The following is a 183,820-nucleotide window of genomic DNA, read 5'->3' as shown; positions in this document are numbered from 1 at the left end:
GTTTAAACGTTAATGTAAATCAGTTGTTTTGTAATGAATTATAGTGACATTATTTAGTAAGTTCTTAATTAATTCAAAAGCTTATGCATCATATGACAGTAGCTGTTAATTTATGTATATTGCACCACAATATCTAATGTGTGAGTCTAAGCATGAAGCAAAAATCGAAAGGGTTTACCCTAATAGAACTTGTTGTTGTTATTATTGTGCTCGGTATTTTAGCCGTAGTGGCAGCGCCAAAATTTATCAATCTAAGCCAAGATGCCCATGATGCGTCGATTAAAAGTACTTTTGGCAGCTTTACCTCTGGTGTGAAGCTTTATCACAGTTGTTGGTTGGCGTCTGGTAAAAGCGGTTATCAAGTCGATGTAAGCTGTTATGGTGATGGGACATTAGATTCTTCGGTGACGGGGTTCCCACTCGGTATAGATACCACTTCAAGCAATAGTGGTAAAACTCTACAAGGCGAATTTTGCAAAGAAATATGGCAAGGTCTGCTTGAAAATGACGAATATACTTTGGCGGAGCATTCCAATGCTGCATTCGAAGGCCATAATGATATCATTTATTGGTTTCATGGCGGTTCTTTGTCTAATACTGATACGTACTGTTATTTTAACTATATCGCTGATGATCGCACAAAAGGTGCGAAAAACTGGCAGTTAAAATACTATCCTGGTACCGGTAATACAGAAGTTGAAAAAGCTGCTATTAGTTACACACTGTAGCTAACCTGAGCTTTTATCTATATTAATTAAGCTCCTCTATCGTAGGAGCTTTTTTATTGGCTTGAATTTATTGTGTTGATAAAGGCTAATTCTTTATTACGTCATATACAAAACATAATTGTTTGCCATACTTAACATTAGAATGTTAATAGGGTGGTTAAATGCGATTTTGTGGTTTCATATGCTGTATAAGTATGTTTTTCATGAGCTTGAATGGATATGCTAATGAACGAATTACCCGTGCTGAAAAGATGTTATACCAACAGGTGTCTTTGCTTGCATTAGTCGATACTGACGGCAAGTTTGTTCAGTATAAAGAAGCACTCTCTATTAACAAACTCTCCTCTAAAGAGTTAAATCAGCTCGAAAGTGATATCGAACTATTTTGGAGTGAACATCATATACCCATTAGAAACAAAGGATTAACTGGAATTAGTGATCCTTTCGTTAGGGCTATGGGTTTAGAACCACAATTAAATGGTTATCTGCAGGTTCAAAATCGTATCCGCCATTTGCAATGGTTAGCTGAACAAGATTGGTGGCAGCCGATAATCATTGACGGTTTGATCCGCCCTGGAACAAATCATCCGGTTATTCCCGTTATTGTTAAGCGATTATGGTTGCTTGGTGATGCTAAAAGTGCCGTTACAGAGTCTACAGTGCTAAATGAAGATATTGTTGATGCATTAAAACGTTTTCAACAAAGGCATGGCTTGAAAGCTGATGGGATTATTGGCCCTGAAACGGTAAAGTGGTTAAATGTGCCCCCAGAGCAGCGCGCATCTATTCTGGCTAAAAATTATATCCAACGAGCCGAGTTTATGGCTCAACGTGACGAACGTTTTCTGGTAATCAATATACCTGCATTCGAAATGGAATTGTTTAATAAGGGAAAGGTTGAGCTTTTTTCAAGGGTAATAGTCGGAAAACCTTACAGACCAACGCCGTTACTTAGTAGTTCAATCTCTAATGTCGTGATCAATCCGAGCTGGCGAGTACCAAAAACAATCCTCCATAAAGACTTGCTGCCACAAGTAAGAAAAGACGGTAATTATATCGCTACGCGTAATTTTGATGTATTTGATCGTAATAATAATTTGGTGGTGAGAACACCGCAGCAGTGGAGTGATCTGGCAAGAGGACCTTTTCCTTTTAGATTTGTGCAACGTCCAGGTAGAACGAATACATTAGGCCGTTATAAATTTTATTTTCCAAATGACTTTAGTGTTTACCTTCATGACACGGCTGATCCAAACTTGTTTGAGCGCAGTAATCGGGCACTTTCATCAGGGTGTATACGGGTTGAAAATGTTGAAGGCTTAGCTAATTGGATGGCGGCAAATTTAGTTAAAGATAAACAGACATGGGTCGATAGACATGCCGACCGAAACCGGACCCAATGGTTTGCGTTAAATGCCACTCTCAACGTGCATTTGGTTTATTGGACTGCTTGGATAGATGCGTCCAATCAGACACAATTTAGAAATGACATCTACCAAATACGGGCTGCTACTAGCTTTGCAGATACCGCCAGTGCTCAAATCAACGACTTATAATACACTTAACGATATTTTATACGGATAACTTGCAATCCTAAAACTAACAGGGTAATTTGCCTGCCAGTTGTAGGAAAAGTAGTCAGTGGTGAAAGTGTGACCGTAGTATGTTCTGCTCGTAGACAGTTATTATTAGGCCTTGGTGGTGTTGCAATGTTTTCTATGCTTCCAACAAAGGCACAGGCAAGTCGTTCAACCAAGGGGGTGCGCAGTTTAGGGTTTTACAACCGCCATACCGGTGAGAGAGAGCAGGGAAGCTATTGGATCGATGGTGATTATCAAGCGGATATTTTGACCGGTTTTAATCAAGTACTACGAGATCATCGCCAGAATGAATCAGTTCCTATGGATAAACGTTTATTTGATTTTGCGTATCAATTGAAAACATCACTGAGTTTTGATGATGAATTTCATATCATATCGGGCTACCGTTCTCCAAAAACGAATGAAATGTTGGCAAAAAGAAGTCATGGTGTTGCAAAGAAAAGTTACCATATGAAAGGAATGGCCTTAGATATCGCTATCCCTGGTGTGAAACTCGCAGATGTAAGAAGTGCTGCCATTGCACTTAAATTAGGCGGTGTCGGTTATTATCCTAATTCTGGTTTTGTACATATCGATACGGGGCCTATCCGAAGCTGGTAAGTTTGGCGTTAATGAGTCATAAGTGAACCCAATTAATATTTTGTGTAGTTCTTAATTTTATGTTAATATCCGCCCGCTTTTAGCCAGTAATGGTTGGTCGAAAATCGTTACTGTAATCTTTTACATCTTATTTATATTAAGTGAGTTTTATTATGTCTTATACTATTCCTGCACAAATCCGCACTGAAATAGGGAAAGGTTCGAGCCGCCGCCTACGTCATGCTAACAAAGTTCCTGCTGTTATCTATGGTCCAGGTAAAGAAGCTATCTCTATTGTTTTTGATCATAAAGATATCATCAACATCCAAGGGAACGACGATTTTTACAATACTGACCTAACTATCGCTTTAGATGGTAAAGATGTATTAGTACGAGTTCAAGACATGCAACGTCATGCGTACAAGATTTTAGTTGAACATATTGACTTTAAATTTGCTTAAGTTTTAAGTAAATTGAAAAAGCGCCTAAATAGGCGCTTTTTTTGTGTTTGAAAAATGTGTTTTAAATATTCGCGGAGTTATCAAGCTTGCATTCAGGGCTGGCGGCTATCACTTTGTTCTCTCCATTTTCAGCTTGCTCAATCCGCACATCAAATCCCCATAAACGATGGATATGTTTGACAACCTCATGTCGGCTATCAGCTAACGGGATCCTCGCGTTTGGAACATAACGCAGTGTTAGAGACCTATCACCCGATACTTCCACATTATGGACTTGAATATTAGGCTCTAAATTAGACAAGTTATACTGTTGCGATAATTTTTCTCTTATCTCTTTGTACCCTCGTTCATCATGAATAGCTGAAACTGCAAGGTGATTCTTATTGTCGTCATCTAGGATCGAAAACAACTTAAACTGTCGAATGATGTTAGGTGAAAGATATTGGCTAATAAAACTTTCATCCTTGAAGTTTTCCATGGCAAAGTGCAGTGTTGTTAGCCAATCGCTGCCTGCAATATCTGGAAACCATTGTTTATCTTCTTCGGTTGGTTTTTCACATATTCGACGAATATCAATAAACATGTTGAAGCCAAGGGCATAAGGGTTAATACCACTATAATGCGGGCTATTGTAGCTGGGTTGAACGACAACATTAGTGTGGCTTTGTAAAAACTCCAACATAAATCTATCGGTCACCAGCCCTTCATCATAAAGATGATTAAGAATGGTGTAATGCCAAAAGGTAGCCCAGCCTTCGTTCATCACTTGGGTCTGTTTTTGCGGGTAGAAGTATTGGCCCATTTTTCTCACAATGCGAACAACCTCCCTTTGCCAAGGTTCTAGAAGCGGTGCATTCTTCTCAATGAAATACAATATATTCTCTTGCGGTTCAGCGGGGAAATGTTGCTTTTTGGCCTTTAACTGTTCTTGAGGCGTTTCTGGCACGGTGCGCCAGAGATCATTAACTTGGCTCTGTAAATAGGCTTCTCTATCTTTTTGACGCATTTTCTCCTCTTTAAAGGAGATCTCACTTGGACGTTTATATCTATCTACACCGAAACTCATGAGTGCATGGCATGAATCAATGATGCTTTCCACTCTTTCAACACCATGTAACTCCTCACATTCACTGATATAATTTCGGGCAAACACTAAGTAATCAATAATGGAGCTAGCATCAGTCCATGTCTTAAACAGATAATTACCTTTAAAAAAGCTATTATGACCAAAACTTGCGTGAGCCATGACTAAGGCTTGCATGGTGATGGTATTTTCCTCCATTAGATAGGCGATGCAGGGATCTGAATTGATGACAATTTCATAAGCTAAGCCCATTTGCCCACGCTTATAACCTTGTTCCGTTTCGATAAAACGTTTGCCAAAGGACCAATGGGTGTAACCAATAGGCATGCCTATACCTGCGTAAGCGTCCATCATTTGCTCGGCCGTAATAACTTCTATTTGATTTGGATAGGCGTCTAATCGGTAATGGTGAGCGACGCGCTCTATTTCTGTTAAATAGGTTTGAAGCAGATCGAAGTTCCAATCGGGTCCATCATCTAATGGTTTTCTTTTTTCTGTTTTGTCCATTTTGTCCATAACGTCCCCCTTAGACAGCCTGTTTCTTAAATAACTCTCTAAACACTGGATAGATATCTTCGGCTTGTTTTATGTGTTGGACCGCAATATTAGCGTGTGTCTTCTGTAATGTTTCGTACTCTCGCCACAGTGTTTGATGCGCTCTATTAGTGATCTCGATATAGCTAAAATACCTCACGACAGGTAATAGCTGTTTTTCGAGTATGTGATGACAAGAAGGAGAGTCATCCGCCCAGTTGTCTCCATCAGAGGCTTGTGCTGCATATATATTCCACTCATTTTCTGGATAACGCTTTTGTTGGATCTCATGCATTAATTTAAGCGCACTTGAAACAATGGTTCCGCCTGTTTCTTGTGAGTAAAAGAATTCGTGTTCATCAACCTCCTTTGCTTGGGTGTGGTGACGGATATAAACAACATCCAAGTTCTTATAGGTGCGAGTGAGAAACAGGTATAGCAAGATATAAAAACGCTTTGCCATGTCTTTGGTTGCTTGATCCATAGAACCTGAAACATCCATAAGGCAGAACATGACTGCTTGGCTTGAAGGAACTTCTCGCTTAGCATAATTGTTATAACGTAAATCGAAAGTGTCGATAAAGGGGACTTTTTTAATTCTTCGTTGTAGATCGTCTATCTGTGCTTTAAGGGATAGAATGCGCTCAGCGTTAGAACCTGCAGTACCTTCAAGTTCCATCAGTTCTTGTTGCAGCTCTTTTAGCATGCGTTTTTTTGATGAGGTCATGGTCATGCGACGTGCAATAGAGGACCGTAATGAGCGGACTATATTGATATTAGCGGGCACGCCATTATTGGTAAAGCCTGCTCTATAGACTTGATATTCAACTAGTTTGTTAAGTCGATTGTTCTGTAGGTTAGGCAGCTCTAAATCTTCGAACAGTAACTCTAAATATTCATCTTTTGAGATTTCAAATACAAATTCGTCATTTCCCTCGCCAGAATTAGAGGCTTCACCTTGTCCAGCACCTTGACCACCGCCTGAAGGGGGTCTTTCAATTTGATCACCTCGGCTGAACTTATCATTTCCAGGATGAACTCGTTCTCGTATTCCGCCTTGACCTTGGCGAAATGTGGGCTCGCTTATGTCACGGGTGGGGATACTTATTTTCTCGCCTTTATCGACGTCTGTGACACTACGGCGTGTCACAGCATCACTGACCGCTTTTTTTATCTGTTTTTTGTAGCGATTAATAAATCGCTGTCGATTGACGGTACTCTTGCCTTTTGCATTGAGCCTTCTATCTATGAAATTTGCCATGCGCACCTCCGAGCCTAAATAGTAGGGGAGTAATCTCCCCCATTTGGCTTTCTTAAGAAGACTTTCTGACTCTCAGATACCATTCTGACAGCAATCTAACTTGCTTTTGTGTATAGCCTTTTTCCATCATACGGTTCACAAAATCATCATGCTTACGTTGATCATCAGTCGATGTCTTGCCATTAAATGAGATTACCGGGAGCAGATCTTCAGTGTTAGAAAACATCTTTTTCTCAATCACCGTTCTGAGCTTTTCATAGCTAGTCCACAGTGGGTTAGTGCCTTCGTTATTGGCTCTAGCTCGAAGTACGAAATTAACAATTTCGTTCCTGAAGTCTTTTGGATTGCTGATCCCCGCAGGCTTTTCAATTTTTTCAAGTTCAGCATTTAACGCTGCTCTATCGAATAATTGACCGGTTTCTGGATCTCTGTATTCCTGATCTTGGATCCAAAAATCGGCATAGATAACATAACGGTCAAAAATGTTTTGTCCGTATTCAGAATAAGATTCGAGATAGGCGGTTTGGATTTCTTTTCCAATAAATTCAACATATTTAGGAATAAGGTAGCCCTTTAGAAATTCTAAATATCGTTCTGCAGTTTCTGATGGGAATTGCTCTTGCTCGATTTGACGCTCTAGTACATAAAAGAGATGCACAGGATTTGCGGCAATTTCTGTATTGTCAAAATTGAATACCTTGGACAGAATTTTAAATGAGAAACGTGTTGATAGTCCTAACATGCCTTCATCTACACCAGCATAATCACGATACTCTTGATATGATTTTGCTTTAGGGTCGGTATCTTTGAGGCTTTCGCCGTTATACACTCGCATTTTGGAGTAAATAGAGGAGTTTTCTGGCGCAACCACACGTGAAAGTACACTGAATTGAGCCAAGGTTTCCAGAGTACCTGGTGCACAAGGCGTATTCGCCAACTCTGAGTTTGTCAGTAGCTTTTCGTAAATGCGTACCTCTTCCGATAAGCGCAAGCAATAAGGCACTTTAACGATATAGACTCGGTCTAAGAATGCTTCATTGGTTTTGTTATTCCTAAATGTTGTCCACTCTGATTCATTAGAGTGGGCCAGAATGATGCCACCAAAGGGCAGGGCGGAAAGCCCCTCTGTGCCGTTATAATTACCTTCTTGAGTTGCAGTAAGTAGAGGGTGAAGCACTTTAATCGGTGCTTTAAACATCTCTACGAATTCCATTAGTCCTTGGTTTGCGCGGCATAATGCGCCTGAATAGGAATAGGCGTCTGCATCATTTTGTGCAAAATGTTCCAACTGTCGAATATCGACTTTACCGACCAAAGATGAAATGTCTTGATTGTTTTCATCACCAGGCTCAGTTTTTGCGATAGCCAGCTGATCTAAAATTGAAGGGTAGACTTTGACGACTTTGAATTTTGAAATATCACCACCAAACTCGTGCAGCCGTTTAACTGCCCAAGGCGACATGATACTTTTTAAGTAACGTTTTGGTATGTTGTACTCTTGCTTAAGAATCTGGCCGTCTTCTTCAAGATTAAATAGACAAAATGGGTGGTCATTAACAGGGCTGCGAACACCGTCTGCGGTCAGTACGTAAATCGGTACATTTTGCATTAATGCTTTAAGTTTTTCTGCCAATGAGGATTTCCCGCCTCCCACAGGCCCTAAGAGATAAAGGATCTGTTTCGATTCTTCCAGCCCTTGGGCCGAATGTTTCAAATATGCCACAATCTGTTCAATGGCCTCTTCCATACCATAAAAGTCTTTAAAGGCAGGATATCTGGAAACCAGACGGTTTGAGAATAGCCGACTTAGAATAGGATCTTTTGATGTATCAATTAACTCTGGCTTACCAATGGCAATGATTAGTCGTTCAGCTGCTGATGCAAAAGCGCTATGGTCCTCTTTACATATGCTTAAAAAATCTTCTAATGAATACTCTTCATCAAGTTTTTTTTCATAACGTTGTTGGTAATGCTCGAAAATACCCATAACCCACCCCCTAAACAATCTAAATAGAATGAGAGGCTGATAACAGTGGCCTCCTACTATTAAGGTTAGACCTAATTTGGTAGGGCTGAGATAAAAAAGTAAATAAAAACAATAAGAAATAGTTGCAATTGCAATAGTTGCAGATGAGAATAATATTGTAATAACGTGTTTTTATTTAAATAAATGATCCGTAATCGGTCATTGTTTTACACTTTGAGGCCCTAACAATGCAGAGGGGGATAGACCGAAGCGTTAACGCGATGCTTTATCATTGTTTGTCTAGAGTGGTGAGGGAGGGGGGAACTAAAGCGCATTGATCTTTATGTCATCGAAAATGAATTCAAAATAGATAAAACCCGAGCTCATAGAAAGCTCGGATGAGTTAATCACTGTATATCAAGGGCAAATATGTTGGCTGGTTAGTTGTTAATGCAACACATTTGCAACCTAGGAGTGTCTACTTCTTTGACCGTAAAGCAGGTATAACAAAGATTAACCAGGCAACGAGGTAAACTGAAAATGCAACAATCATCCATTGTCCCATTGTTACACCCATCATTTCCCAGGGAATATCTGAACACATTCCTGTTGGCATAAACACCGATGGCAGCCATTCATGCAGTGGCATCCAGGTTGGAAACTCAGGTAGAAATGAACAGGTTGCAAATGGCGAAGGGTTAGTTTGCATGTCCACTAATTCGAGTGCCAGTTTCAGTCCCCAACCGGCACTTACGCCCCAAATACCCATAGCAGCTAATCTGGCGATGCGAGATTGATAACCAGCTAAACCTAAAACCGCAGCAAACAAAATGCCGAATAGGGCTAATCTTTGATAGACGCACATCACACAGGGATCGAGCTTCATGATATGTTGAAAAAATAGTGCTGTTAACTCTAATGAAAGAGCGGTCGCTGCAAGCGTAAGCCAAGCGGCTTTTGATTGGGCAAAACGGGTTAGTGCATTCAAGGACAATGTCTCCATTACAAATAAAAAACGCCCTGATTAGGGCGTTTTATATGACTAACTATTATTAAAATAGTTCAGTTACTGCATTATCAATGTGCTGATACAGCACTATTGCCTACATCTTGAACTGTGTGATGGATCAGTATTCCAGTATCGTAGAAATATTGGGTCATCTGTTCTAACCCACCAAACTGTATCGCAAGTATACCCACGATAGATAACACAATCGTATAAGGTAATGCCATCCACACCATACGTCCGTAAGACAGACGAATGAGAGGAGCGATAGCTGAAGTGAGGAGAAACAGGAATGCGGCCTGACCATTGGGTGTCGCTACCGACGGAAGGTTAGTTCCGGTGTTAATCGCAACGGCCAGAAGATCAAACTGATCTCTTGTGATTTGACCATCAAGCAATGCCGCTTTCACTTCATTGATATATACGGTGCCGACAAACACGTTATCGCTCACCATTGAAAGCAGACCGTTGGCTATATAGAAAATAACTAACTGGGTGCTGCCTTCGTAACTTAGCGCCCATTGAATAACCGGTGCGAAAAGATGTTGATCGATAATCACACCGACAATGGCAAAGAAAACGGCTAATAGCGCAGTAAACGGCAACGCTTCTTCAAATGCTTTTCCGAGAGCGTGCTCATTTGTCACACCATTAAATGCGGTGGTCAAAATGATAACCGATAGGCCAATTAAGCCAACCGATGCCAAGTGCAGCGCTAATCCCAAAATTAACCAAACACCTACAAGTGCTTGAACGACCAACTTCATCTTATCGTGATTAGTACGATGAGTATCTTCGTGAGCCGCATAGTCAGATAAAATCTTATGCACTGCATCGGGTAACTGCTTACCATAATCAAAAACTTTAAACTTTTCGACAAGGTAACAAGTCAGAATACCCGCAATGAAAACAGGCACAGTCACAGGAGACATACGCAATGCGAATTCAGCGAACTGCCAATTTGCCTGAGCAGCAATAATGAGGTTCTGTGGTTCGCCCACCATGGTGCAAACGCCGCCTAATGCAGTACCCACTCCCGCGTGCATAAGTAAGTTACGTAAAAAGCCTCTAAAGGCTTCTAGCTCCTCTTCACACAACTGGTTTTTGCCATCGTTAGTATGGTCATGGTTATCATTAAAGTTTTTGCCCGATGCCACTTTGTGGTAAATCGAATAGAAACCTACCGCGACAGCGATAATGACTGCGATCACTGTTAGTGCGTCTAGAAATGCTGATAAAAAAGCAGATGCAACACAAAACATGATGGACACGGCGACTTTAGATCGTACCTTGGTAATCATTTTAGTAAAGGCAAACAGCAGTAGCTGCTTCATGAAGTAAATGCCCGCAACCATAAATATCAGTAACAGCAATACTTCTAGATTTGCTTCAATTTCATGCAGTACTTGACTGGGGGACGTCATGCCGATAATCACAGCTTCGATAGCAAGCAATCCACCAGGTTGTAAAGGATAGCATTTAAGCGCCATAGCAAGGGTAAAGATAAATTCTAAGACCAGCAGCCAACCCGCAACAAACGGATTAATATAAAAAACAACTGGGTTGATCACTAGAAACGATAATATTGCGAATTTGAACCACTTTGGCGAATTGCCTAAGAAGTTATCAAGAAACGCCTGACTCATAGTCACAGGCATGGAATCCTCACTCTTATATTTTTATAGTTTGATAATAACAAGAAACGCTTAGATTTGTTGTTACTAATAAATCTGCCGATGCTAAAGGTAAAACCTTTTGGCCAACTTAAAAAGCATTGATTACCTAAAGGGCTACCTAAATCAAAAAAAATCCTTTAAAACTCACTATACGAAGGTTTTTTGAACGTTTTATTAGGTTTTGACTTATCGAGCTTGTCTAATACTCTTGTTTAGGTTCCCATTTTAGATAGCTCTGGTATGATCAGTATTAGAATAATACTAACATTTGGATAAAGTAGGCTGATGATCATTAATGCCAAAGGTCCTGCAAGTTTTGCAGAGAAATATATTGTGCGATCCATTTGGGACAATAAATTTCCCCCTGGCTCTATCTTGCCAGCTGAACGTGAGTTGTCAGAGTTAATCGGTGTAACCCGCACAACACTAAGAGAAGTGCTGCAACGATTAGCACGTGATGGGTGGTTAACCATTCAACACGGAAAACCTACCCGAGTGAATAATTATTGGGAAACGTCGGGACTCAATATTCTTGAGACGATTGCCGAACTTGATCCTGATGGGTTTCCTGAATTAGTTGACCAACTGCTGTCTGCACGTAGCAGTGTTAGTGGGATTTACTTCCGCGGAGCCATTCGTAACAACCCTGAACAAGCGGCTGAGGCATTATCAAAGCTAGATGAGCTTGAAGATACTGCACAGGCTTATGCCGATTTCGATTATGCATTACAGCATACGCTGGCTTTTTCGTCGGGTAATCCGCTGTATGTATTAATTCTTAATGGATTTAAAGGTTTGTATAGCAGAGTCGGTCGCTATTATTTTTCTAGTGCCGATGCTCGCGCTTTAGCAATGGACTTTTATAAGCAGTTGCAACAGTTAGCAATTGATAAAAATCATGCTGATGTAGCGCTATTAATGCGAACCTACGGCATTAATAGTGGCATTATGTGGCAGAGTTTACGCGACAAAATGCCCGTAGAGCTTGGTCACTCTAATACATAATCAATATATCTTGTTGATGTAATGTGATTATTGAAATCAAAAAAAGCCATCAAATATGATGGCTTTTTTGTGGGCCGTGATAAGTTACAAGTCAAAGCTGTAATAGATATCTAAAGATTGCTCAATCGTACCAGATACGGTTTCAAGATAGAGTTGTGATAATAAGTAATACCGCACTGTCATTTCATAACCTGGATTGAATACACCAATTCCATATTTCACCATTAGGTTCTCACCAATAAAGCCACTAATCGCAAATCGGCCATCATCATTGGCGTCGAGTTGAACATTTGAAAATCCAATTTTCTCGATGATCCCGGTGGCGGTATTGCCAATATTGCCGATAGCACCCCCGCCAATTTGATTACTGAGGCTGAGTGCTGCCCCCATCATCAGGCCACTATTTTGATCTCCGTCGCTACTGTTAAGTCCTGTGCCTCTGATAATGTAATTTAAAATTTCTGCCTGCTCTTTGGCTGGATTAGAAAAAAGGTTCACAATGGGTTTCATTGGTGTGCCTGTGATGCGAACCCCTGCCACTACATCTTCCTCTTTTATCTCGCGAGCAGCTTCAATATTTAAATTCGGTAGATCCATAGGGCCTATGAATTGCATTTCGCCAGCCCTAATTTGTAATGTTTGTCCCATGAATTTATAAGTCCCATCGATGACTTTAATTTCACCAAACAGCAGAGGGGGTCTAAAAGGACTCTGCTTTAACTCTAATTTGCCTAACAACTTGCCATCGAGTCCCATACCATCAACTTTGAGATTATCGCCGATGTTTAAATTGACCTCTGCCGAGACCGCTAACGGTGTGGCTTTTTTCATTTCAGTGGTGAGGCTGTCTTTAAATACCACATCTTTTGAAACGGCCACGGCACCTTCGGGTAATTGGACAATAGTGATGTGGCCAGATGGCACATTAATATCACCTTTTACATCTACTGAGTGATCAGTGAAGCTGATATTAAGATCAGTGCCAATACTCAAAATCGCGAGGGGAGGTTGAATGACCGCAAGGTCATTCCCTTTTATGTTGAAACTGCCTTTTATTTTCTTATCTAGCCAATTGAGCTGGCCATCAATATAAGCAAGCCCATCGCCCATTTTTAGCTCTCCGTCTATTTGCGCTTTTTTACCCGCAAAAGTCAGATTCAAATCAATATCTTCAACAAGGGTTGGGTTGGCCGTGGCCAATATAGAACCCTTTTTCAGGGAGATATCACCTGATGCCTGTGGGTCGTAAAGTGTGCCCCCGATACTTAAGTTACTCGAAATGACCCCTTCTAATACTTCTAATTGAGGTAATAGCTGTGCCAATGCTTGCAAGTTTATTTGTTGTAGCGATAGGGCACCGTCGATGGCTCTATCTGGGGTTACGTTTATCGATAAATCAGCATTTAGGCTCGCTATCTCATCTGATTCAAATGCAACAGAGGTTTTAAGGTGTTGCTCGTTGAGTTGGCTATTAACAAGAAGAGACTTATAGTTGATAGTGACTTCGTTTTTGTTGGTTGCTTTTGCTTGGAAGTCGAGGGTTCCCGGGGTAAGCTCAAACTGCAATAAACCTGTAGGTTTACCTTGGTCAAACCATTTAAACTCCGTTGCTAATTTGGCCGGACCATGCCAGTTGACGCTATTAGGTAGCCAAGGTTCAACTAACACTCCAACGTCTCCGATATATTCAATTTTGGCTTCACCGCTTAGCCCGAGTTTAATGGGGGCTTGTGAACATAATTGTCCACTGATATGCGATAGACAAAACGAGCTGAGCTCGCCCTTTGCGAGGGTTAAATCGTAAAGGCCATTAAGCGGTTTATCGAGATTAATAACACCAAGGATTGATGATACCGATAATTGGTTAATGCGTGCTGTAATGGCATTTTTTTCGTCATCGTATTGGCTATTAAAGTCAGTTTTTAGGGCTATTTCCCCTTGGGTTTCTAACTGCAATGATTGCTGGTTGAGATCGCCATGGCTATTAAGATTAATACTCTCTAGATCAATATCATTATAGCTAAATTTTTCAGAGGTCAGTTTAGCTGAAAATGCTTGATTATCCGCCGGTTGGTATTGGCCATTTAACGTGAGAGTTTCCAGTGCCAACTGCTTCAGTTTTAGATTGTTAGCGAGAAGGGAGACATTAATATTTGGATGTTCAGATTCGCCCGACACATCAATATGACTATTAACTTTTCCGCTAGCATCTTGAAGCCATAAACTTAAATCTGGCACTTTTAGCTCGCCAGTCAATGCCCAACGTTTATCCACTTCGCCTTTAATATAGAGTGAGCTTTGCAGCGCGCGAATGTTAAGTCCAGCGGAGCTTAAATACCAATGGTTATTTAGGGTTAGATCGCCATCTAACGTAAGAGGGTAACCCGCGACATCTCCGTTGAGGTTAGCGCCGGTTATGCCTAAAGACCATTGAGCATCTTTTAGTACTAATTGCCCGGTTGTTGTCATGGCACCATTGATGTCACTCTTAGGCAAGGATTGCTTTAAGCCAAAGTTGAGTTGACTTAAATCTAATTTTTCGCTCATGAAATGGGAGTTCCATGAGAGTGTTTTACCATAATTTAAGTTGCCTTTTAACGTCACATTTCCCATCTGGCTTTCTATTTCAAGCTGACTAAAATCCAATGTTTGTTCTTTGTGCTCAAACTGACTAACAACCTTTAACAATGGATGGTAATGAGAGTTAAAATTAGTCTTGAGATCAATCTGTTGTAGGTTAAGGTCACCCTTGGTGTTTAAGTCAATATCAGTGGCTATAAACTCAGGTTCAGTTAATGGCCATTGTAGTTTGTTCGATGTTAATGATATCGAGTAAGGTATCGTAGGTTTAGTGAGAGCAATGCTTGACGATAGTTCAAATTCAAACTGTCCTTGGCCTTGGATCTCGCTTTTAAGCTGATTAAACCCTTGGCTTACGATGGCATGAAGTTGCTGGTTATGTAACCCGGGGATTTCAGTGACATGATCAAGTGTTAGATCTAGCTCAAAATCCATTGGATAATCATTAGAAAGGGACATTTCGCCTTCTAAATCGACAGTGCCATAAGAATGACTTGCCGAGAATGCTGATATATTAATCAGAAATGTTTGATAGCTGCCACTGAGGTAAACATGTTTGAAGTGATCTTTTCTTGGGCCTAGGATTAAGTCGCCATTATTGATTTCTAGCGCTTCAACATAAACGGGTATGGGCATAAAAACTTCGGGCAGATGTGCCATTGCCCACTCGGTGTCATCCTTTGCATCAATGCTCTTTTTTTCAGTCGCTGCCGCGGTGGTCTCAGCGGCAGACTGCGGCGCAATCTTGGTGGTGACTGCTTGATGGTCTTTTATTGTGTTATTAAATGGGATCGATACCAGTAACCCTTCAGCGTAAATAGTCCTTGCTCTAATTCCGGTGCTTTGCCATTCAGCACTGAGATCAAGTTGGGCGGCATTAAAGTCCATATCGTTGACACTAACGGTCACTTGGCTCAGTGAGCCAACATCTAATTTGATGCCGAAAGGCAGAATTATCTCTTGGTTTTTTGTAATCTCATTGAGTATATTTTCGACAGATTGACGAGCACCATCAGTAACTAATGCATCACGAGTGGCTAAATCAACCAGTGCGATATCAGTATTGGCAGTATCGTTGGTCATATCACTGGAAGGAGGTGCACCAATAAGAGCTGTATCAATCTCAACATTGACTTTGCTTGCGCTGAGTTCATTAACGCAAAGCTGCTTTTGGACTAAACACATTGGGTTCCAATCCAATATCAGATCGGTTGTTTCAACTTTTACGCCGGGCATTTTCCAATTGCCGATGTCCAGTATTAAGCGTCGGTTTATCTTTCCTGATTGATAAGAAACATTAAGATCGGGCACCAGCATATCAGCTACCTTTACAGCAATATGAGTCCCAAAATTGGTGCCTATAATGATGGCGAACAAGATAAGCAGTGCTAATGGAAGGTAAACAATTACCCGGCTAATGCGTTTAAACCAACGCCATAACAGTGTTGATACCGTTTGAGGTGGCAGTGTCGGTGAGCTTGCAATTTTTGTATCACCTGAGCTTGAGATACTATTATTGAGTTTACTCATAGCTCTGCTCCCATGGTGATATGGATCCGCCAAGGCCTGCTAATCGTATCGGTTTCTTTTAAGCCAACACCCACGTCAAATTTGACGGGACCAATAGGTGATATCCAATGCACGCCAGCACCAACCGACGTTATCGCTTCTATCTGGTTGATGTCAAACGCATTACCCGCATCAACAAAAGTGGCAACTCGCCAACTTGGGGTGACGTAATATTGGTATTCAATGCTGCCAACCATTAAGTAACGTCCACCAACGACTTCTCTAATTACTTCTCCTTTATCATTAACTGAGTCGATAGACGGGCCTAATTCGTTATAGCTGTAACCACGAATACTTTGGTCACCACCCGCAAAATAGCGTAAAGATGGCGGTATTTCAGCCAAATTACCTTCGTTGGTTAGGTTCGCGGCAAGATCTAAACGAGAGACGATGCGATGTTTATCAAAGAATGTTTCGATCCATTTAAACTTTGCTTGTAAACGCGCAAGGCGTACTTCAGAACCTAAATTCGGATCTGCATACTCAAGGCTGTAATATTGCAAAAATCCTGATTTTGGATCGAGTGAATTGTCTCCACGAGAAGTTTTAGACACGTTAGCACCCAAAAGGACAAAGCGAGGGTCATAATCAACGCCAGACTGGGTATAACTCTCTTTCATCATTTCAGCAGAATAGTTTACAATCCACTGATATCCCAAACGTTGTTGACGGATCACTGCAAAAGTCATTTTAGATGACTCGAGCTGTCCAGTATTCTCAAATTTGCGGTCATCAGTGTTATAAACTTGAGTAACACCATATTTATCACGCAGCATACCAACACGTAATTTAAGTTGGTCATCGAGTGGGTGCGTTAGCGGGATAGTGTAAGTGGTTAAAAATTTGGGTCTGTCGGGGGCCCATTCCGCCGTTGTTTCTTGTGAGTGACCATAACTGTTTATCTGCGGCGTACGCCAAGTGACTCGGACTCTTGGCTCGATAGTGTTATCAATCGTATTACCAATATCGACACCTAAACCCAGCTCAATAGAGTGATCTGGTTTTGGACTTAAGTCGACTCTAATAGGCACCAATAATCCCTCTACCTGCTCAACTAACGGTAATACCTTAATGTTTGAAAAGTAGCCGGTATCGAGCAGTTGCCGATTAAGTTGTCCGAGGTTACCGGTACTGTAGGGAGCATCAACGTCAAAGGGGATAAGCTCTTGCAGTATTTGTGGCTGCAGTGTGTGCCCAGTAAAGGTTACCTGGCCTATATGATATCGTTTACCTGAGTCGTAATGCAGCGCGATTTTTGCACTGTTATAATCCCGATCAACTTCAATTTCTGCTTTTACGAATTTACCATCAAAGTAACCCCGCGCTAGAGATAAAGTCAGTAATTGACCTTTTAACTCTTCATATACGCCATGATTAAGCCTATCTCCTGGACGGATTGATAGTTGCGCTAGCCATTGTTCGAATAGAATGTCGTCGCGCAATTCTCCGTCAACTTGTATATCAACCCAACGCACCGTTGTTGGTGCGCCTGGTGTGATGACATAGTTGAGTACCCAAGGGCCGTTTTCGTGGGTTATAAACTCCTGTTTGACGCTACTGTTGTAATAACCCATCGAATGCATGGCTGCATTGATATTGTCTTCTGCGTTAAAAATAAAAGCGCGTCTTTTCACATTTGAATCTGGCAAGGCGCCAAGGTGAGCTTTTACGTTCCGCTCCAGACTGCCTTTTACGCCCTTGATATTGAGCGTTAACCAGTCGTTTGCGAAAGCGGCAAAAGATGCCAGTAGTACACTGATCAAAAATAACAATTTGGTCGTTGCTCGAATCAAACTTATCAAAAGATATCAGGCTCTTATTATTAGCTTTATTTTTATGTCCCTATTGTCACTAGAATAGTGAACTCAAGCAAGTTGCTGATTGTAATTATGGTCGAAAATGGTTACAAAGAGAGCAAATAAATATAATTGGATAGTGTTTATGAATTATTCCCCAATCTTAGCCGCCGGTTTACTGGTATTCGTTACTGTTAGCTCAACTTCATTTGCGGCTGAAAAGCCATTTTCTATTGCAATACATGGCGGCGCCGGCACAATTTCCAAAGCCAGTTTGACTGAATCACAACAAAAGGCTTATCGCGCTAAGTTACAAGAAGCTATCGATGCCGGGTATAAAGTATTGGCAAACGGCGGTGATAGTCTTGATGCAGTGCAAGTATCAATTAACGTACTCGAAAACAGCCCTCTATTCAATGCCGGTTTAGGAGCGGTTTATACTTATGATGGTGCCCATGAAATGGACTCGTCGATTATGGATGGTAAGACCATGAACGCAGGCGCCGTTGCGGGGGTTAGGCATATTAAAAATCCGATCGATTTAGCAAAAACAGTTATGGAAAAATCACCTCATGTGATGCTCTCGGGTCAAGGCGCTGAAGAGTTTGCACTTACGCAAGGTTACCAATTGGTGCCAGCTAATCACTTTGATACTGAAAGCCGCTATCAACAACTGCAAAATGCTAAAGAGAAAATCAACAAAGCTGAATCCAATCCAGAGTATCAAGCGAGCACGGGTCACAATTATAAACAAAGTGCACTCGACTATATGGAACTCGATTATAAGTTCGGTACCGTTGGTGCGGTCGCTTTAGATCAACATGGCAACCTTGCAGCGGGAACTTCAACTGGTGGAATGACGGCTAAACGTTTTGGTCGTATTGGTGACTCGCCAGTCATTGGTGCCGGCACTTATGCCGAAAATGGCGTGTGTGCAGTGTCTGCAACGGGTCATGGTGAGTTCTTTATTCGTTACCACGTGGCAGGCGATATATGCGCAAAAGTAAAATATCAAAAGAAATCCATAATACAAGCGGCAGATGAAGTGATTAATCAACGTCTCATTACCGCTGGTGGCAGTGGTGGTGTCATCGCAATCGACCAGCGGGGTAATATTGCAACGCCGTTTAATACCGAAGGAATGTACCGCGCTACCCGCAAAGGTGGCGAACCCGCTCAAGTGATGATTTGGTCTGATATGTAGAGGCCCCCAATGTGTACTAAAGCAAATTAATGGGCTTTAGTACACATATCGACCTACGTATATTGCGATATACTAATGAATAATTATTATTGTTAAATTCGATGTGTTCTATGTCGCCCAAACCCGATCGTATTACTGCAATGCAGAACATTATCGAGCAAGTCAAACTTGAGTTACCCTTAAAAGATCCTGCAACGTTTGTTTGTGGCCCTGAAGGTAGTTGTATTGGTTGTCCTAAAAAACTACTGGAGTTGGTTGATAGTGAGCTGTGCTACTGGGAAAGCGCCATGGCTAACGGTGACATTCCGCAATTGGGAGATATTAGTCGTTTTGCCAAACTGTGTAAGAATGTGAGAAGAGGGCTGGTACGTAACGATGCGCTATCAAGGTATCAGAATATAAAGCAATGACAATACTGATAAACTTATGCAATTGGTCAGTTGCTTGGCCCCCATGGATAAATGTAGAAAGAGATGCTATGAGTCATGCGGGATGGGATAAAACCGGTATTTAACACTGCTATACTCCCTTTATCATTTCAATCTTAACACTGTCATTTTTCTAATATGCGCTTATTAATTGTCGTTTGCTGTCTGGCCATACTGTATAGCGCTTGCGTTAACAGTGCGGAGCCATCCATAGACTCTTTAGATGATATGGTCAGTCGAGTGACTCGAGAAAACATCGCGACTTCGATAGTGTTAACAGATGCAAGCTTGATTACGTTAGGCGTCGTTAATTTTGATCCTAGTTCGTTCGCTGATTTTGGTGATTTAGACACGGGTTCACAAAGTTCTCTTCAGCGACGGCGCGAGCTTAAAACATATTCTTTGCCGTGGAACGGTGATGTGACACAAGCTTCTCCTCATTGGCAAACATCGACTTACTTCAAGTTATCTTATATTGGTTCAAATCAGACGGTAGATTTTTCTCAGCCATTGAATGACATCGATCAGCTGTCGGAGAAAAGTTATCTATTTCAAGCTGAACAGCGTTGGCAATACGCGTTAACTGATCATTGGAAAACCCAAATAGGGATTGGAGCACAAGCGATTTGGTATGAGAATCAATTCCTGTACCGAAGCGTATTAGAACAATTTGAATCTTTACTTGATAACGGCTTAGTGAATACTTCTTATGGCGCTTTGATGATTGATCCCTCAATTGAGTTTCGCTATGACAACTTTGTTTTTGGTCATCATTGGCAATTTACCAGCCGTTACCGTTTTGCTATTGGCCGTACTTTATTGACAGATACAGCATCACAAGAAGTGTCTTCAAAAGTGGGTCGCTTTAGCAATGCACTGATTTTTCATTATGATCTTCCGCAATTGTTTGATAACGGCAATGAACTGCGATTCATGTTCAAGCGTATCGATCTATCCGGTGATGCCGTTGACCCTTTAGGAACGGATCATTTTTATGAAGTGGGTGCCGGCTGGGTACTTGATACACCTTGGTTGTCATCATGGGTTGATAATGTGGGTTTAGGCGTTACGGTTAACATCGGCAGTGTGTTAAGTGGCGGCAGTATATTATTGTTATTTAACGAAGATATTTAGTCTAACCGATATAACCGCAGTGGCCATTTTTACAAGTCAAACGGGTATAAGTGACTCTCCCCATTGTTCAATTTTGTACAAGCCCCCTCTTTGATTGCTAGCGTTCTAATGCAAAACGGCAAATTTAACCATATCGACTTTTACGGTTACCGCTATCGGTTTAATCCACTCCCTAATTGCTAAATATTAGCTAAACTAAATTAGAAACAAATGAATAGGGGAATGCAATGGATTCAATCAATGTAAAAGAACATATGGATCGCCAACCGGTAATGCTGACACCATCGATGTCGATAGCAACAGCGGTAGAAAAATTACTAGCGAACAAAAAGTTAGGTGCGCCCGTTGTTGATGTTGACGGCAAACTGGTGGGTTTTTTATCTCAGCAAGACTGTTTATCGGTAATGCTTAAAAGTAGTTATCATTGTGATTTAACGGCCATCGTTAAGGATTGCATGCGGACTGAGGTGTTATCTGTAGGGCCTAATAGCAGCGTATTAGCGTTAGCAGAACAAATGTTAGGTCCAAAGCCTAAGGTTTATCCCGTGGTTGATAATGGAAAAGTGATAGGTACCATTAATCGCACTAATGTTTTAGCGGCGATAAATACCTATATGCAACAATGTTATTTAACTCCGGCTTAGCACAAAGTATTTTTATGTCAGCTATACCACTGAAGTGCGTTCCTTGTTAGGATCAACCTCTTTGATTTTGGCTATGGAATTTGCACTTGAGTTCGCAACAGTATCACCTATCTAACGCATTTTTAAAAAACTGTTATGAAGCCGACGCCGCCCAAATTAGGCGTCGCTTGTTTAGGCTTCGTAAAGAGCCGGATTCTGAAAAGAAGAGTGCAACGTTAGATTCTCTTGAGCAGCTCGCGTTAGCCTCTCGCAAAAAAGTAGAGCTTCGTCTTGCTAATCGGCCACAAATTACCTTTCCAGAAAATTTACCAATATCACAAAAACGCGATGAAATCGCTACAGCGATTGCCGGTAATCAAGTGGTCATTATTGCGGGTGAAACCGGTTCTGGTAAAACCACTCAGTTGCCAAAAATTTGCTTAGAGCTGGGGTTGGGCACACGTGGTTTAATAGGCCATACGCAGCCACGTCGACTTGCCGCGCGCAGTGTTGCCACCCGTATCGCGGAAGAGATGAATTCACCACTAGGTGAGGCAGTAGGCTTTAAAGTCCGCTTCGCCGATGCGATAAAGCCAGAATCCTATATCAAGTTAATGACGGACGGTATTTTACTGGCTGAACTCACGTCAGATAAATTACTTAACCAATATGACACGATTATTATCGATGAAGCGCATGAGCGTAGCCTTAATATCGATTTCATTTTGGGTTACCTTAAAAATGTTCTAAAGAAACGTCCCGATCTAAAAGTGATTATTACCTCAGCAACCATTGACGTTGAGCGCTTTTCGCAACACTTCAATGGTGCGCCCGTGATAGAGGTATCGGGTCGAACCTATCCGGTTGAAACGCGCTACAGCTCGCTGGTTAAAGACAATGCGGAAGATTTTGACCTCATGGAAGGTATTTTTGCCGCGACCGATGAGCTGATCAATGAAGGTCTTGGTGACATTCTTATCTTTATGAATGGCGAGCGCGAAATTCGAGATGTTGCAGACCAGCTTAACCGCCGCCAATACCGCGATACAGAAATTCTGCCTTTGTATGCCAGACTGTCATATGGTGAACAAACCAAAGTATTTAAGAGCCATGTTGGCCGACGGATAGTATTGGCGACTAACGTGGCTGAGACCTCGCTGACCGTGCCCGGTATACGGTATGTGATTGATCCCGGTACAGCGCGAATGAGTCGTTATAGCTACCGCACTAAAGTGCAGCGGTTACCGATTGAGCCTATTTCTCAGGCAAGCGCCAACCAACGTCAAGGGCGTTGTGGCCGCGTCGCACCAGGGATCTGTATTCGGCTTTATAGTGAGGAAGACTTTACCTCTCGCCCCGAGTTTACCGACCCAGAGATTTTACGCACTAATCTGGCCTCAGTGATCTTAAAAATGTTGGCGATTGGACTGGGAGATATCGAAGGCTTTCCCTTTATTCAGCCACCTGATGAACGCTATATTCGTGACGGCTTTATGCTGCTCGAAGAACTACAAGCCGTGAGTCTGAAGAAAGGTCTGTTAACCCTAACATCATTGGGTAGACAGCTGGCCCATATTCCGGTTGACCCACGTCTTGCGCGGATGGTGATCCAGGCACAGAAAAATGGTTGCTTACATGAATCGCTAGTGATTGCTTCGGCCTTGTCTATTCAAGATCCACGCGAACGTCCTATGGATAAAAAACAAGCTGCAGATCAAGCGCATAATCGCTTCAGTGACCCCGATTCTGACTTTGTCTCTTTTTTAAACTTATGGGATTTTTTAAAGCAAAGCCAAAGAGAACTCTCGAGTAGCCAATTTAGAAAGCAGTGTAAGGGGGAGTTTTTAGCCTACTTGCGTGTGCGGGAGTGGCAAGACCTCTATGCACAGTTGAGGCAAGCGACCCATGAGCTTAAGTGGAAGCTCAATGACACCAGCGCTGAAATCAATTATGAACTGCTACACAAGTCTTTGTTAACCGGTTTATTAAGCCACATTGGTTTCAAAGATAAAGATAGAGAATACCTGGGTGCTCGAAACAGTAAGTTCTTTGTGTTTCCTGGCTCTCCTCTGGCCAAAAAAGGCCCTAAATGGCTGATGGCTGCAGAGCTAACTGAAACATCACGCTTATTCGCTCGTTGCTGCGCTAAGATCCAGCCTGAATGGATAGAACCGCTTGCAGAACATTTAGTGAAAAAAAGCTACATCGAGCCCCACTTTGAAGCTAAACAGGGCTCTGTTGTTGCACTAGAAAACCAAGTACTTTATGGCTTACAAATTGTGAATCGCCGTAAAGTTCAATATGGACCCATTGAGCCGGTCGAAGCCCGTGATATCTTTATTCGTTCAGCACTTGCTGAAGGCGAGCTAAGAACCAACGAAGCCTTTTTTATCAGTAACCAAAAGTTATTGCTAGACATTGAATCGCTTGAACACAAATCACGTCGTCGCGATATTTTAGTCGATGAGCAAGCGTTATTTCATTTCTACGAGCCTAAAATTCCGGCTGATATTTATAACGAGCCGACATTTATAAAGTGGTGGAAAAAAGCCAAGCAACAAAATCCCGATCTACTTGATTTTGAACGCGAAGCGTTAATGCAGCGCAGTAGCGATCACGTATCAATGCTGGACTTCCCAGATAAATGGCATAAAGGGAATTTAACCCTTAATGTCAGTTACCATTTTGAGCCATCGGCGGCTGATGATGGCGTCTCTGTGCATATTCCTGTGGCATTGATTAATCAGGTCGATGACATCGATTTTGATTGGATAGTACCAGGACTTCGCGAAGAGAAATGTATCGCGCTGATTAAGTCTTTGCCTAAAACACTGCGTAGAAACTTTGTTCCAGCACCTGATTACGCAAAAGCGTGCATACAAGCTATTACGCCATTTGAATTACCTCTTATTGATGCCATGTGTAAACAGTTGCTGAGAATGAGCGGCGTGCGGGTTTCTCCAGAGGATTTTGATGATACTCAGTTAGCACAGCATTTATTGGTCAACTTTCAAGTTGAAGGTGATAAAGGAAAGCTATTAACCCAGGGGCGTATTTTGGAGCCCTTGAAAGCGAGTATGCAAGGACAAGTCGTTCAAGCTATTCGTGAAGTCGCTGACTCGGGGATTGAGCAAAAGGGGCTAGAGAGCTGGACGTTTGGTGATTTGCCTAAACTGTTTGAACAGAAAAAAGGCAACTTTGAAGTTAAAGCGTTTCCTGCGCTGGTGGACGATAAAACCAGCGTTTCGATCAAACTATTTGATGATGAATTTGAAGCACAGAAACAGCATCGAATAGGCTTGCAACGCTTGCTGCTGATCAATATTCCATCACCGGTAAAGCACTTACAAAAATCCTTGCCCAATAAAGCTAAATTGGCGATGTACTTCAACCCATTTGGTCAGGTGCAGATCCTTATTGATGATATTTTATCCGCGGCAGTACAACAGCTTATCGATGAAGAAGGATTCGACATTCGTTCTGAATCCCAATTTGAAAAATCTAGGGACTTAGTCAGGCAAGAATTGAATCCAACGGCTGAAAAGTTAGCGCTTAAAGTTGAAGAAGTATTGACCATTTATAATCGTATCAAGAAACGCCTGAAAGGCAAAATCAGCTTGGATATGGCATTTGCGATGAGTGATATTCAAAGCCAACTAGAGCAATTAGTTTTTAAAGGTTTTGTGCAACAGTGTGGATGGAATCGACTGAGTGATATCATTCGATATTTGAAAGGCATTGAGAATCGACTAGAGAAACTACCGGTTGACCCGAACCGCGACCGTTTACACATGCACAGCATAAATAAAGTGCAGGAACTGCTAAAAGGACAGCTGGTTAAACTGCCTAAGTCGATGCCAGTTCCTGATGTGCTGGTAGAAGCTCGTTGGATGATAGAAGAGTATCGAGTGTCTTGTTTTGCGCAGACATTGGGCACCGCATATCCAATATCTGAAAAACGTATTTTGAACCAAATCTCACAAGTTTAATCCTCGTCATTATCAGCGTAATGATAAAAACGCACGGCTTATGCCGTGCGTTTTTGTGTCTATCAGTTAGAAAGTAATTCAACGTACAGCCTCTCTTTTTCTCACTACTCATTACTAGTTTGATCCATTTCTCGTTATTTACTGTATTGACTATCGATAACCTAACCAATTAATGATGCTAATTTACGATGAGGTTATATACTTTGTGTAAAATAAATACACTGTATACCTCATCATCTAGCAGATAATAATGGCGATTAAAATTGGTTGGGCAGGGAAGAATTATGTATTGTTTTTTACAAACTCGAGACATAAGCGATACTTTTTAAATTTCAAATGCTACCCCGTCGAAAATATGTAGTACCTCTTTGTGTATATTTTGTTTAAAAAATAGCATTTACTGATTGATATTTATCCACCCATAACCCATTGTTTAGAGTGTCCTTAATAGCTTAAGGGCTATTTTACTTAAATCTTAATCTACCCAGTTGATTAGGAAGGGTGATCTAGTAGTTTTTCATGAAAAAAGGATGATCTAGATCAACCTGCGGTTGGCTTTACCAATAGTAGGTATGTAACAACTATATGGAGAGCTGTTATTATCTGCACTAAGTTAAATGCGTGTTAATTCACGCTCAAATAAGACTGTCATTCTGTTTTTGATTATCGTTGTTTAAGTTGTTCGTTATTGGTATTTAACCGCACAAAATTTTATTGCAGCAACCTACCAACCATTGCTAATGATCGCTGGGAAAGCATAAATACAAAATAACATTCAGTGCATAGTTAGCGAGTAGTGTCCAATACCGATGTATTTTTTAAATAGACAACATGACGAAGAAACAATAGCAAGACACGACTGTAATGGATGAGGGTTAGCTTAATGAAGTTAACCAGATAATATCATTTCAGCTTTATTACTCAGATAGATAAGGAACGCACCCATGTCGTTACCTGAGGTACATATCTCAAGCTTACTTGTACAAGTTAGCCCTGAGCACTTAAATACAACGAAAAAGCTGATAGAAGATTTTGAAGAAGCCGAAATTTATGGTGTCAATGACGTTGGTAAAATCGTCGTAGTGTTAGAAACACAAAAAGAAGGTTTTATTAGCGACATCATTGAAAAAATTAATAATATGCCCGGTGTGCTTGGCGCAACCATGGTCTATCACCAAATAGATAGTGATCCCGACTCCACCAATTTACCCCCTTATAATAAAGAGTGTGTTAGCGAGGAACAAGTATGAAAATGACTAGACGTGAGTTTATCAAAGCCAATGCAGCAACGTCAGCTGCTGCGCTTGCTGGTATTACTCTTCCAGCCACAGCAACAAATTTAATCGCAACAAGTGACGAGTCAAAGATCCATTGGGACAAAGCCCCATGTCGCTTCTGTGGCACTGGTTGTTCAGTGCTTGTTGGTACTCAGGAAGGTAAAGTCGTCGCGACTCAGGGCGATCCAGAATCACCAGTCAATAAAGGCCTTAACTGTATTAAAGGCTACTTCTTATCAAAAATCATGTACGGTTCAGATCGTTTAACTCAGCCATTACTGCGCCAAACCGATGGTAAATTTGATAAAGACGGCGACTTCGCACCTGTTAGCTGGGATCAAGCCTTTGATATCATGGCTGAGAAATGGAAGTCTGCGTTAAAAGCAAAGGGCCCAACCAGTGTGGGTATGTTTGGTTCTGGTCAGTGGACCGTTATGGAAGGATATGCTGCTTCAAAAATGATGAAAGCAGGTTTCCGTTCTAATAATATCGACCCTAATGCACGTCACTGTATGGCCTCTGCTGTTGGTGGCTTTATGCGAAGCTTTGGTATTGATGAGCCAATGGGTTGTTATGATGACTTCGAAGAAGCAGATGCGTTTGTGCTTTGGGGTTCTAATATGGCAGAGATGCACCCCATTTTATGGAGCCGCATCACTGACCGTCGCTTGAGCTTTCCACATGTTAAAGTGAATGTATTATCTACCTATTATCACCGTTCGTTCGAACTCGCTGATAAAGGTTACATTTTTAAGCCACAAACCGACCTTGTTATTGCAAACTTTATTGCTAATTACATCATTGAAAATGATGCTGTAAATTGGGATTTTGTAAGTAAGCATACCCATTTCAAGCAAGCAACCACAGATATTGGTTATGGTTTAAGGGATGAGCATCCTCTACAGCAAGCAGCTGCTAACCCGAATGTCGGTAAGATGTACTCAATTGATTTTGAAGAGTACAAAAAGTCGGTAGCACCATATACGCTTGAAAAAGCGGTTGAGATGACGGGCCTAAATGAAGAACAACTGGTTACGCTTGCTAAGCAGTTTGCCGACCCTAAGATTAAGGTGATGTCTCTTTGGACTATGGGTATGAACCAACATACTCGTGGTGTTTGGATGAACTCGCTGGTCTATAACATCCATCTATTAGTGGGTAAAATATCCACTCCAGGTAATGGGCCATTCTCACTAACGGGTCAACCGTCAGCGTGTGGTACAGCGCGTGAAGTCGGTACTTTCTCCCATCGTTTACCTGCAGACATGGTCGTAGCGAACCCTGAGCACCGTAAACGTGCTGAGCATTTATGGAAAATTCCTCAAGGTACTATTCCACCGAAGCCGGGTTTCCATGCAGTACAGCAAGATCGTAAATTGAATGACGGTGTGCTTAATGCGTATTGGACCATGTGTAACAACAACATGCAGGCTGGTCCAAACATCAATCAAGAGCGCTTACCAGGCTACCGTAATCCAGAAAACTTTATTGTTTGTTCAGACCCATACCCAACGGCGACAGCGCAAGCTGCTGACCTTATTTTACCGACGTCTATGTGGGTAGAAAAAGAGGGTGCTTATGGTAATGCTGAGCGTCGTACTCAGGTTTGGTATCAACAAGTGAAAGCGCCGGGTGACTCTAAGTCTGACCTATGGCAGCTACTGGAGTTTTCAAAACGCTTCAAAATTGAAGAAGTGTGGAGCGAAGAGCTAATCGCCCAGATGCCAGAAGTACGTGGTAAAAACATGTATGAAGTGCTATTTGAAAATGGCCAAGTGAATAAATATCCATTATCAGAAGCGCAGGAGCTTAATGATGATGCACAAGACCAAGGTTACTACATCCAGAAAGGCCTATTTGAAGAGTATGCAAGCTTCGGACGTGGCCATGGTCACGATTTAGCACCGTACGATCGCTACCATCAAGAGCGCGGTCTGCGTTGGCCTGTTGTGGACGGTAAAGAGACCAAGTGGCGCTTTAGAGAGGGGTCAGACCCTTATGTAGGCAAAGGTAAAGGTTTTGAGTTCTATGGTAAGCCAGACGGTAAAGCATGGATCATATCGGCACCTTACGAGGCACCACCAGAGTCTCCAGATGAGGAGTATAACCTGTGGCTGTGTACTGGTCGTGTACTAGAGCATTGGCATACAGGAACTATGACACGTCGTGTACCTGAACTTTATAAGGCCGTCCCAGATGGGCTTTGTTACATGCATCCAGATGATGCAAAGTCTCATGGTGTACGCCGTGGTGATGAAGTGCTAATGAGTAACAAACGTGGTGATATTCGCGTACGTGTCGAGACTCGCGGACGTAACCGTCCACCAAAAGGCTTGGTATTTGTGCCATTCTTCGATGCTCGTATCTTAATTAATAAATTGATTTTAGATGCAACCGATCCACTATCAAAACAGACAGACTATAAAAAGTGTCCTGTTAAAATCACGAAAATAGTATAAGGCAGGGTTATGATGAAAAAATCAATTTTATTAACATTGAGTATTACCTTAACTCTGATCAGTGGTTTTGCTTTTAGTGAGGAACAGGGTGTCGGTCTGGACAGAGGGATCGGTGGCGTTGAATCGCTACGCGGCGATACTGAGTTAGAAACCACAAGACCCGCAGATCCTTTGAAGAAAGTGCCGCGAGATCAGGTGGATATTGAAAGCAGTTATGTGTTTCAGCCTCCATTGATCCCACATCACATTCGACATTATGAAATCTCATTGAATGCTAACAAGTGTTTGTCATGCCATAGCTGGACAAAAGCCAAGCAGATGGGAGCCACTAAAATCAGTGTGACTCATTTTGTCAATCGAAACGATGAAGTATTAGCTGATGTTTCTCCTAGACGATATTTTTGCTTGCAGTGCCACGTGACACAAGCAGATGCGAAACCGTTAGTGGGTAACTCCTTCGAACGTGTTAAATCACTGCAATAACAAAATAGGCAGGTAATAATATGAAATGGATTATTAACGCCTTAAAAGGCTTCTGGGGCATATTGAGGCGGCCTAGTAAAGCTGCTGTAGGTATCGTTCTATTTATGGGCTTTGCTGGTGGACTCATGTTCTGGGGTGCATTTAACACGGGTATGGAAGCGACAAACACTGAAGAGTTTTGTTCTGGATGTCATGCGCCAATTGTGGCAGAAATTAAAGAAACTATTCACTACGCTAACCGCTCTGGTGTGCGTGCTATCTGTTCAGATTGTCACGTACCCCATGCGTGGACGGATAAAATAGTACGTAAGGTTCAGGCTTCTAAAGAGCTGTTTGCTTATTTTGTCACTGAAACCATTAACACACCTGAGAAGTTCAAAGAGCGTCGAGCTCATTTAGCCGAAAGAGAGTGGGCAAGAATGAAGAAGAACGACTCTTTAGAGTGTCGTAACTGTCATAACTTTGAATTTATGGATTTCTCTGAGCAAAGTCCTCGCAGTGCAAGGCAGCACTCTACTGCACTTGCCAGTGGCGAGAACACCTGTGTGGATTGTCATAAAGGTATCGCCCATAATCTACCAGATATGCACAAAGTTGAAGGTTGGCAATAAGGAGCCATTATGAGTACATTAGAGAATGTTATATGGCATGTCCTCGGCTACAGCGCCATGCCGGTCATTATAATAGGTGGTTTTTCTGTCGTTGCTGTTGCTTCTATTTGGATTCTGTCCAAAACTGCTGACAAGTAAACCACAATAATAGGATGCGAAGGTCAGATATTTCTGTGCTGACCTAAGCAAAAATTAAAAAGCCTGACTAGATTAAGTCAGGCTTTTTTTATAGCAGAAATTGTATAGCAAAGAATATGTTACAGCTGTTGCATTAAAAGTTTGACCATTCAACGGGAATTCAAAGCACTGTAGGCAAGATGGGGGATTGAAGCTAATCGTTGTTCTCGGCTCTGGCATCCTCGGCAATTGCTCCATGCATGACTCTCGATAATTGCCCCTGCATTATTCTACCTTCGTCCATCTGTGGACTCGTACCTCCTGCACTTGACCTCCATGAAGGAAGGCAATGGCCTATTTTGTATGGAACAAAATAGGCCATTTAGTCGTATATCCTAAGCTCACAACCAAGCTTAAAGGGCTTTGCCATTTGCTTTAAACGTCTGAGACGCTCTGTATGGTTCAAATACTTAATGCAATTGTTCTGCTCAAGTACAACAGCCCCTAGAATCTATGAGTTAATGACCCCAATGTTGCTCGACAGAAAAGCAGGGAAGCTATGTCCGTGATTTTGCAGCATCTTGGGAAACATAGAAATGGGCGTTAGGCCTGGGAAGGTGTTGATCTCATTTAATAGTATTTCACCCTCATCAGTTAAGAAAAAATCTATTCGAGATAAATGTCTAAGCTTCATGCCCTTGAAGGCACTGATGGCATATTTACGGATCAAATCGCTAATATCGCTTGGAATATCTGCGACGATGTGAGTTTGAGCTTGGCTGTTAGCTGCATATTTTTCATCGAAGGTATAGAAACTATTATTCGAACAGATCACTTCACCCGGCACGGTTGCAACGACGCTCCCGTTAATTTCATATACTGCGACTTCTAGCTCTCTAGCGTTAATGGTTTTTTCTACAACCACATAGTCTGAGAAGTGAAAGGCTTGCGCTAATGTCGATTCTACATCGTCGATATCATCAACACGGTAACAACCTACAGATGATCCCTGTGATGCAGCTTTAACAAATATACTGCCCCATTGTTTTAGTGCTTCTGTGGCTTGAGCTACTGTTAATTCCGATAGCTCGCTTAAAAACAAGTAAGGTGTATTGGGGATATTTAACGCACTAAACCACATCTTAGCAGTGATCTTATTAAAACAGTTGCGGCTCGCTTCAGCTTTACAGCCAAAGTAGGGAAGGTTGATTAATTCAAAGTATGATTGAATGTCACCGGTTTCTCCTGGAAAGCCATGAATACAAGGAATGGCATAATCGACATGCCAAGGGGCTTTTTGCTCATTTTCAAAACGGATCTGTCGACGGTTATTGAGCTCACAGTTTTCGCCTGCTGAAGTACGATAATGACCGTTTGCATCTAGCTCAACACGAAGCACATTAAAATGAGGCAATGTTGCTAACGAAGATTCAAAATAGTTGGCAGATAATAGTGAAATAGCATGTTCATCACCACCGCCACCACATAGCAGTAAAACATTCGTTGTAAGCATTTAATCCCCACTTGTTACTCGATAAAATTTGCAGACTTACTATGGCGGAATCACTCGCTAATGCAACTGTTAGCGGTGATTTTGTTGCCATTTGCTGCTTTTGTATTCAAGGTTACTTAGGGGCTCAGTATTATATCCAAGCCACTTCAAAATACCTCGGCTAAAAGCGCCCTGTAAGATGGCTAAACAAGATCGTAATTATCCTCTCTATAATAAATTAGCCGTATCACGGTTATCCACAGGGCGCCAAAGCCGCTGTGCTAACCCTGATGCTCGCTGGGTTAAGCGCGAACTGGCCTGCTCAAATACACGTTGGCTGCCAAGGCAGGTAAAGTGATGCTTTGCACGAGTAATCGCCGTATAGACAAGCTCTTTAGACAGCAGTTGCTGTTGCGCCAGACTGGGCTTTATTGGCAAGACTAAAGATACATGGCTAAATTCACTGCCTTGACTCTTATGCACCGTCATTGCAAAGCAGGTTTCATGGCTTGGTAAGCGAGCGGGAAGCACCTTTAATAATCCACCATCAGCTTGAATAAAGTGCGCCATCAATCGTTTGGCATCACTGGCTTCATCGGGCAAGATAAGTCCTATATCGCCGTTAAACAGTCCAAGATTATAATCATTGCTTTGAATAATCACCGGCCTGCCAGCGTAAAACTCTTGTTCTGGGTTGATGAGATCTTTGTCAGCAAGACAGCGAGTGACACTTTGATTAATACCATCAACGCCGTATTCTCCTGCGCGCATGGCACACAATATTCGGTATTGATTAAAGTTTTCGATAATATGTGCCGCTGTCACACCCGGTGTGCCAATTGCATTAAGGTAAGGAGCATATTGAGTAACAGATTGATCGAGTAGCGTCTCTAAACCCTGATTGGTCATCTTGTTCGCACTATTGAGATGACTATGATCAATCCATAATAACTCTTGATAACCGGTCTGCCATACCTTGGCAATGCACGGCAGGTCCGCTTGATTGACCGCATTCGCCAGTTGTCCAATGCCAGCATCACCTTGAAAGCGATGGCTGTGCATGAGCATACAGAGGCTGTCACCAATTTGTGGGTCAGCGCTGATAAAGTCATTCAACGGGTAACCGGTTAAATGACTTAATCGCTCTGCTTGAGGCGGTGAATAGCGCATCTGCCAGCCAGTATTACCCTCTGCTGACTTCATTTTTAGTCCACTACAGATATCAGCCAGCACGGCGCCAGCCTCGACGGAGGCTAATTGGTCTTGATCGCCCAAGAGGATGAGGCTTGCGTTTGCTGGTAAGGCGGTGAGCAACTTATGCATCATCGGAAGATCAACCATTGAAGCTTCATCGATAATCAGTAGATCGAGCCTTAAAGGATTATCTTTATGGTGTCTAAATTGATGCGAGTTTGGGATAACACCGAGTAATCGATGCAGGGTGGCAGCTCCCTCAGGAATACGCCCCATGTTTAACTTCAATTCATCGGCAGGTAAATGTTTTAATTCATTCGCAAGTCGCTGTTTCGAGGCTTTAATCGATTCACTTAAACGCGCAGCGGCCTTACCCGTTGGGGCCACAAGGCGGATGGTAAGCTCTTGTTGTGAGGTTAACAAATACAATAACTTAGTCACTGTGGTTGTTTTACCTGTACCCGGGCCACCAGTGATAACCGCGAGTTTTTTGGTTAATGCGGTTGCAGTCGATATTTTCTGCCAATCGTAGCTTTGCCCATTTTGTGGAAAGAGATCATCGAGTAATGCCTTGGCCTGGGTTAACTGCGCTTGATCCGATGAGTCATCGAAAGCGGGAGTATGGGACAGCCGAGTTAAGTGCTCGGCAACTTCACACTCAAAGTGGTAATAACGCTGCAAGTAAAGATTACCACTGTCTAAAATGAGTGGTTTTAAGTCACTGTCTCCTGGTGTGCCGACGGCAGCACAGCGAAGTAGCTCTTCCGTTAACTCTGCAACACTTATGTTAATCTGACATTGACTGCTTTTCTCTTTTACAGGGTTAGCTAAGTCAATCTGGCTCAGTGGTAAGCAGGTATGTTGACTCGATAAGTTCTGACTCAGCAGGGCGTAAATGAGTACAATAAGTGGCGATGGATCTGGATGTAGCTGCGCCATTTGTAGCGCAAAATGTCGATCAAGAGAGGTTAACAATCGCTCGCTTTGCCACTCTTTTAATAAGGTTTCTATTGGACGTGAAGTGGTCAACATTAGTTATCCTCCACAGGTATTGATTGCCGTTGAGTCTTGCCAAATAACACATCAAGCTTTTCAATCAGCTCTTTGGGTGGTTTGTCATAAAATACACCGGATTGAGGCTCACTCACTGACATCCCTCTTAAGAACAGATAAAAACAACCGCCAATATGTTGGTCGTAATCATAGTGGGTCATTCTGAGTCCTAAATATCGGTGTAAGGCTAAGGTATAGATGATGTACTGCAGATCGTATCGATGGCTACGAATAGCTTGTTTCATATTGTTGTAGTGGTAAACATTGAGGCTATCACCCAAATGATTAGATTTATAATCTGCAATAAAATACTGCTGATTATGCTCAAAGGTTAAATCGATAAAGCCCTTGAGCATGCCTTGTAAATCATCGAATACTAGGCCACCGCTATAACCAAAGTCGATAAGTAACTGGTTCAGTTTATTGGCATTGAGCTGGGTTATAGGCAGGTAAAACTCCATCTCAACTAATTTTTGCTGGTTTGTTAGCTGCGCAAGAGATAATGAATCATCGGTTGCCAGAGGCGCATGGAGGAGATCCATATACCAGTCTTTTAACACCTCAGTCCATTGCTCATCAATACCATACTTACTCATGGCATTGGGTAACTGTTCATCTAAACCTGAACTTGCTTGGGTGAAATCAATCAGCTCCAGTACTAAATGCATAAAGCTACCTGCATTAGCGCCGCGCTCAAAACTGAAACGAGAGGCTTCAGTATCAACCTCATCAATGATGATGTCGACCTCGGGAAACTGTTCATCATCGGCGCCAGGGAGCACTTTCTCATGGGCAAGGTGTTTAACCAGTCCTGAGTAACTTCCAACGCGCCAAGGTGTTTGCAGTGGACGTTTAAGCACCTTTGGCGCAAGTTCTACTTGCACGTCAGTGTTGCTTGGAAGCTGTAAATACGCCTCTTCAAAAGGAGTCGAACCTGCCGCGGTCATTTCAGTCAAACTAATGGCTAGCGTGTCTTTTTGAGCGAGTAACTGAGCTTTGCTTTGCAACTCACTGTACTCGCATATTTTATCCTCAATACCGAGAAGATAACCGATGGCAGTTTCGTTGAGCTGGCTGGTCATGCCTTTGCTTTTTGTTAAGCGACTATGGTTGGCGATGTACAAATAACATTTAAGTACTGGTCTTGTGAGCGCAACATACAGTAAGCGTAGATCTTCGGCTAAGGTTTCCCGTTTTTGTCTGTCCCAACCCTCATCCGATTGTTCGATATCCCATACCAGTTTATTGTGCTCGTGATAGAGCATTGGCGCAGGCCTCTTACTACTACCTCGACTTAAGCTCACAAACGGAATAAAGCAGATCGGGTACTCAAGTCCCTTACTTTTATGGATGGTGACAATTTGCACTAGGTTTTGCTCACTCGCGAGCTTTAGCTGTGACTCTTCATTGGGTTGATTACCGATTAACGCCTGTTCAAACCAGTTGATTAACGCGCTCATGCCATCAAGCTCGGTCGCTTTTTGCTGCAGCAGTTCACCAAGATGCCTAAAGTCGGTTAGGCGACGTTCACCTTCACTGTTGTAGAGTAGTCGTTCGATAAGCTTTGCTTGGCCAGCAAGGTTAAGCAGTGCTGGCATGATGCCGCGTTTAAGCCATTGTTGCTGCAGCGTTGCGAATTGCTCCAGTAGCACTTGGCGCTTATCTTCATCTTGGTTAAAGCCATGGATCTCTTCCGCGCTATAGCCCAATAAAGAGGTCGCAAGGGCGCTTCGTAGCGCTCGCTCATCTTTAGGATCGGCCATGGCGTATAATATAAGCAACATTTCTCGGGCTTCAATAGTGTCAAACACGCTGTCACGGCTTAAGAATACCGAGCCCACTTGTCGCTGTTCGAGCGCTTTTTTTATCACATTGGCTTCATGTCGGTCTCGCACTAATACGGCGATGTCTTTCGCTTTTAAGGCGGCCTTACCAATGGCACATAAGCCTTGCTGGGCTTCAATCAGCAGGCGGGTGATCTCATCGGCAACGTCGCTAGCAAGCAGTTGTCTTGCCGTGGTTTTATTTAATCCCTTTTCAGGATCTTCACTTAAAATTCTGAGCCTTAATGCGCTCTTGTCCGTCTTAGACTCTTGCAGCACTTTAGTGTCTGCAAAGCTTGCGGCTTTTACGGGCTCAAAGGGGATTGATGCGCTAATAAAAGGATCGTCTCTATGCTCAAAAATACAATTGACGGCGTCGACCATCTGTCTATTTGAGCGGTAGTTAGTATCAAGGTTATAGTGCTTTTCAGTTTGTTCTCTGGCATGAATATAAGTGTGAATATCGGCGCCGCGAAAAGCATAGATTGCTTGTTTTGGATCGCCAATCATCAGCAAACTTAGGCTATCTTGTGGCTCTGCTAACTGAAGACCATTCGCTGTTGTTACCGTTTCAGCTGCAAGGGCGCTAGGGGTAACAGGATGAGCGCTAACCGCTGCCGACGGTTGATAGATTTGACTGAATATATCAAACTGCAATGGATCGGTATCTTGAAATTCATCAATCAGAGCCACGGGAAAACGTTTTGCAATTGACGTTGCAAGAAACTGGTCTTGCGAGGCGGTTAATGCACGCGCCAATGTTAACAATAGGTCGTCTGGGGTCAGTAGGTTACGCTCTGATTTTTGTTGTGCAAAACGTTTCGCGATCCCCTCTCTGGCGCTAAAGAGAAAACTGGGTATAAGGTCGGTAATAAGGCCTGCGAGCCTTTCAATATGGGCTAGCACGGGGGCTTGCTGCGCACTTGGGATCTCGCCGCCTTTATTTAATTTAAGTCCATTAAGGGAAAGGGCTTCGAGCACCTTTTGTGGTGGTAAGCCTGTACCGAAGGCGACCCAGTTATCAAGGGCATCAAGCATCACGGCGAGTTTTGGATAAGCATCGGCCTTTTTACCGAATCGAACACCGCTGAGTGGCAGAGCATGAAGTAGCGCTTCTGTTTGTGCTCGCTCCGTTGGCCAAATGAGTTTTAAGCGACTTAAACTTTGTAATAAGTTGGCTTCTACCTTCTCAAAAGCCACAGGCAAGGGGTGGGCTATCGCACTACTTGCCCCGAGAAGTGGCCTCAGTTGGCGCGATAATTCATCTGGGCTGGCAAACTTCTTTTGGATCACGGCAGCGAGGCTTTCGTCGAGTGGATAGCATTTCTCTCGCCAAAAATCGCGTACGGCATGGTGTAAATATTCACTATCATCTAAGGTGAATTCGGACTCAAACAATAATGAAGATTCAAACGCCATATCAGCCAAAATACGTTGGCAAAATCCATGAATAGTATAGATCGCGGCTTCATCAAGTGATTTGAGCGCCAAATCTAACCGTTTTCGAGCTATCGCTTTATCGCAATCAGGCGTCGCAACATATAGCTGAGTGATAAGCACATCATCAACGCTTAAGCCAATAAAGCATCGATAAGCCAATTGGATCTTTTTACGTATACGATCTCTTAGCTCACCTGTCGCGGCATTGGTAAAGGTGACCACCAGAATTTGCTCGCAAGTGAGCGCATGCGTAATACCATGACCGAGCAATAACCGCACATATAGGCCGGCAATCGTGTAGGTCTTACCCGTACCTGCGCTGGCTTCAATCAGTCTGCTGCCACCAAAGGGGAGCGTGAGAGTATCGAGTGGCTCAGTGATATTTGTCTTATTTTCAAGCGGGTTCATATTATCCTTCTTCGCTAGCAGTGGTAGGCGAGGTAGCGACTTGGGCCCCAGCTTCTACATAGGTGGTTAGCTCACTTAACCTACCCTTGTGATATAAGCTAAGCAGTGGCGACAATAAGGTGTGTGCAGTGTTGCCAAAACACTGTTCGGTAAAATCATCCGGGAATTGATACAAACGCTGAAAATGCGGTTCCATACCTTCACCAAGCTGACTCTGCTCATCAAGCCATTGCGATTGTGCTTCACGTAATTTTTGAAAGTGATCGCCCTCGGCTTCAACATAAGCCAATGCGGTGCGTGGCATAAACATTAACGGTTGTAGTTGACCTTGCTTAAAGTAGCCGAGCCATAGCCCTAACTGGCTCGTTGCTTGCTCGGCGGTGATTGGCGCAAACACATGAAAATGGCCAATATCAAGTAAGTAGCTATTAATGGGCAGGTTTAAGCGTGACACATCGGATTTACCTTGCATCGCGCACAGGCAAAGGTGGCGTAAATACACCCGCACTAGATCTCTGCCATTGGCCGTGCCGGGTCGATAGTTGACCAGACCTTTGGCACATAAATCATCGATTCGACCCACCAGATTAATGGTTCTGCTTGCCAATTCATTGGCGATAGCCCCATCGTCTAAATTCGTTTTAGGGCTCAATGCAATGGCAATATCAACAGACTGACTAGACTCACCTTTTAGATATAAGCTTCGGCCTATGAGCGGCGTTATATCGTGCAGGTACTGTCCCAATAGTAAATCATCAAACGGTTTCAGCGGGATATTGCCTTGTGCTTTTAAGCGTTCAAGTAACACGTCATCGGGTGTTTCAGTTTGATTGTCTATGGCATGATTGATTAACGTCGCCTGCAGCTTATAGCGCTCTAATGCGTTTAAACTAAAGGGCTCATCGTTATCATCGGCACGGATATTAATGGCCAAATCTACTTTTAAGGTGCGATTGAAAAAATACTGTGCAGGATTTCGGAAAAATCGAATTAACGCAGAAAGCTCAATCTCTTCAATCTCATCACTGACTGGCTCCGTAGTACCTAATAGCGGGCTGCTTAAGTTAATAAAGCCGTTAGCGCTGGTTGCTATATCGACAGCGTTATCTTGGGCCATTGGGACGGGGCACCACTGAGCGCTATAACTTTGTTGCACGGGAAGCAAACCTGCGTCTTGGTTGGCGCGGTAGAGGCGTTCATCAAAAGGTTGTAGCGGCTGTTTACAGATCAGCTGTTGCTCAATGGCCTGTTCTATCTGTTCAACCCGTTTGGCCGCTGCTTGATTGTCACCATTGTTATCTGTGTGCAACTCAATCGATGATAACGCTTGGGGTAGATAGACTAATTGACAATATTCGACCAGTTCAGAGACTAACATTGAGGGGATCCGCTCGGAATCATCTCGCTCACTATTACCAATGTAACTGATGTAAAGCTGCTCTCTTGCAGACAGTATGGCTTCTAAGAAAAGGTATCTATCGTCCAAGCGACGGGAACGGTCACCTTTACGGGGTCCCATTTGCGCTACCAAATCAAACCCGACAGGATGCTGAACTCGTGGATAGATCCCGTCGTTCATACCGAGTAAACAAACCACTTTAAAAGGGATCGAGCGCATTGGCATCAAGGTACAAAAATTGACACTGCCAGCAAGGTAGCGCTGACCGACACGTGACTCTGATAATCGGCAGTTAAACCAATTTTGCAGTACCTCTATGGGCAGCGGCGTACTGTGTCCTGATTCGGTTAACTCCTCATCAAGTTTAACGATGGCATCGCGAATTTCTTGCAACTGTACCTGTTCATCATCGTCAACGAGGTAGAATGCAGTTAATAATTGCTCTAGTTGAGCGATACGCTCGGCTAAATGGCAGTTTGTGGCGAGTGCGCTATGCACATCATCAAGCGCTTCAATAAAATCGAGTAACTTGCCTAACGCTTGCGCTGTTTGTCCTTCAATGCCATTCACCGCGAGTGTTTGCTGATAAAGAGGGGCGTCATCGGCAAAGCTATAACCCAAAATAAGGCGTTTTATTCCCAGCGACCATGCATTTTGTTCAAAAGCGGGTAGCTGATGTTCCACACGGCTGGTTTCGTCACGGCCCCAGCGTACGCCAGCTTGTTCTAACCACCGCTTGATAATGGTTAAAGCATCATCATCTAGTTCAAAACGCCTCAACACGCTCGGAACCTCTAAAATGCCGAGAATATCGGTCAGTCCGAAACGACTTTGATTGATATTGAGCAGGTGTAAAAAGCTCGCAATGAGCGGTGATTCTTGCACTGCACCGCGATCCGCAATGGCGTAAGGGATGTAGTGACCGCCTTTTTTCGCGCTGAACACCGCGTCGATATAAGGGGCGTATGCGGCGACATCTGGCATCATAATCACGATATCTTTGGGTGCCAGTGGTTTACCGTTGGCGTCTTTTGAGTTGGATAACATTTCCAGCAGATGATCATGTAAGGTTTCAACCTCGCGCAGCGGGCTGTGGCAGCTGCGGATGGTAATGGAATGATCGTCTTGCTGTAACAGTCTTCTACCTTCTAAATTCAAATATAGCGAGGCATCAGGACCTAAGATCTGCCCTCGGGTGCTGAGCTCTAAAATATCGTGCTGTACGCCATGTAGCATGCAGTCTACGCCAGGATCTTGATAACAGTCTAAGTTAAATGCAGTATGCTCTTCAGGCAATTCCAGCATAAGGTCTAACAGTTCTCGGCCCATCTTGCCGTTATTGGCAAGTAGGGGGTTGCCGACTTCCAGTTTATCTTCCCATTCAATATCGAGTTTATTTTTGTTAGCATATTGCAGCGCCATGCGTGCTCTGAGTCTTGGGTCAACAATATCGCCCCAATAGTGCTGGCAAGGACTAAGGCTAAGCATGATAACGTCGATACGCTTGGCGAGATAATGCAGTACATCCAATGTTTGTGGCGCCATTGAAGAGATCCCAAAGACAAATAAGCGCCTAGGCAACGTCTCCATTGAGGTCTCTGGATCATCTAATGCGTCAAATAGTGCCTGATGTAAATTGGCGCGATGATATTGGCTTTTTTGCAATGTATTGGCATTAAATTCAATGAGCGCCCGCCATAATATCGGTTGCCATGCTTGAGCTTCACCGAGCTTGTCACCTTTAGGGGGGAGGGTGGGTTCATTGGCTTCCCAAGCCGCTATCCAATCGGGACGGTAAACAAGATATTGGTCGAAAATATCCGCGATTTGCCCACAAAGCTGGTAAAGCTTGAGTGGACTGGGCTCTGCATTACTTTGGACGCTACTATCAGCACTATTATCTATGGCGCTATCTTGATTGTTACCATTATTTAAATAGTTAGCTAATGGCGTAAAGTCATCTTGGTCGATAAGTGACGGTAGTAGCTCCATCAACTTCCATGTCATAGCCGCCTTAGTAAAGGCATTTTCCTTAGGTACATCGTCAAGCAAGGTGTGGCAAAGTTGCCAAATGAAACTCGATGGTAGTGGGAATTCAAGTGCGGCAGCAATGCTATTTTGCCGCGCTATCTCTAGTCGTAACCACGTCGACATACCTGGACTTTGCACCAATATGTGTTCTGGCATCAGTAAAGGCGTGTCTGGCAGTGGCTGAGTTAGCTCTGCTGCCAGTAATTGCGACAAGGCTTCCATTTGATTGGATTGGACTAGGTATAGCATGACGTTCCTTTGACAAAAATGCGCTAGGTTAAGCGGATCATTTCTCGAATTTATCCATTCTATGTGTTTGTTTTATTAAGTGCCAATCTCTGTTTGATGATTATGATTTTTAGCCACCTCGATTGTTTGATAAGTAATCGAGAAAGCTTCTTTTGTGGCTTTTTTCCAACATTCTGGTATTTAATGGCAATGTAGTAGCGAGTCAGCTTGTCAAAATCCTTGGCGATACTGGGGAAGGCTGCTGCAACTCGTTGATTATAATCCAGCGGCCCTTCGTTGTAGTCTCTGGGTAAGTTTCGCTTTCTAAGTAGCTTACACACCGCATAATAGGCATTAAGATGTCGGTCTTTTGAACGATGAAATTGTATCAATCCTGCGCTATAGGCGATAGATAGCCCTATCACACCTAAACTGACGATGATAAACATCGCCAGCTTGATGCGAGTGACTTCACCTAATACCTCCTCTAAAACACGTTGCTGTTTGTCAGTGTTAAATCCCAGCACCCATACGCTCCAAAAGTAATCAACACTGGCAAATTGCATTCGCAGCTGGTTAAACATTTCGCTGGTGCGGTAGCTCATGTAACCGAAAGGACTGTCGGCTAAATAGCTCTCCTGTGGTTCGAAAAACGCGTCAAAGCCAGCTTCAATTCTTTCGGGAGCGATCATGGCGGTGGGATCAAAGCGAACCCAGCCGCGAGCGGGTAGCCATACCTCAACCCATGCATGGGCCATATATTGATAAATACTGTAATAACCTGCAGCCGAGTTATATTCGCCGCCTTGATAGCCGCTGACCAATCTGGCAGGAATACCGGATGCTCTAGCCATAAAGGCAAAAGCACTGGCGTAATGCACACAAAAACCGGCTTTGTTATCCAGTAAAAAATTATCGATTTGCTGTTTGCCTACCGCAGGAGGCCGCAGGGTGTAGTAATAAGGCTGCTGGGTAAAGTAACGCATCATGGCATCAAGCCGATCGGTTTCTTTGGGATATTGAGCTGCAAACTGCATGGCTAAACGTGTGGTGCGCGGATTACTGTTGTTAGGCAAGCTTAAATTGACTGCTCTCAAAGCTGGAGAAAGGCTCGGTTCTAACGGTTGGTTTGGGTAAGAGGTGACATTATAGAGCCTTTGTTGATCAATCGGCTTGGAGGCGTACAAACGAAAATCAGCCAACATATTGATGCCGTGATCTTGGCTGGTGGCCCGATCTAAACCAAACAGCCAATGTTGTGAACTTGGTTGAGCTATGACTGAATAGGAGAGTGCTTTGGCGGTGTTAAATACATTATTGCTGACGGGTGCGAAGCGCTGGAACACTGCAGTATCAAGGCCTTTAGGGCTTGTGAGCCCTCGTTCGACAGCGATAATACTTGGATTTTGTAACCACTGGGTGCCATCGTAATCCTCCATCACGATAGCTCGCCAGTAAAGCGCTGAATTTTGGAGCAAAACATTGTCACTAAAGGTGGCTCTAAAAGCCAATTCTGCAGAGCGAGTGAGCTCAGTGATATTGGCGAAACTCACGGTATTAGACAGGCCTGTTTTGGCGCCGCCCTGAGGCGGAACCATCCACAGCGGAGGAATGCGTGGCAGAATAACAAACAGAATGACCGCTAGCGGAACACTTTGTAATAGGATTTTGGCGCCGAGTTTAGCGGCGTGTTTAAAATTATTTTCGTCGTGATAAAGACTAATTAGCACGCAGGTATTAATGAAGGTGACCACAAGTAAGTGCAATGTTGACCACAGACTTTGTTGCTGAATAAAGGTTAAGGCAATTAAAAAATACCCAGCAAGCACCACAACCTGTACATCTCTTCGATTGCGCATCTCAATGTACTTAAGAGCGTAACCTAAGATTAATAAATTGATAAGGGCAGTGAGCACACCAATCTTATTGGCCACCATTGCCAGTGTCATCGCTGAGGCAAAAGCTAAGGTAGTCACCAACCACTGTGGAGGCTTGGCTACTTTGCCGAGATAAATACCGACTCGCCAAATAATACAGATAGTGCAAATGGCTAATGACCATACTGTTACTTGCTGGTACAGAGGCGATAATATGGCGATATTAGTGATCAGCAGCCACATCAGTGTGTGCCTCGAGATACTCCTCTGTGCAGTTAATTTTACTTTTTTATTACGGCTTAATTTAATCATCGCTATGCACTGGGTATTTTTTAGGAAATAGCGCCAGTTGGGTTTGCACTTTTATTCTGTGCTGTTCACCTTTCGCAGGGGCGATGGTATTGGAACCAATTTTGAGGCCGAATATTTGTTGTTTATTCGTCAATTGTTCGGTTTGCCACGCAAGCTTACTTAAGCTCAGTTCTGGGTTGCTGGCGGTTAAGTCTAAGGTTAGCCACATTGGGGCCCCTTGTGGTTGCTGAAACTCTTTAGTTAACATGCCTCGGCCTTGAGCCCATTGTTTCCAAGCCACTTGCTTAAGTGACTCGCCTTTTACGTATTGTTTCAGCCCTTTAAATTCATCGATTCCAGCAATGAATTTACCACTCTGTAATTGATCATCGTGTGCACCGAGATTGTAGGCAAGTGTGTCTTGCCCGCTTATGGGTTTAGCAAAGATAACCTGTTTTATGTCTAAATCAACATGAGACCAAGCTCGGCAAAGTCCTAGAGGGTAGCGTGATTCGACTTTTAGTCGGCCAGGCCTTAATAAGCCGCGAAAAGGGTGCTGCACGGTGAGTCGGCTAGGGAGCGATTGAGCAACCACTTTGTTAGCAATTTCCAACGGTTGGCCATTAAAATTGAGTTGGATCTCAAATGCACTGCTTTTCGATGACAACAATATAGGGATGTAACTAGGTTGACCTGCAAAAGAATGAGTTGATGACTGAGTACTGGAAAGGGTGAGCCCAGCAAGATTCTGGTAACTGTAGATGATACAAGTATTAAACATGCTTAATAGCAAAAAGCTTAACCCCATTACCAGGTTGTTTTGATAATTGGTGCCGAAGAGAAACAGAATAATAAACAAAAAAATCCAAGCAAAACCGAAACCCGTGGGCAGTATGAAAATACTTTTGTGGCTTAAGGTGACTGATTTAGCCGCAGGTATACGCCGAGATAACCAGCTATCTAATCGAAACTTTATCTGACGTTTAATTGCGGTAAAAGTTAATATCATAGATCCCTTTAACAGCGTGATTAAAGAATGGGGTTTACTTGGCTCAATATCGCTGCTGACATCACCTGGCCTTGTTGTTGGGCATTTTGTCTAATTCTATGCTCGGCAACATAAGGGAATATAACTTGTACATCTTCGGGAACAACATATTGGCGGCCATTGATTAAGGCCCAGGCTTTAGCGGCTTGTAAAATTGCTTTACTTGCTCTTGGTGATAAACCTATGCCTTCAGTTTGGTTTCGTGAAGTATTCACTAAAGCCAAAATATACTTTAGCAGTGAATCAGAGGCGCTGACGTCACTGACGTTTTCTTGTAATGCTTGCAGAGTCATCGCATTTAAGCATTGTGGTAACGCTATTGCGTTGTCATCTTGTTGGTTCTTTAACATCGCGAATTCAGAGCTGGGATCGGGATAGCCAATAGATAAGCGCATCATAAAGCGGTCAAGCTGAGATTCTGGCAGCGGGAAGGTGCCTGATTGATCGCTGGGGTTTTGCGTTGCAATAACAAAAAACGGTGCGGGTAAAGGGTATGTTTCACCATCGACGGTGATCTGTTTCTCCGCCATAGCCTCTAGCAAAGAACTTTGTGTTTTAGGACTGGCACGGTTGATTTCATCGGCAAGGATCATCTGTTTAAAAATGGGGCCCGGGTGAAAGATGAATTTTGTTTGTTGTTTGTCGAAAATGGTCACGCCGAGGATATCGGCTGGCAACATGTCACTGGTAAACTGGATCCTTTGATAACTGAGGCTAAGACTTTGCGCTAGTGCGTGAGATAGGCTGGTTTTACCCATACCAGGTAGATCTTCGATCAATAGGTGCCCCCTCGCTAAGATGCAGCACAACGCGAGTTTTATCTGGTGATTTTTACCGAGTAATACCTGATCTAATTGGGCTAATAGAATAGCGATATTTTCATTAGTCATGAGCGTCCTTTACTCAGTTAGATGACAATAATAAACTGCTGAAGCTATTGTTCGCTGGCGAATTAAGCTTCACCATGACTATGGTGGAAAACCCTCTTGCTTTCCACTCTATTATTTGGACTAGGCTAATTAAAATCTTGTTAGCCATAGAATGCCGGTTCGGGGTTAACTAATGATCGGCTGTTGCTGAGATGACTCTATCAAGGGTGCCAGTAACACTTTTTTATCCGCTGAAATAAACAGGGGTTTAAACAGGAATCCTTGTACTAAATCGACGCCAATCTGCTGGGCAAATAACAGTTGTTCCTCAGTTTCGATACCTTCTAGAACGGTGAGTTTATTAGTTTTTTTTGCAAAACTTAATAGGGCGGTAATGAGATGGTGATACTGAGGATCTTTAGCGGTTTCTAGCCAGTATTTATCAAATTTCAGGCAGCTAACTTGGCTTACTAAATCGATTGAAAGCATGGAGTGGGGGGCACCAACGTCATCTAAACCGACGGGAATATCATATTTCAGCAATTGTTTGATAAAGCTTGTGGCTAGGTGTGCATCATTTATACAGGTATTCTCAATTATCTCAACGCAGATATTGTGCTTCTGCCTAAGTAAAGACAGCATGTCAGGAGTATTAAATTCAACCGCATGAGGGTCAATATTAACGAAGAGCACACCCTCTTTAGGTGCATGCTTAAACTGGAAAGATTTCGCCGCCATTTCAACATTGCTGAGTAACTCATGATGAGCATGTAATTCTTCAAACACAATATTGGGCGCTATTGGTATGCCGTCTTGGTTATAAAAACGTGAAAGCGCTTCATAACCGTAGATTTCATTGGTGTGAGGATTTAACAGAGGTTGAAACTCTGCACTTAAATGTAGGCCCGTCAGCTCAAAAATAGTACTTTCCAATCGTAGCGCTTCCATGTGAAATGATAATTGTTAACACTATCATGTATTGAGGTAAACAGAATGGAAATAATATTTAAGTGGCTTATTTATAGACACTTATAAGTGATTAGACTAGAAAGTATAGGCTTGTTCAAGGATTGATTTACAACACTTTGATGGATGAGAACGCTATGTAAGGGCCCTCATGAGTACTGTAATACGCTTAGGTTGATGCGCATGCAAAAGTGTCAGTGCTTAAATTACAGTCGTTAAATGCCGGTCCCTAAATGGAAGCCGCTTAGCTGCGATTCATTCTAAGTATTTATGATTTAGTACTCAAAATCGAGTTCATCTTTAGAAAGTAATTCGGGTATTTTACCTTGCTTTACTTGATAGATAATTCGATAACTTAGCACGGCTTGTACATATTCTCTTGTTTCAGTGAACGGGATAGACTCAATAAAACTCACAGCATCGAGCTGCGCGTCGCTCTTTTTAAGCCACCCCTTAATCCGGTGTGGCCCTGCATTATAGGATGCAGTGGCTAGAACTCTATTATTATCGAACTGTTTAAGTAAACCTGAATAGTAGGCACTGCCCAAGGCAATATTAAGTTTCTCATCGTAAAGGCTACGGGTACCGCGGTAGTTCAGCTTGGCTTTTTTTGCGGTCTGTTTGGCTGTAGTTGGCATGAGCTGCATGTAACCTCTTGCGCCGACACCTGAGGTGGCATTGGGGTAATAAGCACTTTCACGCCTTGCTATGGCGCGTATTTCATCAATATCGACGTGATACTTTTTACTGGCATTGGTAAATGAAGATTGAGCCGCATAAGGGAAGCGCATATCCATATCGTTCCATAATTTAGCTTGGATACTCGCTTGCACACCTAGGCTGTGCCATTGTTGTGAAATAGCATAGACAGCGTACTCTTTTTGCATGGCTTTATCGTATCGATTTAATAACATAACCCATTCAGCACGGGCATCTGACTGTTTGTCTAGCGCTAATAGTTCCGTGACACGCGCTAGCCCTTTATCAGTACCAATCTTGCTTTGACGAGCTAAAACACTAAGAGTCGGTTGATGTTGTACCTGAACGGGGACCTTAATAGCATTTGCCGCTAAAAAGCCATAAAAATTACGTTGTTGGCTTAGTGATAATAATAGTTTTTGAGCCTTTTGTTGGTTTTGCTTATTGTCACTATTGAGCAAAATATTTGCGCGCCAATATGTCCAGCGAGCGGTATTTTGTTTTTCTTTACTGAGCAAAGGGACAAATTGTTCAAATTGAGTGCGTTCATTTGTTCTTAGTGCCCAACGCAATCGCATCTCAACTAAATCGTCACTATCAAGCAGCGGTAACATAGTATCGACAAAACTCTTTAGCTCTTCAGTCTGGTAAATTAAGGCTCTACGGACGAGGTAACGGCTAAGTTGGCGTCCTTTATAATCGCTAAAACGATCAGCTTTTTGATATTTAGCATATAGCTTAACCGCTTGCTTTAAATCTTTTTTTGCTAAACGTCGCAGACCAAAATCTACAATTGTCGCGTTTATCTTGGCTTTCCCACTAAATCTTGAGGTGTGACGAAGGCTACGAGGATCTTTATAGACATTCACTAGACGCTCAGCGGCTTGCTTATTACTGGTGACTTTTCTAGATAGGTAGCTTAATAGGCCGTATTGACCTTGCTTAAAACTGAGCAGCATTCTTGACCAAATCATCTCTTGAGTCTGAAAACCTGCTTTTTTCCACTCCATAAACAGTGGATCACACTCTTTTGGACGTGAACGGCCATAAAGCCAAAGCTCGCCTGCACCTTTGTAGGCTTGCTGCTTGTCGCCTTTTTGTAATTGGGCACGATAAAAATAGCATTGCAATGAGATGTTATTGGGTCTTTCGGGGCTAACAGCCAGAAAGTCATTCCAGCGTTTTTGTTTGCCACTGCGGGTTAAATATCGAGAACGAGCAGTGTTATATAAAGGACTACCGTCAAATTGGAGGAAAGATTCTGCTGCTTTACTACCGGGTTGTTTTAATATCGATTCGATATTTTTGTTAAAATCCAGATAGATAGCTAAAGGGTAATCTGCTAATTTATCGCGTAATTGTTGATAAGTATTTAGCTTTTTTTTATCGAGTGCTTGTTTGGCATCGAGGTAAAGTTGCTGCTCAGGCGTTAACGCCTGAGCAGCAGTAATAGGGTAGGAAATGAACGTTATAACCGCGAATAAAATGCCTCGTAATTGCTTGTGCATCTGCTTAAATCCTCTTTCAATGTCCCTATTGCAAGATATGTTTCTCTATTTATTGCGAGATGATTTCATCTTGAGATAAGCTTAGCGCTTTATCCAGCAACTGGGTATCGACTTTTTTACTGGTTTCGACTCCGAGTAGCTGCATTTGGTGAGCTTGACGTATAACGTTACCTTTACCGGATGCGAGTTTGTTCATGGCATTGTTATAATTTTTATCAGCAGACTCCAGAGAGCGACCGATTTTTTCCATGTCTTCTAGGAACCCACATAACTTGTCGTAAATTTTCCCTGCTTGCTTTGCTATCAACTGCGCATTTTGATTCTGATACTCGTAACGCCAAATATTATGGATGGTTCTAAGTGCCACTAATAAATTGGTAGGACTCACCAGCATGATATTACTATCAAGCGCATAATTAACTAAACTTGGATCATGCTCTAACGCGAGTAAAAATGCCGGTTCCAGCGGAATAAACATCAATACATAATCTAAGCTAGTTAAACCGTGTAGCTTTTGATAATCCTTGTGGCTTAATCCTTTAATATGAGCTCTAACCGATACAATGTGTTCTTTAATAGCTTGAGCGCGCACTACATCATCGTCACTGTTAAAATAGCGCTCATAAGCAACCAATGACATTTTTGCGTCGATAACAACGTCTTTATTCTCAGGCAGGTGCACAATGACATCGGGCTTAAAGCGTTTGCCATCATCGTTTTTTAGTTCGGCTTGAGTGTCATACTCATGTCCTTCGCGTAGCCCGCTTTCTTGTAATACTCGCTCTAAAATAACCTCACCCCAGTTACCCTGTTGCTTGTTATCGCCCTTTAACGCTTTGGTAAGGTTAATAGCGTCTTGGCTCATTTTGAGATTGAGTTCAGTTAAAGAATCTAATTGGTGTTTCAAAGCGCTGCGCTGGTTTTGTTCATGGGCATAAGAGGTTTGAACTTGGACTCTGAACCCTTCTAGCTGTTGTTTGAAGGGCGCTAGCACGCTGTCAAGCTGCTGATTGTTCTGGGTTTGCAGTTTCTCGCTTCTTGCTTCAAATATTTTAGTGGCTAGATTTTCAAACTGAGCATTAAGCCTAATTTCTGTATCTTCTAGTAATTGAATTTTATCGTTAAGCGCTTGCTGCTCCGCATCATAGCGTGCCGTGATGGTTTGTTGCATAGCATTGGATTTAGACAGGGCTAATTGGGTTTCCATTTGCTTGCGCTGATTATCGCTTAACGCTTGTTCAAGCTCGGGGGCTCTTTCTGCTTGTGCTTGTGCCTTACCCAGTTGCTCTATGCGATATTCTAATTTTTCTTGCAAATGACTTAATTGATCATCTTTTTGATGTAGCGACTGTTTTAGTTCTAAAATCTCTGAATTGAGTTCAACTTTCGTCAGTTCAATGTCATCTGTTAGCTGTTTACGAACGTATTCCCATTTAATGCGCGTTTTACGTTGGTTAAAAAGAGCACCGATTAAAATAGAAAGAAACGCGATTGCGATTATGATGATAATCTCAGGAGTAGAAAAAGCGATATTTAAAGGCATGTGAGAAGGCTCTTAACATGGTTGATGAAAACCGTAGAGTGGCATGCTGCTTTAAACACTGCAAGCTTAAGTACATCAAGTATAAGATGAGTGCTGCAGACGTAATCAGCTGTTAATGAAATGTAATGTTTTAACGGTTACGAAATCTTTTACACAATAGCGCGGTCTGATTATTTAAGTGTTTTAATTTGACGGATCTAGAGGATAGCGGCCAATGAATATAATTAAGAAAGCTGCATGGGACAAATTTAAAGATTGTGATGTGACACCTGAAGAGGTTTACCACGACAGAAGACGTATTTTGAAGCAGATGGGGTTTGTGGGCGCGGGAGCCTTGCTTTCTTCCCATGCTAACGCGGGGGTGTTCGATCTTTTCTCTAGCGAAGAGGAAAAAGCGGCCTTTGCACGCGTAGCCTTGCCACATGCGAAACAGACTGAATACGATCATCTGCTTTATGGTGAGCTGACACCTGAAAATAAGGTGATATCACATAACAATTTCTATGAGTTTGGTACCAGTAAGACGGATCCTGTCGAAAATGCGCAGGGCTTAAGGGTTAATCCTTGGCAGTTAGTGATTGATGGTGAAGTTGATACCCCTTTGACATTGGATTATGACGACATTTTAAAGATGTTTCCGTTAGAGGAGCGGATCTACAACTTTAGATGTGTTGAGGCATGGTCAATGGTGATCCCGTGGGTAGGTTTTTCATTGGCCAATCTATTAAAAAAGGCGGGTGTCAAAAGCAATGCAACTCACGTCGCGTTTGAAACACTGTATGACCCTGAACAAATGCCAGGACAAAAGAATCGTTATAGCGGTGGTGGAATAAACTATCCCTATGTTGAAGGCCTCACATTAGCGGAAGCGATGACCGACCTTACGTTTATGTCTGTGGGTTTGTATGGTAAAACGTTGCCGCCACAAAACGGAGCGCCAATCAGATTAGTTGTGCCTTGGAAATATGGTTTTAAAAGCATTAAATCTATTGTTCGAATTCGTGTTACCGATAGTAGACCCAAATCTTCTTGGAACCTCTTGGCTGCGAGTGAATATGGTTTTTATGCGAATGTGAATCCAGAAGTGGATCATCCTCGATGGTCACAAGCGTCAGAACGACGCATTGCAGAAGGAGGACTGTTTTCAGCGAAAAGGATCCCCACACTTCCTTTTAACGGTTATGGTGATTTAGTATCTGGTTTATATGAAGGGCTAGACCTAAAAAGAAACTTTTAGTGAGAGGGTTTGATGAAGAATAAACAATTTAGATTAACCGCTCGCTCGCTGTTTTGGCTTAAAGGCTTGATGCATTGTATCGGATTGTTACCTATTATCTATTTGGTGTTATTGGTATTAAATGATAAGGCTGGCGGCGACCCAGTGCAATACATCATCCACTACACGGGCGTTGGCGCCCTCAACGCATTGATTGCTACGTTGTTGATATCGCCTATTGCCAAAAAGTTTAAGCAAGGCATGTTATTGCAAACAAGGCGGCTTGTGGGCCTTTATGTATTTGCGTACGCAAGCCTGCATATACTGGCTTTTTTTAGCCTAGACTTATTGTTTGCGTGGGGACTATTTTTTGAAGAAGTGCTAAAGCGACCTTACATTCTAGTGGGAGCAGCAGCTTATTTACTCCTAACTGCACTGGCGTTTACTTCGTTTAAAACCGTTATGCGAAAAATGGGGAGACGCTGGCAAAAGCTGCATAATGCTATTTACCTAATAGCCTTACTTATTCCAATACATTTTTATTGGTCGGTAAAATCTGAGATTATAGAACCGATACTATATTTTATAATAATGGGTTTACTGTTAGGAATAAGATTGAAAAAGTCACGTTGGTGGAAACAGTTATCTGTTAAAAGTAAGTTTAAAGGCAGAGTAATAAATCCTGAATCTTAACATCTCTAGTTCAAAGAGGCTGGGTATTGATAAATGCCTGGCCTTTTTTATAGGCATGAATAAGACGTAACGCTATTAATGTCTTGAAGCAGTATCAATTATGCTGTTGATCATCACCGAAAATGGCTATTGCAGTAGCTTAGTACTGGTTCTATTGAATATTGATCTCATATAAGAACGATATTTGTAGCCGATGTGTCGCTGGCGCCCATCCGTAGGCGTTTTGCGAATGTTTAATGGCGCAATTTATTCAACGAATAACTGAGGATTGAGATACATATCGCAGTGCTTCTATAACATCACAATCATTAAGGAGTGGAAAATCACACGGATTATTTTTATGCGCTTTCTTGTTGTCTCATGATTTGGATGACGTCATCGTAAGAGATATTGAATTGACGAGAAAGATTAATTATTTTTGTTTTATATGTTTGAATGCTTTCTTGCTGAGCAAGTAATCTTTTTTCATTATCAACAAGTTCACTCACAGCCTCTTGTAAAATAAGTAAACGTCGTAAGTTAAAATCAAGCGAATCAATATATTTTAGCATTTGTGGCTTATTACGAGCTTGCTCAAGGTCGCTGCTGGTTTTTTTATCATAACCGTATTGGTCTAAAGCTGCGATGGCATTTTCTAAATCAAGATTTTCTTTCATAGGAGTCCGAGGTTAACAAGATTCGCGTCTAAAAGTAGACATTGATATAGATTATAGTTTGTAATCTATATCTGTAAAAGGAAAAACGTCATTTTTAGTATAAAAGGACAACTATTTACTTGGGTTTAGCTTAATGACCTGTCAGTCTAGTTAATATGAGTTAACGCTTTTAAAGCAAGGAACCGCTGATGCAAGATCTATTACCTGATTTATTTGATTCATATGCTGAACGTTTGTCACTGCTTCCCCCCATGTTTAAGTCTTTTGGTAAACAAGATTGTTTCTGGGGTGAAGTTGTAACCGTTAAATGCTTTAAAGATAACTCATTAGTAAAAGAAGTGTTATCGAAAAATGGTAAAGGTAAGGTGCTTGTTGTCGATGGGCAAGGAATAACCGACAGTGCATTGCTAGGCGATATGATCGCAAAAAGTGCCGAAGAAAATGGTTGGCAAGGTATTGTTATTTTTGGCTGCGTTCGAGATGTGGCTGCGCTTAAGACTATGGATATTGGCATACAAGCAATTGGGGCTAACCCAATTAAAACAGTTAAGAAAGGGCTTGGGGAGATTAATATCGCGGTAGAAATATACGGTGTCATTATTTCTCCACACTCATTTGTATATGCTGATCTGAACGGGATCGCAATATCTCATCATGCTTTAGATTTATCCGTGCTAAATTTATAGTAATCGCTTTTTATTATTCAGATGGAATCTGTCATGAAATTTTTAAAATGGTTTTTTGTAGCAATCTTAGGTTTAGTTGCAGCGTTGGTGTTATATATCACCTTAATTTTTGACCCAAATGATTTTAAACCTCAAATTGTCGATGTGGTTAAAGATAAAACAGGTCGTAATTTGGCAATAAGCAGTGATCTATCGTGGACCTTCTTTCCTAGTTTAGGGATCAAGCTCGGGGGGATCACACTTTCAAATCCAGCAGGGTTTGAAAATGCAGCCATGGTTTCAATCAATGAAGTCGTCGCTGAAGTGGCGTTAATGCCTTTGCTAAAGAAAGAGGTAGAGATCTCCCAGCTAAACTTAGATGGATTGACATTGGCGTTAGAAACTCAAAAAGACGGTAGAACCAGTTTTGACGGGCTTACTGGGCAGGCTAGCGATAGCGCTCAACCACAATCCAGTGACGGTGCGACATCAAGTGCAACCTTATCAAAATTAGATATTGGTGGCATTTCAATCACCAATACCAAAATCAGTAATTTTGACCATCAAACAAACGCGACACAAGTGTTGTCACTCAAGTCATTAACGCTAGGGCGCTTTCAGCTAGATCAGTTTGCGACATTACAATATGAGTTATCCGCGTCATTACCCGATCTTAATCTAGACAGCAGTGGTGAAGGCCAAATTAGAGTTTCCCAAGATCTACAACATGTGACGATTAACGATTTTGTGGTGACAAACCTCATTACCGGTAACAGTATTCCAAATGGCTCCTTAAAAGCTGACATCAATACGTCGCTTGAAATGGCGTTAGATAAGCAAACAATGAGCTTAGTGTTAGCCAGTTTCAGTGCCGCTGATATTAATGCATCTGGTAAAGTCGATATTGCCTATGGGGCGAAAGTCCCCTCTGTCGTTGCCAAGCTTGATATTGGAGATATTGATATAGATCGTTTATTGCCAAAACAAGAGGAGGGTGCTGCAACTCAAAAACAGACCAGTCCATCTAATACGGCTGCCGTGGAACCAGATTTAACGGCAATGAAAACAGTTAACTTAGATATCAACGTTAATGTTAAATCAGTAAAAGTAGCCAATTTAAAAACTCAAAACTGGGTATTTAAAATGGTCATGAAGCAAGGTGTTGCCAATATCAGCCAGTTATCTGCCGATTTATATGGTGGAACGATAAAGGCGTCGGCAAAACTCGATGGCCGAAATAAAGTGGCACAGTATCAATTTGACAAACGCTTGAGCGGTGTCGATATTCGTGCATTATTAGTGGATGCTGCTGAAATTGATATGCTCGATGGTACGGCTAACTTTAATGTTGCAGGTAAAGGCAAGAGTTTGCTCCCTGATAATTTGAAAAAGAACTTGCTTGCAAATGGAAAATTTGAAATTGCCGATGGTGCTATTCATGGCGTAAATATTCCACAAATGATCCGCGATGCAAAAGCCAAACTTGGCGGTGATATGTCACCAAGTGACTCAACAGAACAAAAGACTGACTTCACCAGTATGACTGGGTCCTTTAAGGTCGCCAAAGGGCTTGTCTCAAATCCAGACCTTCATATGGCGTCCCCTCTCATACGACTTACGGGAGCGGGGACCGCTAATGTCATCAACGAAGCGTTAGATTACAGGTTGACCACGTCGGTCGTTGGCTCGCTGGAAGGGCAAGGAGGCAATGAACGCGATGCGCTATACGGTGTTGAGATCCCATTTGCAATAAGCGGGACAATGTCAGAGCCTAAATTTTCGTTAGATACTAAAGCCTTGTTTGATTCAAAGCTAAAAGATGAAACCAATAAGCTGAAAGACAGCTTATTTAAAAAATTCGGAGGATTTTGATGTTACATAAAGCAGGATTAGGTTTAGTGGTATTAAGTGCTTTGGGGTGCTCACAGGGCGCGACGAGTCACAGTTCGGTAGAGGTCGCAGAGATGACAAAAGCATCGAGTAATGCAAAGGTGTCGCCAGCGATTATTACTCCAATCGATAAGAGTGATGATATGAAGGCTAAGCTTATCGCCAAAAGCTTGTTTGATGGCAAGCTGATTGTAGATCGTGTTGCAGGTAGTGCAATGAAAGTAACCTTGCAATATACCAATAATCAATCACATGGTGTACCACTGATGTTTCGTTCAGGAATGACTGCTGACCTATGGCTGTTTAATTCAGCAGGCAAAAAAGTATGGGCTTGGTCTAATGAGATGATGTTTACTCAAGCATTACGTGAAACAGTGATGGCAGCGGGTAAAACGCAAAACGTAAAATTTAGCATTACTGCTGATATGGCATCCGCTATAGAAAAGGGTTATTACTTACAGGCAATATTTTCAGGGCGAGCAACTGAATCTACAACGCCTGCAATGGCACCAGTACTGTATAAGTTTTAACGTAAGTAAAGTTAAAGGGGGCGATTGAATCATTTGCCCTGAATATAAATGCCGATACGCTTTGCTTATCGGCATTTTTGTTTTAGCGCCTTAGTGGCTATCCATTCGTTTTATGACGTCAGTAAACGCAGTTTTTATTGAATGTAGTTCACTAACATTGTCAGCCTAACGACACTTGAAGACTGGTTTTAAATCACGGTTATAAGTCGAGGTATACCTTCAAGTTGCTTGTATAGTTAGGTTTCATCATTCGCACTTATAAGCTGCCGCTATAATTTAGCACAGTAAAAAGTGCACGATTAAGGTCAGTGGGGACCATAGGCAGGTATAAAAAAATCCGACCTCTGAAAGAGCTCGGATTTTGTATTTAGTCCATTTTCAACAGTATTTGCGTTGAAAGAGACTTGCTATTAACCAGCGAAGTTTGCGTTAACAAATTCCCAGTTAACTAGTTGCCAGAAGTGAGCCATGTAGTCAGGGCGAACATTGCGGTAATCGATATAATAAGCATGTTCCCAAACATCAACAGTCATGATTGGCGTAACAGTTTCATCAGTTAGTGGAGTCGCTGCATTGCTAGTATTAACGATTGCAACAGTACCATCAGCTTTCTTCACTAACCAAGTCCAAGCGCTACCGAAGTTGTTAACTGCAGAATCTGTAAACTGTGCTTTAAATGCTTCAAAAGAACCAAAAGCTGCAACAATAGCGTCAGCTACTGGTCCAGTTGCTTCTCCGCCACCATTTGGTGATAGGCAGTTCCAGTAAAAAGTGTGATTCCAGATTTGAGCTGCGTTGTTGAAGATACCACCAGTAGAGGTCTTGATGATCTCTTCTAGGCTCTTCTGTGCAAGGTCAGTTCCTTCAACTAGGCCGTTAAGCTTTACAACGTAAGTGTTGTGATGCTTACCGTAATGGTAGTTGATTGTTTCTTCTGAGATATGCGGCTCAAGTGCGTTTTTTGCGTAAGGTAATGCTGGTAATTCGAAAGCCATTAGTTTTCTCCGTTAACTCTAGATTGTTGTTTTATGCGTTCTTGCTCACTGCGAGACATTTTACCTAATAAACTTGTGAAGTGTATCATTGTTTATTCGAATTGGTCGATTACCTCAATCGATTATATCTATTAGCAATTGTCCTTACTAAAAGTAGGTTTTTGTTCTGTACTATACTGGCGTACAATAGCTAAATTGCAATGTTGTATAACTCAGGAAATAAAAATGGAAACAGTTGAGAAAATCAAGCAGCAAATAGCTGAGAATCCAATTATCGTTTACATGAAAGGCTCACCAAAGTTACCGAGCTGTGGTTTTTCTTCTCAAGTCGCGCAGATCATGATTAATTGTGAAGCGCAATTTGCTTTCGTTGATATTCTTCTGCACCCAGATATTCGTAGCGAGCTGCCTAAATACGCTAACTGGCCGACTTTTCCACAATTGTGGATCGAAGGCGAGCTGATCGGTGGGTGCGATATCCTTACTGAAATGTTCCAAAAGGGCGAGTTACAGACCCTTATCAAGGAAACGGCTGCAAAACATAAAACGGAAGATGAGCAAGCGAGTAGCTAATCTTCAGTTTGTTAAAGAAAAGCCCTGAATATTTTAGATATTCAGGGCTTTTTTATTGATGGGGTTTTTATGAAGAATGTAAACTCAGTGACCTAAATCTGGTCAATCTCTTCACTGATGATTTTGCTATGTGCTGCTGCATTATCAGGAAGCACAAGATTCATTAATATCGCTACGATACCGCATAAACTGATCCCAGTAAGGCTAAATGAACCGATACCAAAGGCCATCCCCCCAATACCAAAAACCAAGGTCACACCTACAATACTTAAGTTACGCGGTTCATTCATATCAACGTTATTTTTGATTAGAGAATTAAGCCCTACTGCTGCGATTGAGCCGAATAGTAAGCACATAATACCGCCCATCACAGGGACAGGGATAGTTTGCATCAAGGCGCCCAATTTACCGACAAAGGCCAGAGTAATGGCGGTAATGGCAGTCCATGTCATGATCACGGGATTAAAGGCTTTCGTTAGGGTTACAGCGCCAGTCACTTCAGAATAGGTGGTGTTTGGTGGGCCACCGAATGCAGAAGAGGCTATGGTCGCAAAACCATCACCCGCGAGTGTTCTGTGTAGGCCTGGTTTCTTGATAAAATCTTTTCCTGTGACGTTGGATATCGCCAGAATATCACCAATGTGCTCTACCGCTGGTGCAATCGCTACCGGGATCATAAAGAGGATCGCATGCCAGTTAAATTCTGGAGCCACAAAGTTAGGCATGGCAATCCAGCTCGCGTTGGTCACGGCTGAGAAATCTACGATACCAAATGCCAAACTTAAGCCATAGCCAACAGAGATACCTGCCAAAATGGGCATTAGCTTTAACATGCCTTTAGCAAATATTGCCACCGCGATGGTGGTAAACAAAGAGGCCAAAGAGATGATTAACGCCGTATTTTGCTCTATTAATACTAAGCTACCATCGCCCGTTTTTCCGATGGCCATATTGACCGCTACAGGAGCTAAGCCCAATCCGATAACGATAATCACCGGACCAACAACGACTGGAGGTAATAAACGTTTAATAAAGCCTGGGCCGCGTACTTTGACAACGGTGGCTAATAATACATACACCATGCCGGCGGCCATCAGTCCACCCATGGTTGAAGGGATCCCCCATGTTTGTACTCCATACATAATGGGCGCAATAAAGGCGAAAGAAGATGCTAAGAAGATCGGAATTTGACGTTTGGTAATTAATTGAAAGATTAAGGTGCCGATCCCCGCAGTAAATAATGCAACATTGGTATCTAAGCCTGTCAATAAAGGCATCAATACTAGCGCACCAAAGGCGACAAACAACATTTGTGCCCCCTGCAAAGGCAGTGTAAGGTTTTTCATTATTATTCTCTGATTTTAAATAAACTTATCAATCATATCTTTATGCAGCAAAATATAAAGCGATTTAGCTCAAACTATACTGATCTTATTACAATAAAGCCTTGTTGATAAAAATTCCTAATCTCAGCCACTGTGGTACAATTTGCATAATCGTGTCGTTTTTGAAGCCTAAGTATGCTGAGATCTATTTGTCGTTACTTGATGATATTTGCGCTATTCGCGAGTATTCCTGCCCTTGTTACCGCCGCTGAAGTGAGTAAGCTTGATGAAAGCCTTGTGGCTGTTGAATCAAGAGCCAATAATTTGAGAAGCCAAGCGATTAAACAGGCTTTCAAGGAAGTTGTGCTTAAAAATACAGGTACCCGGAGTGCTTTATCTCATCCAGATGTTGTTAAGCAGTTAGCGAGTGCCAGTTCATTGATGACCCAGTACGGGTATCAAGAGTTAGACGGTGAGTTATTCATCCAAGTTAACTTCGACCATAAACGTTTAATTAGTCTATTACGCCAAGCTGGTTTGCCTGTTTGGGGAAGGCAACGTCCATTAACCTTAGTGTGGCTTGTTGAAGATGTAGAAGATGATAAAAGTATTCTAAGTGATGCCTCTTCGTCGACAACTCGTGATGCGTTTAATACACAGTCGGCTAATCGTGGTGTGCCTTTAGTGTTCCCTTTAATGGACTTAGATGATGCGATGCAGGTGGGTGTTAACGATATTCGTGGTCAGTTTACTGATAATGTCGCCAACGCGTCATTAAGGTATCAATCAAACTATTTCATTATGGCGACCATAGAACCGCAAGGGGCTGTATTACGTTACCAAATGGCACTTTATCCAAGAGAGCGTGCTGATGACGCGAGTCAACTCACCCCCTTAATCAGTGCTAATGGTGAAGTCTCGACGGTAGAACAGGCTGTAACGGCGATAACGGCAGCGGCGAGTGAGTATTATGTGGGCCAATATGCGATCGCTGATTCAGGTGAAAAGTTGACCGCTAAAGTTGCGTTTACCGATGTCAGTCAAATGAAGCAGTTGGTTGAAATAGAAAAATACCTTAATCAGTTAAGCGCGATCAAAACAGTAAGCGTTGCGCGTATTGAAGGCATGACCGTTGAATTTAACGTCGCACTATTTGGTAATGAAGATGACCTACATCGCCTGATGAAGCTAGATCCGCGAATTGAAGTCATCAGCAGTATTACTGCTGATGAAGTCGAATATGCAAGCTTTGAAACAATGACCAAGGTCGAGAAACAGACACAGATCTACTATTGGAAAGGTCAATAGCTCCCAATTAGGAGGTGCACATGGTAGCATGTGCACCTAAACTGAATACTGCGTTGTCGAGATACTCCTGAGTGAAATCAAACTCACCGTTACAATTATCATTACCCGTTCATCTACCAGATGATGAAACCTTTAACAGTTATTATCCAGCTGCTGGAAATGATCAACTCATACAGAGTTTGCAAGCCTGCGCCGAAGGGTTCGCTGAAGGTGCTGTTTTTATCTGGGGCCCAGAGAAGTCTGGTCGCACTCATTTAATGCATGCAGCGTGTGCCCATGCTAACGAGCTCGGACGCAGTAGCTTTTATATCCCATTAGGGATCCATGCCAGTATCTCTCCTGCATTGTTAGAAGGTTTGGAAAAGATTGATTTAGTCTGTATTGATGATGTCAATGCCATCGCAGGCCATCCCGTTTGGGAAGAAGCTATTTTCGATCTTTACAATCGAATATCCGAACAAAAAACCTGTTCATTGGTATTAAGTGCCAGTGTTTCACCGGGAGATACCGGATTTTCGTTACCCGATCTCATCTCACGTATGCAGTGGGGTCTTAACTACCAACTACAGCCTATGGCTGATGATGAAAAGCTTGCAGCGCTGCAGCGCCGCGCCGCGATGCGCGGGTTACAGCTGACTGACGATGTTGGTCGTTTTTTGCTGAATCGATTAGCCAGAGACTTAAGAACCTTGTTTGATGTGTTAGACCGTCTGGATAAAGCATCATTGGTTCACCAACGTAAACTGACCATTCCTTTTATAAAAGAGATGCTACGACTTTAATCGTTGTCATTGAGTCAAAATATTAAAGATAAAAAGCCCAGCGTTTGCTGGGCTTTTTGCAACTTGGACTGCATCTACTGAGCGACTCTTCGCGTAAGAGGTGTCGATTGCCACTTCAACTCGGCGTGATACGCGATTGGTTGAATTAGATATCGCTTCTGAAATCGTTAAATTTTCAGAGCCGCTATCTCCTTGAACAGTGAGATTTGGCCGCAGTAAGCGACTCACCAAGCCAACACTATCGAGTTCTGGCAATATTTGCCCAATAACGAATGCAGCGCGTGACAGCAGGGCATTATCACCGACTCTCCCTCTTGCCCTCAATCAGCACTAATGCTTTCGCTGTGGTCACTTCAGGCCCGTCAGTCACTGCAACGTCTCGTAGTATTGAAAGTCAATAATTCATCATGCTCTTCAAATAACATCGCAGCATCTTCCCTACGCGTTGAATATGCATAGTAATCAAGTGCGGTATCGGTCTAGAAAAAGCATGTTATACCACTTGGGCGATAGGCCTTTTGGGTATTATCGGCAGTTTTAGCTCTGAAACTCACATCGGCGAGGTTCGCCATTATCTCGCGGCTTAACGGATATATGGCTGATAATTGATCAGCGATGAGCTGTTGCTGATTATCTCGCAGTTGATAATCGTCTAGCAGTGTTGGCCCTTGAAGGTTTGAATGAATTCTGCGAGGGAAAAAGTCATTCGCGTGTGCGAGTTGCTTTGTCCTAGTATTGTTAGTTCAAATTGATAGATGCCACTGGTTTACGCCGTAAAATCCAATATTGGGCTATGGTTAGACTTTAATGATATGTTGCGCCGGATTCTGGTGCCGATTGAAAAGCGTAATGGACGCGGTAGGCATTTTTCGTAGAGTTTTTTGGCTCAGAGTTGACTGATAGTTGTTGCTATGGTGAGCCTTGAAAAGGCTTTAAAATGAAGTAAAGAGTTAAGGCTGGAGCAAACCAGCCTTTAGGGATACGTGTTATTTTTTCTTCTTTTTAAGACCAAGGCCTAATTCGCGACCACGAATTCTAGCGTAAAAAGGAAAACCAATTAACAGTGCGCCGATAAGGAGAGATTCAGTCAGAGCAAACATAAAACTGGTATCTGTAACATAAAGTAAGGTTAGGGCGTGAAGCATATATAAACAAAGTATAAAACTTGCCCAAGCGTAGGTGTATGGCTTGCCCGTCAAGATCCCTTTCAGAGGGAGTAGCAACGGCACTAACCATAGCAGACTAAATAACATTGAATATTCGCCTGACATACCTTGTTGAATAAACCAGCTGCCAAGCAATATAACTAAAATGACATATCCAGCGCGGCAAAGTGTAAAGAGGGTGGATGACTCCATTTGCGTGCTCGCTTATAAAATTGCTAATACATTTTCAGGGGGACGACCAATAGCCGCTTTATTGTTGGCTAATACAATGGGTCGTTCAATTAACTTGGGAGTGTCGACCATCGCTTGAATTAGCTGCGCATCTGTTAAACTTTCGTCAGATAAATTTTGCTGTTTGTATTCATCCTCTTTTACTCGCATCATTTGTCTAGGACGTACGCCAAGCTTGGTTTGTACGCTGGTGATTTCATCTGCCGAGAGAGGTGTTTTCAAATATTCAATGACTTGAATATCACAGCCTTGCTCTTCTAATAAAGCCAGCGTCTGTCTGCTTTTTGAGCACCTAGGATTGTGGATAATGCTTACACTTGTCATAGTCATTTTATTCTTATTTTAAAATTGCCGACATCATACTGTAATTAGTGATGTGAGTCACAATAAACAGTAGTTACTGCAAGGCTTCCATTGCTCTGTCTGCTTGTCTAAATTGTCTTATTCTGGCTTCAATTCGCGCAAGCTGCAATGGATTATCTTTGGATTGTTTATAGGCAAAGTTCAGTTGATCGATTGCTGTTTTATAATCGGCGGCTAGCGCTAAAGATTCTGCTTTAACATAATGTTCCATCGCCTTGTTGCCGTTCTTTCTATAAGCCTGATACAAGAGTAAATAGGCAAGCTGATCTTGCTTGTCAAGAAAGATAAGATCTTCGAGTAATGGGATCGCCTTTTCGGTTTGGTCATCTTCTATGTAAACATTGGCTAAGTTGGTATTAACCACATTGGAGGTTGGTTTTATTTGTTGCTCTTTAAGCAGTAACGCTATAGCGCCTTTAAAATCACCTTTTTGAGTCAATAGATCGGTTTTCGTATCAATGAAAAACAAATTGTTCGGGGCACTTTTTAACAATTCGTCAATCATCTCTTCCGATTCGTCAAATTTATCCATTCTAAAGAGTGCGAGTGCTTTGCCATATTCAGCCGCACTTTTAAAACTATAACGGTTATGTTTTAACTGTTTTTCGAATATCGATAGCACTGCTGCTTCACTGTAACCAGAGAATCGAACTTGAATTCGTGCCTTTGCTAGCTGAAAGTTCAAATTATCTGGGATATGTCTTAACGGGTATTGCTGTGCTCTAATTCTGGCTTCTGAAATCCGTGATTCTGGTAAAGGGTGAGTCAGTAACATTTGTGGTGGCTTGGTGGTGAATCGATAGCGGGTTGCAAGTTTACCAAAGAAATTGGCAGCGCCATTGGGATCAAAACCGGCATCAACTAAAATCTGCATGCCGATTCTGTCAGCTTCTTTTTCGTGTAAACGAGTGAAGTTAATTTTTGCTTGAGTAGCTAACGCTTGGGTCGTTGCAAGGGCTGCCATACCCGCTTGAGGTGAGGCTATGGTTAATAATATCGCCCCTAACATCCCCACTATAGTGGCAGTAGAGCTTTTATCCTGAGCTTCAAGCGAGCGCGCTAAGTGACGCTGTGTAACGTGAGTTATTTCGTGGCCAAGCACTGAAGCAAGTTCGCTTTCGGTATCTGCATTGAGAAACAAACCAGTATGTACGCCAACATGGCCACCAAAAAAGGCAAAAGCATTAATTTCATCATTACGCAGTAAGAAAAAATAGAAAGGTGTTTTCACCCCACTTGCATGCGCTACCAGCTTATTGCCCAGTTCTGTTAGGTACTGGTTAAGCACGGGATCATTGAGCATTGGGGCTGAAGCCCTGATAACACGCATGTACGCATCACCATATACAGTTTCTTTCTCTAAACTGAAGGTGTTCACTGCGGCAGTACCTAAATCAGGCAGATCGTTGTTAGCGTAGGTAACCGCTGTAGTGGTACTTAAGATAAATGCCAACGTCCCTGCAATAACTGATTTCGAAAAAGTTAATTTACTCAAGCGGATCCTTAATTTGGGCTATGCTTTTCTTGTTGTAAGGCCACAATGCATACTTGTGGTTTGCGCTGCTTATTAGGATAATAGCCTTAGATTGTTTATAGCAAGTTCATTATGATTATTATTGATTTAACTGCTTTTCGCTGTCCGTTGCCATTAGTCAAAGTTAAACTGGCTTTAAAGCAGCTTAACCCGGGACAAAAATTAAGGGTATTGTTATCAGACCCTGGGTCTAAGCAAGATGTTCCCCGCTTTTTAAAAAAAGTCGGTTATCATCACCAAACTTTCAAACACGATGAGTGTATTTTGGCACTTGAGATCACTAAGTAAAGTGACTTTTAAACTGTTTTACATCTGTAAGTGTAAAACATCATTTTTAGCGGCAACAGTACCGTGTGTATTTTTGCTGGATTAGGGAATATAAATGTTAACCATTTTGAGCCGTTGGTATAAAGAACGTTTTAGTGATCCACAAGCCGTGACTTTAGTCTTTATTCTTGTTGGCATCGCGCTAGCTATTTATGTTGCTGGTGGCCTACTCGCGCCTTTACTCGTCGCGCTAGTCCTGGCATTTTTGTTGGAATGGCCGGTTGCTCAAATGGCGCGGATTGGGATCAACCGCACACCCGCAGCATCGCTGGTATTAATTTTGTTTATCGGTTTAATGTTGCTGATAAGTTTTGGCTTGATCCCAAGCCTTTGGCGTCAAGGTGTCAGTTTAATTGGTGATCTGCCTAATATGATTGATAAAGGGCTGCAGACAGCGCAGCAATACATTAATCAGTACCCACAATTTGTCAATCCGACGCAGTTAGATACCATGGTTGGAGAGCTGAAAAAAATGCTAGATACCCAACACCTGTTAGATATTGGTAAGCAGTTGTTAGGTTACTCAGCATCGCTCTTAGTACTTATGGTTTATGTGATTTTGGTGCCATTATTGGTGTTTTTCTTTTTGAAAGATAAAGATCAACTGATCCGCGGTAGCAAACGGTTTTTTCCTTCAAACCGAGATTTAGCGCGTAAGGTTTGGAATGAGATGCATCAACAAATTTTTAATTATATTCGCGGTAAAGTGATCGAAATCGTGATCATTGGTGTTGTGAGCTATGCCTTTTTTGCCGTTATGGATCTGAGATATGCAGCGTTGTTGGGCGTGCTCACTGGCTTGTCAGTGCTTATCCCTTATGTTGGGGCAACACTGGTGACTTTACCTATCGCATTGGTGGCTTTTTTCCAGTGGGGTATAAGCTCTGAATTTGGTTATCTCATGATTGGTTATGGAATAATCCAAGCCTTAGACGGTAATGTACTAGTGCCGCTATTATTTTCTGACGCGGTGGATTTACATCCTGTATTTATCATTGCAGCGGTACTGGTATTTGGCGGGATGTGGGGAGTGTGGGGCGTCTTTTTTGCAATCCCGCTGGCATCACTGGTCAAAGCAGTGATTAACGCGTGGCCAGTGCATGAACCACTACTGACCAATAGCGATGAATCATTGCCTGAAGTAAAATAATCCTTGAGTACTTAGGTCAATTGAAAGGGGCTTAATGCCCCTTTTTTTATTCACTAGGATTGATCAGCAGATGACGAGCGGTCGCGGCTAATGAACGATAAACAATCGTTGTTTGCTTCGCTTTAATGTTCCAATGTTGCCAATAGAGCGGCACTTGCATCCGTTTAGCCGGAAATACTTCTACAAGTTGGCCACTGTCGAGCAAGGGTTTTGCCTGTAAATGAGCCACTAATCCATAACCTAGCCCCATTTTTATTGCCTCTAAGAAACTTTCCGAAGAGGGGATTTTATGCTCTCGACTACTGCATTCGCTAATATCAAAATAGAAGCTAAGAAATTTATCGTGCAGTTTATCTTTAGTGGAAAATACGACGGCAGGTGCCAATAGTATTGATTGGGGTTGGTCTATTAAGTCATTAAAGTAAAGGTGTATAAACTCGGGTGTCGCGACACAAATATATTCCATGTGGCCAAGAAACTCACTGCTACAACCCGCCATTGGTGATTGGCTGGTGGTCACACATCCTACAGCGTCACCACTTTTCAATAGATGATGTGTGTAAGCCTCATCATCGACCACTAATTCCAATAGCCAACTATGCCGTTTAAAAACTTCGGTGAGTGCGGGCAAAAACCATGTCGCTAAGCTATCAGCATTAACCGCGATACGGACGATGGTCGGTAAGGACGGGTCGTCAACATTCATCTCGCTGCGAAGCTCACTTTCTAGCAATTGAACTTGAGCGTAATGCCTGAGCAATCGTTTACCCATATCGGTGGCATAAACCGGAGAAGCTCGAACCACTAGCGCTTGACCGACTTTATCTTCTAGTTGTTTAATCCGTTGCGATACAGCCGATTGGCTAATAAACAGCAACTTTGCTGCCTTATCAAAGCCACCTCGTGATACTACAACCGACAGGGCTTTTAGGTGGGCGTAATCAAACATAGATGATCCAACATAGCTGTATAAGTTTTACTTATGATACATAAATAAAATTAGTTGTACTTATTTTTCTTTGACGAATATTCTGCGCCTCAAATCATCGTATATTTATCAAGGTAAACTCATGCAAACAGCTTTCATTCAAGGAATGGGAATCGGTGGCAGCCTCATTATGGCTGTCGGCGCACAAAATGCTTTCGTGTTAAAGCAAGGACTAAAGAAGGCTCATTCACTGCCTATTGCAGCCTTGTGTTCACTGATTGATGCGATAATGATTACGGCGGGCGTGGCAGGTTTAGGTCATCTCATTTTGGCTTTTCCGCTAATAAAAGATATTGCCAGTTTTGGCGGGGCCATTTTTTTGCTGTTCTATGGCTATAGCGCTCTGAAATCCTCTTTTAGTGAAAACAACATGGTGGATGAAGAACACCAAGCAACAGATAGTTTGAAAAAAGCGGTATTAACCACCCTTGCGATAAGTTTGCTTAATCCGCATCTGTATCTTGATACTGTTGTGTTACTGGGAAGCATAAGCGTGCAGTTTGAAGGTAGTGCAAAGCAGTGGTTTGGCGCTGGCGCAGTACTGGCCTCATTTTTGTGGTTTTTTAGCTTGAGTATTGGCGCAAGATACTTAAGCCCAGTATTCAAAAAACCGAAAGCCTGGTGTTACCTAGATAGATTTATCTGCTTAACTATGTGGACCATAGCATTTGTACTTGTTTACCCGTATTTAACACTCATTCTAAGTTAATAAAAAACGCTAAAACAAAAAAGGAGCTAAAAGGCTCCTTTTTTTGTTTAATAACAGCAGGTCTTACTGAGCCAAATGCGCTAGCACAACTTCATGGTGATCTTTAGTTTTAAACTTATTGAACACATGAGCAATATTGCCATCTTGTCCCACGAGAAAGCTTAAACGATGAATGCCATCGTAGATCTTACCCATAAACTTTTTCTCACCCCAAACGCCAAAAGCATCAGCGATGGCGTGGTCTTCATCACTAAGTAATGAAAAGTTGAGTGCTTGTTTATCTGAAAACTTAGCAAGCTTTGCAACTGGATCTGGGCTAAGGCCTAATACAGTGACCGATAAGTCATTAAGCTGAGGTTGGCTATCACGTAGGCCACAAGCTTGCACGGTACAACCTGGGGTTGAAGCTTTTGGGTAAAAGTAGACCAGCACGGGTCCTGACTTTAACGCATCGCTCAAGCTAACTGTTTCGTTATTTTGATTCTGTAAGGTAAACAGCGGCGCTTTATCGCCAGCAGCTAACGTATTCATATAATGTCCTCTTTAATCTAAACTATCAATGCCTTGCATATGTTCCAAGGTGCACTCTAACGACATCTCTTTGGCAAGCTCGTGAATACTGATTTCGAGTTTTTCGAGATCAACTTTCTCAGGAACATTAATGGTGAATAAGATATTTTGAGATGGTTTACCCGCATCATCTTCGTCAGCATGGGACTTAACTGCGGCTAAATCTAACGAGCGGTCAGCTAAAAACTGGGTGATCTTCTTCATGGTGCCACGTTGGTCATGGCCATTAAAGTTGACTTCTAAACGGGAAATATAATTCTGCGTAGTATGTTTTGATGTTCGCTTCATGACTGTCATCAATTCAAGCTCAACACTTAAACTCGGCAGGGTAGATTCCATCCTAGTGATAGAAGACCATGAACCTGACAGCATCATAATCAAGGTAAACTCATTACCAAAAAGTGCCATTCGACTGTCGACAATATCACAGTCACACTCACTTGCGAGTCGAGCAAATTTACTCACAATGCCTGGACGGTCGGCCCCCATTGCAGTAACGACCAAGTGATTGGACATTAAGTACCTCATTTTTTGTATTAGTAGAACAAAAAAACAGCAAATTTATGACGTGTGCTTTTTTGCGGTTAACAATGCTACCACAAGTAAGTTAATTTGCGATCTTTGTCGTTGATGCAAGCTGGCATATTTAATATATTTCAAGTTGATAATGAATCTGGCATCAGTTGCTCAGTAGTGCTTGTTTTTAACGGCTTGCATCAGTACCATAGCCAGTCCTGAACCCTTGGGGAATACACATGATAAACGGAAGCATCGTCGCCTTAATCACACCAATGAATAGTGATGGCACAGTAGATAATAAGAGTCTTGAACATTTAGTTGAGTACCATATCGCCCAAGGTACAGATGCAATTGTTGCTGTTGGCACAACAGGTGAGTCGGCAACTTTGCCAGCAAACGAGCATATTCAAGTTGTTGCACAAACTGTAAAGTTTGCAGCAGGGCGCATTCCAATTATTGGTGGAAATGGCGCAAATGCAACATCAGAAGCAATAGAACTGACAAAAGGACTATCAAGTGTTGGCGTTGCCGCCATGCTTGGCGTGACCCCTTATTATAATAAGCCGTCGCCTAAAGGACTTATTGCACATTATAAAGCGGTTGCACAAAGCACTGATGTTCCTCAAATCCTATACAACGTACCCGGTCGTACGGCCGTTGATATGTTACCAGAGACAGTTGCAGAGCTCTCGAGTGTTAGCAACATCATTGGCGTTAAAGAGGCTACGGGCGATTTAGCTCGAGTGAGTCAGTTGCGTAAATTATGTGGTGATGACTTTTTACTCTATAGCGGTGATGATGCAACGGCTCGAGAATTTATTTCTTTAGGTGGCAATGGTGTGATATCGGTGGCAAACAATATTGTTCCTAAAGCGTTTAAGGCCATGTGTGATGCTGCATTAGCAGGTAACACTGCCGAGGCTATAAAAGTTGAAGAATCTATTCAATGTTTGTTCGGTGCACTGTTTTGTGAAGCGAATCCTATCCCGGTAAAATGGGCAGCTCATAGAATGGGACTTATCAGCCAAGGTAAAATTCGTTTACCTTTAACTGAACTTTCTACCGAGTTTCATGGTCTGTTGCTAGAAGCAATGAAAAATGCCCGAATTGAGGTTTAAGAATAAATGCTAAAGCAAGTATCACCATTATTACTGATCGCAGCAGTTACAGCGTGCAGTACGCCGATTGACAGAAGGCAAGCAAATGACGTGGATCAACAATATCAAGATCTCACCTCTGCACCTCAGTTAGTTATGCCTGAAGGCCTAAATCAACCTAACTACAGCAAGGAATATGATATTCCTGAAGTGGGTTCTAAAGTTGATACCACATTAGTGGGTAGTACCTTAGACATTCGTCCGCCGCTACAGGTTTTACCTATGTCAGCAGGTACACGTGTTGAAGAAGGCGATGACAATATTAAGATTATGGTTGAATCGATTGATAATGATTCTGACCTAAAGAAAGAGATCTTTGATGTTCTAGAAGAGTATTTCACCAGTCAGTCGATTGAAGTTCGCGCCGAAGATTATGAAGCGGGTACATTTGAAACCGATTGGATTGAACGCTCAGAGGTGGTCGAATCCAGTTTTTGGAGCAGCGATAAAATTTATCTATTACGTCAACGCTACAAATACAATATTGATGTTCGACCACACGGTCGCAGCGGTAGCGTCACCATCGATTTAATCGAACATGAAGAATCTTATGATGGTGAGGAGCAAGACATTCTGCTCAGTGGCGAAGATAAGCGTCGTTATACCATCGACATTCTAAATGAATCGATAAGCTATATGAGTGTTAAACGTGCTCAAGCAATGAAAGCTAAGCGTCTTAAGCAGAGCCTAGGTATTGACGTTAATCTGATATCAGAGCAAGACGAGCAAGCGTATTGGCTTGCTGACGCTAAGTTTAAGCGTACGTGGGATCGTTTGCGTATCGTATTGCCAGAAATGGGCTTTGAAATCGTTGATATGGATAGCAACAAAGGATTGTTATATATCAATGTGACTGATGACTCAGGTTTTTGGAGCTCATTATGGGGTGAAAAGAAACTGACACTCGATGAAGGTTCTTACCGTATAGAGCTTAAAGACGACACTGACGATAATAAAACACGGATCAATCTATTAGGTGCTGACAATGCGCCATTAGATAGCGAAGTTGTTATTGCTATTTACGAAGGCTTCTCCGAGCTAATGGAAGAAGACCGAAAAGTGCGTTAACGCATTACAGAACATAAAAAAGGAGCCTTGGGCTCCTTTTTTTATATCTGCAATAAACGGGTTTAGTGTTTTGTCATCTCTCGAGCCAATAATACTTAGGGTGTTATATCCGGTCGATAGAGGAAAATTTTAGGCAGAAGGTGGTGATAAGGATTTTTACCACAGGTATGCCCGAATAATTGATAATCTATTGATAAAGTGCTGCAGATTACGAATGTGACTGAAGTGTGTTATTTGTAAGAAAAAGTAAAACGTATTGATGCATAGTCACAGCAAGGTAAACTACCCCTAATTGAATAAAGTTGTTTGTTAGGAAATCCATGAAAAAAATAACAATAATCATACTGATTGCATTAGCAGCAGGCTTTGGGTATCAATATTATCAACAAGGGAACGTGGTTAAGGTTAAAAAAGCCAGGCCTACACCCAATGTGGTGGTCGCTAAAGCGACGATTCAACCGATCCGTGATGAAGTGGAAGCGTTAGGCACCAGCAAAGCAAACGAATCTATTACGGTAACCCCTAAAGTGTCTGAGGTCGTGACTAAGGTCAACTTTGAAGATGGTGATTTGGTTGAGAAAGGTCGCTTAATCGTGCAGTTACAAGATAGCGAGCAAAGAGCACGAGTGACGGTCGCAAAAGTGAAAGTGCAAGACCATCAACGGGAATTAGACCGGATCCGCTCGCTAGTCACAAGCCAAACGATTGCAGAGCTTGAGCGAGATAGATTACAAACACTCATCGATACCGCGAAAGCAGAATTAGCGCAATCGCAATCGGCGTTAAGTGATCGACGGATCACCGCACCATTTTCAGGTGCACTCGGTTTACGTCAGGTCAGTGTCGGTGCATTAGTGACTCCTGGTAACGCTATTACTACACTTGATGATATCTCGGTCATTAAGCTGGACTTTTCCGTACCGGAACGCTTTCTTCAATCGTTAGCGATTGGAAAGGTTGTTGAAGCGACAGCTGTTGCGTTTGATGGCGAGATGTTTATTGGCAAAGTGGTGTCCATTGATAGCCGCATAAATCCCAGTACGCGTACCGTCATTGTCCGAGCACTGATCCCAAACCCTAAGCACCGTTTGCTGCCGGGCATGTTGATGAAAGTAAAACTGATCAAACAAAGCCGAGAAGCCTTAATCTTACCCGAGTCTGCGATTATTCCAATACAAGATAGACACTATGTTTACTTGGTCAATGATGAGGGCGTGGTGGAGCAGCAACAAGTGACGCTTGGCTTACGAAAACGTGGCTGGGTTGAGATCATTGATGGCGTTGAACTCGACGAGCAAGTGGTGATCCGTGGTATTTTAAAAGTTCGTCCAGGTGATACCGTTAAAGTGACCTTTAGTGAGAAATTTAGCTTTCTAAAGCAAGCTAGCGTGGAGCCTGTGGCATGATCTTAACGGACATTTCGGTTAAGCGGCCAGTCTTCGCTTCGGTTATCAGTATCTTGTTAATCATTTTTGGTTTAGTGGCATTTGAAAAACTGCCATTGCGCGAATATCCTAATATCGATCCCCCAGTCGTTTCAATTCAGACTAACTACCGCGGCGCCAGTGCCGCAGTGGTTGAAAGCCGAATTACTCAGCTCGTTGAAGATAGAATTAGTGGCGTCGAAGGCATTAAACACATTAGTTCATCAAGCAGTGATGGTCGCTCGAACGTCACTTTAGAGTTTGACGTTGGTCGAGACATTGAAGCCGCTGCCAACGATGTCAGAGACCGAGTGTCAGGTCTTTTGAATAACCTTCCTGTAGAAGCTGATCCACCAGAAGTCCAAAAAGCCAATGGCGGAGATGAAGTCATTATGTGGCTCAACTTGGTCTCGGATCAAATGAACACATTGCAGCTGACCGACTATGCCAGGCGATATCTTGTCGACCGTTTCTCTGTGATCGATGGTGTGGCCAATATGCGTTTAGGCGGTGGTAAAGTCTATGCGATGCGTGTCTGGATCGATAGACAAGCATTGGCCGCAAGAAACTTAACCGTTGCTGATATTGAATCGGCACTGCGATCTGAAAACGTTGAGCTACCAGCAGGTAGCATAGAATCTAAAGAGCGTCACTTTACCGTTAGACTAGAAAGAAGTTATCGTACCTCTGATGACTTTGCCAATTTGGTGCTCGCCGAAGGTGATGACGGCTACTTGATTAAACTAGGCGATGTAGCAAAAGTAGAAATAGGCTCTGAAGAGGAGCGCATTACGTTTAGAGGTAACAGAGAGGCGATGATTGGTCTTGGTGTGTCTAAGCAATCGACGGCCAATACCTTAGATGTTGCTCGTGCAGCGAATGCTTTAGTGGATCAAATTAACCCCACTTTACCAGCAGGCATGGAAATAAAACGCTCTTACGATAGCTCCGTCTTTATTGAAGCCTCGGTTAAAGAGGTTTATCAAACGCTGTTTATAGCCATGTTCTTGGTCATAGCGGTGATCTATCTGTTCTTGGGCAGTGTGCGTGCCATGTTAATACCTGCACTCACTGTCCCCGTATCATTAATGGCGACCTTTATCGTGCTTTATGCGCTGGGTTACACCATTAACCTATTGACGTTGCTGGCGATGATCCTCGCCATTGGTATGGTGGTTGATGACGCCATCGTTGTACTGGAAAATATCCATAGACGCATTGAAGAGGGCGATAGTCCGCTAAAAGCCGCGTACCTAGGCGCTCGGGAAGTGGCCTTTGCTGTAGTGGCGACAACCTTAGTATTGGTTGCGGTATTTATGCCAATCACCTTTCTCGAAGGTGATTTGGGTAAGCTGTTTAAAGAGTTTGCCGTCACAATGAGCGCAGCAGTGATCTTCTCTAGTATTGTGGCGTTAACATTAAGCCCGATGATGTGTTCTAAACTGCTTAAGCCTGCTGGTCAATCTTCTTGGCTTGTAAGGAAAATAGATAATGGAATGAATAAGCTATCAGCGGGCTATCGAGCTTGGCTTAGAAAGGCAATGTTACATCCGTTTATTGTGTCATCATTCATCCTTGTTGCATTGGTCAGCAGTGCATACCTTGCAACAGAAGTACCGCAAGAGTTTGCACCCAGAGAGGATAGGGGATCAATGTTCCTTATCGTCAACGGTCCACAAGGGGCAAGCTTTGAGTATATCGAATCTTATATGGATGAAATTGAAAACAGATTAATGCCGTTAGTTGATTCAGGTGAGATCAAACGCTTATTGATCCGTGCGCCTCGTAGTTTTGGGCGGAGTTCTAACTTTTCTAACGGTATGGCGATTATCGTATTAGAAGACTGGGCCGTAAGACGCAGTGCTTTTGAAATTATCGGCGATATTCGTGGACGTTTATCTGATTTAGCCGGCGTACGAGCGTTCCCTGTTATGCGTCAAGCTTTTGGGCGTGGTGTGGGTAAACCGGTACAGTTTGTACTGGGTGGCCCCAGCTATGAGGAACTTGCTCACTGGCGCGATATAATTCTCGAAAAGGTGAAAGAAAATCCTAATCTTGTTGGCGTCGATCATGATTATAAAGAGACTAAGCCTCAGCTTCGAGTTGTTATCGATAAAGATAGAGCCGCAGATCTTGGTGTTTCTATTTCACATATCGGTCGTACGCTGGAATCGATGTTAGGTTCAAGGCTGGTGACCACCTTTATGCGCGATGGCGAAGAGTATGATGTCATTATTGAAGGTAATCGTGATAATCAAAATACGGCAGCAGATCTTGAGAATATTTACGTGCGTTCAGAACGTTCACAAGAGCTTATTCCGTTATCAAACTTGGTCAGTGTTGAAGAGTTTGCAGATGCAAGCCAGCTGAATCGTTATAACCGCATGCGAGCAATTACCATTGAGGCAAACCTTGCAGATGGTTATAGTCTTGGTGAAGCACTTGATTATCTTAATGATTTGACTCTCGAGTACCTGCCAGCTGAAGCGATCGTCAGTTATAAAGGTCAGTCATTAGATTACCAAGATTCAGGTAATTCTATGTACTTCGTCTTTATCTTAGCGCTCGGTATTGTGTTCCTAGTATTGGCGGCACAATTTGAAAGTTTTGTTCACCCAGTGGTGATCATGCTGACAGTGCCATTGGCGACACTCGGTGCCTTAATAGGTTTGTGGGCGACGGACCAAAGCCTCAATATATACAGCCAGATAGGTATTATCATGTTGGTAGGCTTAGCGGCTAAAAATGGGATTTTAATTGTCGAGTTTACCAATCAACTACGTGATAAAGGCGTCGAGTTCCAAAACGCTATTATTCAAGCATCTAGTCAACGCTTACGCCCTATCTTAATGACTGGGATCACCACCGCTGCGGGGGCGATTCCATTGGTCATGGCCGAAGGCGCTGGCGCAGAGACACGCTTTGTCATTGGTGTTGTCGTTTTATCGGGAATAAGTTTAGCGACTTTCTTTACGCTATTTGTTATTCCCGTGGCATATTCGCTGTTGGCGAAAAATTCGGGTTCGCCAGAGATGGTTGCCCAACAACTTGAAAAAGAGCTTGCGGATTAGGCTCATTAGAAAGGTGAGTTAAAAATAGAAAACAAAAAAGGCGCTGTAAGCGCCTTTTTTATTGTCTGAATTTCAACAAAATAGAAAGATAAAATTATTGTGGTTTATCGCCTTTATCATCTTGTTCTTTCTTTTTATCCTGATCGACAGGATCTGTTGATTTAGGTTTCTTCTGATCTTTACCGAACTGAGGCATCTTGTATTTAGCGCTGTATTTAAGCACGGCTAAATTACTGGCGATGACACCAATTACTAATAAAATAAGTAAGCCAACTTCTAGATCAGACATATTCTTACCTTATTGTTAATCAACTGCCAAACGAGATTCACAGATACGAATATCTTCAGGTGTATCCACTTCTGGAGAGTCAAAAGCACTGATGGCGACTTTGATCTTGTAGCCATGTTCTAGCGCTCGTAACTGCTCAAGCTTTTCCAAATCTTCTAATCTACCGAGTGGCAGCTTGGCAAACGTGTGCACAAACTTACGCGTGTAGGCATATACCCCTAAGTGTTTATACACGGGGTAATCGTCTGTATCACGGCCAAAAGGAATGCGTGCACGTGAGAAATACAATGCATTAAACTCATTATCAAACACCAGCTTTACGTGCTTTGGATCGTTGAGCTCTTCCTCTTCGGTAATTTGAAATCCGAGAGTTGCCATTCCGAACTCACCAGGGTGACGGTCGAAAAGGCTAATAATTTGTTCGATAGAGATGGGGTCTATCAGTGGCTGATCACCTTGTAAATTAACCACTAAGTCGTCTTCTGCAAGCCCTAGCTGTGTAATCGCATCTTCGATACGATCTGTACCTGAAGCGGCTTCTGCACTTGTCATGATAACCTTACCACCGAAACCTTCGACGGCATCTTTTATGCGTTCGTCATCGGTTGCGACATAGATATCTTTAAGCCCTTTTGCTAGTGATGCACGCTCGTAAACATGCTGGATCATCGGTTTACCGTTAATTGGAGCCAACGGCTTGCCAGGAAAACGACTTGAGCCGTATCGAGCAGGGATCAACAAGGTTACATTCATTCAATTTACCTAATAATAAAATTAATGGGCTTCTTGATAGAAGCCCATTTAGCATCTAAAGAGGACTTAGATACGACGGAATAGCTTAGTTAGCATTTCGTCTGTGACTTTCTCTTCCCAGCCTTCGCCGTAAACATTGTCCCAAAGTGGACCCATGCTCTTTGTGACTGCAACCATCTTAGCGATAGTTTCGTCAGGCAAGTCTTTACAGATATTCTTTGGTAGGACAATGTTATGTTTATCCATCATCTTACGGAACTCTGCAACACCCTCAGGATAGAACTCTTCAAGCACGTCGAATGCTAAACAGTTACCGATACCGTGATGGTAACCAAGTACATAGCCTAGACCATATGAAACAGCATGACATGCACCTACTTGGCTGTAAGCAATGCTCATTCCGCCCATGTAAGATGCCATCATCAGCTTGTCATCTTTCTCTTCATGGTCGTCAATGAAGACTTGACGGCAAAGATCCATCGATTTTTCAGCGAACGCTTTAGCAAATTCGTTGAGGTAGGTACCTTCAAGTGATTCAACACAGTGAATATAGCAATCCATACCGGTATAGAACCACTGATCGGTAGGCACGCCAGCAATTAATTCTGAATCCATGATGATTTGATCAAAGACGGTGTAATCAGAGTTAAGTCCAAGCTTACGCACAGGTCCGCAAAGCACTGCAGTACGAGACGCTTCTGCGCCAGTACCAGATACTGTAGGAATACCGATGTGGTGTACTGCAGGGTTGTTTATTAGATCCCAACCTTGATACTTAGCACTGCCACCGTCATTGGTTAGCATAAGAGCTACAGCTTTTGCTAAGTCGAGGGTAGAACCACCGCCTAGACCGATAACACTTACTGGTAACTTGCCGCTAAAAGCTTGTACTTGTTCAGTCAGCGCATCAACTTGCTTAGTGCTTGGCTCGTCATCGACATTGACATAGATAAGCATGTCTTGGTCTTTAGCAGGGACTCGGCCACTAAGAGGCTTATCTTGGTGAACGTCATCGACCAAAAAGACCACAAAATCATCTTCACTTTTGCGTTCTTCAGCGAGAACAGTATCTAGCTGGACAAACGATCCGCGACCAAAAATCATTTTTGGTACACATTTGAAATTTTTAAAACTCATTACAACATTCTCCGTTGAGACTATTACTGTAAAAAGTGCAATCGCGTCTTAAGAATAGACGCGACAACGAAATAAATCTTATTAAGCGAACGCGCGCTTAATATTTTCGATACGTTGGTTTATCTCTTCTTCAGTCCAAGATAGCTTGATCAACATCGAGATAGTACGGCTCATAATGGCATCAGACTTTGGTACTGAAACCTTAGTATAATCAGGACGATCTTCGATTAATGTGATCGGTAAAGCGGCCGGAGACTTAAGCTCTTGGATATGCTTCCAGTTGTTTAGGTAATGCCAGTTATTGATATACCAGTAGAAACAACCATCAACGCCATTTTCAGCTAACTTCTTGTTGATCTCAATAGTGCGAGCTTCAGTCGGCATAAAGAAGGTTAGGAAACCTGCTGAATCGCCTTCTGGATCGGGCAGTTCGCGGAATGTAAGCTCCGGAATAGTCGCCATTGCATCTTTGATGACTTTCTTATTGGTACGTTGAATATCAATAATTTTATCAAGCTTACGCAGCTGCGCTAAGCCCATCGCAGAGTTTAACTCTGAGATGCGGAAGTTGAGCCCCATCATGGGATGACCTTCAGCGCCGCGATCGTTGCCAACATGGTCATGACCGTGGTCAGAGAACATGTGTGCATTGTTGTATATGGTTTCATTGTTAGTGATGACCGCTCCGCCTTCACCGCAAGTGATGGTTTTAACAGAATCAAAAGAGTAGCAACCTACATCACCGATGGTACCAAGGGCCTGACCTTTGTAGCTGGCACCAATAGCTTGGCAAGCATCTTCAAGAATAACCAGGTTGTGCTTAGCGCAAACTGCTTTAATCTCATCCATCTTACCCATAGAACCACACATTTGAACTAAGTTGATTGCTTTAGTTTTTGGTGTGATAACCGCTTCAATGCCTTCAGGAGATAAACAAAGCGTTTCATCAATCTCAGCAAAAATAGGAACAGCGCCTGCCATGAATACAGCTTCAACTGAAGCGACAAACGTGAACGGTGGTACAATAACTTCATCACCTGCGCCAATGCCAGCTGCAGCCATTGCGGTTTGCAGTGCAGCGGTACCACTTGATACTAAGTGAGCATGCTTTGCATTCATTTTCTCGCAAAGTAAGGCTTCCATCTCACGTGTTTTCCAACGATCATTACGCATATGATCGAAGTTATAACGGAAAGTAAAACCGTTCTCCATTACGTCTGCAACTTCCTGCTTCTCTTCAGGACCAAATAATTCAAAACCAGGCATGGACATTTCCTTAGAATTTACTGCGCTCATAAGCGCTAAAAATAACTAATGGATTATAACTGTGATATGGGGGTAACTGCGAGATTTCTTAGCAATTTTCTATCGATTAATACGAATTACACGCAATAACGGCGGTTTCTGAAATATGAGTATGCTTGTTTGGTTATCGGGAGTCTCAATTACGCGGTTTAGTCGAAGGAAGTAGGGCAATAAAAAAGTCTGTTAATTTAGGGAACGACCATTGGATAAATCGACTAGAACGGTGGATTTGGCTAATGCATTAACACACTTGATATAACAAAGGCTATCGACTCTAACGCCCTGATAGCCTGTATTTATATAGAAGCTACTTAGTCTTTATTAAGCTCGCTTTCTTTGTTTATTGTCACATCAAGATCAGAGAGTAGGCCGTTTTCGACACTGTATATCCAACCATGAATGGCCACTTCTTGGCCACGATGCCATGCCTCTTGCACTATAGTGGTGCTGCAAACGTTATCGACCTGTTCCATTACATTAAGCTCACACAAACGGTCAAAACGTTCCGCTTCATCCATTTTGGATAATGTGTCTTTATGCAGACGATGAATGTCTCGTATGTGACCTAACCAATTATCAATTAACCCAAGCCTTTCTGTGCCCATTGCAGCCTTTACCCCACCGCAACCATAATGCCCTACGACCATGATATGTTTAACTTTTAACACATCGACAGCATATTGAAGTACCGAAAGGCAGTTAAGATCTGTATGGATCACCATGTTGGCAATATTACGATGAACAAATACTTCGCCAGGCATTAGATCAATGATCTGATTAGAAGGGACTCTGCTATCAGAACAACCAATCCATAAGTACTCAGGGTTTTGCTGTTTGGCTAATTGCTCAAAAAATTTGGGGTCTTCTTTGAGTATGCGACCAGCCCAGCGTCTATTATTATCAAAAAGCGGTTTTAGTAATTTCATTCTGCTCTTATTTTCAGTCAGTTAACTAGAACGGTGATGCAGGGTAAGGATATCATCAATTGATTGCCTTGCTGGTCTATTCAGTCATGGTTGTTTGTGCCCTAACGATCAGTAAAATAGTAGAACACAAACCTTAACTGGTTGTTAAATAATGTTACGTGACAGTAATGTATGTTTAGTTTGTTTCATTTCTAGCTAATTTGTAGCAGAGAGAAATTCAGTTAGGTGCTGATTAACAAATTCAGCTTGCTCTAACGTCGATATATGCCCCGCATCGGGTATATGGATAAACTTACTGCCATCAATGGCATCGTGCATCAGGTAACTCTCTAATACCGAACGTGCTTTATCTTGCACCCCAGCCATAATCAAACAGGGCAACGTCAGTTCTTCCACTTGTTCCAGAGTATCTCGTCGGCCGAAAATCATCTTTCCTAAACGGAATAGGCTATCGATTTGCTCGCTGTTGATATTGGCGAGTATTAATTCAAACTTATCAACCAGTAATTGATTAGGATTATCCGCAAAAAACAACGGAATTATAGTGGCTCGTAGCGCTGGGGAAATACCTTTTTCATGCTTTATGACGTCAAGCATAGCGTAGTATTTGTCGCGGGTGATCTCTGGTTCAAAGCCAATAAAGCTATTGAGCATGACCAAACGTTTGACGCGGGTTGGCGCAAGTAGCGCTAATTCTGCACCCCACATAGCACCGACAGATAAACCGATAACCGAAAAGTCTCCGATATCTAACGAATCCATTAGAGACAGCATTTGAGCTGAAACATCGCGTAAGTTACGGCATTGAGCTGGCATATCTGTTGATAAACCATGACCCCATAAATCGGGAACGATACAACGATATTGTTGGCTCAAAAGTTCAATCTGTGGCGCCCACATTTGCGCATCCCACAGGTAGCTGTGCCCAAACAAAAGCACAGGGCCTTGGCCGATATCAATATAGCTAATGGCTTTATTATCGATAGTGTATTGCTGTCTATGAGTGGCAAAATCTAGATTTTTCACGGATTATTCTCTGTCATTGTGAATTTATTTGTTGTTAATTTCGATACTTGATTATAGCGGGACTGGCGCGACACGGTAAACATATTCTCGGGTTAACGCGTCTAACTTATCTAGAACTTGTGCTTTATATAATACCGACGAGTGTTGCAGGATATCGGCTAAGGTCTCTACATTGAACGCATCCACGTAGTGCTTAGATACCGGATAATAACTAAGATGCCATGGTTCAGCACTGACACCACTCAAGCCTTGTTGAAAAGGCAAGTAAAAGCCAAAACGTTGAGCATTGTTAGTTAACCACAAACTCAAGGTATAGCAGGGCCCATTCAGTTGATACTCCTGCGGAATTAGCTGTAAATCATGCTTTGATATCTTGTTACTATCAAAAATATCGATATCAGTACCCCAATGATGTCTTGAGGTCCCAGGTAGTGCAGACCATAGCAGTATTAGCGCGATAATCTGCTCTGCAGTTTTGCCGCCGATGTCGACTGGCTGAGCGTCTTTGTTGAGTAATGTGCGAGTGCCACTGGCTTTTGCATTCCAAATTAACTGTTGTCGATCAAAATCTCGAAAAGCAGAGCATATCTCTATCGCAATACCTTCTTTTTCAGCAGCGGTGCGCATTTGAGCAAATGCGTGTGCGGTTTCTTGCTCAAGGAGGTAACCAGAGCACTCAATTAAATGAGCACCGCTGAGTCCATAAAGGTGAGGGGCTGCTATTGGCACAACAGATTTTCCAAAATGGCTTCATAACACAGAGCTAGTTGCTCAAGGTCGGTAACTTTAACGCATTCATTCACTTTGTGAATCGTTGCGTTGACAGGCCCCAATTCCAGCACTTGTGCCCCCGTTGGCGCAATAAAGCGGCCATCGGAAGTTCCACCTGATGTCTGAGGATCAGTATCTAAACCGGTGACTTTCTTAATCGCATCGCGTGTCGCATCAAGCAGTGGTCCATCACCCGTTAAGAATGGTAGGCCATTGAATATCCAGTTTATATCATAATCCAGTCCATGTGCGTCGAGTATGTTAAGCACTCGTTCGATCAATATATCAGCGGTGACTTCAGTAGAGTACCTAAAGTTAAACATGACCTCTAGCGCACCTGGAATAACGTTTGATGCGCCTGTGCCGCCATTGATGTTAGCGATTTGAAAGCTGGTAGGCGGGAAAAACGCATTGCCATTGTCCCACTTCATCCGGGCTAATTCATCGAGCACTGGTGCCGCTTTGTGAATAGGGTTGTCAGCAAGGTGAGGGTACGCGACGTGTCCTTGGACCCCATTGATGGTGAGGTTGCCTGTTAAGCTTCCACGGCGTCCATTTTTAACAATGTCACCCAGTTTATGCGTTGATGATGGCTCACCGACTAATGACCAAGTGATTTTTTCATTACGCTCTTCTAAGGTATCAATAACTCGAGTGGTGCCATTAATAAAGGGCCCCTCTTCGTCGCTCGTGATAAGAAAGGCGATTGAGCCATTATGGTCGGGATGGTTTTTAACAAACCGTTCAGTAGCAACGACCATTGCCGCAAGTGAGCCTTTCATATCTGCTGCGCCGCGTCCATGCAGGTAATCATCAATGACGACAGGCTCAAAAGGTGGCGTGTGCCAACGGTTGAGATCGCCAACGGGGACCACATCAGTATGGCCAGCGAAACAGAAAACAGGGTCTTGGGTGCCTTTTCGAGCCCACATGTTCGTGGTGTCTTCGAACACCATATCTTCAATGTTAAAACCTGCAGCGGCGAGTCTTGTAGCCATCAAGGTTTGGCAACCTTCATCTAGCGGCGTAACGGATGGACGAGAGATTAAATCTTTTGCCAATGCCAGTACTAAAGAATCTTTAGATTGGCTCATAGACTAAACCACGCTTTATATTCAGCTTCTTTGAATCCGACATTAACCTTGCTGCCGTTGACGAGTACAGGGCGTTTGATTAATGTGGGATAAAGGACCATTAGCGCGATAGCTTTCTTTTCATTAATGTCATTTTTTTCGGTGTCAGTTAAATTTCTAAAGCTGGTGCTACGTTTATTAAATAAAGTTTCCCATCCAACGACAGCGACCCATTCTTCGACTTGCTCGGCAGTGAGCCCATGTTCACGAAAATCATGAAAATCAACGCTAAGATTATTTTGTTCTAGCCATTTACGGGCTTTACGTACGGTGTCGCAATTCTTAATGCCGAAAAGTGTCAAAGCGGGTACTCCATTATTAATTTTATTAGTGAATCTCATTGTGTCATTGGTTTTGTAAAGCCTCAAGGAAGAAATAGCTCTGCTTGGGGTTATTGAGTTTTATTCAACTTATTGGCGCTGATATGTGATAAACATGATTAGGAAACATTACATGTAAGCAACAAAAGCCGAATGATTGCATTCGGCTTTTGTTATGTGAAACGAACCATTAGCTTAAAGTATGGCGGAAAAAATAATGTCTTTACCCGCTTCTAAGGTCCCCTGTTTTTTATCCAAACCTTTCACGTCTTCCATGTTGGCGATAAGCACCGGTGTCAATAGGCTATCGGCATGCTCTTTTAGATATTCAATATCGAACTCTAAGATAGGCTCGCCCATTTTGACTTCTTGGCCCTCTTCAGCGAGACGTTTAAAACCGTTCCCCCTAAGCTCTACAGTGCCTATCCCAAAATGAACAAAAATCTCTAATCCTTGCGGTGATTCAATGCTAAAGGCATGGTTGGTTTCAAAAATTTTGCCTATGGTTCCATCTATCGGCGCAACAATATGCTGGCCTGTTGGTGCGATGGCTAATCCATCCCCGACAATTTTTTCAGAGAATACAGCGTCGGGTACTTTCTCGATCGCAACAATTTTGCCAGAAACGGGTGCATATACATTTACACTGCCCGCGATGTCTGTTTGTCCGGAAACAAGACGTCTAATGCGGCTTAAAAATCCCATTTATTTGCCCCTTGGAATCATTATAATATTCAAATTAGACTGCATTTATTATATCTCTATAAACTAAGACCTGTTAGATAAAGATTTAATTCTTCGATTCTTTCTATCTTTTGTGCCTGTTTGGCCATCTCTAAGCAAGATGAGTAACTGCTGGCTCTTATCGCCGATTTGACTTCCAATAATGAGACTAGATTGACACTGAGTTCATCAATACCCATTCCCACAAGTAGAGGTGCAACAATAGGGTCGCTGGCCAGTTCGCCACAAAGAGAGACTTTGACATTATGTTGCTTAGCAGTATCAATACTCATTTGAACCAAGGTTAAAATGGCAGGTGAAAGTGAAGGGTAATCCCGTGTCAGTTGCGGATTTGTTCTGTCAGCCGCCATTGCATATTGTGTTAAATCATTAGTACCAATGCTGATGAAGTCGAGCCTAGGCAGCATTGATGCAAGGTTTATCACCGCGGCAGGTGTCTCAACGACGATTCCGTAACTCAGTTCACCGTAGCCTTTTTCTTCTTCGTTTAAGCTGCTTTTACATTGTTCAATCAATTCAAAAAGTGTGTCTAGCTCTTCGACTTGGTTGATCATAGGAAACATCAACCGAATAGGTCCGTGGTTCGCAGCACGCAAAATGGCTTTTAGCTGGGTGACCAGGATTTCAGGATGTGCGAAGGTATATCGAATGCCTCTGATGCCGAGGGCGGGGTTATCTTCACAAGCTGGATTTAAGCAGGGTAACTCTTTATCAGCGCCCACATCGAGGGTACGTATGGTAAAGGGCTTTCCATCCATGAGCTGAAGCGCATCGCAATAGAAGTGGTACTGTATTTTCTCCTGTGGAATAGTCATGGTATTCATTAGCATGAACTCGGTTCTAAAGAGCCCGATCCCTTCAGCGCCAACATCGGTGAGATGGCTTATTTCATTTAAACTGCCCACATTAGCCAGTAATCCCACACAGTGCCCGTCGAGGGTCTGAGCGGGGAGATCTTTAAGCAGCAAGAGTTGCTGTTTGTGCGCTTCATCTTGTTGGCGCAGTTGGGTCAGTCTTTCGATGATGTCAGCGGTGGGGTTTAGATGCAGCTCGCCGTCGATAGCGTTGAGTACGACGGCGTCGCCATCGTTAATTTGTGACCGTTCAAATTGGCAACTTAACAGCGCTGGGATCCCAGCGCTGCGTGCCAAAATCGCAGTATGGCTTGTTAACCCACCGGTGTTAAGCACCAAGCCTGTTATGTGTTGTAGCGGTAGCATGGCGAATTCAGCAGGGGTGAGATCATGGGCCAAAATAACGGTTGGCGTAGTTAACTGGCTGAGGTCCAGATGCTGTGCGCCGCTGAGTCTGGCGATTAAGCGACTCGCTAAACACAAAACATCCTGTGCTCTATTGGCTAAATAGGGGTCTTCTAGTTGTTCAATCTCCGAAGCTTGATGGGAAAATACTCTCTCAATGGCCACCGCTGCATTAATTTGTAGCTGGCGAATTTCATTTACGACGACCTCTAGGAGCGAATCATCATCAAGAAAGAGTAAATCAGCTTCAATCAGATCATAATGCTCAGAACCGACCTTAAGCTTGGCTAGTATCTCTGCTAAATGACTTTTTTGCTTATTGAATGCTAATGCTAGTTTTCGTTGTTCATTAGGGATTTTATCAGGGGACAAACGTCGATAGTCGATTTTTTCATGGTGTAGATTGAGGTGTAGGGCTTGGCCGAACGCGACGCCTGATGAAACAACAATACCTTTAATCGACATAACGGAGCCTTTTAGCTAAGTGTAATAAGGAGTTCAGAAACTTCTTCAACTGCTTGCTGAGCTTGTTCACCTTCAGCGATAACTTTGACTTCTATACCGAAATAAAGCCCTAGTGTTTGTAGCTTAAAAAGGCTTTTTGCACTGGCCTGTTTTCCGTTACATTCTACGATGATATCGCAATCAAATGATTTGGCTTTTTTAACTAATAGTGCCGCAGGTCGAGTGTGTATACCGTGCTTAGCGGTTATTGTAACGGTTTTTTGGTACATATAATCTTCTCGTTAAAAGGCTAAGAATCGGCTGTATAAGCTGATGATTATCTGCTCTGATGTTCAATGATTTGATAGTTCTTTTTCTTGAGTGCTTTTGTGGCTTCGGCCAAGGTGTCTTTTTTTACCAGAATATAGTCGGTATCGAATGTAGAGATAGCAAATATACTAATTTTTTCTGCGGCCAACGCGCCTGATACGCTCGATAATATGCCTGTCATGGAAAAGCCTAAAGGGCCCAATACTTCAAGACAGCGCCAACCGTTTTCCTGCTCTAGGCTTTCCATTTCGAATGTTGAAATTACGACAACTGACAGTTCTTCGCTCGTTTTACCGATAAAGTAGATATCTTGCTGAAAAATCGCACTCGGTACGATACTGTCAGGAGCAAGGCTATGAATAGTAAAAAGTTGCGGATGAATCGCTAAGGTCATGCGTGCCATAAATTCAATTCCGTATTGATAGATCGTCCGAATTGAATTTAGCTTAACATAGTTTGAATAATGAAAAAGGGGCAAATTATGCCCCTTTTTTAATGTGGATAAGCGTTTAGCTGACCTTAAACTGGCTTAATGTTTTGGCTGAGTTTTTGCTAATCGATTGTAATGACACTGCGGCATGGCGGTTACTTTCGTTGGCCTTTACTGACACTTCAGTCAGTTCTGTAATACTGCATATATTGCGATTAATCTCTTCCGTGACCAGAGATTGCTCTTCTGTTGCGCTGGCTAACTGGGTATTCATATCGCTGATATGAGCAACAAGATCCAAAATTTCAGCTAGTGATTCCCCCACACCCTTAGCTTGACTCTGCACTTGCTCAGATTGTTGTTGTGTACGCTCGTTACTAGAGACGACCGAACTCACGCCTGATTGGATCTCAGTGATGATTTTTTGAATTTCATTGGTAGAGTCCTGAGTTCGGTTTGCTAAAGCACGCACCTCATCGGCAACAACAGCGAATCCTCTGCCGTGCGCACCGGCACGGGCGGCTTCAATCGCGGCATTAAGCGCAAGCAGGTTGGTCTGATCGGCGATGCCTCTTATCACATCTAATATGCTGCCAATCTGTTTTGAAGACGTGCCAAGATGGTGGGTTATCTGTTCAGATGTTTTTAACTCTTCGACTAATCGCTGCGTATTATCGAGGGTGTTATCCATTTTTTCCATGCTGAGTTGGGCTTGCTGTTTGACACTATTTGCGGCGTCTGCGGCTTGACTGGTGTTGGTCGCCATCTCATGGGTGGTTGATAGCATCTCGTTGATTGCAGTTGCAACGCTGCTGGTTTCTTGATGGAGGTGATCAACACTGCTATTCGATTCCTCTACGGCATTAAGTAAACGTGTGGCATCATCATCTAGGTTTTTTCCTAGCGGTTGTAGTTGAGCAACAGTATCTGCAATCTTTATCACAAACAGATTAAAAGCCTCTGCTAGCTCTGCTACCTCATCTTTACCTTTTGTGGGTAACCTTTTGGTTAGATCACCGTCACCTTGTGCAATATCTTTCATCGCCGCAATCGCATTTTTAAGCGGTGCGGTAATCGATAGATTAAGCAATAAGAAGAATGAAAAAATGGGAATAGATATCATTAGCATGATAAGCACGTAATCAAATGCCATCGAATACATGACATTGTTTATCTCGCTATTATAACTGCCGGTAATGAGTGTCCAATCCCAAGCGGGATAGTACCTAGCCTCAACCAACTTATCTTCTAACTGGCTGCTTTGAGCATTAATAAAGCTGACTTGGCCTTTGGCTGTGCCATTGATTGCAGCAGCAGCAACGATTGCAGAGAGTGTGGTGTCATTACCTTGCTGGTTAATGCTGGCAAGTTTGTTACCGATAGTTTGCTTACTCGCGCCATTGGCTAAAATGGTGTTATCTCTATCAAGTAAAATGAAGTGGCCTTTATCGCTAAAATGGATCTGGCTGATAAGGTTAGCACTTTCTACCTTGGCATCACTTTCAGAAATATCACCATTAGCCGCTTGCATCCGATGCGCTTCAATAACACTGATAACCGTGTTTAGCTGCGCATCATTTTGCTGCCACTTTTGCGTAACAAGGTTGTTGTATTGCTCGTTTATCGAAAAACTGGCAAAACAAACGGTACCGATCGCTGCCAGCATGAGCATTAAAATAAGTCGTTGGAGGATGGTTAGTTGTCTTAAAAGGGCAGTCATAAGAGCCTGGCTACATTAAATAAAGAGTGTCATGAATGTATCGTTTATTGTTAACCAAAAGAACCCATAACAGTATGTTTATTTTAAAAATGTTAACTATATCGACTCTTTATTTATTTTTATATTTTTTAAATCATAGATCTCATTTTTCACCGCTAAACGACATTTTATTTTGAGGTTTAGAATAGATGTTCTGATGACATTTGTTTAAGCATAATTTATTTAGCCTAATGTCTGAACAACGGCAGATAAAATCGACGTTTTAGCTTAGTTTTTACTTTGATTTGTTACGGGATTGCGGCACTATGAAACGATTACTACAACAAGGTTTTAAATATGCTAACAACGCAAGAATCTGTAACAACTGATGACATATTGCGCAAGCTGTGTTTGTCGGTTTCTCACGTGCTTTCTAGCACGACTAATAGTCAGATCACGCACGCTGGAATGGTGCAATCCATCACGCGTACTTGTTTAAAACCTGACTTAGGTTGTTTTTCAATTTTTGACGGTGGTTTCTCCGGATTAGTGGTTATCAATTTTTCAGCGCCAGCAGCAATTGAAATTTACCGCGAATACATGATTAACATGGGAATGCCAGAGTCTGAACTCGCGTTCTCCCATACCTCAGATGAAGTCAGTAATGTGATGGGCGAACTGATGAATCAGATGTTAGGCGATTTCATCAATAAAATAAGTAAAGAACTGCAAACGTCGATTAGTCAAAGTCAGCCAAAAATGTTGACGATTAATAAGGAACTTACCATTTCGGTTGATACCAACCTCGATGAAGCCGTGGCGAGAAGAGTGTCTTTCAAAACACAAAAAAACCATATCTTTTATCTTGAATTCGCAATGGATAAAACTGAGTTCATTAAGCTAAACGATTTTGATGCCGATGAAGATTTCGACCTAGACGATCTTTTAGCAGAACACGGTCAAGGCAGTGGTTCACAACATTCAAAGCAAGTACAGAATAAGCAAAAAGATGTTCAAATGAGCACCAGTGCAGATGATCTGTTTGATGAATTAGGGATTTAAGTGGCGTATCTAGTGGGCAACTTCGGTTGCCTGACTGTATTGATTGACGGTATTAATTAGACGTAATTAAGGCGTGCTATAGCGTTATTTATATAATAATAAGAAAGGTTTAAATAAATATTATGGTCACAAAAGCAACCTCAATCGATATCGCCTACAAAGCAGGGGTGTCTCAATCTACAGTGTCTAGAGCACTGAGAGACAGTCCTTTAGTGAATTTGGAAACGCGCCAGCGGATCCAAGCCATTGCAAAAGAGCTTAACTACAAAGTGGATAAAAATGCCAGTAACTTGCGGATGCAAAATAGCCAAACGCTAGCCTTGCTGCTTTGTGAAGATCCAACTAACGATGATTCATTAATTAATCCTTTTTTCCTATCAATGCTCGGCTCTATAACACGCGCATCGGCCCAAAAAGGCTATGACTTACTGGTCTCATTTCAACAGCTAAGTAGTGATTGGCATGCTGACTACGAAGACAGTAATAAGGCCGACGGCATCATACTGCTTGGTTACGGTGACTTTGTAGATTACGAGAGAAAGTTAGCAAGATTACTTGAGCAAAATACCCACTTTGTTATTTGGGGAGCTGAACATAATCATAAGTCGGTTCTGACCATAGGTTGTGATAATCATCAAGGCGGCATGAGCGCGACAGAGCATCTATTGGCACTGGGTTATAAAGATATTGTTTTTGTGGGCGACTCCTCAAGTCACAGCCCTGAATTTCGAGACCGTTATCTGGGTCATCTGGCCGCACTAGAAAAAGCCAACATAAAACCGAGTGAGACAATCCCTTTCGAAGCGATAAGTACCGAAACCTCGGGCTTTGAGGCGACTAATAAATTACTTAACAGTGGCGAGAAGTTTGACGCCATTTTTGCGGCAAGTGATCTTATCGCGATAGGTGCAATTAGAGCGCTCAATGCCAAAGGGTTATCGGTACCCGCTGATATTGCAGTCGTAGGCTATGACGATATACCAGTGGCAAGTTTTGCTAATCCACCTTTAACCACGGTTAAGCAGAACACCAAACTTGCTGGAGAAATTCTAGTCGAAAGCGTGTTAAAGCTGATTAATGGCGAAGAGGTATCACCACAGTTGATCCCGACCAATCTTGTGATTAGACAATCAACTTAGCAGTTTAAGATGTTCTAAGGTTGACGAAGCACATAGACCATACTCATGAGCACTAGCGGCCTTGGCTCGCCAAGTACCTTTGCACGTTGGCTTTGCTTTGTTTGGTTATTGCCTGCATCAACTTAAATTCAGGGTGTTGAATATGATGATCTTGTTTAAGATCATCGAGCATCACTAACCATAGGTCCGCCGTCATTTCTGAATCCGCTAACGCTCGGTGAAATACACCGTCGTGTTCAATCTGCTTATAGTGGATCAAACTGCCAAGTTTATGGTTCGGTGCATCTTGATAAAGTCTTCTGGCTATTAACATAGAACAGGCGAATTCACCGCTATAGTCTCGACCTATCGATTTAAGTTCGGCGTCTAAAAAACGTTGATCGAAAGAGGCGTTGTGGGCAACCAGATTATAATCACCGATAAAGTCCGCAAATTGATCCATCACTTCATCGCAAGGTGCAGCGCTACTGAGCATTTGATTGCTAATGCCAGTGTAACTTTCGATAAAGCTGCTAACGCGAAACCCTGGGTTCATTAACTCTTGAAACCTATCGATGACAATGCCGTCTTTTAACATCACAGCTCCGATCTCTATCGCACGGTCACCTTGGGTGGGCGATAAGCCGGTGGTCTCGAAATCCAACACAATAACGGTGTTGGCTTTGCTGCTAAGTTCGGTGCTTAAACGATGAGAGTCTACTGCAGTTGAAAAGTGTGCCAATGTGCTACGCGCCCTATTAAATTTGTCGTTATTGTAGTTCTACAGCGAAGCGAGTCAATTTAAATGTTGTGGTTAATTGCATACCGCGGCGTTATTACGTCGTTTAAGACGACTAATCAGCCGTTTTATGATCTCGACCAAATTACTAAATGCTAATACTTGTTAGTATCGCCGCAAATTATAGTGGGTAACAAATATGCAATTAGATTTAAATGGTATAACGCCAAAACAGTTTCTAGAGCAGTACTGGCAAAAGAAACCACTGGTGATCCGTCAAGGCTTTAAAAACTTTAAAGATCTTCTTTCACCAGAAGAGATGGCAGGGCTTGCTTGCGAAGACGTGGTTGAATCACGCCGCGTGTTTAAAGAACATGATGAATGGCAAGCTGAGTTTGGCCCATTTGAATCTTATGAAGAACTTGGTGAAACAGACTGGACGTTAATCGTGCAAGCGCTTAACAACTGGGTGCCTGAAGCTGAAGAACTGATAAAATGTTTTGATTTTATCCCACGCTGGCGCTTAGATGACGTCATGGTCAGCTATGCCACACCGGGTGGCGGAGTCGGTCCACATATCGATCTTTATGACGTATTCATTTGCCAGGGTTCCGGCCGACGTCGTTGGAGAGTGGGTGATCTTGGACCACATAAAGAATTTGCAGCGCACCCAGCATTACTGCACACCGAAGCATTCGACCCCATCATTGATGTTGAATTACTACCAGGCGATATCTTATATTTACCGCCAGGGTACCCTCATGACGGCGTCACGATAGAGCCATCAATGAGCTTTTCTGTGGGTTATAGAACTGCGTCAGCCAAAGATATGATCAGCGCTATGGCAGACCACATCATCGACAAAGATATGTGTAATGAGCAAATTGCCGATCCTGATCGTGTATTAAGCGAAAACTCTGGTGTTGTTAACAACGGCGATCTTGAGCGTATTAAGCAACAACTGTTTGCCACGCTTGATGACAAGTTAGTTAGCGAGTTTAGCGGTCGTTACCTCACTCAATCTAAGTGTGAACTGGATTTGCCAGAAGAGTGTTTAGGCTTCCAAAGCTTAGATGTGACCGAGCAACTTAAGCAGCAGCCTTTAATTAAGCTTGGCGGACTGCGTACCCTGTATTTCGAAGCAAGCGTTGCTGACGGTGTGCTTTATATCAATGGCGAGCAATTTACGCTTTCAGCCAGTCGAGAAGCGTTGATTGCATTGTTATGTGATACCCAAGAGCTAACTGCAGTGAACTTAAGCCCGTGGTTAGAAGATATCGAAGTGGTTGAGCAATTAACCGCTTGGGTGAATGCTGGCTACTGGTATTTTGACGATATCGACTAAATTTACCTAACACTAAAGATTTAAAAATGGGTTCAGTGGCTGTTGTCGTTGAACCCTTTTTTTGCTCATTGTTTTAAGGAGGATGTAGCGAACAAGCTTAATTATCTTATATTGAGTAGGGGCAGCGCTAAAAGATGTACTGCCATACCGCCCCTAATGTATCAAAATCGCTGCCTGCTTGAGTTATAACTCCTGTGCTGGCGTAGAGTTTAATGCTATTGCTTCTGTTTATTGGGGCTGAATAGGTAATACCAAAACGTGAATTTTCTTGGGAATCGAAAGAATCGATTTTATTTTTCTCAGTCTCGCCGCCGAAATAAAAATTGGCATTGAGCGACAACCAGTGACCTCGACTGAAGTTATAAATTAAGTGACCTTGTAGGGTATATTGTGGCTCTTGTTCAAGTTCCACATCGTTAAAGTATGCATCGTTATCGCCATAAAAGCGCACAGATGCAATTAAGTCGTAATACCAATCTCCCAGTTTGTGGGACATGCCTATTCCTGGTCTAAATACCCAGCGATTTGCCCCTGAATTAATTAACTTATCTTTATCGTACGATCCAATGGGTAGGGTAAGCTGCAGACTGGTGCCAACGACCACTCCTTGTTGCCAAGCACTGAAGTCTTGCGGCTTTAATGCTGGCGCACCGTAAAAATTCCAAGAGAGTCGAATGTTGGGGTCGCCATAACCGCATCGGTCTGCGCTGACACGCTGACCTTGAAAATCGGCGCTGCCTTTGTAGCAGATACGGCTGGCTGTCATGTCTATTTTTGCTGAGCGTCCCGCTAAGGCAAAAGTATGAGCATAACCTACAACCCCAGCATCTATGCTGAGATCGGCATTATCAATCGGTGCTGAAGGAGCGGGTGATAGATCACCTTCTGAGTGGGCTACACCCACGACTAAAAAATTCATCCCAATGGGGATATTGGTATAACTTCTGGGTTCTAAATCTTGTGCAAAGCAAAACGTTCCGCAGCTAAAAAGCGTGACAAGCGCTAGCACTTTAGCGGGAACGATTAAACGATGCTTATATTGTTGACTAATATTCAACCAGTATCCTTACTTGATAAATAATGAGTAACGCTTAAGCTGCTCAGTTGTTAACTAAAACGTTGATTCACACTCTAAGTTAACCAATTTGTCAGCTTAATCAAGCATGTTATGCTGCTTAATATTAAAGAGATACTCACAAGCAGTTTTTCTAAAATCGCAAAATCAATCGAAGTCACTCAAATAGGTCGTTAAGTGTTACCAAGAATATCCATTGAACAGTCAATTCAACAAGCCCTCGCAACAGCGCATCAAGATGCCGTTGATGCGGCTAAACGTGCCCATGACACGGCGACTGGCAGCGAAAGTGTCGCTGAAAATAAGTACGATACTTTTGGCTTAGAAGCATCATACCTTGCTCACGGTCAGTCAGTGAGAGTGGCTCAGTGCAAAGACGATATGCATGCTTACGAACAATTGTTTGCCGTATTGAAACATAAAGCGGCAACAAGTGCCTTGCTCGATGTATCACTTAACGTATCAAATACAACAGCCAAGGAAGTCGCAAAACAAATAGCGCTAGGCGATCTGGTTGAGTTGATTGATGAAAACGATAAATTCAGTAGACTGTTTATGGGCCCGAGTGCAGGGGGCTTAAAAGTACAGACCGCAGCGGGAAGTTTTATGCTGATAACACCTCTATCTCCCATAGGTCAAAAATTACTGACACGTGAAGTCAATGATGAGATAGCGCTAACGGTTGCTGACAAGATCCATTGCTATGAAATCAGTGCAATAATCTAGTCTCTAATTTAAGAAAACGCTTAGCGTTAACCACTAAACCGAATAGTAATTAACTCAAAAGGATTTATATGGCATTAATTACCACCGAGCGGCTTATTTTGAGAGAAGTCACCTCAGCCGATGCCGAGTTTATTATGGCGCTCTATAACGAGCCTAGTTTCATCGAGGGGATAGGTGATAAGCAAGTTTATACTGTCGAAAAAGCGATCGAATATATAGCCAACAGCTTTACTAAAAGTTATCAAGACAATGGTTATGGTATGTACTTAGTCGCACTGCGCGATGTTGGTACGCCGATTGGGATCTGTGGTTTGATCCGCAGAGACTATCGGGATGACTATGAGCTTGGTTATGGCTTTGCTAACGCATTTTGGTCGAAAGGTTATGCACGGGAAGCGGCAACATCCGTGCTGGAGTACGGCAAACAACAGTTGAATGCTAAAGCGTTTATTGCGGTAACATCGATGTCTAATCAAGCATCGATAAAGGCACTAGAGGCATTAGGGTTTGTCTTTAGTCAAATCGAAAAATTGGCGGCGTATGATGAAGAAAGCCGTTTATTTACACTATCAGTTGATTAAAAGATCCGTTAATTCAAGAGCCAGTCGAGTCACTAAAGATGTCCATTATAGTAGAAATAGGTAATGTAACTATTCGTCAATTCGAAAGAGCGATCTGCAAACCTTTGCTCGCTATCGAGCAATACCTTTGGTTGCACAATATCAAAGCTGGAGCAATTACACCTATGATGATGCCATTAAATGATATGACTCAATGCAGGGCACACATTGGGGAGGTCGCCAGGGGTTTTACCTTGGCACCGGAAAACCAAGAAAGGTATTGGCAGTAAATCACTTTCGGCTTTATGGATCACCTGTTTAATACGATGAACAAGTATCGGATCATTGCGACCACCGATTGCGACAATCATGCGGCTTATAAATTGTTAGAAAGAGTCGGCTTTCGCCGGGAAGTTCATTTCGTAAATAACATTTTTTTTAAAAGGCAATGGGGCAGTGAGTATCAATATGCGTTGCTAAAGTCCGACAGAGGCTTAAGTCGGTAATATTGACGGTTCTGCTTTAATACTAGGTTCTAATAGACGTTTTGAATCAACAGTTTGAATAAAGGCTTGCTTAGGTGATTAAAAAAGCCCGTTAGATTCATGCTAACAGGCTTTTAAATTTATTCGTCAATGATGATTTATAATAGTTTTATCAGTTATTTAACTTGTCAGTCACGACACTGTAATTATCCCAAACCTGCTTATCTGACATCGAACGCACAAGCTTAATATATTCAGCATGTGTCCAAGCCAGTGGTGTGGCAGAGTTTGTGCCTTGGCCTTTTGTGTACTGATAGCGAGTAGGATTGCCGACGCCATCCCATGCTTGCTCGGGTAACATTAAACCTTCGTTGGCAAAGGTTTCCATGCCTTGTACATACGTTTGAATCAGTGCTTTGTGGCTATCACTGTTTAAACTGTTTGTTTTAATCGCTTTGGCAAGTTCAAAGTGACCACGTTCCCCGGTAAAGAAAGGCCAGACTCGTCCACGTTGACCAGGCGTGTTTTTACCTTTTTCTGCATAACTTTCGCCGTTGATCTGGTCTTCACCATAGCCATCATTTCCGTAGCGGCGATAGCCTGGGATGAGTGAGCCATCTTTAGCTCTGAACTGGTATTTGACTCTTAAGTTGTCTTCTAAATTGGTGTTATCAATCAAGCTAACGCTGTTGGTTATGGTCTGATCATTCGCCGCTGTAACACCGTATCGAACCAGTTCTAAAAAACCACCATCAAGGATAAGGCGCTGATCAAGGCCCGCTCTACCATTGTTGTCGCCGAGTTTAGTGTTGCTATTGGGTTCACCATTGGGAGCGAGCCTGACAAAATAGGGCTGAGCGCTAACTGGCTCTTTAGCGGTTGCTGAAAGTTGCCCTGATGTGGTGACCATCAACTTGGCTATTTTACTTTGCATCTCTTTGGCGGTGCTTAAATATAAACTAGCGGCTGTGGTGTCACCCACGTGGGATGCGATATCACTGGCAGTAATAAGGCCTGAAATTACCGCAGCGGTTGTCGATGGTGAGTAACCTTGTTGCTCCTCCCAACGCTCTTGCTGTGTTCTCAAAGGGGTAATATTTGTGTGATTCCAGTCTAAATTCACCTCTCCGCCATTAACCAAGAACTCGGCAGCCGGTTTTAGCATTTTATGGTACCAGTAGGTTATTTCAATATCTGACAATACGCCCGCTTGCCATAGCTTCCAACCAAGCATAATCGGCATGGCAGTTTGATCTAGCTGTACACCCACCCATTCAATCTGCCCATCAACGTGGGTCTTTTGTAAAAACCAGCCGGGCGTGCCTGAATAGCCAGGCGTCTGTGCTGTGACTTGCACTTTTTCTAAGTACTCAAAGGCGGTTTTAGGAGTTTGAGTATCACCCATGGCAAGAAATGCCATGGCGCAGTGGTAAAAGTCACGAGGCCAGACGGCTTTGTAACCCGTACTACCGACTTTTGCAGATACGGTATCTCCCCACGGGTTTGATAAAGAGGCAATCAGTGCCCCTGCGTGGGTCTTGTCTTCTTGTGCTTTTAGCACTAGTGCACTGGCAAACAGCAACTTACCGTTATCGGTCGTGGTATCAACCATTCTGGTGAGCGCGGGTAGCGAGCGAAGATAATCTTCCCAGCCAAGATGTTCACCTTCACCATTAAAAGCGGCCAATACGTTATCACTGCCTCGAGCAAGGGTATTATTGGCGTTTGCTACGCTAATCTCTATGTCTTTGCCAAAACCTAAAACAACATCAAAACTGATACTAGCGGCGTGTTGACCTGATTCAATTATCGGGCTCGGATACTGCGCCGTTAGTGCAACATTGCCGCCTTGATTAGCGTCGCTGGTATTGGTGTAACGCCAATTCATCTCTCCGTTTTGCCGTAAATCTGTTAATCCGTCAGATTTACCGACAAAGCCGACACTGGCTTGCTCAAAACCGAGATTTGATTTAACGGTCATGACGCTGGTGTCGGTCACTGAAGTTGAGACTGAAAACAGCTCGTTGGCACTGTCATAGCGTGCAATATCATTGGCGCCGCTGTTATCAATATGGGGGTTAACATAAAGATAAGGTGTTACTCCTGCTTCGAAAGCGGTAAAGATCACTTTCATCATCAAGGTATCGCGATCAGGGTCGGTAAAAATGTGTTTCTCTATCTGGTATTTACCGTCGCGGTCTTTATTAATGAGTTTATATGCAAGTGATAATGGTCGGCCCTGTTCGTCGGTATGTAAATACTCAATCGAGTGCAGGGTATCTTCTTTCTCGGTATCGACAAAGCCGTTACCCGTAATGACAAATTGCATCTCTTTAAGCTGAGCATTATGGATAAGGCCAAACATGGTCTCGGTAACGACACCTTGTGCCAATGAAAACCAAACACGGCTCAGCGGGTTTTCAGCGGTGTTTTGGTAACGGCCATCGACATAAGGTTCGTATGAGGTGCCGATCCCTGTTTTTCCTGCAAATGCCCAAGTGGGCTCTGCGCCAGGTATTCCGGGTGCTACCGTGTCTTGTAGGCTTATATCTGTTGCAAGGGGAAGAGCAGTTGTTTCCGTTGATTGCTCACCGCAACCTGTAAGCATTAAGCTCATACTGATCGCAGTGGCCAATATTTTATGTGTTAGTTTTATCGATCTTGTCATTTTCATCCCCAAAAACCTTATTAATTATCTATCTTTTTTAGTTATTTCTTATTGGCTCTGTCCGTCAGAACAGCGTTTATAGCCTAAGCGTTACAGCAAGTGATTAATGACCATCGACATTAACTCTAAGTACGGCAATGCCCGCTATCATCATAAAAATGCCGCCGCTAATAAGTGCGTAGATAGGTTGGCCATCAAAGCAGATCCGTAAGATAAGGCCTAAAACACTGGCGGCTAGCAGCTGTGGGATCACAATAAAGAAGTTGAATATGCCCATATAGACGCCCATTTTCTTGGCCGGTAGAGCATTCGATAGCATTGCATACGGGATAGATAGAATCGAAGCCCAAGCAATACCAACGCCTATCATCGGTAGCCAAAGTAAGCTTGGATCATTGATAAATATAAAACTGATAAGACCAAGGCCACCGCAAAATAGATTGATGCAATGGGTGACTTTGAGGCCACATTTTTTAGCGACGATGGGAATGAAAATGGCTGCAATGGCTGCAAATCCGTTATAGACGGCAAACAATAAACCGACCCAATCTGCACCATCATTGTAGGCTTTAGATAGCACATCTTGAGTACCATAGTGGTGATCGGTAACCGCTGCTGTGGTATAAATCCACATTGAGAATAGTGCGAACCAAGAGAAAAATTGCACCAGTGCCAGTTGAGACATCGCCTTAGGCATATTAAAAAGGTCATCTACAACACTAAAGATTAACCCCTGCTTTTCACGACTTTTTTTGTGGTTGTTTGTTTCATTATTTTCTTGGCTATGACTCTGTAGTGCCTTTACTTTTTGTGCACAGTAATATTGAAGCGGTCCGAAAAACAAGATGCCTAAGCTCAAGATAAACAGTTGTTTATCCCATTCTAATAGCCAAATTGCTGCGGTGAACAAGATACCTATGCTGGTCCATAAAACACTGCCGTTTTGATACTGGTGCGCATCACGTAGCCCAGTTCTCTCTGTATCGATATTCTGATCTGAATGTTGTTCAAATAAAGCGAGCTCTTCTGGTGAGTATTCTTTGGTTGAAAAAACGGTCCACATCACCGCTAAAAACAGCACCGCGCCACCAAAATAGAAGGCGTAACGTACCGAATCTGCTATTTCACCAGCGGGTGCTGTATTGCTAACGTCGAAAAAGTTAGTCAAGACATAAGGCAGTGCTGAGGCGATAACAGCGCCAATGCCAATGAAGAAGCTTTGCATCGCATAACCAAGAGTGCGCTGTTTATTGGGCAAGTTATCGCCGACAAAAGCGCGAAAAGGTTCCATTGCAATGTTTATCGATGCATCCATGATCCACAGCATTCCTGCCGCGACCCATAGTGCGGGCGAGTGGGGCATGACGAAAAGTGCGAGGGTAGTGCAGACTGCACCAAGAACAAAGAAGGGACGTCTACGGCCCCATTTACCCCAGGTGTTATCACTTAGGTAGCCGATAATAGGCTGTACGATAAGCCCTGTCAGTGGGGCTGCTATCCATAGAATGGGAATATCATCAATTGATGCCCCAAGCGTTTGAAAAATACGGCTAACATTGGCATTTTGCAGTGCAAAGCCAAATTGAATGCCTAGAAACCCAAAACACATGTTGAATATTTGCCAAAAACTGAGCTGAGGTTTCTGGTGTAGTAACGGCTTTGTATCAGACATGAACCATCCCTTTCAGGTTTATAATTATTATTGTTGGTCGAATCACGATTAAAAAATAGGCAGCTGCCTGCGACCTTTGCTGGCAGTTACCTTAAACCTCTGTCATTAACAAAGTCACAGACCTACTAGTTAGCGTAGTTCTGCTGTATTTTGTTAGAAAAGGGTGAAAGCTAACAATATAAATTGCTAGAAACGACCCTACTTCTATCGTCCACACCACAAGCTGAACATGAATAAAAGTAGAATTTCATGTTACCCTTGAGCTGGAATTAGGCACAACACAATACATACGTATTCATGCCGTGCATTTAACTCTAATGAAACACATTATTAACGGAGTCTTAGCGGATGCTGAAGAGTTTTAAATTGCAACTGATTGTTATATCGATATTTTTTTTAATATCTGGCTGTAATGTTGCAAACCATGGTTCATTTACCAGTAAAACCTATCAAACACCGGCTCAACAAGAACGGCTGGTAAACTTAGGGCCAGTGGTGGGTGAAAGTTGCCAGACACAGTTTTTATATTTAGTGCCAATAGATGAGAGTGTTTCCACATTGGCGGCGATTAACCAGGCAAAGCAAAAAATTGAAGGTACCGTCATATTGGCTGACATGATCATTGACGATACGCTTTCAATTCAATTTGGCTATTCAGAGCAATGTATAAGTGTGCATGCGATAGCCTATGGTTCGCCTGTTAACGATTGAACCAGCGGCATTAGGCTTCTTCACATAAGGCTTTGCCTGCTTGATAACAGCTCGGTTGTCTTGGGCAAACGGCACCGCGTGAACAGATCAGCCGTGCTTCGTTTTGAATGCCACGTTCTACCCAATTGATATTTAGAATTTTTGCGACGCTCATTAGGTTTTGTTTAATATGTTTAGGCATATCTACTGAACCGCTATTGTCTGCACAGATCTGTTTTAGTTCTGCAGCGATAGAAGCAGCATCACCGCCTTGGGCATCAATGGCGGGGTTAAGATCGATACCTGCGCAGAGCACGTGATTGTTACCCGCCATATCTTCAACTTTTATCGACTCACAGCAATAGATCCTTGGCTCTTGAGCCACATCCAAAATAGATATTTGTGCAGATGTTCCAACTTGTGGTTCGTTTATCATTCTAAATACGGCCCAATGCTGGCAAGGGTCTTCGACCACCCGCATGTTGCCCCATGGCAGGGGAATGCCGTTACCACGGTAAACAGCTTTTAATTTACCCGGTGCATAGGCATCAAAGTAATGCCAATGAGGATAAGGGGATACTACCGTCATACGACGCATGGCTACAGAAGCCGAGACACCAACGGTTTTATTGACGTTAATTTCATAACCATGTCGGTCAAGTAGTTGCCTAAACGGCACTTTAGGGCAAAGCAGTGCGCCGGCAAAAAAGCTTGATTCAAAATCACGCCAAGCATGCAAAATATCTTGGGCATTTAACGTCGATGATGCTGGGGTGGCTATCTCTTCATGCGCAGCAGTATGGCGGCGGCCTGCTGTTAGAACGCATTTTAAACCGTCTTTGTTGTGTAATACACAATGACCAATATGCACTGACAGGTCGTACTTGAGTCGTGTTGGATAGGATTTAAGCATCTTGTTCAGGTAGATGGTTGAGGGTGGCTCAAAAAATGATGTCACTACATGGGCGGTGCTGACCCCCATTTCGTCGACGACTTCTTGCGGCGTTCTGTCGATCCACTTAAGTTTAAGCCCTAACGATTTGGCAATATCTTTTATGTCCTCTAACGCGAGTGGTAACCGCTTTTGACCGACCTCTTCAGCTGCACGTTCGAGATCAGGGAAGTGATTTTGATGGTGCTCTTGGTGGGCCCGAATGAGTAAATGGGCAAATTCACGCCCTGTTGTACCTGTTTGTGACAACATTTCGGGTATGGCAATCTGCAAAATATCACTCGAAAACAGAAAACTGGGTTCTAAAGCCATACCACTTATACCACCTCGACGACCCTTATCAGGGGTGATCGCATCGTCTTCAGGTACATCATCGAGGAACCAATCAACCTCTTTTTGGAACACTGTGGCAATGACGGCTAACATGCCAGCACTGGGCACGCGTTTACCCCGTTCAATCATCGAAAGGTAAGATACAGAGGGGGCTGACTCAGGATCAACACGCACACAACGGGCAGACAGATCTTCCATTGTAAGGTGATTTCTTTTACGCAAATTTCTAATCTTGGTACCGAGAAAATGTGACTTTCTGATCAAGCTCTGATTACTTTTCATATTGTAAAATTCACAGTGTAAAATTTTTATTGTGAAATTGTAATGAAATTTGCACTAGACTACAAATCAAGCAGTCAGAAAACGAACAAGTTTTTTGAAAGCAAATGAAGTTAGCAACGATGAACGACCTATTTTAGGATTGAATGAGGACAGGGCTATGGATATATCAACAATCAATAATACTGCAAATAACCACGAGAACAATCTATATATTGGTGCAGAATTTGCTGATGTGAATGTTGTCAGCCAGGCAGCAAATGACACAACAACACCCTGTGCTAAAACCTTTTTGGATAATAAGTTTCCGCTAGCAATAGGATCACATAAAGACGCTTGTAGTTATGTTGTCTACTATCAACAGCTATTAGTGTTTATGAAAGACGGTAGCCAAACAGGCTTACGTTGCCCAAAGCAGTTCGTTGCACTTAACGGCTATAAGAGTGAGCCAACAGCCATTTTGCTTAAAGACAATGGCGTTCATGTTGAAATGACGTTCGACAGCAAAAGTGAAAAGGGCGCACAGGATTGTGCCAATATTGAAGATATCTTAGTTGAAGGTCATCAGTACTGGATTAGTTTGGTCAATGTTGAAAACTCTATCGTAGCGTCATCGGTACTCGATCAAGTCTTTACCGCCAAAGACGGTAGCGACTATGAGTTAAAGCGTTAGTCGAATAAACTTTTAATGGATTGTTATAGCGACGAACAAAAAAGCCCTTTAACAAGGGCTTTTTTAGTGATAAAGATGAGATGTGACTCGTCTTTCTGTTTACGTTTGGGCTGTTTGGCTATCTTGTTTAATTAAGCGCCTTAAATCTGATTGCAGTACCGCCGCTTGACGCAAGTGAGAGGGTTAATAACTGATCACGGCTAACAATTTCGCTTTCGATAACATAGTCGTAAGGATTAGTACGCCAATCAGCATCTTTACCGTCACGATAGATTTCAGCCCGGTAGCGAACCCCTTGGGTTAGAAAGTCTAATTTAACGTCGACATCTCTGGCATTATCATCGGTAATTGCACCAAGGTACCAGTCCTTACCTTCACTGCTACCGTTTCGCTCTTGTCTGGCAAATACCACAAACTCACCAACTTCACCTGCTAACGCGACGCTGTTGCTCCAATCGGTTGGTACGTCTTTAATAAATTGAAAAGCATCTAAGCGCTCAACATAGTTTCTTGGTAGATCTGCCGCCATCTGTATCGGGCTGTAAAGTACAACATATAAGGCCAACTGCTTAGTTAAGGTGGTTTGTACACGGTTAACAGCATCAAGCCCTTTTGGCGCTAAATCAAAAATGCCGGGAGTGAAATCCATTGGCCCTGACAACATGCGGGTGTAGGCCAGCGTTGTGGTGTGAGAGGGGTTATTAGGCGGAGTGCCCCACGCATTGAACTCTTGACCACGGGCACCCTCGCGGGCGATCCAGTTTGGGTAAGTGCGGCGAAGGCCAGTATCCTTTATCGGTTCATGAGTGTTGATACTGATGTGACGTTTCGCAGCTTCTTTAACACTGTGAAGGTATTCGCCAGCCATAAACTGGCCATCATGCCATTCATGTCGAGTAATGCCGTTTTCATCTACGCGTTTAATACCACCACCATCAGCCACATAACCGGTTTTTATTTGGCTAACGCCATGCTTTTGATAGAGATCATAAGCATCTTGCATCTGGTTACGGTAATTGGTCACAGAACCTGATGTTTCATGGTGACCTATCAGTTTAACCCCTTTTTCCTTGCCGTAATCACTTACGGCTTTGAGATCGAAATCAGCGTAGGCCTGAGTAAAGCTAAACACATCGCCATTATGGAACCAGCTACCGTCCCAACCAATATTCCAACCTTCAACCAGTACGCCATCGAATCTGTTAGCTGCAGCAAAATCCATATAGCGCTTGGTTTCACTCGTGGTTGCACCGTGTTTTTCACCTGAGCCCCAGGTGTTTTCATTGAGGTGCATGCCCCACCAAATACCAACATACTTACCCGGTTCCACCCAGCTGACATCGCCGAGTTTGTTGGGCTCGTTTAAATTTAGGATCAAATTTGAGTTTAATAAACCCGTCGCATTATCACTGATCTGAATGGTACGCCAAGGGGTTTTAAATCCTGCTTGGGTTTTAACTAAGCTGCCATCTGACCAAGGGGTTAGATCTGCCTTTAGCTTACCAGTGCGGCGTTGATTGAGCGTCATTGCAGCATAATCGACCAATGCGGCTTCATGAATACTCATGTGGACGCCCGATGCCAACTTAAAAGTCAATGGCGTATGCACATTGGTGACTTTGTCGAGTGTGGTATTGCTATATAGATATTCATAGCGATTCCAGCCGCGGGCTGGGATCCACCAAGCCTGAGCTTGTTCAGCTTTAGGCACTGAAAATTCAGTGAGCTCATTGGTAATGACTAATTGGTCAAGCTCACTTTGCTTAGGCAGTTCATAACGAAAGCCAATACCATCGTTGAATGCTTTAAAGTGCAGTTTGAGTTGGTATTGTCCATTACTGAGCGTAGTGGTGATTTGATGATAATTATCTTCAATCCACTCTTGCTCACCCCAAGGTTGCTGCCAACGGTTTTCAGTTGAGCTGTGTTTGCTTTGTTCTATTTTAAAACCTTGACCAAATTCCCCCAACGATTTAAAAACCAGTCCGAGTCTAGACGGAGTAATGACCTCTTGCCCTTGAAATTCAACGGAATATTCTGGCTGGCCATTGTCATCTGATAGCGTGACAACAATTTGTTTATTGGGTGAGGTCAACGAAACGCTTTTAGCTAACGCACAATGACTTGTAAATGCACTGACCAGCAAAGAAGCGGTAATGGCCATGGTGGTTAGTTTAACAGGGGATGAACGCCTATCTAGGGCCTTATATGCAGGGTGCCGAGTTGTCATTGTGCAATCCTTTTTCTTGAATTATTGTTTTTGAATTAAGAATTTTGTTGTTGTAAGCATACTAAGTTGAATATTGAAGTGGCTGCAATGGACTGCATACGTATTCAAATCTGTATCTAGCGCTGTGTTGGCAGAGATAAAAAAAAGTCACTAAATTTGTGCCTTCTCAAGAGATACGCGCTTTATTAAGATAGAAAGAGCTATTGATTTAGCTTTAACATCAATATCCTGGATTGATTTGGCGCGAGCGTTATCGCAACTGTCGCGTCGTAGTGTGTGACATGTAATGTATCGTTACTCTGCTTTGTTTGTTGCTGCACGGCGTCTGCAGCCAATAGATCCACCAGCGCAATATTGCCTAAAGGTAAATTCCAGTTACGGGTCAATGACAGAGGTAAGTGCAACGTGAATTGCTTTGTTTGCTGTTGGCTAAAATTATTAACGATGATGAGCTGCTGCTCTGCGGAATAACGGCTAAAAGCGAAGATTTGCTCATCATAACCATTAACCTTTTGTAAGCGGTTAAAACTGTCGAGTTCGACATACTCACCGGTTAATGCGGGAGCGCTGTGACTGAGGTTTAACAACTCAACATAGTAGCGGTGAAGCTCAAGCTCTTGTTGGGTTGATTGGCCGCCATCGAACTTACCATTATTCATATATCGTTGATGCGCAGGTACGCCGATATAATCGAAGATACTGGTTCGAGTCGGGCTGCCAAACCCTGGGTTTTCAGCGCCTTTTTCACCCACTTCTTGGCCAAAGTAAATTAAGGTCGGTGCACTACTGATCGTAGTTGATACCACCATGGCGGGCAGGGCGGCAAAGGCATCACCCGCAAAATCTGGGCTCGCAATTCGTTGCTCATCATGATTTTCTAAAAAGTGCAGCATATTTGCTTCAATGTCAGTAACTTGTGCTTGTTTGACCGCTATCGCAGCAGTGCTCTCTTTGCCTTGAATGATGCCTTTAAGAGTGTCATACATGTCGACTTTGTCGTACAGGTAATCCATTTTACCGAGATGGATATAATCTCGGTATAGTGCAGGGTTATACACTTCAGCTAATAGAAACGCATCAGGATTCGTGTGTTTAATATTGGAATTTAAATAGCTCCAAAACGGGACAGGCACCATCTCCGCCATATCGTAGCGAAAACCATCGACGCCATTTTCCAACCAAAATTGAGTGATCTGTTTGAATTTAACCCATGAATCTGGGATCAACTTATCTTTAGGCGCGAGTGCTAGATCTGCGGTTTCGATTGCGAGCCAGTATTGATAATGCGCATTCACATCCTTACTGCTCATTGATCCATCAAGTACTGGGAAGTCAAAACTACCATCAGGTTTAACGCCGTAGTTAATTTTAACCGTTTCATACCAGTCATTAGCGTCAGGCTGCGCTGCGCGGGCACCATTGCCTGTCCATTTGGCAGGGAACTCTTTGAATTTGCCATCGGCTAAAGGGTGTGACTCACCCACTAATGGTTGGTTTTTAGGCGATAAATCAGGGACTTTAAATGCAACTGGGGTACTTTTACCCATCGCTGTCGTTTGAACAACATAATAGAAGTTGTTGTGGCGCTTGTAAGTTACGCTGGTGTCGTCATAAGCCCCAAAGCTAGTTACACCATTTTCAGCGAAGGGTGATTGATATGCTCTGGCAACATGGTTTGGCACAATATCGATTATCACTTTCATGTCTTGTGCGTGTGTACGTGCTATTAACGCTTTAAACTCTTCAAAACGATTTTCAACGTTGTCGGCTAGGTCCGGATTAACGTTGTAATAGTCTTTAACGGCATAGGGCGAGCCTGCACGGCCTTTGACAACATCTGGATCATCATCGCTAATGCCAAATTGTTTGTAGTCGCCTATCAACGCATGGTGAGGTACGCCGGTATACCAGACATGGGTAGTGCCTAAAGACTTGATACTATTAAGTGCAGTTTCATCAAAATCACTGAATTTTCCAACACCGTTTTCAGTGATAGTGCCCCATGGCTGGTTGTTAGTATTCTTATTGCCAAATAGCCGGGTGAAAACCTGATAAACAACAGGTTTTTGGAGATCATTGTTTACTGTGTTTTGCGTATCGGCCGCAATTTGTTTAAAGGAGATCTCATTGTGCTTGTTCGCACTCACGGCTATGCTCTTTTGCTCTTGCTCTGAACATCCGCCCGCAAGCAGGAAAACAGGAAACAGCAGGCTGATAAGCAGTGCTTCACTTTTTTTACTGCCAAACTCTCTTTTTTTACAGCCAAAAGCTAATCTTGATAGCGTCGGCTTAAAGAGATGATTAAATTTATTAACAGTCATTAAAGTGTAACCTTATGATTATTAGTGTTTTTGGTTGTATTTTCTTAGTTTCAGTTGGTTATACTAGTTTAGTGTTAACACCAGTACTCCATTAGCAGGAACGGTAATGGTTTGAGTGATATTTTGCGTTTTCTGCGTCAATACATCAGTGGCTGATGAAAAATCAGCTAGTGGCTGTTTAAACCTGTCGCTATTAAGCAGCACGTTATTAGGGTTCTTATTCATCACTACCATGACGGTTTGCAGCGCATCAATTCTGAAGTACACATAAGTGCCATCTTTAGGGACGTAATGGATTAACTTTCCATGATGAATAGCTGCAGAGCTTTTTCGGAAATTGAGCAGAGTTGAAACGAACTTCTGCGCATCGATTTGCTGTGGATTTAGTCCTTCTTGTGTATAAGCATTTTTATTATCAATTGGCCAACCACCGGGAAAATCGGCACGTACTGTACCGTCATGCCTGCCCTCTAGCGGACTGGTCATCAACACCTCGGTACCATAAAAAATCTGTGGAATACGGTTTGAGGTAAGGGTGTACACCATGGCCATCTTATAATGGCCTAAATCTTCGTTCATCAGGCTAAAGAGACGATTTGTATCGTGGTTTCCTTCAAATAACACTAGGTTCGTCGGGTCTGCGTAAACAACATCATTGGCCATCATTTCATAGAGCTGGATAAAGCCTTTGTCCCATGACTCTGGCGTATTAACTGCGTCAAGCATGGTTTCGTAGAGTGGGAAATCCATTAGGCTTGGCAGGTAAGATACATAACCATCTTTGTTGGTTTTACCCGCTTGCCAATAGGAGACGGTAATGGGGTTCGCCGTCCACTCTTCACCCACAATATTAAAGTTAGGATACTCGGTCATAATAGCTTTTGACCACTGTGCTAAAAAGGCCTTGTCGGCATAGGAATAAGTATCTTCTCGTATTCCACTTAAGTTTGCATATTCAACCCACCAAATACTATTTTGAATGAGATACGTTGCAAGCTTTGGATCTGTTTGATTTAAATCGGGCATGCTGTCGACAAACCAACCATCAACAAAATGGCTACGGTCACTTGCAACGGCATAGGGATCTTGTACCGTAGTGCGCCTGTGACTGGTGAATTGCACCTGACTTAGATTGCTACTATGGTTTGTCGTTAATCCATTTACCCATGTCGAGCTTGGAATATCTTGCATCCACCAATGGTTTGAACCGATATGGTTGACGATGATGTCTTTAATGATGCCAATCCCTCTATCGTTTGCCGCAGCGACCAGCTGGCGATAGTCTGCATTACTGCCAAAACGAGGGTCGATATGGTAATGATCAGTGGTTGAGTAACCATGATAAGAGTACTTTTGCTGATTATTCTCAAGTAGGGGATTGATCCAAAGCTGTGTTATGCCGAGCTGTTCAAGATAATCTAGGCTGTTGAGAATACCTTTGATATCACCGCCATGTCGGCCATCTTTATCGGCTCGATTAGCTGTTTCTAACATGCTGATGTGATTATCATTTGACTCATCGCCGTTGGCGAACCTATCGGGTGTGATGAGGTAGATAACGTCACTGTTATCAAATCCTTTTCTTTGGGCCGAACCAGCACGCCTTTGTTTAATATCATAGTCAAACTGATGTTGTGTGCTGCCATCTTTAGCGAGCGAAATTGAAATAGTTTGCGGCGCAGCATTTTTAAGTGAGAGGCTAATGAATAAGTAATTAGGATTGTCGGTTGTTGTCGTTTTAACAATGCTGATGTTAGTGGGGTGTCCATTTAGTCTGGCTTGCAGAGAGGCAATATCATCTCCATGTAGCATAAGCTCAAGTGTTGGATTTGCCATATTTGCCCACCAAAACTCGGGCTCGATTTTCAGATGAACAGGGATCCTTTCTTGCTGACTAAATGCCGATGTAACCTCGCTGATGCTCTCTGTAGAGGTGCCCATAGCGCTAGTCGTTAGGATCACAGATGCCACAATGGTAGCGAAAATAGCATTGAAAGAGCGGTAAATAAGCGTTGATTGCATCATAGGTGACCTTGTTGCAGAGCATTATTTTTATAGCAAAAAGCCTACTTCATCGTGAAGTAGGCTTTTGATGCTCCAGGATTACATACTGTAACTAAATCCTAGATAATATTGACGACCAAAGGTTTGAATGGTACCTGTTTGCTGCGGTTGCCCAAAGTAGGTTTTGTTAGGCTCATCAGTCAAGTTGTTAACCTGGAGTAGCAGTTTCAAGCCATTATCCATTGCATAAGATGCTTGATAATCGAAAATCGTTTCAGCATCAAAAAATGCTAATTGAGATTCGACAGCGACCTGCTCTGAAACATACTCACTACGATAACGCATGCTGACACGGGTATCGAAACCCTCGAGTGAATAAAACAACGTGGTATTAGCAACATGTTCAGACAAACCAGGTAAAGGTATAGAAAGTGATTGACCACTCAAATCTGTTTCAAATTCAACTTCGCTGTCTGAAAATGAGTAACTACCTGTAAAACCAAGACCACTAAATGCGCCAGGAAGGAAGTCAAAGATCTGCGTGTAAGTCAGTTCAACACCACGGATATAACCGCCGTTATCATTGTTAACCGCAGTTTGATATTGACCTTCATCTTTAACCACTGGGAACTCTACGCCGTTGTCGACGATGGTATCAGGAACAATAAAACCCGCTTTTTCAAAATCAAAAGGCACAATAGTAAAGTTATTAATGAATGACTTAATATCTTTATAGAAAATAGCCAGTGCAATAGCGCCTTCACTATCTTCAAAGTAATGCTCATAAGAAAGGTCATATTGGTCGGCATAAAATGGGTCGAGTAATGGACTGGTGTTTCCCCAAGCGTTGTACTTTTTATAGCCTGGAGTTGCAGAGTCATCATACCAAGAACCCATGCCTGATTTTAACTTGTCTATTGGTGGACGCGCCATTACCGATGCTGCAGCAATGCGGATTTGGTCGTTGTCTGTTAAATGGAAATTCAAGTTGATTGAAGGTAGGTAATCTGTGTAGGTTTTGCCCACTTCATTACGAACGTAATCAGAGCTAATCACACCTTTCTCATCTGCGATCTCTTCTCCTAAACCAAAGCCAACCTGCTGAAGACCCTTGCTCGATTGGTCGGTATTGACAACGCGCACACCAATGTTACCCGTCACAGGCAGGTCGCCAATCTCTAGGTTTAAATTGGCTTGTACGTAACCTGCAAGCACATCTTCATTGACTGAACCGCTTTGGATCATGGTCCAGTTATTATCCCAGTTAGCCGTTGGTGTAAATGGATCTTGTCCTGTGGCTGCGAGCTGTTGATTAACCAGGTCTACCGCTTTATCAAAATCGATTTTTAGGAAACTTGGGTAGTTTGAAAGATCACCGCCAAAGTTAACCACATCTGTCATATCGTCTGTTAAACGCAGAACAGGTTGATTCGCTGGGTTATCGCCATACTCAAAACCGTAACCAGCTTGTGAGCGTTGTGCGTTAAATTCGCGCTGAGAATAACGCACACCAAAATCAACCGATGAGATGAAATTATTATCCAAGGCATAGTTAAAATCTAGTTTGTAAGCGATAAGATCATTTTGTTGATCGTATGGCCACATACCAACTTCTCTAAGTCCTAATGTCGCCGTATCGGTGTAACTTTTATCAAAGCTTACATCGGCAGGATTAAGACCATTTAGTTGGTAATCAACGGACTCAGATGCACGAATTTGATTGTCGATATCATCATATATAACCGCTCTTGTGCCGCCATTGACGAACTCACCATCTGCTTTTGAATAACTAACATCGGCAGCAATGGTCAAGGCATCACCGTCATTCCACGTCACATTAAACGCACCAGAGGTGAGTGTTGAGAACTTAGAGTCGTTATCGTTAACCACAAATACTGCAAAGTTATCAGTGCCATCGGTCGCAACAGTACCGCCTGTCATCGAACCATTTTGCACTGTAGCGTTGCTAATATTGCCGTTTTTAAGTGACTTTACACGAAATCCTCGAGCAAAATTTTCTGAATCAAACTTAGAATGGAACAGGTCCCCTTTAATGCTCCAGTTGTCATTGGGTTGCCAATGAATCGCGCCCATATAACCATCGCGGGTGTCTTCACCGCCTTTTTGTTGCATTTCGAAGCCTTCACTGATTGATTCAGCTTCGCCATCGCCGTTGACATCGCGTGAATCATCATTAAATCTCAGGCCGATGAATTGACTGGCAACATAAGGCTGATAAAGGTGCGCATAGCCCACTGCCACGCCTAAAGTATCTTCAAGGTACTTACCTTGATAAGAAAAGCTTAAACGGTTACCAAACTCTTCAGCATCGGCAACATCACCGGCTTGATCGTTGTAGCTTCCACGTACATTCACTACAAACGAATGCTCTTTATCACTCTGTAAAGGATCTGCTGTTTTTAATTCAACGGTACCTGCAACGCCACCTTCAATCAGTGATGCTTTTTGAGATTTGTATACTTGTGCTTGCGATATTAACTCAGACGGGTACTGATCAAATTCAACTGCGCGTTTACCACCAGTGGTAACCTGTTCACGGCCATTTAATGTGGCGAAAACAAAATCACCGTCAAGACCACGAATATTCAGGCCACTCGCTTGTCCGCCCGTTCTAACGGCTGTGACACCAGGTAAACGTGTTAGTGCGTCGGCAATTGATTGGTCTGGTAAAGCGCCTAAATCATCTGCAGATATGCTTTCAGATACTGTGTCAGCAAAACGCTTATTATTTAAAGATCTTATAACGCTGGTTCTAAAACCTCTAACTTCAATAACTTCTATTTTTTCTTCTTGTACTTTTCCTTCCGTTTCTACTTTGGCTTCTTCAGCAGCATAGCTGCTCATACTTGCCCCTGCAGCAACTAATGCTAAGGTCAGCATACTAGGTTTAAATTGCAACATCTCCATCCCCTTTAACTAAACTGTCGGCTAGTTATTATTTTTTTAATTATCACTGACGTCGTAACAAAACTGGGTACAGAAGCGCACTTGTTACAACAAAATCGCAGCGTTTATAAGTGTATTGTTGCGCAACGGTGAAGATAGTACTCCCGAGATTCTGACCATAACAATGTTATGCATACGTATTCAATGGTTTCATAACTGTAAATTAACCGATGGAAGGACATTTGTTAACAATGTTCGGCACAGGCTTATTAAGCTCTAGTTATTGTTTTAAAACAAGATTTTTAGTCTTACATGTTTGGTGATTGTTAATGCTATTACTGCATACGTATGCAGGGATATTGAACCTTATTTCGCTATTCACGTATGCTGCCAACATTCCAACAACAAAAGCGACCGATCATTAGGTGGCAACATTGTTTTAACTAGTGGGTTGTTTTGCTAGTTTCCAAATATAGAGTGTTAAGGGGCAATAATGGATCAGCTTACATGGTGGCGCGGAGCCGTCATTTATCAAATTTATCCACGTAGTATGCTGGATACAAATGGTGATGGAGTTGGAGATCTGCAAGGGATAATCAATAAGCTGGACTATATTGCCAGTCTAAACGTGGATGCAATATGGATATCGCCTTTTTTCACCTCTCCGATGAAAGACTTTGGTTATGACATTAGTGACTATCGTGATGTTGACCCGATGTTTGGCAGTATGCAGGACTTTGACGATTTGATTGCTAAGGCACATTCGTTAAATATTAAAGTTATTATCGATCAGGTGTTAAGCCATACCTCAGATCAGCATCAGTGGTTTATTGAAAGCCGTGAAGACAGAGCTAACGCTAAACAGGACTGGTATGTGTGGGCTAAACCTAATGAAGATGGCACACCTCCTAACAACTGGTTAGCGATATTTGGTGGCTGTGCGTGGGAATGGGAACCCCGGCGTCAGCAGTACTACTTGCATAACTTTCTCACCAGCCAACCCGATCTGAATTTCCATAATGAAGATGTGCGCAATGCGGTACTTGATAATGTGCAGTTTTGGTTAGATAAAGGGGTTGATGGCTTTAGATTGGATGCGATTACCTTCTGTTTTCATGATGATTTATTACGTGATAACCCAGCTAAGCCAAAAGATAAACGCCAGGGGCGCGGTTTTAGCGAAGATAACCCTTACGCATATCAATATCACTATTTCAACAACACCAGACCTGAAACAGTAAGCTTTATTGAGGACCTTAGAGCCCTTATTAATCGATATCCCGGTGCGGTCACTTTAGGTGAAGTATCGTCGGAAGATTCGTTAGCGACGATGGCTGAATATACACAAGGTAATGAGAGGCTGCACATGGCCTACAGCTTTGAGCTATTAACTGATGACTTTAGCGCTGAATATATTCGAGAAACGGTAGAAGCCTTAGAGGGACGTATTGGTGATGGTTGGCCTTGCTGGGCTATTGGGAATCATGATGTGCAACGTGTGGCTTCTCGTTGGGGTAAAGGGCAGGCAACACCAGAGATGATTAAGATGCTCAATGCGATGCTGTGTTCGCTACGCGGCAGTGTTTGTAGTTATCAAGGTGAAGAACTTGGGCTTACTGAAGCCAAAATAGAATATGGGCAACTGCAAGATCCTTTTGGCATCGCATTTTGGCCGATGTTTAAAGGCCGCGATGGGTGTCGTACGCCAATGCCTTGGTCTGAAAAGTCTCTCAATGCAGGCTTTAGTGAGGCGAAGCCATGGTTGCCAGTCGCGACAGCACATTACGCTTTGTCAGTAGAAAGCCAAGAGCAAGATGAACAGTCGATTCTTAATAGTTACAGACATTTCCTTGGCTGGCGCAAAAAACATCCAACATTGATAAATGGTGATATTGAATTCATCGTAACTGCTGAACCCATATTAAGCTTCATACGCAGTGATGAAGGGATTAGTTACCTTATCTGTTTTAATTTAGACGCTCAGCAACAAACGCTAACTTTACCTGAAATGGGTATTGACGAGGTGCTCATTGACCATGGGTTAGTGAATGGCACTGTGTCGAATGGCTTACTTACACTGCCGCCTTATGGCTGTTTTTATGCTCAGTTAACCAGTATTTGATTGAAATTGAGTTCCACTTAAGAAGATTGACCTAATAAGAGAGAAAATAATATGGCTTCATCTTTTAGTACTAACACTGCCACGGTAACGTCTGGCGAAAACGGTAGCACCCGTTTTGCTTTGGTATCTTTAACTTCACTGTTTTTTATGTGGGGTTTTATTACCTGCTTGAATGACATTTTAATCCCTCATTTGAAAGCGGTTTTTTCGCTTAATTATACTGAAGCAATGTTGATCCAATTTTGCTTCTTTGGAGCATATTTCTTAGTGTCTATCCCTGCTGGGAGATTAGTTAAAAAGGTGGGCTATCAAAGGGGGATCATTACTGGACTTGTCATCGCAAGTTTTGGTTGTGCATTGTTTTATCCTGCCGCTTCTCTCGCTGTTTACCCACTGTTTTTGGGAGCTCTTTTTGTGTTAGCGTCAGGAATCACCATATTACAAGTGGCTGCAAACCCATATGTGAATGCACTTGGCAGTGTTGATACGGCTTCAAGTCGTTTAAATTTAACGCAAGCTTTTAACGCATTGGGGACGACGATAGCACCTTACTTTGGTGCGATACTCATTTTGTCTGTTGCTGTAGAGGCACAAGTTGGGCTGACACAGATGCAAGCAGAAGCAGAGGTCGTTAAACTTCCGTATTTATTGCTATCTGCCATGCTGGCAACGCTTGCTATCATTTTTTCCAAACTAAATCTCCCTGAGATTAAGGCGCATACAGAAGCGGCCGTTGAAGGCCTAGCTGACAAGAATGGTAAAACCAGTGCGAGTCAATATAAGCATCTTGTGCTGGGGGCTGTGGGTATATTTGTCTATGTTGGCGCTGAAGTATCTATCGGTAGCTTTTTAGTTAACTTTTTAGGTGAAGAGCATATTGTTGGAATGAAAGAAGCCGATGCGGCTAAATACATTGCTTACTACTGGGGCGGGGCAATGGTAGGGCGCTTTATTGGCTCAGCAGTCATGCAAAAAATACCAGCAGGTACCGTATTAGCATTTAATGCCTTTATGGCAGCAAGTCTTGTTGTAGTTGCAATGAATACCTCAGGCGAAGTGGCCATGTGGTCAATCTTGGCTGTTGGACTATTTAATTCGATAATGTTTCCCACTATCTTTAGCTTAGCGCTACGTGATCTTGGACCGCATACTTCTCAAGGCAGCGGAGTTTTGTGCTTAGCGATTGTAGGTGGTGCTATTGTGCCATTGCTGCAAGGTGTTATGGCGGACAATATGGGGATCCAGCAAGCATTTATTCTACCTGTTATCTGTTATGGCTTTATTCTTTACTATGGTGCTAAAGGCTCTAAATTATAGGCTGCTAGGTATTAGCCTGAATAAAAGCTGTTATTTTAAAAGCGACTTCAAGTAAGTCGCTTTTTTATTGCTGCTTTTCTTAAGTTGACTTGCGTATTGGGCACTTTGCTCCTATGATCGCTGCGATTTCTTTCTATGGTAACTTTAAATGCTAAATTCGTCTTTATCCCCCAGCTCGACTGAACTTGTGATTAGTATTCTTGACCTTGTATTAAAAGAGGGCAAGCCACTTGATCGTGCCTATTCACAACATTTTTCAGGGCTACAATTAGAGTCTTCTGAGCTAGGACGGATCACCTTCGTTACGGGTGATATTTTAAGACGTTTAAATTTGTATTGTTATTTGTCTGACGTTAAGCCTGAAGAGATGGTTCGAATGGGCTCTCGTCTGCTTAATGTTTGGCACTTATTTCATCAATTACCGTTACCTAAAATGCAATATGCACTACAAGTTGATGAAAATGATCTCGCTGAACGAACCGAAATTGCGCGTCAACAACCGGTGCTTTGGGATGGCTGTCCAGATTGGTTGAATGAAATGGGTGAAGCGCAGTTGGGTGACCGTTGGCCTGCTGAGCGTGCAGCGTTAAATAAGCCTGCTAAACGTTTTATTCGTGTCAATACGCTTAAATGTACCCGCGATGAGCTTGCTAAAAAGTTGCGTAACGAGCGTGTCCAAACAGAAGAAGTTGAAGGTGTTGATACTGCGTTAGAAGTAGTATCAGATTCAGCACTGTTTAAAACGGAATGTTTTAAAAAGGGTTGGTTCGAACAGCAAGATGCTGGCTCACAGCTCATCGCTGCAGCCCTTGGCGCAAAGCCAGGTATGTGTGTTGTGGATGCATGCGCTGGTGCTGGTGGTAAAACACTTTCAATATCGGCACAAATGCAGGGTAAAGGTCGATTGTTAGCGATGGATGTTGAACAATGGAAACTCGATAACCTTAAACAACGTGCTCGTAGAGCCGGTGCTCATAATGTTGAGACGCGCATTATTGCTAGCAGCAAGACCATTAAGCGTCTTAAGCTGACCGCTGACCGCGTACTACTTGATGTACCGTGTTCTGGTCTTGGGGTACTAAAACGTAATCCAGATGCTAAATGGCGTGACACACCAGAGAGATTGCCAATATTAGTCGCACTGCAAAAGGACATCCTACAGAGCTATAGTAGAATGGTGAAAGTCGGTGGTATTTTGATTTATGCAACATGCTCTATCATGCCAGAAGAGAACCGCAACCAAGTTGATGCCTTTTTAGCTGAAAATAAACATTTCAGCTTTATCGAAGAAGACAATATCAGCCCAGCAGAAACGGGTTTTGATGGTTTTTATTACGCAAAACTGGAACGTATCGCAGAAGCTTAAGCAGTCTGTACAATTTATAATAAAAAGAGCGCTTATGGCGCTCTTTTTTATTGTCTTAAAATCGCTTTTTACAAAATTAGTCGATAATTAAAGTGGTTCCCCCTGCAGTGTGACTAGCACCTTTCGACTTCCACCAAAATCCCTATGCTCTCCAAGGTAAATACCTTGCCAGGTACCAAGATTAAAGTGGCCATTTGATATAGGCAGGGTCAAGCTCACACCAAGTAAACTCGATTTCAAGTGCGCCGGCATATCATCGTCTCCTTCATAGGTATGGGTATAATAAGCTGCTCGTTCAGGAGCAAGATGATTGATAAAGGCTTCAAAATCTACCCTTACACTAGGATCCGCATTTTCGTTTAACGATAATGATGCCGAGGTATGTTGTAACAGTAGATGAGCGACGCCTATTTTATAATCTCCAAGTTGACGAAGATTACTCTCTATCTCGCTTGTGATGAGATAAAATCCACGACTACGAGCTTTTAAACTGATTGTTGTTTGTTGCCACATATTGAAAATTTATTCATCTCCTAACTGCTGTTGTAATTATTTTATCAAATATTTACGATTTTTAAGATTAATCGCAATAATTATTGATGACGTGAGTGTTAGAAAAAATAATGGCTGTGCATGATAGAAAGTACCATCGAAAACGCTGTGAATAGACAAGCTTAAAATGACCGAAGTAGCCAAGACACTCTCATTTTTATACCTATTTTTCAAATCATATATTTGAAGTTTACACATGTGTAGTAATTTTAAGAAAAGAATGGCAAATAAAAAGCCAGATATTACTCCATATGTTACTAATATCTGAAGTATAGAATTGTGGGGGTGAAGTCCGAACCTATGCTCTGGGTGGAATCTATAGCCTTCCGGGCCAAATCCAAACAAGGGTCTTTCTAAAATAGCGTCTATAGTTTGCTTCCATATTACTATTCTATTTGAAGAGAAACTATTTACAGAGTCCTCGTCAACCAAAGACATTTGACTGACCATAAATCTACCTGGTCCATTCCATTCAAAAATTGAGAGTTGGTAAGATAACGAAATAGACAGAAATAGTAGTAAAGCTAAAATAAAAAGTCGTTTCTTATCCAGAATATGTAATTGATATAGGTATGTATAGTAAATTAATATGGTTACAAAAACAGATATTATAGATGCTCTTCCGCCCAACCATATGAGTAATGTAGTATTTACTACGACAAGGCTCGCTAAAAATAAGAGTCTAGAGTTAAGCTTTATTTGCTGCGTGAAAAGTACTACTGATATTGCTACACCAGCAGTACAAATGTAGCCCAAATACCTTCTGTTACTAGAGAATGGAACTGTTAGTGTGTTCTCTATTAGAGCGGATGGAAAAGAAAATATACCCATTATTAAAAATATAAAGGCTATAAGTGTTATCGTGATTGGGATAAAAATAAGTGTATCAGTTTTAACTTTTCTACAGCACGAAATCGTAGATGTAAGTGCAGCGAAAAAAGCTAAGTGCAGCATTTTAAATATAACACTGAACATTACTATTGTCGTACGGTTATCATTATCGCTCTCATGATTTAGTAATGTTGAAATTAAGATAGTAATAGTTAACAAGATTAGAATGATAAACATCTCGCGTGGTATTATTTTAAGATGTATAAATGACCTTTTCTTCTTAATAAGGATGAACACTGCTATGTAAATTAATTCTAGCTCCGAAATGGTGAAAGCAACAATAAATGGTGCACTACCACCTAACAATGTGACTGCTATAACCATTATAATTAACATCGTGTTGAAAATTGAGCTGGGCGCAATTTTTGTAAAGTTACGGCTAAGGCGTTTTTTCATTATTTTTCTTCGTCTATTAATATATTTGACTCGATTTCGCATTTGTTATACGGATCAAATCCTACGTCACCTTTATAATGTTCGCAAAGTAATTTTAGAGGCTTAATAATTAGATCCTTTTCTATGAAAGATGATTCAGACTCGACTGTATTTGTATTTCTATTGTAAATTATTAAATCTTCATAATCAGGTGACATAGTTAGTTGTAAATCACGAAAATAAATTGAACGTTGTTTATTGGCAATGAGTCTATTGTAATCATCAAAGCGCATATATGCTTGACCATTACTTTTAACTTCATAGTAAGATGAGGTTTCTGAAAGAACGTCATCTTTATCAATAAAGCTCTTGTTTATTGATTTCACGGGTAATGAAGACTCAACAAATAAGAACCTTTCATTATTTGTTTTTTCTTTAACTGGTATTGTGTTAGGTAATATGTAACCATCAAATTTAGTGGTGTCTACTATTGGTGAACCAAGATCTTTGTTAATACTGGGTAATATATCCACTAAAGAATATAAGTCATTGAATTTTAATTTTTTATTTACTATTTTGTTATTTTTAAACCGTAGTTTTGCAAGCAATACCCTCGATTGTTCTTGGTCTAATATATTAGTTCCATGTCCCCAAGACTTTTGGCTCGGTAGCTCTGTTATTAAATTTTCTTTTTGATGATTGTCTTTCTTAAGTTTAAAACTTTCACCGTGATCTGATAGCATATATATCACTGAGTTTTCTAGCATCCCACTTGATTTAAGCTTATTGAATAGGTCTGCAACTTGTTGGTCAACTTTCTTCAACATTTCTTTATACATGAAATGGTTGTAATTTCCATCCCATGAATCTGAATTCTTTTGAATAAAGTTTTTAGATGAATATGGCCAATGTAATAAACAGTAGTGCACTGCAAGAAAGTTTGGTTTCTTAAAGTTGAGGTTGTTAATGATATCATTATTAAATACTTCTGGATCATAAGCTTTCCCGTATGCTCTATTCCCATATTGATAAGGAAATAGGTATTTACTGTAAGGGTGTTTAAGTAATATATTAACATAAGGTAGATCGGCTAAACTTGATAGTAAGGCATCTGCTGCACCGATTTTTGGTCCAACCAAGTTATCGAACCCATAATTTAGATCTATTTGATTAAAGCGACGTTCATCTATAGCGTAGGTCGATATATAGCCTTCTTTTCTTAATAAATTAGTAAGAGGGAGTGGTGAAGTTGTATATTCTGGCGGCGCTAAATTAAATCTAACCTTATTGTTAACAGGGTATTGTCCAGTAAGAACACTCATCCACGCTACATAAGTTCGACCTAAAGGTGTGTAGGTGTTTTTATACAAAAATGATTGGTTTACTATTGTATTTATAAAAGGTGCTAGCGACTTATCCGCTCCCTCATATTCTAGGTGGTCAGGTCGCAATCCATCAATACCAATAATTATGATGTCTTTGCTTTCTAAATTCAAACGTTTAGCACTACTGCTAATTATAAATGGATATGTAAATGTAAAGGCTGTGAATGTACATAGTAATATTAAATAACGGGTTTTAAAAGTTCTTACTAATGCATTTATAAACAAATATATAATTAAAACTAGTGCTGTGACTAGGAACGTTGGTGTGGATAATATGGATTCTCTTAAGTAGGATGTTAATGATGTTGTAAAATAATAGGAATTAATTCCGATGCTAAATGTAATGTGTAGTAAAAAAATTGAGAACCATGTCAAATCTTTGTTTAAGGTCGAACTAGCACTATTTATTTGAGCCGAAATGGTAATTATCAATGCCCATAAACAGTGTATTGAAAGTATAACAAAAATAAAGTATAAGACGTCAAATATAAGACCTCTACTAAGAAACTGATCTGAATCTATGTTAGTCATTGTATTTGCGAGTGAAATTGCCGAGATTGGCTGAATGCTATTTTTGTAATTTACTAAGATAATAGTAAAAAGCAATAGCAATCCTAGAGTTCTGAAATATACTCTTTTATTTGAAAGATTATCAATCCTATCCATTAATTGGATTTCCTTTCTTCTAGCTCAAGCCCATTTTTATCGGGAATACTCTTAATCTCATAGTTATCAACAAAATCTAACAAAGTGTTGTTTCTGGATGCTGGCCAATCACCAAGAACGAGATATCTCTCAGCTAAAGAAGATCCGGAAGGATTATCTGTTTTTATGCTTGCAACTACAGCGCGAGTGTCGACCATTGCTTTCACGTGCGCGCTGATAATCAGTATGATAAATGCTATCAACACCACAGATTCAAGTTTTTGCCTAGACTCTCTTTTAATCATTTTTTATCTCAAATCTGTATTAGGTAAGAGATTTAACAATATTTTTAGTAGTTTAGTTCTAATTATAGAAGCTCTATAGCAAAGTGTTGAATAAATTGTGGTTAGTTTCAATTTGTTGTTAATTAATTTTGATTACAAGGAAAAAAATTTAGTTTGTTAGGGAATATATGAAGAACAGATTTTGTAATTTCGACTATTTTGTACTAAACCATATGAGGACGGGATGACTAGGTGAACAGTCTAAACGCGCAGTTTGGCGATTAGAGTATGTTTACAATGTTTCAAGGATGAGGCCATTGAAAATGAAAATATTTTCATTCTAACAGATACCTTGAGGCTATAATTTGAAGCGACAGTTTTTGTTTTTCAGTTTATTGATATCAATTATCAGTTGTAGTGTATTTGGTGCAAGCACAAGCGAAAGTGTGGCAGGAATTACTACAATTAGTAAAACTGATAGGGATTTAAGCTTAGCTCTAGACTTAGGGGTAGATACCTCAACTTTTTTGGGTATAGGTGAATATGGAACATCTCAACACCTTGTTGAAGTTAGAAGACAAATAACAAACACATTATTCGTTTCTAACCCGCCTTCTTATGATGCTCAGTACAGCAGTATCGAAAATAATTCAAAGTACGCACAGTTATTTCCGTTCGTTGACTCAGATCTAGAGATCATGCGTTTGAGGGTAAAAGTTAGGCAGTACAAACAGCTATCAAGCTATCAATGGCCAGAATTGAAGGTAAAAACTTACAGGCTAGGGCAGAAGTCTATAGAGATAGCAAAACTCAGATGGATGTTGATTAAGCTAGATGACCTCAGCGATAAAAAACTTTCAGCTTATAGAGAGCAGGTTTACGATCCGAGTATAGCAAGTGCGATAAAAAGATTTCAGATACGCCATGGGTTAAAACAAAGCGGTAAACTTACAATTGAAACAGTGGACCTGCTAAACGTTAATCCATCGGTCCGAGTGATTCAATTACAACAAACACTTAAAGATAAACTTGCAAGCATTCAATATTTACAAAAAATATATGTAGAGATCAATATTCCAGAGTTCAAATTGCGGGTGAAGGGCGATGATACAACAAACCTAGAAATGTCTGTGATTGTTGGCGCTAGTAACAATAAAACTCCGCTATTACAAACATATATAAATCAACTAACCATTAATCCTACTTGGACTCCTCCTAGAAGCATTATCTATAAAGAACTGCTTGTTAATTTAAAAAAAGCACCAACATCTTTGCAGAGGGAACAATTTGTTCTAGTAAAAATAGGCAATAATAAAGAGGTTAAAAGTTTAGAAGGAATGAGCGCTAATCAACTAGAAATTGAATTAAGAAAATATAAGCTTGTACAAATGTCAGGTTACAAGAATGCACTGGGTAAATATCGTTTTACCATTCCTAATTCCAAAATGATTTTTTTGCACGATACACCAAATAAAAATGCTTTTAAAAAAAGAAATAGAGCATTAAGTCATGGTTGTATCCGCCTAGCCAATCCTGGATTATTTGCTGAATATCTAATGAATCGAGAAAATGTTAAAAGTAGAAACATTTTGTCATCAGCTAGGCGTGGGGAAGCTACTGTAGATATTAAACTAAAAAACCCATTACCGATTATCATTACCTATCAAAACATATGGGTAGATGATAAGAATTTACTACAAATCAGACCGGATATTTATAATCGAGAGGTTAGAAAGTAATGGATAATTATTGTTATGATAATATTGCATTAAATCAATTAATTAGGAAAGAGAAGAATGCTAGAATGAGGCTTAAGCTATTAGCCGTTCAGCATTTTCAAGATGGAAAGTCTAGATATAAAATTGCTTCTTACCTTAAAGTAAGCCGGACCAGCGTCAATAGGTGGATCAGTAATTATCTGTCCCATGGACTGCACGGCTTAGAAGAAAAAAAACATCCTGGCCGTCCATCGTGTTTATCTGCTTCGCAGAAAGAGCAACTTGCTAATTATATTAATAACGTCAATGAGAATACAAAGGTTGATAAATTGAGGGGAGGGGATATACAAAGTTATATAGAACGGGAGTTTGATATAAAATACGAAATTTCAAACATATATAAAATACTCGAGCGTCTTGGTTATAAATAATCATCAAGTGCTGAAGTGTAGTGGTCAACTTTATCGGCCACAGTTTTATACGTAAACAAGAATATTCTCGCCGACACATTTTGTGTCAAACATCCATGATATCGATGTAGCCTGATTTGGCTGTAATAGCTAGCGATATAATTGATGCCTTCGCTTCATTAAAGTATCGATAACGTGATCATGGCACGCATTCAGTCTTCAAGCTTCTAAAAAACGCGCCATCGGATCAATATACCTGTCTTTACTTCATCGGACTCGCACCATGATTTGATCAGCGCTAAAGGTGAAGATGTGTATTGTGACAGCCTTGACTATTATGAAATATGGGTCCTTTGGGTTTCCCCTTATCTCAAGTGCCATCGAAAATGTTTTCTTGTTAAGGCTTAATTCAGTGTTGCTACATGGCCATACTACGGCATTTCGAACAAATGGATTGATATCCACAGCTCAAGGGCTTGATGCTTACCTAGACAGATAAAGGTTTCATTTCCAATCCATGATTGATTAGTTTCAGTCACTTGAAGCATTGTTTTAGCCGATAAAATCTTGTTCATAACTGGTTAGTTCTACATAAATGAACAGCCTTAAGCGAAAACTTAAGGCAGTCAGTCGTGATGTATACGTTATTTGGTGATGTTTATTTAGCTTTACTAGAATTGCTCTGTTTATATTTCGAAAAAGAGACCTAAAAAAAAAGACTTGGAGCTAAGACCCAGAATTGAAACGTAAATTTTTAACTATTTTTTGCTATAAATAGGGTAAATGAAAATTATGCTGAATAAATAAATGGTCTAATTTCACAAAAATTTCACTTGTCACAAGAGAAAAATAAGTTCTCAGAAACTATATGAAATGATACCTAATAAGCCAAAGCGAGGTGCATGGTACTGGATATGCTGGTTTTGACTGATTAATGCACAGGTTTAGCAAAAGAAAATTAATTAGTATTCTAACTTTTACTGTAGTTAATAATATACCAGTGTAGACCAGAAAATTATTCTGCTCGATGACTCGCTTTAAGCTTTGCTATCTTTATATGTAGCATCGTTCACAGTTAAACGGTGTGGACTGAGTATTAAGTTCATAGAGTATTTGGCATAAAGTCAAAATAAATTTAATTGGTTTGGTGGAGATAAAAATGAATATTAAAGCGTTGTTGGCAGAATTTATTGAAGATGAAAGTGGGTTAACAGCAGTAGAGTACGCAATTGCTGGAGGGCTTGTTGTTGGCGGGATGATTGGGGCATTTAATCTCCTTGGTGATAATGCTACAAGTAAGATTAATTGTTTGGCATCGGCAGTTAATGGTGCAAGTACAGATTGTACTACTGGATAACTTTGAAAAAATGATATTAAGTGATCAATGCCCACGAGATATGTGGGCATAACTTTCTAAGGTACTGGTTTTAAAAGGCACGCAATGACAGACATCCAACTTTCGATACAAGTACTTATGGCGGGTATGTTTTTTGTATTAGCAATTGCTTTTGATTTGTCTAAAGAAAGAATTCCTAATTGGTTATGCCTTATTGCTATATTTTTTGGGTTTGCAGTTAACAGCTACTTTGCTCAGCTCAACGGGTTGTTAATATCTTTTGTTGGTTTTTCTTTAGCGTTTATTATTTTATTTCCAACCTTTGTGTTTCGAATCTTAGGCGCAGGTGACATCAAGCTCATGATGGGTATTGGCGCGATCATGGGCCCTACTCTGCTTGTGTGGAGCGTTTTATACGCTATTGTTGCAGGAGCATTAACCAGCATTGTTCTTATTGCTTGGAAGACCGGGTTTTCAGGAATAAAAATGACTGCTAAACGATATTGGGATTGTTTTTACCTTAGAACCTATTTTAAGCCTGAAGAAGGAGAAGCCGCCGGACAAAAAGTCCCTTATGCTCCTGCTCTTGCGCTTGGTTGGCTATGGGCTTGTACCTTAAACCCTCAGGTCAATCATTTGTATTCTTCAATTAGCCAGAGTCTTTTTTAGAGGTTTGCTATGCAACAGGATAACAGCCTTAAACAAGTTTCAACCGATACTCCTATCGCTTCACTTACAAGTCGCTCACTACAGCTTGCTCCAAGACCCACCACTATAGAGCAAACAGGTTTATCAGAATCTCTGTTATTAGATTTATTACTGAAACATTTAATGAATGGTGGTGTGCTAACTAAAGAGCAAATGGTTAAGTTATTAGGTGTTACAGGCGGTATTATTCAACATCTACTCGATTCAGCTAAGACCCTTGCTTGGGTTGAAAATAGACAAACAACAGCAGATGGTCAAATGCGTTATGCATTAAGTATGGGCGGAGAGTTGCATGCAAAACTGGCTCTTTCTCGAAATGGATATCTAGGCTTAGCGCCCATACCATTGGGTCAATATACAGAGGTTTGTAAAAAGCAGTCTAGCCGCTCAAACCCAATTACGTTTGAAATGCTTGAAAAAGGATTATCTGCACTCGTTCTTCCAAAAGATCTATTGTTTAAAATCGGTCCGGCCATGAATTCAAGTCGGCCAGTGTTAATTTATGGACCACCAGGCACAGGAAAAAGCTATTTGTGTCGCCATTTAAATCTGACCTTAGGGGATGATGTATTAATCCCATATGCACTCGCTATTGGCAATGAAGTTATTCAGGTTTATGACCCTGAGTTACATCATAGAGTCGAAAGCGATGCTATTCCAGCAAGTTTGGACTTAGCTAAAGGCCATGACCCACGCTGGCTTAGATGCGAACGTCCGTTACGTATAACAGGGGGAGAGCTAACGGCTGAAATGTTGGAAGTCCAATTTGATAGCCACAGTAGAACCTATATGGCACCTCTACAGTTAAAAGCCAATAACGGTATTTTGCTTTTGGATGATTTGGGACGACAAAAGATAAGTGCGAAACAACTATTTAATCGCTGGATTATTCCAATGGAAGAGCGTCGAGATTTTTTAAGTTTACAATCTGGTGAACATTTCGAGATCCCATTTGAACTAATTTTACTTTTTTCGACTAACCTTGATCCTAAAGAATTAGTTGATGAAGCCTTTTTAAGACGGTTAGGTTACAAAATTCATTTTGATGCACTTGATGAAGAGTTATATAGAAAAATTTGGTTTCAGGTATGTGCGGATCTTGAACTAAGCTGTACTGAAGAAGTGTTCCAGTATTTGTTGATTGAATTTCATGAGCGATTTAAGAAGCCTTTAATCCCATGTTACCCAAGAGATTTATTGGGAATAATGTCAGATCAAATAAACTTCATGGAGTTCGAGTCCGTGGTAACTCCTGCGCTGGTTGATTCGGCTTGGTCTATTTATTTTGTGTAATCTATTTATCTTATTTTAGGAGCGGAGAATGAATAACAAAACTCTCTTATTTGTCATTTTGTCATTGGTGTTTGGGGTTACTGCAGTTTACCTGGCTCAAAATTGGTTAAATTCAAATACTAAAGATGAAGTTACTAGCAAAACTCGGTCAGTAATAACAATGGCAGTTCAGGTACCGCTTGGTACGATATTAGAACGGAAGCACCTCGCTATAACGTCCGTCCCAGAAGCGTTTATACCAAAGGGCTCGGTTACTGATATAGCCGAAGCTGAAGGAAAAGTGGTTAAGCAGGGGCTGTATCCTGGAGAAGTGTTAAGAGCAGAAAGGTTAACGGTTAAGGGCGAAGGCAGTACCTTAGCGAGTTTAATTACTCCGACAATGCGTGCAGTGACAATTCGTGTAAATGATGTTGTTGGTGTCGCCGGTTTCCTTCTTCCCGGTAATCGTGTGGACATTATCAATATAATCAAAAGTGGCGGCTTAAAAACTGACATTGTACTTTCTAATATTAAAATTTTAGCGATTGATCAAAGAGCTTCTAGCGGCGAAAACAAGCCTGTTGTAGTGAGGGCTGTCACACTAGAGTTAAGTCTTGAACAAGCAGAGATACTGATGATTGCAAAAAGTAGAGGGGCATTACAGCTTGCCCTTAGAAATCCAAATGATACTGCAGTAATTGAACTTGCTGAAATTGAAGAGAAAGAAACAAGAAAAGACAAAGAGACACAACCTCTTGAAATACAAAATGTCGCAAGTGTAAGCCCTAAAAGTTCCGATAAGGTATTTTTACTTAAAGGAATGAGTGAACAAGAGATAAAAATTAATAATTAGATCATAGTTAACAAGCGTAATGCGTAGTGTTTGACAGGAGAGCAACATGCCATTTTTTAATAAATATACTTTAATATGTTTGTTAGCATTGATTTTTACTTCGTTGGCTAATGCCGGTGGACCAACTGCAGGAGTGCGAAGTGACATTCAAAAAATCCCAATATACAAGTCTAGAGTCCTTCAGCTAAATGAAGCAGTGCATAGAGTGTCGGTAGGAAACCCAAGCATTGCAGATATTAAGCTCTTACCAAATGATGAACTGTATATTTTGGGTAAACAGTTAGGCAGCACAAATATAATGATCTGGGATAAAAACGAACAACTCTCCAGTATCATGGACATTGAAGTTACCCACGATCTTAATGGATTAAAAACACGGCTTCATGAGTTCTTACCTACTGAAAAGCTCGGAGTTCAAACCTCACAAGGCCAATTATTGCTAAGCGGACAAGCTTCTAATCTGCAAAAGATGAATACTGCTGTGGAGTTAGCACAAGGTTACGCTGAAGCAGCAGCAGGTGGTACCGCACCTAGTCGAGTGTTGAATATGATGACGATTGGAGGAGATCATCAAGTGATGCTAGAGGTAGTAGTTGCTGAAGTACAAAGAAATGTTGCTCGCCAGTTTGATTCTAAATTCTTCATATTTAATCAGGGTGATAATTTATCCGGTGGTGTTATTGGTGGCGGTGGCGGCGGTTTCGGCTCCGGTGGAATAGGCGGAGTTGATGGAAAGGGTCTTTTTGCGCAGTATATAAATGGTGACCTGCTAATGAATTTTGCATTAGATGTTGCGAAGCAAAACGGTTTAGCAAAAGTGCTAGCTGAGCCTAATGTAACCGCGATGAGTGGTCAGTCTGCAGAATTTCTTTCAGGGGGGGAATTTCCAATTCCTGTAGCAGGCGAAAATGGTAATACAACAGTCGAATATCGTGACTACGGTGTAGGTGTGAAATTTGTTCCTACCGTACTTGATTCTGGTCAAATTAATTTGAATCTGAACGTAGTCGTTAGCGAAATCAGTACCGCAAATGGTTTTTCTATATCTGGTAACACCTCGTCCTCATTGATTGTGCCATCATTAACCAAACGGAGTACTGCTACTACGGTTGAATTAGCAGATGGACAAACTATTGCTATAAGTGGATTGATCAGTGATACGTTAAGAGAAAATATTGATAAATTACCTGGGCTTGGGGACGTGCCTGTTTTAGGACAGTTATTTACCAGTAAAAGCTTTCAAAATGGTCAAAGTGAGTTAGTTATTCTTGTAACGCCTAGGCTTGTTAGACCATTTAACAGAAAAGATATTTCTCTCCCTACAGACGGTTTTGTGCTTCCCTCAGATGTTGAATTCTACCTCCTCGGTAAACTGTCCCATAAAGAGAAAGATGATGGATCAACTGAAAATCTTTACGAACCCGCTGAATCAGAAGCAAAGCTAGATGATACTGGCACTCAACAAAAATATGGTCATTCACTCTAGTTTTTGGAGAAAACATTATGAAATTTAAAACTTCAAGTTCCTCGTTGATTTACTCAGTGGCTATTATTGTAGGTTTATTTTCCCTTTCAGGATGCACCCAAGTCAATGATTTTCCAATGGGAGAAAGCCATTATCAGATAAAGCAAGTACAAATTTTAGACCCAGATGCAGCAGAAAGGAATGACGGTATTATACTTAGTCTTGAAGGTAACTATGGTCGAAAGGTCATGCAGGCGTATAGAGCTAGCAGTGTAGCCCCTCAAACCTCCAAAAGTATGGGCTCGGTAACAGCTGGTTCGAGTAATTAAACTAGAGGCGAGTTATGCGTGATTTAAAGCGTTTTCGCAAACCATTAACCCTCGTTAAGGCGAAGGTTCAATCAGGTGCCATCCTTGTTATGTTTACTATCGGAATTTTTGCAATCGCAGCCTTTGCAGCGCTTGCATTAGATGGTGGACATATGCTTCTAAGCAAAGGTCGACTGCAAAACGCTGTAGATGCTGCTGCATTGAGTGCCGCTAAAGATCTTCAGAATGGTGCTACGCTTTATGAAGCAAGACAAGCTGCTTATGACATCTTAATTCAAAATTTGAATTTTAATGAAAATGGTGAATTGAGGTCTGCAGCATCTTTAACCTCACCAGACTTTAATGATACTCAAGTTACTGCTCTTTTACAGATAGAGTTCTCTGCTTTACCTGACCCATTTTCTCCAACGTTAGCAGAGGGAAGTGAATACGTGAGAGTTAAAGTTGAGAATGTTCCTCTATCAAACTTTTTAGCCGATATACTAAATTTCAACAAAAAAATTAGAGCTTCAGCTGTTGCCGGACGTAGTCAGGATTTGGCGTGTGTAAACAAAGTGGTGCCGTTGTTAGTTTGTGGAGATCCCGGTAAAACAGCTGAACAGAATTATGGCTTGGCGCCTGGTTTACACGTAATGAAAGTCGGCTCTGGAGCCCCCAGTGCAAATGGTGCTGGTAACTTTCAACTTATAAGTTTAAATGGTGACCGTGGCGGAAGTGATCTTCGCGACGCTTTTTCTGGTACATATTCACCGGATCAATGTGTAGGTGCAGGTATTACCGCAACAACTAAAACGGGTAATACCGTAGGGCCAGCCGCACAGGGTATGAATACAAGGTTTGGAGAGTGGGGGCAGGCTGGGACTAACAATGAAGATAATCCTCGAGACACAAATATTTGTGAAGGTACTCCCGTAACGATTGGAGAGGCTCAGGCTGAACTGGATGGAGTACCTGTTGTCGATGATAAAGGTAAAGCCGTAATGGAGACAGTAATTACTGATTCAGATGGTGCCTATCGCTGGTCTCATTATGATAGTGATAACCGTTCGGCAACACCTCAGTCCTGCGCGACAACTACAGACATTAATGCAATTGCCGGTCGAAGGGAGCTCGAAGTTGTTGTTGGTGTTTGTGATCCAAATGAAAATGGCTCATATGATATAGATATTATCGGTACAGCTTGTTTTTTCCTTACCCAACAAGTCGGTGGTAATGGTCAAAGCTCCTATATTGTAGGTGAGTTTTTGAGTATTTGTCACAATACGGGGACCGCATCGTTGGATCCCGACTATATCGGAGATAGCTCGACGATCGTTTTATATTGGGATCCAGATAGTCCAGACTCTTAAGGCCTACATATGATGAAACACACTCAATACCTAAAACAAAATGGGGTTGCCGCGGTTGAATTTACCCTGCTTATCCCCATGTTTCTACTGCTGATATTTATCACTGCTGAATTAGGACGTGGGATTTACCAATATAGTCAGCTTACAAGAATGATTAGAGATGCCGGTCGACATCTATCTCAAACGATTATAACGACAGCAAACGGGATCCCAGCAACGCTCAATGACGCCAATTGTGACGGGTGTATATCAGATACCAAAAACTTATTGGTTTATGGCGCGAGTACTGGGAGCAATGCATTGTTATCAGGAATAGATATTACTAATATCAACATTGCAGAAATACCTGCCGATAGCGGGATTATGGTGATTACAGTAGATTACGATTGGACCCCTATATTTTTCGAGAAGTTATCTGGATTTGGCTTAGGTGACGGGCTAGATTTGAGTTTTAACCTAACCTCTAAATATGCGGTGAGGGCTATATGAGACGTATTCGCGGAATATACGCGATTGAATTTTCTATCGTTGCTAGCATTTTTTTTATTTTGTTATTTAGCGCAATTGAAGTGGGACGCTTGCTTTATACCTATAATGTGCTTCATGAAGCAACACGAAGAGCCGCAAGGATAGCTGTTGTATGCTTAATTACCGATGATACTAGAATTTTAGGTCTTTTTAATGGAGCCTTGTTAGTTCCTAATTTGGGAATTGATAATCTAGAAATTAGGTATTTAGATATTGACGGTACCGATTCAATCGACTTTACTTACGGCAGTGATATTAAGTTGGTAAGAGCAGAGATAAAAAATTATCAACATCAGTTTATCGTACCAGGCCTATCTATAACGCTTAACTCGCCAACTTTTGCATCAACTCTTCCAAGAGAGAGCTTGGGGGTTTTTAAAGGAGGTACAACAACCTGTGGATGATTTTTATATTAAATAAATTAATAATTAAGTAATTTCTGACTATAGTAAATACAGGTTCATTTTATTTAGGGTGTAGAGGAGTTAAATGGATAATCCGTTGGAATTGTGTATTACTAGTATTAATGATGAGCCTAAATTAGCTATGCCTATGTCGCTGCCTTTTCCCGTAAAAGCAATAGTTACAAGTAATGGCGATAATACGCTGGATTGTTTAACCACATGTCTTAATCAGATTGAACGGTTTACTTGGACTACGAGTTCATATATAGAAACTTATCTAGGTAAAGAACAAAGTACTATCAATTTAGTACTATTACTCCTTCCAAACGATGAATTAGAAGCAAAAAGTGCACTTGCTTATGCTTCTAATTTTGAAGCTGATATTATCTTAATAGGTCAGGACACTCCGCCACATATTTTGCGTTTAGCATTTCAATATAATGTTAGCGATTTTATTCCTATTGATGCTACCGCAGAAGAGCTTTTTGGTTCTATCGAAAAAGTATCTAACCGTTTAATTGAAGAAGCGGATCTTGCGCCAGTACTAGCAGTCGTAAATGGAAAGTCCGGTTCTGGTGCGAGTTTTATATCAGCAAGTTTAGCTGATGTTGCATCTCAAAGAGAAGGCTTCGGTGTCTGTTTGCTTGATACCGATCTTCATCATGGTTCTTTAGCCCACATTTTGGGTATGAAAGCTAATTATTCGATATGTGATGCACTTTGGTCACTAGAAGAGTTAGATGAAGTGGCACTAAAAAGTACAATGACGACTAAGAATAATTTGAATTTGATGGCTTCTAAACCTTTTGAGTTATTAAGTTTAGACAGGGAGGTAGATCTAACTAGAACGATAGATTTAGTAAGAAAGTGTCGACAGTTTCATAAGCAAGTTATTCTTGATTTTTCTCGTGGGCCAGAGCATTGGAATGGTGAACTTTTACTTGATGCTAAAGTTTTAGTTGTTACGCAACAAAATATTATGCACCTACGTCAAACTAAAGATTTGATACAGCATTTGACCATTAATATGGGGATTAGCCCAGATAAAATAAGCCTTGTAGTAAACCGTTACGACAAACAGTCAAATATAAAATTGGCCGATATTAAACAAGCTGTAGGCATTAATTCAATTTTTACCATTGTTAATGATTACAAATTATCGAGTGAATGCGTCGAATTAGGTAAGTCTATTACTGAAATAGCAAGTAAACAGAAGATGTTACAGGATATTCAATATCTAGTAACTGAGTTAATGCCGCTTGAAAATGATGAAAGTAAAAAGAAAGCGGGTTTTTGGGGGCGATTATTAGGAAAGTGATATGGATATTCACCAACAGCACAGCAAAGATTCTTCAGCATTTCAGCCGTTGAGCCAAGAAGAACAAGATATAAAGATTCAATTATATGACAAATTACTTAGCGTTATGGATTTGTCACTCATTGAGACCGTTTCAAAGGACCAAGCAAAAAATCAAATTAGCCAGATCTGTGAAAAAATCCTATCGGATCTACATTTACCGATTAATCTTTCGTCTAGAAAACGTTTAGTAAAGCTAATTATTGACGAGGTTCTAGGTTTAGGGCCTTTGGAGATCTTGCTTGCTGATCCAACGATATCTGACATATTAGTCAATTCATACGATAGGGTTTATGTAGAGCGCAAAGGAAAACTACAATCTGTTAACATTAAGTTTCATAGTAACGCTCATTTGCTAAATATTATCGACAGAATAGTCTCTAGTGTCGGTAGACGTATTGATGAGTCTTCACCTATGGTAGATGCTCGTTTAGCCGATGGGTCTCGTGTTAACGCTATTATCCCTCCTCTTGCATTAGATGGTCCTTCCCTTTCGATACGCCGCTTTGCTGTAGATAAACTAAATGCTGAGCAGCTTATAAAAGGTGGATCTGTTACCGAACCTATGATTGAGCTGTTAAAAGCAAGTGTTAAAGGCAAGCTCAATATCCTCGTTTCCGGAGGTACAGGTAGTGGCAAAACTACGTTACTCAATATGCTGTCTGGTTACATCCCTTCAGATGAAAGAATCGTCACAATTGAGGACTCTGCTGAATTACAACTGCAACAGCCTCATACCGTTAGATTAGAAACTCGACCACAGAACATTGAAGGTAAAGGGGAGGTATCTCAACGAGATCTAGTTAAAAACTGTTTAAGGATGCGTCCAGATAGAATTGTGATTGGTGAAGTTCGTGGTGGCGAAGCGCTTGATATGTTGACTGCGATGAATACCGGTCACGAAGGCTCGCTTACAACACTGCACGCTAATAGCCCGAGAGATGCTTTAGGCCGACTTGAATATATGGTGTGTATGGCTGGGTTTGATATGCCAGTTAGTAATATTCGTACCCAGGTTGCATCAGCTATTGACCTTGTTGTTCAATTGGAGCGACAAGAAGATGGTGGTCGCCGAGTAACGAGTATTCAAGAGATCAATGGTATGGAAGGCGACATTATTACAATGTCAGAGATATTTCGATTCAGTCGTTCGGGTATCGATGAGGATGGACATATTATTGGCCAGTTTGAGGCTACCGGTGTGATACCAGGTTTCCATACAAAACTGATGCAACATGGTATTGAGCTACCGTATCACTTATTTAATTGTGGCGACCCATTTGCTGAATTTTGAGGTATAGCTTATGTTTTCAAATGAAGTTATTTTTCTTGGTTTGATTTTTATTGCGGTAATTTTTTTATCGCAAGCCCTTTTCTTGCCTGTGTACAGTCCTCAAAGGGCGAATACAGCTCTAGTTAGGAAAAGACTGAAAAAGCTTTCTCAAGAGTCCGGAGATGTTACCTACGAAACTTCACTTTTAAGAAAAAGTCGTTTAGGGAAGTTGGGACCTATTGGTCGATCTTTAGAGAACTTTCAATTTATCGAGAGTCTCAGTTATCGGTTGGAACTCGCTGATTATAAAATGATGGGACACCAATTTCTTGCCTTAGCACTCATGGTGGCTACTGCATTTACGATTTTTGTTTGGTTATATCTCTCAGAGCCATTAGCGGGTATTTTTGCGTTCGGATTAACGTTATACCTATTCAATTTTAAGTTAAATCGTGATACCGCGAAACGTATGGACAAAATTGAAGAAAGCTTTCCTGATGCATTAGATGTTTTAAGGCGCGCATTACAAGCGGGTTACTCATTTTCTGACGCGATTAAGTTAGTTACTGAAGAGATGGAAGGACCTCTTGCAAAAGAGTTTAGCTTGATGTTTGCCAATATTAATTACAGTAAAGATACTAAAAGAGCGATCTTAGGCTTTATTGAAAGAGTTCCAAGTGTTTCTGCGATGGCTTTTGCTAGTGCCGTTATGGTTCAAAAAGAAACGGGCGGTAACTTAGCTGAAAATATCCATAATCTCGCGAGAGTTATTCGTCTTAGATTTACTTTTAGGCGTAGGGTTCGAACACTATCAGCAGAAGGGCGTTTATCTGCTTGGATCCTTATTCTGTTACCTTTTGTTTTGTTTGCAGTTATATACCTACAAACGCCAGGATATGTTGGAGAGCTTACAGGGACTGAGGAAGGACATAAATTGTTAATTTGGGGTGCCATTGGTATGTTCATTGGTGGTTTTTGGATCAGTAAACTGATAAGGATAGATATGTGATATGGACTTCTTAATTGGTTTACTCGGTCAGTTTTTTGATGACCCACAACATGTTAAATGGGCGGTTTATGTTGTGGCTGGTGTTGCTGGCGTTACATTAGCCATAGCGATTTCATATCTTATTAGCGGCATATATTCCCCGTTTAGAAAGCGTTTAAAATCACTTAATCTGGGGGGGACGGTACAAGAAACTAATAATGGTTCCGGTACTCTTGAACATGGTTTGGGGGAAATGGCAAAGAAACCTTTTTTAAATTTTTCTAATCTCGAAACAAGGAGATTGCTAATACATGCAGGCTTTCACTCAGAAAATGCATTAGCGGTATTTAATGCATCTCGATTATTGCTCATTTTACTCGGAGCCATTATTGCTGTTGTTGTTTTAAATTTGTTTCCAAAGATTGCAGGCATTTGGATTGTTTACATATTTTGTTTATGTATTGGAGGAGCGTTTGTTTTACCCTCAATGATTTTGCAATCATTGGCTAATAGAAGAATGCGTCGATTACGAGTTGGTTTCCCCGATGCATTAGATTTATTAGTTGTATGCTGCGAAGCAGGCCTAGGCTTGATGGCTGCTTTACAACGCGTAGCAAAGGAGCTTGCTTTTAGCCATCCAAATTTGGCCAGTGAACTTGATTTAGTCTGTAGTAAGGTAAGGGCAGGTTTGACGATTAAAGTCGCCTTACAGGAGTTTACCGAAAGAACAGGCTTGGATGATATAAAAGGCCTTAATTCTGCTATTTCACAAAGCATGCGCTTAGGTACGGGCATCGCCGAGACGCTTAGAGTATTTTCTGACGAGTATCGAGATAAGCGTTTGCAAGCTGCTGAAGAGCAAGCCGCAAAATTGGCGGTAAAGATGATATTTCCAATGATGTGTTGTATCTGGCCCTCGTTCTTTATTGTGGCTGTGGGACCTGCGGTGTTAAAAGTGATGAAAGTATGGGGTCAAGCGTTTTAATGTATTGGCAGCTACAGAAAAAACTAAAAATAAGGAATGGATGATGCTAACTATGAAATCTACGCTAAAGCTATTATTTGCAATCTTTTTCTTTGCGATAGTAAGTGCTTGTTCTTCCACAACCCCAGACGAGCCGTTAGCGATTAAAGCACCAGATAGACAAGATCTTCTTGATGCTGGTGCCTTGTCGTCAATAACCTCTGATTTTGAAGCTCCTAAAACTGAAGAAGAGGCACTTAAGAAAGCTAGGAATGAAGAGCAATCAGGTAATTTGGAAAAAGCGCTTTATGCGTATATTCAAGCATTAGATTTTAATGCCGAAAATGCCAACACTTTTTATCATATCGGCAGGATCCATACGATGCGAGGGAATGCTGATATCGCTTTTAAAGCCTATAATGAAGCCCTTACACTCGATCCTAATTTAGTGATGGTACATGCAGACTTGGGTGTTGTAAGCATGGATAAACGTCAATATAGAGAGGCAAGAGTCCATTTAGAAAAAGCGATAGAGCTCGATCAAAAGAGATTGGCAACAATAGGCACAAGTCGACTAATTGGCGAATTGTACGTACCCGATAGAGAGTCTCCTGCAAGAGTATACAATGCGATTGCTATTCTTGATGATGTACAAAATAATCACCAAAAAGCGCGAGAGTACTTCCGACTATTAATAGAACTACAACCTCATTCTGCCATTCTCATTTCCAATTTGGGTTACTCCTACTACTTAACGGGTGATCTCACTACGGCTGAAAAATACTTAAGGCAAGCGATAGGAGAAGATCAAGCTTTTGATAGGGCTTGGACAAATTTGGGTCTAGTTTACGTTAGAAAGGGCTTGTATAAACGTGCACTAGCAACCTTTGAACAAGCGATGGAGCCTGCTGATGCACTCAATGATCTAGGCTACTTTTTGATGCTTGAAGGAAATTACGAGAAAGCAATTGAGCTATTTGAAAGAGCTATCGACACCTCACCAAGCTACTTTGAACAAGCGCAAAAAAACTTGAAAAGAGCCAGAGCTGAACTTTCTGATGAATTTAGGCATGCTTCATACTAATTAAACAGCCACAGACGTGGAGTGTTAGTGGCTGTTTAATACATGGCATGCCATCAGTCGGTTAACTTAGGCCTGCTCTAACTCTAGTTGCATTAACATCATATCTTCACCGTCTAAAACTTCAGTATGGGTACTTTGGCAATGGCTACAAACGATGTTTCTTTGGTCATGTATCGATTCGTTGTTACACGATAAACAGCTTATGACGAGTGGCTGTATATTCATTTCGAGGGTCGCTTCTGCGCATATACCTTCCAACTTAAACGTTTCAAAAGCAGTTTTTAGCAGGCTGGGTTCTACACCACTTAAGATCCCCAGTTTAATACTGACCCGAGTCACCTTATTAGCATCATTTTGCTGCGCAAACTTTTCACACTCTTCGATCAGTGCTGTGACTATAGAATATTCGTGCACTAACAGATCCTCGGTAGAAGTTCGCCCTGGGGGACGTCTAAAAATCGGCGACTACCCCATGGAGTATTCAATATCACTTTACCCGGTTTTATTTGATTTACATGGCCAATAAGCGCGGCTTGTTCGCAATGGCAGAAAGTCTTCATTACTTCTAGTGTTGCCGCGACAGAGGTTTGAGGTACTGCGAGAATAAAGGTGCCTTCATTGGCTAAATCAAAAGGCTCAAAACCGTATAACTCACATAAGCCAGACACCTCACTGCTCACTGGTATCGCTGATTCGTTCACCTCTATACCAACATCTGACGCAGATGCCCACTCATTTAGCACTGCGGATAAACCACCACGCGTGGCATCTCTCATGGCATGGATCTCTATATTGGCGGCAATTAGCTGCTCCACAATTGGCCAAAGGCTAGCGCAATCGCTGGTGAGATCCGATTCGAGTGCAAGGCCTTCGCGAGCCATTAAAATAGCGGCGCCATGACGACCTATATCTCTGGAGACGATAATGGCATCTCCGTCTTGTAGATTTTTAACCGAGATTTCATTATTAATAATTCGGCCAACACCTGAGGTATTGATAAAAAGGCCATCTGCACAGCCTCTCGGTACCACCTTAGTATCTCCACAAACAATACGGGCACCTGAACGTTTAAGCTCGTTCGCCATGCTGGTTACAATGACCTTAAGATCATCAATGGCAAAGCCCTCTTCGATGATAAAACTGCTGCTTAAAAATTGTGGTTCAGCCCCCATCATCGCTAAATCGTTAACGGTTCCTGCAATGGCAAGTTTGCCTATATCTCCACCCGCAAAAAAAAGGGGGGCAACGGTAAAGGAGTCAGTTGTAAAAGCCGTATATCCACTAAAATGCAGTCGAGCTGCATCTTCTTCACTTCTAAGGATAGGGTTGTCAAAGGCTTTGAAAAATATATCTTTAATCAGACGGTTCATCTCTTTACCGCCACCGCCATGACTTAGCTGAACGGTTTTATTGGCTTTTAAATGACTCATTCAGTAACTCCGTTATAACGAAAATGTGCATTACAAGCACCTTCAGAGCTGACCATACAACTGCCCAAAGGTGTTTCCGGGGTGCAACCACGGCCAAAAACTTTGCAATCTTTGGGTTTTGATAAACCACGTAAAATATCACCACACTGGCAAGCTTTATGATCGTCTATTTCAATATTTGGTAGTTGCTCTTTATATACCTGTTCAGCATCTCGGTGACGATATTCATCGCGGAGCATTAGAGCTGAATCAGCAATGGGACCAAGTCCGCGCCATCGGAAACTGGGTCTAATGATCATGTATTTGTTGATCAGTGCTTGAGCGGTTAGATTACCTTGTTCTGACACTGCACGGCTATATTGGTTTTCGAGCAATGCGATGGCTTTAACCTTTTGCTTAGCAATCATTAAGATCGATTCCATTACATCAACGGGCTCAAAACCGGATATAACCAATGGGGTATTATAGGTTTTAACTGCTGAGCGATATACCTTGGCGCCACTGATCACACTGACATGCGCAGGGCCGATAAAGGCGTTAACTTTAACATTTGGGTCTGCCATGACAGCATCGATCGCCGGTGGGACCAGTACATGGTTGATATGAAAAAGCAGGTTGGAAATATGACGTTTTTCTGCTTGCTCTAACAGCACTGCCGTCATTGGGGTTGAGGTTTCGAATCCAATAGCAAAGAAAATGACTGTTTTATCCGGATTGTCAGTGGCTATAGTAAGACAGTCTAGTGGATCGTAAATGGGTCGAATATCGCAGCCGCTGGCTCTGAACTGAGCAAGGTTGCCGTTGGAACCGGGCACTCGGATCATGTCACCGAGTGTAATAAGAATAGTATCGGGTAAGCTTGCTAACGCCGTAGCATGGTCAATACGCTCTTTTGGCATAATACATACGGGGCAACCAGGGCCATGAATAAATTCAATATTGCCTGGCAACAATTGATTTAAACCGTATTTCATTATGGTGTGGGTATGTCCGCCGCACACTTCCATAATATTGATTTGGCCCGGATATTTTGCCGCCGTGATGGCTATTTGTTTTGCCAGCGACTTAATCACCTCCGGATCTCTAAATCCTTGGTAGAGCTCGTTTAAAGAGAGCATTATGATACGTTCTCCTCTTGCTCTAGTTTCTCTACGATCTCTTGATATAACGCGAGGCTTTCGAGTGCGTCAGCCTTATCTATCTTATTCATGACAAAACCAATGTGAATAAGGACATAGTCACCCAGCACCAGTGGTTCACTCATCAAATGGCTACTGACTTTACGTTTAACGCCCATGGTATCGACAGTGACAGATTCTTGCCCTGCATGTAATTCAACGACCTGCGATGGGATTGATAAACACATTAGGCGTTACCTCCCATATGCTTCGCTATCCAGTCGGCAACGTTGCGTAGTGATTGAGTGTCTTTAATCGAAACCTCAATAAGCTCAACATTGGGGTTAAGCTTTTTAAGCTGGGCTTTTGATTCTTCAATACTGAAATCAAAATGGGGTAGTAAGTCACACTTAGTGATTAAAACTACATCTGCACGACGGAACATTACCGGGTACTTTTCGATTTTATCATCGCCTTCTGGCACCGATAACAACACAATATTTTTATGCGTGCCAACATCATAGCTAGCAGGGCAGACTAAGTTACCTACGTTTTCGATAAAGCAGATATCGAGTGGCTCCAGATCAATATGGTGCAATGCACTATGAACCATAAAGGCATCTAAATGGCATGCAGAGCCGGTTTGGATCTGGAAGGCTTCGATCCCTTTTGCTGTTAATCTATCGGCATCTCTCGATGTTTCAAGATCGCCTTCAATAACAGCATATTTCAAATCCATGTGCAGGTGTAAATGTTCAAGCAGTGTTGTTTTACCACTGCCTGGGCTACTCATGATATTAAACGCAGTCACTGACTTGGCTTCAAAGTGTTCGCGGTTATGTTGTGCTTCTATGTCGTTTTTATCTAGAATCTTATGGATCAAAGACAAGGTTTTTTTGTCATTTAACTGCGGGTTAGTCGCTATGTTTTGATCTTTTTTTGAATGAGAATGGCTCGGGTTTAAAGAGTGATCATGACGGGTAATTGAACAGCCACAGTCTTGGCACATAGGTAACTCCGTATTATTAGTTATATCTCATTGTCGGCCATCTTTAATGGCGTAGCATTGATGTAAATCAGTTTTAGCGGCATCGAAAGGTGATACTGCTCATGTTTGTTAGAGGGTGTTATGGATAGCGTACCAAGCTTGGCCTAAGGCTATGCCTGCATCATTAATAGGTACCCGACCACTTGGTATTAGCTTATTACCTTGTATTTGAAGTGATTTTTCACAGTGCTCAGAAAGGTAGCGATTTTGAAACACCCCGCCAGTTAACACTATGGGGTACTGAGGATAGTGTTTCGCAACGTCACAGATGGCTTTCGCAAGAGTGTCCATAAATGCTTTCGCAATTAAGGCTGTTCTTGCCTGAGTTAACGGTTGGCTTATCACTGCATCAAGGATTTGTTTGATAAGCGCAGTTGAGTCCCATTGATTGTCAGTTGATAATGTCATGTCAAAAATAATGCTTTCTGAGTCACTATCGACCGCTTTATTACTTGCCAGAGATGCTGCATGAGTAATATCAATACTTTTGATTGATTGTATGCAAACGGCTTGGTTTGCGGCGGTTTCGAGCAGTATTCCGGCTTGCCCTTCGTATTGCGTTTTATCAATAAGGTTCAGTAACACTGCAACGACGTCGAACAAACGACCGATGGAGCTTGTGCTTTTAGCTGCGGGTGTTGTTTGCCATACCTTATTTAAATTGGACAAGGTAATAGTGGATAATTTTCCTATAGCAGGTATTGCAAAGTGATTTATCTGTTGCAGTGAATATTTTTCAAGCAATATAGACAAAAGCAACCTAATGGGTTGTTTAATGGCTTGTTCACCACCAATTAATTTGAAGGGTTTTAGATAAGCAATGCGGTGATAACAGTGCGCATCGGCGATCAATGCTTCGCCACCCCAGAGGGTGTTATCGGTACCGAGTCCAGTTCCATCAAAAGCAAACGCTAAGACTTGTTGTGTTGATTTGTTTTCAGCAAGCACACTTAATACGTGAGCATAATGGTGCTGGACTGCAGTTCTTTTTATGCCTGTTAATGATTCGCCCCAGCGGCTAGTAAAATAGTCAGGATGAAGATCATGTACTAGCCGCTCAGCTTTAAAACGATATAGTCTTGAGAATGTCTCTAGCGTGTCATGAAAATAGCTTTCAGCCTCTATAGAGACAAGATCGCCAATATGTGGACTTAAGAAAACATTATGCTCAAAGCCAAAGCAAACGGTATTCTTTTGCTGTGCACCTAAACCCAATGTGGGTGAGGTTATCCGCTTAGGACTGTAAATTGATAGTGGGGCATAGCCACGAGCGAGTCTAATAACTTGTAATCTATGGTTTATCACCTGTACGACACTGTCATCGCAGCCGTTTAAAATGGGACGGTTGTGGTCCAAGATGTAATCAACAACGTGGCCAAGCTTAAACGCTATATCTGCGCTATCGGTAATGATAGGTTCGCCGGATAGATTGGCACTCGTCATCACTAGCGGTAAGTCGACTTGTTGCAGCAATAAGTGATGCAAAGGAGTATAGGGCAAAAATACTCCCAGCCTATCGATATCAGGGGCCACCAACTTACTTATCGTTAAGGTTGGCTGGAGCTTTTTTCTCATTACAACAATAGGCCGTTCATTACTTGCTAAAGTGAGCCACTCGGTTTCATTTCCTTCAACAAGCTGCTTAGCAACCCAAATATCTTTAACCATTATCGCTAATGGTTTGGCTGGTCTGTGCTTACGCGCCCGTAACGCCTCTAGGCTGTGTTGATTGCTTGCATCACAAACTAGATGAAATCCGCCTAATCCCTTTATGGCAACGATATTTCCCGCTTTAAGCGCTGCAACGGTTTGCTCTAGAGCATCTTTGTGGCCGTTGTGATGGCTTAAGTCTGGTTTTTTAAAGGTCAGTAGGGGACCGCAATCTGGGCAACTTACAGGCTGTGCATGATAACGTCTGTTTAACGGATTTTGGTACTCGCTTTCGCAGGCTGAGCACATGTCGAAATGTGCCATAGAGGTATTTTTACGATCGTAAGGTAAGGTATTGATAATCGAATATCTTGGCCCACAATTAGTGCAGTTGGTGAACGGGTATCTAAAATAGCGACTCTGTGGATTTGTAATATCGGCAATACAATCATCACAGCTACATTTATCCGGCGATACTGCAACGACGGCATTAGTCGTATGCTTGCTATGGATAATACAAAATGGCTCTGTAACTTCCACAGGCGGTAGAACAGTCATTAAGATGTTATCGATTCGGGCGAGTGGCGGTGGCGATTGGATGAGTAATGTTTTAAATTGATCGATCACATCTTCACTGGCCTGAGCCTCAATCGTAACGCCTTCACTATTATTAAGGACACTTCCAGTCAATTTTAGTTCATGGGCTAATCGGTAGATGAAAGGCCGAAACCCGACACCCTGTACGATGCCGGTGATCTTAATAAGTACCCGTTTAATAGACTGGGTCATTAATGTCTACGCTGTTTTAAAAACAGTGATCCTACTGCGATATTTACACCCTCTAAATCCATCTGTTGATTGGGGTTAAGGGTAAAGTTTTTACCTAAGCGCAATGAGATCCTTTTTCCCAACAACTCATTATTAAAAGAACTGCCTGCTAATGCGACCGATTTAATACAGATGTTTTGATCTAAATGCTCAATCCAGTTACAGATGAAATCGGCGAGCGAATCGTGCATGCCAAACGCGAGCTTTTCAATATTGCCATCTTCTGCCAACCTAAAACTGATAATGCTGCCCAGTGTTTTGCACCAGTTTAGACTGCGAAATGCTTCGCCTCGTGTGAGAGGAAAGTCGACTCTTGGTGCATTGCTGCCTTTGTGTCGCATAGCACTGGCGATAACAAAATCACTTAGCTGGACTTTGTTTAACGTTATATTTTCATTTGTTGTGGCGGCGCCGAGTAAAACGGCCGCTATCGCCCACAAAGACTGAATATTGTTTGTCGGTGCCGTCAGTTTTAACTCGAGTAATGCTAAATAGTCTTCTGGGTGTTGCTGTTTAAATTTATCAAACAAGTTCTTTTGCGGTGACGAATCGATTTGATGGACGATGTCATAGCCATTATCAGGTAACGTTGGAAACTCAAAAAACAGTTCTAATTTTTGTTTAGAATCCATGGTTACAATACGACTTTTATTGGTATCGCTTAAGTAGAGTACAGCGCAGTTTTTTGCCTTTTTCACCCCCAGATTGGCTGCATGTAGTGCACAAGTTGCTGCTTCATGCAGTTCTTGAATCGATGCGAGCTCTATATCTGTAGACTGCGGAGAAGTTAGCGTACTCACTTCAATATGATCTTTCACCCAGTGCACGTCATATTGTCCAAGATGTACATCATCATGTAGTGGGGTCTTATCTGAGTGATAAGTTTTATGGCCTGTTTCTTTAAGAGGAACCCATAGCGCGTTAACTAAAGCGAGCTGTGGGTTATCGGTGCGACTAATATAGATCCAATCCACACCACGCTGACGTAACAGTTCGCAAATGACTAATAATAATCTCGAATTAGCGAAACAAAGAGAGTAAAGCGGGTCTGTTAGCCTGGGGTGGTTATCAATTGCTCTGCTACAAATCAGTGGTTTTTCGATGCTTGATAATGCGAGAACTTGCTGCTCTGTGACCACAAAGTGTGCATTGAGGTTGTTAGGGTTGCAGATCACTAGTTTTTGCCGCTCACTGTTCCCGAATGCATTATTGGGCTTATAGCTAAGCTGTACTATCTGTTTGCCATCAACGACTGGCAGATCAACATAGCCTTTAGTTTCAAGGTTATCAACCAGCACCTTGACTGCTTTTAGATCGATAGCCTTATGTTGTTCGTTAACGCGCTTTTCTGCTTGGCAACAAGGACAAACATAGTCCAGTTGGCCAAAATACCCGGCTTGATTATCACCAAATTGTGGCTGACAGTGCTGGCAGTACTCTTGTAACAGTGGTGTATGCTGCAACAGTTTATGATTACCTATGGGAGCTTCAATAAGCGAGATATTGGGCTTTATCAGCCATGATGAGATCAAAAAATCTTCTGCTATGGCATCAGCAAGTTGTTCTAATTCTGATTGTTCACCTTTAGCTTCAATAAAATAGCGGTTGCCCGTTTGCCCGATCGTGACATCGTATTGGTCGTTTAGTAAGTATTGATTGCAGAGGTGGCCATAAAAGGGCACCTCGCGCTGACAGTCAAATTCAAATCTAATATTCTTCATCTGATATTAGGCCCCGTTTGTATGAGTCTGGGATAAGAGCGTTGATATCGATGTTTGCCCGTCGGGTGTGTGAAAAGCCCAATTGTTCAAAGTGATTCATTAAGGTGCGCTCCATTAAAGGCACCGCGGCTTGAATTTGCGGCGTTAAGCCGAGAGTCATAGGTTCAAGCACGGTGGGAGTCACACCAAGAACAAAAGTTTTTGGCCTGTCGCCGACCATTTCCATCATAATCAAGGTTTGAAGCATCTCAACTTCGTGAGCACTGCCTTGCCAATCAATTTCAGCGGGAGCGTTATCGAAGTCGAAGAAATAAACCTCTCCGGGTTCGACGCCATTGGCATTAACGGTATCAACCACCAGTAAATAGTCATATTGGCATAACGTGGGAATAAGTCCCTGAGCGAGAGTGCCACCATCAATTAGATCAAGTTGATGTTCTGGATGGTGGAAAAGGTAATTTTCTTGGATATAATTGACGAAATGTACGCCGATACCTTCATCGGCGTACAGGACATTGCCAATACCAAGTAGCAATATCTTCATGTTTTCCTTTTATTTCTTTTTATGATAATCATAACCAGAGACAATAGAGTCCACTGAATTGTGCTTAAAGCGGATCCCAGTCCAAACAGCCATGTAGACGTGGATAACGACAAAAATAATAAAGACCCAAGTAAAGTAGTGGTGCCATATTCTGACCGGTGCTAATCCCCCCATCATCATGGTGATCCAACTAGCCACTCCACCAAGCATTCCTCCCAGTCCTTGATGATATACATTGGCATATAACACTAGGCCCGTAACGCAGATCAGCAAGGCAACTAATGAAATTGCAAGGTAAGTCACAAATTGCAGTGGCCCGTAGACTCCGGCTTTGTCTAAATGTCCCATCCAAAGGTAAGACTTTAGCTGGGTGATCCAACTTTTAGGGCTTAATACATCTTTAAATGAACGTCTTTCGTTATCACTTTTACCAAAAAAGAACAGATAGGCTCTCACCAATGTAATGGAAACCAGAAGGAAACCAAAAACTTGGTGGGCGGCGCGAATATAGCCTTGTACCAACACATCCGAACTTTCTGGTGCGACCAAAAATGGCCAGGAAATGTAGAATCCTGTAATGATAAGGATCAGAATGGCTAATGCTCTTAACCAATGAAATATCCTTATCGCCGCACCAAAAACAAGTTGTCTTTGGTAGGGTGCTGATTGAATTTTCATGCTTACCCCCTTTACTAAAACCCGTTGGGATTGACTTTAAACGCACCTAAATCAGTACCCTTGAAATCCATAACGTGCACTGCACAAGCCATACAAGGGTCCAATGAGTGGATAATACGGATGACCTCTAATGGCTTGGTTGGGTCTTCAAGTTTTAACCCAATCAAAGATGCCTCATAAGGTCCCATGTTACCGTTCACATCCACAGGTCCAGCATTCCATGTGGTTGGCACCACAGCTTGATAATTCTCAACTTTGCCTCCCTTTATTCGGATCCAATGACTTAGCATGCCGCGTGGCGCTTCAATCATAGAGTGACCGACGTATTCTTTATTCGGATCAATTTCAGGCTTAGTATAAGTAGACTCATCGGACTGCATGTTAGTGAGTAAAGCATCAAAGGTTTTCAGGCTTTCTTCAGCAACAATCACCGTCTGCAGCATACGACCAGCAGTGCGGCCTAGAGTGGTAAATAGCGCCTCAATCGGCAGACCCGTTTCGCTGAGTAATCCATTTACAGCGTCAACCACCACTTGATTGCCGCGAGCATAGTTCACCAACAAGCAGGCGAGTGGGCCAACTTCAACTGGCTCACCTTGGTAACGAGGTGATTTAACCCAGCTGTATTTACCATCACCATTAACGGTAGGCAGCTTGCCGTAAACCGTGTCTCTTTCTACAAAACCTGTGTAATCTGGTACGGTAGTGCCATCGTAAGGGTGCTGTGGTCCATCGGCTTTGTACCAGGCATGGGTAACATCTTCTTTGATTAAATCAGGGTTTAAATCGCTCACTCCTGCTAGATCACCATTCATGATCACGCCTTGGTTGAACATGTACTGCCCGTCACCCAATAAGAAGTCATCTGTGGCTAAGAAGTTCTTTACGTTGACGCCACCGAGTACGCTTGGCTCACTACCAAACGCTTCTGCTGCCATCACTATGTCTGCTTTATATGCGCGAATAATAAAATCATTTACGATGGCGTGTTTTTGTTTCCACTCTTGTAGACGTGCCGGGCTTAACATGTCACGAACTGACGTTACGCCACCAACAACAATGGACTGTGGATGGGGTGATTTACCACCAAATATGGCTAGCATCTCTGCCGCAACACGCTGTACTTCAAGTGCTTTGAGGTAATGAGATAGCGCAATAAGATTTTGCTCAGGGGTAAACTTGTAAGTACCGTTGCCCCAATATGCGTTAGCGAATGGGCCCAGCTTACCGGTCTCTACTAAGCCTTTTACTCGCTCTTGCACTGCTCTTAAGTCACCTTCACCGGCATTAATTGGCTTATCAGTGTATTTGAGCGCAACTTGAGCGGCTAAAGCTGGATCTGCACTTAAAGCTGAGACGACATCAACCCAGTCCAAACCGTGAAGATGGTAGAAATGCACAATGTGATCATGCATATAAAGTGAAGCCTGCATCAAGCTACGTAGATATTTAGCATTTAACGGAATTTTCACGCCTAACGCATTCTCTACGGCTTCTGTACCACAGCGGTAGTGGGAATAGGTACACACACCACAAATACGCTGTACGATTAAGCCAACGTCCATTGGCGTGCGACCTTTTAGAATCACTTCGATACCGCGCCAAAGCGTAGAAGATGACCATGCTTTTTGAATAACATTATTCTCATCAACCTCAACCTCAATCCGCAAGTGACCTTCAATTCGAGTGATAGGATCGATTACTACACGTTTACTCATGATTCTTCCTCTTCAGATTTGGCAAAGACACTGGCGACGGCATGTGCACCAATACCGACAGCTGTGGCGCCTAATATGACGGCACCTATCGTATCTGTCGTGGCGTCTAAGCCGTGTAGTAACTGTCTACCCAATGGTTTTTCAAAGTCAGCCATCTCATCCCAAAAATTGGGCTCTGAGCAGCCCATACATCCATGGCCTGCTAATACTGGCCAGCTGGTATGGTGGTTAAATCGCTCAGTTGGGCAGTTGTTGTAGGTGTAGGGACCTTTACAGCCGACTTTATATAAGCAGTAACCGTCTTTGGCCCCTTGATCGCCAAACTCTTCTACGAATTCACCGGCATCGAAACGCCCACGTCGTTCGCAGTTGTCATGTACACGCGCGCCATAAGCCCATTTAGGACGGTTAAACATATCTAACGCAGGAAGTTTGCCGAACATAATGAAATACATCAGCGTGCCGACAATGTTTTTCTCACTTGGGGGACAGCCGCCGAGGTTGATAACAGGCTTATCAACTACCTCATAAACGCCTTTAGCGCCGGTTGGGTTTGGTGATGCAGCTTGTACGCCACCAAATGCCGCACATGTACCCACAGATATTATTGCTGCAGCGCCTGCTGCTGCCTCTTTAACAATATGCAGCCCAGTATGGCCTTTACAACCAACAGTAAGGTAAGCACCGTTATTCGCGGTGGGTACAGCACCTTCAACAGCAAGTAAATAGTTGCCTTTATAGGCTTCTAATGCGTGCTCTAGGTTCTCTTCAGCCTGCCAACCAGCGGCGGCCATCAATGTTTCATGGTACTCAAGAGAAACATGGTCAAAAATTAGCGCATCAAGATTAGGGGTATCGGTGCGAATAAGGGATTCTGAACAACCTGTGCATTCAGCCAAATGTAACCAGATCAGCGGCACGCGGTTTGCCAGTTCTGCAGCTTCAGCAACCAAGGTGCTAAACGGCAAGGGAAGGGCCAGCATGGCAGCAACAGATGCGGTCCATTTCATAAAATCACGGCGGCTAATGCCATTTTGCAACATCTTTTCTTGGAGCGTTTCACCGTGACGAGGTTGTAATTGGCGCAGCTGCTCCATTCGCGTCACACCTTGCTGATAAAGGGCTTCGTGTGTATCCATGGTTATACCTATTATTATGGGTAAGGAATTTGCTCTACGAAGACAGTCTATGCCTCAAAAAGCCCCCGAATATTGATGTGCGTCAAGCTTTATAGGGGTTTGGCGGGCTAGGTAAAATGTAAGGTTTACTCCCTTGAGCTAGATCATTTATTTATTGCGGTAAAGGACAATTTGTCTATGCTGTAAAATAAGTGTGATAGAGGTCGCTTTTATGTTGGATATTATGCGATAGTTGACTTAACAGATTGTTTTTTATGCTGATAAGCTGATTTTAGTATCATCGCATTGAAGCGGTGTAAGATCGTAATATATAGGGAGTTATTATGGGTGAGAGAATGTTTTTAGCATTTGTTGCTGGGATAGTAATGTTATTTAAATGGGTTGCACTGGCGATTGGGCCTGTACTTGCGATGGGTATAGTGGCGCTGATGATAAGTGATTTCCAAGATAAGATAGTCCCGTCGGTGATTATAAGTTGTTTGAGTTTGGGTTTAGTCATGGGCATTGTACTTGCTGAGTATGTCAGACGCCGTTTTGGTATTATTAAGTTTGATGGCAAACTATATGCGCACAAAGAGATTGATGGCCTGCAGTCGATGACACGCAAAGCGGGCGAGTATTAGTATAAACGTTAGAATTAAAGTTAATACAGCCTAGACGCCTATATAGCAATGAGATAAAGAAGTTAGGTAGTGTGTCAGTTTGATGACTTAATTGACTTGGCGACAGATACAAAAAAGCCTCTAATTTAGTTAGAGGCTTTTTTAGTTAAGCAATTTAAATCTACATTAAGAATTAGTTAATACTAATCGTTAGAAGCTAGCTGATTTAGGTGCTCTTGGGAATGGGATCACGTCACGGATGTTAGCCACGCCAGTAACATAAGAGACTAGGCGTTCAAAACCTAATCCGAAACCTGCGTGTGGCACAGTGCCATAACGACGTAGGTCACGATACCACCAATAATCTTCTTGGCTTAGTTCCATCCCTGCAAGACGTGCATCAAGAACGTCTAAACGCTCTTCACGTTGAGCGCCACCGATGATCTCACCAATACCAGGTGCTAATACATCCATCGCTGCCACTGTTTTACCATCGTCGTTCAAACGCATATAGAATGCTTTGATATCTTTAGGGTAGTTTTTAACAACAACAGGGGCTTTGAAGTGTTCTTCGGCTAGATAGCGTTCATGCTCTGAATGCAGATCGATTCCCCATTCAACGTCGTACTCAAACTTCTTACCAGACGCTTTAAGAATTTCGATAGCATCGGTGTAATCAATTTGAGCAAAGTCACTGGTGACGAATGCTTCTAAACGCTCGATAGCGGTTTTTTCAACACGTTGTGCAAAGAACTCAAGATCATCTCTGCGCTCTGCTAGTACCGCTCTAAAGCAGTACTTCAACATATCTTCAGCAAGTTTTGCGACATCGTCTAGATCGGCAAAAGCAACTTCAGGCTCAACCATCCAAAATTCAGCAAGGTGACGACTGGTATTTGAATTTTCAGCACGGAATGTAGGACCAAAGGTATAAACCTTAGATAGCGCGCACGCGTATGTCTCTGCATTCAACTGACCCGATACGGTTAAGAAAGATTCTTTACCGAAAAAGTCTTCGCTGTAATCAACGGCGCCTTTATCGTCACGGGGTAGGTTTTCGAGATCCAAAGTTGAAACTCGGAACATCTCACCAGCACCTTCAGCGTCAGAGGCGGTAATTAAGGGAGTAGAAACCCAAATATAACCTTGTTCGTGATAAAAACGGTGAATCGCTTGCGATAAACAGTTACGCACACGTGCCACGGCACCAATGATATTGGTACGCGGACGTAAATGCGCTAGCTCACGTAGATGTTCAATAGAGTGGCGTTTAGCTGCCATCGGATAAGTGTCTGGATCTTCTACCCAGCCAGCAACCTCAACGTGGGTCACTTGCATTTCGAAGGCTTGGCCCTTACCCGGTGATTCAACAACTTCACCGGTCATAATGACAGAACAACCCGCAGTAAGCTTTAACACTTCGTTGTCGTAATTCTCTAAATTATTCGGTACTACGCCCTGAATAGGGTCGAAACATGAACCGTCATAAATAGCGAGGAATGAGATCCCAGCTTTAGAATCGCGGCGGGATCTAACCCAGCCACGTACTGTGATTTGCGAACCAATCGCAAAGTCACCTTTAAATACAGAAGCGACAGATGTAATGCTCATTGTTGCTTAGCTCTCCAACGAAACGTTTTAAATAAAAATTTGGACGTTTATATTACCTTGATACACGCTTTTCTCAAGTGGAAAGTAAGGTAAGTTGGTCAGGATCTTGTTATTGTTTCAAAAAGATGGCGAAAACTACGGATAGTATCGATGAAAAGGCTCAGGTTTTTCCAATATTTGCTGACAACCTTGTCTGTCGTGGGTTGGTCATTAGCGGTTTATGCATTGATTTTGTTTGATGGTGCAAGACCTGATACCGCTGTGGGGTATCTTAAAAGTAAGGGCGTTGAAATTCAGTTTGAATGGGATCCCGTACAAACGGTGTTACTAGCCGATATCGTTTGGTGGTGCGCATTCGTGAGTTTTATTAACTTAGGCTTCAATTATTATATTGCCAAGCACAGTCGTCTTGGCTGGTGGGTGAATATTCCTTTGCTATTTTTATGCTCATTATCGGCAGGGCTCTATATTCGCTTTGTGGTGTAACTCAGTGTGCAATCAAAACACTTTCTCATACCCATCACATTAAATTTCAGCCAATACATAAACGGTTAAGTGTGTTAATCAAAGATGCATTGATGGGTTAAGGGCGAGTGTCTTGCCAATTACAGGCATTAATAAGCAGAGTGTTTAGGTGTTTCCCGTAGAAGACAAAGCAGCGAACGTTGAGTTTACCCATTTAGATAGGATAACGAATAACCTAGAGTGGATGCATCGGGTATAACGAATTCGGATAGGGGTTAAGGTTAAGTATCGGTGTGGGAGATAAGCCTGCACAGTTGATCAATCATCGCTGCCGTGGCGCCCCATATAAAATAGGATTTGTAAGGGATAAAGTGAACTGGGTATTTAATCCCATTGCGGCTAAAGTACTGCGTGTGTCTATTATCATTATTCAATAGAAATGACAGCGGAATGGTAAATAGCTCATCGACCTCACCAGGATCAATAATGGGCGTAAATGGCTGTTTTACAATGCTTACCACTGGTGTTATATCAAAACCAGTAAATGTTTTATGGTCGTGCAATAAGCCAATGACATCAACATTGTCAATAAACAGTCCGATCTCCTCTTCTGCCTCACGTAAAGCAGTAGCTTCTAAACTCGTATCAAACTTTTCTACTTTGCCACCAGGAAAACTGATCTGTCCAGGATGTGCTCGCAGATGGGTAGGTCGACGGGTAAGAATAAGCTCGAGTTCACCGTGATTAAAACTCAGAGCAATGAGCACGGCAGCCTTACGAAAAGGTTTAGTGAGTGCAAACTGATGAGAAGCCGGTAAATGATGTGACTGCGGCAAAGAGTGGAGATTAAATTTGAGTCTAAACTCCACTAAATCCATATCATTAGGCCTCTTGATTAATCCGAGATAGCACCGGCAGGATCTTACTCACCTTATCGAAACTTTCTTGATATTCAGCATCCACTTTAGAGTCTGCAACTATGCCGCCTCCCGCCCAACAATACAGAATGTTATCCTGTTTGGGACTAATATCCCTACTTTGCTGTTGCGCGACTAAAGTTCGAATGGTGATACTGGTGTCCATATTTCCATTTTGGCTAATATAACCAATAGATCCACAGTAAAGACTTCTTCGTGATGGTTCAAGTTCTTCAATGATCGCCATTGCGCGTATTTTAGGGGCGCCCGTAATAGAGCCTCCAGGAAAGCAGGATTTCAAAAGGTCACTAGCGTCTAAAGTTGGTTTTAATGTCGCAGTTACCGTACTCACAAGATGATGCACTGCCGGAAAACTTTCTATGTCAAATAGCTTAGGCACATTAACGGAGCCAGCAGTGGCAACTTTACCAATATCATTCCTGAGTAAATCAACAATCATTAAGTTTTCAGCGCGATCTTTTTCAGATGTGGCTAACAGCGAAGCCATTTGCTTATCTATCCGAGGATCGCTATCTCTTGGCATCGTGCCTTTTATCGGCTTAGTTTGGATTTGGTCAGCTTGCAAGGAAACAAAGCGTTCGGGCGATATCGATAACACAGCATGCTGAGGCAATCTAATAAACGCGGAGAAGGGCGCGGCATTACTTTGTCTAAGTGCTAAATACGCTTGCCATTCATCACCTTCATATTGGGTGCTAAATCGTTGTGTCAGGTTTATTTGATAACAATCGCCGTTATGAAGGTACTGCTGTATTTGCTTAAACTTGTCACTATAAGCTGTAGCATCAATTTGATTTTGCCAATCCCGGGTTAATCTAAAAGGCGTTTTACTCACAGATGTAAAATCGACCGTTTTACCTACGCGTGGTTCTGATGCGATAAGATTTGCCTGAGCAAGTAAGCCATCCAGTGCGGTTTTTGTTGCCTCTAATGCGAGTTGGCTTTGATAATGCACTAGAGTCCACTGCCGTTGTTCATAGTTAAACACCAGCGCCCAATCATAGAAGCCGACATTCATCACCGGCAGTGAGATATCATCTAAGGCTATAGTGGGGATTTTCTCGATCTTACGGGCTAAGTCATAACTAAAACTGCCCATGGCGCCCCCTGAAAAGGGTAACAAGCTGTTTTTATGAATGGGAAATAGTTCAGACAAGGTGGTTTTTAACAGGCTAAAAGGCTCGCCTTCGTGTTGTTCAATGTAATGCGATGATGATAATTGATCGCTTGCAAGCGCGAATAAAGGTGCTCTATTTGCTGATTTTGTTATTTGGGTAGAGCTTTTGCTGCTGACCAATGTCGCAATGGGGCTGGCGCAGATCACATCGAACTTCGCGTCAACGTGATCAGCGTCAGCTGAATCGAGTAAAATGGCCCAAGGTGAATCTGAAAACAGGCCGAAAAGTGTTTCTGTGGTTAAATTCCAATCAAGACGCATCGAAAATACGGATTTAGGCGCCAATTTGTTCATCTATTAACCCTATCTAAAATGTGATGTTTAACTCAAAGTCGCGAAAGAGTATCATATTGCTCACACAAGTTATAAAAACAAAACACACATGCCGCTAAGGCAGCTGGAGCGTACATCCCGGTCTATTCATGGGATGTATCAGTCAATAGAATAAGTGTCTGTTAAAAAGGAAGTGTCTGTGAGCAAAATAGTCCCTGTAATCAAGCAAGCCGATTTAATCGAAAGCGTTGCTGATGCCCTGCAATATATCTCCTATTATCACCCAAAAGATTTCGTTGACTCAATGGCCGATGCCTATGAGCGTGAAGAAAGCGCTGCCGCAAAAGATGCGATAGCGCAAATCTTGATCAATTCGCGCATGTCAGCCGAAGGTAAACGTCCTCTTTGCCAAGATACCGGTATCGTGACCAGTTTCGTTAAAATCGGCATGGCGGTTCAGTGGGATAAAACCGATATGACGGTTCAAGAAATGGTCGATGAAGGTGTACGCCGAGCCTACACTAATCCTGATAACCCTCTTAGAGCTTCTATTGTCGCAGATCCTGCTGGTGGCCGTAAGAACACCAAAGACAATACCCCGTCAGTCGTGCACGTTGAAATGGTGCCGGGCAATCATGTTGACGTTGCTATTGCAGCGAAGGGTGGTGGTTCTGAAAACAAATCTAAGATGGTGATGCTTAATCCATCTGATGACATTGCAGCATGGGTAGAAAAAACACTGCCGACAATGGGGGCGGGTTGGTGTCCTCCTGGAATGCTCGGGATCGGTATTGGTGGAACGGCCGAGAAAGCAGCGGTTATGGCGAAAGAATCGCTAATGGACCCGGTCGATATTCATGAGTTACAAGCACGCGGCGCAAAAACGACTGAAGAAAAGCTTCGATTAGATATTTTTGACCGAGCCAATAAACTGGGTATTGGTGCTCAAGGGCTTGGTGGCGTGACAACGGTGTTGGATATAAAAATTAAATCATCACCTACCCACGCAGCCTCTAAGCCTGTGGTTATGATCCCTAATTGCGCTGCAACACGTCATGTGCATTTCCATCTAGATGGCAGCGGGCCGGCAGAACTCACGCCTCCGTCACTTGAAGACTGGCCTAAGATCACTTGGGAAGTCGGTGAGAGTGTACGTCGGGTTAATCTTGATACGATTACACAAGCTGAGATGCAAGAGTGGAAAAGCGGCGATACCGTTTTGTTAAGCGGTAAAATGCTCACCGGACGCGATGCGGCACATAAGCGTATTCAAAGTTTGATTGAAAGCGGAGAAGGCTTACCTGAAGGCGTGGACTTTAAAGGTAAGTTTATCTATTACGTTGGTCCTGTTGATCCTGTTCGAGACGAAGTGGTTGGCCCTGCAGGTCCTACTACGGCGACTCGTATGGATAAGTTCACCGATCTTATGTTAGATAAAACTGGCCTGATGGGCATGATAGGTAAAGCTGAGCGTGGCCCTGCGACAGTTGAATCCATTAAGCAGCATAAGTCATGTTATTTAATGGCTGTAGGCGGCGCGGCATATTTAGTGTCAAAAGCCATTAAAAAGTCGAGAGTGGTGGCATTTGCCGATTTAGGCATGGAAGCTATTTACGAATTTGACGTAAAAGATATGCCCGTTACCGTGGCGGTTGATTCTAATGGCGTGAATGCTCACGAGACAGGACCTGCTATCTGGAAAGTGAAGCTAAACGGGTAGTGACACAGCGGCATGACTCTATAGTCGCTATCACATTAACGGAAAGTTAACGGCGCTATTGATATAGCGTCTGCTCTGAATGGCTTAAACGTATTGCTTAAGCCATTTATTTTGGATAGTGTCTGTATCGCTCCAGGGATTATTTTGTCGCCCATCGTGGTAACACACCTTTAAACATAACAATAAGACTAAAACGATGAAAAAAACTGCAATCATTATGGCGTTAGCATCTGCTGGCGCTGTTTTTAGCGTACAAGCTGCAACACCCAAGCCTTTCACCGTCCAACAGTTAGTTAAAATCAATAAGCTCCATTCGGCTGTATTATCCAATGATGGCACCAAAGTGGTCTATGCTGTCAAAAATGTTGATGCTAATGGAAAGGGCAGTTCAGACCTTTATATCCAAGATTTAGACTCAAGCACTGCTAATGTGAAACAAATTACCCAGTTTGCCGGTACAGAGCACAGTGTTGCCTTTGGCCCAAACGACAAGAGCATCTATTTTCTTGCTGCTCGCAATGGCTCAAGTCAGCTATATCAACTAGCACTCGATGGTGGCGAAGCTAAACAAGTTTCTGATTTCCCACTCGACGTTGAAGGTTTTAAGCTTTCAAATGACGGCACTCAAGCCGTGGTTAACATGCGTGTTTTCCCAGACTGTAAAGACCTCAACTGCTCAAAAGAGAAGTTTGATGCCGAAGCTGTGCGTACCTCAACAGGTCGAGAGTATAAGCAGTTAATGGTTCGCCACTGGGATACCTGGAATGACCATTCAAGAAGCCACTTATTTGTCGCTAAGCTAAATGGTAAGACGGTCACTACGGCTGTTGATGTTACCGCAGGCTTAGATACTGAAACGCCCCCAAAGCCTTTCTCTGGTATGGAAGAAGTGACGTTCACGCCCGATGGAAAGTACGTTGTTTATAGCGCTAAAGCGCCGAGTAAAGATCAAGCTTGGACGACAAACTACGATTTATGGCAAGTCAGTGTTGATGGCGGTGATGTTAAAAATTTAACTGAAGCGAATAAAGCGTGGGACGCTCACCCCACTTATTCTGCAGATGGACGTTATTTAGCTTATTTAGCGATGTCGAAACCCGGTTTTGAGGCTGATCGTTATCGCATCATGCTGCGTGACACTGTCACTGGCCAAGAAAAAGAGGTTGCGCCGCTGTGGGATCGTAGCCCAAGCTCATTGGCATTTGGTAAAGACAACAAAACGCTTTACGTCACCGCTCAAGATATTGGGCAAGTCTCTATCTTCGAAGTTAATACCCAGTTTGGTGATGTTAAAACCATCTATAACGAAGGCAGTAACAGTGTCGTTGGGATCAATGCGGACAAGATTATATTCAGCAATAAGTCACTGGTTGAACCAGGCGATCTTTATTCAATTAATCTAGATGGTCAAAACCTAAACCGTTTAACTGAGATAAACAAGGATAAGCTGGCTGAAATAAAATTTGGTGAATATCAGCAGTTTAGCTTTAAAGGTTGGAATAACGAAGAGGTTTATGGTTACTGGATAAAACCAAGTAACTATAAAGCGGGCGAGCAATACCCGATTGCCTTTTTGGTTCACGGTGGACCACAAGGTTCATTCGGTAACTCTTTTAGCAGTCGCTGGAATGCACAGCTATGGGCCGGCGCTGGTTATGGCGTAGTGATGATTGATTTCCACGGTTCAACTGGCTATGGCCAAGCATTTACCGATTCAATTACTCAAGATTGGGGCGGTAAGCCGCTTGAAGATCTACAAAAAGGCCTCGCGGCGGTGACTCAGCAGCAGAAATGGCTTGATGGCGACCGTGCTTGTGCACTGGGTGGTTCATACGGCGGCTACATGATGAACTGGATCGAGGGTAACTGGAGCGATGGTTTTAAATGCCTCGTTAACCACGCGGGTCTATTCGACATGCGCTCTATGTATTACGTCACTGAGGAGCTATGGTTCCCTGAGTATGAATTTGGCGGCACCTATGCCGACAACAAAGACCTTTACGAAAAGTTCAACCCAGTTAACTACGTCGATAACTGGAAGACACCGATGTTAGTTATTCATGGTGAGAAAGATTTCCGTGTTCCTTACGGTCAAGGACTTGCTGCCTACACATTTATGCAGCGTAAAGGGATCCCATCTGAGCTATTGGTTTACCCAGATGAAAACCACTGGATTTTAAACCCTGATAACTTAGAGCAATGGTACGACAATGTTCTAGGCTGGATGGACCGCTGGACCGAGAAGTAAATACGATGATGAAAAGCCAGAACATATGTTCTGGCTTTTTTTTTTGCTTTCTTGAGCTCACTGTTTTCCAAACAGCATTTAACAATGGAATGATATGACAAAATTAGCCAATACTCCTAAACCACCGTATTACTGTGTGGTGTTTACTTCAGTTTTATCTGCCGATACTGAAGGCTACCATGCCATGGGGGCGCGCATGGTTGAATTAGCACTAAACCAACCGGGATTTTTAGGGATTGAAGCAGCACGAGAAGAGCTCGGCATTACGGTCTCCTATTGGCAAACGCTCGATGCCATTAAGGCGTGGAAACAAAATGCTGAACACCTGCAAGCACAGGCAATGGGGAAAGAGAAGTGGTATAGCCGTTTTGCACTGAGGATCGCAAAGGTGGAACGTGACTACTTAATCTAAAAAGATTTTGGTATTAATAAATTAACAAAGGCGGCTTAAGAAAAGTTGATTTGATCTTCCTGTTAGAGTCAAAAAAGCAATGATAATTTCTATCAGTGTAAAGCCTATTTTCATAAGTCCAATGGGTGATATAAAAATACTCATAACGACGAATGCGCAGCCTACATCAACCTAAACGGTAGCAATAATTATTGCGGTTACGTATTGATATATTGTTATGGTTGAATATTACATGGATCGCATTTTGAAAGTGAAGCCCTCCAATAACCGTCATATTGTCTTTATCTATCAATCAGTGACGTCATTCCGAAACATGACCCTTTCGACAGCCCTTAACAATGCTGATTTCCTATTTATTTATCCGGCTATTTAAGGAGAATAATGAAAGTGAATTAAGCGTTAAAACTATTCTAAATATGAACTCTCAGTAGGTATTAGATAATGTCTATCATTACATTGTGAATTTTTTTGATTTTAAAATCATACGTGGACACGTCAATTGACAGTTATCTCTATTCTATATAGTTATGGTCGGTTGAAAATATTTCAATGCAACATTTCATCTAGATGAAATGTTTAGATGTAAAAAGGCCTGCATTAGAGCAGGCCTTTTAGCGTTAGCTTACTTTGGGGCTAAGTCCACTTCAAAAAACTTAGTAAATCCAAAGACGACATTAGCTAAAATTGGTTCATGGTGTTGTCTTTACCCGATGCTTTAAGCGCTTGGTCACCAGAGAAGTATTCTTTATGAGCATCACCCATATCAGAACCTGCCATGTTTTGATGTTTAACACATGCAATACCTTGGCGGATCTCTTTACGCTGTACGTTGGCGACATAACCAAGCATACCTTGGTCGCCAAAGTACTCTTTGGCAAGGTTATCAGTCGATAGCGCAGCAGTATGATAAGTCGGTAACGTAATAAGATGATGGAAAATGCCGGCTTCACGAGCAGAATCGGATTGGAAAGTACGGATTTTTTCATCTGCCTGAATGGCGAGTTCAGTAGTATCGTAATCGACACTCATCAACTGTTCACGGTTATAAGCTGTCACATCTTGGCCAGCCTCTTTCATTGCGTCAAACACTTGCTGACGGAAGTTAAGAGTCCAGTTGAACGATGGTGAGTTGTTATACACCAGCTTGGCATTTGGAACGGTCTTACGGATCTCGTTAACCATGGCACCAATCTGAGATACATGTGGCTTCTCAGTTTCAATCCAAAGTAGATCTGCGCCATTTTGTAATGAAGTAATGCAATCCAATACACAACGCTCTTCACCTGTACCTGCACGGAACTTAAACAGTCCGTTTGGTAAACGAGAAGGTTTAACGAGTTGTCCGCCTTGCTGGAAGACAACATCACCGTTTGCAAGTTCGGCTGCATCGATAGCCTCAACTTCAAGGAATGAGTTGTATTGGTCACCCAAATCACCAGCTTCGCTAGTCACGGCAATCTTTTGAGTCAAACCGGCACCCAAAGAATCGGTACGAGCTACAATGACGCCGTCATCAATTCCGAGTTCTAAAAATGCATAACGCACTGCGTTTATTTTTGCTAAAAACTCAACATGTGGGACGGTAACTTTTCCGTCTTGGTGGCCACACTGCTTAACATCAGACACTTGGTTTTCTAACTGAATACAACAAGCGCCGGCTTCAATCATCTGCTTAGCCATCAGATACGTGGCTTCTTCATTACCAAAACCAGCGTCAATGTCGGCGATAATTGGTACTACGTGAGTTTCAAAGTTATTAATTTTATCTTGAATCGCGCTCTTTTCACTTGCACTAGCAGCGTCTAGCTGACGGAATAAGCCGCCTAATTCGCGCGCATCGGCTTGGCGAAGGAAGGTGTACAATTCTTTGATGAGGGCCGCTACAGACGTCTTCTCATGCATTGATTGGTCAGGGAGGGGACCAAACTCACTACGAAGCGCCGCAACCATCCAACCAGAAAGGTATAAGTAACGACGTTTAGTGGTTAGCAGATGTTTTTTAATCGAAATCATTTTTTGCTGGGCAATAAAACCATGCCAACAACCGAGAGACTGGGTGTACTGCGAAGTGTCCTTATCGTAGTTGTCCATATCTTCACGCATAATCTTGGCAGTATACTTAGCGATGTCCAACCCAGTTTGAAAACGATTCTGTAACCGCATACGCGCTACTGATTCTGGGTTGATTGCATTCCATGCACTACCTTCTGCATTAATCAAGGTAGCGGCTTCATCGATGTTAGTTCTGTAGTTTGTCATGCGTATATTCCTTTAACAATATGATTGGCGGCAATTGATTACGTTGAAAATATTAGTTAGATTTGGTTAAATAAGTCTAATTTATAGTTTCTATTCTCGGTATTTATCTTATGAATATATCTCGTATCGACCTGAATTTGTTGGTTTATTTAGATGTTTTACTACGTGAACGAAATGTTACCAGAGCAGCTGATCAACTAGGAATCAGCCAACCCGCGATGAGTAATGGTCTAAAAAGGTTGCGGACATTGTTTGATGATCCCTTGCTAATTAGGACTAGCCAAGGGATGACGCCCACTGAAAGAGCGCAAGAGTTGCAGCCAACAATAAGCGAGTTAATGATTGGTTTAGAAAAAGCCGTACAGCCACGTGCCGATTTTAATGCTGCAGAAAGTGAAAAAGTCTTCCGTGTTATGGCAAGTGATTATGCTGAAGCGACATTGATCCCACCGCTTATTGCAAAGCTTCGTACTGAAGCGCCTAATATTATTCTTGATATCATGACCCCAAGCGACGTCAATTTCCCTGATGTAGAACAAGGAAGAGTCGATATGGTGATCAATCGATTTGATAGTATTCCACAATCTTTTCATCAAAAAGTACTCTGGAGTGATGACTTTAGTTGCCTGATAAGTAAGACAAATCCTGTATTGGAGAAGTTTTCACTTGAAAGTTATCTAGAAGCCAAACATGTATGGGTTAGCAAGACGGGAATGGGCGTTGGGGTTGGTATGGACCCAGATGATGTACAGCGGTTAGGATGGGTCGATGAAGCGTTAACACGGATAGGCGTTAAGCGACGTATTACTGTATTTACTCGGCATTACCAAGCAGCCTGTTTGTTGGCGGAGCAACAAGATTTGATCGCAACCATACCAAGTAAGATGGCCAGGCAGTACGAGCATAACGACCGTGTTAGCATTGTCGCACCGCCGTTTATCATACAACCCATCGCACTCACTATGGCGTGGAGCCCTTTACTACAGCATAATCCAGCGCATAAATGGATGAGGCAACTGATCACTAAAACAGCCGATAGTTTTAGTCGTGGTAATGGCTAATAAGTTGTATTTAGTCAAAAGTGACGTTAAATAACACCAAAAAGCTATTTTGCATAAGTTTGGTGAATAGTGGGAATAACAGCTATAAACTGGATAAATGTGTATTGCTTGATATAGGGTAAAGAAAATTACCCTTCATAGGTGTAATCAATAGATGGATGATAAGTGCTCGAGCAACTTAAGAGCGGTGCAAAGGATGAACAGGGGCAAAACATGACAACATATATTCAAATCGGTGGTCTACAAGTCGCCACTGAGTTAGCTAATCTCGTCGAAAACGAAATGTGTCCTGGTACAGGAATGAATGCAAAGTCGGTTTGGGCTAAATTCGAAGAGATCGTCACTGAGTTTTCCCCAATCAATCGTCAGCTGTTAGAGAAGCGAGAGCAATTGCAACATCAGTTGGATGAATGGCATGTCGGCAATAAAGGCAATGATTTTGACTCGGACGCCTATAAAGTATTTCTTTACGATATTGGTTACTTAGTCGCTGAAGGTGAACCTTTTTCGATTAGTACTGAAAATGTTGATACCGAAATTACTCAGCAAGCAGGGCCGCAACTGGTCGTTCCCGTTAAGAATGCACGTTTCGCGCTAAATGCTGCAAATGCGCGTTGGGGAAGCTTATATGACGCATTATATGGTACCGATGCAATATCAGAGCAAGATGGCGCAGAGCTCACCAAAAGTTATAATCCTGTGCGCGGAGCCAAGGTGATAGCCTTCGCGAAACAGCATCTTGATACCGCCGCTCCATTGTCTAACGCCAGTCATGCAGAGGTGACTGAATACGTTGTTGACGCTGGTGAGCTAAAGGCAACGCTTAACAATGGCAATATAACAGGACTGGCACAAGCAGAGCGATTTGTTGGCTATCAAGGTTCAAAGCTGAGCCCTAGTGCTATTTTACTGAAAAATAACGGTCTACATATTGAGATCCAGATTGATGCTACCAGTGTCATAGGTAAAAGCGATCTGGCTGGCGTGAGTGATTTGTTAGTCGAAGCCGCAGTCACAACCATTATGGATTGTGAAGACTCAGTGGCCGCTGTTGACGCTGAAGATAAAGTTGAGATCTATCGTAATTGGCTAGGGTTGATGCAAGGTAACTTGTCTGCTTCAGTATCCAAAAATGGCAAAGAGATTATCCGCCAGCTTAATGAAGACCGTATATACCTCAATCCTAAAGGTCAAAAATTGGTCCTTGCGGGTAGAAGCTTACTCTTTGTGCGTAATGTTGGGCATCTAATGACCATCAATGCTGTGCTAGATAAAGAGGGCAGAGAAGTTCCTGAAGGGATCTTAGACGGTATGCTCACCGTACTTGCTGCAATGCATGATCTTAAAGGAAATAACAATAATCGAAGTAACAGCCGCAAGGGCTCAGTCAATATTGTTAAGCCCAAGATGCATGGTCCAGAAGAGGTTAAATTTACTTGTGATCTGTTTACTAAAATTGAAGACGCATTAAAGCTTGCCCGTAATACCATTAAAGTGGGCATTATGGATGAAGAGCGTCGTACTACCGTTAACCTTAAAGAGTGTATACGGGTGGCATCAGAGCGTGTGGTGTTTATCAATACTGGCTTTTTAGATAGGACCGGGGATGAGATCCATACGTCAATGCAAGCAGGACCTTTTGTAGCAAAATCGCTGATGAAACAACAGAAATGGATAGCAGCGTATGAAGATTGGAATGTTGATATCGGTTTAGAGTGCGGTCTGCAAGGCCGTTCACAAATAGGTAAGGGTATGTGGCCGATGCCTGACGAAATGGCCGCCATGTTAGCGCAGAAGATAGGGCACCCTAAAGCGGGCGCAAATACGGCTTGGGTTCCTTCACCCAATGGCGCAGTACTGCATTCTACCCATTACCATCAAGTCAATGTTAGGGATGTGCAGGACCAACTCAAGCTAAGATCACGCGCAAAGCTCGATGATCTGCTCACCATCCCTTTAATGCTCGAACCTGATACGTTGTCAGCAGAGCTTAAAGCCTTTGAATTAGAAAATAATGCCCAAGGTATATTAGGTTATGTGGTGCGTTGGATTGATCAAGGGGTGGGTTGCTCCAAAGTGCCTGATATCAATAACGTTGGTTTAATGGAAGACAGAGCGACATTAAGGATCTCTTCACAGCATCTGGCCAATTGGTTAGCACACGGAATATGCACTGAAGATGAAGTAATGGCTGCACTTAAAAAGATGGCGGCGGTGGTTGATAGTCAGAATAAAGTGGATAAACTCTATATCAATATGGCACCTAATTTTGATGGTATTGCGTTTAAAGCGGCTTGTGATCTAGTATTTAAAGGGCAAGAGCAACCATCCGGCTATACCGAACCTCTTTTACATGCTTATCGCATCCAAGCTAAATCGAAAACATGTTAAGTCGATAACAACAGCTAAAGCCAGTTAAGGCTTATTATCGTCAATACAGTTACATAAAATCATGCTTTATATTGTGTACTTTTATAAAAAATTGATTTTATGTAACATATATTAAAGATGAAAAAAGTGAGAATAAAACCTTGCTAGATCTGCAATTATTAGGGAGTAGTCTTGATGGCCTAGTGTTATGTGAATTTATGCTACCATCAAATAAAGCTTTAGAATAAATGCTTTATATAAATATCACATAAATGCATCAAGTTTATTTTCAACAATTAGCGGTTGTGTAGAAACAATTATAGATAGGTCGCGCGAAGCCGCGTCCTTATCCCAAGTGTTCAACAAGCCCTGTTTGAAGTGATCGTTATCAGGCTACTTTTCGTTAGTCAGCATGCCCCTCAGCGCAATGGTCAACAGCTTAAAACTTTAATTTCAGTCTCTTAAATTAACTTTACATCGTATCAGTTAAACCATTACCGTTATTTCCAACGTTAAATCATGACTTTTAAGTTTATCAGTCGTTTTAGTACGCCTATAAAACAGATTGGTTGCAGACGAGATATCTTGTACGTAAATTTCTGGCTTCTTGCCTATGTAAGTTTCAGATGTTAATGCCTCACTTTTCCTTTTAAGTCTCCCTTACGCAAAATTTGACACCAACAATATGATTATTATGTCGATTTATTATATCGCTCTAAGTTAAGCTAGCTGCCTAGAATGTAAAGTAAAAGGGTTAACTAGGTGAACGCTAAAGCGACGATAGTCATCATTGAAGATGAGTCCGCCATTGCAGAGAATCTTATCCATGTATTAGAAATGGATGGCTTTAAAGTGTGCTGGTTTGCAACCGGTGAACAAGGCTTGGCATTTTTGACTGAGAATATGGTTGATCTTTTGGTGCTTGATGTTGGTTTGCCCGACGTGAATGGTTTTGAGCTGTGTAAAACCATTCGAGATTTTTCTGATTTACCGATTATCTTTTTAACCGCGAGAAACGATGAGATAGATAGGGTCGTAGGTTTAGAAATTGGCGCAGATGATTACGTCACCAAACCTTTTAGCCCTAGAGAGATGTTGGCTCGAATTAAATTACGCATTAAGCGAGCGATAACGCATAGTATTGTAGTGGATAATAAGAAGACCATTGAACACACTCTAAATGGAGGTTTGCAGCCTATAAATTTTGATTATTGTGTTAATGGTCAGATGCTTGGTTTAACCGCAGTAGAGTTTAAAATTTTAAACAAGTTAATGAAGGACGGTGGCAATATACTCAGTCGAGAGCAGTTACTTGTCGCTGCCGATCTCGCGCCCTCAGCTGCCTATGAGCGAAACATCGATTCTCATATTAAGGCTATCCGGAGTAAACTTAAGCCGTTTGAATTGTCTGAATTTGTTAAGACTAAACGTGGTTTTGGTTATTTTTACAGTGAGAAGCTTGTGTAATGACCCACTGGCCAAAGATCCCGTTAGGGTTAAGATTATTTTCGCTGTATTTCATTCTTGTTGGTGTCACGGCTTATATGGTCAGTACTACCGTTATTCAAGAGCTTAAGCCTACCGTCCGCCAAACAACCGAAGAAACCCTTATTGACATGGCTAATTTGTTAGCCGTTCTCGCTGAGGAAGAAGTGGCTAATAATCTTATTTCAGAAAGCCGCTTCTCTAAGTTACTTGCAGCCTATGGACAGCGTGAACTTGAGTCCCGTACGTGGGAGCTAGGTAAAAAAGCGCTTAATCACCGCATCTATATTACCAATAAAAATGGCATTGTGATTGCTGATTCTTGGCAGCAAGATGTGGGTGAAGATTATTCACAGTGGAACGATGTGTATTTAACCTTGCGGGGAGAATATGGCGCGCGCAGTACAACAGAGAACCCCAACGATCCTTCATCGTCGGTGATGCATGTTGCTGCGCCAATCTATCATGACAATACCATTATTGGCAGCGTCACGGTTGCCAAAGCTAACCGTTCTGTACAGCCATATATAGACCTTTCTAAGCGAAATGTTCTTTATTGGATGATATTAATGAGTGGCTTAGTGTTACTTGCTGGTGGGATTTTTTCATGGCGGATCCATTCAGCTTTGCACAAACTAGAAGATTACGCTGATAAAATGGGTCGCGGCGAAAAAGTGATTAAACCCACATTTCGCGTATTCTATGAATATGGCAACTTGAGCGATGCCTTAGAGAAAATGCGAGAGCAAATTGATGGTAAAAAATATGTAGAGCAGTATGTAGAAACGCTCACTCATGAGTTAAAGAGTCCGCTTTCAGCAATAAAAGGGGCCAGCGAAATTCTACAAACGCCGTTATCTACAGATAAAGTCACACGCTTTTCAGCTAATATCGAGCGTGAAAGCGATCGTATGCAATCTTTAATTGATAAATTATTGGAGCTTGCTAGGTTAGAAAAGCGGCCACAGCTGGATGCATTGGTGCAAATTAATCTACACGACATTATAAACGAGATTAACTTGGCATCTGAGGTACGGTTAATCGCTAAGTCGGTCACATGTCAGTTTGAAAATCATGCATTACAAGATAAAGGCAACACTTACCACGTATTGGGAGACGAGTTTTTATTTAAACAAGCGCTGTTCAACTTGATGGATAATGCGATTGATTTTGTTAACCCGAACGGCACTATTAAATGGTCACTGACGTGTGACAGCAATAGGGTTTTGCTTACTATTGACAATACTGGCCCGCAGATCCCCGAATACGCTATGGAGCGTATTATTGAACGTTTTTACTCCTTACCAAGAGAAAATGGCATTAAAAGTACCGGTTTAGGGCTCAATTTTGTTGAACAAGTAGTTAAGCTGCACCATGGTTTACTCAAGATAGAGAATGTTCTTCAGGGCGTTAGAGTCTCTATCATTTTACCTAGAAGCACAAACTCCATCTAATCTCCACATTCACTCCATTAAATCTCCAATTGTTATTTATAAAATGAAACAATCAACTATTGGAGAATGACGTGTGAAAAATATACTAAATAATCAGATCGTGACTAAATTGGGGTTTATCCTTTTACTTTTTGTATTACTGCAGATCCCCGTATCGATGGTCAGTAATTTAATCTCTGAGCGTTCTCTGCGTTTACAAGAAGTGCGGGAAGAGATCGCGCGCAGTAGTCATGGCGCACAGCGGATTATTGGTCCGTTTATTAGCGTTAATTATACTAAAATGGTAAATCATGAAGGCAAGTTCTATTCCACTGAATATCGGAAGTATATTTTACCTGAGTCATTTAAAATGAATGCTGACTTAGAAAGCTATGCCAAGTATCGGGGGATCTACCAAGCGCGATTATACAAAGCAGATAGCCATCTAAGCGGGTCCTTTGATCTAAGCCCCTTAAAAGAGTTAGATCAGCATCAGATAAAATCGGTTTCAATGGTTGTAGGTGTCCGTGATAGCAGGGGCCTGATAAAACTCAACAAGATGACGTTAGGGGGCAAAAGCATTGAGGTGAAACCGGGGACTGGGCTTAATCAGTTTGCTCAAGGGTTTCATATCAATCTTGATATAAATCAGCTTACAGTTTCGGCTCCAATGGCCTATGACTTAAACTTTTTACTGCAAGGTATGGAGTCGATTCAGGTTACGCCAATCGGTAAAGTATCCAGCATTGAAATGAGATCTAAGTGGCCTCATCCGAGTTTTATTGGTGACTTTTTACCGATCTCGTCTGAGATCTCTGCTAAAGGATTTAACGCGCAATGGCAAAGCAACAACTTTTCTTCAAATATTAGTCAGCTGTTTGAACGTTGCATGGCCGATTCTACGGCATGTGTTGAGCTGGAACGTCGTCAAATGGGAGTTGATTTAATTGAGCCTGTTGATCATTACCTTAAATCCCATAGAGCAGTGAATTATTCGTTGTTGATTATTACGCTTGTATTTGCGAGTTTCTTTTTATTGGAACTGTTTCAAGCTCGTTTAATGCACCCTGTCCAGTATGGTTTTGTTGGCCTAGCATTGGCGCTATTTTATCTATTACTTATCTCTTTAAGTGAGCATATTGGCTTTAATTGGGCTTATGTCTTATCTGCTATAGCCTCTACGGTATTACTGAGCGGCTATGTCGGTGGTATGTTACATAATGGCAAACATGGCAAGTTATTTGGTGTCTGTCTAATCGCTCTTTATGGTTTATTGTTTGGCCTGCTTCAGGCTGAAAGCTATGCTTTGTTAATGGGAAGCTTACTTTGCTTTGCCATTTTAAGCTTGTTGATGCTACTTACAAGAAATGTAGATTGGTACCAACGAAGCAGCGACGCTTTACCAGAAGCAAAAAAGCATGAAACTAAAATGAGTGAAATAGAGGTTGTGGATGACAACTCATAAAGGAATGATTGATAGAGGACATAAAGTAGACCTTACTTATTTACATTTCTCCTTGGGACGTGCGCTTACCAGCTTGGTATTATTACTGGTGCTAATTTTTATTGCTCTTTTTGTTCGAGATGCGTTTATTCGGCCAATTTTAGGCGATGCTCTGGTTGTTGTGTGGCTATATTATTTGCTATCGAGTTTTATTAATTTAACTTCTAGAACGCTGGTGGCAATCACCATACTCATCGCCTTTTGTGTTGAGTTTTCGCAGTATTTAAATATAGCTGAACTGCTGGGGATCAAATCAGCCACAGTGTTAAGTATCATTTTAGGTGCGACATTTGATGTGGGAGATTTAGTTGCTTATTTAGCCGGAGGCGCAGTGTGTATTATTGCTGAACATATACGTGTAAGGTTAAAAGAGTCTGTAGATTGAATGTATGAGAATGTTTAAGCGGAAAGAGCAGCCGCTAATTATAAGTTCTTAGAAGTAAAAAAGACTAGCCAAGTTGGCTAGTCTTTTTTCGTTATGGTGACTAGAATTGCGAACCTATAAGCAGATTATTCATCGATATAATCATTACCGTAATAGCTAGCTAAAAGAACTTGCTTTAGCTCTGCAATAAGCGGGAAGCGTGGGTTTGCACCTGTGCATTGATCGTCAAATGCATCTTCGGCAAGCTCATCTAATTTTGCGATGAAATCGGCTTCGTTGACGCCGGCAGCTTGGATTGAGCTTGGAATGCCAATCTTCTCCTTGAGAGCATCAATTTCTTTAAGTAGAGCCTCGACTTTTTCTTCATCTGTAATGCCTTCACCTTGGGTGCCATTAAGTTTTAAGTGTTCTGCAATTTTGGCGTAGCGACACAGTGCTTTCGGTCTATCATATTGGCTAAACGCAGCCTGTTTAGTCGGCATATCTGTCGCATTAAAACGAATGACATTGCTAATTAGTAAAGCATTAGCGAGTCCATGGGCTAAATGAAACTCAGCCCCGAGTTTGTGGGCCATTGAGTGACAGACGCCTAGAAATGCGTTGGCGAATGCGATCCCGGCTATTGTAGCCCCATTATGGACTTTCTCTCGGGCGATAGGTGCGTTGGCACCGTGTTCATATGCAGCAGGTAAATGAGTAAACAGCAAATCGAGCGCTTGCAGTGCTTGACCATCACTGAATTCATTTGACATCACGCTGACATAAGCTTCAAGTGCATGGGTGATGGCATCAATTCCCCCAAAGGCCGTTAGTGATTTCGGCATATTCATGACGAGATTAGGATCAATAATTGCCATGTTTGGCGTTAGCTCGTAGTCTGCAATCGGATATTTCATCCCGGTCTTTTCATCTGTAACTACCGCAAATGGGGTAACTTCAGAGCCTGTACCTGAGGTTGTAGGTATGGCCACCATCATGGCTTTTTTACCTAGCTTTGGAAATTTGTAGATACGTTTACGGATATCCATAAAACGCAGTGCTAAGTCGGCAAAATCGACATCAGGGTGTTCGTACATGACCCATATAATTTTAGCCGCATCCATAGGAGAGCCACCACCGAGTGCAATAATAACGTCAGGTTGAAAGCTTTGAGCTACTTTTGCACCTTGATTCACGATGAGCATTGTAGGGTCAGCTTCAACGTCGTAAAACACTTCGGTTTCGAGACCTTGGCTCTTCAATATCTTAATTGTTTCATCACAGTAGCCATTATTAAACAGATATTTATCTGTCACGATAAGTGCTCGTTTCTTATCTGATAACTCTTCTAATGCAATCGGCAGGCTACCTCGGCGGAAATAGATAGAGGATGGAAGTTTGTGCCACAACATGTTTTCAGCCCTCTTAGCGACCATTTTTTTATTGATAAGATGGCTTGGGCCAACATTTTCAGATATTGAGTTACCGCCCCATGAACCGCAACCTAAGGTTAATGATGGTGCGAGTTTAAAGTTATAAAGATCCCCAATTCCGCCTTGTGATGCCGGAGTATTGATTAGGATACGCGCTGTTTTCATTCTAAAGCCAAATGCTTCAACGCGATCGGTTTGCGTATCTTGATTGGTATATAGCCCGGATGTATGACCAATGCCGCCTAGCGTGACGAGCGCTTCAGCTTTATCCATTGCATCTTCGAAATCATTAGCGCGATACATAGCCAGCAGCGGAGACAGTTTTTCATGGGCGAAGGCTTCGGCTTCATCTATATCGGTCACTTCACCAATAAGCACTTTGGTATTCTTGTGTACATCAATACCCGCCATTTTGGCAATAGTAGCGGCACTTTGACCCACGATATCGGCATTCAATCCACCATTATTAAGAATGACGTTTTGCATCAAAGCCGTTTCTTCAGTGTTTAACATGTAACCACCGTGGCTGATAAAACGCTCTTTGACTACATCATAGATCTCATCGACCACCACCACGGCTTGTTCAGAGGCACATACCACCCCGTTATCAAATGTTTTTGACATTAATATAGAGCTAACCGCTCGTTTAATATCAGCGGTTTCATCAATGACAATAGGCGTATTGCCCGCTCCCACGCCAATGGCAGGTTTGCCTGATGAATAGGCGGCTTTAACCATTCCGGGGCCACCCGTGGCCAAAATGAGATTAATATTTGGGTGTGTCATCAGTTGATTTGATAATGCCACAGATGGTTCATCAATCCAGCCGATAATATCATTAGGTGCACCAGCAGCAACTGCAGCTTCTAGCACTATTCGTGCAGCTGTGGTTGTGGATTGTTTAGCTCTAGGATGAGGCGAGAAGATAATCCCATTACGGGTTTTAAGGCTTATGAGTGCTTTGAATATCGCGGTTGAAGTCGGGTTTGTGGTGGGCACAATACCACAGATGATACCGACAGGCTCCGCGATAGTAATCGTCCCGAAAGTTGGGTCTTCAGATATGATCCCACAGGTCTTTTCATCTTTATATTTGTTGTAGATATATTCTGAGGCAAAGTGGTTTTTAATCACTTTATCTTCAAGTACACCCATTCTCGTTTCGGTTGCCGCCATTTTAGCTAATGGTATTCGTGCATCTGCAGCAGCAAGCGCGGCTGCCCTGAATATAATATCGACCTGCTCTTGTGAGAATTCGGCAAATTGTCGCTGCGCTTCAACGACTTTGCTTACCAGATTATTGAGGTCTTGCTCATTGGTGACTGTCATAGTGTGTATCCTAAAAAAATTTAGCAAAATTTGGGTTTGCTAACCTTTCTCTGACTACCTTTAGAGTCTATGAAGAAAAATTACACTCAAATGACCTATTTCACCGTGATCAGTCCCGCAAAAATGTTGCTATCTGTAATAAAATAACTATGTTAGCAACAGAGTGTTACGTTTTTACAGCAAAGTGCCGTGTAAATGGTTTAATAAAATTTATTCAAAATTGTGATTTTGGTTAGATAAACTCATTTTTCCTTTTTAAGGAGTTGCGTTAGAGTAGCGCAACTTTTTTTATATCATCAATAACGCGCTCGACCGCAGAGGATAAGACGTTGGATTTAACTATTTATTTTAAGTTTTTTCTAGGGTTAGTAGCAATCATCAATCCAGTTGGATTGTTACCTGTATTTGTGAGCTTAACCAGTCACCAAACGATAGCTGAACGCAATCAAACCGGCAAAGTGGCTAACCTTGCCGTGGTGATCATACTGTTAGTCACCATTTTTGCTGGGCAACATATTTTGAATATGTTCAGCATTTCTCTCTCAGCGTTTAGGATCGCCGGTGGTACTCTTATTTGCATCATCGCGATGTCGATGTTGCAAGGTAAGCTAGGTGAAGTTAAACGCAACAAAGAGGAAGATCGAGAAGCATCTGGTATGGAATCCGTTGCGGTTGTGCCGCTTGCCCTTCCTTTAATGGCAGGCCCTGGTGCTATTAGTTCGGTTATTGTCACTGCCGCTGAGTATAAGACTTTAGAAAATCTAATTGGTATGTCTATTACGATTATTTTGTTTGGACTATTGAGTTTTAGCCTGTTTCGTATGGCCCCTGTTATATTTAAAGTGCTGGGCAACACTGGCATTAACGTGATTACTCGTCTGATGGGATTGTTGATGCTTTCCATAGGCATTGAAGTTATTGCTGCCGGCGTTAAAGGCTTGTTTCCCGGGATGATGTATTAACGATTACCTACAGTAATGCAAAGGCACCTATTAAGGTGCCTTTTTTGTGCCGGTAGCAGATAACAGAGTCTAGAGATTAAATACAGGTACTTATTAACATTATACTAAAGACACTCGCTATACTTTCAAGAACGAATACATGAGTACGGACAAATCACCATGCTAATCACAAGCACCCAGCGTCCTTTATATGTAAAGCAACTGTTTGATAGGGATAGTTGCACGTACACCTACCTGCTGGGAGATCCAAAAACCCATGAAGGGGCGATTATTGATGCGGTTAAAGAACATCTGCAACGAGACCTGCAATATATTGAAGAGCTTGGTATCGAGCTTCTCTATATCATTGAAACGCATATTCATGCCGACCACATCACTTCTGCTGGTTTAATCCGACAAAAAACCGGTGCGCAGATTGTTTACAGTCAGGCGGCAGCTGTCAAATCAATTGATATAGACCTGAAAGAGGGTGATGAACTTCCAATTGGGGGACATCACATCAGGGCAATAAATACACCGGGCCATACCCATGGCTGTATGAGTTTTTATGTGGATGGTATGGTTTTTACCGGTGACTGCTTATTAATCCGGGGCTGTGGCCGTACAGACTTTCAAGAGGGGAACTCAGGGGATTTGTACCATAGCATCACCGAAAAACTGTTTAGTTTGGCAGATGAAACGGTCATTTATCCAGGGCATGATTATAACGGTAAAACCAGCTCAACGATTGCTGAAGAGAAACAATGGAATCCTCGGGTGGGTCAAAAAAAATCATTCGATGATTTTTTGCAGATCATGAGTAATCTGAACTTAGACATACCTAAAAAAATCAATGAAGCTGTCCCCGCCAATACTAACTGCGGTATTAACTTTAATCCGGATGCTTATATTCATAACGACTTTTCGATGAATGCGCTTTATAGCGTTTGGCTAAAAGAAAACAGCAACACATTAATCATCGATAATCGCACAAAAGAAGAATATTCAAAAGGGCATATCCCTCGTAGTCACAACATACCCTTTGGGACTGAGTCACAACACCTGGAAGAATTGAAAGGCTTTAATCATATCTACATCTACTGCCATTCAGGGCGTAGAGCCCAAACCGCATTAACCAATCTGTCTATTATGGGGCTGGATAATATTACCTGCGTTAGCCATTCAGGTTTACCTGAATGGATTGCAATGAAATACCCAATAGAGCGCTAAGTTTATACATACTTTATTAGCCGTATTCTGAATACGGCTCACTTAACGGTATAGCGCTTAGCTTCAGCTGATGCTTGTAGCGGGTAATAAAGGTAAGGGCCTTATGGGATTGTTGTAACAAGTAAATGCCTACATAAGGTATTGAAATTCGTCGTTATAAAACAAGATCATTGTTTAGCTTATTGCTTAACTCACTGTAGATAGCTAAAAAGTGATAGACAGTATTGTAAATGAGTCGATTTCATTGCCAATCAATATCTATCACCGCAGTGCAAGTTAGGTATTAAAGCTCGCGGTTTAATTCAATCATCGAGCCTGACTTCGGGCTAAACAGATGTTGATGCAGTCTTGCTGCAAATTCGTCTGTCATTCCTGAAATGTAATCTGCGATAACACGGTGGCAATTGAGTCCTTGATCTTTTGCTTCAATCCAACGCGCTTGGGTATTTGTTGGCAGTAGTCGCTCAGGATCTGAAATGAAGGCCTCAAATAACTCCATCACAATTTGTTGGCCTTTATACTCGAGCATCTGAATCTCAGGTTTTCGAATCACGTATTGATATACAAATAGCTTTAGCGTGTTAAGCGCGGAGTCAAAAGGGCCTTCAAGCGCTGCGTTAAATTTAAGCAGTGGCTCACTAAACCCGTCTACCTCGGTAATCGATATCGCGGTGACAAAACCATTGACTAAAGTACCAATCGCGTCTTTTCTAAGATGGTGTTTACTCGAAAATAGTCGTTGTCCAATAGTGGAAAACTCGCTTTTAATCCAGTCGTCATCGCTTTCTTTAAGTTGGCTTTCAACATCTTCAGTCCATTGCTCACGGCTGACAATGCCCATCACAATAGCATCTTCTAAATCGTGCACAGCGTAGGCAATATCATCCGCAAGCTCCATGATAGAGCAATCAAATGATTTGTATTGCGTTCTTTGATGCTTTGATTCATCAACTAAGTGATGAGAGAGAAACAGTGCTTTATCGGCTTCTGACAATGGGTCTAACACCCAGTTTAGTACCTCTAAGTCATCATCAAATAGTCCTTTAACCGGTGGCCACTCAGAGGGTTTTAACTGACGAAAGCGGCTAACCTCACTAAAAGGCAATTCACGGTGGAGCAGGCTATAGGGGGCCGGGTACTTGAGTATACCTAATAACGTGCGTCGACATAGGTTCATGCCATAATATTCGGTATAGGGTTCTAGGCGAGCTAATATCCTAAAGGTTTGGCCATTTCCTTCAAAACCGCCGTGTTTGCGCATCATATAGTTAAGTGCAACTTCACCGCCATGACCAAATGGTGGGTGACCTATATCGTGGGCAAGACATATCGACTCTATCAAGCTCATCGAATCGAGTAGTTCATCATGCTCTGGGTGTTTCTGTTTAAGCTGTGCACGAATCCCCGTGCCTATTTGGCCTACTTCTAACGAATGGGTCAAGCGAGTACGATAAAAATCATTCATACCAATGCCTAAGACCTGAGTCTTAGCTTGTAGTCGCCTGAAGGCGGCTGAATGCAGAATACGGGCACGGTCTCGTTGGTAAGGGCTACGATGATCGTTACGTCTTTGCTTGTCTTCAGCTAAACGTCTTTCATGCCAGGGTGTTTGATCCATGCTGGTTCCTTATTAATGACTTAAAGCAATTTATTAATATCATCGAGATCAAGCGTAAAACTTGGAATAAAACATTCTATAAAATAGTTTACTGCCGGGTTAGTGTTATCTTTTAGACTTTGCTCTAAGCGCTTTTGTGCCGTATTGAACTCAGTATTCCCCGCACGGCGCTCTTCTAAACATTTTAAATAAGCGCACAAGGTATCGGCAGCTTTAACCAATGCTTTGTATTCAGGGTCAGCATGTTCACTTGTTAACAATGCACAATAGTCTTCTTTGAACTCTTCAGGCACCATTTCGAGTAACCGATGTTCAGCAATAGCTTCAATTTTTTTATACTCGGCCTCAATCTCTTTATTGAAATACTTAACCGGAGTCGGGAGGTCGCCAGTGAGGATCTCACTGGCGTCATGGAAAATGGCGATGGTTGCGGCTTGGTTAGGATCATAGTTGCCATCAAATTTTTTATTGCTAATTAAGGCAAGAGAGTGTGCAACCATAGCGACCTGTAGAGAGTGCTCTTGTACATTCTCTGTTCTAACGTTATACATTAGTGGCCAGCGTTGAATTAATTTCATTCGAGCAAGGTGGGCAAAAAGGTGACTCATAGTATTCCTTAATCTATGGCGGACTCACTGAGGTTATCATAGTCTTAAGACCATTAAACGACCCTTAAGTCGTTTAATGGTCGAGAAAGAAACACCAATATTGGTTTATATATGCTCAAAGCATACAGCCAAAGCTTTATTCTACAGCGTGAACCTCATGCTTTAGCTAAACCTCTTAACCAGATGTGCCGCTTAGATCTTACTTCCTAACTCCTTAACTCGCGCTTGTTAGCAGAGCCTCATCTCGTCAGAGTTGTCATTTGGTTATCTGATTTGCGGCTTTCTATAAGCTCATAAATTCGACGATACCTTATATATTGTGACCTCCCGCCCTTTTATCAAGAATGCTAGAGCTTTTTTAAATAGTGTTAATTCGATGCCATAACTGTGTTGCAATAGATATAAGTGCATGTAATAAAGCTATATAATCGGAGTTAGTTGCAATTGCTACATTAACGATATTTAGATGGTTAGGTGTACTAACTACCTTAAGAAAACACCGAGTGGTATAGGTTATATTTATGAATGAAGATCAAGACTCACCGAGTCAAATCTATCAAAAAATTCAGTTGATTATTAATGAGCTGATCCAAAAGCTAAGCCAAGACACTAGCGATCTTAGTACCAAAGAGACGACTGAACTTAGTCGAGATATACTCACTAAGCTACATGTTGAAATCAGCCAACAACTCATAAATTTAGAAAAAAACGCAGAGTGGGATACTTTTACCATTGCTTTGTATGGTGAAACCAATGCGGGTAAATCCACAATAATTGAAACCTTGCGCATTATATTAGCTGAGGAGTTAAAAAATAAACAACAGGCCGAGTTTAAACAGTGGCAGCTAGAGTCTGGGATTTCTGTCGAGCTGATAGAGCAGACTCGGCAAGGTATTCTTGATAATGAAGCAATGCTTAAAAAGTGCCACTTCGACTGGAAAGTAAGCCAGCAAGGGCTTGAACAGACAGTTGATCGCTGTGAAACTGAGAAGCTCAGTACTAAGGAAAAGCTAGACAGTGCACAAGCGACAGCGACATTACTACAGCGATTTATTTGGCTATTTAAAAAAATGCCACAGCTGTCAGCTTATCAAGCAGCATCTAAAAATCTTGAACAAGGCACGCAAGCGTTTACTGAACAAACGGCAAGATACCAACAAGAGTGTCTGGATATTAGTGCCAATGTAGAGGGATTACAGAGCAGACATCAGCAGATTGAAGTGCAGGTGAATCAAGCCCAAAGCTTGGCTGATGGCTTTATCATTGGTAATGGCCGTTCAGATTTTACGTTAGATACCCAGAGTTATACGTTTGAGCATGATGGATGCAAGTTCAACATACTCGATGTTCCGGGTATTGAAGGTAAAGAAGACAAAGTGAGTGATGCCATATGGAAAGCGGTTCATAAAGCTCATGCCGTTTTTTATATTACCAGTAAAGCGGCTGCGCCGCAGAAAGGGGATGCATCTAACCCGGGTACATTGCAAAAGATAAAACAGCACTTGGGTGCTCAATCTGAAGTGTGGTCAATCTTTAACAAGCGCATTCAAAACCCTATTCAGTTAGAGAAAGTCACTTTAGTTTCTGAAGGGGAATTAGAAAGCTTGGCAGTGTTGGATAAAGTCATGGTAGAGCATCTTGGTGACAGTTATCAAAAAAGCTTAGCCCTCAGTGCATATCCAGCATTCTTAGCCTCTGCGACTTGTTTGTTACCGGGTTCACGTGACCAAGGCATGCAAAGCAAGTTTTTAAACAAATTTGATGCTGCGGATTTATTAGCTAAGTCCAACATAAATGCTGTTGTGGGTATGTTCGATCAAAGCATGGTCAATGACTTTAAAGCCAAAATTGTTAGATCAAATAAGCACAAGGCGAAACAGATCGTTAGTTCTGCTTTGGAGGATGTAACAGGCTTATTAAGTCAAAAGTTTACGCCCCTTTTACATACATTGACCTCAGAGCTTAAAGATACAGATACAGAGCTTAACACTTTGGTAGCGACCCTAAAATCTAGGTTGAGCAATCGGGCGAGAGAAGTTGTTCGTCATTTTGAATCTTCAGTACGTTCATCTACTTATGACTGTATCGATGACAATATTAGCAATGATGATTTTAAGGACAGTTTAGAGAGCAATATTGAAAAATATCAAAAGCGACTCATAGAATCTATGCCAGATATTATGAATAAAGAGATGGACGCATTTGAAACAAGCCTTAAAGATATTGTTGAACGCTTTCAAACCCAAAGCAGTGAATTGTTAGGTTTATACAACAATATTGATTCTGTAGACACGAGTTTAGAAGTCGATATTGATCATGGTATTAATGTGTGGGGCGTCGTTGGTGCGGTTGGTGGCGGTATCGCTTTGTTCTGGACGCCTGTTGGCTGGGCAATAATTGCGGTTTCTGCCGCGACCTTGGTTTTTCAATTGTATAAAGCCGTTCGCTCCTTTTTTAGTAGTAACTATAAACAATCTCAGCAGAGAAAGTCGACGGATGAGAATATCTCAACAGTATCGAAGAGCATTAACGAAAAACTAGATAATACGTTAGCGAATGTCATGCAAGAGGTCGAAGCGAATGTCGATATCATTAAACAAGCAATGGCGACCTCGGTCGAGCATATAGAAGTTGTGAATCAAAAATTAAAATTAGCTAAAAGTGAATTAAAAATGCTTTGCAAGCAGTTGGAGTCTTAACAATGATTGAAACTATAAATGAATTTGAGTCAAGCAAGCAACAGGCTCGTACTTTACTTGAAAAATTAGTTACGTTCTTACAATTGGGTGTAGACGCAGGGGCTGACATTGATGCAAACCTTACCGCTAAACTTGAGCATGCCTTAAGCACTGTTGACCAAGGTAAGCTAAAGATCGCCTTAGTTGGCGGTTTTTCTGAGGGTAAGACTTCAATTGCTGCGGCTTGGATGGAAAAGTTAGACAGCGAAAGTATGAATATCAGCCATCAAGAATCATCTGATGCGGTTAAGGTTTATGATTTAGATGATAATTGTGAGCTTATAGACACACCAGGCCTGTTTGGTTTTAAAGAAAAGCTAAACGCGGATTCATCACAAATCGAAATGTATAAAGACATCACAAAGAAGTATGTCAGTGAGGCGCACCTTGTGCTTTATGTGATGAACTCGACTAATCCTATTAAGGCGAGCCATCACGATGATCTTAACTGGTTGTTTCGTGATTTAAAGCTTCTTTCTAGGACGGTGTTTGTTTTAAGCCGCTTCGATGAAGTCGCTGACGTTGAGAGTGAGTGGGATTACAGGACTAATCTAGAGATAAAGCAGCAAAACGTCATAGAAAGGTTAAATGACGCAATTACGTTAACTGAAGAAGAGCTGATTACGGTTGTGGCAGTGGCTGCTAACCCATTTGATATGGGAACGGAATACTGGCTAGAAAATGTTGAAAAGTTTAAGGCATTGTCTCATATCGAAAAACTTCAGCAAGCAACGGTAGAGAAGGTGCGTGAAAATGGCGGCCAAATGTCAGTTGCGCTAGAGGCTAAAAATAGCATAATCCGTGATGTACTCGGTCGTCAGTTGCCGAAGGCGGTAGAAAACGACGAAAAAATTGGTGAAGAGCTTGCTCGTCTGAATACCATGAATATACGCCTTGAAAAACAGATTAGTTTGGCGAACACTCGAATTATTGAAGTTCAAATTGGCTTACGTAACTTTGTGATAAACTACTTTGGTGACTTGATTATTCAGGTAAAAGGGACAGATCTGAATACATTTAACGATTTCTTCGAGAGAGAAGTTGGCAATGAAGGGGTGATGTTAAACACTCGGGTTCAAAACGAAATAGAAAGTCAAATCAATGCCTTATCTGGCGAGTTAACTCAGCTTCAAAATAACTTTCAAAACGAAGTTAAGCACTACAACGATACTGTGATGCTGATGGGTAAGCAAGGCGTTAATTACCTTGTGAAAGGGAGTTTCATTAATAATCAGAGTATCCTAGCAGCCCGTGACGGATTGAGCGCAGCAGGGAAAATGGTGGGTATTGATCTTGCCGGTATGTTGAAATTTAAACCTTGGGGCGCCGTTAACTTAGCCAAGGGCATTAATGGTGCGTTAGCTTTTGTTGGGGTGGCACTTGAAGCTTGGAACTCATGGAATGAACATAAGCGCCAGCAGGCCTTTGAAGTTGCGATTACTGAAATGGTAGATAACTTTGAAGGTCAGCGTAAAGAGCTATTAGCACTCATAAACAGTGGCAGCTTTATTGCCAATTTCTTTCCTAGTCAAATCTCGCTAATAAGTTCGATGGATGATTTGTGTCAATGCATTTCACAACAAACCGCGAAAAGGGCCAAATTCAAGCAATGGCGTGAACAGGGAGAGATTATTGAAGCTGAATTTTCAGATGTTTAAACGTTCAGCACGTTAATATAGGCTTAATACTAAAAAACGACCCAGAGGTCGTTTAAGTGTTAAGCCTCTTTTTAAAAGGTTATTGCTTGTATCCTTCAAGGAACTCACCAACTTCACCTAAGGCCTTTGTAAGTTCATCCTTGTAGGGTAAAAAGACGACCCTAAGATGGTCAGGCTCTGGCCAGTTAAACGCTGTGCCTTGCACCAAGAGTATTTTCTTCTCTTTTAAAAGGTCGAGCACTAGTCGTTCGTCATCCCGTAAATTGAACTTTTTCTGATCCAACTTGGCAAATGCATATAACGCACCTTTTGGCTTAACCACGCTGACGCCAGGGATTTGATTGAGCATTTCGACACAAGCATCTCGTTGGACACACAAACGTCCACCCGGTTGTACTAACTCTTGAATACTCTGATATCCGCCTAAAGCCGTCTGGATAGCATGTTGATTCGGTACGTTGGCGCAGAGGCGCATTGAGGCGAGCATATCTAAGCCTTCAATATAGCTTTTTGCCGATTTTAAGTTGCCGGTAAGCATCATCCAACCGACTCGAAAACCTGCGGCGCGATAAACTTTAGAAAGGCCATTAAAGGTCACCGTCAGGATGTCATCCGATAAACTCGCAGCAGGTATATGCACGGCCTCGTCATACAAAATTTTGTCATAGATCTCATCGCTAAATAAAATCATATCATGTAGTCGACACAACTCGATGACTTCAAGAATAAGTTCTTTTGAATAAACCGCGCCAGTAGGGTTATTGGGGTTGATAAGCACAATGCCACGCGTACGTGGGGTGATTTTGCTTTTTATATCGTCAATATCAGGAAACCAGCCGGACTCTTCATCACAACGATAATGCTGCGCTTTACCACCTGACAGATGCACGGCGGCGGTCCAAAGCGGATAATCGGGTGAGGGAACAAGTACCTCGTCATCACTATTGAGGAGCCCCTGCATTGCCATTACGATAAGTTCTGACACTCCATTACCGATATAGATATCTTCAATGTCGACGCCAAGGATCCCTTGAGATTGATAATGTTGAACAATCGCTTTTCGTGCCGAAAATAGCCCTTTAGACTCGCAATAGCCTTGCGCACTAGGCAAGTTTAAAATCACATCGCGGACGATTTCTTCGGGTGCTTCAAATCCAAAAGGCGCTGGATTGCCGATATTGAGTTTTAAGATCCTATGACCTTCGTCCTCTAATCTTCTCGCTTCTTTATGGACTGGACCACGAATGTCGTAGCAAACAGAGTCCAATTTGGTGGATTTGATAATTGGGCGCATCTAAACCTCGAAAATGCTTTAAAAATGAGTCTATTGTAGTAAAGACGTAAGTTGAGTGAACAATAGCTAAAATGATTAGACAAAGATAGCCTTAAATCCTAGCTTAAATAGTGTGATCTACCGTGAGCGCCGTACTTTAGAATGCTATTAAGCATCATACACTGCCATGAGTTACAATTGTGGTGTAAGTCTCTTCTTTGTGCGTGGTTGACTGGGTTATTCGCTAGTTGATCAACATCAATAAAAGATCAATTGATTCGGTCGCGGGTCAGTGAGGCGTGGAGAACATATCTAAGAAGTGTATTAATTGGTTTTTTGATGTTGATTTTGTGAGATCAAAAGTAATAAAAAAGCCAACCTGAAGGCTGGCTTTCTCAGAGACACGAATTGAGATTAAACGCGTTTCTTAAATTCGTTAGTGCGAGTATCAATTTCGATCATATCGCCAGTTTTAACGAAATCAGCAACACTCAGAGTGCTTCCACCTGCGATAGTTGCAGGCTTCATTACTTTACCTGAAGTGTCACCACGAGCTGAAGGCTCTGTATAGGTAACTTCACGACTAACAGTAATAGGCAGCTCTACAGAGATAGCTTTCTCTTCATAGAAAGTAACCTGACAAATATCTTCCATACCGTCAACGATATAAGCTGCTGCATCACCTAAGTTTTCTGCTTCTACGTCATACTGGTTATATTCAGCATCCATAAACACATACATAGGATCGGCAAAGTATGAATAAGTACAGTCAAGACGTTCAAGAATGATGTCATCTAACTTATCTTCACCTTTGAACGTTGTTTCAGTCGTCGAATCAAGCAAAACGCTCTTAAGCTTTAATTTTACGATAGCAGCGTTACGGCCAGATCGAGTTGTTTCAGTCTTAAGTACAACCCATGGGCTGCCATCTAACATGATCACGTTACCAGGACGGATTTCATGAGCAGTTTTCATTACACTATTTCCTATTTTTGGTTTTTTCTATTTCAACGCAGTATCTTAGCTATTTTTGACGAATTGAACTAGTCGAGAAGCAAGATCTGCGTCATTTAATATGTAAATTGGCCATTGTTGTGCGTGAAGTGACATCTCAGGCTGGATTAAATCTAGGTTTTGCCACTCTTGAGCGGCAGTGTCAGCTTGCTCTTTATTAAAAGCGATATTGAGTGAACGGTAGATATTGCTCGCTTGTGGGCTGAGATTATCACAATAGCTATCCATAAAGGCGGCTAATTTTACCAGATGGTAATCATCCTCTTGAGGATAAATATGCCAAATAAACGGTTTCCCTGCCCATTGTGCTCGTAAAAAGGAGTCTTCACCGCGAACAATATTCACGTCACAGCTCCACAACAGTTGATCGTAGCTTTGCTGATCTGTCATGGGCAAAATATGAATAGTAAGATTACCATGCACCACTTGTTGGCCTACGTTGAGGTCATTGATAGCACAAGGTAGCAGTGATTGTAGACTGTTTAAACTTCGTCCTTTGGGGATCAACGCATGTATTCGATTATCTGACTCCATCCATAACTTGCATAAACGAAGTAGGGCAGAGGTCTCATAGCTGAATACACTGATCACTGTGTCGTTATCGTCAATATTATTGAGGCCAAGCTTGTTGAACAACTGGTGTCGAAAGTCCAGATTCGATTGCCATACATTCCGCTGATCTAAAGTGTCCTTTTCGCAAATCAAACCACCGGTGTTACCCGTAAATCCAGGGAAGTAAAAGTACTTTTTGAGGCCGTTATTTTGCATAGAGGGTAGGCCATGACAACCTTCGACCCAAGACTCAGCACTTAAGTACTCTAAATTTAACCATACAGGTGCTTTAGGGACGCTGGTATCTTGCTTATGGGCTTCATGCTGGGCATGCATCGCTTGCACAACTGCGTTAGGCAGATTACAGGCGAATGCCTCAATGACAACATCTGCAGCGTTATAGTTTACCGGGAGAGGCTCAGACCATAAGTTGATGCGCACACCATCATGTTTCTGGCTGTTAAGACTTGGATCTAACGGTGGCAAAATGTGTGAAAAACTGTTTAAGTCATCGACCCATAAGGTGATATTGATTTGATATTCTTTTGTCAGTTGCTTAGCGAGTCGCCAAGTGACCCCTATATCACCATAGTTGTCGACAACACAGCAAAAGATATCCCACTGAGTTGTCGTTTTTACGGGCTTTAATGCGCAATGAGTCAATGCTTCGCTACCTTGGTTAGTTAAACGGCTGACATTTATCTTTAAATACGAAAAAACGGCATAAATGCCGTTTTTTTTGTTGCTAGAGATGAATAAACTTAAGCGTTTATTAATCTGCTAGTTCAGCTAAACACATCTCTTCATAGATCTGTTTAACCCAAGCATCTACTCGCTCTTCGGTAAGTTCAGGTTGACGGTCTTCATCAATGCCTAAACCGACAAAGTGCTTAGGATCCGCTAAGCCTTTCGAGGCTTCAAAGTCGTAGCTTTCTGTTGGCCAATGACCAATGACAATACCACCACGGCCTTCGACGATTTCGTTAACCATGCCCATGGCATCGAGAAAATACTCAGCGTAATCCTCTTGGTCACCGCAACCGAAAATAGCGACTAACTTATCTTCAAAGTTTACTTGCTCAAGTTCTGGGAAAAAATCGTCCCAGTCACATTGTGCTTCACCGTAATACCAAGTTGGGATCCCGAAAAGAAGCAGATCATACTCTGCTATCTGTTCTTTGGTACTTTTGGCGATATCTTTCACCTCAACCATTTTTTTACCCAGTTTTTTCTGGATCATTTTGGCGACGGCTTCGGTGTTGCCTGTATCAGACCCGAAAAAAAGACCTACTGTAGCCAT

Annotated in this window: 148 protein-coding genes; 71 read left to right on the top strand and 77 right to left on the bottom strand. The window is 42.1% G+C overall.

Features of this window, described 5'->3' with window-relative positions:
* Window positions 1–152: 152 nt before the first annotated feature.
* The 4 genes from CXF86_RS16410 to rplY all read left to right on the top strand — a co-directional run bounded on the left by CXF86_RS16410 (window position 153) and on the right by rplY (window position 3,369).
* On the top strand, window positions 153–728 hold the full coding sequence (locus CXF86_RS16410; RefSeq protein WP_102039524.1) for a type II secretion system protein: 576 nt from the start codon (window positions 153–155) through the stop codon (window positions 726–728).
* 203 nt (window positions 729–931) lie between these two features.
* Window positions 932–2,284 carry a L,D-transpeptidase family protein gene (locus CXF86_RS16405; RefSeq protein WP_257985396.1) on the top strand — a complete coding sequence of 451 codons (1,353 nt, stop codon included), beginning with the start codon at window positions 932–934 and terminating at the stop codon, window positions 2,282–2,284.
* 96 nt (window positions 2,285–2,380) lie between these two features.
* A complete protein-coding gene (locus CXF86_RS16400) occupies window positions 2,381–2,929 on the top strand; it encodes a peptidoglycan L,D-endopeptidase MepK (protein ID WP_101091011.1) in 549 nt (182 codons plus the stop codon).
* A 152-nt stretch (window positions 2,930–3,081) separates the two neighbouring features.
* Window positions 3,082–3,369, top strand: coding sequence for a 50S ribosomal protein L25 (gene rplY / locus CXF86_RS16395; RefSeq protein ID WP_101091010.1), 288 nt, complete (start codon window positions 3,082–3,084; stop codon window positions 3,367–3,369).
* A 61-nt stretch (window positions 3,370–3,430) separates the two neighbouring features.
* On the opposite strand, the gene CXF86_RS16390 is transcribed toward rplY, so the two are convergent.
* The 5 genes from CXF86_RS16390 to nhaB all read right to left on the bottom strand — a co-directional run bounded on the left by CXF86_RS16390 (window position 3,431) and on the right by nhaB (window position 10,878).
* Window positions 3,431–4,960 carry a SpoVR family protein gene (locus tag CXF86_RS16390; protein WP_101091009.1) on the bottom strand — a complete coding sequence of 510 codons (1,530 nt, stop codon included), beginning with the start codon at window positions 4,958–4,960 and terminating at the stop codon, window positions 3,431–3,433.
* 19 nt (window positions 4,961–4,979) lie between these two features.
* Window positions 4,980–6,248, bottom strand: coding sequence for a YeaH/YhbH family protein (locus tag CXF86_RS16385; protein ID WP_102039522.1), 1,269 nt, complete (start codon window positions 6,246–6,248; stop codon window positions 4,980–4,982).
* Window positions 6,249–6,300: 52 nt separating this feature from the next.
* Window positions 6,301–8,235, bottom strand: a complete 1,935-nt coding sequence (locus CXF86_RS16380; RefSeq protein ID WP_101091007.1) for a PrkA family serine protein kinase — start codon at window positions 8,233–8,235, stop codon at window positions 6,301–6,303.
* Between the two features lie 457 nt (window positions 8,236–8,692).
* On the bottom strand, window positions 8,693–9,202 hold the full coding sequence (dsbB, locus tag CXF86_RS16375) for a disulfide bond formation protein DsbB (protein ID WP_257982700.1): 510 nt from the start codon (window positions 9,200–9,202) through the stop codon (window positions 8,693–8,695).
* A gap of 89 nt (window positions 9,203–9,291) precedes the next feature.
* Entirely contained in the window at window positions 9,292–10,878 is a 1,587-nt protein-coding gene (gene nhaB, locus CXF86_RS16370) for a sodium/proton antiporter NhaB (RefSeq protein ID WP_101091005.1), read from the bottom strand.
* Window positions 10,879–11,181: 303 nt separating this feature from the next.
* Between nhaB and fadR the strand changes: the two genes are divergently transcribed.
* The gene (gene fadR / locus CXF86_RS16365) at window positions 11,182–11,901 is read left to right on the top strand and encodes a fatty acid metabolism transcriptional regulator FadR (RefSeq protein WP_101091004.1); all 720 of its coding nucleotides are present in this window, start codon (window positions 11,182–11,184) and stop codon (window positions 11,899–11,901) included.
* A gap of 84 nt (window positions 11,902–11,985) precedes the next feature.
* On the opposite strand, the gene CXF86_RS16360 is transcribed toward fadR, so the two are convergent.
* Together CXF86_RS16360 and CXF86_RS16355 are read right to left on the bottom strand one after the other, a co-directional pair.
* A complete protein-coding gene (locus CXF86_RS16360) occupies window positions 11,986–16,011 on the bottom strand; it encodes a translocation/assembly module TamB domain-containing protein (protein ID WP_102039520.1) in 4,026 nt (1,341 codons plus the stop codon).
* Window positions 16,008–17,843, bottom strand: a complete 1,836-nt coding sequence (locus CXF86_RS16355; protein ID WP_374702343.1) for an autotransporter assembly complex protein TamA — start codon at window positions 17,841–17,843, stop codon at window positions 16,008–16,010. The genes CXF86_RS16360 and CXF86_RS16355 overlap by 4 nt, the downstream gene beginning before the upstream one ends.
* Before the next feature lie 148 nt (window positions 17,844–17,991).
* On the opposite strand from CXF86_RS16355, the gene CXF86_RS16350 reads away from it, so the two are divergent.
* The 10 genes from CXF86_RS16350 (at window position 17,992) to CXF86_RS16305 (ending at window position 30,192) form a co-directional block, all read left to right on the top strand.
* Window positions 17,992–19,050, top strand: a complete 1,059-nt coding sequence (locus CXF86_RS16350; RefSeq protein WP_101091001.1) for an isoaspartyl peptidase/L-asparaginase family protein — start codon at window positions 17,992–17,994, stop codon at window positions 19,048–19,050.
* A 110-nt stretch (window positions 19,051–19,160) separates the two neighbouring features.
* Window positions 19,161–19,460: a hypothetical protein gene (locus tag CXF86_RS16345; RefSeq protein ID WP_101091000.1), complete on the top strand. Its 300-nt coding sequence runs from the start codon at window positions 19,161–19,163 to the stop codon at window positions 19,458–19,460.
* A gap of 156 nt (window positions 19,461–19,616) precedes the next feature.
* Window positions 19,617–20,612 (top strand): Solitary outer membrane autotransporter beta-barrel domain, encoded by a 996-nt coding sequence (locus tag CXF86_RS16340; RefSeq protein WP_102039518.1) that lies wholly within the window; start codon window positions 19,617–19,619, stop codon window positions 20,610–20,612.
* Window positions 20,613–20,839: 227 nt separating this feature from the next.
* A complete protein-coding gene (locus CXF86_RS16335; protein ID WP_101090998.1) occupies window positions 20,840–21,256 on the top strand; it encodes a CBS domain-containing protein in 417 nt (138 codons plus the stop codon).
* 86 nt (window positions 21,257–21,342) lie between these two features.
* Entirely contained in the window at window positions 21,343–25,224 is a 3,882-nt protein-coding gene (hrpA, locus tag CXF86_RS16330) for an ATP-dependent RNA helicase HrpA (protein WP_102039517.1), read from the top strand.
* Window positions 25,225–26,168: 944 nt separating this feature from the next.
* Window positions 26,169–26,474 carry a chaperone NapD gene (locus CXF86_RS16325; RefSeq protein ID WP_101090996.1) on the top strand — a complete coding sequence of 102 codons (306 nt, stop codon included), beginning with the start codon at window positions 26,169–26,171 and terminating at the stop codon, window positions 26,472–26,474.
* Window positions 26,471–28,960, top strand: coding sequence for a nitrate reductase catalytic subunit NapA (gene napA / locus CXF86_RS16320; RefSeq protein WP_102039516.1), 2,490 nt, complete (start codon window positions 26,471–26,473; stop codon window positions 28,958–28,960). Before CXF86_RS16325 ends, napA begins: the two co-directional genes overlap by 4 nt.
* Before the next feature lie 9 nt (window positions 28,961–28,969).
* Complete coding sequence (locus CXF86_RS16315; protein ID WP_102039515.1) at window positions 28,970–29,443, top strand: nitrate reductase cytochrome c-type subunit; 474 nt, start codon at window positions 28,970–28,972, stop codon at window positions 29,441–29,443.
* Between the two features lie 20 nt (window positions 29,444–29,463).
* Entirely contained in the window at window positions 29,464–30,054 is a 591-nt protein-coding gene (locus CXF86_RS16310) for a NapC/NirT family cytochrome c (RefSeq protein WP_101090993.1), read from the top strand.
* Window positions 30,055–30,063: 9 nt separating this feature from the next.
* Window positions 30,064–30,192, top strand: coding sequence for a TIGR02808 family protein (locus CXF86_RS16305; protein WP_101090992.1), 129 nt, complete (start codon window positions 30,064–30,066; stop codon window positions 30,190–30,192).
* Window positions 30,193–30,682: 490 nt separating this feature from the next.
* On the opposite strand, the gene CXF86_RS16300 is transcribed toward CXF86_RS16305, so the two are convergent.
* From CXF86_RS16300 to rmuC, 10 genes are all read right to left on the bottom strand, one after another.
* Window positions 30,683–31,684 (bottom strand): D-alanine--D-alanine ligase, encoded by a 1,002-nt coding sequence (locus tag CXF86_RS16300; protein ID WP_102039514.1) that lies wholly within the window; start codon window positions 31,682–31,684, stop codon window positions 30,683–30,685.
* Between the two features lie 207 nt (window positions 31,685–31,891).
* The gene (gene recD / locus CXF86_RS16295) at window positions 31,892–33,889 is read right to left on the bottom strand and encodes an exodeoxyribonuclease V subunit alpha (RefSeq protein WP_102039513.1); all 1,998 of its coding nucleotides are present in this window, start codon (window positions 33,887–33,889) and stop codon (window positions 31,892–31,894) included.
* Entirely contained in the window at window positions 33,889–37,581 is a 3,693-nt protein-coding gene (gene recB / locus CXF86_RS16290; RefSeq protein ID WP_102039512.1) for an exodeoxyribonuclease V subunit beta, read from the bottom strand. The genes recD and recB overlap by 1 nt, the downstream gene beginning before the upstream one ends.
* A 1-nt stretch (window position 37,582) precedes the next feature.
* Window positions 37,583–41,260: an exodeoxyribonuclease V subunit gamma gene (gene recC / locus CXF86_RS16285; protein ID WP_102039511.1), complete on the bottom strand. Its 3,678-nt coding sequence runs from the start codon at window positions 41,258–41,260 to the stop codon at window positions 37,583–37,585.
* A 59-nt stretch (window positions 41,261–41,319) separates the two neighbouring features.
* Window positions 41,320–43,359 carry a transglutaminase TgpA family protein gene (locus tag CXF86_RS16280; protein ID WP_257985395.1) on the bottom strand — a complete coding sequence of 680 codons (2,040 nt, stop codon included), beginning with the start codon at window positions 43,357–43,359 and terminating at the stop codon, window positions 41,320–41,322.
* Window positions 43,360–43,420: 61 nt separating this feature from the next.
* Window positions 43,421–44,416, bottom strand: a complete 996-nt coding sequence (locus CXF86_RS16275) for a DUF58 domain-containing protein (RefSeq protein WP_101090986.1) — start codon at window positions 44,414–44,416, stop codon at window positions 43,421–43,423.
* Between the two features lie 20 nt (window positions 44,417–44,436).
* Window positions 44,437–45,345, bottom strand: coding sequence for an AAA family ATPase (locus CXF86_RS16270; RefSeq protein WP_102039509.1), 909 nt, complete (start codon window positions 45,343–45,345; stop codon window positions 44,437–44,439).
* 165 nt (window positions 45,346–45,510) lie between these two features.
* Complete coding sequence (locus tag CXF86_RS16265) at window positions 45,511–46,245, bottom strand: EAL domain-containing protein (RefSeq protein ID WP_102039532.1); 735 nt, start codon at window positions 46,243–46,245, stop codon at window positions 45,511–45,513.
* Between the two features lie 320 nt (window positions 46,246–46,565).
* Window positions 46,566–48,497, bottom strand: coding sequence for a transglycosylase SLT domain-containing protein (locus CXF86_RS16260; RefSeq protein ID WP_101090984.1), 1,932 nt, complete (start codon window positions 48,495–48,497; stop codon window positions 46,566–46,568).
* A gap of 49 nt (window positions 48,498–48,546) precedes the next feature.
* Window positions 48,547–50,040: a DNA recombination protein RmuC gene (gene rmuC, locus CXF86_RS16255; protein ID WP_101090983.1), complete on the bottom strand. Its 1,494-nt coding sequence runs from the start codon at window positions 50,038–50,040 to the stop codon at window positions 48,547–48,549.
* A gap of 214 nt (window positions 50,041–50,254) precedes the next feature.
* Between rmuC and msrP the strand changes: the two genes are divergently transcribed.
* Window positions 50,255–51,277, top strand: coding sequence for a protein-methionine-sulfoxide reductase catalytic subunit MsrP (gene msrP, locus CXF86_RS16250; protein WP_101090982.1), 1,023 nt, complete (start codon window positions 50,255–50,257; stop codon window positions 51,275–51,277).
* 12 nt (window positions 51,278–51,289) lie between these two features.
* Complete coding sequence (msrQ, locus tag CXF86_RS16245; protein WP_101090981.1) at window positions 51,290–51,949, top strand: protein-methionine-sulfoxide reductase heme-binding subunit MsrQ; 660 nt, start codon at window positions 51,290–51,292, stop codon at window positions 51,947–51,949.
* Between the two features lie 338 nt (window positions 51,950–52,287).
* Here msrQ and CXF86_RS16240 read toward each other — a convergent pair whose 3' ends face one another.
* On the bottom strand, window positions 52,288–52,605 hold the full coding sequence (locus CXF86_RS16240) for a hypothetical protein (RefSeq protein WP_101090980.1): 318 nt from the start codon (window positions 52,603–52,605) through the stop codon (window positions 52,288–52,290).
* A gap of 188 nt (window positions 52,606–52,793) precedes the next feature.
* Here CXF86_RS16240 and CXF86_RS16235 point away from each other — a divergent pair, with 188 nt between their 5' ends.
* From CXF86_RS16235 to CXF86_RS16225, 3 genes are read left to right on the top strand one after another with little or no spacing between them, the layout of a single operon-like run.
* Entirely contained in the window at window positions 52,794–53,291 is a 498-nt protein-coding gene (locus CXF86_RS16235; RefSeq protein WP_102039508.1) for a putative 4-hydroxy-4-methyl-2-oxoglutarate aldolase, read from the top strand.
* 33 nt (window positions 53,292–53,324) lie between these two features.
* On the top strand, window positions 53,325–55,142 hold the full coding sequence (locus CXF86_RS16230) for an AsmA family protein (protein WP_102039507.1): 1,818 nt from the start codon (window positions 53,325–53,327) through the stop codon (window positions 55,140–55,142).
* A complete protein-coding gene (locus CXF86_RS16225) occupies window positions 55,142–55,690 on the top strand; it encodes a BsuPI-related putative proteinase inhibitor (protein ID WP_101090977.1) in 549 nt (182 codons plus the stop codon). The genes CXF86_RS16230 and CXF86_RS16225 overlap by 1 nt, the downstream gene beginning before the upstream one ends.
* 410 nt (window positions 55,691–56,100) lie before the next feature.
* Here the strand turns inward: CXF86_RS16225 and sodB are convergent, their stop codons facing one another.
* On the bottom strand, window positions 56,101–56,685 hold the full coding sequence (sodB, locus tag CXF86_RS16220) for a superoxide dismutase [Fe] (protein WP_102039506.1): 585 nt from the start codon (window positions 56,683–56,685) through the stop codon (window positions 56,101–56,103).
* Between the two features lie 225 nt (window positions 56,686–56,910).
* On the opposite strand from sodB, the gene grxD reads away from it, so the two are divergent.
* The gene (gene grxD, locus CXF86_RS16215; protein WP_101090975.1) at window positions 56,911–57,258 is read left to right on the top strand and encodes a Grx4 family monothiol glutaredoxin; all 348 of its coding nucleotides are present in this window, start codon (window positions 56,911–56,913) and stop codon (window positions 57,256–57,258) included.
* A 92-nt stretch (window positions 57,259–57,350) separates the two neighbouring features.
* Here grxD and CXF86_RS16210 read toward each other — a convergent pair whose 3' ends face one another.
* Window positions 57,351–58,604, bottom strand: coding sequence for a uracil-xanthine permease family protein (locus CXF86_RS16210; protein WP_101090974.1), 1,254 nt, complete (start codon window positions 58,602–58,604; stop codon window positions 57,351–57,353).
* Window positions 58,605–58,778: 174 nt separating this feature from the next.
* Between CXF86_RS16210 and CXF86_RS16205 the strand changes: the two genes are divergently transcribed.
* Window positions 58,779–59,891 carry a DUF2066 domain-containing protein gene (locus CXF86_RS16205; protein WP_102039505.1) on the top strand — a complete coding sequence of 371 codons (1,113 nt, stop codon included), beginning with the start codon at window positions 58,779–58,781 and terminating at the stop codon, window positions 59,889–59,891.
* A 71-nt stretch (window positions 59,892–59,962) separates the two neighbouring features.
* Window positions 59,963–60,673, top strand: coding sequence for a DnaA inactivator Hda (gene hda, locus CXF86_RS16200; protein WP_101090972.1), 711 nt, complete (start codon window positions 59,963–59,965; stop codon window positions 60,671–60,673).
* 6 nt (window positions 60,674–60,679) lie between these two features.
* Here the strand turns inward: hda and CXF86_RS16195 are convergent, their stop codons facing one another.
* The 4 genes from CXF86_RS16195 to CXF86_RS16180 all read right to left on the bottom strand — a co-directional run bounded on the left by CXF86_RS16195 (window position 60,680) and on the right by CXF86_RS16180 (window position 63,928).
* The gene (locus tag CXF86_RS16195) at window positions 60,680–60,997 is read right to left on the bottom strand and encodes a hypothetical protein (protein ID WP_102039504.1); all 318 of its coding nucleotides are present in this window, start codon (window positions 60,995–60,997) and stop codon (window positions 60,680–60,682) included.
* A gap of 662 nt (window positions 60,998–61,659) precedes the next feature.
* Window positions 61,660–62,031, bottom strand: coding sequence for a DUF2069 domain-containing protein (locus CXF86_RS16190; RefSeq protein WP_101090969.1), 372 nt, complete (start codon window positions 62,029–62,031; stop codon window positions 61,660–61,662).
* Between the two features lie 12 nt (window positions 62,032–62,043).
* Window positions 62,044–62,394 (bottom strand): arsenate reductase (glutaredoxin), encoded by a 351-nt coding sequence (gene arsC, locus CXF86_RS16185; RefSeq protein WP_101091229.1) that lies wholly within the window; start codon window positions 62,392–62,394, stop codon window positions 62,044–62,046.
* 73 nt (window positions 62,395–62,467) lie between these two features.
* Window positions 62,468–63,928 carry a beta-barrel assembly-enhancing protease gene (locus CXF86_RS16180; RefSeq protein ID WP_101090968.1) on the bottom strand — a complete coding sequence of 487 codons (1,461 nt, stop codon included), beginning with the start codon at window positions 63,926–63,928 and terminating at the stop codon, window positions 62,468–62,470.
* Window positions 63,929–64,039: 111 nt separating this feature from the next.
* Here CXF86_RS16180 and CXF86_RS16175 point away from each other — a divergent pair, with 111 nt between their 5' ends.
* Window positions 64,040–64,255: a sulfurtransferase TusA family protein gene (locus CXF86_RS16175; protein WP_101090967.1), complete on the top strand. Its 216-nt coding sequence runs from the start codon at window positions 64,040–64,042 to the stop codon at window positions 64,253–64,255.
* A 94-nt stretch (window positions 64,256–64,349) separates the two neighbouring features.
* Window positions 64,350–65,444, top strand: a complete 1,095-nt coding sequence (locus CXF86_RS16170) for an AI-2E family transporter (protein ID WP_101090966.1) — start codon at window positions 64,350–64,352, stop codon at window positions 65,442–65,444.
* Window positions 65,445–65,490: 46 nt separating this feature from the next.
* Here the strand turns inward: CXF86_RS16170 and CXF86_RS16165 are convergent, their stop codons facing one another.
* Window positions 65,491–66,393: a LysR family transcriptional regulator ArgP gene (locus tag CXF86_RS16165; RefSeq protein ID WP_101090965.1), complete on the bottom strand. Its 903-nt coding sequence runs from the start codon at window positions 66,391–66,393 to the stop codon at window positions 65,491–65,493.
* 121 nt (window positions 66,394–66,514) lie between these two features.
* Between CXF86_RS16165 and CXF86_RS16160 the strand changes: the two genes are divergently transcribed.
* Window positions 66,515–67,141 (top strand): LysE/ArgO family amino acid transporter, encoded by a 627-nt coding sequence (locus CXF86_RS16160; protein ID WP_101090964.1) that lies wholly within the window; start codon window positions 66,515–66,517, stop codon window positions 67,139–67,141.
* Window positions 67,142–67,204: 63 nt separating this feature from the next.
* On the opposite strand, the gene bcp is transcribed toward CXF86_RS16160, so the two are convergent.
* Both bcp and CXF86_RS16150 read right to left on the bottom strand, forming a co-directional pair.
* Window positions 67,205–67,672, bottom strand: a complete 468-nt coding sequence (gene bcp / locus CXF86_RS16155) for a thioredoxin-dependent thiol peroxidase (RefSeq protein WP_101090963.1) — start codon at window positions 67,670–67,672, stop codon at window positions 67,205–67,207.
* 12 nt (window positions 67,673–67,684) lie between these two features.
* Window positions 67,685–68,227: a glycine cleavage system transcriptional repressor gene (locus CXF86_RS16150; RefSeq protein WP_101090962.1), complete on the bottom strand. Its 543-nt coding sequence runs from the start codon at window positions 68,225–68,227 to the stop codon at window positions 67,685–67,687.
* Between the two features lie 239 nt (window positions 68,228–68,466).
* Between CXF86_RS16150 and dapA the strand changes: the two genes are divergently transcribed.
* The 4 genes from dapA (at window position 68,467) to CXF86_RS16130 (ending at window position 74,950) form a co-directional block, all read left to right on the top strand.
* Window positions 68,467–69,348 (top strand): 4-hydroxy-tetrahydrodipicolinate synthase, encoded by an 882-nt coding sequence (gene dapA, locus CXF86_RS16145; RefSeq protein WP_101090961.1) that lies wholly within the window; start codon window positions 68,467–68,469, stop codon window positions 69,346–69,348.
* Window positions 69,349–69,354: 6 nt separating this feature from the next.
* The gene (gene bamC / locus CXF86_RS16140; protein WP_102039503.1) at window positions 69,355–70,455 is read left to right on the top strand and encodes an outer membrane protein assembly factor BamC; all 1,101 of its coding nucleotides are present in this window, start codon (window positions 69,355–69,357) and stop codon (window positions 70,453–70,455) included.
* Window positions 70,456–70,775: 320 nt separating this feature from the next.
* On the top strand, window positions 70,776–71,861 hold the full coding sequence (locus CXF86_RS16135) for an efflux RND transporter periplasmic adaptor subunit (RefSeq protein WP_101090959.1): 1,086 nt from the start codon (window positions 70,776–70,778) through the stop codon (window positions 71,859–71,861).
* On the top strand, window positions 71,858–74,950 hold the full coding sequence (locus CXF86_RS16130; RefSeq protein WP_102039502.1) for an efflux RND transporter permease subunit: 3,093 nt from the start codon (window positions 71,858–71,860) through the stop codon (window positions 74,948–74,950). The genes CXF86_RS16135 and CXF86_RS16130 overlap by 4 nt, the downstream gene beginning before the upstream one ends.
* A 94-nt stretch (window positions 74,951–75,044) precedes the next feature.
* On the opposite strand, the gene CXF86_RS16125 is transcribed toward CXF86_RS16130, so the two are convergent.
* From CXF86_RS16125 to CXF86_RS16060, 14 genes are all read right to left on the bottom strand, one after another.
* On the bottom strand, window positions 75,045–75,239 hold the full coding sequence (locus CXF86_RS16125; protein ID WP_101090957.1) for a DUF2897 family protein: 195 nt from the start codon (window positions 75,237–75,239) through the stop codon (window positions 75,045–75,047).
* Window positions 75,240–75,254: 15 nt separating this feature from the next.
* Window positions 75,255–75,992, bottom strand: a complete 738-nt coding sequence (kdsB, locus tag CXF86_RS16120; RefSeq protein ID WP_101090956.1) for a 3-deoxy-manno-octulosonate cytidylyltransferase — start codon at window positions 75,990–75,992, stop codon at window positions 75,255–75,257.
* Window positions 75,993–76,058: 66 nt separating this feature from the next.
* Window positions 76,059–77,129 (bottom strand): 3-deoxy-alpha-D-manno-octulosonate 8-oxidase KdnB, encoded by a 1,071-nt coding sequence (kdnB, locus tag CXF86_RS16115; protein ID WP_101090955.1) that lies wholly within the window; start codon window positions 77,127–77,129, stop codon window positions 76,059–76,061.
* A gap of 81 nt (window positions 77,130–77,210) precedes the next feature.
* Entirely contained in the window at window positions 77,211–78,395 is a 1,185-nt protein-coding gene (gene kdnA, locus CXF86_RS16110; protein ID WP_102039501.1) for an 8-amino-3,8-dideoxy-alpha-D-manno-octulosonate transaminase KdnA, read from the bottom strand.
* Window positions 78,396–78,745: 350 nt separating this feature from the next.
* A complete protein-coding gene (gene can / locus CXF86_RS16105) occupies window positions 78,746–79,360 on the bottom strand; it encodes a carbonate dehydratase (RefSeq protein ID WP_101090953.1) in 615 nt (204 codons plus the stop codon).
* 195 nt (window positions 79,361–79,555) lie between these two features.
* Window positions 79,556–80,386, bottom strand: a complete 831-nt coding sequence (locus tag CXF86_RS16100; RefSeq protein ID WP_102039500.1) for an alpha/beta fold hydrolase — start codon at window positions 80,384–80,386, stop codon at window positions 79,556–79,558.
* Between the two features lie 51 nt (window positions 80,387–80,437).
* The gene (locus tag CXF86_RS16095; protein ID WP_102039499.1) at window positions 80,438–81,115 is read right to left on the bottom strand and encodes a M15 family metallopeptidase; all 678 of its coding nucleotides are present in this window, start codon (window positions 81,113–81,115) and stop codon (window positions 80,438–80,440) included.
* Entirely contained in the window at window positions 81,106–82,251 is a 1,146-nt protein-coding gene (gene dapE / locus CXF86_RS16090; protein WP_102039498.1) for a succinyl-diaminopimelate desuccinylase, read from the bottom strand. The genes CXF86_RS16095 and dapE overlap by 10 nt, the downstream gene beginning before the upstream one ends.
* The gene (locus CXF86_RS16085; RefSeq protein ID WP_101090949.1) at window positions 82,248–82,631 is read right to left on the bottom strand and encodes an ArsC family reductase; all 384 of its coding nucleotides are present in this window, start codon (window positions 82,629–82,631) and stop codon (window positions 82,248–82,250) included. The genes dapE and CXF86_RS16085 overlap by 4 nt, the downstream gene beginning before the upstream one ends.
* A 174-nt stretch (window positions 82,632–82,805) precedes the next feature.
* Window positions 82,806–83,315 (bottom strand): PTS glucose transporter subunit IIA, encoded by a 510-nt coding sequence (gene crr / locus CXF86_RS16080; protein WP_101090948.1) that lies wholly within the window; start codon window positions 83,313–83,315, stop codon window positions 82,806–82,808.
* Between the two features lie 56 nt (window positions 83,316–83,371).
* Complete coding sequence (gene ptsP / locus CXF86_RS16075) at window positions 83,372–85,078, bottom strand: phosphoenolpyruvate--protein phosphotransferase (protein WP_102039497.1); 1,707 nt, start codon at window positions 85,076–85,078, stop codon at window positions 83,372–83,374.
* A gap of 11 nt (window positions 85,079–85,089) precedes the next feature.
* Complete coding sequence (locus tag CXF86_RS16070; protein ID WP_102039496.1) at window positions 85,090–85,347, bottom strand: HPr family phosphocarrier protein; 258 nt, start codon at window positions 85,345–85,347, stop codon at window positions 85,090–85,092.
* A 47-nt stretch (window positions 85,348–85,394) separates the two neighbouring features.
* Window positions 85,395–85,790: an ACT domain-containing protein gene (locus CXF86_RS16065; protein WP_101090945.1), complete on the bottom strand. Its 396-nt coding sequence runs from the start codon at window positions 85,788–85,790 to the stop codon at window positions 85,395–85,397.
* 106 nt (window positions 85,791–85,896) lie between these two features.
* Window positions 85,897–87,537 (bottom strand): methyl-accepting chemotaxis protein, encoded by a 1,641-nt coding sequence (locus CXF86_RS16060; RefSeq protein WP_102039495.1) that lies wholly within the window; start codon window positions 87,535–87,537, stop codon window positions 85,897–85,899.
* A gap of 336 nt (window positions 87,538–87,873) precedes the next feature.
* Here CXF86_RS16060 and CXF86_RS16055 point away from each other — a divergent pair, with 336 nt between their 5' ends.
* Both CXF86_RS16055 and CXF86_RS16050 read left to right on the top strand, forming a co-directional pair.
* A complete protein-coding gene (locus tag CXF86_RS16055) occupies window positions 87,874–88,578 on the top strand; it encodes a DUF3334 family protein (protein ID WP_101090943.1) in 705 nt (234 codons plus the stop codon).
* 122 nt (window positions 88,579–88,700) lie between these two features.
* Window positions 88,701–89,717: a LacI family DNA-binding transcriptional regulator gene (locus CXF86_RS16050; protein ID WP_101090942.1), complete on the top strand. Its 1,017-nt coding sequence runs from the start codon at window positions 88,701–88,703 to the stop codon at window positions 89,715–89,717.
* Window positions 89,718–89,769: 52 nt separating this feature from the next.
* Here CXF86_RS16050 and CXF86_RS16045 read toward each other — a convergent pair whose 3' ends face one another.
* Window positions 89,770–90,438, bottom strand: a complete 669-nt coding sequence (locus CXF86_RS16045) for a 3'-5' exonuclease (RefSeq protein WP_101090941.1) — start codon at window positions 90,436–90,438, stop codon at window positions 89,770–89,772.
* 196 nt (window positions 90,439–90,634) lie between these two features.
* Here CXF86_RS16045 and CXF86_RS16040 point away from each other — a divergent pair, with 196 nt between their 5' ends.
* On the top strand, window positions 90,635–91,780 hold the full coding sequence (locus CXF86_RS16040; protein WP_102039494.1) for a ribosomal protein uL16 3-hydroxylase: 1,146 nt from the start codon (window positions 90,635–90,637) through the stop codon (window positions 91,778–91,780).
* 127 nt (window positions 91,781–91,907) lie between these two features.
* On the opposite strand, the gene CXF86_RS16035 is transcribed toward CXF86_RS16040, so the two are convergent.
* Window positions 91,908–92,837: a transporter gene (locus CXF86_RS16035; RefSeq protein ID WP_257985394.1), complete on the bottom strand. Its 930-nt coding sequence runs from the start codon at window positions 92,835–92,837 to the stop codon at window positions 91,908–91,910.
* Between the two features lie 195 nt (window positions 92,838–93,032).
* Between CXF86_RS16035 and CXF86_RS16030 the strand changes: the two genes are divergently transcribed.
* Both CXF86_RS16030 and CXF86_RS16025 read left to right on the top strand, forming a co-directional pair.
* On the top strand, window positions 93,033–93,581 hold the full coding sequence (locus CXF86_RS16030; RefSeq protein WP_257985392.1) for a transcription elongation factor GreAB: 549 nt from the start codon (window positions 93,033–93,035) through the stop codon (window positions 93,579–93,581).
* Window positions 93,582–93,649: 68 nt separating this feature from the next.
* Window positions 93,650–94,162 (top strand): GNAT family N-acetyltransferase, encoded by a 513-nt coding sequence (locus CXF86_RS16025; RefSeq protein WP_101090939.1) that lies wholly within the window; start codon window positions 93,650–93,652, stop codon window positions 94,160–94,162.
* A 176-nt stretch (window positions 94,163–94,338) separates the two neighbouring features.
* Here CXF86_RS16025 and CXF86_RS22790 read toward each other — a convergent pair whose 3' ends face one another.
* From CXF86_RS22790 to CXF86_RS16010, 3 genes are all read right to left on the bottom strand, one after another.
* A complete protein-coding gene (locus tag CXF86_RS22790; RefSeq protein WP_180961087.1) occupies window positions 94,339–94,512 on the bottom strand; it encodes a hypothetical protein in 174 nt (57 codons plus the stop codon).
* Between the two features lie 286 nt (window positions 94,513–94,798).
* Entirely contained in the window at window positions 94,799–97,300 is a 2,502-nt protein-coding gene (locus tag CXF86_RS16015; RefSeq protein ID WP_374702342.1) for a glycoside hydrolase family 15 protein, read from the bottom strand.
* 97 nt (window positions 97,301–97,397) lie between these two features.
* Window positions 97,398–98,966 carry an MFS transporter gene (locus CXF86_RS16010; RefSeq protein ID WP_102039492.1) on the bottom strand — a complete coding sequence of 523 codons (1,569 nt, stop codon included), beginning with the start codon at window positions 98,964–98,966 and terminating at the stop codon, window positions 97,398–97,400.
* A 348-nt stretch (window positions 98,967–99,314) separates the two neighbouring features.
* On the opposite strand from CXF86_RS16010, the gene CXF86_RS16005 reads away from it, so the two are divergent.
* Window positions 99,315–99,677: a hypothetical protein gene (locus CXF86_RS16005; RefSeq protein ID WP_257985391.1), complete on the top strand. Its 363-nt coding sequence runs from the start codon at window positions 99,315–99,317 to the stop codon at window positions 99,675–99,677.
* A gap of 10 nt (window positions 99,678–99,687) precedes the next feature.
* On the opposite strand, the gene CXF86_RS16000 is transcribed toward CXF86_RS16005, so the two are convergent.
* The gene (locus CXF86_RS16000) at window positions 99,688–101,223 is read right to left on the bottom strand and encodes a DUF3612 domain-containing protein (protein WP_101090936.1); all 1,536 of its coding nucleotides are present in this window, start codon (window positions 101,221–101,223) and stop codon (window positions 99,688–99,690) included.
* A gap of 157 nt (window positions 101,224–101,380) precedes the next feature.
* Here CXF86_RS16000 and CXF86_RS15995 point away from each other — a divergent pair, with 157 nt between their 5' ends.
* On the top strand, window positions 101,381–101,893 hold the full coding sequence (locus CXF86_RS15995) for an aldolase/citrate lyase/malate synthase family protein (RefSeq protein ID WP_101090935.1): 513 nt from the start codon (window positions 101,381–101,383) through the stop codon (window positions 101,891–101,893).
* Between the two features lie 127 nt (window positions 101,894–102,020).
* Here the strand turns inward: CXF86_RS15995 and CXF86_RS15990 are convergent, their stop codons facing one another.
* From CXF86_RS15990 to CXF86_RS15975, 4 genes are all read right to left on the bottom strand, one after another.
* Window positions 102,021–104,123: a glycoside hydrolase family 97 protein gene (locus tag CXF86_RS15990; RefSeq protein ID WP_102039491.1), complete on the bottom strand. Its 2,103-nt coding sequence runs from the start codon at window positions 104,121–104,123 to the stop codon at window positions 102,021–102,023.
* 200 nt (window positions 104,124–104,323) lie between these two features.
* On the bottom strand, window positions 104,324–106,444 hold the full coding sequence (locus tag CXF86_RS15985; protein WP_102039490.1) for an alpha-amylase family protein: 2,121 nt from the start codon (window positions 106,442–106,444) through the stop codon (window positions 104,324–104,326).
* Window positions 106,445–106,507: 63 nt separating this feature from the next.
* The gene (locus CXF86_RS15980) at window positions 106,508–108,469 is read right to left on the bottom strand and encodes a glycoside hydrolase family 13 protein (RefSeq protein WP_257985390.1); all 1,962 of its coding nucleotides are present in this window, start codon (window positions 108,467–108,469) and stop codon (window positions 106,508–106,510) included.
* A gap of 78 nt (window positions 108,470–108,547) precedes the next feature.
* Complete coding sequence (locus CXF86_RS15975) at window positions 108,548–111,370, bottom strand: TonB-dependent receptor (RefSeq protein WP_102039489.1); 2,823 nt, start codon at window positions 111,368–111,370, stop codon at window positions 108,548–108,550.
* 478 nt (window positions 111,371–111,848) lie between these two features.
* On the opposite strand from CXF86_RS15975, the gene CXF86_RS15970 reads away from it, so the two are divergent.
* From CXF86_RS15970 to CXF86_RS15960, 3 genes are all read left to right on the top strand, one after another.
* On the top strand, window positions 111,849–113,477 hold the full coding sequence (locus tag CXF86_RS15970) for an alpha-glucosidase family protein (RefSeq protein WP_102039488.1): 1,629 nt from the start codon (window positions 111,849–111,851) through the stop codon (window positions 113,475–113,477).
* 51 nt (window positions 113,478–113,528) lie between these two features.
* Window positions 113,529–114,794 carry a sugar MFS transporter gene (locus CXF86_RS15965; RefSeq protein ID WP_101090930.1) on the top strand — a complete coding sequence of 422 codons (1,266 nt, stop codon included), beginning with the start codon at window positions 113,529–113,531 and terminating at the stop codon, window positions 114,792–114,794.
* Window positions 114,795–114,942: 148 nt separating this feature from the next.
* Entirely contained in the window at window positions 114,943–116,160 is a 1,218-nt protein-coding gene (locus CXF86_RS15960; RefSeq protein WP_101090929.1) for an RsmB/NOP family class I SAM-dependent RNA methyltransferase, read from the top strand.
* Between the two features lie 87 nt (window positions 116,161–116,247).
* Here the strand turns inward: CXF86_RS15960 and CXF86_RS15955 are convergent, their stop codons facing one another.
* From CXF86_RS15955 to CXF86_RS15940, 4 genes are read right to left on the bottom strand one after another with little or no spacing between them, the layout of a single operon-like run.
* Entirely contained in the window at window positions 116,248–116,673 is a 426-nt protein-coding gene (locus CXF86_RS15955) for a secondary thiamine-phosphate synthase enzyme YjbQ (RefSeq protein ID WP_102039487.1), read from the bottom strand.
* Window positions 116,674–116,709: 36 nt separating this feature from the next.
* Window positions 116,710–117,999 carry an O-antigen ligase family protein gene (locus tag CXF86_RS15950; protein WP_180961086.1) on the bottom strand — a complete coding sequence of 430 codons (1,290 nt, stop codon included), beginning with the start codon at window positions 117,997–117,999 and terminating at the stop codon, window positions 116,710–116,712.
* Complete coding sequence (locus tag CXF86_RS15945) at window positions 117,999–120,029, bottom strand: sulfatase-like hydrolase/transferase (RefSeq protein ID WP_102039485.1); 2,031 nt, start codon at window positions 120,027–120,029, stop codon at window positions 117,999–118,001. Before CXF86_RS15945 ends, CXF86_RS15950 begins: the two co-directional genes overlap by 1 nt.
* Window positions 120,029–120,313, bottom strand: coding sequence for a hypothetical protein (locus tag CXF86_RS15940; protein ID WP_102039484.1), 285 nt, complete (start codon window positions 120,311–120,313; stop codon window positions 120,029–120,031). The genes CXF86_RS15945 and CXF86_RS15940 overlap by 1 nt, the downstream gene beginning before the upstream one ends.
* Before the next feature lie 425 nt (window positions 120,314–120,738).
* Here CXF86_RS15940 and CXF86_RS15935 point away from each other — a divergent pair, with 425 nt between their 5' ends.
* The 16 genes from CXF86_RS15935 (at window position 120,739) to CXF86_RS15860 (ending at window position 136,330) form a co-directional block, all read left to right on the top strand.
* A complete protein-coding gene (locus tag CXF86_RS15935; RefSeq protein WP_102039483.1) occupies window positions 120,739–122,031 on the top strand; it encodes a L,D-transpeptidase family protein in 1,293 nt (430 codons plus the stop codon).
* On the top strand, window positions 122,031–122,441 hold the full coding sequence (locus CXF86_RS15930; RefSeq protein WP_102039482.1) for a helix-turn-helix domain-containing protein: 411 nt from the start codon (window positions 122,031–122,033) through the stop codon (window positions 122,439–122,441). Before CXF86_RS15935 ends, CXF86_RS15930 begins: the two co-directional genes overlap by 1 nt.
* Window positions 122,442–123,579: 1,138 nt before the next feature.
* On the top strand, window positions 123,580–123,777 hold the full coding sequence (locus tag CXF86_RS15925; protein WP_102039481.1) for a Flp family type IVb pilin: 198 nt from the start codon (window positions 123,580–123,582) through the stop codon (window positions 123,775–123,777).
* An 84-nt stretch (window positions 123,778–123,861) separates the two neighbouring features.
* Window positions 123,862–124,425, top strand: coding sequence for an A24 family peptidase (locus CXF86_RS15920; RefSeq protein WP_102039480.1), 564 nt, complete (start codon window positions 123,862–123,864; stop codon window positions 124,423–124,425).
* 9 nt (window positions 124,426–124,434) lie between these two features.
* Window positions 124,435–125,757 (top strand): ATP-binding protein, encoded by a 1,323-nt coding sequence (locus CXF86_RS15915; protein WP_102039479.1) that lies wholly within the window; start codon window positions 124,435–124,437, stop codon window positions 125,755–125,757.
* 28 nt (window positions 125,758–125,785) lie between these two features.
* Window positions 125,786–126,589: a Flp pilus assembly protein CpaB gene (gene cpaB, locus CXF86_RS15910; protein WP_102039478.1), complete on the top strand. Its 804-nt coding sequence runs from the start codon at window positions 125,786–125,788 to the stop codon at window positions 126,587–126,589.
* 46 nt (window positions 126,590–126,635) lie between these two features.
* Window positions 126,636–128,075: a type II and III secretion system protein family protein gene (locus CXF86_RS15905; RefSeq protein ID WP_102039477.1), complete on the top strand. Its 1,440-nt coding sequence runs from the start codon at window positions 126,636–126,638 to the stop codon at window positions 128,073–128,075.
* A 17-nt stretch (window positions 128,076–128,092) separates the two neighbouring features.
* Window positions 128,093–128,383, top strand: coding sequence for a hypothetical protein (locus tag CXF86_RS15900; protein WP_257985389.1), 291 nt, complete (start codon window positions 128,093–128,095; stop codon window positions 128,381–128,383).
* A 14-nt stretch (window positions 128,384–128,397) separates the two neighbouring features.
* Window positions 128,398–129,732: a pilus assembly protein TadG-related protein gene (locus CXF86_RS15895; RefSeq protein WP_102039476.1), complete on the top strand. Its 1,335-nt coding sequence runs from the start codon at window positions 128,398–128,400 to the stop codon at window positions 129,730–129,732.
* Window positions 129,733–129,741: 9 nt separating this feature from the next.
* Window positions 129,742–130,221 carry a TadE/TadG family type IV pilus assembly protein gene (locus CXF86_RS15890; protein ID WP_257985388.1) on the top strand — a complete coding sequence of 160 codons (480 nt, stop codon included), beginning with the start codon at window positions 129,742–129,744 and terminating at the stop codon, window positions 130,219–130,221.
* Window positions 130,218–130,664 carry a TadE/TadG family type IV pilus assembly protein gene (locus CXF86_RS15885; protein WP_102039475.1) on the top strand — a complete coding sequence of 149 codons (447 nt, stop codon included), beginning with the start codon at window positions 130,218–130,220 and terminating at the stop codon, window positions 130,662–130,664. Before CXF86_RS15890 ends, CXF86_RS15885 begins: the two co-directional genes overlap by 4 nt.
* A gap of 85 nt (window positions 130,665–130,749) precedes the next feature.
* Complete coding sequence (locus CXF86_RS15880; RefSeq protein WP_102039474.1) at window positions 130,750–131,982, top strand: CpaE/TadZ family protein; 1,233 nt, start codon at window positions 130,750–130,752, stop codon at window positions 131,980–131,982.
* Window position 131,983: 1 nt separating this feature from the next.
* On the top strand, window positions 131,984–133,315 hold the full coding sequence (locus CXF86_RS15875) for a TadA family conjugal transfer-associated ATPase (RefSeq protein WP_102039473.1): 1,332 nt from the start codon (window positions 131,984–131,986) through the stop codon (window positions 133,313–133,315).
* A 10-nt stretch (window positions 133,316–133,325) separates the two neighbouring features.
* Entirely contained in the window at window positions 133,326–134,303 is a 978-nt protein-coding gene (locus tag CXF86_RS15870; RefSeq protein ID WP_102039472.1) for a type II secretion system F family protein, read from the top strand.
* A 1-nt stretch (window position 134,304) separates the two neighbouring features.
* Complete coding sequence (locus CXF86_RS15865; protein ID WP_102039471.1) at window positions 134,305–135,267, top strand: type II secretion system F family protein; 963 nt, start codon at window positions 134,305–134,307, stop codon at window positions 135,265–135,267.
* 43 nt (window positions 135,268–135,310) lie between these two features.
* Window positions 135,311–136,330, top strand: a complete 1,020-nt coding sequence (locus tag CXF86_RS15860; RefSeq protein WP_102039470.1) for a tetratricopeptide repeat protein — start codon at window positions 135,311–135,313, stop codon at window positions 136,328–136,330.
* Window positions 136,331–136,396: 66 nt separating this feature from the next.
* Here CXF86_RS15860 and hypA read toward each other — a convergent pair whose 3' ends face one another.
* The 11 genes from hypA to hyaA form a co-directional block, all read right to left on the bottom strand.
* Entirely contained in the window at window positions 136,397–136,744 is a 348-nt protein-coding gene (gene hypA, locus CXF86_RS15855; RefSeq protein ID WP_102039469.1) for a hydrogenase maturation nickel metallochaperone HypA, read from the bottom strand.
* The gene (gene hypE / locus CXF86_RS15850; protein WP_101089088.1) at window positions 136,744–137,760 is read right to left on the bottom strand and encodes a hydrogenase expression/formation protein HypE; all 1,017 of its coding nucleotides are present in this window, start codon (window positions 137,758–137,760) and stop codon (window positions 136,744–136,746) included. Before hypE ends, hypA begins: the two co-directional genes overlap by 1 nt.
* On the bottom strand, window positions 137,757–138,878 hold the full coding sequence (hypD, locus tag CXF86_RS15845; RefSeq protein WP_102039468.1) for a hydrogenase formation protein HypD: 1,122 nt from the start codon (window positions 138,876–138,878) through the stop codon (window positions 137,757–137,759). The genes hypE and hypD overlap by 4 nt, the downstream gene beginning before the upstream one ends.
* The gene (locus tag CXF86_RS15840) at window positions 138,878–139,126 is read right to left on the bottom strand and encodes a HypC/HybG/HupF family hydrogenase formation chaperone (RefSeq protein WP_102039467.1); all 249 of its coding nucleotides are present in this window, start codon (window positions 139,124–139,126) and stop codon (window positions 138,878–138,880) included. The genes hypD and CXF86_RS15840 overlap by 1 nt, the downstream gene beginning before the upstream one ends.
* Complete coding sequence (gene hypB, locus CXF86_RS15835; protein WP_102039466.1) at window positions 139,126–139,887, bottom strand: hydrogenase nickel incorporation protein HypB; 762 nt, start codon at window positions 139,885–139,887, stop codon at window positions 139,126–139,128. The genes CXF86_RS15840 and hypB overlap by 1 nt, the downstream gene beginning before the upstream one ends.
* Before the next feature lie 108 nt (window positions 139,888–139,995).
* Entirely contained in the window at window positions 139,996–142,365 is a 2,370-nt protein-coding gene (gene hypF / locus CXF86_RS15830) for a carbamoyltransferase HypF (RefSeq protein ID WP_102039465.1), read from the bottom strand.
* Window positions 142,365–144,125: a Kae1-like domain-containing protein gene (locus tag CXF86_RS15825; RefSeq protein ID WP_102039464.1), complete on the bottom strand. Its 1,761-nt coding sequence runs from the start codon at window positions 144,123–144,125 to the stop codon at window positions 142,365–142,367. Before CXF86_RS15825 ends, hypF begins: the two co-directional genes overlap by 1 nt.
* A complete protein-coding gene (locus CXF86_RS15820; protein WP_102039463.1) occupies window positions 144,112–144,669 on the bottom strand; it encodes a HyaD/HybD family hydrogenase maturation endopeptidase in 558 nt (185 codons plus the stop codon). The genes CXF86_RS15825 and CXF86_RS15820 overlap by 14 nt, the downstream gene beginning before the upstream one ends.
* Before the next feature lie 9 nt (window positions 144,670–144,678).
* Complete coding sequence (cybH, locus tag CXF86_RS15815) at window positions 144,679–145,347, bottom strand: Ni/Fe-hydrogenase, b-type cytochrome subunit (protein WP_101089095.1); 669 nt, start codon at window positions 145,345–145,347, stop codon at window positions 144,679–144,681.
* Window positions 145,348–145,361: 14 nt separating this feature from the next.
* A complete protein-coding gene (gene hyaB / locus CXF86_RS15810; RefSeq protein ID WP_101089096.1) occupies window positions 145,362–147,065 on the bottom strand; it encodes a nickel-dependent hydrogenase large subunit in 1,704 nt (567 codons plus the stop codon).
* Entirely contained in the window at window positions 147,062–148,204 is a 1,143-nt protein-coding gene (gene hyaA / locus CXF86_RS15805) for a nickel-dependent hydrogenase small subunit (protein WP_101089097.1), read from the bottom strand. The genes hyaB and hyaA overlap by 4 nt, the downstream gene beginning before the upstream one ends.
* 323 nt (window positions 148,205–148,527) lie before the next feature.
* On the opposite strand from hyaA, the gene CXF86_RS15800 reads away from it, so the two are divergent.
* The gene (locus CXF86_RS15800; RefSeq protein WP_102039462.1) at window positions 148,528–148,827 is read left to right on the top strand and encodes a hypothetical protein; all 300 of its coding nucleotides are present in this window, start codon (window positions 148,528–148,530) and stop codon (window positions 148,825–148,827) included.
* Between the two features lie 189 nt (window positions 148,828–149,016).
* Here the strand turns inward: CXF86_RS15800 and asnS are convergent, their stop codons facing one another.
* Window positions 149,017–150,417 (bottom strand): asparagine--tRNA ligase, encoded by a 1,401-nt coding sequence (gene asnS / locus CXF86_RS15795; RefSeq protein WP_101089098.1) that lies wholly within the window; start codon window positions 150,415–150,417, stop codon window positions 149,017–149,019.
* Window positions 150,418–150,567: 150 nt separating this feature from the next.
* Between asnS and CXF86_RS15790 the strand changes: the two genes are divergently transcribed.
* Complete coding sequence (locus CXF86_RS15790) at window positions 150,568–150,903, top strand: hypothetical protein (RefSeq protein WP_101089099.1); 336 nt, start codon at window positions 150,568–150,570, stop codon at window positions 150,901–150,903.
* A 260-nt stretch (window positions 150,904–151,163) separates the two neighbouring features.
* Here the strand turns inward: CXF86_RS15790 and CXF86_RS15785 are convergent, their stop codons facing one another.
* Both CXF86_RS15785 and pabB read right to left on the bottom strand, forming a co-directional pair.
* Window positions 151,164–151,760, bottom strand: coding sequence for a CoA pyrophosphatase (locus tag CXF86_RS15785; RefSeq protein ID WP_102039461.1), 597 nt, complete (start codon window positions 151,758–151,760; stop codon window positions 151,164–151,166).
* 4 nt (window positions 151,761–151,764) lie between these two features.
* Window positions 151,765–153,291, bottom strand: a complete 1,527-nt coding sequence (gene pabB / locus CXF86_RS15780; protein WP_102039460.1) for an aminodeoxychorismate synthase component I — start codon at window positions 153,289–153,291, stop codon at window positions 151,765–151,767.
* A 178-nt stretch (window positions 153,292–153,469) separates the two neighbouring features.
* Between pabB and CXF86_RS15775 the strand changes: the two genes are divergently transcribed.
* The 3 genes from CXF86_RS15775 to CXF86_RS15765 all read left to right on the top strand — a co-directional run bounded on the left by CXF86_RS15775 (window position 153,470) and on the right by CXF86_RS15765 (window position 157,650).
* The gene (locus CXF86_RS15775) at window positions 153,470–154,990 is read left to right on the top strand and encodes a fumarate hydratase (protein ID WP_101089102.1); all 1,521 of its coding nucleotides are present in this window, start codon (window positions 153,470–153,472) and stop codon (window positions 154,988–154,990) included.
* Window positions 154,991–155,186: 196 nt separating this feature from the next.
* Window positions 155,187–157,238, top strand: coding sequence for a dipeptidyl-peptidase 5 (locus tag CXF86_RS15770; RefSeq protein ID WP_102039459.1), 2,052 nt, complete (start codon window positions 155,187–155,189; stop codon window positions 157,236–157,238).
* A 94-nt stretch (window positions 157,239–157,332) separates the two neighbouring features.
* Window positions 157,333–157,650, top strand: coding sequence for an antibiotic biosynthesis monooxygenase family protein (locus tag CXF86_RS15765; RefSeq protein ID WP_102039458.1), 318 nt, complete (start codon window positions 157,333–157,335; stop codon window positions 157,648–157,650).
* Between the two features lie 678 nt (window positions 157,651–158,328).
* Here the strand turns inward: CXF86_RS15765 and CXF86_RS15760 are convergent.
* Window positions 158,329–159,909, bottom strand: coding sequence for an isocitrate lyase (locus CXF86_RS15760; protein WP_101089228.1), 1,581 nt, complete (start codon window positions 159,907–159,909; stop codon window positions 158,329–158,331).
* A 110-nt stretch (window positions 159,910–160,019) separates the two neighbouring features.
* Here CXF86_RS15760 and CXF86_RS15755 point away from each other — a divergent pair, with 110 nt between their 5' ends.
* From CXF86_RS15755 to CXF86_RS15730, 6 genes are all read left to right on the top strand, one after another.
* On the top strand, window positions 160,020–160,970 hold the full coding sequence (locus CXF86_RS15755; RefSeq protein ID WP_101089227.1) for a LysR family transcriptional regulator: 951 nt from the start codon (window positions 160,020–160,022) through the stop codon (window positions 160,968–160,970).
* Between the two features lie 213 nt (window positions 160,971–161,183).
* Entirely contained in the window at window positions 161,184–163,361 is a 2,178-nt protein-coding gene (locus CXF86_RS15750) for a malate synthase G (RefSeq protein ID WP_102039525.1), read from the top strand.
* Window positions 163,362–164,102: 741 nt separating this feature from the next.
* A complete protein-coding gene (locus CXF86_RS15745; RefSeq protein WP_101091623.1) occupies window positions 164,103–164,807 on the top strand; it encodes a response regulator in 705 nt (234 codons plus the stop codon).
* Entirely contained in the window at window positions 164,807–166,279 is a 1,473-nt protein-coding gene (gene creC / locus CXF86_RS15740) for a two-component system sensor histidine kinase CreC (protein WP_102039457.1), read from the top strand. The genes CXF86_RS15745 and creC overlap by 1 nt, the downstream gene beginning before the upstream one ends.
* Before the next feature lie 73 nt (window positions 166,280–166,352).
* Window positions 166,353–167,723, top strand: coding sequence for a cell envelope integrity protein CreD (gene creD, locus CXF86_RS15735; RefSeq protein ID WP_102039456.1), 1,371 nt, complete (start codon window positions 166,353–166,355; stop codon window positions 167,721–167,723).
* Window positions 167,710–168,147, top strand: a complete 438-nt coding sequence (locus tag CXF86_RS15730; protein ID WP_101091626.1) for a ribosomal maturation YjgA family protein — start codon at window positions 167,710–167,712, stop codon at window positions 168,145–168,147. The genes creD and CXF86_RS15730 overlap by 14 nt, the downstream gene beginning before the upstream one ends.
* Before the next feature lie 125 nt (window positions 168,148–168,272).
* On the opposite strand, the gene adhE is transcribed toward CXF86_RS15730, so the two are convergent.
* Window positions 168,273–170,888, bottom strand: a complete 2,616-nt coding sequence (adhE, locus tag CXF86_RS15725) for a bifunctional acetaldehyde-CoA/alcohol dehydrogenase (RefSeq protein WP_102039455.1) — start codon at window positions 170,886–170,888, stop codon at window positions 168,273–168,275.
* 329 nt (window positions 170,889–171,217) lie between these two features.
* Between adhE and CXF86_RS15720 the strand changes: the two genes are divergently transcribed.
* Window positions 171,218–171,850 carry a YchE family NAAT transporter gene (locus CXF86_RS15720; RefSeq protein ID WP_101091628.1) on the top strand — a complete coding sequence of 211 codons (633 nt, stop codon included), beginning with the start codon at window positions 171,218–171,220 and terminating at the stop codon, window positions 171,848–171,850.
* Between the two features lie 159 nt (window positions 171,851–172,009).
* A complete protein-coding gene (locus tag CXF86_RS15715) occupies window positions 172,010–173,059 on the top strand; it encodes an MBL fold metallo-hydrolase (RefSeq protein WP_101091629.1) in 1,050 nt (349 codons plus the stop codon).
* A 283-nt stretch (window positions 173,060–173,342) separates the two neighbouring features.
* Here the strand turns inward: CXF86_RS15715 and CXF86_RS15710 are convergent, their stop codons facing one another.
* Both CXF86_RS15710 and yfbR read right to left on the bottom strand, forming a co-directional pair.
* Window positions 173,343–174,677, bottom strand: a complete 1,335-nt coding sequence (locus CXF86_RS15710; RefSeq protein ID WP_101091630.1) for an anti-phage deoxyguanosine triphosphatase — start codon at window positions 174,675–174,677, stop codon at window positions 173,343–173,345.
* Window positions 174,678–174,697: 20 nt separating this feature from the next.
* Window positions 174,698–175,285 (bottom strand): 5'-deoxynucleotidase, encoded by a 588-nt coding sequence (gene yfbR, locus CXF86_RS15705; protein WP_102039454.1) that lies wholly within the window; start codon window positions 175,283–175,285, stop codon window positions 174,698–174,700.
* Between the two features lie 521 nt (window positions 175,286–175,806).
* Here yfbR and CXF86_RS15700 point away from each other — a divergent pair.
* Window positions 175,807–177,984 carry an AAA family ATPase gene (locus CXF86_RS15700; protein WP_102039453.1) on the top strand — a complete coding sequence of 726 codons (2,178 nt, stop codon included), beginning with the start codon at window positions 175,807–175,809 and terminating at the stop codon, window positions 177,982–177,984.
* A gap of 2 nt (window positions 177,985–177,986) precedes the next feature.
* Window positions 177,987–179,681: a LeoA/HP0731 family dynamin-like GTPase gene (locus tag CXF86_RS15695; protein ID WP_102039452.1), complete on the top strand. Its 1,695-nt coding sequence runs from the start codon at window positions 177,987–177,989 to the stop codon at window positions 179,679–179,681.
* 79 nt (window positions 179,682–179,760) lie between these two features.
* On the opposite strand, the gene CXF86_RS15690 is transcribed toward CXF86_RS15695, so the two are convergent.
* From CXF86_RS15690 to fldA, 4 genes are all read right to left on the bottom strand, one after another.
* On the bottom strand, window positions 179,761–180,975 hold the full coding sequence (locus CXF86_RS15690; protein ID WP_101091634.1) for a pyridoxal phosphate-dependent aminotransferase: 1,215 nt from the start codon (window positions 180,973–180,975) through the stop codon (window positions 179,761–179,763).
* 393 nt (window positions 180,976–181,368) lie between these two features.
* A complete protein-coding gene (efp, locus tag CXF86_RS15685; protein ID WP_101091635.1) occupies window positions 181,369–181,929 on the bottom strand; it encodes an elongation factor P in 561 nt (186 codons plus the stop codon).
* A gap of 45 nt (window positions 181,930–181,974) precedes the next feature.
* Window positions 181,975–183,183: an elongation factor P maturation arginine rhamnosyltransferase EarP gene (gene earP / locus CXF86_RS15680; protein WP_102039451.1), complete on the bottom strand. Its 1,209-nt coding sequence runs from the start codon at window positions 183,181–183,183 to the stop codon at window positions 181,975–181,977.
* Window positions 183,184–183,292: 109 nt separating this feature from the next.
* The gene (fldA, locus tag CXF86_RS15675; RefSeq protein ID WP_101091637.1) at window positions 183,293–183,820 is read right to left on the bottom strand and encodes a flavodoxin FldA; all 528 of its coding nucleotides are present in this window, start codon (window positions 183,818–183,820) and stop codon (window positions 183,293–183,295) included.

It is taken from the genome of Shewanella sp. GutCb (assembly GCF_002836135.1).
Classification (GTDB): Bacteria; Pseudomonadota; Gammaproteobacteria; order Enterobacterales; family Shewanellaceae; genus Shewanella.
The sequence above is the reverse complement of the archived record's forward strand: the minus strand, read 5'-3'. Positions and strand labels throughout refer to the sequence as shown.

What these genes read in the sequence shown, in the direction of transcription:
- CXF86_RS22790 (WP_180961087.1), bottom strand. Translation starts at nt 94,512, where the DNA reads ATGATTGTCGCAATCGGTGGTCGCAATGATCCGATACTTGTTCATCGT.
- CXF86_RS15915 (WP_102039479.1), top strand. Translation starts at nt 124,435, where the DNA reads ATGCAACAGGATAACAGCCTTAAACAAGTTTCAACCGATACTCCTATC.
- CXF86_RS15695 (WP_102039452.1), top strand. Translation starts at nt 177,987, where the DNA reads ATGATTGAAACTATAAATGAATTTGAGTCAAGCAAGCAACAGGCTCGT.
- CXF86_RS16335 (WP_101090998.1), top strand. Translation starts at nt 20,840, where the DNA reads ATGGATTCAATCAATGTAAAAGAACATATGGATCGCCAACCGGTAATG.
- CXF86_RS15715 (WP_101091629.1), top strand. Translation starts at nt 172,010, where the DNA reads ATGCTAATCACAAGCACCCAGCGTCCTTTATATGTAAAGCAACTGTTT.
- CXF86_RS15985 (WP_102039490.1), bottom strand. Translation starts at nt 106,444, where the DNA reads ATGACTGTTAATAAATTTAATCATCTCTTTAAGCCGACGCTATCAAGA.
- CXF86_RS15890 (WP_257985388.1), top strand. Translation starts at nt 129,742, where the DNA reads ATGATGAAACACACTCAATACCTAAAACAAAATGGGGTTGCCGCGGTT.
- dapA (WP_101090961.1), top strand. Translation starts at nt 68,467, where the DNA reads ATGATAAACGGAAGCATCGTCGCCTTAATCACACCAATGAATAGTGAT.
- CXF86_RS16055 (WP_101090943.1), top strand. Translation starts at nt 87,874, where the DNA reads ATGCTAACAACGCAAGAATCTGTAACAACTGATGACATATTGCGCAAG.
- kdnA (WP_102039501.1), bottom strand. Translation starts at nt 78,395, where the DNA reads ATGCCTGGTTTTGAATTATTTGGTCCTGAAGAGAAGCAGGAAGTTGCA.
- bamC (WP_102039503.1), top strand. Translation starts at nt 69,355, where the DNA reads ATGCTAAAGCAAGTATCACCATTATTACTGATCGCAGCAGTTACAGCG.
- CXF86_RS15760 (WP_101089228.1), bottom strand. Translation starts at nt 159,909, where the DNA reads ATGACAAACTACAGAACTAACATCGATGAAGCCGCTACCTTGATTAAT.
- CXF86_RS15900 (WP_257985389.1), top strand. Translation starts at nt 128,093, where the DNA reads ATGAAATTTAAAACTTCAAGTTCCTCGTTGATTTACTCAGTGGCTATT.
- pabB (WP_102039460.1), bottom strand. Translation starts at nt 153,291, where the DNA reads ATGAACAAATTGGCGCCTAAATCCGTATTTTCGATGCGTCTTGATTGG.
- CXF86_RS15755 (WP_101089227.1), top strand. Translation starts at nt 160,020, where the DNA reads ATGAATATATCTCGTATCGACCTGAATTTGTTGGTTTATTTAGATGTT.
- CXF86_RS16405 (WP_257985396.1), top strand. Translation starts at nt 932, where the DNA reads ATGAGCTTGAATGGATATGCTAATGAACGAATTACCCGTGCTGAAAAG.
- CXF86_RS16160 (WP_101090964.1), top strand. Translation starts at nt 66,515, where the DNA reads ATGCAAACAGCTTTCATTCAAGGAATGGGAATCGGTGGCAGCCTCATT.
- CXF86_RS15945 (WP_102039485.1), bottom strand. Translation starts at nt 120,029, where the DNA reads ATGGATAGGATTGATAATCTTTCAAATAAAAGAGTATATTTCAGAACT.
- CXF86_RS16235 (WP_102039508.1), top strand. Translation starts at nt 52,794, where the DNA reads ATGCAAGATCTATTACCTGATTTATTTGATTCATATGCTGAACGTTTG.
- CXF86_RS16280 (WP_257985395.1), bottom strand. Translation starts at nt 43,359, where the DNA reads ATGTGGCTGCTGATCACTAATATCGCCATATTATCGCCTCTGTACCAG.
- CXF86_RS16000 (WP_101090936.1), bottom strand. Translation starts at nt 101,223, where the DNA reads ATGAAAAGTAATCAGAGCTTGATCAGAAAGTCACATTTTCTCGGTACC.
- CXF86_RS16190 (WP_101090969.1), bottom strand. Translation starts at nt 62,031, where the DNA reads ATGGAGTCATCCACCCTCTTTACACTTTGCCGCGCTGGATATGTCATT.
- CXF86_RS15925 (WP_102039481.1), top strand. Translation starts at nt 123,580, where the DNA reads ATGAATATTAAAGCGTTGTTGGCAGAATTTATTGAAGATGAAAGTGGG.
- CXF86_RS16350 (WP_101091001.1), top strand. Translation starts at nt 17,992, where the DNA reads ATGAATTATTCCCCAATCTTAGCCGCCGGTTTACTGGTATTCGTTACT.
- CXF86_RS15825 (WP_102039464.1), bottom strand. Translation starts at nt 144,125, where the DNA reads ATGAAGAATATTAGATTTGAATTTGACTGTCAGCGCGAGGTGCCCTTT.
- adhE (WP_102039455.1), bottom strand. Translation starts at nt 170,888, where the DNA reads ATGACAGTCACCAATGAGCAAGACCTCAATAATCTGGTAAGCAAAGTC.
- CXF86_RS15765 (WP_102039458.1), top strand. Translation starts at nt 157,333, where the DNA reads ATGACAAAATTAGCCAATACTCCTAAACCACCGTATTACTGTGTGGTG.
- dapE (WP_102039498.1), bottom strand. Translation starts at nt 82,251, where the DNA reads ATGAGCCAATCTAAAGATTCTTTAGTACTGGCATTGGCAAAAGATTTA.
- CXF86_RS16085 (WP_101090949.1), bottom strand. Translation starts at nt 82,631, where the DNA reads ATGAGATTCACTAATAAAATTAATAATGGAGTACCCGCTTTGACACTT.
- CXF86_RS15940 (WP_102039484.1), bottom strand. Translation starts at nt 120,313, where the DNA reads ATGATTAAAAGAGAGTCTAGGCAAAAACTTGAATCTGTGGTGTTGATA.
- CXF86_RS16010 (WP_102039492.1), bottom strand. Translation starts at nt 98,966, where the DNA reads ATGTCTGATACAAAGCCGTTACTACACCAGAAACCTCAGCTCAGTTTT.
- CXF86_RS16170 (WP_101090966.1), top strand. Translation starts at nt 64,350, where the DNA reads ATGTTAACCATTTTGAGCCGTTGGTATAAAGAACGTTTTAGTGATCCA.
- CXF86_RS16150 (WP_101090962.1), bottom strand. Translation starts at nt 68,227, where the DNA reads ATGTCCAATCACTTGGTCGTTACTGCAATGGGGGCCGACCGTCCAGGC.
- recB (WP_102039512.1), bottom strand. Translation starts at nt 37,581, where the DNA reads ATGAACCCGCTTGAAAATAAGACAAATATCACTGAGCCACTCGATACT.
- CXF86_RS16260 (WP_101090984.1), bottom strand. Translation starts at nt 48,497, where the DNA reads ATGCACAAGCAATTACGAGGCATTTTATTCGCGGTTATAACGTTCATT.
- CXF86_RS15885 (WP_102039475.1), top strand. Translation starts at nt 130,218, where the DNA reads ATGAGACGTATTCGCGGAATATACGCGATTGAATTTTCTATCGTTGCT.
- grxD (WP_101090975.1), top strand. Translation starts at nt 56,911, where the DNA reads ATGGAAACAGTTGAGAAAATCAAGCAGCAAATAGCTGAGAATCCAATT.
- CXF86_RS15700 (WP_102039453.1), top strand. Translation starts at nt 175,807, where the DNA reads ATGAATGAAGATCAAGACTCACCGAGTCAAATCTATCAAAAAATTCAG.
- CXF86_RS15880 (WP_102039474.1), top strand. Translation starts at nt 130,750, where the DNA reads ATGGATAATCCGTTGGAATTGTGTATTACTAGTATTAATGATGAGCCT.
- fldA (WP_101091637.1), bottom strand. Translation starts at nt 183,820, where the DNA reads ATGGCTACAGTAGGTCTTTTTTTCGGGTCTGATACAGGCAACACCGAA.
- rplY (WP_101091010.1), top strand. Translation starts at nt 3,082, where the DNA reads ATGTCTTATACTATTCCTGCACAAATCCGCACTGAAATAGGGAAAGGT.
- CXF86_RS16240 (WP_101090980.1), bottom strand. Translation starts at nt 52,605, where the DNA reads ATGAAAGAAAATCTTGATTTAGAAAATGCCATCGCAGCTTTAGACCAA.
- CXF86_RS16380 (WP_101091007.1), bottom strand. Translation starts at nt 8,235, where the DNA reads ATGGGTATTTTCGAGCATTACCAACAACGTTATGAAAAAAAACTTGAT.
- CXF86_RS16410 (WP_102039524.1), top strand. Translation starts at nt 153, where the DNA reads ATGAAGCAAAAATCGAAAGGGTTTACCCTAATAGAACTTGTTGTTGTT.
- CXF86_RS15790 (WP_101089099.1), top strand. Translation starts at nt 150,568, where the DNA reads ATGAAAAGGCTCAGGTTTTTCCAATATTTGCTGACAACCTTGTCTGTC.
- hypE (WP_101089088.1), bottom strand. Translation starts at nt 137,760, where the DNA reads ATGAGTCATTTAAAAGCCAATAAAACCGTTCAGCTAAGTCATGGCGGT.
- CXF86_RS16125 (WP_101090957.1), bottom strand. Translation starts at nt 75,239, where the DNA reads ATGTCTGATCTAGAAGTTGGCTTACTTATTTTATTAGTAATTGGTGTC.
- CXF86_RS16065 (WP_101090945.1), bottom strand. Translation starts at nt 85,790, where the DNA reads ATGGCACGCATGACCTTAGCGATTCATCCGCAACTTTTTACTATTCAT.
- CXF86_RS15960 (WP_101090929.1), top strand. Translation starts at nt 114,943, where the DNA reads ATGCTAAATTCGTCTTTATCCCCCAGCTCGACTGAACTTGTGATTAGT.
- recD (WP_102039513.1), bottom strand. Translation starts at nt 33,889, where the DNA reads ATGTTGACCACTTCACGTCCAATAGAAACCTTATTAAAAGAGTGGCAA.
- CXF86_RS16225 (WP_101090977.1), top strand. Translation starts at nt 55,142, where the DNA reads ATGTTACATAAAGCAGGATTAGGTTTAGTGGTATTAAGTGCTTTGGGG.
- CXF86_RS15990 (WP_102039491.1), bottom strand. Translation starts at nt 104,123, where the DNA reads ATGACAACTCGGCACCCTGCATATAAGGCCCTAGATAGGCGTTCATCC.
- CXF86_RS15980 (WP_257985390.1), bottom strand. Translation starts at nt 108,469, where the DNA reads ATGATGCAATCAACGCTTATTTACCGCTCTTTCAATGCTATTTTCGCT.
- CXF86_RS15965 (WP_101090930.1), top strand. Translation starts at nt 113,529, where the DNA reads ATGGCTTCATCTTTTAGTACTAACACTGCCACGGTAACGTCTGGCGAA.
- CXF86_RS15785 (WP_102039461.1), bottom strand. Translation starts at nt 151,760, where the DNA reads ATGGATTTAGTGGAGTTTAGACTCAAATTTAATCTCCACTCTTTGCCG.
- cpaB (WP_102039478.1), top strand. Translation starts at nt 125,786, where the DNA reads ATGAATAACAAAACTCTCTTATTTGTCATTTTGTCATTGGTGTTTGGG.
- arsC (WP_101091229.1), bottom strand. Translation starts at nt 62,394, where the DNA reads ATGACAAGTGTAAGCATTATCCACAATCCTAGGTGCTCAAAAAGCAGA.
- CXF86_RS16175 (WP_101090967.1), top strand. Translation starts at nt 64,040, where the DNA reads ATGATTATTATTGATTTAACTGCTTTTCGCTGTCCGTTGCCATTAGTC.
- CXF86_RS15950 (WP_180961086.1), bottom strand. Translation starts at nt 117,999, where the DNA reads ATGAAAAAACGCCTTAGCCGTAACTTTACAAAAATTGCGCCCAGCTCA.
- hyaA (WP_101089097.1), bottom strand. Translation starts at nt 148,204, where the DNA reads ATGGATACACACGAAGCCCTTTATCAGCAAGGTGTGACGCGAATGGAG.
- CXF86_RS16300 (WP_102039514.1), bottom strand. Translation starts at nt 31,684, where the DNA reads ATGCTTACAACGAATGTTTTACTGCTATGTGGTGGCGGTGGTGATGAA.
- CXF86_RS15865 (WP_102039471.1), top strand. Translation starts at nt 134,305, where the DNA reads ATGGACTTCTTAATTGGTTTACTCGGTCAGTTTTTTGATGACCCACAA.
- msrQ (WP_101090981.1), top strand. Translation starts at nt 51,290, where the DNA reads ATGAAGAATAAACAATTTAGATTAACCGCTCGCTCGCTGTTTTGGCTT.
- ptsP (WP_102039497.1), bottom strand. Translation starts at nt 85,078, where the DNA reads ATGTCGATTAAAGGTATTGTTGTTTCATCAGGCGTCGCGTTCGGCCAA.
- can (WP_101090953.1), bottom strand. Translation starts at nt 79,360, where the DNA reads ATGAAATTACTAAAACCGCTTTTTGATAATAATAGACGCTGGGCTGGT.
- CXF86_RS16305 (WP_101090992.1), top strand. Translation starts at nt 30,064, where the DNA reads ATGAGTACATTAGAGAATGTTATATGGCATGTCCTCGGCTACAGCGCC.
- recC (WP_102039511.1), bottom strand. Translation starts at nt 41,260, where the DNA reads ATGCTATACCTAGTCCAATCCAATCAAATGGAAGCCTTGTCGCAATTA.
- CXF86_RS16210 (WP_101090974.1), bottom strand. Translation starts at nt 58,604, where the DNA reads ATGAAAAACCTTACACTGCCTTTGCAGGGGGCACAAATGTTGTTTGTC.
- CXF86_RS16230 (WP_102039507.1), top strand. Translation starts at nt 53,325, where the DNA reads ATGAAATTTTTAAAATGGTTTTTTGTAGCAATCTTAGGTTTAGTTGCA.
- hypB (WP_102039466.1), bottom strand. Translation starts at nt 139,887, where the DNA reads ATGTGCCAAGACTGTGGCTGTTCAATTACCCGTCATGATCACTCTTTA.
- CXF86_RS16050 (WP_101090942.1), top strand. Translation starts at nt 88,701, where the DNA reads ATGGTCACAAAAGCAACCTCAATCGATATCGCCTACAAAGCAGGGGTG.
- hypF (WP_102039465.1), bottom strand. Translation starts at nt 142,365, where the DNA reads ATGACCCAGTCTATTAAACGGGTACTTATTAAGATCACCGGCATCGTA.
- msrP (WP_101090982.1), top strand. Translation starts at nt 50,255, where the DNA reads ATGAATATAATTAAGAAAGCTGCATGGGACAAATTTAAAGATTGTGAT.
- efp (WP_101091635.1), bottom strand. Translation starts at nt 181,929, where the DNA reads ATGAAAACTGCTCATGAAATCCGTCCTGGTAACGTGATCATGTTAGAT.
- CXF86_RS15770 (WP_102039459.1), top strand. Translation starts at nt 155,187, where the DNA reads ATGAAAAAAACTGCAATCATTATGGCGTTAGCATCTGCTGGCGCTGTT.
- CXF86_RS15860 (WP_102039470.1), top strand. Translation starts at nt 135,311, where the DNA reads ATGCTAACTATGAAATCTACGCTAAAGCTATTATTTGCAATCTTTTTC.
- CXF86_RS15920 (WP_102039480.1), top strand. Translation starts at nt 123,862, where the DNA reads ATGACAGACATCCAACTTTCGATACAAGTACTTATGGCGGGTATGTTT.
- CXF86_RS16315 (WP_102039515.1), top strand. Translation starts at nt 28,970, where the DNA reads ATGATGAAAAAATCAATTTTATTAACATTGAGTATTACCTTAACTCTG.
- CXF86_RS15995 (WP_101090935.1), top strand. Translation starts at nt 101,381, where the DNA reads ATGGATATATCAACAATCAATAATACTGCAAATAACCACGAGAACAAT.
- CXF86_RS16040 (WP_102039494.1), top strand. Translation starts at nt 90,635, where the DNA reads ATGCAATTAGATTTAAATGGTATAACGCCAAAACAGTTTCTAGAGCAG.
- CXF86_RS15905 (WP_102039477.1), top strand. Translation starts at nt 126,636, where the DNA reads ATGCCATTTTTTAATAAATATACTTTAATATGTTTGTTAGCATTGATT.
- CXF86_RS15750 (WP_102039525.1), top strand. Translation starts at nt 161,184, where the DNA reads ATGACAACATATATTCAAATCGGTGGTCTACAAGTCGCCACTGAGTTA.
- CXF86_RS16015 (WP_374702342.1), bottom strand. Translation starts at nt 97,300, where the DNA reads ATGAAAATGACAAGATCGATAAAACTAACACATAAAATATTGGCCACT.
- bcp (WP_101090963.1), bottom strand. Translation starts at nt 67,672, where the DNA reads ATGAATACGTTAGCTGCTGGCGATAAAGCGCCGCTGTTTACCTTACAG.
- cybH (WP_101089095.1), bottom strand. Translation starts at nt 145,347, where the DNA reads ATGAAAATTCAATCAGCACCCTACCAAAGACAACTTGTTTTTGGTGCG.
- hypD (WP_102039468.1), bottom strand. Translation starts at nt 138,878, where the DNA reads ATGCTCTCTTTAAACGAGCTCTACCAAGGATTTAGAGATCCGGAGGTG.
- CXF86_RS16310 (WP_101090993.1), top strand. Translation starts at nt 29,464, where the DNA reads ATGAAATGGATTATTAACGCCTTAAAAGGCTTCTGGGGCATATTGAGG.
- rmuC (WP_101090983.1), bottom strand. Translation starts at nt 50,040, where the DNA reads ATGCCTTTAAATATCGCTTTTTCTACTCCTGAGATTATCATCATAATC.
- CXF86_RS15730 (WP_101091626.1), top strand. Translation starts at nt 167,710, where the DNA reads ATGACAACTCATAAAGGAATGATTGATAGAGGACATAAAGTAGACCTT.
- crr (WP_101090948.1), bottom strand. Translation starts at nt 83,315, where the DNA reads ATGGGATTTTTAAGCCGCATTAGACGTCTTGTTTCCGGACAAACAGAC.
- CXF86_RS15820 (WP_102039463.1), bottom strand. Translation starts at nt 144,669, where the DNA reads ATGAAGATATTGCTACTTGGTATTGGCAATGTCCTGTACGCCGATGAA.
- creC (WP_102039457.1), top strand. Translation starts at nt 164,807, where the DNA reads ATGACCCACTGGCCAAAGATCCCGTTAGGGTTAAGATTATTTTCGCTG.
- CXF86_RS16130 (WP_102039502.1), top strand. Translation starts at nt 71,858, where the DNA reads ATGATCTTAACGGACATTTCGGTTAAGCGGCCAGTCTTCGCTTCGGTT.
- sodB (WP_102039506.1), bottom strand. Translation starts at nt 56,685, where the DNA reads ATGGCTTTCGAATTACCAGCATTACCTTACGCAAAAAACGCACTTGAG.
- CXF86_RS16360 (WP_102039520.1), bottom strand. Translation starts at nt 16,011, where the DNA reads ATGAGTAAACTCAATAATAGTATCTCAAGCTCAGGTGATACAAAAATT.
- CXF86_RS16165 (WP_101090965.1), bottom strand. Translation starts at nt 66,393, where the DNA reads ATGTTTGATTACGCCCACCTAAAAGCCCTGTCGGTTGTAGTATCACGA.
- CXF86_RS16325 (WP_101090996.1), top strand. Translation starts at nt 26,169, where the DNA reads ATGTCGTTACCTGAGGTACATATCTCAAGCTTACTTGTACAAGTTAGC.
- CXF86_RS15690 (WP_101091634.1), bottom strand. Translation starts at nt 180,975, where the DNA reads ATGCGCCCAATTATCAAATCCACCAAATTGGACTCTGTTTGCTACGAC.
- CXF86_RS15930 (WP_102039482.1), top strand. Translation starts at nt 122,031, where the DNA reads ATGGATAATTATTGTTATGATAATATTGCATTAAATCAATTAATTAGG.
- nhaB (WP_101091005.1), bottom strand. Translation starts at nt 10,878, where the DNA reads ATGCCTGTGACTATGAGTCAGGCGTTTCTTGATAACTTCTTAGGCAAT.
- yfbR (WP_102039454.1), bottom strand. Translation starts at nt 175,285, where the DNA reads ATGAGTCACCTTTTTGCCCACCTTGCTCGAATGAAATTAATTCAACGC.
- CXF86_RS16390 (WP_101091009.1), bottom strand. Translation starts at nt 4,960, where the DNA reads ATGGACAAAACAGAAAAAAGAAAACCATTAGATGATGGACCCGATTGG.
- CXF86_RS16025 (WP_101090939.1), top strand. Translation starts at nt 93,650, where the DNA reads ATGGCATTAATTACCACCGAGCGGCTTATTTTGAGAGAAGTCACCTCA.
- CXF86_RS16340 (WP_102039518.1), top strand. Translation starts at nt 19,617, where the DNA reads ATGCGCTTATTAATTGTCGTTTGCTGTCTGGCCATACTGTATAGCGCT.
- CXF86_RS15840 (WP_102039467.1), bottom strand. Translation starts at nt 139,126, where the DNA reads ATGTGTTTATCAATCCCATCGCAGGTCGTTGAATTACATGCAGGGCAA.
- CXF86_RS15710 (WP_101091630.1), bottom strand. Translation starts at nt 174,677, where the DNA reads ATGGATCAAACACCCTGGCATGAAAGACGTTTAGCTGAAGACAAGCAA.
- CXF86_RS15870 (WP_102039472.1), top strand. Translation starts at nt 133,326, where the DNA reads ATGTTTTCAAATGAAGTTATTTTTCTTGGTTTGATTTTTATTGCGGTA.
- CXF86_RS15800 (WP_102039462.1), top strand. Translation starts at nt 148,528, where the DNA reads ATGGGTGAGAGAATGTTTTTAGCATTTGTTGCTGGGATAGTAATGTTA.
- hyaB (WP_101089096.1), bottom strand. Translation starts at nt 147,065, where the DNA reads ATGAGTAAACGTGTAGTAATCGATCCTATCACTCGAATTGAAGGTCAC.
- kdnB (WP_101090955.1), bottom strand. Translation starts at nt 77,129, where the DNA reads ATGAGTTTTAAAAATTTCAAATGTGTACCAAAAATGATTTTTGGTCGC.
- CXF86_RS16205 (WP_102039505.1), top strand. Translation starts at nt 58,779, where the DNA reads ATGCTGAGATCTATTTGTCGTTACTTGATGATATTTGCGCTATTCGCG.
- CXF86_RS16270 (WP_102039509.1), bottom strand. Translation starts at nt 45,345, where the DNA reads ATGACTAATGAAAATATCGCTATTCTATTAGCCCAATTAGATCAGGTA.
- kdsB (WP_101090956.1), bottom strand. Translation starts at nt 75,992, where the DNA reads ATGAATGTAACCTTGTTGATCCCTGCTCGATACGGCTCAAGTCGTTTT.
- napA (WP_102039516.1), top strand. Translation starts at nt 26,471, where the DNA reads ATGAAAATGACTAGACGTGAGTTTATCAAAGCCAATGCAGCAACGTCA.
- CXF86_RS16005 (WP_257985391.1), top strand. Translation starts at nt 99,315, where the DNA reads ATGCTGAAGAGTTTTAAATTGCAACTGATTGTTATATCGATATTTTTT.
- CXF86_RS15875 (WP_102039473.1), top strand. Translation starts at nt 131,984, where the DNA reads ATGGATATTCACCAACAGCACAGCAAAGATTCTTCAGCATTTCAGCCG.
- CXF86_RS16060 (WP_102039495.1), bottom strand. Translation starts at nt 87,537, where the DNA reads ATGACTGCCCTTTTAAGACAACTAACCATCCTCCAACGACTTATTTTA.
- asnS (WP_101089098.1), bottom strand. Translation starts at nt 150,417, where the DNA reads ATGAGCATTACATCTGTCGCTTCTGTATTTAAAGGTGACTTTGCGATT.
- CXF86_RS15955 (WP_102039487.1), bottom strand. Translation starts at nt 116,673, where the DNA reads ATGTGGCAACAAACAACAATCAGTTTAAAAGCTCGTAGTCGTGGATTT.
- CXF86_RS16070 (WP_102039496.1), bottom strand. Translation starts at nt 85,347, where the DNA reads ATGTACCAAAAAACCGTTACAATAACCGCTAAGCACGGTATACACACT.
- fadR (WP_101091004.1), top strand. Translation starts at nt 11,182, where the DNA reads ATGATCATTAATGCCAAAGGTCCTGCAAGTTTTGCAGAGAAATATATT.
- CXF86_RS15895 (WP_102039476.1), top strand. Translation starts at nt 128,398, where the DNA reads ATGCGTGATTTAAAGCGTTTTCGCAAACCATTAACCCTCGTTAAGGCG.
- CXF86_RS16385 (WP_102039522.1), bottom strand. Translation starts at nt 6,248, where the DNA reads ATGGCAAATTTCATAGATAGAAGGCTCAATGCAAAAGGCAAGAGTACC.
- CXF86_RS15975 (WP_102039489.1), bottom strand. Translation starts at nt 111,370, where the DNA reads ATGTTGCAATTTAAACCTAGTATGCTGACCTTAGCATTAGTTGCTGCA.
- CXF86_RS16135 (WP_101090959.1), top strand. Translation starts at nt 70,776, where the DNA reads ATGAAAAAAATAACAATAATCATACTGATTGCATTAGCAGCAGGCTTT.
- CXF86_RS16275 (WP_101090986.1), bottom strand. Translation starts at nt 44,416, where the DNA reads ATGATATTAACTTTTACCGCAATTAAACGTCAGATAAAGTTTCGATTA.
- CXF86_RS15970 (WP_102039488.1), top strand. Translation starts at nt 111,849, where the DNA reads ATGGATCAGCTTACATGGTGGCGCGGAGCCGTCATTTATCAAATTTAT.
- CXF86_RS16345 (WP_101091000.1), top strand. Translation starts at nt 19,161, where the DNA reads ATGTCGCCCAAACCCGATCGTATTACTGCAATGCAGAACATTATCGAG.